The following is a 209,466-nucleotide window of genomic DNA, read 5'->3' as shown; positions in this document are numbered from 1 at the left end:
GCTGGCAACCATGGCCTATCAGGCATAGGCACGTTGCAACAAATGTAGGAGCGGATTTATCCGCGATGCGCCGCGCGGGCGGCGCTCGATCTCATAGGCGCAAAAACCCTTAAGGCAAACACTTCAAAACCCTTAAGGCGAGCCCTTCAAAACCCTCACGCCACCTCCCCCTGCCGGCTCCACAACCGATGGTAATACCCCCGCCGCGCCAGCAACTGCGCATGGCTGCCATCCTCCACCACCCGCCCATCATCGAACACCACGATCCGATCCAGGTGCGCCACGGTCGACAACCGATGCGCCACCACGATCACCGTCTTGTCCTCCATGATCTCGTCCAGCTTGTCCTGGATGTACCGCTCGGTAATCGAATCCAGGCTCGAAGTGGCTTCGTCCATCACCAGGATCGGCGCGTTCTTCAGCAGCACCCGGGCAATGGCGATGCGCTGGCGCTGCCCACCGGACAACTTCACCCCACGCTCCCCCACCAACGAATCGAAACCCAGCTCCATGGACTCGATGAAGTCCCGCGCCCCGGCCCGGTCGATGGCCGCCTGCACGGCCTCATCGCCGGCATCCAGGCGCCCGTAATGGATGTTTTCGCGGATGCTGCGATGAAACAGCCCCGGCTCCTGCGGGATCAGCCCCACCTGCTCGTGCAGCGAGTGCTGGGTCACCGTGCGCACGTCCTGGCCATCGATCAGCACTTGCCCGCCGTTCACGTCATACAGCCGCAGCAGCAACCCCAGCAGCGTCGACTTGCCCGAGCCGGAAGCGCCCACCAGGCCAACGCGCTGGCCTGCCGGGATATGCAGGTTCAGGCCCTGAAAGATTGGCCGCCCCGGGTGATAGCCAAAGGTCACATCGGCAAAGCGCACCTCGCCCCGCTCCACCTTGAGCGGCTGCGCCTGGCTGGCATCGCGCACCTCATGCGGGCGCACCAGCGTGCGCACGCCGTTGGCGATGTTGCCCATGGCTTCGAAGAACTCCAGCAGGCGCCGTGACAGGCCGGCCACGTCGGTGATGATCATCAGCGACAGGCTGGTGGCGGTGACGAAGGTGGCGATGTCGATGCTGCCGCGCTGCCACAGCCACAGCGCCAGCAGCAGGATGCCGAGCTTGAGCAGCACACCACAGGCGTTCTGCAGCCAGCGGATCTTTTCCATGTAGCCCAGCGAGCGGTCGGCGGCGGCCACCTCGCGGTCGAGAAAGCGCCCCAGGTAACTGTGCTCGTAGGGGTGGCGGGCGAACAGGCGGATGTTGGTGAGGTTGGTCACCGCGTCCACCACCTTGCCGGTGCTCACACTGCGCGCCGCGGCGAAATCGCGGGCCAGGGGGTGGCTGCGGCGGGCGAGGAACCAGCACAGGGTCAGAAAGCCCAACGCCCACAGGCCCATGAACGCGGCCAGCCAGGCGTTGGCGGTGGCCAGCAGGACCACCGCCAGGGCCAGGGTGGCCAGCAGCGGGATCAGGTCGAAGATGAGGATGGCCAGGGTCTGGGTGGTGCCCAGCGCCACTTCGCTGATGCGGTGCGCCAGGGCGCCGGCGAATTCGCTGGTGATGTAGCGGTGCGAATGGCGTTGCAGGTAGGCGAACAGCGCCTGGGTCACGGCGCGCCGCTGGCGCGGCACGGTATGGATGTGCAGGCCGCTGGCCAGGCGCATGCTGAGCATTTCCACGGCCAGCAGTGCGGCGAAACCGGCCAGGGGCCAGGCCAGGGCATCGACCGCGCGCGCGGCGTCCAGGCCCTGGCTGACCAGGCGGGTGAGCTGGCCCAGTTGCCAGGGCACCAGCACGGCGCAGAGTACCGAAAGGGTCTGCAAGGCGAGCATGCCGCCGTAGGCCAGCGGGTGGCGCAGGATGAAGGCGCGGACGAAGGCCATGGGGGTGTCGGGCAGGTGGCGGATGTCCCAGCCATCGGGGAGGCGGTGGGTGGATGTCACGGTGGTTTCCTCAGAGTTCAGGTGCTGCCACTGGCCCTATCGCCGGCAAGCCGGCTCCCACAGGGGCCCCACAATTTCAAGCGTTGTGGGGTACCTGTGGGAGCCGGCTTGCCGGCGATAGGGCCGGTGGCTTCAAACAGCAATCCGGCTGACCCAGCGCGGCTGCGCCGCTGGCAAACTGGGCACGGCATCGAGCAGTGCGCGGGTATAGGCATGGCGCGGCTGGCGCATCACTTGCTCTACGCTGCCCTGCTCCACCACCCTGCCCCCCTGCATCACCAGCACCTGGTCGCTCACCTGCTCCACCACGCCCAAATCGTGGGAGATGAAAATGCACGCCAGGTTGAGTTCGGCCTTGAGCTCGGCCAGCAGCGCCAGAATCCGCGCCTGCACCGACACATCCAGCGCCGACACCGGCTCGTCCAGCACCAGCACCCGCGGCTTCATCGCCAGCGCCCGGGCAATCGCAATGCGCTGGCGCTGGCCCCCGGAGAGCTCCAGCGGGCGCCGGTCGAGCACGTTGCCCGGCAACTGCACCCGCTCCAGCAACGCCGCCGCCTCGGTACGCCGCAACCCTCGCGGCACGCCGGCCTGGGCCAGTGCCTCGGACAGCACCCGCAATACCGTGTAGCGCGGGTCGAACGAGGCCAGCGGGTCCTGGAACACCACCTGGATGCCCTGGCGCACCTGGCGCTGCTGCTCGGCCGTGAGTGCCAGCCAGTCTTCACCGGCAAAGTGCACCGTGCCCTGTTCCGGGCGCTCCAGACCGAGCAGGATGCGCCCCAGGGTGCTCTTGCCGGAGCCGGACTCGCCGACCACTCCCAGCGTCTGCCCCGCCCGCAGCTGCAGGGAAACATCCCTGAGCACCGGGCGCGGCTGGCCGTCCGGGCCAATGAAGGCCTTGCCCAGGCCACGGGCCTCGAGCAGCACCGGTTGTTGGTTCACGGCTTGCTCCAGCAACGCCAGCGCCGGCACCAGCGGCCGCTGGAAATGCACCGCCCGCGCCGCCCGCAGCAGGCGCTGGGTGTAGGGGTCTTGCGGGTCTTGCAGGATCTGCTCGGCGCTGCCCTGCTCCACCACCTGGCCATGGCGCATCACCGCCACCTGGTCGGCCAGGCGCGCGACCACCGCCAGGTCGTGGCTGACCATCAGCAGGCTGTTGTCGTGCGCCCGCAGTTGCGCCAGCAGGTCGAGGATCTGCGCCTGCACCGTGGCATCAAGCGCGGTGGTCGGCTCATCGGCGATCAGCAGGCGCGGCTGGCAGGCGATGGCCGAGGCGATCAGGGCGCGCTGGCGCAGGCCGCCGGAGAGCTGCCAGGGGTATTGCCGGGCGCGCACCTCGGGCTCGGGCACGCCGACCTGGCGCAGCAGCTCCAGCACACGCAGGCGGCGTTGTTCGCTGCCAAGGCGGGTGTGCTGGAACAGCGGCTCTTCGATTTCGGCGCCAACCCGGCGCAGCGGGTCGAGCGAGCCCAGCGCGTCCTGCATGACGAAGCCGACCCGCCCGCCGCGCAGGCGCTGCCAGGTGGCCTGGTCGACGCCGAGCAGGTCCTGCCCGGCGAACGCCAGGCGCTGCGCCTGCACCTGCGCGCCGGCGCCGGTCAGGCCGACCAGGGTGCGGGCGGTGACGCTCTTGCCCGAGCCCGACTCGCCCACCAGCGCCAGGCACTGCCCGGCCTGCAACTGCAGGCTCACGCCGTGCACCACCGGCACGCCGTTGAAGCTCACCCGCAGGTCGCGGATATCCACCAGCGGTGGCTGAATCTCGAAAATGCTCATGGTTGCCTGCCCTCGCTGCGGCGTAGCCAGTCACGCCCGATGGCGGTGATGGCGATGACGGTGATGGTGATTGCCAGCGCCGGCCAGGCCATCAGCCAGGGGGCGTTGGCCATGAAGTTGCGGGCCACGGCCATCATCGCGCCCCATTCCGGCGCAGGTGGCGGCGCGCCAAAGCCCAGGAAGCTCAGCGCGGCAGCGGCGGTGATGGCGCCGCCGAGGCCAATGCAAGCCAGGATCAGCACCGGTTGCACGGCGTTGGGCAAGACATGCTCGAACACCACCGCCAGCGGCCGGCGGCCCAGGGTCAGCGCCGCCTCGACGAAGCCTGCGTGGCGGATGGTCAGGGTTTGCGCGCGCACCAGGCGGGCGTAGCGCGGCACCGAGGCGATGCCCACGGCGAGGATCAGGTTGCTGGTGCCCTGGCCGAACAGGGTGATGATCACCAGCGCCAGCAGCAGGTCGGGGAACGCCAGCAGCACATCGACGGCGCGCATCAGCAGGTTGTCCAGCCAGGCCGGGGCCAGGCCCGACAGCACGCCGAGCAGCGTGCCCAGGCCGAGGCCGAGCAGGGTCGCGGCCAGGCCGATCAGCAGGGATGGGCGGGCGCCGTGGATCAGCCGGGTGAGTACGTCGCGGCCGTTTTCGTCGGTGCCCAGCCAGTGGGTGGTGTTGGGCGGGAGGTAGGCCAGGCGGGCGTCGGCGGCCAGGGGGTCGGCTGGGGATAGCCAGCCGGGTGCGGCGACGGCCAGCAGCAGCAAGGCGAGCGTGGCCCAGGCCAGGTAAAGCCCGGGGCGGGACAGCCAGCGGGGGCGCGTGGACAAGACCAGAGGTGATGGGGCGATGGCGTTCATGACTGTCCTTCTGATGCAGCGCTATCCGTGGGAGCCGGCTTGCCGGCGATGGGGGCACTGCGGTGCATGGCACCGGCTGCGCCGGTGATCGCCGGCAAGCCGGCTCCCACAAAAGAGAAAAGCATTCGGCTACGGTGCCGGGTTGGGGATGCGCCGGTGCACGGCCTGGATCTGGGCCAGCACTTCTTCGCTCAACTGCACATCCAGCGCCCCGAGGTTTTCCTGCAACTGCAGCAAGCTGGTCTGCCCGGTGATCGCGCTGGCCACGAACGGCTGGCGGATGACGAAGGCCAGCGCCAATTGCGCCGGGGTCAGGCCGTGCTCGCGGGCGATTTGCACATAGCTGGCGATGGCGCTGTTGGCCTCCTCGCTGCCATAGCGGTTGAAGGTGCGGTACACCGACGACAGCCGCGAGCCTTCGGGCCGGGCGCCGTTCAGGTACTTGCCGGTCAGCGCGCCGAAGGCCAGCGGCGAATAGGCCAGCAGGCTCACGCCTTCGCGATGGCTGAACTCCGACAGGCCGGTTTCGTACAGGCGGTTGAGCAGGCTGTAGGGGTTCTGGATGCTGGCGATGCGCGCCAGGCCCTGTTCTTCGCTGTGGCGCAGGAACTGCGCCACGCCCCACGGGGTTTCGTTGGACACGCCGATATGGCGCACCTTGCCGGCCTTCACCTGGTCGTCAAGCACCGCCAGGGTTTCTTCGATGGCTGTGGTTTGCGGGTGGTCGTCGGCGTAGGGGTATTCGCGGATGCCGAAGAAGTTGCTGGTGCGGTCGGGCCAGTGCAGCTGGTAGAGGTCCAGGTAGTCGGTGTTCAACCGGCGCAGGCTGCCTTCCAGGGCGGCGACGATGTGCTTGCGGTCGTGGTGCGACAGGCCATCGCGGATGTGCGCCTGGGCGCCGGGCTCGCGGGAGGGGCCGGCGATCTTGCTGGCGAGGATGTACTTGTCACGGTTGCCGCGGGCTTTGATCCAGTTGCCGATGTAGCGCTCGGTGGTGGTCCAGGTGTCGGCGCGGGTGGGGGTGGGGTACATCTCGGCGGTGTCGATCAAGTTGATGCCGGCGGCGAGGGCGGCGTCCAGTTGCTGGTGGGCGTCCTGTTCGCTGTTCTGGTGGCCCCAGGTCATGGTGCCGAGGCTGAGCAGGCTGACTTGGAGGTGGGTGTGGCCTAGTGGGCGGTAGCGCATGGGTGGGTCCTTGGGTTGGGATTGGGATCTTGGGGCTGCTTTGCAGCCCTTTCGCGACACAAGGCCGCTCCTACAGAACACCGCGATCCTCTGTAGGAGCGGCCTTGTGTCGCGAAAGGGGCGCGCAGCGCCCCCATCAAACAGCCGACGCAATCTCGCGCCGAGCCTCGGAAAACTGGTTCACCGCCTTAGGCAACCCCAAATGCTCTCGCAAGGTCGTGCCGCTGTACTCGGTCCGGAACAACCCACGCTTCTGCAGCAACGGCACCACCTCCTCGACAAACACCCGCGCCCCCGACGGGAACATGTCGGGCATGATGTTGAAGCCATCCCCCGCCCCCGCCAGGAACCACTCGGCCAAGGTGTCGGCGACCTGCTCCGGCGTGCCCACCGCCAACCGATGCCCCACCAGAATCCGCCGCGACAGCTGGCGAATGGTCAGGTTCTCGCTGCGCGCCAGGTTCAGCTGCGCCTCCAGAAAGCCATGCGAGCCGCGCTCGAAATCCGCCACCGCGCCAATCCGCTCCCACGGCAGCGGCGCGTCCGGGTCCAGCTCGCGCGCGTCGATGCCAATGCGCCCGGCCACCTGCTGCAACAGGCCATGCTCGCCATGCCAGGCATTGAGCTCGTCGAAGCGGGCATGGGCCTCGGCCTCGGTGCTGGCGATCACCGTCGACAGCCCCGGCATGATCTTCAGGTGCTCGGGGTTGCGCCCCCAGGCCTTGGCCCGGGCCTTCATCTCGCGGTAGAAGGCCTGGCCGTCGGCCAGGGTGGTCTGGGTGGTGAAGATCGCATCGGCATAGCGCGAACCCAGCGCCTTGCCGCCTTCGGAGGAGCCGGCCTGCACCAGCACCGGCCGGCCTTGCGGCGAGCGCGGCAGGTTGAGCGGGCCGCGCACCTGAAAATGCTGGCCCTTGAAATCCAGGGTGTGGACCTTGCGCGGGTCGGCGAAGCGCCCGCCTGCGCGGTCGCCGATGATCGCGTCGTCCTCCCAGCTGTCCCACAGCTTCAGGGTCACGTCGACGAACTCCTCGGCGCGGCCGTAGCGGTCGACGTGCAGCGGTGCGCCGGTCAGGCCGAAGTTCTGCGCGGCGGCGTCACCGGCGTTGGTCACCACGTTCCACGCGGCGCGGCCGCCGCTGATGTGGTCCAGCGAGGCGATGCGCCGGGCCAGGTTGAACGGCTCGTTGTAGGTGCTGGAGCAGGTGGCGATCACGCCGATGCGCTCGGTGGCCGCGGCCACGGCAGTCAGCAGCACGGTCGGCTCCAGGCGTCCGCCCGGTTGGCTGGACACGTCGGGCGGCAGTGCCGGGCCGTCGGCCAGGAAGATCGCGTCCAGGCAGCCGCGCTCGGAGAGCTTGGCGATGTCGCGGTAGTAGTTGACGTCGATGTAGGCATCGATCGCCGCCTCGCCCTGGCGCCAGGCGCCTGAGTGCGAGCCGAAGCCGAGGATGTTCATGCCCAGGCTCATCTGTTTGCTGCTCATCGTGGTTCTCCTGTTCACACCGCGCTGGCTTCGTCGCCGCTGCCCTGCCCTGCGCTGGCGGCGGCGTGCCGGGCACGCCAGGCCTGGGCCGGGCTGATGCCGTTGAGGTAGTAGTTGCCCAGCGCCTGTTCGCGCTGGATCGCCGGGTTGTGCGAGGCCAGGGTGCGTGCGTTGCGCCAGTGGCGGTCGAAGCTGCGGGCGCGGCTGGTGGCCGAGGCGCCGCCCACTTCGAAGAGCAAGGTGCTGGCCTCCAGCACCTGCGCCAGGACGACCTGCTGGGCCTGGAAGGTGTGGATTTCGGCATCGGTGTACAGCTGCTCGGGCACCTCGCCAGCCTGGCCGGCTTCATCCACCGCCTGCAGGCTCTGCCCGACGGCGCTGACCTGGGCCTCGGCGGCAAACGCCAGGCTCGCCAGGCGGCCGACCACGGCCTGCACCAGCGGGTCTTCGCCCGGCTGCGACTGGCCGGGCACACCGAAGGTGCGGGTACGGCCCTGGACGAAGGCCACGGCGTCGGCCAGCACGGCGCGGGCGATGCCGGCCAGGGTGGCCAGGTGCACCGCCTGGTAGAAGGCGGTGAGGTACGACTCGGCGCGCAGCTCGCCCTTGGCGAAGCGGCGCAGCAGGTGCTCGGGCTGCACGCTGACCTGGGCGAAGCGGGTGGTGCCGCTGCCGGTCAGGCGCTGGCCGAAGCCGTCCCAGTCGTCGACCCGTTCCACGCCCGGGGCGCGGGTGGGCACCGCGAGGCTGACGAAATCGTCGCCATGGTTGGCCACCGCCGCCACCCAGTCGGCGTACAGGGTGCCGGTGCAGTAGTACTTCTCGCCGTCGAGCCGGTAGCCCTCGTCGCTGTCGCTCAATTGCACGGTGTTACCGGTGCTGTCGGTGCGCTCGGCCATGGCCGCGCCCCACAGCTCGCCGGCCACCACGCGGGCGAACCAGTAGTCCTGGGAGGCTGCGTCATGGGACGACAGGCGCCCTTCGACGAAACCGAAGTGGGCGCGGAAGATCTGCGGCAGGTTGGAGTCGGCCTGGCCCAGGCGCACCAGTTGGCGCAGCAGTTGCGGCAACGTCGCGCCGAGGCCGCCGTGGCTGCGCGGCACGCGGAGGGCGCCAAGGCCCGCTTCGCGCAGCCAGGCCACAGGCTCCTGGGCCAGGGTGCGCTGCTGCTCGCGGGCCACCGCGCCTTCGGCGATGCGCGCGTAAATGGGCGCAAAGCGCGCATCCAGTTCGGCGTCGGTAATCGGGGTTTGACTCATGGCGGTTCCTTTCTCGTGAATTCAGGGGCGCGTGGTGCGCGGGTCGATGGCCTGGGTCGCCAGGTCCACCAGCAGGTTGACCAGCACGTAGAGGGCGGCGGCCAGCAGGGTCACGCCCAGCACCAGCGGCACGTCCTTGTTGGCGGTGGCGTCGAGCATCAGCCGGCCGATGCCCTGGCGGCCGAACAGCAGCTCCAGCACCACCGCGCCACCGAGCAGGCTGGCGAAGACGAAGCCGGCCAGGGTCACCAGCGGCACCAGGGCGTGGCGCAGGGCATGGCGCAGGCGCACGGCGGTGTCGGACAGGCCGCGGGCGCGGGCCTGGGTGATGAAGGGTTGTTCCAGCACCTGCTCCAGCGACTGGCGCAGCACCTGGGCCAGCACTGCGGCAATCGGCAGCGCCAGGGCCAGGCTCGGCAGCACCAGCGAGCGCCAGCCACGCGAGCCGGAGGGCGGCAGCAGGTGGAAATAGAAGGCGAACACCAGCAGCAGCAAGGTGCCAATGACGAAGTTGGGCGCCGACGACAGCACCAGCTCCACCCCCGACACCAGCGCGCGCAAACGCCGCCCGCGGTTGGCGGTGAGCAGCGCCGACAGCAGCGCGATCAGCACCGCCAGCAAGGCCGCGCTGCTGGCCAGGGCCAGGGTGGCGCCGAGCTGCTCGGCAATCGCCTGGCCGACCGGGATGCGCAGGCGGTACGACTCGCCCAGGTCGGCACTGGCCAGGCGCGCCAGGTAGTGGCCGTACTGCTGCCACAGCGGCAGGTCGAGGCCATATTCGGCGCGCACCTGGGCGAGCATTTCCGGGGTCGGCATGGCGTCCGGGCCGCCGAGGATCGCCAGGGCGGTATCGCCGCCGCTGTACTGCACGCCGAGGAAGGTCAGGCTGGCCGCCGCCCACAGCACGATCAGGCCGTCACGCAGGCGGCGCAGCAAGGTTGCCAGCAGCTTCATGGGTGCTCCTTTTGCTGTGCTCGAGAGCCCAGCCAAACGCTGGTGAACAGGGGAACGTTGTGCGAGCCGTCGAACAGCACGCCGCCGACTGCCTTGCGGTAGGCCAGCAGCATCTGGCTCTCCACCGAGGGCACGGCCGGCACGGTTTCGCCCAGGCGTTGCTGGGCCTGGCGGTACAGCGCACGGCGCTGCGCCGGGTCGGTGCTGCGCCGGGCGTCGCCGAGCAGTTGGTCGAGGGCGGCATCGCGGAAATGCCCGACGTTCTGCCCGAGCATCCGCGCGCTGGGGATCGATTGGCTGTGGTAGAGGATGTACAGGCCGTCGGCGGTGTTGGTGTGCCAGTAGCCGCCGCCGATGGCGTCGAACTCGCCGGCATAGCGCAGGGTCATGACCTTGGTGACCGGCAGCAGCTCGATGCGCAGGTCGAAGCCGACCTTGCGCAGGTCGGCTTGGGCGGCGACCGAGACGTTGGCCGGGAACGCGGGGTTGTCGTAGGTCAGCAAGGTGGCGCCCAGGCGTTGCCCTGCGCGGGTGCGAAAGCCCTGGCTGTCGCGGCCGGTCCAGCCGGCGGCGTCGAGCAGGCGGCCGGCTTCGGCCGGGTCGAAGGCCAGGGCATCGCGGGCCACCGGGTCGTAGCCTGGGGTGTTGACGGCAAGGAAGTCGCCCTTGGCCAGGTATTCGCCAAAGCCTGAAATCCATGCCAGGCCGTTGCGGTCGATGGCCTTGGCCACCGCCTGGCGCACCCGCACATCGTCGAACGGTGCGCGCTCGACATTGAAGGTGATGCTGCGCGCCGGGTTGCCCTTGCGGATGCGGTTGCGCAGGGTCAATGCCGGGTTGGCGCGGATTGCCGCGGCGTTCTGCGCCGGGGCGTCCAGGGCCATGTCGCTGTCGGCGGCCTCCAGCGAGGTGTAGCGGATCATCGCCTCGGGCACGTAGCTCAGCTCGATGCCGTCCAGGTAGGCCTCGCCGTTGTGGCCGATGGCGGGTGGCGCCCAGTGGTAGCCGGGGCGGCGGGCGAAGCTGGCGCTCTGGTCGCGCACCCAGCCGGTGAGCACGAAGGGGCCGGTGCCGATGGGCTGGCTGGCGATGCTCTTGGGCGCGTCGAGAATCTGCCGGGGCGAGATCATGCCCAGCCAGGCTTGCGACAGCACATCGAGAAACGGCGCGTAGGGGGTGCGCAGGGTCGCTTCGAAGGTGTACTCGTCGACCACCCTGCCCTGCAGGTACGGGGCGATGTAGGCCGCGGCCAGGGGCGACTTGGTCTTCGGGTCGCGCATGTGCTCCAGGTTGACCCGCACCGCTTCGGCATTGAAGCGCTCGCCGTCGCTGAAGGTGACGTCGTCGCGCAGGTGGAAGGTGTAGGTCAGGCCATCGGCGCTGATGGTCCAGCTTTTTGCCAGCCACGGCGTGAGGGTGCCGTCCTCGGCCTGGTACACCAGGCAGTCGAAGAGGATGCGCCCCAGCCACTGCATGTTGCCGTTGGACTGGGCGTGGATGTCGAAGGTACCGGCGTCGCTGGCGGCCGAAACGCGCAAGGTGCCGCCGCGCTCGCCGACGCGCTGCTCGACGAAGTCGCTGGCGGGGTAGCGCATGATGCCGTTCACTTCGCTGACCGCTTCGCCCTTGAGGGTGTTGGCCGTTTCGGGCGGTGTGGCGGGCGAGCAGGCGGCCATCAATAATGCGCTGGCCAGCCACCATGGCTGAATAAAGTGGTTCATCGAATGCCGCGACTCCCTTCCTATATAAGGCCAATTGCCTTAGATGCCGAAAGGGGTATTGCAGTTGTCGTGCCAGCTTGTTGGCCGCGTATTTACGGCGCCCACTTCGCCGAGCTCGCATTACAAATGAACAAACTGCTCAACCGCTGTTGCATTACCAACAGGTGGGAGCGGGTTTGCCCCGCGAAGCAGGCACCGCGGTGCTTGGCACCGGCTTTTGCCGGTGTTCGCGGGGCAAGCCCGCTCCCACAGCAGAATGGGTATTTATATATAACCGGCACTGTTCGACTTACAACAGCGGCACAACAAAAGTTGTTATTCCATTCAACATAAAAGTTGCAACCTGGGTTCAACCCCACAACTTCCGGCCTTTTGCCACCTGGCACAGAAACTGCTCTTACCGTTTTCGACAGGCCTGACTATGCCCATAGAACGCCGAGGTACCTACGATGACTTTCAAGGAATACAACGATGCGTGCGATCCATCCCCACCCACTGCGCCTGGCCATCCGCCAGGCCGCCCTGGCCACCGCCGCCACGGCCCTGCTGGCCCCCTTTGCGGGAGCGGCTGAGCAGACCCTTGGCACGGTGACCGTGCAAGGCGCCAAGCAAAGCGAAGTGCAACAGGCCGCCAGCGACCTGGCCGAAGTGCCCGGCGGCACCAGCGTGGTCGACAGCGAAGAGGTCGCCAAGGGCCGCACCGCCACCCTGCAGGACACCCTCGCCTACCAGCCCGGGGTGTTCGTGCAGTCCACCGGCGGCAACGACGCGGCAAAAATCTCCATCCGCGGCTCCGGCGCCAACACCTCGCCCGGCTACTTTCGCGAAGGCATCAAGTTCCTCTTCGACGGCCTGCCGCTGACCGGCCCAGGCGGCACCCCCTACGAATTCCTCAACGCCAGCGGCGTCAACTACACCGAGATCCTGCGCGGCGCCAACGCCTTCCAGTACGGCGCGCTGACCCTCGGCGGCGCGGTCAACTTCGTCAACCACAGCGGCTACAGCGCCCCCGGCCTGCGTGTGCGCGCCGAGGCCGGCAGCTACCACTACCAGAAGCAGAGCATCAGCTACGGCGGCGTCGAAGGCGACCTGGACTACTACCTGCAGGCCGACAACTACCGCAACGAGGGCTACCGCGACTACAGCCTGTCGAAGAGCTCCGGCATCGTCGCCAACGCCGGCTACCGCTTCAGCCCGAAACTGGAAACCCGCCTGCTGTTGCGCTACCGCGACGAAACCCACAACGACCCCAGCGCCACCACCCTGGACAACGCCCTGCACCACCCACGCCGCGCCAGCGCCACCGCCGAAAGCAGCGGCGCCGGTGCGCGCCGCCCCGGCAGCATCTGGCTGGGCAGCAAGACCACCTACACCTTCGACGACGACGCGCGCCTGACCTTCGGCCTGTCGTACCACGACTACCGCCACACCAACAGCCCGCGCAGCCCCAGCAACCCCAGCTACTGGGACTGGCACGACCTGGGCCTCTTGCTGGGCTATGACCGGGTGGACTACCTGTTCGGCCATGAGAGCCGCAGCAACATCGCCTTCACCTCCACCCAGCACCTGCGCGGCGGCGTGAACTCGGCCAACGACGACAAGGTGTCGCTGAAAAAGGTCAACTACAAGGACTCGTTCGACCGGGTGATCGCCCTGGGCAACGACCTCAACCTGGTCGACAACCTGTGGCTCACCAGCGGCGTGTCGTTCGTCAACGTGCGGCGCAAGGTCAACATCGACTATGCGGTGAACCCCAACACCACCAACTTCGGGCAGCACGAGGACTACGACAACTGGAGCGTCGCCCCGCGCATCGGCCTGCGCTACGAGTTCAGCCCGAACCTGCAGGTGTTCACCAACTTCAGCCGCAGCATCGACCCACCGGCCTCGTGGGAGTACTCCGGCTCCGGCCCGACGCTGCCGTACATCCGCCCGCTGGTGGAGCAGAAGGCCAACACCTTCGAGGTCGGCATCAAGGGCTCCCACGGCATCTTCGACGGCAGCCTGGCGCTGTACCGCTCCTGGATCCACGACGAGCTGCTGAACGTGCAGATCATCCCGGCCACCGCCAACGCGGCGGCGGTCACCGGCGCATTCAATGCCTCGCCTACGATCCACCAAGGCGTCGAGGCGGGCCTCAATACCCGCCTGTGGGAAAGCCCCCAGGGCGACCTGGTGCGCTGGCGCCAGTCGTACACCTACAACGACTTCTACTACCGGCATGACGACACCTTCGGCGACAACCAGCTGCCGGGCGTGCCCAAGCACATCTACCAGGGCGAGCTGCAGTACCAGGACCACAGCGGCTGGTACACCGGGGTGAACGTGCAGTCGGCCTCGCGCACGGCGGTGGACTATGCCAATACCTTGTATGCGCCGTCGTACACCATCTGGGGGGCGAACCTGGGGTACGAGGCGCCGAAGGGCAACTGGAAGGTCTCGCTGGACCTGAAGAACCTGGCCAACAAGGCCTACGTGACGGCGGTGACGCCGGTGTACAACGCGCGGGGGCTGGACACCGCGTCGTTCTGGCCGGGGGATGGCATCGGGGCGTATGTGGGGGTTGAGGTCAGGTACTGAGTTCAGCGGCGAATGCTTCGCGGGGCAAGCCCGCTCCCACAGGATCTCCACAGGCCTGGAGACTGCGATGCACTTGTGGGAGCGGGCTTGCCCCGCGAAGAGGCCGGCTCAGGCTGTCCTGGGCATCAGCTCATAAGGGGGCTTCCACCCCGGCACCTGCTGGATGCGCTTCTTCCACGCTTCGATGTGGCTGAACGCGGCCAGGTCCATGCCGGTGTCCTCCGGCATGAACACATACCCCGCCAACGACAGGTCGGCGATGGTCAGGCGCCCGCCGACCATGAACGGCGTCTTCGCCATGTGCGCGTCGACGATCTTGTACGCCGCCGTGGCCCGATCGCGCAGAAAGCGCGTGACGTCGGTTTCACCGGTTTTCTTCAGGCAGAACAAGAACCGCAGCATCGCGTAGTAGCCGGTGAACTTGTGGTTGTCGAACAGCATCCAGCGCCAGATCTCGCGCTTTTCGGCATCGTCTCGCGGGCCGAACTGGCCGGTGCGTTCGGCCAGGTATTCGAGGATCAGCGCCGACTGGGTCAAGGTTTGCCCAGCATGTTCCAGCACCGGCACCTCGCCTTGCTCGTTGACTTCGTCGCGCCAGCCCTGGCCACGGGTCTGGCCGTTGAAGAAGTCGACGAACAGCGGCTGCCAGTCTTGCCCCGTGAGTTCGAGCATGAGGGCGGCCTTGTAGGCGTTGCCGGATTCGGCGAAGCAATGCAGCGTGTAGTCGGGCATGGCGGTCCCTCACTTCCCTGGGATGATGGTGGGCTAGCGAGCAGATCACGCGCTGCCAGGCTCGGTCAATGCCTCTATGATTAGTGGACTAATCCCATAGCCAAAGCCAGGAAGGCCCATGCCCTACCCCACACTGCCCCGCACCCTGTCCACCGCGCGCACCCGCCTGGTACGCCCCGACCCGGCGCTGGCCGAGCAGGTGCTGCACGCCCTGCTCGACAGCTACAGCCTGCACCAGCCCTTTTTGGCCTGGGCCAAGCCGAACTGGACGCTGGGCGAGGTGCGCGAAAGCCTGCAGGCCAGCGCCCGCGAGTTCCTCGACCCGGCGGCAGAAAAGCGCTTTTTCGTGCTGCAGGCGGGCGGCGACGCCGTGCTGGGCTGCATCGGCCTGCGCCCCGGCAATGGCGAATACGAGGTGGGTTACTGGGCGAGCCAGGCCAGCACTGGCCAGGGCCTGATGCGTGAAGCGCTGGTCAGCTTGCTGGATGCGATCGACACGCCGGTGTGGCTGACCACCGACATCGACAACCAGGCCAGCCAGCGCCTGGCGCTGCGTTCAGGTTTCAAGGCCGCCGGCAGCCAGCTCGGCGAACTCGACCCGAGCACCCCGCGCCCGCTGTTTCGCCGCCCGCCGAAACCCGCGCCGGGTCGTTGAGCCTTATTTGCGCCGCTGCATCCACGCCGCGCCCAGGCCGCTCAAGCAGATGATGGCGATGCCCAGCAGGCTGGCGCTGTCGGGCACCTGGTTGTAGATCAGCAGGCCCAGCAGCCCGGCGAAGACGATCTGGCAGTAGCTGAACGGCGCCAGCAGCGCCGGTGCGGCATGGCGGAAAGCTTGGGTCAGCAGCAGGTGTGCGCTCATGCCGAAGCCGCCCAGGGCCAGCATCAGCAGGGCATGGTCCCAGCGCGGCATTTCCCAGAAGAACGGCACCAGCGCACTCATCGCCAGGGTGTTGCACAGGCCTGCGTAGAAGTTGCTGGTGGTCGGGCTGTCATGGGCGGCCAGGATGCGCGTGAGCAGCTGGTAGAAGCAAAAGCCCAGCGCCGAGCCGAACGGGTAGAGAATCGCCGGGGTGAACATCGCCCCGCCCGGGTGCACGACCACCAGCACGCCGATGAACCCCAGCACCACCGCCAGCCACTGTGCCACCGACACCCGCTCCTTGAGCAGCGGCGCCGACAGCGCGGTGACCAGCACCGGGGCCAGGAAGTTGACCGCGGTGGCCTCGGCCAGCGGCAGGTACTGAATGCCGGTGGTGAACAACAGGCTGGTGCTGAGCAGGCTCAGCGCGCGCAAGGTCTGCAGCAGCGGGCGGCGGGTGCGCAGCACGTTGAGGCCGGCCTTGGGCAGGAAGATTGCGGCCATCAGCAAGGTGTGCACCAGGTAGCGCGCCCACACCACCATGATGATCGGGTACAGCGCACCGAGAAACTTGGACAAGGCGTCGTGGCTGGCGAACAGCAACGTCGCCACCACCACCAGGGCGATGCCGCGCAGGGGCTGGTTGACGCCGGACAACGGGGTGCTGGAACTCATGGCGATCTCGACGGCGGCGCGGCCTGCGGCTGCGCCAGGGTGAAGGCAAGTGCGACAGCAGCGATTCTAGAAGACCGACGGCCGCTTGCCCACGTGCAATCAAGGCCGCAGGTGCAGGCTTGGGCGCTTTGCGTTCGCTGATCGACCACTTTGTCCCGGGGCCGCCCATGCCCCGGGGCGGGCCCGTCAGCCGGCGGCCACCACCTGCTTCAAGCGCTCGCTGGCCGGCGCCGGCCGCCCGTACAGGTAGCCCTGAAAATGCGAGCAGCCCTCGGCCGCCAGGCGCTGCATCTGCTCTTCGGACTCCACCCCTTCGGCGGTGGTCTTGATCATCAGGCTGTTGGACAGCTCAGTGATGGCGCGGATGATCGACATCGCCTCGCGGCTGTCGCACATGTCGTGCACGAACGACTTGTCGATCTTGATCCGGTCGAAGGGGAACGAGCGCAGGTAGCCCAGCGACGAATAGCCGGTGCCGAAATCGTCCAGCGAGATCGACACGCCCAGGTCTTTCAGGGCGCGCAGGGTGCGCACGTTCTCTTCGCTGTTGCCCAGCAGCACCGATTCGGTGATCTCAAGCTCCAGGCGCTGCGCCGGCAGGCCCGAGTCGGCCAGGGCCAGGGCCACGGTGTGCACCAGGTTGGCGTTCTTGAACTGCACCGGCGAGAGGTTGACCGACACGGTCTGCTCGCTGTCCCAGCTGGCCGCTTCCTGGCACGCCAGGTTCAGGGCGCGGTCGCCGAGCTCGTGGATCAGCCCGGTTTCCTCGGCGATGGGGATGAAGTCCATGGGCATGACCATGCCTCGGGTCGGGTGCTCCCAGCGCAGCAGCGCCTCGTAGCCGGTCACGCTGCTGGTCAGCTGGTCCACCACCGGCTGGTAGTGCATGTGCAACTGGCCCAGGTGCAGCGCCGTGCGCAGGTCGGTTTCCACCAGGCGGCGCTGGCGCGCGGCGACGTCCAGCTCGACGTGGAAGCACTCGTAGCGGTTGCGGCCATTGCGCTTGGCTTCGTACAGGGCCATGTCGGCGTAGCCCAGCAGTTGCTCGGCTTGCTCGTTGTCGTCGGGGGCCAGGGCGATGCCGATGCTCACGCCCACCGAGAACTGGTGGCCCTCGATCTGGAATGGCGGGCTGATGGCATCGATCAGGCGCTGGGCGGTGATGCAGGCGGCGTCGCGGCCGTCCAGGCCGGCCAGGACCACCGCGAACTCGTCGCCGCCCAGGCGCGCCAGGGTGTCGTGCTCGCGCAGCTCGCGGCGCAGGCGCTTGCCCAGGGCGCGCAGCAGCTTGTCGCCGAAGGCGTGGCCGAGGGAGTCGTTGATGTTCTTGAAGTTGTCCAGGTCCAGGCACAGCGCGGCGGTCAGCTTGTCATGCTCGTGGCCGCGGATAAGCGCCTGCTTGAGGCGCTCGTTGAACAGCGTGCGGTTGGGCAGGCCGGTGAGCGCGTCGTGGTGGGCCATGTGGTGGATCTGCGCGTGGGCGGCCAGTTCTTCGGTGGCGTCTTCGGCCACGAACAGCACGTAGTCGGCCTGGCCTTCGCGGTTCTGGCTGAGCAGCGCGCGGCTGCGCAAGGTGCGCGGGCCGCGCAGGGTATCGACCCGGGTTTCGGCGGCAAAGCCCTTGGCGCTGCGGGCGCCACGGCTGAGCTGCTGCTCCAGGTAGTCGGCGGCGGCCGGCGCCATGCAGTCGCCGGGCAGCTGCCCGATCATGCTGCCGTGCCCGCCGAACAGCCGCTCGGCCTGCTGGTTGGCCAAGAGGATGCGCTGGCTCTGCAGGTCCTGGACGATGACGCTGGCGGGGATGTTGGCGATCACCGAGTCGAGGAACTGCGACAGCTGGGTCATCTCCTGGCTGTACTGCTCGGCCAGCTCCTTGGCCTGCAGCAGCTCCAGCTCCTGCTGGCGGCGCTCGGAGATGTCGCGGGTAACCTTGGCGAAACCGACCAGCTGGCCGGCATCATCGCGCACCGCATCGATCACCACATGGGCGTGAAAAGCAGTGCCGTCCTTGCGCAGGCGCGCGCCGACTTCCTCGAAGCGCCCGGTGCGCCGTGCCTGTTCCAGGTTCTGCTCGGGCAGGCCGGCGGCGCGCTCGGCTTCGCTGTAGAACAGCGAGTAGTGCTGGCCGACGATTTCCTCGGCGAGGTAGCCCTTGGCTCGTTGGGCGCCGGGGTTCCAGTTGGCGACAATACCGTCGGGGGTGAGCAGGTAGATGGCGTAGTCCACCACGCTCTGGATCAACAGCCGGTACATGATGTCGGGGCTTGCGACTAGCGACATGAAATTTACCTGAACCTGCGACGTGCACGAAAAGGAACCCCGGCGCAGAGCGGCCGGGTGATGGAAAGAGGTGCTGGCATTATGCCGTGCGAGTGGATTTTGTGAAGTGGGTCACAGAATTTTGCAGGTGGCGTACAGGACTTAGTGGCGGGCAGATGTGATGCGGTAGGTGAGCAAGGCAGGCTCATCGTCCAGCATCAGCTGCTGCACCGGGCGTGGCAGGTCGGCCACCACCGCCTTGCAGAAGGCTACGCCAGCCTGGTCGTGGGCATAGCAGCGCAGCAGCCAGTCACCGGGGTTGCCGAGAAACTGTTGCGCCACGGCAAGGCCGATGCCCTGGCGGCGGTAGCGCTTGAGGATGAACAGGTCGGCCAGTTCAAGGGCGTCGATGCCCGGCAATTCGCTGCGTTCGACCAGCGCGAAGCCTGCGATGAAGCCGTCCACCAGCACCAGGGTGGCGCTCCAACCGGGGGACTGCCAGTAGCGTTGCAGGTGGTCTTCGTGGATGTAGAAGCGCCCATCGACCTCGACGTCTTCCTGCTCCCAATCGGAGGATTCGTAGGCGTAGAACTGGTAGAGGTTGCGGATCAGGTGGGCCTGGTCGGCGGTGGTGGGCAGCAGTTCGATGGGCGGCATGGGAGGTGGCTCTAAATAGCGTAATTCTAGAAGATTTGCGGGTGAATGTAGCGGCCCTATCGCCGGCAAGCCGGCTCCCACAGGATGGGATTGCACGGATTCTGGAGGGGTGCTGTGCCTGTGGGAAAGGCCTTGTAGGAAACTTCGCCATTAGCAGGCAAACGCCCAACATCACGTATGTAGGCGGCTGGCGTGGGAGCCGGTAGATTGCAGGTTCCGGCACGGAGGCCAGCCATTTGCACGCATCAAGGAGATGCCCATGACCAAGCACCATTTCCAGCTCGCCTACACCATCAAGCCGCGCAGCGATGACGATGAAAGCGCAGCGGCGCAAGCCCGCCTGCACCTGCGTGACATCGGCTGGGACACCCTGCCACAGATCGAAACCACCCTGCTCGGCGAGGTGCACCTGTACCACAGCACCACGCACGATCGCATCAATGAAGCCGAGCGGCAGATCCGCGAGCGCATCCACGAACAGCTCAAAGAGCTGAAGGTACTGACCCGCGTGAAGTTCTACGCCAGCCTCATGGTCGATGGCCTGGGCCCTGCGATCCGCTTCAGCATCCTCGCCTGAGGCCAGCCGGCGGCATCAGGCGCAGCCCGCGCCTGATGCTCGGCGGGTTCATTTCTCCTGCAGCACCGCCCTGCCCTTCACCGCCCGCGGGCCGCGCCAGGCCCAGAACAGCAACCCCGGGAACGGTGCATAGACGACGAAGACGACCCACAGCATCTTGCGCTCGGCGCGCCGGTCGCTGCCGATGATGTGCCAGATGGCGAAGATCTCCAGCATGATGACCAGGGCTGCGATGATGATCCAGATCGTTCCGATTTCCATGAGCACTCTCCCGTTGGCATGTAAGGGGTTTGGTTGCAGGGAGCGGTGAGGGTTCAGTTGGATTTGGCTGGGGTTGCGGGGTGTTTGGCGCAGGAGCTTTGGTGGGGTTGAGATCGAGCGCCGCCCGCGCGGCGCATCGCGGATAAATCCGCTCCCACATTTGTTGCAACGTACCAATGCCTGATAGGCCATGGTTGCCAGCCTTGTTTGTACGACGCAATTTCTCGGCGGGCGCCAAAAGCAGACAACCATGGCCTGACAGGCCATGGCACGTTGCAACAAATGTAGGAGCGGATTTATCCGCGATGCGCCGCGCGGGCGGCGCTCGATCTCAACCCCACCCTAAATCCATCGCCAAGCCCAATTGCCTCAACACGACCTCGAATACGCCACCACCACCCCGGCGATTGTCTTTCCCCCAGCCAGCCCCCACACTCACCCGGCCAGCCAGGAAGCGGAGTCCCGAGTGCCCAGCCCACGCCAGTTCAGCAAAAAGACCAGCACCAGCAACATGCTGCGGCTCAAGTCCGCCAGCGCCAGCCCGCAGGCGCCCTACCGCGTCGATTTCGTCCTGCTGGAACACTTCTCCATGGCCAGCTTCACCGTGGCCATGGACGTGCTGGTCACCGCCAACCTGCTGCGCGCCGACAGCTTCAGCTTCACCCCGCTGTCGCTGGATGGCGACCGGGTCTTGAGCGACCTGGGCCTGGAGCTGGTGGCCAGCGAACTGGCGGCCGAGCCGCCCAGGGAGCTCGACCTGCTGATCATCTGCGGCGGCCTGCGCACCGCGCTGAAGTACCCGGAGCTGGACCGCCTGCTGGGCGACTGCGCAAGCCTGGGCATGGCCCTGGGCGGGTTGTGGAATGGCGCCTGGTTCCTCGGCCGCGCCGGGGTGCTCGACGACTATGGCTGCAGCATCCACCCCGAGCAGCGCGCCAGCCTGTCCGAGCGCAGCCCGCAAACCCGCATCACCCCGGCCAGCTTCACCCTCGACCGCGACCGCCTGACCGCCGCCAGCCCCAATGGCGCCATGGAAATGATGCTCGGCCTGGTGCGCCGGCTGTATGGCGACGGCCTGGCCGAAGGCGTCGAGGAAATCCTGTCGTTCTCCGGCGCGCGCTATCGCCAGGTCGGCCCGGGGGCGAAGAAGTCCATGAGCCTGCATTTGCGCACCATCGTCGAGCTGATGGAAAACAACCTCGAGGAAACCCTCAGCCTCGATCAGCTCGCCGCCTACAGCGGCCGCTCGCGGCGCCAGATCGACCGCCTGTTCCAGGCCCAGCTCGGCACCTCGCCGCGGCGCTACTACATGGAACTGCGCATCACCAAGAGCCGCCGCCTGCTGCAGTACTCCGACCTGTCGGTGATGGAAGTGGCGGTGGCCTGCGGCTTCGTCTCGGTGTCGCACTTCAGCAAGTGCTACGCGGCCTATTTCGGCTACCCGCCGTCGCGCGAGCAACGGCTGGGCGAGTGAGCGCGGCTCAGGCGCGCAGGTAGCGCATCACCACGTCGCAGATCATCGCCTTGTGGCGCTGCTTGATCTGCTCGTCGGACAGGTCGATGTCGAAGATATGGCCGAAGGTGTGGCGGTTGGACACCCGGTAGAAGCAGAACGAGCTCATCAGCATGTGCAGGTCGATGACCTCGATGCCCGCGCGAAACACCCCGTCGGCCACGCCGCGTTGCAGGGTCTTGTCCAGGGCCTGCAGCACCAGGCTGCTCATCTCGCGGATCACCGGCGACTTCTTCACGTACTCGCCGTAGTGGATGTTCTCGGTGCAGACCATGCGCACGAAGTCGACGTTGTGGTCGTGGTGGTCGAAGGTGAATTCGGTCAGGCGCTGGATCGCCTGCTCGGCCGGCAGCGACTCCAGGTCCAGGCTGTGCTCGGTCTGGCGGATGTCGCCGTAGAGCTTGACCAGGCACTCGACGTACAACTGCTCCTTGCTGCCGAAGTAGTAGTAGATCATGCGCTTGGAGGTGGCCGTGCGCTCGGCGATGGCGTCCACCCGCGCGCCGGCCAGGCCTTGCTGGACGAACTCGTTGATGGCGGCCTGGAGGATGTCCTCGCGGGTTTTCTCGGGGTTGTTCTTGCGCGCTTTGCGCACCCCTTCGACTTCAGGCTGGCCGAGGCTGACTACGGGATTGCTCATACCGACTCACGGGCTGTTTATTGGAATAGCCGGGGATTATCCGTGAGCGCGGCGGTGCAGGGAAGCTCGCTGTTGGTCGAGTGGCCGGCAAGCCTTCGCCCGCAGAGGGCTGCATGCGGCACGCTATGGTTGCTAGTACATAGCGCTAGCCGGGATGATGCGGCGAAAACCTAACCCACAAGTCAAGAAATAAGGACGATTCCATGAAAGCCAGCGCACGTAACGTATTCAAGGGCCAGGTCAGCCAGGTTCAGGAAGGTGCCGTAAATGCCGAAGTCGTGTTGACCCTGCCAGGCGGTGAGCAGCTGGTTGCCGTGGTCACGATGGAAAGTGTGCGTAACCTGGGGATTGCCGTTGGCAAGGAAGCAGTGGCGCTGATCAAGGCGCCTTGGGTGATGCTGATGACCGAATCCAGCGACATCCGCCTGTCTGCCCGCAACTGCCTAGCCGGCAAGGTGCTGAGCGTCTCCGATGGCGCGGTGAATACCGAGGTGGTGGTGGAGCTGGCGGGCGGCAGCAAGGTGTATGCGATCGTCACCCGCGAGGCGGTGGCCGAGCTCGGCTTGGCGCAGGGCGTCAGCGCCACTGCGGTGATCAAGGCGTCGCACATCATCCTCGGCGTGCCTGCCTGACCCATGCCGTGGCGTCGCCTTGCCGACGCCACGGCTGCCAAGCCGGTTACAACACCGGCTTGCGCAGCGCCCCACTCCTGCGTTTGGCCATCGCCGCCAGGCGCACCGCCACGTTCGCCGCGCCGTACCCTGCATAGCCGCCCTTGCGCTGGATGATCTCGAAGAAAAAGCGCTCCTCGAACGGCTCGGTATACACGTGGAACAGCTCGCCGCCTTGTGCATCGCGGTCATACAGCACGTTGTAGTAGGCCAGCTCGCTGAGGAACTCGTCGTCGAAATCGAAGCGCGCGGCCAGGTCGTCGTAGTAGTTCAGCGGAATCTCCAGCAACGGCACCCCCGCCTCTTTGGCCCGCGCCACCTCGCGGAAGATATCGGCGCAATCGAAGGCAATGTGGTGCACGCCCGAGCCGCGATAGCTCGACAGCGCGTGGGCGATGGCGGTGTTGCGGTTTTCCGAGATGTTCAGCGGCAGGCGCAGGCTGCCGCACGGGCTGCGCAGGGCGCGGCTTTTCACCAGGCCGTAGGGGTCGGGCAGCACCACCTCGTCATCGGCGGCGAAGTTGAACAGGCTCTTGTAGAACAGCACCCAGCTGTCCAGCGACTCGGCAGGCAGGGCCAACGCCATGTGGTCGATGCGCTGCAGGCCACCGCTGGCCGTGGCGGCCGGGTCCAGGCGGAAGTCGGTGTCGTACAGCGACGGGCCTTGTGCGCCCTGCTCCACCAGGTAGATCAGGCTGCCATCGGGCGCACGCACGGCGGGCACTTCGCATTCGTTGGGGCCGACCAGGCCGCGGAACGGCTGGCCGCGAAAATCGGTGGCGCGCTGCAGCGCGGCCTGTTCGTCCTTGACCCGCAAGGCGGTGGCGCACAGCGACGGGCCATGGGCCTCGAAGAAGTTGTGGCCAAACGAGTACGGCTCGGCGTTGAGCACGATGTTGATGTCGTTCTGGCGCAGCAGGCGCACAGCCTTGCTGCGGTGCCTGCCGGCCTCGGCAAAGCCCAGGCGCTTGAGCCAGCTGCCCAGGCGCGCCCCGACGGCCTCGTCGACGGCAAATTCGAGAAACTCCACGCCGTCGTAGGCACTCGCAGCCGGCGGGGTGAACAGCACGCCCGGCTCGATGGCGTGGCCTTGCTGCTGCAGGCGCAGGCGGGTCTGTTCTTCGAGGTACAGCAGTGAGCGCAGGCCGTCGGCGGCGTTCTGCCGTGGCGGCGCCGCGCGGAAACCGTCGTTGAAGATCTCCAGCGACAGCGGGCCGCGATAGCCGCTGGCGAGGATCGACGCGAGGAAGCCTGCCAGGTCCATTTCGCCCTGCCCCGGGAAGCAGCGGAAGTGGCGGCTCCACTCCAGCACGTCCATGTTCAAAAGCGGCGCATCGGCCATTTGCACGAAGAAGATCTTGTCGCCCGGGATCTCGCCGATCGCGGCCGGGTCGCCCTTGAGCGAAAGGGTATGGAAACTGTCGAGGATCACCCCCAGGGCCGGGTGGTCGGCCTGGCGCACCAGGTTCCACACCTGCTGGTAGGTGTTCACGTGGCGGCCCCAGGCCAGCGCTTCGTAGCCGATGCGCAAGCCGCGCCGGCCGGCATGCTCGGCCAACAGGCGCAGGTCGTCCACCAGCAGTTGCTCCTCGCCCAGCGCGTCGGCCTGCACGTTGCTGCACACCAGCACCAGGTCCGTGCCCAGCTCCTGCATCAGGTCGAACTTGCGCTCGGCGCGGTCGAGGTTTTTCTGCAGGCGGTCGCGGCGGCAGCCTTCGAAATCACGAAACGGCTGGAACAAGGTGATGGCGATGCCCAGGTCGGCGCACCGCTGGCGCACTTCGCGCGGGCTGCCGGCGTAGTACAGCAGGTCGTTCTCGAAGATCTCGACGCCGTCGAAACCGGCGGCGGCGATGGCTTCGAGCTTTTCCGGCAGGGTGCCGCTCAAGGACACGGTGGCTATCGAACGCTGCATGGGGGAGTTCCTTGTTATTGGGAGGGCGACACGCCAGACCCTCGAAACGGCACTGGCTGGATCGATTATTGGCGGGTAGAGTCGACCCTTCAATCACTTTGTACGGAACAGTTAGTTTTGCGTTCGATTATCGCCCAAAACCCGTTTTGGCGAATTGCTTCACCCCTTGCCCTCAGCAACCATTGACCCAGCGCGCTCAACCCATACTCCCGAAATAACCCCACGCTCGCCGTGCGGGAACCAACAAGAACAACGGAGAAACGCATGGCCCACTCAAGCTCCCAAGCGAAGAAAGCCACTGCCAGTGGCTGGATAGGCTCGGCCCTGGAGTACTACGACTTCTTCATCTATGCCCAGGCTGCGGCGCTGATTTTCCCGCAGATCTTCTTCCCCAACAGCGACCCGAAAATGGCCATCATCGCCTCGCTGGCGACCTACGGCGTCGGCTACCTGGCGCGCCCTATCGGCGCCTGCGTGCTTGGCCACTGGGGTGACACCCGCGGGCGCAAGAACGTGCTGCTGCTGTGCATGTTCCTGATGGGCCTGTCGACCATGGCCGTGGGCCTTCTGCCCACCTACCACGACATCGGCATCCTCGCCCCGGCCTTGCTGGTGGTGCTGCGCCTGGTCCAGGGTTTTGCCGTGGCCGGCGAGATCTCCGGGGCCAGCTCGATGATCATGGAGCACGCCCCGTTCGGCCGGCGCGGCTACTACGCAAGCTTCACCCTGCAGGGCGTGCAGGCAGGCCAGGTACTGGCGGCGGCGGTGTTCCTGCCGCTGGCCTATTTCATGCCCAGCGAGGCGTTCAACGACTGGGGCTGGCGGATTCCGTTCCTGATGAGCGCCGTGGTGCTGATCGCAGGTTTCATCATCCGCAAGGAGGTGCATGAAACCCCGGCGTTCGTGAAGGAAGAGAAGCAGGACAAGGTGGCCAAGTCGCCGATCAGCGAGGCCTTCCGGCACAGCTGGAAGCACATGGTGCTGGTGATGTTCATGGCCCTGATGAACGTGATCCCGGTGGTGGCCACCATCTTTGGCGCAGCCTATGCGGTGCAGCCGGCCTACGGCATCGGTTTCGACAAGAGCGTGTACCTGTGGATCCCGGTGGTAGGCAATATCGTCGCGGTGCTGGTGATTCCGTTCGTGGGCAACCTGTCCGACAAGATCGGCCGGCGCCCGACCATGATTGCCGGGTGCCTGGGTTCGGGCCTGCTGGCGTTCGTCTACCTGTACGCGATCAGCATCCACAACGTGCCGCTGGCCTTTGCCGCCTCCATCGTCATGTGGGGGATGGTCTACCAGGGGTACAACGCGGTGTTCCCAAGCTTCTACCCGGAGCTGTTCCATACCCGCTACCGGGTTTCGGCCATGGCCATTGCGCAAAACATCGGCACCATGCTCACGGCGATGCTGCCGGCGCTGTTCGCACTGGTGGCGCCGCCGGGGTCGCAGAACATTCCGCTGGTGGTGGGTGGCTTGGCGTTCCTGGTGACTTGCCTGTGTGCGTTGGCGGCCTACATTGCGCCGGAGACGCATCGGTTGGCGATGGAGGATTTGGGCAATCCGCAGGCAAGGCCGATGGAGAAGGACGCTTTTGAGGCTGGGCGCAAGGGGAGTTTTCAGGCGGTGGCCAACTTGTAGGGCGTATGGGGCCGCTTTGCGGCCCTTTCGCGACACAAGGCCGCTCCTACAAAGCAGCGCGGTCCCCTGTAGGAGCGGCCTTGTGTCGCGAAAGGGCTGCAAGGCAGCCCCAACAATCTCAGCCCTCAACCACCCTCTGCAACCGCGCCCACAGCTGCTGCACATGCTCGCGCTCGGTCGGCAGCGCGCCCACCGACACCCGCACCATCCACCGCCCATTCAAGGTCGCCGGGGTCACGTAGGCCTCGCCCGAGGCATTGAGCCGCTCGGCCCAGGCCTTGGTGTGCGCATCCAGCGCCTCGCCTTCCAGCCCCGCAGGCCGATGCTGGATGCACAGCGTCTGCAACTGCACCGGCGCCAGCAACGCCCACTCCCCTGCCGCCTGCACCTGCTCGGCCAGCCAGCGGGCATTGTCCAGGTCACGCCGCAGGCGCTGCTGCAGCGCCTCCACGCCTTCGCTGCGCAACATGAACCACAGCTTCAGCGCACGGAACCGGCGCCCCAGCGGGATGCCCCAATCGCGCAGGTTCTTCACCTCGCCATCGACGGCCGACTGCAAGTAGCTGGGGTTGGTGCTCATCACCCGGATCAGGTGCTGCGGGTCACGCACGTAGTAGATCGAACAGTCGAACGCCACACCCAGCCACTTGTGCGCGTTGACCACCACCGAGTCAGCCAGCTCGATGCCATCCCACATCCAGCGGCACTCCGGCAGGATCATCGCCGAACCGGCCATGGCCGAGTCGACGTGCATCCACAGGCCCTTGGCCTGGGCGATTTCACCGATGGCGCGCAGCGGGTCCAGCGCGGTGGTGGTGGTGGTGCCGGTGGTGGCGACCACGGCACAGGGCTGGTTGCCGGCGGCCAGGTCCTGCTCGATGGCCGCCTGCAGCGCATCGGGGCGCATGGCGAACTGCGCGTCGGTGGCGATCAGGCGGATGTTGGCGCGGCCGAATCCGGCCAGCAGCGCGGCCTTGTCCACCGAGCTGTGGGCATGGGCGCTGACGTACACGATCAGCGGCTTGGCTTCGGCCTGCAGGCCGCCACGCACCAGGGCGTAGTCGGTGGCGCGTTCGCGGGCGCAGATCAGCGCCACCAGGGTGCTGGTCGAGGCGGTGTCCTGGATCACCCCGCTCCACTGGGCCGACAGGCCGAGCAGCTGGCGCAGCCAGTCGAGGGTGGTTTCCTCCAGCTCGCTCAGGGCCGGGCTCGATTGCCACGACAGGCCGAGCACGCCCAGGCCGGTGCTGAGGAAGTCGCCCAGCACCGACGACAGCGTGCCGTTGGAGGGGAAGTAGCCGTAGAAGTCCGGGTGCTGCCAGTGCGACAGGCCAGGCATGAGCAGCTGGTTGACGTCGTCGAGGATCGCCTCGAACGGCTCGCCCTGCTGCGGCGCGGCGGCCGGCAAGGCGGCCTTGAGGTAGCCGGGCTCGACCTGGGCCATCACCGGGCGCTCGGCGACGGTTTGGCGGTAGTCGGCGATCAGGTCGATCAGTTGGTGGCCGTACTGGCGAAATTGTTCGGGGGTCACGGGGGGCTCCTGGTGGCTTTCCAGTGCCTGTTCTGGCCTCATCGCCGGCAAGCCGGCTCCCACATGCGGTCCTTGTGGGAGCCGGCTTGCCGGCGATGAGGCCGGTACAGGCAACACAATGCCCCCAGTCTAGGCACTTGCTCGCAGCCGAATAACCCCGCTTGGCGCATACCTGCTATGGCAAACCCGCATGCCCACCCTGCACCCCGAACTGCGACTGGCGCCACAGCTCGAACACCCGGTTGCGCAACCAGCGGTGCTCGGCCGACGCCTGCAGGCGTTGGTGCCACACCACCCAGTAGCGCTGGGTATGCGCGACGAAGCCGAGCGGCCGCCAGGCCAGGTCATGCAGGCGGCACAACTGGCGGGCGATGTGCTCGGGCACGGTGGCCAGCGCCTGGCTGTTGCCGATGACCTGCACGGTGGCCGAGAAGAACGGCACCTCCAGGCTCACCCGGCGCTGCAGGCCCTGGGCGCGCAGGTGGCGGTCGATGAAGCTGTCCTTGTCGCCACCACCGGAGATGCGCACGTGCTTGTACGCCAGGTAGTCGTCCTGGCTCAGCAGCTCGTTGGCCGTCAGCGGGTGATCGCGGCGCATCAGGCACACCGCGCGGTCTTCGCCCAGCAGGCGGCCGTGCAGGTTGGGCGGGGATTCGTCGAACAGCGTGGTGGCCAGGTCGATCTCGCCGCTGGCGAGCATGGCGTACTGGCCGGCCTGCCAGCTGCGGTAGTCGATGGACACGCCCGGGGCTTCCTGCTCCAGCGCGGCCACCAGCAGCGGCAGCATGTGCTCGGCCACATAGTCGGAGGCGGCCAGGCAGAAGCGGCGTTCGCAGCGGGCCGGGTCGAACGCGGCGGGTTGGCGCAGGGCCTGGAGTTCTTCGAGCACCTGGCGCAGGGGTTCGACCAGGGCTTCGGCGTATTCGCTGAGCACGTAGCCGCGGCCTTGGCGCACCAGCAGCGGGTCGTCGAAGGCTTCGCGCAGGTGGGCCAGCTGGCGGCTCAGGGCCGATTGGCTGACGTCCAGGCGGACAGCGGCGTGGCTGAGGTTCTTGAGCTGCAGGAGGCAGTCGAGGGTGCGCAGGTGGGCGAGGCTGAGGGAGGCGAAGGTGGGGTTCATGCAGGCTCCCTTTGTGCATTCATAGGCCAGATCGCCGGCAAGCCGGCTCCCACAGAGAAAAGCTGTGGGAGCCGGCTTGCCGGCGATCTGGCCGCATGGCGGCCCGGCTTTTAGTCGGTCAGGCCGACATAGACGTTCTGCACGTCATCGTTCTCGTCGATCGCCTCGAGGAACGCTTCAACCTCGGCCAATTGCTCGGCATCCAGGCTGGCCGCGCTCACCGGTTCTTTCGGGATGTAGCCGATCTTCGCCGACACCACGGTGAAACCCTGCTCCGGCAGGGCTTTCTGCACGGCATCAAGATCGGTGGTGTCGGTGATGAACAGGGTCGAGCCCTCTTCCTCACCCGGTTCGAAGTCCTGCGCACCCGCTTCGATGGCAGCCATCTCCGGGTCGGCGCCGTCGTTCGGGGTGGCCTCGATCAGGCCGACATGCTTGAAGTTCCAGGCCACCGAACCGCTGGCGCCCAGCTGGCCCTTGCGGAACAGCACGCGGATCTGCGCCACGGTGCGGTTGACGTTGTCGGTCAGGCACTCGACGATCAGCGGCACCTGGTGCGGGGCGAAACCTTCGTAGCTCACCGCCTGGTACTGCACGGCATCGCCGTCCAGGCCGGCACCCTTGCGGATCGCCCGGTCCAGGGTCTCGCGGGTCATCGAAGCCTTCTTGGCCTGGACGATGGCCAGGCGCAGGCGCGGGTTCATGTCGGGATCGGCGCCGGACCTGGCAGCGATCTGGATTTCCTTGGCCAGCTTGCCCATGATCTTGCCCTTGGCATTGGCAGCTGTTTCTCTATGCTTGGCTTTCCACTGTGCGCCCATGTCGACTCTCTTTGTTTCAACGGCCGGTTCAGGAAGCGACCGGCCAAAAAGTGGGTGCAGTTTATACGCCCTCGCGCAGCGGATCGACAAGTAATCTCACGCTTTGTCGGCCAGCCCGGGCGCTAGGTACGCAGCGGCTTGACCGCCATGCTGGTGTTGGGCGCAACGTCCTGGGCCTGGGCGTTGCTGGCCGGGCGGCTGTTCCAGTGGGGCAGCAGCACCAGGGCGGAGAACAGCGCGCAGCCGGCGAACACGATGAACACCGTGACGCTGTCGAAGTAGCCTGGCAGCAAGCCACCGAGCACCGCCCCCACCGAGCCGCAGCCATTGACGAAACCGGCCGCCGTGGCACCGGCCTTGGCGGTGCCGAAGTCGATCGCCGCCGCGCCGCTGATCATCGAATCCGGCCCGTACAGGGTCAGCCCCATGACGAACAGCAGGCTCACCACCAGGGCGATGCTGCCGCTGTGCATGGCGCCCATGAACGCCGCCAGGGTCACGGTCAGCAGCACCAGGCTGATCACGCAGGCCGGCATGCGCCGGGCGCCGAACAGCTTGTCCGAGGCCAGGCCAATGATGATCGGGCCCAGCAGCCCGGCCAGTTCGAAGGCGGTGGGGATGATCGCCGCGCCAACCTTGCCCACCGAGGGCATCTGCTCGAAGACGATCACCGGGCCCCACAGCAGGATCGCGTAGCGCGCAGGCTTGAGCAGGAAGTAGGCAAGGCCCAGGGTCATCACCGTGCGGTTGCGCAGGATCTCGCGCAACGGCGCCCACACGCTGCACAGGTTGCCGGCCGGCGCCATGCTCTGCGGCTCGGGCTCCACCGCCGGCAAGCCGACATCCTCGGGCTTGTTGCGCTGCAGGAAGAAGAACAGCACGGCCACCGCCGCCACCACCGCGGCACTGGAGAAGAACGCCGCGTGCCAGGTGCCGACCAGGGTATAGGCCCACCAGCCGGCGAACGGCGAGGCGACCAGGCCGCCGAAGGCGTAGCACGAACTCCACAGCCCCAATACCCGGCCGCGCTGGTTGGCCGGGAAGAAGCTGCCGATGTTCTTGCACAGGCCGGCCCAGCCGGTCGATTGCGCCAGGCCCTGGATCAGCATGCAGGTGGCGAAGATCGGGAAGGTCGCATAGCTGCCCATCACCACCGCTGCCGCCGCCGAGATCAGCAGCCCGCCCAGCACCACCACGCGCGGGCCGAAGCGGTCGGCGAGCATGCCCCAGGTGAACTGGCCCACGGCGTAGGCGGCCAGGTAGATGCCGTCGAGGTTGGCCATGGCGGCCTTGTCGAGCATGAAGGTGGGGTCTTCGCCGATGCCGAGCTTGGCGACCGAGAAGGCCTTGCGGGTGAAATAGAAGGCGGCGTAGGCCAGCCAGGTGATGGCGAAAATCTGGATGCGCCAGCGCTTCAACGCGGCTAGGGATTGATTCATGGTGAGTCTGACCTCTTGCTCAAGTGTGCCGGCAGAATGTGAAGAAATGCCTGTCTTGTTGTTGTGTTGCGCACTGCATGACGAGGCTCGTCATTGGTCAGGTGGCGCAGGTGTGTGCGCCAGGGCCCGGCGACCGCTTTTGGCGGTGGCGGCGGGCTGAAATCTATGGAAACAGTTGCTGACTGATAACAAAAATCGATTTATCGTATTTCACACATAAGGTCAGCTTGTTACTGGAGATGTCATGTCCGTGTCCCACGCTCAACTCAAGGCGTTTCACGCCGTGGCCGTGCATGGCAGCTTCACCCGGGCTGCAGAAAAACTGTTCCTGACCCAGCCGGCGGTGTCTGACCAGGTGCGCAAGCTGGAAGAGCGCTTCGGTGTTTTGCTGTTTCACCGCAACAAGCGTTCGGTGCAGCTGACCGACCTGGGCGAGCGCCTGCTGGGCATCAGCAAGCGCCTGTTCGCCTGCGAGGCCGAGGCCCATGACCTGCTGCAGGACTCCCGTGCCCTGCACACCGGCAGCCTGGTGCTGGCGGTGGATGCGCCGGTGCACGTGCTGCCGCAGATCGCGCGCTTCTGCCAGCGCTACCCGGGCATCCAGGTCAAGGTGGAAACGGGCAACACCGACGAATCGCTGGCCCGGCTGTTCAGCTACCAGGCCGACCTGGCCCTGCTGGGGCGCGATGTCGATGACGAGCGGCTGTTCTGCGTGCCCTTGCGCCGCGACCCGATGGTGGCGTTCGTTTCGCACAACCACCCGTGGGCCAGCCGTGGCTCGATCAACCTGGCAGATTTGGACGACACGCCGCTGGTGCTGCGCGAGCCGGGCTCGGTGACGCGCCAGACGCTCGAGGAAGAGATGCAGCGCGCCGGCTTGCGGATCCGCCCGGCGATCCAGGTCGAAGGCCGGGAGGCGGCGCGCGAGGCGGTGGTGGTGGGGATTGGCGTGGGGGTGGTGTCGGCAGCGGAGTTCGGCGCCGATGCGCGGGTGTGTGCGCTGCCGATCGTCGATTGCCAACGCCACCTGACCGAAACCCTGGTGTGCCTGAGCGAACAGCGCACGCGGCGGGTGGTGGCGACCTTCCTGCAGATGGTGCAGGAAGGGTTGTGAGGGGTTAGCGACCATGCCCTTTCGCCTAGCCGCCGACACCCTGGTGCTGCTGCACCTGGCCTTCATCCTGCTGGTGCTGTTCGGCGGCCTGCTGGTGCTCAGGTGGCGCCCTGCCCTGCTCCTGCACCTGCCCGCGCTGGCCTGGGGCCTGGCGGTCGAGGGGCTGCACCTGGAGTGCCCGCTGACCGACTGGGAAAACCGCATGCGCCTGGCTGCCGGCGATGCCGGCTACCCCGGGGGTTTCGTCGAGCACTACATCTGGCCGCTGATCTACCCCGCCGGGCTGACGCCGCAGCTGCAGTGGCTGCTGGGCGTCATCGTGCTGCTGGTCAACCTCGCCATCTACGGCTACGTGATCCGGCGCTGGCGGCGCCGTTAGCGGGTAGCGATCACGAACAACCGCGGGAACGGCAGCAGCACCTTGCCATCGGTGGCCAGCGGGTAGTCGCGCTGCATCGCCTGCAGGTACATCTGCAGGAAGTCCGCCTGTTCGTCTTCGTCCAGCTTGGCCAGGTAAGGCCGCAGGGCCGAGCCCTTGAACCACTCCACCACCGCCTCGGCGCCGCCTGGCAATGGGTGGTGATAGGTGGTGCGCCACACATCCACGCGGCTGCACAGGGGGCTGAGCAGGTCGTAGTAGAACGCCGCGTTGTGTCGCGGCGGCAGGCTGAAGCCGGCGAACTTCTCGGCCCAGCGCCCGCGCCCGGCGATCTCGCGCAGCTGCCGGTGCGCCGGCTCGTCGAGGTTGTCCGGGGTCTGCACCGCCAGGCTGCCGCCTTCGCTCAGCTGGCGCACCAGGTGCGGGTACAGCGCGCCGTGGTCGGGCACCCACTGCAGCGAGGCGTTGGCCAGGATCAGGTCCTGCGGCTCGGGGGCGCTCCACTGGCTGATGTCGGCGATCTCGCAGCGCACCCGCGGGATGTGCAGGCGCTTGCGCTCGCGGGCCTTGTCGATCATGTCCTTGTCGCTGTCCAGCGCGGTCACCTGGGCATCCGGGCAGCGTTGCAGCAGCACTTCGGTGGAGTTGCCCGGGCCGCAGCCCAGGTCGGTGGCATGGCGCACCGGGCGCGGCGGCACGGCGGCGAGCAGGTCGCGCACGGCGCGGGTGCGTTCGTCTTCGAACAGGGAATACTGGGTGGCGGACCAGGCCATGTGCAGCTCCTTTTGGCGGGCAGTGTGCTCAGCATAAGCCATCTGTCGGCCTTGAGGGCCCTATCGCCGGCAAGCCGGCTCCCACAGGTACCCCACAACACTCAAATCCTGTGGGGTACTTGTGGGAGCCGGCTTGCCGGCGATAGGGCCGGAACTGCCAGTCTATGCTGTGGGTCAGTCCCATTATGCGCATGCCCATGAAAACCTTCCTGGCCCTCGCCATCCTGGCCCTGATCGCCGCCGCCGCCCTGCTTGGTTCACCCTGGATGAACCAGCGCTTTCACATGCCCGACGAACAACCCCAGGCCCAACAACGCGAAACGGCCGGGTCCACGAGGGAGCCGGCCGTTTCGAACCACCACTAGCGCTTAGTGCTGCTTGGCGCTGCGGATCTGGTGCACCACACCCATGGCCACCACGATGGCCGCGGCGATGCCGGTGGAGATCACCAGGATCTGGTAGTCAGGCATGAAGGCCATGGTCACCAGGGCGGCGACGATGAAGCCGATCACCAGGTAGGTCAGCCACGGGAACAGCCACATCTTCAGGCGCACTTCCTTGCCTTCGGCGATCAGCTTGCGGCGCATGCGCAGCTGCGAGAAGGCGATCACCAGGTACACCAGCAGGGCGATCATGCCGGTGGTGTTCATCAGGGTTTCCAGCACGTCTTTCGGGCGCAGGGTCTCGCTGAAGTTGATCAGCGCGCAGACCACGGCCACGGCGCACGAACCGATGATGGCGAACACCGGTACGCCGGTGCCGGCGCGGGTGATCTTGAAGAACGACGGCGCGTCGCCACGCTGGGCCAGGGAGAACAGCATGCGCGAGGCGGTGTAGTGGCCCGAGATCAGGCAGCTGCTCACCGAGGTCAGCACCACGAAGTTCATCAGCAGCTCGGCGTAAGGCACGCCCAGCAGCTCCAGGGTACGGCGGTAGGCGCCATAGCCGGAGACGCCCAGTTGCGGGTCGTTCCACGGCACCAGGCAGACGATCAGGAAGATCGAGCCGACGTAGAACAGGCACACACGCCATACCACCGAGTTGGTGGCCTTGACGATCTGGGTGGCCGGGTCCTTGGCTTCGGAGGCGGCGATGGTGACGATTTCGGCACCGAGGAAGGCGAACATCACCCCAAGCAGCGCACCGATCACCGTGCTGATGCCATTGGGCATGAAGCCTTCGGAGGTCAGGTGGCTGATGCCACGCACTTCACCGAACTGCCAGACGTTGGTGACCGCGGCGGTACACACGATCAGGAAGCAGACGATCGCGATCACCTTGATCAGCGCGAACCAGAATTCGAACTCACCGTAGTGCTTGACGTTGAAGAAGTTGACGGTGATCAGCAACAGGGTCGTGGCCAGCACGAACACGTTGACGCTCACATCGGGGAAGAAACCGTGCAGGATCTTGCCCGCCACATAAGCTTCCCAGGCCATCAGGATGACCCAGTACCACCAGTACAGCCAGCCGATGGTGAAACCGGCCCAACGGCCGATCGCGCGGTCGGCGTAGGTGGAGAACGAGCCGGTGTCAGGCGAGGACGTCGCCATTTCACCGAGCATGCGCATGATCAATACCACCAGGATGCCGCCCGCCAGGTAGGCCAGGACAGCAGCCGGGCCGGCGCTGTGGATCACGCTGCCGGAACCGACGAACAAGGCGCCGCCGATAACCCCGGCGATCGACATCATCGTCAGGTGGCGCGACTTGAGCGAGGCACTGAGTTTGCTCTCGTGCCCGCTTTTCGCGGTGGTGGTTGTGGATGTTGCGTCCATCAGTTGTGTACCCCGTGCTTCTTTTTATCCAAGGAAAACTGCAAGGCCGCGATGGTCATCGGCCTCACGTACATCAGTGCTAATGCGGGCAGGAGGTGTGTGGCAACACACGCAGGCCATCCATGGCGGCCTGCTGACGCGCCCCAGGGTTTGCCCCTCGGGCGAACTGAACATGCTTTATGTGGCGATATCTGACACCTAATGTAAAAATGTATGACACATAGAGCCATGCACAGTGGCAGGAAAGTCGCACTGCACTGTACAGGCCGCCAATGCAATACACCCTGTAGGCGCTTGGCGTTACGCACCCTTCAAGGCCCCCGGAATGCTTGAATTACACCCAGACTCCTCGACCCCGCTGGTCAATCAGATCATCGATGGGCTGCGCGAGCTGATCGACAACCAGACCCTCAAGCCAGGCGCCAAGGTGCCGTCTATTCGGGCCTTCGCCGCCACGTACTCGGTGAGCACCTTCACCGTGGTCGAGGCCTACGACCGCCTGGTGGCCCAGGGCCTGCTGGTGAGCAGGGGCAATGCCGGGTTCTTCGTCAACCGCGCAGCGGCCGAGCTGCTGGACAACCACAACAGCGAAGCCGACACCACTCGACCATTGTTCAACTCCGAGTGGTACCTGCAGCAGATCTTCGAAACCCGCCAGCTGCCGTACAAGCCGGGCTGCGGCTGGCTGCCCAACGACTGGATGTACGAAGACGGCCTGCGCCGCGGCCTGCGCCAGGTGGCCGGCAGCCCGCTGGAGCTGTCCGGCTACGGCGACCCGATGGGCCTGCCGGAGCTGCGCGCACTGACTGCGCAGAACTTGCAGCAAGAGTTGTCGATCGTCGCCAATCCTGCGCAGTTGATGCTCACCCACGGCGCCAGCCAGGCGCTGGACCTGGCCGTGCGCACCCTGGTGCGCCCCGGTGACGTGGTGCTGGTGGACGACCCGGGCTACCCCAACCTGATGAGCGTGCTGCGCACCCAGGGCGCCACCCTGGTCGGCGTGCCGCGCACCCCCAACGGCTACGACCTCAACCACCTCGAGCAGTTGCTGGCGCACCACCGCCCGACCGCGTTCTTCACCCAGCCGCACCTGCACAGCCCGACCTGTTCGCGCACCCCGCTGCCGCAGTTGCACCGGCTGCTGCAGCTGGCCAGCCAGCATGGCTTTCGCCTGGTGGAGAACAACCTGTACGCCGACATGATCGCCGAGCCGCAGCCGTGCCTGGCCAGCCTGGACCACCTGCAGCAGGTGGTGTACGTGGGCAGCTATTCGAAAAGCATTTCGCCCAACGTGCGGGTCGGTTACCTGCTGGCCAACCCGGAGCTTGCGCAGAAGCTGCTGCACATGAAGATGCGCTCGGGCCTGACCACCTCGCAGGTGATGGAGCGCGTGGTGTACGCGGCGATCATCGACGGCCGCTGGCGCAAGCACCTCAAGCGCCTGCGCCAGCGCCTGGCCGAGGCGCACCAGGACGTGGGCCGGCACCTGCACCGGCTGGGCTTCGAGCTGTTCACCGAGTCGGACGAGGGGATGTACATCTGGACCCGGCACCCGGCGATTCCGGACAGTGCGGCGCTGCTGGATGATGCGCTGGAGAAAGGCATCATGCTCGGGCCTGGGCAGTTGTTCATGGTCGATGCCGAACCGACCGGGTGGATGCGCTTCAATGTGGCGTTCAGTACGGACCCGGCGATGTGGGAGTTGTTGGAGAAGGTGCTGGTGAAGCATGTGCGCCGGGGGGGGATCTAGGCGCTTGTCGCGGGATTTTGGGTGTTTGTGAGATCGAGCGCCGCCCGCGCGGCGCATCGCGGATAAATCCGCTCCTACATTTGTTGCAACGTGCCTATGTCTGATAGGCCATGGTTGCCAGCCTGGGTGGCACGACGCGATTTCTCGACGGGCGCAAAAAGCGGACAACCATGGCCTGACAGACCGTGGCACGTTGCAACAAATGTAGGAGCGGATTTATCCGCGATGCGCCGCGCGGGCGGCGCTCGATCTATTGGGCGGTGAAAATGCTGTGGCGAGCCCCTGACCTACCGCCAATCCCCCTTCTGCGCAAAAAACGCCTGCGCATTGGCCTCCAGGCTCTCCAGGTGATAACCCCCCTCCTGCACGATCACGCACGGCATGCGCAACGCCCGAATCCGTTCACCCAATAGCGCGAACCCTTCGGTCGTCACCGCCACCTTGCTCTGCGGGTCCAGCTCGTAGATATCGAACCCCAGCGACAGCACCAGCACCTCGGCCCCAAAGTCCTTCACCGCATCCAGGGCAATCTCCAGCTGCCCCATGAAATCCGCCTCACTGGCGCCATGGGCCATCGGCAGGTTGAGGTTGTACCCCTCCCCCGCGCCACTGCCGCGCTCGTCCTCGAACCCCGCCACGCCTGGGTAGAAGTTGGTCGGATCACCATGGGTCGACACATACAGCACATCATTGCGTTCGTAGAAGATCTCCTGGATCCCCTGCCCATGGTGCATGTCGGTATCGAGTATCGCCACGCGGCTGTAGCGGCTGCGCAAGGCCTGGGCGGCGACCGCGGCATTGTTCACATAGCAGAACCCCCCGGCCGCATCGAACCGCGCATGGTGCCCCGGTGGCCGGCACAGCGCGTAAGCGGCCGGCTCGCCATCGAGGATGGCCTTGGCCGCGGCCACCGCGCTCTGCGCCGACCAGTAGGCCGAACGCCAGGTGTGCTCGCCCACCGGGCAGCTGCCGTCGGCCAGGTAGCGCCCGGCCTGGGCAAGGATGCCGCGCAGGGCATTGGGCTCGCGCACGAAGATGTTCGACATCACCTCATCGCCCCAGTCCTCGGGCACTTCCTTCCAGCGTGCATGGGCCTCTTCGAGGAAGGCCAGGTACGCCTGGCCATGCACGGCCTTGAGCGGGCCAAGCCCGGCATCGTCGGGCTGGCGGATGTCGAAGCCCAGGCCCTTGGCCGCCTGCAGCAGGCGCTGGGCGCGCTCGGGGACTTCCTGCGGGGTGCGCATGGCGCCGCGCGAGTAGTAGCTGCGCGGATGGTGCAGCAGTTGTTCGGGGTGGAAGTAGCAACGCATCAGGCTTCTCCTTGTTCGACACGGCCGGCGCGGGCCAGCACGGCGTTGAGCAGTACGTCGACACCCTGGCGGGCATCCTCGGGCAGCACGTCTTCGGCCTCGTTGTGGCTCAGGCCGCCGACGCAGGGGATGAACACCATCGCCGTCGGGCAGTAGCGCGCCAGCAGGATGGCATCGTGGCCGGCGCCGCTGACGATGGCCTGCTGGGCATAGCCAAGGCCGTCCACCGCCTGCTGCACGGCGGCCACGCAGTCGGCATCGAAGGGCGTCGCCGGGCTGACCCAGTGGCGCTCGATGCGCACCTTGAGGCCGCGCTGGGCGGCGATGGCCTGCAGCTGCTGGCCCAGGTCGCGTTCCATGGCCTCGATGGCCTCGTCACGGTGGTGGCGCAAATCGACGGTGAAGCGCAGCGCACCCGGGATGGTGTTGCGCGAGGGCTTGGCAATCGACAGCTCGCCCACGGTGGTCAGGCCCTGCGGGGCGAAATCGGCGGCCAGCTGCTCGACGGCCTGGATCATCCGCGCGGCGCCATACAGGGCGTCCTTGCGCAGCGGCATCGGCGTGGTGCCGGCATGCGCGGCCATGCCTTCGACGGTGACGTCCAGCCAGCGGATGGCCTGGCCGCCGCTGACCACGCCAATGGCCTTGGCGTTGTCCTCGAGAATCGGGCCTTGCTCGATATGCGCCTCGAAGTAGGCATCGACCTTGCCGCCCAGCGGGCGCTGGCCGGCGTAACCGGTGCGCTGCAGTTCAGCGGCCACGCTGATGCCGTCGGCATCGCGGATGGCCAGGGCCTGCTCCAGGGGCAGGGTGCCGGTGAACACCGCCGAGCCGAACATGGCCGGGGTGAAACGGGCGCCCTCCTCGTTGGTCCACACGGCGATTTCCAGCGGCTTGCGGGTCTGGATGCCCAGGTCGTTCAGGCGCCGTACCACCTCCAGCCCACCCAGCACGCCGTAGACGCCATCGAAACGGCCGCCTTCGGGCTGGGTGTCGAGGTGGCTGCCGATCATCACCGGGGCGGCATCCGGGTCGCTGCCGGGGCGGCGGGCGAACAGGTTGCCGATGGCGTCCACCGACAGGCTCAGCCCGGCCTCGCGGCACCAGTGGCTGAACAGCTCGCGGCCGGCCTTGTCCTCGTCGCTCAGGGCCAGGCGGCAGCTGCCGCCGCGGGCGGTGGCGCCGACTTCGGCCATGGCCATCAGGCTCGCCCACAGGCGCTCGCCATTGCTTTTCAACATAGGGGTACTCCTAACTAAAACGAATGATTCAGGCCAGTTCCAGTTGCTGACTGCGGGCGTACTGGCGCGACAGGGCCAGCACGCAGGCCAGGGAAACGCTGGCGATCAGGGTGTAGAACACGGCCATCGGCCACCACTGCCCGGTGAAGGTGTGGGCCAGCCAGGTGCCGATCAGTGGGGTCAGGCCGCCGGCGATGGCGCCGCACACCTGGTAGGCCATGGAAATGGCGGTGTAGCGCACGCGGGTTTCGAACATGCCGCTGACGTAGCCGGCGATCACCGCGTAGAACGAGGCCATGCAGGCGGCGGCCAGGGCGATGCCGAGCACGATCAACGGCCCTTGGCCGGAGCTGACCAGCACGAACATCGGGTACGGCGAGGCCATGGCCAGCAGCGCGACCAGGGCCAGAAAGCGTGTGGCGCCGAGTTTTTCCGACAGCCAGGCGGCCAGCGGCTGCACGCAGAACTGGATGATCGCGACGAAGAACAGGCACTCGAGAATCAGCGAGCGTTCAAGGTGCAGCTGCTGGGTGGTGTAGCTGATCATGAAGGTGTTGGTGAAATAGACCCCGGCAATGCCCAGGGTATTGGCGCCGATGCACAGCAGCAGCGGGCGCCAGGCGGTGCGCAGCACTTCCAGCACCGGTGCCTGCTCCTTGCGCAGGGCCTTTTGCGCCTGCTCGCGGCTGGCCAGGAATTCGGGCGATTCGTTGACCCCCAGGCGGATCGCCAGGCCCACCAGCAACAGCAGCGCGCTGGCCAGGAACGGCACGCGCCAGCCCCAGCTCATCAGCTGATCCTCCGGCAGGCGGGTGACGGCGCCAAAGGCCAGCAGCGAGAGGATCAGCCCCGCCGGGCTGCCCAGCTGGGCGAACGAGGCAAAGAAGTTGCGCCGGCCCTTGGGCGCATGCTCCCCGGCCATCAGCACCGCCCCGCCCCACTCACCGCCCACGGCGATGCCCTGGACCACGCGCAGGATGATCAGCAGCACCGGTGCTGCGGTGCCGATCTGCGCGTAGGTCGGCAGCAGGCCGATGCACACGGTGACGATGCCCATCATCAGCAAGGTGATGACCAGCGACTTCTTGCGCCCGATGCGGTCGCCCACATGGCCGAACACGATGCCGCCCAGTGGCCGGGCGAAAAAGCCCACGGCAAAGGTGCCGAAGGCGGCCATGGTGCTGAACAGGCTGTTGTCGGAGGGGAAGAACAAGGCGCCGAACACCAGGGCGGCGGCGGTGGCGTAGATGTAGAAGTCGTACCACTCGATCATGGTACCGATGAAGGCGGCGGCAGCGGCGCGGCGCGGCTGGGGCGAAGCGATTGGCTTCATGGGGGCTCCTTTGCTTGTTTTTCTGGCAGGAGTTGGAAGGGTCACGGTGGCGCTCTGGCGGCGCGCTGACTGCGATTTATCGGCCCGGGGCTATGATTAGTCAATTTTCTATTTATTATTCGAACTATTAACCACGCTTATCATCGAGCCCCCTATGTCTGACCGCCTGCTCAACGACCGCCTCGACTGGAACCTGCTGCGCACCTTCCGCGTGATCGGCCAGGAGCTGTCGATCAGCCGCGCCGCCGCGCGCCTGCACCTGACCCAGCCGGCCGTGAGCCAGGCCCTCAAGCGCCTGGAAGACCAGCTGGGGCGCCAGCTGATTGCCCGCCGCGGGCCACGCTTCGTGCTCACCGACATGGGCGAGCAGCTGTTCCAGCTGGCTGGCGAGGTGTACGGGCAGATGTCGCAGATCGGCGGCCTGTTGGAGCAACCGGCCGATGAGCTGGTGGGCAAGGTGCGGTTGCTGATGATCAGCCGCATCGTCAGCGAGCGTTTCGACGATTTTCTCGCCGATTTCCACCGTTTGCACCCACGGGTGGACCTGGAAATCGACGTGATGCGCAGCTCCGATATCGTCGCCGCGTTGCAGGAAAAGACCGCCACCGCAGGCCTGAGCCTCAACCGCCGGCCACAACCGCGGCTGGAGCAGCGGCTGTTCCTGCGCCAGCGCTACGCCTTCTTCTGCGGCAAGCACCATGCCCTGTTCGGCCAGGCCGAAGGCGACCTGCAGCGGGAGAACTTCGTCAGTTTCACCAGCGACCAGATCGGCGGCATGCTCTCGCCGCTGACCATCTTCCGCGACCAGCAGGGCTTCTCCGGGCGCATCGTGGCCTCTTCGCCAAGCCTTGAGGAAGTGCGCCGGCTGGTGATCGCAGGCTTCGGCATCGGCTGCCTGCCGGAGCACGTGGTGGCGCCGGACGTGGCAGCGGGGCTGTTGTGGAAGCTGGCGCCGCAAGAGGGGATCGCCGATGTGGACATTCACTTGCTATGGAACCGGGAGCAGCGTTTGAGCCGCGCCGAAGAGGTGTTCATCGAGGCGTTGCAAGCCAGCCTGGACTGACGGGTGGGCCGGGCTGGAACTTGGATCCGATCCTGTGAACGGGTATGCTACGCACAATAGCTATATGCCATCACTGCGGGCGCACCTTGCGCCCGGCGCTCAAGGACGAGACCCGTGCCCAGCCACCCTACCCGCCATACCATCGCCCGCCAGTGGCAGCTGCTCAAGTTGCTGCCCGACCGCCACCCCGGCATGAGTGCCCTGCAGTTGCAGGCCGCCCTGGCCAAGGCCGGGCACAAGACCAGCAAGCGCACGGTGGAGCGTGACCTCAACGAGCTGGCCACACTGTTTCCGGTGCACTGCAACAGCAAGGGCATGCCTTATGGCTGGTACTGGCAACCGGGGTTGAGCCTGGAGGAAGTGCAACAGCTGCAACCCGACCAGCTTTCGCCCACCGCGCAGATCGAACTGCGCGCCTGGGTGGACGACGGCCTTGCCCGGCGCCTGGAAGACCAGCCGCTGTCCGAAGACATGCAGCTGGCGCCACAGCGCACCGGCGGCGCCAGGCTGGCGGCCACGGTCGACGACAGCCGTGCGCTGATGGGTTGGCTGCTGTCCCAGGCAGGTTCGATTCGTGTGCAGGCACCGGAAGATCTGCGCACCGCCATGGTCGCGCAACTGCGCGAAAGCCTGGCGCTGCACGACAGCGCTCACTGACGCCCCTCAGGGCTCACTCAGGAAGGCAAGCCTGGCACCCGCCGCCGCACCAGGCAGGCCCCGAGCCCGAGCACGCCCAGCACCAGCACGCCCAGCAGCATCACCAGTTCGCTGCTGTAGCGCGCCACCAGCGCCGGGAAGCCGGCGAACTCGCGGTACACCTGCACATCAGCCGCGCCGTCGGCGTGGCTGATGCTGATGCCGCCCTGGCGGATCTGCGCATAGTCGGCATCGAAATAGACCCACACCTTGTACACCCCACCTGCTTCGATGCTGGCGATCTGGACCTGGGGCGTCGAGGTTTCGTAGAGGGTGTCGTTGCCTGCCGCATCGCGGACCTGTACCAGGCCCTTGGCCGGCAGGCGAATCTTGACCTGGCGCACCACGGTGTCGCCGCTGTTGTGCAGGTCGATCAGCAGGCCCGTGCGGTGGTCCACCAGGCCCGCTTCGAACGGCTTGGCAAACAACTGCGCGTAAGGCGCCTGGGCCAGTTCCACCAGGCGGTCGACCTGGTCCGGGTTCAACGCGCCCTCGGCGATGCGGTCGATGCGCGGCTGCAACTGTTCGTACTTGAGCTGTTCGTTGGCGCGGCTGATGCGCTCGCTGAACTGGCTCGGGTAGGTGAGGTAGGCGTAGGTCAGGGATGCATCCAGCCGCGCGTTGTTCTTGAACAGCACGTAGAACAGCAGCATGGCGATCAGGACCAGCAGCGTGGCCGCGAGGGGTTTCCTGGTGATGTCCCAACTCAACGGTGCGATTCCTTCTGTAGCGGTAAGTGCGAAACGGGCCAAAGGGTGCCAAGTTCGGCGCCCCCAGGCAAGTTCAAGCGGCCAGCAACTGGGGCAACGAGGCCATCAGCATGGCCACCCCGGACAGGGTCAGCAAACCCAGCACCACGCGGCGGAACGCTTGCTCGCTGATACCCAGGTACACCCGCGTGCCGAACAGCGCCGGCAGGGCCATGGCCAGCAGCACCACGCCGAACGAGGGCAGCATGTCGCGGGTGACCACGCCGGTGCCCAGGTAGGTGAGCATGGTTACCGCCAGCATCGACAGGTTGAAGTTCTGGATGACCGCGCGCTGGGTATCACGCTCGAAGCCGCGCAAGGTACACCACAGTGTAGGCACTGTGCCGGTAAAGCCGCCGATGCCGCCCAGCGCCCCGCCGAGCATGCCCACGGCGCCGTCGGCCAGGCGGTTGCCCGGCAGCCTGGGCAGGCGCGGCGCCAACAGCATCAACGGGCACCACAGCACCAGCAGCGTGCCGAACACGGCCTTGAACCAGAGCATATTGAGGTACGGCAGCACCCACACCCCCAGCGGGATGCCGGCCAGGCCGCCGAGCACGAAGGGCCACAACAGCGGCCAGCTGAAGCCGCGGCGCACGCTGAACACGGCGATCAGCTGGCCGGCGAGGCTGCCGAACACGGTCAGCGAGGCCGCCAGGCGCGGCTCCAGGCCCCAGGCCCAGAACGACATGGCGACCATGCCGAAGGCGAAGCCGGAAAGGCCCTGGACGAAACCGGCAACGATGGCGCCGAGGGCGATGAGGTAGAGCGAGTCCATAGGGGCTTGGCAGTTTGGCTTGAGTCGGTGCCATACGATGCCAGAGCTGGCGGCGGATGTCTGCGCCTGGGCAAACACCGCTGACATTGTGGGAGCCGGCAAGCCGGCTCCCACAAAAGCGTGGTGAACGCTTCAGGCGAAGCGCTCGATCTGCGCCGGAGTTGGCTTGAGTGGGTGCCACACGGGGGACGGATATCTGCACCTGGGCAAACACCGCGGTCATTGTGGGAGCCGGCTTGCCGGCGATCACCGGCGCAGCCGGTGCCCTGCACCGCGGTGCCTGCATCGCCGGCAAGCCGGCTCCCACAAAGGGTGGTGAATGCTTTAGGCGAAGCGTTCGATCTGCGCCGGGGTGCGCCGCATCAGCACCTTGCCGTGGCGCACCGACACCCGTGCATGCCCCTGGCTGCGGACCATCTCGTAGTCATCGGCCGCCGACAGCAACAAAAGGTTCGCCGGGCGCCCCACTTCGATGCCATAGCGCTCACCCAGGTTGAGGGTGCGGGCGCTGTTGTCGGTGATCAGGTCCAGGCAGCGCTGCAAGTCCTCGTAGCCGAGCATGTGGCAGATGTGCAGGCCGGCCTCGAGGATGCGCAGGATGTTGCCGTTGCCCAGCGGGTACCACGGGTCGACGATCGAATCCTGGCCAAAGCAGACGTTCATCCCGGCCCGGTCGATTTCCGCCACGCGGGTCAGGCCGCGGCGTTTCGGGTAGGTGTCGAAGCGCCCCTGCAGGTGGATGCTTTCGGTCGGGCACGAGACGAAGTTGATGCCCGACATCTTCAGCAAGCGGAACAGCTTGGAGCAGTAGGCATTGTCATACGAGCCCATGGCCGTGGTGTGGCTCGCCGTCACCCGCGCGCCCATGCCACGTACCCTCGCCTCTTCGGCCAGCACCTCGAGAAAACGCGACTGCGGGTCGTCGGTCTCGTCGCAATGCACATCCACCAGGCAACCGGTGCGCTCGGCCAGCTCCATCAGGAACTTCACCGACGACACGCCCTGGTCGCGGGTGTTTTCAAAGTGCGGGATGCCGCCCACCACATCGGCGCCCATGGCCACCGCCTCGGTCATCAGCGCCCGGCCGTTGGCATACGACTCGATGCCCTCCTGGGGGAAGGCGACGATCTGCAGGTCGACCAGCGCGCGCACTTCCTCGCGCACCTCGACCATGGCCTTGAGCGCGGTGAGCTTGGGGTCGGTGACGTCGACGTGGGTGCGCACATGCTGGATACCGTGGTCCACCAGCATGCCGATGGTCTTCTTGGCGCGGGTCTTGATGTCGTCGTGGGTAGTGATCGCCTTGCGCTCGGCCCAGCGCTCGATGCCTTCGAACAGGGTGCCGCTCATGTTCCAGTTCGGCTCGCCTGCGGTGAGGGTCGCGTCCAGGTGGATGTGCGGCTCGACGAAGGGCGCCACCACCAGGTTCTGCTGGGCGTCCAGGTCGTCGCCGGCGGCAGCGACAACCGCGGCCTGGGGCACGATGGCGGCGATGCGCTCGCCCTGCAGTTCGATGCGGAACAAGCCGGCCTTGCCGCGCAGGCGTGCGTTGATGATGTTCATGGGGTTACTCCTTGCCTTGGGCTTCGGTCATGCGCCATATCAGCATAGCGACCGCAGCATTCATGCGAAAAAGCGGGTCGTCCAGGGACTGCCCGCTCAGTTGTTCGATGCGTTGCATCCGTTGGTTGATGGTGTTGCGGTGCACACCCAGGCGCTGCCCGGCCTTGAGGCCGTTGCCGTTTTCCATGAGCAGGGCATCGAGGGTGTGCAACAAGGTATTGGGCTGCTTGCGCCCGGGGCTGCGCAGCGGGCCGAGGGTCTGGCTGACGAAGTCGTCGAGCAGCGAACGGTCGACCACCCCTTGCAGCAAGCGCAGCACGCCCAGCTCGCTGAAGTCGCAAAGGCCGCTGGCCGGGCGCAGGTTCTGCGCCACCTCCAGCGCCTGGCGCGCTTCGTTCAGGGCCTGGCGGTAGCGGGCACAGTCCTCGGCGGGGCTGGAAAGGCCCATGAACAGGCCCATCTCGCCCGCCAGCTCGGCCAGTTGCCGGTACAGGCCAGCCAGGGCTGCGCGCAGGTCGGGCGCGTCGGGCAACAGCAGCACGAACAAGTCCCCGGCCAATTGCGCCGTGACCGCTTCGGGCCGGCTGCGGCACCAGGCTTCCAGCACGTCTTCCAGTGCCTGCCGGGTGCCTTGCCACAGGCGCTCGCCCTGGGCCAGGCCGTGCCGTTCGAACAGCCCGTCGACCGCCGACAGGCGCAGCGCCACCAGCCGGCGTGGGCCCTCCAGCGCCAGTTGCAGGTGCGCCGCACGCTGGCGGGCGATGGCCAGGCTGGGGTAATCGCCGGTCAGCAACTGGCCAAGGATGTCGTTGCGCGAACGCCGCTCCTGGGTCATCTGCACCAGCGCGGTACCGATCAGGTGGGTGACCACCACCATCTTCAGCGCATAGGGCTGCTCGATCAGCGGCAGGCCCAGCTGCTCGGCGCGGGCGATGACCGCAGGGGGTATGCGCTGGATGAACGAGCCACCGGTGAGGATCACCATGCCGGCGATGCCCACCGCCTCGCCATCCTCCACCAGGCTCAGCAGGTTGCCCTCGCCACGCGGGTGGTTGATGCCGGTGACGAACACCAGCTCGCCGCCCATCACCCATTCGGCGATGCCTTCGTTCTCCGCCACGTAGGGCCAGCGCACGCGCCGCTGCAGGTGGCGGGCGCCGGCGCGCACGCGCATGTCTTGCAGGCCCGGCAGGCACAGCAGTTGTTCAAGTGCCAGGCTCACTGCTCGGCCTCGGCCTGGCCCAGTACCTGGCGCCGGCCACGCAGCTCGAGCAGCAGGATGTAGCACAGCGCCGAGGCGCTGATGCCCACCAGCGGCGCGACCCAGGGCGAGGCGTAGGCCAGCACCGCGCCGACAGCATAGGCGAACAGCCCGGCAACGTTGTAGCGCGGCAGGCTGACCGAGGCCAGCGCCGGGTACTTGCCACGGTGGCGGTACCAGAAGTCGGCCATGATCACCCCGCCCACCGGCGGGATGATCGAGCCCAGCAGCACCAGGAACGGGATCAGCATTTCGTACATGCCACCGATCGCCAGCAGGATGCCGACACCCGCGGCTGCCAGGGTCATGCTGCGCCGGCGTTCGCTGCGCAGCAGGTGGCAGGCCGCCGCCGAGACGTTGTAGATGGTCGGCCCCTGGATGGTCCACAGGTTCAGGCAGAGCATCACCACCGCCGCGAACGACAGGCCCTGAAGCATCATCACCTCGACGATGTCGGCCTGCTGGTAGACCATCGCGCACCAGGCCCCCGCCACCACCATCAGGCCGTTGCCGAGCAGGAACGCGACGATGCTGGCGGTGACTGCCACCCGCCCGCTGCGCGACAGGCGCGTCCAGTTGGTGGCCTGGGTGGCGCCGCTGGCGAAGGTGCCGAAGACCATGGTCACTGCGGCCGAGAAGGTCAGGGTTTCATGCGGCACCAGCGCGGCGAGCTGCTGCAGGCCGCCGACATCACGGGTGGCGATCACCATGGAGATCACCAGCAGCGCGAACATCAGCGGCACCGACACCCGCGACAGCAGGTCCAGGCCCTTGAAGCCGACGATGGCGGTAATGCTGAAGCCCAGCCCGAACAGCACCATCAGCGGCACCGTGAAGCCAGGCGCCAGCCCCAGCAGCTTGACCAGCACGATGGCCACCGTGGCGGTGCCCCAGGCGTACCAGCCAAGTTCGGCGAAACCGAGCAGAAAGTCCGAAAGCCGGCTGCCCGCCTCACCGAAGCAGAAGCGGCCCATGAGCACGGTATTGAGCCCGCTGCGCGAAGCGATGAACGCCAGGGCTGCGGCATACAGCGCCAGCAGGCTGTTGCCGATGACGGCGACCCAGAGCATGTCGACGAAGCCGAAGGCCATGCCCAGCTTGCCGCCGGCGAACATGGTGCCGGTGAAGAAGGTGAAGCTGAACAGCACCATGGCGATCGGCAACAGGCCCTTGCGCGCATGCTGGGGCGCTTCGCACAGGGGGAATTCGGAGGGTGAGCTCATGGTCGGGGTGCTCCGGGTAGTAGGTGCAGCGGCAAGAGCAATATGCGGGCCGCTTTTGCAGGGGCTGGAAAAGCCGAAAAAAGCAGGCGCGAGGCATAGGAAAACCGGTGCAACATGCACAGTAAAGCGCCGATCGGGCGCGATCGATGTGTGCTGCGTGACTTATTTGGAGGCAAATATGCACCAATTCGGCACAGCCCTGGGTAGTTTTCACCCAGCCCCTTGACCCAGATCATGGCCTGTCGGACGATCGGCGCTTCCCCGAGCAAGGACCACGGCATGTTACGGATACTGGGCAGAGCGTCTTCCATCAACGTGCGCAAGGTCCTCTGGGCCTGCGTCGAATTCGATATCCCGTTCCAGCGCGAAGACTGGGGCACGGGCTTCAAGCCCACCAGCAGCGCGGAATTTATCGCCCTCAACCCCAACGCCATGGTGCCGGTGATCCAGGATGGCGACTTCACTCTTTGGGAATCCAACAGCATCATCCGCTACCTCGCCAACCGCTATGGCGAGGCCGCCTGCTACCCCACCGAGGCAATCGCCCGGGCCCGCGTGGACCAGTGGATCGACTGGCAGGCCTCGGACCTGAACCGCGCCTGGAGCTATGCCTTCCAGTCGCTGGTACGCCACTCCCCGGCGCACCAGGACCCGCAGGCGCTGGCCGAGGGCTGCGCGCAATGGGCGCACAACATGCAGATCCTCGAGCGCCAGCTCGCCGCCACCGGTGCCTACGTGGCAGGTGAGCACTTCACCCTGGCCGACATCCCCATCGGGCTGTCGGTGAACCGCTGGTTCGAGACGCCCTTCGAGCACCCGCCGCTGCCAGCGGTGAGCGCGTACTTCGAGCGCCTCACCGCACGCCCCGGCTTCGTCGCCCACGGCCGCAACGGCACGCCTTGAATCGCCCGCACGGTGCCCGGCGCAATTGCCCGGGCGCCCCGCTATAATCGCCGCTCTGAAACACCCGCCCAAGGCCCACCTCCATGCCCCGCTTGCCGAAGTTGCTGTTGCCCCTGCTGTTCGCTGCCGCGCTCTGCGCCTGCGACCAGAAGCCCACCCGTGAAGCACAGATCCTGGCCAACCTGCCCTTGCAGGAAGCCTACGAGCACAACATCGAGCGCATGGCCGCGCTGCTGCAGCGCACCCACCCGCAGCTCGACCAGCAGGCCATCGGCGCGGTCCTGCGCAAGCACCTCACGGTCGAGGACCAGCGCCAGGACCTGTTCAAGCTCTACAGCGAGCAGAACTTCAGCGACGCCGAATTCGCCAGCATCGTCGCCGCCACCCGCGACCCGGCCAAGGCCCGGGCCATGGAAGACACCGAAGCGGGCCAGCAACTGAGCGCCAAGCTCACCCGGCTGATGCGCGAGACCGCGCGCGATCCGAAGGTGCAGGCACTGGCCGAGCAGCGCATGCAGCAGGTGGAGGACGAATTGGCCGAGCAGGAAGAAAAAGCTCTACTACGCTAGTTGTAACAAGTGTTGTCATAAAACTGTCGTCTTTCGGTCATAGGATTGACCCCAACCTGACATTTCCCCCTTCATGGATGAGCGTCTCATGCGTCGTGTGGTTTTCAATCAGAAAGGTGGCGTGGGCAAATCGAGCATTGCCTGCAACCTGGCCGCAGCCAGCGCCGCCGAGGGCTATCGCACACTGCTGGTCGACCTCGACCCGCAGGCCAACGCCACCTACTACCTCACCGGGCTGACCGACGACGCCATCCCCGCCGGCATCGCCGACTTCTTCCGCCAGACCCTCTCGCCCACGCTCGCCGCCGGCAAGAAGCACCGCGTGGCGATCACCCAGACGCGCTACCCCAACCTGCACCTGGTCACTGCCAGCCCCGACCTCAGCGACCTGCAGAGCAAGCTGGAGAGCAAGTTCAAGATCAACAAGCTGCGCAAGCTGCTGGTGGAGCTGGGCGAAGACTACGAGCGCATCTACATCGACACCCCGCCTGCGCTGAACTTCTACACCTTCAGCGCCCTGGTGGCGGCCGAGCGCCTGCTGATTCCATTCGACTGCGACAGCTTCTCGCGCCAGGCGCTGTACAGCGTCATGGCCGAAGTCGAGGAGCTGCGCCAGGACCACAACCCGGCGCTGCAGGTCGAAGGCGTGGTGGTCAACCAGTTCGCCGGGCGCACGGCGTTGCACCAGACCCTGGTCGATCAGCTGCGCAGCGAAGGCCTGCCGGTGTTGCCGGTGTACCTGAGCAGCTCGATCAAGATGCGTGAATCGCACCAGGTATCGGTGCCGCTGGTGCACCTGGCGCCGCGGCACAGGCTGGCGCAGGAGTTCGTCGAGCTGCTCGATGCCCTGGAGCGGGCCGCCTAGCTGCGACAACCTGCCGCGCCCAAGGGCTACCCGACCGTTCGTCCGGGTGGTAGATTCGCCGCCATGAAAACCACCCGGCAGACCCGCACGCTGACCGCCTGGACGCTCTATGCCAGCGTCCTGTTCAGCCTATTGCTGTGCGGCCTGCACCATGGCCAGATGGGCGGCCTGCGCCTGGCCGGCCTGGAAGGCGGGTTCTGCTCGATCAACAGCGAGCACGGCGTGGCCATCGACCTCGATGGCGCCGGCGGCGACCAGCACATGGCCCAGCTCGACTGCCCGGTGTGTTCCTCGTTCGGCATGGCCGTGCCGCTGAGCAGCGCCGGCTGGTCGTTCGCCCCGGCCCACAGCGCCGCCAGCTCGCCGATCGTGGTGCGCAGCTGGGCGCAGCCGCCGCCACGCTACCAACGCCCTGCCCTCAACCCCCGCGCCTCCCCCGCCGTCTTCCCCGCTGCAGCCTTGCATTTCGCCTGACCACTGATAAGCCGGGCGCGCCTGCGCGCGTGCGTGGTCAGCCATGACCCTTGCGTGGAAGACATAAAAACATGTTTCGCAATACCTCCCTGGTGCTCCTCATGGGCACCTGCACCTTTGCCTGGGCGGACGATGCCGCCGTTGAACTGAGCGCCACCACCATCGACGGCGAGCGCGAAGCGCCCTCCGGCGTGCAGCTGGATGAACCCATCCGCACCGGCTCCCGGTTGGGCCTGACCGCCCGCGAAACGCCCGCCTCGGTGAGCGTGTCGGACCGGCGCGTGATCGAAGAGCGCGGCGCCAAGGACAGCCAGGACGTGATCAACGCCATGACCGGCGTCAACGCCTCGGCCAACCCAGGCTACGGCGGCTTCGTCAGCTACCGCGGCTTCACCCAGAACCAGGTCACCCAGCTCTACAACGGCATCAACCTGGGCTACAGCAGCGCCACGCGGCCGGTGGATGCCTGGGTGCTGGACCGCGTCGAACTGCTCGGCGGCCCGTCGTCGTTCTTGCATGGCGCAGGCTCGGTCGGCGGCTCGATCAACTACATCACCAAGCTCGCCAGCCGCGACCAACAGATCATCGACGGCCGTGTGCGCTATGGCAGCTTCGACGACGCGGAAGTGGCCTTCGGCATCAACCAGGCGCTGGCCAGCAACCCCGCCGACGCCCGCCACTTCATGCGCCTGGACTACAGCCATGGCAGCGGCAACGGCTACATCGACCGCAACGAGCGGCAAACCGACAGCCTGGCGTTTTCGCTGCTCAGCGACCTCACCCCCAACCTCACCCACACCCTGGCGCTGGAGTATCAGGAAGACCGCGAGGACAGCCCGTACTGGGGCTCGCCGATCCTGCCCGGGCGCAGCACCATGAAGATCGACAACAGCCGCCGCTTCGAAAACTACAACGTCGCCGACGGGCGTTACGAGCAGCGGGTGCGCTGGTTGCGCTCGATCCTCGATTACCAGCTCAGCGACAGCACCAGCGTGCAGAACACGCTGTACCACTACAACGCCCAGCGCGACTACCGCAACCTGGAGCGTTACAGCTACACCCCGAACGGCGATGTGCAGCGCGCCAGCCCCTACCTGCAACGCCACGACCAGAACGTGCTGGGCGACCGCATCGAACTGCGCCATGACAACCACCTGTTCGGCCTGGCCAGCCAGTGGTCGCTGGGCCTGGACTATTCGCGCATGCGCCAGACCCTGTACCCGACCTCGGGCAGCTACACCGACGTGGTCGACCCCGAGCACTTCGACCCGGGCAGCTTCGACGACATTCCCGGGGTCAATGCCGGCCTGACCAAGCAGCGCCGCCATGAGCTGACCAACCGCGCCGTGTTCGCCGAAAACCGCCTGCAGCTGACCGAGCGCCTGGCCCTGCTGACCGCCCTGCGCTACGACTACCTGGACATGCAGGTGACCAACTACGGCGCCGTCACCCCCACCTCGCCGGCCTACTTCGAGCGGCGCTGGGAGCCGCTGTCCGGGCGCATCGGCCTGACCTACGCGCTCACCCCGTCGGCCAGCGTCTATGCCCAGTACAGCACCGCCGCCGACCTGCCGGCCGGCTCGCTGGCTGCGGCCACCTATTCCAATGTCGGCCTGTACGACCTGTCCAAGGGCGAGCAGTGGGAAGTGGGCAGCAAGTTCGATTTCCTCGACGGGCGCGGCGCGGCGACGGTGGCGCTGTACCAGATCGTGCGCAAGGACTTTGCCGTGCGCGATTCGGTCGACCCCAATCTCACGGTCCAGGCCGGCCAGCAGACCTCCCGCGGCATCGAGCTGGCCGGGCGCCTGCAGGTGACGGCCAAGCTGCTGGCCGAGGCCAACTATGCGTATGTGGACGCCAAGTACGACACCTTCAACGAGGCCGTCAACGGCGTGTCGGTGTCGCGCGAGGGCAACAACCCGGTCAACGTGCCGGCCAACGTCGCCAACCTGTGGCTGACCTACAGCTTCAACCCCGCCTGGTCGGTGGGCATGGATGGGCGCTACGTGGGTTCGGTGTATGCCGACAACGCCAATACCCTCAAGGCCCCGGCCTATACCCTGTTCGGCGCCTTCGCCCGCTACCGGCTGGACGAGCACACCACGCTCACCGGGCGGGTGCGCAACCTGACCGACGAGGTGTATGCCAAGCAGGCCTACGGGCTGCAGTACTACATGGGCGCACCGAGGACCTTCGAGGTGGCGCTGGACATGCGTTTCTGACGGGCAGATGAGCAGGCCGGCCTGCTCGGTTTCAGCGCTGTGCGGCCACCAGCAACATCATCGGCCGCTCGCGCTCCTCGGCCAGTGATGGCATCGCGGCCACCTGCTCGGCGCTGGGCGCGAATTCCTCGACCCGGTTTATCCGCAACCCGGCGTCGATCAGCGTATTGAGGGTGCTGGCCAGGGTGCGGTGGTACTTCAGCACGCCCTTGGCAAACCAGTCGGTGCGCCGTTCGCCCTCGTTCGCGTAGCCATTGACCGGCCAGGTCGGGCGGCCGTCCGCGTCCTTGAACCACTGCGGGTGGGCGGCGGCCATGTAGATCGGGTGCTCGACGGTGAACACCAGGTGGCCACCCGGGGCCAAGGCCTGGGCGAGGGTGCGCAGCAGGCGGGCGAAGTCCTGGACGTAGTGGAAGGTCAGTGCGCTGTAGGCCAGGTCGAAGGCGGCCGGCGGCAGCTGCAGTTGGTCGAGGTCGGCGCTGCGGTATTCGATGGCCGGGTCATGGGTGTCGCGGCGGGCGCGTTCGAGCATTTTCTGCGACAGGTCCAGGCCCAGCACCGAGGCGGCGCCTTGTTCGCGCATCCAGCGCGAGGCCCAGCCGAAACCGCAGCCAAGGTCGACCACGCGCTTGCCGCGAAGGCTGGGCAGCATGGCGCGAATCGCCGGCCATTCCGGCGCGCCGTCCAGGCCCAGCTGCTGGCGCGGCAGCTGGCTGTAGCCGGCGAAGAAGTCGGGGTTGTCGTAGATGTTCTGGGCCATGGTCGGCTCCTTGTTGTAACTGCAGCCACAGACTCTAGCGCATGGGTTGGCGCCTGCGCAGACCCTATCGCCGGCAAGCCGGTTCCCACAGGGACATCATAGTTTTCAAGGCCTGTGCTGTGCCTGTGGGAGCCGGCTTGCCGGCGATAGGGCCTGCCCGGCCAGAACAGATATCCCGATGTCGCCCATGAAGAAGCGCCACCCCGCACACCCCGGTCTACTGCCGGTACAACATCGATGACGCGGCCTCGACCGCCTCACGTTCCTTCAGGCTGCCTATGGAACCGGAGCACCTGCACATGTGCGCATCTCATGAGGTATCCCCCGCCACCCTTCGCCGGGTCATCGCCGCCTCGGCCATCGGCAATTTCGTCGAATGGTTCGACTTCGCGGTCTACGGCTTTCTCGCCACCCTGATCGCCAGCCAGTTCTTCGCCAGCGGCGATGCCAGCGTGGCGTTGCTCAAGACCTTTGCCGTGTTCGCCGTGGCCTTCGCCTTGCGGCCACTGGGCGGCATCGTCTTCGGTGCCCTGGGCGACCGGCTGGGGCGCAAGCGCATCCTGTCGCTGACCATCCTGCTGATGGCCGGCTCCACCACCCTGATCGGCCTACTGCCGACCTACGCCAGCATCGGCCTCGCCGCGCCGGCGCTGCTGACCCTGGCGCGCTGCCTGCAGGGCTTTTCCGCCGGCGGCGAGTACGCCGGGGCCTGCGCGTACCTGATGGAGCACGCGCCGCGCAACCGACGGGCGTTCTATGGCAGCTTCGTGCCGGTGTCGACCTTTTCCGCATTCGCCTGCGCGGCGGTAATCGCCTATGGCCTGGAAGCCAGCCTGTCGGCCGAAGCGATGAGCAGCTGGGGCTGGCGCGTGCCGTTTCTGGTGGCCGCGCCACTGGGGCTGGTGGGGTTGTACCTGCGCTGGCGCATGGAAGAAACCCCGGCCTTCCGCCAGGCGCTGGCCGAGGGCAAGGCCCATGAACACTCGCCGCTCAAGGAAACCTTGCGCAGCCATGGCCGGGCCATTCGCAACCTGGGGGCGTTCATTTCGCTGACCGCGCTGTCGTTCTACATGTTCACCACCTACTTCGCCACTTACCTGCAACTGGTCGGCAACCTCACCCGCGCCCAGTCGCTGCTGGTGACCACGGTGGCCTTGCTGTTCGCGGCGGCAGGCTGCCCGCTGGCCGGGGCGTTCTCGGACCGCGTGGGGCGGCGCAAGACCATCGGCTTCACCTGCCTGTGGGTGATGCTGTGCGTGTTTCCGGCGTACTGGCTGGCCAGTTCCGGGTCGATGTCGGGGGCGCTGCTGGGGGTGATTCTGCTGGCGGTGGGGGCGCTGTGCAGTGGCGTGGTCACGGCGGCGCTGCTGTCGGAGAGTTTCCCGACCCGTACCCGCTATACCGCCTCGGCGATCACCTACAACGTGGCTTACACCTTGTTTGGCGGCACCGCGCCGCTGGTGGCGACCTGGCTGATCGGGCAGACCGGCAGCAGCCTGGCGCCGGCGTTCTATTTGGTGGTGATTGCCTTGGTGGCGCTGGTGGGGGGGTTGGCGTTGCCGGAGACTTCGCGGATATCGCTGCATGATGAGCCGGGGGTTGAGGGGCAGCGGCTAAGTGCTCGTAGCGCGGGTTGAAAGTGGGGCTGCTTTGCAGCCCAATCGCCGGCAAGCCGGCTCCCACAGGGAAGGTGGTGTGCTCAGGCCCTGGTGGGAGCCGGCTTGCCGGCGATTGGGCCGCGCAGCGGCCCCAGCCTCACTCCTCCTCGCGCCTGTACGCCCACTGGTACAACGCCGGCAACACCAGCAAGGTCAGCGCCGTAGACGACAGGATCCCGCCAATCACCACGGTCGCCAACGGCCGCTGCACCTCGGCCCCGGTCCCGGTCGCCAGGGCCATCGGAATGAACCCAAGCGAGGCCACCAACGCCGTCATCAGCACCGGCCGCAAGCGCGTCAGCGCCCCTTCCTCGACCGCCACCCGCAGGCTGCGGCCTTCCTCGCGCAGGCTGCGAATGAAGGCGATCATCACCAGGCCATTGAGCACCGCCACCCCGGACAAGGCGATGAAGCCGACCCCCGCGGAAATCGACAGCGGGATATCACGCAGCCACAGCGCCAGCACCCCGCCGGTCAAGGCGAAGGGAATGCCGGTGAACACCAAAAGGCCATCCTTGAGGTTGTTGAACATCATCAGCAGCAAGGCCATGACCAGCAGCAACGCCACCGGCACCACCACCTGCAGGCGTTCGGCCGCCGACTGCAGCTGCTCGAACTGGCCGCCCCAGCGGGTCCAGTAGCCAGGCGGGATCGCCACCTGCTCGCGTAGGGTCTGCTCGGCCTGCTCGACGAACGAGCCCAGGTCACGCCCACGCACGTTGGCACTGACCACCACCACCCGCTTGCCATCCTCGCGGCTGACCTGGTTGGGCCCCAGTTGCAGGTTCAAGCTGGCCACCTGCGACAGCGGGATGAAACCGATCTGCCCGGCCGATGCGCTCGCCGGCACGGGAATCAGCAGGCTGGACAAGCCCTCGACATCGGTGCGCAGGGCTTCGGGCAGGCGCACCACCATGTCGAAGCGGCGGTCGCCCTGGTACAGCGTGCCGGCCGTGCGGCCACCCACGGCAATGGCGATGGCGTCCTGCACGTCGCCCACGTTCAGGCCGTAGCGGGCGGCCTTGTCGCGGTCGATGTCGATGGTCAGCACCGGCAGGCCAGTGGTCTGCTCGACCTTCACCTCCGAGGCGCCCGGCACTTGCTGCAGGCTGCCGGCAATTTCAGCGGCGGTGCGGTTGAGCACGTCCATGTCGTCGCCGAACAGCTTTACCGCCACGTCGCTGCGCACCCCGGAAATCAGCTCGTTGAAGCGCAGCTGGATCGGTTGCGACAATTCGTGGTTGCTACCCGGCACGCTGGCGGCGGCGCGCTGCACTTCGCCAATCAGCGCGTCGCGCGATTTGCCTGGGTCCGGCCACTGCTCCTGGGGCCGCAGCATCACATAGGCGTCGGAAATGTTCGGCGGCATCGGGTCGGAGGCGATTTCCGCCGTGCCGGTGCGGGCGAACACCCGCTGCACTTCCGGCACCTGGCTGATGATCGCCTGCTCCAGGCGCTGCTGCATGTCCACCGACTGCGACAGGCTGGTGCCCGGCACCCGCAGCGCCTGCAGGGCAAAGTCGCCCTCGCTGAGGCTGGGGATGAACTCGCTGCCCATGCGGCTGGCCATCACCCCAGACAACAGCACCAGCGCAGCCGCCCCAGCGAAGGCCAGCTTGCGCCGCCCCAGCACCCAGGCCAGCACCGGCGCATAACGCTGGCGCGCGGTGCGCATCACCACGCCTTCCTCTTCCTTGACCTTGCCGGTGACGAACAGCGCGATGGCGGCCGGCACGAAGGTCACCGAGAGGATCATGGCGCCGAGCAAGGCCAGCACCACGGTGAAGGCCATGGGGTGGAACATCTTGCCCTCGACCCCGGTCAGGGCAAAGATCGGCAGGTACACCACCATGATGATCAGCTGGCCGTAGATCAGCGGCCGGCGCGCCTCGCGGGCGGCGGCGAACACCTCGTGGAAGCGCTCGCTGCGCGTCAGCATGCGGCCATGGCGCTGCTGGGCATGGGCCAGGCGGCGGATGGCGTTCTCGACGATCACCACCGCGCCGTCGACGATGATGCCGAAGTCCAGGGCGCCGAGGCTCATCAGGTTGGCGCTGACCTTGTTGCTGAACATGCCGGTGAAGGTGAACAGCATCGACAGCGGAATGACCATCGCGGTAATCAGCGCCGCACGGATATTGCCCAGGAACAGGAACAGCACGGCGATCACCAGGATCGCGCCCTCGACCAGGTTCTTCTTCACCGTGGCGATGGCTTTTTCGACCAGGTGCGTGCGGTCGTACACGGTCACCGCCACCACCCCTTTGGGCAGGTTGCGGTTGATGTCCTCAAGCTTGGCCGCCACGGCCTGGGACACCGTGCGGCTGTTCTCGCCGATCAGCATGAACACCGTGCCCAGCACCACCTCGCGGCCATTTTCGGTGGCGGCGCCGGAGCGCAGCTCCTGGCCCAGGCCGACCTCGGCGACATGGCTGACGCGAATAGGCGTGCCATCGGCGGTGGAGATGACGATGTTGGCGATGTCCTCGGGCGTGGCCACCTGCCCCGGCGCGCGAATCAGCAACTGCTCGCCGTTGCGCTCGATGTAGCCGGCGCCGACGTTGGCGTTGTTGCGCTCCAGGGCACCGATCAGGTCGTTGAGGGTGAGCTTGTAGGCCGCCAGGCGCTTGGGCTCCGGCGCAATCAGGTACTGCTTGGCGTGGCCGCCGATGCTGTTGACCTCGGCCACCCCGGGCACGTTGCGCAACTGCGGCTTGATGATCCAGTCCTGGATCTCGCGCAGGTCGGTGGGGGTGTACGGCGTGCCGTCGTCCTTGAGCGCGCCCTCCTCGGCCTCCACCGTCCACAGGAAGATTTCACCCAGCCCGGTGGAGATCGGCCCCATGCCCGCCTCGATGCCTTCGGGCAACTGCTCGCGGGCGACCTGCAGGCGCTCGTTGACCAGTTGCCGGGCGAAGAACAGGTCGGTGCCGTCGGCGAAGATCACCGTTACCTGGGACAAACCGGAGCGCGACAGCGAACGGGTCTGCTTGAGCCCCGGCAGGCCGGCCATGGCGGTTTCGATGGCGTAGGTGATGCGCTGCTCGGTTTCCAGCGGCGAGTAGCCCGGCGCTGCAGTGTTGATCTGCACCTGCACGTTGGTGATATCGGGCACCGCGTCGATGGGCAGCTTCTGGTAGCTGTGGATGCCCACGGCGGCCATCAGCAGCACGGCGAGCATCACCACCAGGCGCTGCTCGATGGCGAATTGGATCAGGCGTTCGAACATGCAAGCGTCCCCGCGATCAATGGCTGTGCTCGGCGGAGCCTTTGCCAAGCTCCGATTTGAGGACGAAGCTGCCAGCGGCAGCCACCTGGGTGCCGGCGCTCAGGCCTGCGGTGATTTCCACCTGGCCGGCATCGCGCCGGCCGGTCTGCACCGGCAGTGCCTCGAAGCCCTCTTCGGTGCGGGCGAACACCACGGTCTGCTCCTCCCAGTTCTGCAGCGCGCTTTGCGGCACCACCACGGCGGCCTCGACCCGCTCGGTGCTGACCGCGATGGTCACGAACAATCCGGGGCGCCAGGCGCCATCCGGGTTGGCCAGGGTGGCGCGGGCGGTGGCGGCGCGGTTCTGCTCGCCGAGCAGGCTGCCGACGTAGTTGATCTGGCCCTCGACCTGGGCGCCCAGGTCCGGCGCACTGACGCTGACGCTGCGCCCGGTGGTGACCTTGGCCAGGTCGCGCGGGGCGACGGCGAAGGTGGCCCAGACCCGGCTCAAGTCAGACAGGGTGAACGCGTTGCTGGTCTCATCGACCACCTCGCCCACGGTCAGGTGCTTTTCCACCACCACCGCATCGAACGGCGCGCGCAATTCGTAACGGTTGCCGGCACCGGCCGGGCCCACGGCGGCGACTTTCTGCCGGGCGTTGGCCATGGCGATCTCGGCCTCCTGCAGGGCCTGGCGGGCTTGCAGGTAGTCCTGTTCGGCGCTGATGCGCTCCTGCCACAACTGCTGCTCGCGCTGGAACGTCAGGCGCGCCAGCTCCAGGCGGCGCTGGGCCGCCAGCTGCTCGCTGCGCAGGTCGGAAATCTGCTGGCTGGCGATCACCGCCAACACCTGGCCGCGCTTGACCGCCTGGCCCAGGTTGGCCTGCACCGCCTCCACCACCCCGGGCACCCGTGGCACCACGTGGGCGGTGTGGTCTTCGTCGAAACGGATCTCGCCGGGGAAACTGATGGCGCTGCTCATCGGCGCCGGGGCGGCGGCCACCAGCTGGATGCCGGCCGCCTCGATCTGCGCGGCGGACAGGTGCACCTTGCCCTCCTCGTCCTCGTGCGCCTCGGCGCTGGCCTGGCCATGCCCATGGCCGTCTTCGGCGTGCTCATCGTGCTTGGCCTGGCCCAGGTTGCCGGTCCAGGCCAGGCCGCCGAAACCGAGCACGGCAACGGCAGCCGCCAGGAGGGCGAGCTTGCGGGGGTTATTCATGGTTGCTCCTGCTGATCGTTGTAGTGCTCAAGCTGGCGACATCGCCATAGATGCGCTCGACCTGCGCCCGGGCATCGGTGGCCGCGGCCAGCGCGTCCAGGTACAGGGCGCGTGCATCGATCAGCGTGCGCTGGGCATCGAGCACGTCGAGGAAGGCGAACTTGCCCATTTCGAAACCGCGGGTGGCGGTGTCCACCGCCTGCTGCGCCGACGGCAGGATGGTGCGGTCGTAGGCCTCTACGTCCTGCAGCGCCGTGCGCCACTGGCTGACGGCGCTGCGGGTTTCACTGCGCAGGCGCAGCTCCAGCGCATTGCGCAGGTCACGCGCCTGGTCGGCGCGGCGCGCGGCGGCCAGCACGTTGCCCTGGTTGCGGTCGAACAGCGGCAGGGGCATGGACAAGCCGACCACGTTGACCCGCTCGCGGTCTTCGCGGCTGTACTGGCTGCCCAGGCTGACGGTCAGGTTGGGGATGCGCTGGGCCTTTTCCGAGCCGAGCGAGGCGTCGCCACGTTCGATCTGGGCGGCCGCCAGGCGCCATTCGGCGGTCTGTTCGAGTTGTGCGAGCAAGGCTTCGGCGCTGGGGGCGGCGCCGGGCGACAGCTCGGCGGCCTGCACGTGCCCGAAGCTGGCCTGGGGGCTGCCGGTCAACCGCGCCAGGGCCTGGAAGGCCACCGTGCGCTGGCTTTCGGCACGGCGCAGCTCGGCGTGCGCCTGGGCCAGCTGCACCTGGGCTCGGGTGGCCTCCACGGGCGAGGCCTGGCCAGCGCTCACGCGCCCCTGGGCGACCTTCAGGCCGCGCTCGGTCAGGGCCTGGGACTGTTGCGCCAGGTCCACGGCGGTTTGTGCGCGCAGGGCGGCGTGGAAGGCCTGAACCACATCGGCGCGCAAGCCATTGCGCTGGCGTTGCAGGTCGAGCTCGGCAATGGCCTGGCCGCTGCTGGCCACGGCAATGCGCGCGCCACGTTTGCCACCGAGCTCCAGCGCCTGGCTGAGGGTGACCGTGGTGGTGCTGGTGTCGCGCCGGGTGTCCTCGACCTCCCAGGCCAGCTCCGGGTTGGGGATCAGCCCGGCCTGGCGCCGTTCGCCCTCGGCGATGCCGCGCTCGCGGCCGGCGGCGGCCAGCTCGGGGTTGTTGGCGAACGCGGCGGCGAGCGCGTCGGGCAGGCTCAAGCCCTGCCCGGCCTGGGCGCTGGCGGTGGCCGCGAGCAACAGGCAGAGCACGGCGATCTTGCGGGGGATGGGCACGTCAGGAGTCCTCGTCGGCAAGCGGTGCCGGGGGACTGTAGGGAGGCGTGGTTATCGGGGCGGTGGCGGGGAAATTACAATTTTGTCATCCGCCAGGGCGGCGGGCCGATAATCGCCCACTTCCCCTTGGGCCTCAATTGACGAAACTAACCGGGTGGTACAAAGATAGGTGCATCCAAAAACAACAAAGCGATGTGCGCCATGAAGCCCCTCATTCTTGTGCTAAACGGCCCCAACCTGAACCTCTTGGGCAGCCGCGAACCGACCCAGTACGGCCATGAAACCCTCGCCGACCTTGCCCAAGGCTGCGCCGACACGGCCCAGGCGCAGGGCCTGCAGATCGAGTTTCGCCAGACCAACCACGAAGGCGAGCTGATCGACTGGATCCACGCCGCGCGCGGGCGCTGCGCCGGCATCCTGATCAACCCCGGCGCCTGGACCCACACCTCGGTGGCCATCCGCGATGCGCTGGTGGCCTGTGAACTGCCGGTCATCGAAGTGCACCTGTCCAACGTGCACAAGCGCGAACCCTTCCGCCACCTGTCGTTCGTCTCGTCGATCGCCGTGGGCGTGATCTGCGGCCTCGGCAGCCAGGGCTACCGCATGGCCCTGAGCCACTTCGCCGAGCTGCTGGGCGAGCGTGCCGCATGAGCCAGCCCGCCATCCTTGCCGGGCTGATCGGCCGCGGCATCCAGTTGTCGCGCACCCCTGCCCTGCATGAGCACGAGGGCGATGCCCAGGCCCTGCGCTACCTGTACCGGCTGATCGATGCCGACCAGCTGCAGCTCGACGACAGTGCCCTGGCGCAGCTGCTCGACGCCGCGCAGCGCACCGGCTTCACCGGGCTGAACATTACCTACCCGTTCAAGCAGGCGATCGTGCCGCTGCTCGATGAGCTGTCGGACGAAGCGCGCGGGATCGGCGCGGTGAATACCGTGGTGCTCAAGGATGGCAAGCGGGTCGGCCACAACACCGATTGCCTGGGCTTTGCCGAAGGCCTGCGCCGCGGCCTGCCGGATGCGCCGCGCCGCCAGGTGGTGCAGCTGGGCGCGGGCGGCGCGGGTTCGGCGGTGGCCCATGCGCTGCTTGGCGAAGGGGTCGAGCGGCTGCTGCTGTTCGAGGTGGACACAGCGCGGGCGCAGGCGCTGGTGGACAACCTCAACCAGCGCTTCGGCGTGGGCCGGGCGGTGCTGGGCAGCGACCTGGAGGCAGAGCTGGCGGTGGCGGATGGGCTGGTGAACACCACCCCGGTGGGCATGGCCAAGGTGCCAGGTACGCCGCTGCCGGTCGAGTGGCTGCATGAGCGGCTGTGGGTGGCGGAGATCATCTACTTCCCGCTGCAGACCGAATTGCTGCGGGCGGCGCGGGCGTTGGGGTGCCGGACCCTGGATGGCAGCCATATGGCGGTGTTCCAGGCGGTGAAGGCGTTCGAGCTGTTCAGTGGGCAGCAGGCGGATGCGCGGCGGATGCAGGCGCATTTTGCCAGTTTCACTTGAATATGCAGCGGGCCGATCGCCGGCAAGCCGGCTCCCACAGGTACTCCACAATATTCAGGCTTGTGGGGTACCTGTGGGAGCCGGCTTGCCGGCGATAGGGCCAGTACAGGCAATCATCCCTTCTCATCCAGCAAAGCCTGAATCACCTTCTCCTGCCCGCCATAATCCCCTTCACCAAAGTGCACATGCCGCACCTGCCCCTGGCGATCGACAAAATAATGCGCCGGCCAGAACTGGTTACCCCAGGCATTCCACACCTGATAGTCGTTGTCCACCGCCACCGGGTAGCCGATGCCCAGGCTTGCCACCTTGCGCTTGAGCTGCCCGACATCGTGCTCGTAGTCGTACTCCGGGGTGTGCACGCCCACCACCACCAGCCCCTGGTCGCCGTAGCGCCGGGCCCAGTCGTTCACATGCGGCAGGCTGCGCTGGCAGTTGATGCAGTCCCAGGTCCAGAAATCCACCAGCACCACCTTGCCCTTGAGCGCGGGGGCGTCCAGCGGGGGCGAGTTCAGCCACTGGCTGGCGCCGGCCAGCGACGGCATGGGGCCGTAGTCGTCGCGGGCCAGCAACTGGCCGGCCAGGCCAAGGCCCACCAGCGCCAGGGCCACGCCGCCGGCCTTCAACAGCCGCCGATCAATTGTCATGGCAACCGGCCGTGGCGTAGCTGCGGTACTCCAGGCTTTCGTGCTGGCCTTTGGAATCGAGGTAGTTCATGCGCGTGTTGACCGGGCCGCAGGCGTTGCTCTGATCGTCCTTGACCGACAGCACTTTCTTGATATCCAGGTGCTCACCGTAGTGGTACTGCATGGCGCCGTCCGTGTTCATCGGCTGGCTGGCGGCCTGGGCGCCAAGGGCGGCGAAGGCGAGCACGGCAAACAGGCTGGCACCGGCAAAGGTTTTCACGTTCATGGCATTTCTCCTGGGCATCTTCTTCGGGTGGGGGATGTCGTTCCCCGTCGAGAGTCATTTCACCGCTGCCAGGTATCGCCCATGTGTCGCCTGTGCCGTTGAAGTGCTTCCTGCTGTATCTGTATCAAGGCCAGATACACTGCAATACAAACCCCGGCAGGCAAGCGTAAACACGCTCGGTACACTGCGCCCCATTGCCCTTGCACAGGACCCTTGCGATGGAACATGTCGATCACATCCTGATCGTCGACGACGACCGCGAAATCCGCGAACTGGTCGGCAACTACCTGAAGAAGAACGGCCTGCGCACCAGCATCGTCGCCGATGGCCGGCAGATGCGCGCGTTCCTCGAGGCCAACAGCGTCGACCTGGTGGTGCTCGACATCATGATGCCCGGCGACGACGGCCTGCTGCTGTGCCGCGAGCTGCGTGCCGGCAAGCACCGCAACACGCCGGTGCTGATGCTGACTGCGCGCAACGACGAGACCGACCGCATCATCGGCCTGGAAATGGGCGCCGACGACTACCTGACCAAACCCTTCTCCGCCCGCGAGCTGCTGGCGCGCATCAACGCCGTGCTGCGCCGCACGCGCATGCTGCCGCCCAACCTGACCATCAGCGAAAGCAGCCGCCTCTTGGCCTTCGGCCAATGGCGCCTGGACACCACCGCCCGCCACCTGCTCGACAGCGAAGGGACCCTGGTGGCCCTGAGCGGCGCCGAGTACCGCCTGCTACGGGTGTTTCTCGACCACCCGCAGCGGGTGCTCAGCCGCGAGCAGCTGCTCAACCTGACCCAGGGCCGCGAGGCGGACATCTTCGACCGTTCCATCGACCTGTTGGTCAGCCGCCTGCGCCAGCGCCTGGGCGACGACGCCCGCGAGCCGAGCTGCATCAAGACCGTGCGCAGCGAAGGCTACGTGTTCTCGCTGGCGGTGCAGTTGCTCGAGTCGCCGTCATGAAATGGCCCCGCACCCTGGCCTCGCGCCTGGCGCTGATCTTCATCACCGGGCTGGTGCTGGCCTATGGGCTGTCGTTCAGCCTGCAGGCCTACGAGCGCTACATCAGCAGCCAGTCGATGATGCTCAGCCACCTGGAGCAGGATGTGACCACCTCGCTGGCCATCTTCGAACGCCTGCCCGCCACCGAACGCCCCGCCTGGCTGTCGCGCCTGGAGCGCCACAGCTACCGCTACCGCCTGGACGGCGGCCTGCCAGGCCAGCCGATGCCGAGCCGCGACCCGCCGGAGGCCGCAGAATCGATCGCCAAGGCCCTGGGCGGCCAGTATGCCCTGACGTTCCAGGACATCCCGGGCCCCGCCGCGCATTTCCAGGTGCACCTGCGCCTTCACGATGGCGCGCCGCTGACCATCGATGTAACGCCAACGCCGGTGCCGGTGGCGCGCTGGTTGCCGCTGGTGCTGCTGATCCAGCTGGCCGTGCTGCTGTTCTGCACCTGGCTGGCGGTGCGCCTGGCCACCGGCCCGCTGACCCGCCTGGTGCAGGCGCTGGACACCCTCGACCCGGACAAGCCCAGCGCCCGCCTGGATGAAAGCGGCCCGCGCGAGGTGAAATATGCCGCGGTTGCCTTCAATGCCCTGCAGGCGCGCATCGCCGCCTACCTCAAGGAGCGCATGCAGCTGCTGGCCGCCATTTCCCACGACCTGCAAACCCCGATCACCCGCATGAAGCTGCGCGTCGAGGTGATGGATGAAGGGGTCGAGAAAGAAAAGCTGTGGCATGACCTGGATGCCATGGAGCACCTGGTGCGCGAGGGCGTGGCCTACGCCCGCAGCATGGACATCAATACCGAACCTGCCTGCCGCATCAACCTCGATGCCTTTCTCGACAGCCTGGTGTTCGACTACCAGGACAGCGGCGCCCAGGTCGAGCGCCACGGCAGCACCGGCAGCCTGCTGGAAACCCGCCCCCACGCGCTGCGCCGGGTGTTGGTCAACCTGGTGGACAATGCCTTGAAGTTCGCCGGCAAGGCGCAACTGGAAGTGAGCCGTGAACACGGCTGCACGGTGATCCGGGTGCTCGACGACGGCCCGGGGATACCCGGCGACGAGCTCGATGAAGTGCTCAAGCCCTTCTACCGCGTGGAAAGCTCACGCAACCGCAGCACCGGTGGCACCGGGCTGGGGTTGGCGATTGCGCAGCAGCTCACCCAGGCCATGGGTGGCCGCCTGACCTTGAGCAATCGCCCGCATGGCGGGCTGTGTGCACAGGTCGAGCTGGCGGCGCGTTAGGGGGTCAATCGTCCAGCGGCTTGGGGGGCGCCGCGGGTTTGGCAGGTTTGGCAGGCTTGCCGGGCTTGCTCTCCTTGGGCGCCGGCTCGCTGCTGGCGGCCACCGGTTCCGGGGCCGCCATCGCCTTCTCGGTCGCCGGCAACTCATCGACCGCCTTGAAGATCACCTGCGGGTCGATCTTCTCGCCGGTGTCGTCATCCTTGAGCATGTGCCGCTCGCCGTCCTTGCCCACCAGAATCACCTTGGTGCCCTTGCTGGCACCGAGTTTCAGCTCGCGGATCAGGGCCATGGTGGTCTGCTGTTCGAGGTTCTTGTCCTCGCGCTTGCCCATCATGTTGGCCACGCTGTACATCACCAGCCCGCGCTCCTTGAAGGCCGCCTGGGTGGCCGGGTCCTTCAAGGCTTCGTTCAGGCCGCGCAGGGTGGGGTCGGCGCTGCTGGGGGCGATGACCACCAGCGGCCTGGCCTTGCCCAGCTCCTTGGCCAGTGGTGCATCACTGTCGGCGGCGTACAAGGGGCCAGCGACGACAAGCATGGTGGCGAGGGTCAGTGACCGGACGAGCATGCGTATCTCCTTATTCTCTCGATAAACCAAAGACTACAGATCATGGAGAAAGATCCGACGCAGGAGCCTAAACCAGTTGCCTGGAGCGTGCGCGGCACAAAAGTAACTTCCGATTACCATGAACGGGCCGTGACATCTCCGGAAACATCACAGCCCTGTTAGAGCATAGTTCAAAGCCGCCAGAGGTCAGCCATCGCTCAACATCACGGTGCGCACCCGGCCCAGGGCCTCACGGGTCAGCTGCAGCATCACCTGGTGTTCGCGTTGCTGGTTGCGGATGTGCAGCTGGGCAATTTCAGCCTCCCGGTCACCCAGCGCCATCAGCCGCTCCAATTCGTCATGGAACACCTGCGGCACCTTCAGGCGCGAGGCGAAATGGGCGCTCAGGTAATCCTTCCAGAACGGCTGGCGCGCCAGAAATTGCGCCAGGCTTTCGCTGGACTGGGCCGCGACCACGGCTCGCTCGGCGCGGCGCACGTCACGCACGCCAAGCGCAGGGATGCCAGCGTAGAGCATGTCATCCTGGCGAATCGGCAGGTCGAGCCGCGCCCGCAAGGCGATGCGATAGGCCAGCGCAAACTCGATCGACTCACTGCTCGCCCCCGCCCTCAGCGCATGCTCGGCCGCCACCTGGTCGAGCACATGCATGCGCCACAAGCGCCCACCCAGGCGCAGCAGCGCGCGTTCCGGCTGCTGCGCCAGTTCGCCATGGCGTGCCCGCCAGACCTGCACGCGCACTTCAAGGTCGGTGAAGCGAACGGTGGCGTTGTCCTGGCAATCGGTGACTGCCGCGTGCTGCAACAGCTCGCGCTTGAGCGCATCGTCCGCGAGCATGGCCTCGAACATGTCGAGCAGGCGGGCGGCGAAGTGCCTGGCCAGCGGGTAGGACTTGAAATTGCCCGACGATGTGAGCGCCGCCAGGGTAGTGAAAAAGTCCGCCGCGCCCTGCTCGCCTTCCAGTTGCGTCCACAGCGCCGCCAGGGTGTCGCGCTTGCCGTCCGGCGCGACATCCAGCCAGCGCAGGCGATACGGCACGCGGCTTTCTTCCAGCCAGTGCCAGGTGGTCAGTGTGTCCGGGGCGGCGGCGAACAGATTGCCCCCCAGGCTCACCCGCCCGACGCGCCACAGCAGCGAGTCATGAAAGCGCTCGGGCAGCTCGTCCAGGTAGTTGTCGCTCAGGTCGAGGGTGAGCAGCTCGGCGCTGTCCATTACCCCATAAGGAAAGCGTTCGAGCCTGGCCCCTTGCAGGTACAGGGCATTGAGCCTGGGCATGCCGTAGATCGAGAAGGCTCTGCCCAGTGGGTTGGCAGACAGGTTGAGATAGACCAGCGAGCTGCAGCCGGCCAGCACCAGGGCTTGCCCTTCGTCCAGGGCGATCTGGTTATCGGAAAGGTCGAGCACCTCCAGTTGCTGGGCCAGCGCTTGGCTCAAAGGCAGGCGCCGCAGCCGGCAATGGGTGATTTCCAGGTTGCGCAGGTTGGGGAAGGCACGCAGGAACTCATCCGGGAGCGTTTCCAGGCGCATGGCCCGCAGCGCGATGATCGAGACATGCGGGAAGCTGACCGATTCGGGCAGGCTGGGCAGATGCTGGATGCGCCCACCCACATGGCTGAGGATGCACGGCAAGGGCTCCCCCGCCTCGCCGCCCGCATCCGGCAACAGCCAGCGCCAGCAGTCGAGCAGTTCCTTGCGCAGTTGGCGGCGGGCCAGCAGCTCGAACGAGGGGAAGGCATTGCGCACCCATTGGTTCAACTGATTGTGCAACTCGCTGTACTGCTGCTCCAGGGCCTCCAGGCGCGCTGGCGCATCGTCCCGCTCCAGCCAGCGGCCCAACTGCTCGTCGCTGAACGCCGGGTAAAGATCGCGCAGCCGCGCTTGCAATGCCCTTGGCGCACGCCCGCGCAGGGCGGCCCAGAAGCGCCCGCCGCTCAGCGGGTAGCCGACCCTGCCATCGTCGAAGCGCTGGGGCGCGAGGAACGAGCGGTTGGGGCGATTCAGGCCGAGCCAGCCCTCGACGCTGTCGCGCATGCCGGTGGCCTGCGCCCACAGGTGCGCCCGCAGGGCCTCGGCAAATGGCTCGCCCAGGCCGGTGCGCGCACGCTGCTCGGGGGTGTAGGCCTGGGCCAGCACGTCGAACAGCTCACCCTCCTCGCCAACGCCACGCAGGCTGAACACGCCGTGCCGATGGATAAGGTCGAACACCCCGCCGCCGCCTTCGGTGGCCAGCAACGGCTGGCCGGCATCGGCGTCGTACAGCCGCCAGCCCGGCCCGCCAGCGGCGCCAGGCAAGCGGGCGAGCAGTTGCAGCACCACCCGCGCCAGGTCGAGGTTCTGCGGCGTATCGAACGCTAGCGCCTCGTACACCCGCGCCAGGCGAATGCCCATGACCTGGGCCCTGGCCGCCTGGGCCATGAGCAGCGGCACCTGTTGGCTCTTGAGCAAGGCTTCACGCTCGTCTTCGCTGGCCGCGCGCAGCACTTCGTCGGCGGCCAGTTGGTGCAGGCTGGCGAAGTCCCGGCGCAACAGGCGGCTCGCCTCGCTGCCCGGCAACTGCTCGTCATAGCGTTGCTGCAGCAGCGTGCGCCGCTGCGCCCAGACCACCTCGGCAAGCGCTTGGTCGTCTTCCCCGGCCGCGCCGCCCAGGGCTCGGGCTTGTGCCAGGAGTGCCGTATCGGCAACAGCCTGGCCGGTACGCAATTGCTCACCCAGGGTGTGGATGCGGCTGGCCAGCAACACGCGGCTGACGGTGTCGGCAACGCCCGCTTCGGCGCGCTGGCCATACACATGCCACGCCCGCAGGTGATCGACCTGCAGGCCATGGATGGCCATGACCTGATCGATCTGCGCGTCATCCAGGTCGCTGTAGGGCCTGCCCAGGCGGCGGAACATCGTGTGCAGGTCGTCCCACTGCGCGGGCTGCTCGTGCCATAGCCGCCACGCCCCTGCGCCGTTGTCGCGCAGCTGCGGCGCGTGCCCGCGGTAGGTGTCCAGTTGCCAGGGCTGGTCGTCGGCGGCCTGGCGAACCCGGTACCAGTCACCTTGCATCTGCACCCAGCAATGCTCGCCCTGCCGGCAGATGCCCTGCTCGTCCCACGTTGCGTCGGCGGCTGGGCCTTCGCTGCGGTAGGGCTGCAGGTCACCGTTCCAGAGCTTCTCGCTGCCGTCCTCCAGCTGCGCCGTGACCAGGTTGTCCACCGGGCTCCAGGCGCGCCGAGCCAGGGTCACGGTGCCTGCGGTCGCGCCGATCAAGGCCAGGCTTTTGCCGACCGCAAGCAGGTGCTCCAGCGCTGCATCGCGGGCGTCGTCATGCCAGTCGGCGATCGCCTGGTAGGTTTCCTCCAGCAGCTCATAGGCCATCACCGCCGCCAGCACGGCGCCCACCGCAGGCACGTACAAGCCTGCGATGCCAAGCACGGTCCAGCCCTCGGCCTGCAGGCGCTTGTCGTGCTGCGCCTGGGCCTGGCGGTCCAGCTGCGCCACGGGCGGGGCGATCATCGCGCAGTCGTCCTTGATCTGTGCGACCCAGGCGTCGGCCAGGTGCTCGAACAGCGGCAGCGGGTAGAGGGTGGTGCGTTCATCGAGGTCGCGGGTGGCCCAGTCGGTGACGTCATCGAGCCGCTCGCTGATCGCCGAAAACACCTGCTGGGCGTCACGCCTGCGCACGAAGCGGCTGAAGAAACGCCGGTAGTGGGGGCCGCGCAGGCGCATGCCGAGCACGCGGCGCACGTAGCTGTCCAGGTCATCGCGCGCACTCCAGGGGCCTTGCGGGTCGCCCGGGACATACACCAGCACGCGCTTGATGCCGTTGTAGAGCACGCCGGTGTCGATCGCCTGCAGCACCACGATGCGCTGCAACGGGCAGCCGAACAGCTGCAGTTGCCGCGCCTGCACCGGGTCGCCGTCAAGCCAGCCGGGCCGGCCGTCGCGGCACAGGCCTGCCACCAGCTGCAGCTCGGCCTCGCTCAACACCCCTTCGGCCTTGGCCTGCACGGCGTCGGCCAGCATGCTGTAGCGCTGCAACGCAACCAGCGCCGCCTTGACGCTCGGCGCAAGCAAGGTGGCGTCCAGGTGCTGCTGATAGCGTTGCCCCAGGTCCAGCTCGCGGCACAGGCTGGCGAAGGCCCGAGCAGTGAGGCTTTGCTGGCCGCCCTGGGTGTCGAGCACGGCGTTCTTGCGGGGCTGCTCGGTGCATTCGTCTGTGCTGAAGTTGTAGAGCGCGGCTTCCAGCAAGGGTTGCTCGTAGGTGTCGCTGTCTTGCACCGGCAAACGGCCTGCCAGGTAGCTGACGCTGTTGGAAGTGAAGGTGTACCAGCGGCGAAACTGCAAGGCTTCGACCCGGTAGCTACCCAGGCGGTCGAGCGCCTGCTGCAACAAGGGCCTGCAGAAATCGTCGAGGTGGCGCACCTGTGCAAAGCCTCCCGCCAGCGTTTCGCGGCAGGCCAGGAGGTGGCGCAAGGCCTCGGCCAGCAGCGCGTGTTCGGCCTCATCGAGCTGGGCCATCCAGCTCGGCAGGCGCTTGGCGATCAACTGGTCCTGATAGGTTTGCGCGACGGCGAGGGTATCGGTGTCTTGCATGGCTAGCTCCTGTGTGCGGGTCGGCACGAGGCTAGGCAATGCAAGGCAAGGCCAGAGGCTAGCTATCTAGCCCCCGCTCAGAACAGCAGCAGCTGGCGGTCGGTTAGGCGGCTGAAGTCATCGTTGACGAAGGGCAGGATCGCATCGGCCACCGGCTGCAACTGGCGGCTCAGGTAGTGCTGGTAGTCGATCTGCGCCTGCAGGTTCTCCAGCGGCTGCGGGCCGGCCGTGGTCATCAGGTAGCTGATCCAGCCGCCGCGCTGGTACTGCAGCGGGCGGCCCAGGCGCTGGTTGTAGTCATCGGCCAGGCGCGCGGCGCGCACGTGCGGCGGGACATTGCGCTGGTAGTCGGCCAGTGGCCGGCGCAGGCGCTTGCGGTACACCAGCAGCTCGTCCTGCTCGCCGGCCAGGGTGCGGCGCACGAACTCGCGCAAATAATCGCGGTAGGGCTCGCCACGGAACACCCGGCCATACAGCTCCTGCTGGAATTGGCGGGCCAGCGGCGACCAGTCGGTGCGCACCGATTCCAGGCCTTTGTAGACCATCTCCTGGCTGCCATCGGCCCGTTGCACCAGGCCGGCGTAGCGTTTCTTGCTGCCCTCTTCGGTGCCGCGGATGGTCGGCATCAGAAAGCGCCGGTAATGCACTTCGTACTGCAACTCCAGCGCGCTTTGCAGGCCCATGCTGTCGTGCAGGTGCTGGCGCCACCACTGGTTGACCTCAGCCACCAGCGCGCGGCCGATGCGTGCGGCGGCCTCCTCGTCATGGGCGCCCTTGAGCCAGACGAAGGTGGAGTCGGTATCGCCGTAGATCACATCGAAGCCGCGCGCTTCGATCAGCGCCCGGGTCTGGCGCATGATCTGGTGCCCGCGCAGGGTGATCGACGATGCCAGGCGCGGGTCGAAGAAGCGGCAGCCACTGGAACCGAGCACGCCGTAGAAGGCGTTCATGATGATTTTCAGCGCCTGCGACAAGGCCGCGTTGCCATCACGCTTGGCCGCCTCGCGGCCCTGCCACACGCGCTCGACGATGGCCGGCAGGCAATGCTGGGTGCGCGAGAAGCGCCCGCCCCTGAAGCCTTCGACCGAGTGTTCGTCATCCGGCTGGCGCAGGCCTTCGACCAGGCCCACCGGGTCGATCAGGAAGGTGCGGATGATCGATGGGTACAGGCTCTTGTAGTCCAGCACCAGCACCGAGTCGTACAAGCCGGGGCGCGAGTCCATGACGAAACCGCCGGGGCTGGCTTCGTCGGGGCGGCTGCCCAGGTTGGGAGCGACGAACCCCATGCGGTGCATGTGCGGGATGTACAGGTGGCAGAACGCTGCCACCGAACCGCCACTGCGGTCCACGGCCAGGCCGGTGACGGCGGCGCGTTCGAGCAGAAACTCCAGCAGCCGGGTGTGGGCGAAGATGCGCGTGACCAGCTCGCAGTCCTTGAGGTTGTAGCGCGCCAGGGCGGGCTTGTCCTCGGCGAACATGCGGTTGATCTCGTCCATGCGCTGGTAGGGCGTGTCGATGGCCTTGCCTTCGCCGAGCAGGGTCTGGGCGACGCTTTCGAGGCTGAACGAGGGGAAGCTCCAGGTGGCCGAGCGCAGCGCTTCGATGCCGTCGATCAGCAAGCGCCCGGGCGCATCGGCGAACACATGGCCGCCGTTGGCGTGGGTGCGCAGGGTCATGGGCTCGCCGCCGCGGCCCAGGGCCAGGGGCACCTGCAGTTGCCGGGCGTGTTCGTGGAGCAGGCGCAGGTCGAACTGCACGAGGTTCCAGCCGATGATCGCGTCGGGGTCGTGCTGGGCGAGCCATTGGTTGAGGCAGGTCAGAAGGGCTGCGCGGTCGGCGCAGTAGTGCAGGCCGAAGTCGAGGCTGTCGACGGCGCCGTTGGCCGGGCCGAGCATGTACACCTGGCGTTGGCCGCAGCCTTCCAGGGCGATGCTGTAGAGCTCGCCGCGTTCGCTGGTTTCGATGTCCAGCGACACCAGGCGCAGGGGTGGCCGGTAGTGGCTGGCGGGTTTGAGCTGGGCATCGCAGAGCACGCCGTGGGCGTCGGGTTTGCCGGTGAACTGCACGGCGGCGGTGATGAAACGCTCCATGAGGTAGCGTTCGGGGGGGCGGATGTCGGCTTCGAAGACGTCGATGCCGGCGTTGCGCAGGCGTTGTTCGAGTTGCATGAGCTGGCGGTGCTGGCGGGTGTAGAGGCCGAGCATGGGGCGCTGGTCGAAGTCGCGCAGGCGCAGGGGCTTGAGCTGGCTGCCGGGTTCGTTGGCAAGCAGCAGGCGGGCGTGCTCGGCCTGGGCCTGGGGCAGGAAGGCGACGGACTCCTGGGGGGCCAGGCGCACGCGTTGCGGGCCTTGGTCGGTGGCCAGCCAGAACTCCACGCAGGTGCCTTCGGGCGTGTCGTGCCAGTGGCGGGTCAGGACGAAGCCCTGCTGCAATTCCACGGTTACCTCAAGTCATCATTTCGCAATTGAACAGATTCTACCGCCCATTTGCCGGAGGGGGGCGCGCATGTCCGGGCTTGTCGTGGGATTTTTGGTGTTTGTGAGATCGAGCGCCGCCCGCGCGGCGCATCGCGGATGAATCCGCTCCTACATTTGTTGCAACGTGCCACAGTCTGTCAGGCCATGGTTGTCCGCTTTTGGCGCCCGTCGAGAAATCGCGTCGTGCCACCCAGGCTGACAACCATGGCCTATCAGGCATAGGTACGTTGCAACAAATGTAGGAGCGGATTTATCAGCGATGCGCCGCGCGGGCGGCGCTCGATTTCATGAACACTGAAAATTCCGTGACGAACCAACCCGCATCGAAACCCAACAAAAATCCGTTATCCTCAGCACTCCCGCGCCCGGACCCGAACATGGAACTGCACATTCGCCTAGAAGGCCGCAAAGGCCTGGCCGACCAGCTCTACCAGCAGCTGCGCGCCGGCATCGACAGTGGCCACCTGGCCGCCGGCACCCAGCTGCCGCCTACCCGCCTGCTGGCCGAGCAACTGGGCGTGTCCCGCAAGACCGTCGCCGAAGCCTATTCCCGCCTCACCTACGACAACCTCCTCAGCGGCGTGGTCGGCCGCGGCACCTTCATCGCCCCGCGCCAACCCGTGCGCGCCAGCGACACCCAGGCCATCCCCCTCGCCGCCGCCGCGACCCTGGCCCGCTGGCAGCAACGCGCCACCGTCCTCGCCAAGCGCAACCAGCAAGCCCCCTCGCGCTACGACTTCATCGGCGGCGCCTCGATCAAGTCGCAGTTCCCCTTCGATCAATGGCGCAGCTGCCTGAACTACGCCCTGCGCCGCAGCCAACGCCACCCCGAACGCCAGTTCACCGCCCAAGGCCTGCCCGAGCTGCGCGAAGCCATCGCCCACCACGTCGCCTATACCCGCGGCGTGCATTGCAGCGCCGCCGACGTGCTGGTCTGCAACGGCGCCCAGCAGGCCCTGGACCTCATTGCCCGGGTGCTGATCGAACCCGGCTGCCAGGTCGCCATGGAAGACCCCGGCTACCCGCCAGCCCGCCAGCTGTTCCTCGCGCTGGGGGCAAAGCTGCAATCGGTGCCGGTCGATGACCAGGGCCTGTGCGTGGAGCAGATCGCCGACGGCACGCAGCTGATCTACGTGACCCCCTCGCACCAGTTCCCGCTCGGCATGCCGATGCCCATGGAACGCCGCCAGGCCCTGCTGGCCCGGGCCGCCGAGCTGGGGGCGCTGATCATCGAAGACGACTACGACTGCGAGTTCCGCTACCAGGGCCCGGCGGCAGATGCCCTGCAGCGCCTCGACCGCCAGGGGCTGGTGGCCTACGTCGGGACCTTCTCGAAAACCCTGCTGGCCGAGCTGCGCCTGGGCTACGCCGTGCTGCCGCCGCAAGTGCTCGAAGCGGCCTGCGTGGCCAAGCACCTGAGCGACTGGCACAGCCCGACGCTGCTGCAATGGGCACTGGCGCGCTTTATCGGCGAAGGCCACCTGAACAAGCACATCCGCCGCTGCCACGACATCTACAGCGCCCGCCGCGAGCGCATCCTCAGCCGCCTGGACGGTGACCTGGCGCCCTGGTTCAAGGCGATACCGGCCAGTGCCGGGTTTCACCTCAGCGCCCTGGCGCAGCCTGGCGTGGATGTCGAGTTGCTGGCCAACCTCGCACGCAAGGTGGAAGTCGGCCTCTACTCGCTGGCGCCGTTCTTCGATCAGGCGCCCGTGCGCCCAGGCTTGCTGCTGGGCTTTGGCGCTATCGAACTGCTGGACATCGACCCGGCGCTGGACCGGGTCCGCGATACCCTGCAGCGCCTCAGCTGACCGCGGCTGCCTGGCCACCCTGCCCTGGCCGGGCGATGGCGGCGGCATAGCCGCGCGGGGCGAAGCAGGCGGTGACCAGCAGCATGGCCAGCACCGTGACGGTCAACAGCGTCCAGGAGGCCTGGAAGTCGCCGCTCACATCGCGCAGCCAGCCGGTGATGTACGGCACGGTACCGGTGATGATGAAGCCCACGCCCTGCACGAACGCCGCAAGGCTGCCCGCCTCCGCCGGCGTCTTCAGGTGCTCCAGGGTCAAGGTCAGGCTCAGGCTGAAACACGCGCCCAGGCCGAAGCCGATCATCGCCACCCACACGCCCATGGCCCAGGTCGGCGCCAGCAGCAAACCCAGGAAGCCCAGCAATTGGATCGACAGCGCCAGCCACAAACCCGGACGACGGTCGGCGAAACCGCGTAGCAGCAACGGCAGGCCCAGCGCACCGGTCACCTGGAAAATGGTCATCAGGCCAACCAGGTCACCCCCGCCCTGGGCAGTGCCGCCGTGCTCCAGGTGGTAGGCCGGCAGCCAGGCGACCATGCTGGTATAGCCACCGTTGATCAGGCCGAAATACACCGCCAGCAGCCACGCCCGGCGCGTGCCGAACCAATGCCCACCGCCAGCGCCGGCGAGCTTGGGCGCAACGTGGGGCGGGCGCAGCACGGCCCAGGCCAGTATCGCCAGCAGCGCCGGCACCGCCCACAGGCCAAGCCCTGCCTGCCAGTGCCCGAAGTGCCCGCTGATATGCGGCCCCAGCACCGCGGCCAGGCCGCCGCCACTCATCAGCGCCGCCGAATACAGGCCCATGGCCGCCGCCAGGCGGCTGGGGAACCAGCGGTTGACCAGGCCCGGCATCATGCCCTGCACCACCGCCACCCCCAGCCCCGCCAGCACCGCGCTGGCCAGCAGCGCCCAAGCGCTGTCCAGTTGCAGGCGCCACAGGCAGGCCAGGGCGATGGCGGCAAGGCCACCGAGCATGCCGCCGTGTTCGCTGATCCAGCGCCGCAGCCAAGGCTGCAGCAGCGGCACCAGGCCCATGCACAGCACCGGCAGCGCAGTCAGCAACGCGGCTTGCTGGTAGCCCAGGCCGGTACTGGCGCGCATCGGTTCGAGCAACGGGCCGATGCTGGTCAGGATCGGCCGCAGGTTCAGCGCCAGCAGCAGCACCAGCAGCAGGTTCAGTGCCCCCCTCATTGCGCGTTCACCTGCTGGCACGGCAGGTGCTGCCTATAGCGTCGTTTGCACATCGATCGGTTCTCCTCAAGCAAGACCCGCGCATTATCCTGCCTGCCCGGTCAAGGCTGAAATGAAGAGATTGGATGCCTGTCAGTGGCCACCTTAATAGCCGCGATTGGCCTCCTGGCAAAGGCAGCGATTGGCTATCGGGGCAGCGCCCGGGCGGCGTTAAGGTAGCGCCATAGCCACCCCGAACCCCTTGGAGAACACCATGCACAATCGTATCGAATGGGCCAAGCACGCCCCTGAAGCCTACAAAGCCATGGTTGGCCTGGAGCAAGCCCTGGCCAAGAGCGGCCTGGAAAACTCGCTGCTCGAACTGGTGCGCCTGCGCGCTTCGCAGATCAACGGCTGCGCCTACTGCGTGAACATGCACGCCAATGACGCACGCAAGGCCGGCGAGACCGAAGCGCGCCTGCAGACCCTGACCGTGTGGCAGGAAACCAACTACTTCACCCCCCGCGAGCGCGCCGCGCTGGCCTGGGTCGAATGCCTCACCCGCCTGCCCGAGCGCGGTGCGCCGCAGCCGGAGTACGAGGCGCTGCAAGCGCATTTCGAACCGACCGAGGTGGTCAACCTGACCTTGGCGATTGCCACCATCAATGCCTGGAACCGCTTCGGTGTGGGCTTTGCGATGGTGCCGGCCTAATTGATAGTTTCAGGCTGTACCGGCCCTATCGCGGCTAAAGCCGCTCCTACAAGTACAGCGTTGCACTTGTAGGAGCGGCTTTAGCCGCGATAGGGCCGTTGCAGGCAACCCCCTACCGAGCCGTCAACCTGGCCCGATAGCTGCCCGGGCTCTGCCCCGTCCACTTCTTGAACGCCCGGTGAAACGCGCTGGGCTCCTGAAAGCCGGTCTGCTCGGCAATCTCGGCAATGCTCAACACCCCCTCGCGCAAGCGCTCGAATGCCATGGCCCGGCGCACTTCGTCCTTGATCTGCTGATACGAACGCCCTTCGCGCTCCAGCTGCCGGCGAAAGGTGCTGGGGCTGATGCCCTGCTGCTTGGCCAAGGCCTCCAGCGTCGGCCATTGGCCATAACGCCGGGTACGCAAGTGCCGGTACACCTCGGCAACCAAGCCATTCTGGTTGCGAAAGCGGATCACCAAACCCTTCGGCGCACTGCGCAGGAAACTCTTGAGCCCCGCCAGGTCCTGCACCACCGGCAGGCGCAGGTAGGCGCTGTCGAACTCCACCTCGGTACGCCCGCTGCCCAGGCGCAAATCCGGCCCCCACAGCAGCAGGTCGTCGTCCTGGGCCGGGCGCGCCACCGCAAGCTCGGTGCGGTCGATGGCGATGCGCCGCCCGGCCAGCCAGCACAGCAGCCCCATCATCAATACCAGGTAGGTTTCCTCGGCGTACACGCGGGTCAACGGGTCAGCGATCTGCGATTGCACGCTGATCACCGCACGCCCGCCGCGCACCGTCAGGCTGCCGCGCAGGTCACGCAGGAACAGGCCGAAATTGCCCATGCACTGGCGCAGGGCCTTTTCCAGGTTCGGCTCCTGGATCAGCCCGCGGCAGATCAGGGCAAAGCTGCCCAGGGGCATGCCATGGCTGTCGAGGTGGAAGAACTCATCCTGCAACTGCTCGATCAGCGCCAGCCACAACTGGGCGAACGCCTTGGCCGGCACGCGGGCCTGGGGCTGCTCGAGCAGGCTTGGCGCAATGCCCACCGCGTGCAGGTGGGCATCGCGCGCCTCGGGCTGCTCGCGCAAGCCGTGCAGCATGGCATTCATGAAGTACACGGCGACCGTATCGCTATCGCGCATGGGCGGATTCGCTGTCTATGCTGAGTGGCAAAAAGTGCCAGGTTGACTGAACAGAATCGGCATAGGCTGCAACAACGCCATTGCCTAGACTCGGACCCCATCCGGGACCGCCGGCCATTCTCGCAGAGCACGGCCCGCTCCCGCCATCGTTAAGCTAACGGAGCCTCTATGAGCAGCCCAGAAATCTACGTCGTCAGTGCCGTGCGTTCCGCCATCGGTGGTTTTGGTGGTTCGCTCAAGGACCTGCCGCTGGCAGACCTCGCCACCACCATCACCCGCGCTGCCATCGAGCGTTCGGGCGTGGCCGCCGAGCAGATCGGCCACATGGTCATGGGCACCGTGATCCCGACCGAACCGCGCGATGCCTACCTGTCGCGGGTGGCCGCGATGAACGCCGGCATCCCCAAGGAAACCCCGGCCTTCAACGTCAACCGCCTGTGCGGCTCGGGCCTGCAGGCCATCGTCTCGGCCACCCAGTGCCTGCTGCTCGGTGATGCCGAGGTGGCCGTGGCCGCCGGTGCCGAGTCCATGAGCCGTGGCCCGTACCTGCTGCCGCAGGCGCGCTGGGGTGCGCGCATGGGCGACCTGCAAGGCATCGACTACACCGTCGGCGTGCTGCAGGACCCCTTCGAACACTTCCACATGGGCATCACCGCCGAGAACGTCGCGGCCAAGCACGGCATCACCCGCGAAATGCAGGATGAGCTGGCCCTGACCAGCCAGCGCCGCGCCGCCCGCGCCATCGCCGAAGGCCGTTTCGACAGCCAGATCGTGCCGGTGGAGCTGAAAACCCGCAAAGGCACCGTGCAGTTCGCCGTGGACGAGCACGTGCGGGGCGACGTCACCGCCGAGCAACTGGCCGGCATGAAGACCGTGTTCAAGAAAGACGGCACCGTGACCGCCGGCAACGCCAGCGGCATCAACGATGGCGCCGCCGGCCTGGTGCTGGCCAGCGGTGACGCCGTGCGCCGCCTGGGCCTCAAGCCGCTGGCGCGCCTGGTGGGCTATGCCCACGCTGGCGTCGAGCCCGAGCTGATGGGCCTGGGCCCGATCCCGGCCACGCGCAAGGTGCTGGAAAAAGCCGGCCTGAGCATCAGCGACCTGGACGTGATCGAGTCCAACGAAGCCTTCGCCGCCCAGGCCTGCGCCGTGGCCCGCGCGCTGGACTTCGACCCGGAGAAGGTCAACCCGAACGGTTCGGGCATCTCCCTCGGTCACCCGGTGGGCGCCACCGGCGCGATCATCGCCACCAAGGCCATCCATGAGCTGCAGCGCATCCAGGGCCGCTACGCACTGGCGACCATGTGCATCGGCGGCGGCCAGGGTATCGCCGTGCTGTTCGAACGCGTTTGAGGGCATTGAAGCATGAGCATTGAACAGATCGCCGTGATCGGCGCCGGCACCATGGGCAACGGCATTGCCCAGGTGTGCGCGGTGGCAGGCTACCAGGTGCTGCTGGTGGACGTTTCCGACGCTGCGCTGGAGCGCGGCGTGGCCACCTTGAGCAAGAACCTCGAACGCCAGGTCAACAAGGGCACCCTCGACGCCGAGCGCGCCGAGGCGGCCAAGGCGCGCATCCGCACCAGCACCGACTATGCCCAGCTGGGCACGGCGCAGCTGGTGATCGAGGCGGCCACCGAGAACCTGCAGCTCAAGCAGCGCATCCTCCAGCAGGTGGCCGCCCATGTGGCCGCCGACTGCCTGATCGCCACCAACACTTCGTCGCTGTCGGTCACCCAGCTGGCCGCCTGCATCGAGCACCCCGAGCGCTTCATCGGCGTGCACTTCTTCAACCCGGTGCCGATGATGGCGCTGGTGGAGATCATCCGCGGCCTGCAGACCAGCGACAGCACCTACGCGCAAGCGCTGGTGGTGACCGAGAAACTGGGCAAGACGCCGATCACCGCCGGCAACCGCCCAGGCTTCGTGGTCAACCGCATCCTGGTGCCGATGATCAACGAAGCGATCTTCGTGCGCCAGGAAGGCCTGGCCAGCGCCGAGGACATCGACACCGGCATGCGCCTGGGCTGCAACCAGCCGATCGGCCCGCTGGCCCTGGCCGACCTGATTGGCCTGGACACCTTGCTGGCGATCATGGAGGCCTTCCACGAGGGCTTTGCCGACAGCAAGTACCGCCCTGCCCCGCTGCTCAAGGAAATGGTCGCGGCCGGCTGGCTGGGGCGCAAGACCGGCCGCGGCTTCTACAGCTACTGAGGAGCGAGCCCCATGGCCCCGGTCACTGCCGCAATGCGCTGCACCAGCTTTGAAGAGCGACGAGACCGGGCCCTGGCGCTGTTCGCCGAGAAGGGCTTCGGCCAGGTGAGCATGCGCGAGCTGGCGGCGCATGTGGGGTTGACCCCCGGTTCGCTGTATCACCATTTCCCCAGCAAGCAGGACCTGCTGTTCGACTTGATCGAGGAGCTGTACGAAGAGCTGCAGGCGACCCTGGAGCAAGGCCGCCGGGCCATGGCCCGGGGGGGCTCGGCGCTTTCCTGCCTGATTGCGGCGCACTGGCAGCTGCATGCCGAACGGCCCTTGCAGTTTCGCCTGGCCGAGCGCGATTTCTGTTGCTTGAGCGAGGCGCAGCAAGAATGCCTGGCGGCGTTGCGCAAGCGCTATGAGGCGGGGTTGCTACGCTTGATCGCACCTGCGGCGAAAATGCCCGGGGAAGGCTTGGCGGCGACCGCGCAGGTGGTGGCGACCTTGCTCAACCAGCTGCCGGGGATGCTCAAGGCATTACCCGAAGCGCAAGGGTTGGGGTTGATGGAGAGTCTGCTGGTCGGCGGCATCGAGCGCACGCTGGGCTAGCGGGCAAAGCACCGGCGCATCACCCTGGATGCGCCGGTGCTTGCTGACCTGCTGGAGCGCTTACGGCACTCAGAATCGCCTCAAGGGTTGTGGCTTCAAGGCGTCTCGCTCCTGTTTGCTGACGTACCGCTTGGGGTTGGCCGCAAAAATACTGTTGTCTTCCTTGAGCTGCGCAGCTACGTGACGCAGCTTGCCGTCAAAGGTGACTTCATAAATCGGCCGACCTACCTGGCGGTCGGTTTTACCCTGGATGCCCACGACCGTTCCGCTGACCACGGCCGACATCACCAAATCAAGGATCTTTTTGTCGGTATCGATGCCCACCTGTTTGAAGTCGGCACGGTGCTCCTCGGTTATATGCTTGAAGCCCTCCTTGCTGACACCTTTCTCCACGAACACCACTTCTGTTTTCCTGGTGTTTTCGATTGGCCGTTGCCCAATGGCTAGAATGCTATCCCCCTTGGTTCGGCTGGCAGTGGGCAGACGTGGCTGCAGCCTGTCATAGATGTCTCTGTTGTGCGTGAGCGTGCCAAATATCCCCACGGGCGCAGCTGGCGCCGCTCTTGTTTGCAGTTTCTTTTTTTCCCTTTCAGCAGCCGCAGCAGCTGCCAAAGTATCGGCCTCCTTCTTAGCCTTCGCTTTTTCTTTTTTATCCTTTCTGCGCTTCGCGAGCTTGAGCCGGTGCTGTTCAGCAAGATCGTTGCTATGCACCTGAGCCCCGGCTCCGGGAGGAGATGGTTCTGCATCGGCAGCCGGGCCGGCGCTGGGGCCCGGATCGCTGGGGCTCGATGACGGAGAAGGTGAAGGGGGCGCACTCGCTTCACTTTCACTCTCGCTCTCACTCTGGGCCGCTGCCGCCGCGCCGCCAAAGCCGAACAGGTTGGCCACGCTCCTGAGCATCAAACCCTGCTCGTCGACCCTCGTCACCGGGTTGTTGCCCACCATCGCGAACAGGTTCAGGCCATCCACCGTCCCGGCCGGGTCCGCGCTCAACCAGCGCCCCAGCCAAGGCTGGTAATAACGATACCCGTAGTAGTAGAGCCCGGTGGCATCCTGCTCCTTGCCCGAATAGCGCACGAACTTGTAGCGCCCCTGCACCTCGCTGGCCGCCGCCCATACCGCCGTGCCGCCGTAGGGGTAATACGCCTCCTGGGTGATGACCGCGCCGCTGCCATCGACCTCCAGGCAACCGCTGCCCAGCTGGTCGGTGTAGCTGTAGCGCAACTGGGCGTTGGCAAGTTCGGGCGGTTTGCCGGTTGCCCAGTGCAGCGCCCGCACCTGGGCATGCCCTTCACCGCCAAGGTCGAGCACTTGCAACGCTTGGGTCAGCCTGTCGCCTTGCAAGGTACTGCGCAGCTCCAAACCAGGCAGGTACTGCACCCGCTGCGTGCGCAGGCCGGCCGCGGTCTTGCGGGTGCTGACCTTGAGCACGCGCTGGTTGCCCATGTCGTAGCGGTAGCTCTCGCAATCGTCCGCCTCGGCATCGCGGCTTACCGGGGTTACCGCGTGCAGCTCGCCACGGGGTGTCCAGGCCAGTTGCTGGCCGGGCATCAAGGTCTTCTGCTCGCCACTGGCATTGAACAACGCCTCGACGTCAGAGGCGGTACGCGTGAGCGAGCTGTGTACGGCCCGGTTGCTGCGGTCGCTGACGGTCAGTTCGGTGGTGTAGTTGTGGTTGCTGGCGGGTGAGCTGTGGCGCATGCGCGTCAGGTTGCCGGCGCGATCATAGGTATAGGCGCGGCTGTAACGGGTGTAGGTGACATGATCCAGCGTGGCCAGAGCGGGCAGCTTGAGCCCTCGCTGGCCGGCGTTGGCCATCTCGCGGCCACTGGCGCCGACCAGTTGATACAGGCTGTCGTAGGCATAGCTGCTGTGTGCTTCGACTCGCTGGTTGCGCCAGTAGCGAACGGGCTCGGCCGCGTCGCGCACACTCAGCACATTGCCGACCGGGTCATAGGCATAGCGCAAGTCCTGCAGCACCTTGGCGCCGCGTGCATGCCCCGCCGGGCGCTGCGTGCGCACCGCAGCCAGGCGATGGGTGCGAGGCTCGTACTGGTAGTGGGTCACCAGGCCGTTGCCGTGGCTTTCCTGCAGTTTCTGCCCAGCCGCCGAATAGCGCAGGGCCTCGATGATGACCTGCTCGCGCCCACCGGCGAGGGTCAACCAGCTGCGCTGCAGCAGGCCAGCCACGTCGTAGGCGTGGCGGCGCAGGTGCCCGGCGGCGTCGCGCTGGGTCAGCAAGGCGCCGGTCGCATCCACCCAGCTTGTGGTGCTGCAGGCCTGGCTTTGCAGCTGCAGCTGGGCCTCCCAGTGTGCCGGTTGTTCGCCGCCCCAATCGGGGCTCGCTTGCGGGTCTTGCGCTGCCGCCAGCAGGCGCTGCGTGGTGGCGATCGGCTCGCCGGTCAAGCTGTAGCCGTGCGTGCTCAGCAAGCCTGCGGTGTCGTAGTGCAGGCAAGGCTGGCCCGCCAGGTTGTAGGCTTTTTGCGCCTCGCCGTTGGCCCCATAGGTCAGGCGCTCGAGCCGACAGGCCGCAAGGCCATTGACCTGCTCGCTGATGCCCAGCAGGCGCCCGGGCAGGTCGGCGCTTTCGTAGTGCCAGGTACGGGTGACCGCCTCGCTGCGGTCGTGCCGGCCCGCCTCGTCCAGGGCGATGCGGGCCACCGCCAGCAACGGCCGGCCGGCCGCGTCGTCGAGGTTGATCGACAAGCCCGCGTCGGCACTCTGGGTGCACAGCGGGCGGCCGGCAAGGTCGGTCAGCCAGGTGAAGTTGAGCCGCCCGGCGGCATGCAGGCGCGGATCGCTGCTGTGGCGCATGAAGCCCCTGGCGTCATGCTGCTGGCGGGTGATGCGCGCCTCGGTCAGGGCAAGGCTGTCGGGGTGACGGTGGTAGTCGATGGTCCGGGCCACCAGGCCGCGGTTGTCCAGCACCGCCACGCTGGGTGTGTTGCGATGTAACGCATTATCGGTAGGAGCAGGCATCAGTCGCCTCCTGTTCTTGAATCTGCAGGTGAAGTGGGCCGCAGGGCGTGCGCGAGGTCGCGCACGCCGACGAGGTCGCAGTCAGGCCGTGTCGTTCTCGTCTTCGGCGACCGTGAACCAGGGGTAGTAATGGCTACGCCGCTGCCAGCCGGCCGCCGTGAGCACCCGCTGCACACGCCCCAGGGCGTCGTACAGGTGGGTATCGACGTAGAGCCCTTCGCGGGCGCTGTCATCCTTCACGTATCGCCAGTCATCGAGGTAGTACGGCAACCAGGTCCGCACCGGCTGGCCTTTGTTGTCGTATTCGCACTTGCCACTGACCGCCCAGCGCCGTGGCGTGGTGCGGACCCGCGCGGCGCCGCTGGCATCGCGTTCGAGGCCGCCGGCCGGGTTGCGCACCAGCGCGTCGCCTGGCGCACTCAGCAGCGAGGTCTGCAGCAGGCGCCCTGCGCCGTCGCTGAGGGTCACGCTCAGGCGCAGTTGCTGCTCGGGGTCGCCGTCGTAGCGGTCGGTCTGCAGGGTGATGACATGCGGCGGCTCGCGCTCATCGCTGAGGTCCATGGCGGGCAGCTGGCCGGCCTTGAGCAGGCGGCGCAGCGCCAGTTCGCCCATTCGGCCTGGCAACCTGTGCCCCTGCGCATCACGTGCGTGCGGCATCCAGCTGTCGGCGACCACGCGATGCGCCCAGGCGACCGGGACCTCACCGCGCTTGAGGGCGAGGATGGCGTCTACCGTGTCCGGCAGGGTGAATGACCGGCCGCTGCGATAGCCGGTCGGCAGGCCATGCTCGGTGCCCTGGAAGCGGCTCTGGGTCACCCGCCCCAAGGCATCCAGGCTGACCTGGTGCAGGTTGTCGTTGGCATCGGTCAAGGCCACCGGGGTGAGGAAGCGCCAGTCATGTTGCACGTGGGTTGCCAGCCCGGCGGCATCCACCAGCTTGCGCACCTGCAGCGCGTGCGGGCTCCAGTGGATGCGCAGCTCGCCTGCCTGTTCATGGGCACGCAGCGCGGCCAGGCGATGGAAGTGTTGCGCATCCAGGTAGCGGGCCAGGTCGTGCCGGCTGGCCTGCACGCGCTTGCCATCTTCGGCCAAGGCGACTAGGTGATAACCGCCCTGGGCATGCCACAGGGCCACTTCCTGCGCCGACAAGCTGGCCTGGAGCGTCTCCAGGGTCGCCTGTTCGAGCACGGCGACTTCGCGGTAGGCCACCAGGGCCTGGCGGTTCGGCAGCGGGGTCGGCTGCCCCTGGGCATCGCACCACTGCTGGCGCTGATACCCCGTCAAGGTGGCATCGGCCAGGCGTTCCAGCGGGCTGCCTGGCGCCAGCAGGTGCTCCACGCACAGCCCATCCTCTGCCGCTGCCAGGGCGGGCAGCGCCAGCACATCGCTGCGCGACGCTTGCAGCAGCCCGCAGCGGTGCGTGTGGCCGTCTTCCAGGTGTTGAACGCGGTTGCGCCACAGCTCAAGCCACAAGGTGTTTTGCTGCGGATCGCGGGCATCGGCCTCCAACCCCTGGGGCAGGCTGGCGGGATAAGGCGACGGGGTGACAGCGGCGCGCCGTGGGTAATGCACGTGGGCGTGCTCAATGACATGGCCGTGGCTGTCCTGCTGCAGCACCAGGGTCTGGGTGATGCGCGGGTCCGCGGCGATGCGTTCGGTGGTGAATACCAGCGCCTCCACCGCCGTGACCAAAGCGGCAGGCCTGTCGGGGTCGGCCGTTTCGTAGGCCCGCACCTGCCAGCGCTGGCGCTCGATGCAGTAGGGCACATCGGCCCGTTCACTGGCGTCCAGGCCGTAGGTTTCACTGCGCAGCTGGGCGCCGCGCAAGGCGCGAAGCAACCAACGACGGGCGGCGCCCTGGGGTTCAAAGGCAACCTCGCGGTCGCCCTCAAGGCGCGTGAAGCGCGTGCCCCGCAAGGCAAAGGCCAGCTCTGCGCTGCCCTGCCCGGCAAAACCCTGCAGCGCGATGCTGTCTGGCGCCTCTACCCCACTGAGGCACCAGTGGCGCACCTGTGCAGGTGGCGAGCGCTCGGCAGCCGTGCCCTGGGCATCGCTGAGGGTGTCGGTTTGCACCCACTGCATGAAGCCGCGAAATTCACGCTCGACGGGGTCCCACACGGCGCAGCGATAGTCCATGCCACTGGCCGTGCGCAGGCCGCTGATGTCATCCACAGTGGTGACCTGCGACACCGTGTGCACCGGGAATGGCAAGCGGCTGACCGCCTTGCGGCCCTGGCGCTGCAGCTCAAGCTTTTCGTCCAGCCAGCACTGCGCGGAGCTTCGGTAATCGAACAACGTGCGGCTGCCGGTGTTGCTGCACACCTCGGCGAGCAACCAGGGGCGTCGGTCATTGAAACGCAGCACCCAGCTGCGCGGCGTAACGTGCGGCACGCTGAGCACCAGCTCGGCAGTGCCCTGGCCGCGCAGATCGACCGCCTGCAGCTTGCAGGTCGAATCCAGCACGACGCCTTCGGGCGCCGCGATGGGCTCGGCTTCGACGAAGCGGTTGCCGTTGTGGCTGACGAATACGCGGACGCGATCAGGCTCTGCATACAGCAGGTCGGTGGTGCCGCTGCCGTCGGTATCTGCCAGCAACACGCGGGCGGCGTTGAAGTGTTCGATGGCGAAGCCGGGCATGTGCACCGGGCCTGCAAAGCGGCCATGGCCCAGCATCGGCCAATAGGTGACGCCATCGCCTGTGACTTCGACCCACTGCTGCAGGCCGCTGCCCGCGAGGTCGGCGAAGGCCACCAGGCGATGTTCGCCCCCGGCCAGGGGCAGTGAGGGGCCGGGGTGGATGTGCTGCGCCGGTTGCCAGCCGCTGCCGCGTACCCGGGGCGACAGGCGCACGCTGCGCGGGCCGATCATCACCAGGTCCTGCAGCCCGTCGCCGCTGAGGTCAGCCAGCTGCGCCATGCCATGGGCCAGCTCGCTGGGGATTGCATCGGCCGCAATGAAGTCGCGCCACTGCCCATCCGGCGCCAGGGTGAAGCTGCCGCGCAGCCCCGGCACGTTGACCAGCCATTGCGGCTGGCCGTCGGCGTCGAGGTCGGCCAGCAGGCCCGTGCCCTGGGGTGGCGCGCCCGGCAATGCCTGCGCCAGCCCCCAGGTCACGCCGTCGCTGCCGGCAGCGCTGTCGCGCTGCGGCGCCCGATACAGCCAGGCGCCTGCGTCCTGGTACAGCAAGCCGGGCAAGCCCTCGCCATGCAAGTCCGCCAATTGCCAATGCGGCGCACAGAAGCCGTCGAGCGCGGGCAATGCGTCCCAGCCTGGCTGCGCGCGCCCAGGGCGGCTGTGCTCGAACTCCACCGGTGGCAACCACTGCGCGGTGCCATCCGCTTCATAGGCAACCTGCTGCGCTGCCACCAGCAGCGAGGCGATACCCGAGGTGTCGTACTCAAGGTGCAAGCGCGAAACCAGCTCGGGCCGTGGGTCCTGCTGGCCTGCCATCAGGCCAGTGCGGTGCCAGAGCAGCACCTCGTGACAGAGGCGCCTTACCCGCTTGTCGAAACCCCAGCGCCAGTTTGAAAAGCAATCCTGGCGCAGCGCCCAGGGCGCTTGTGGGGCAAACGCGGGCGGGGTGTGCAGGCCCACGCCCCGCTCGCCGTAGTCCAGCTGCATCAGGGTCATGAAATCATCTTCGCGAAAGGCCTGCTCGGGGATGAGCAATGCCTGGCGCGCCGTGGCATTCATGGCGTGCACGGCAACCAGGTAGGTGTTGGCCACCTGCGGATGCATGACGCGTTCATGCTCATCGCAACCGGCCTGGTCTTCGCTGCGGTAGCGGTAGACCACATGTTCCCCGCTGGCACTGACCGTTTCCTCGGCAAACCAGCACGCCACCTGCGCTGGCGCATCGGGTTTGGCCACCCGCGCCGAGGGCGACCAGCCAAACAGGGTGATGCTGCCATCGGCATGGTAGTGCAGCCAGAAGCCCGGCGAACCGGGGCTGGCCTGCGCACGCCAGTGCTCCAGGCGCTGGTCGCGGCCGCCGCTGCGCGGTACCCAGGCCGTGACGGTGTGCGCGGCAGGCACATCGGAAAACGGCAAGCTGGCGACTTGGCGCGCAGCGCCCTTGTCGAGCAGGATTTCCTCGCCGTCCGGCCCTTGCCAGCGATCACTGTCGGCGTAACGGGGGATACCCAGGCGCTCGATGCGGCAGATGCTGGGCGGCGAGCAGTGCCAACCGGCACCGAACGCGCCGTTGCCCGCTGTGGAACGGTAGGCCAGGCTCAACTGCGGCGTCAGCTCGCGCCCGGCCGGCAGCGGCAAGGGCAGCGACCAGCCGGCGGCGCCATCGGCGCTGCCGGCAGACAGCATGCCGCCGCCTGCCGAAACGCTACCTCCGCCCTTGGGCAGCGCGGGTGGGCTGAACACAGGTTGGCCACTGGCACCCGCTGGGGTGACAGACATATCGATCATGGTGGTGCTCCTCGATGACCCTGGCGCCATGGCGTCAGGGGCAGGCAATAGGGGCGAAGGCACCGCAGTGCCTTCGCAAGGGGCGTCAGCGCACGGTGAATTGCACGTGCAGGATGATGTCGCTCAGCCGCTCCAGCAGCGCCCGTTGCTCACCCTTGGCCTGGGCGAAGTTCAACGTCAGCGTGGTCTGGTCGGCAGGGTCATCGGCCTTGGCAATGTGCAGCCCTTCGAACGGCAGCAACTGCGCGCCCTGGCGCATGAACGGGTAACCGTTGAGCTGGCTGAACTGGCCGGTGTCCTGCACCGCATGCGAGATGCTGCACTGCTCGCAGCCGACGGGCAGGCCTTGGGCGTTGGTCAGCAACCGCGCATGCACATCCTGGTAAGGCCCAAGCAGTGCCGGCAGCGATACCGCGATGCTGCGTATGCGCCGCGCCGCAGCGGTTTCGAAGCCTGCAGCCAGGTTCAAGGCCTTGAGGTCGAACTGGATCGACAGCACCTCGCCCGCCGCCAGCGCCAGGCTGCCGGCCTCGACCTGCACGCTGTGGCCGGCAACGATCGCCTTGACCGCAGCGCCCAGGCCGACAGCTTCAGTACCCACCTTGAGCTTGCCTTCGAAGAGCTTGGCCAGCGACACCGTGCGGGTGACCTCCAACTCGCGCTTGTGCCACTTGGTCCAGGCCGACTCCATCTGCCCGAGCGCCAGCATCAGCCCTTCGCCACACAGCAGGCCCGCCCAGGCGCTGTTCCAGGTGCCGGTGCGCAGGTAGGTGGCGTTGTCACCTTTTTCCCATTGCAGGGCCTTCTGCGCCATCAGGCAGCGCGACACCGCAAGGTCGTAGTAGGTGTAGAAAATGCTCGCCAGGCGCGCGCGCAGCCAGCTGTACATGGCCTTGCCGGTGAACTTGCCCTGGTACAGGGCCAGCTGGGCCTGGGCATGTGCGGCCTGGGTCTGCAGGTGCGCCACCTGCATCTGCGCGGAGGTTTCGCGCACGGTCAGGGCCTGCAGTTGCGCCTCGACGGTTGCCATCTGCTTTTGCGCCGATTGGTACTGGAACTTCCAGTCGGCACGACGGCGTGCATAGATTTCTTCCTGGGTGATACGGGTTGCGGCGATACCCAGCATTTTGGACTGCGTGGATAAGCCGTAGGCCACCGCCTTGAGCGCTTCTTCGGGCTTTTGGCCACCGTTGGCAAGACCAAAGATGTTGGGGAACGCGGCAACGACCGCCGAGCCGGCCATGGCCACGGCTTCCCCCGCCGATGCCACGCCAGAGGCGGTTTGCAGCTTCAGCGCCTGGTTTTCCCGGTCGCTGATATTGCCTTGGTAAAGCCCCAGGTAGTAGTCACGGCTGAGCGTTGCCGCAGCCAGCGAGCTTTCCAGGGTGGCGCGTTCGGCGGCCAACTCCTTTAGCGTCTGCTTGTACAGGCCGACGTTGCTGTCGGCCAACTCCGCCCCCTGGCTGGCCAGCAGGCCAGCCAGGGCCTCGGCATCCTGGTGTTCGAGAATCCCTTGCAGGGTGCTGCCGAACTGCATGAGCTGGGCCGCCATGCTGCGGGCACCTTCGAGCAGGACGCTAAAGCGCAGCGCTGGCACATCATTTACCTGGGGCAGCCCACGCTCGCCACCGGCCTGTGCTGCGATTTCTGCCGCCAGCAGCGCCTTGGGGTCGGCGGGGGTCGCATACAGCGGCAGGTTCAGCGGCTGGCCATCGAGGGTCAGGTTGTGGCGCAGGTTGTACTGGCGGATGCGCAGCCCCTCCCAGTAGTCGAGCATCACCCGGTTGACCTCGGGCAGGAACTGGCTGCTAGCGTCGGCGGCTGCGGCCTGGCCGAGCATGGGTTCGACCCAGGTGCTGTTCGGCGGTGTCCAGGGTGCATCACCCAGCAGGCTCAAGGCGCGCTGGTACCAGCTGCTGGCTTCGCTGAGGGTGTCGCGCTGCAGCTTGCGGTAGGCGGCGTCGCCGCGGCCGATGCCGATGTCCAGCAAGCGCATGAACACATTGAGCTTGTAGTGCACCGGGTTGTTCTGGGCCACGGCGTCCGGGTCCAGCGCCAGCAGTGGTTCGTCGTTCCAGCTGCTGTTCTCTTCCAGCGGCCGTACCTTCCACATGCGTTGCGCGCTGCCTGCCTGGGTGGAACCTGCCGGGTCGTAGACATGCTTGAGCCACTGCTCGGCCAGATCGAAGCGCTCTTCCTGGAGGAAGCGCTGCATCACCAGCATGGGCGTGTAGTAGAACAACTCCCAGAAATACAGGGCGTTGGCGCCGGTGAAATCCATGCGGTTGCTGGTGTTGTGGCCGAATGCCTGGACGCTGAGCACTGCGTCCTTGGACAGCCTGTTACCCTCGACAGACGGGGCGCGAACATCCGAGTCACGCAGAACCTGCAGCGTCTGGCTGTGGATCACGATGCTCTCGTTTTCTCTGGCCTGGTAATGCTTGGCGCTGTATTGAATCTCCAGGTGATAGGCCTGTTCGGTGCCATACACGCCTGCAGACTCGATCAGTACATCAGCCTGCACCACGGCGTTGTTACGCAGCTCGCCCAACCAGAGCTCGGTGCGCGTGTTCGCTGCCGTGACCAACAAGACCCTGGCCCAACGCGCAGCGCCATGCGCGGCCGCCTTGTGGGGAGGCAGGGTCAGGCGCACCAGCACGCCAAGGTCAGGCTCGGCAATCTGTTGGGTGTCATGGCTGAGGATGGTGTCGATACCGGTGACGGCTCTTACCGTCAGTTCCCGGGCGAACAGGGTGTTGAGCCGGCTCATGTACCCTCTGTGCGCGAGGTACTGGGCACCTTGGCCAGTGGTGCCGATGATGGCGGTCTTGAATACATCGCCATCCTTGTACACCTTGAGGGTGTAGAAGCGGGTGTTGCCGTTGCCGAACTGGAATTGGATTCGGTGCAGGGCTTCACTGCCGCCCTCCCACTCGGCAACGTTGCCGAGCCGGGCCGTCGTATTGAAGGTGACCAGCGCCTGCCCCGTCGCCAGGTCGTAATCGCGCGTGGCGTGCACGGTTCTGTAGCGTCTGTTGTCAACGCTGTAGATTCTGCAGAACACTTGCGCGGCAGGCACCTTGGCCTGGCTGAAGACATACTGCCTGGGGGCGATGGTTTCCTGCCCGAACCCACCTGGGTATGCCAATGCCTGAGTGACGCCGAGCGGCGGGCGATGGACATAGCCGGTAGCACCACGCGTCGAGAAGCGCACCTGCAGGCCCGTCAGCGGATAATTCGCCGTCACTATCCTGTAGCGGCCTATGAACGCGCGGCCAGCAGCAGTCGGCTCCTCATGCAACGGATAATCCAGCGCGTTGCTCACACCGTCGCTTATCCCTGCAAGCGCGCTTGCGTCTGCAAACTGCGCCCTCATGCGCTCGCTGCTGATGCACAGGTACCCCCAGTCATGCCCCGCTTCCTTGTGCACCAGGAAGGCACCGTGGCCACTGCGAACCAAGCCCTGCACAGACGCCGTAGCCAGAACCGGGTAGCGCTCGACCAGTGCTGCAACCCACGGGTTGGCAACGGCCGGGCGCGGGACCCGAATCGATAACTGGGTGCGCAAGGACAGGCTGTAGGTGGCGTCATCGACCTCTGAAACCCGGGCATCGTGAAGCTGCGCGGCAAAACTGTTAAAGCCCGCAGGGATTGCCGAACCGCTAGCCACCGGCATGCGCAGTTCGGCCTGAGGAACCCCCAGGCCGTCGAAGACTGCACAGGTGCCAGTTTCCCCAGCCGTGTCCAACCAGTGCTGAACCCGCCCAAGGAAGGGGGCGATCGCAAGCGCATTGCCGCTGAAATCCTCAAGGATATGCAGGCCAGCAATGGCAGTGCCCTGGACACGGTCATAGATACCCATCAACAGCCCTTCGCGCTCCGGCCAGGCGGACAGAAACAGCGAGAGGCGTTCCAGGCGCGCTGGCTCGTTAGCGTCGACGCTGAGCGGGTAGTCGATGGGCGCACTCCACTTGCCGTCGTAACGCAACCAGGCAAGCTTGAACGACCAGCGCCATTCACGTACCGCCGGCTGCCCGTTGTTGCTGCGGGTGATGACCTGCTCCTGGCGCTCGACCCAGCCCAGGTGCAGCCTGCCCTTGAACACCACGGGCCTTATCAGCCGCCCCTGCACCTGCGGCGCCAGTTCGATCTTGCTCCAGGCACTCCAGGCATTGGCCGGGAATACGCCTTGTGCACCACGCTTGGCTTCGTTCACCGTGCGCCACCAGTAATGGCGAGGCTCACCACGGCTACGCCCGACGAACCAGCACTTGCCTCGATCGGCCTCGCGGCTGTCGTGATAGGCACTGATGGTCTCGAGGTTGGCCACTTCCTCGAACGCGCTGAGGTAGCCGTGGAAGGCGTCGCCCACCGTGTCGTCGTTGATCTGCGCCTGGCCCAGGGCCTGCAGCATGTCGTCCATTGCCTGGGTCTGCCCCAGGCGCAGCGTCGGGTCGATGTAGTTTTCCGGGTAGTACATCAGCATCTGCCCTGCCGCCCAGGTGGCGTAGGTGGCGTTCCAGCGCGTCCAGTCGAGGAAGAACTGGCGGCTCAGCACGGCCTGGCGCACAGCTTGTGGGTCTTCAGGCGTGGACAGGGTGCGGTGGATGAACTGCTGCAGGGCCGCCAGGGCTTCGGCGATACGGCTGCTGATCACCTGCTCGGTGTTCAGTACATCCAGTAACAGGTGCTGGTTGAGCCCTTGCACGGTGAAGTTCTCCCGCGCCGTGAGCACGCCCGTCAGCGCCAGGCTGAACGGCCGCTCGGTGGCGGCATGCGCCACTTTTGCCTGCGTCGGGGTCAGGCTTGCCTGCAAAGCATCCGCCGCTGGCTGCCATTTGCCCCAGTCGTCATCCAGGGCCAGCAGCGCTGACAGGGTTGCCGGCATCACACCATAGGCTTGGGCCAACGATGCCCACTGCAGCAGCACTTCGATCTCTTGCCAGCTGCATACGCGATCCTCCGCTCGCAGGTCCTCCTTGTCATGTGCCGCCTTGGCTGCTTGTTGCAGTGCTTGCAAGGGAACACCCGCTGCCATCGCAAGCTGACTCAATGCAACGCCCCGGTCCATTTCGCCCAGCAGGGCACCGCCAGCACCCGCTGGGTCAGCAAGCCGGGTCAGCCACACACTGAAGTTGCCGAGCGAGACGATGGTCTGCACGTCCCTGCGCAAAACAACGCCGGCACTGTCCGCCGCCCTGGCCGACAGCAGCGCCGGCTTTTCCACCAACAGGCGCAGCACATCACCCTTCACCTCGCAGGCGTGCACAATCAGCGCCATTTGCGCGAGGCCGAAGGCGAAGTCGACCAGGTTACGTGCAGGGCTCGCCGACGCAGCGGTCTCTCGCAGGCTTTTACATGCCTGCTGCAAGGTCAGCTCGCCAGGCTCTACCAGGTTTGCCCACATCAACAGGGCCTTGGCGAGTGCATCACTGCTCAAGTTGAACGTCGACATGACCCGTGGCGAGAGCACGTCGATCAGGCCTTCGACGGTCGGATCACTGGGTAGCTGCGCGGCGTCCAGGGTGCCCTTGAGGTCATTCAACAGATTGACGATTTCAGTACTGGCCGGGATCGTATCGACGGCGCGGGTCATCAGGTGCAGGTCCTGAACCGTCCAGCCACGTTCCCTCATCCAGTCGCAGGTGCTATTCAACTCCTGTAACAGCCGTTGCCAGCCATCGCTGTTCAGCGCTTGCATCGGCTCGCGGACACCGCGCATCTGCAACAGCTGGCGCAGCTCGCCAGGGGCAAGGCCATGATGCCGCGCCCACAGACTCAGGGCATAAATGCCAGACAACTGGGACAGGTCCAGTTTCACGCTGATATTGCTCAGTGCACCACCGTTCATGAGCCGGCCCAGTTCGTACAGCCCCTCATCATCTACCTGGCATGCGCGCTTGAGTGTCGCCTTGATATCGGCATGGTCGCGGGCTTGGCTTGGATGCAGGGAAAGTAGCGTCGTGGAGGTGCTGAAACCACCCTCGACCAACGGCGGATCATTGAACAGGCGGTCGAACTGGCTTTTCTCGCCGTTGCCCGCCGCCTCGGAGATCAGCCCCCGGGCCATCAGCAATGCGTGCTGGTGGTCGATGCCATAACGTGCAACCAGTTGGCCGGTGCGGTAGATGACGGCCAGCGTTTGGTCGGTGATCTCTGTCGGGTCGACGCTCTGCAGGATGTCTTGCAATTGGGCCATGGATAGACCCGTGGCTTTGTACAGGCGAACGAGCTTGTTCAGCGCCAGTACATGGGCCGCTGCCGACAGGCGCTGATAGCTGGCATTGAACGGATGGGAATGGCCGCCACCGCCGCCCGCCAACGACTTGACCCACCGTGTGCGGAGCGTGAAAGCGGCGGGGACATCCTTCCATTCGAAACGTTGGCGATATTCAGTATTGGGTAATAATTCGGTGACCCCGAAGTCTGCCGCCGTGATGTCCAGGGAAAACGCATCGCTGAGGACGAAGCGAACAACACGGCTAACTTTCAGGTTGAACGCCAGTTGCCAAGAGCCATTACCCAGCGGGAAGAGACGGACATAATTCAAGAATGAAGAAGGGCCACTCAGGGTCAGTTTCACGACTTCGTTTTCGACCCGGGTGGTCAAGCTGTTTCCTTCGTACTGCCCGTTATCCAACGCGCCCATGAACCCTTGCAATTGCGCATCCGACAGGCCAAACCAACTGCGTAGCCTTGCCGGTTGCAGCATCGACTCCGGCGTCACCCCCGGAAAGTACTGGGTAAATTTTTCATCGGCGTTGCTCGCGTCGATCACATCGGTCAGCAGTTTGCGCAATAATGCCGGTGGGATGTCATGACGAAGACAGGCCAGCGCAGTGTCGTCCAGGTGCTTGGCAAACTGCGGCGCCGCGTGCAGGCGCGAAAAATCTTCATCGCGCAGGGCCAATACCTGGCGCAGCCGATTGTGTTGAAGATGGTACGGCGTGCCACTGGTGCCAACGTCGCTTGCCAGCGCCTGCAGCAGCTGCTCGTCGCTCGACTCCGGGCTGCCCGGTACGGCAAGCGCGCGGCGCGCACGGCTGAGCAGAATTTCGTTGGACAGGCTCAGGGCAGAGAGGGGGGTGTCCAGGTTTTCTTGCCCCAGCAGCAGCTGCTTGAGGTCGGGGCGGCGTTGGTCGATATGCCAGGGGTTCTGTTCTGGGTACAGCATCCTGGCCTGTCGATACAGCGTTGTCAGGTAGGCAGCCGGGGAGAACATCGAACCGACGTCCCCGGGGCTGCAATACTGCCTGGCGCGATCTTGCCGCCAAACTTCATCGGCCGGAGCCTGCAGCGCCCGCGTGCTGAGGGCCCCCGTGGCGGCAGCGGCTTCGGGCAAGGCCTCGATGGGCGGCTCATCGACGTCTTGCATGGCACTGGGTAGCAGTGGCGAGGCACCGATGATGGCGTTTTTCTTTTCAATCAATGCAAGGTCGCAAGCCCCGCGTATTTCATTGTGCAACGCGGTAAGGTCAGTGGTGTGCGCCTCGTCACCCAATTGTTCACGTAGCTCTTCGAGCGAATATTCCCCCAGGCAGGCCAGCGAAGCGCAGTTGCCGTTATCGATCAGGGATTGAAGCTGTTCGGAATAATGTCTAGCCATGGCGATACCCTATGAAAAAGAGGAACTCGACACTGAGTTCGTTATTTCATCAAAGGAGCGCCAATGAAGTTGACGCCCGTACTTCGATCGAAGCGAAAGTACGTGAGGGCGTCAGCTGAAACGACTAGTACATCTGCCAGGCGGGAACTATAACCCCTGGAAACCACCTGTAAGTTTTATGCAACTTTCCAGTCAGTATTTTCTATATACGGTCAGTACCTGTGACAGCCGCCTTGCCGGCCACAGGCCGGCAAGTTCAGCGCAACAGCGTTTGAATCTGCTGGTGCAAGGTATCCAGGTCGAACGGTTTGGCCAGGATCGGCGCCTTGCGCGCGATCGGGCTGCCGGATTCGAGGATTTCCGCCGGGTACCCGCTGATGAAGATCACCTTCAAGTCCGGGCGCAACTTCACCGCAGGCTCGGCGATCTCCACCCCGGAAATACCACCCGGCAGGCGGAAATCGGTGACCATCAGGTCCAGGTGCGGCTTGCTCGCCAGGATCGCGAACGCCTGTTCGCCGTCTTCGGCCACCAGCACGTGGTAACCCTCGCCGGCCAGGTAGTCGCGCAGGATCATGCGGATCGCAGGTTCATCCTCGACCACCAGTACCACATCTTGTGCATCTTCACTCATGACTACAACGCCTTGAAATTCATACAGTTGGCCATCTGACCCCAGGCTTACGCAGAGGTTGCCCGCGCCTGGTCGTTTTGTGCAGCCGGTGCCGCCAGCGGCAGGAGCAGGCTGAATGTAGCGCCCCTGCCCTCCTCGCTTTCCACCAGAATGCGCCCGCCATGGGCCTGGACGATCTGCTCCGAGATGTACAGCCCCAGGCCCAGGCCACAGCTGGCCTGATGCGCGGCAACCCGCTCGAATTGCTGGAAGATCCGCTGCTGGTTGGCGGCGCTGATGCCGATGCCCTGGTCCTGCACCTGCACCCAGGCCATGCCCTCGCGGGCAAACACCCGCACCTGCACCGGGCGCCGTTCGCCATAGCGCAATGCATTGGACAACAGGTTGGCCAGCACTTGTTCAATCCGAAACTCGTCCCACTCGCCTTGCAGCGCCTCGCAGCTCTGCAACTCGATGAAGGTGTCCAGCGCCGTGGCCTGGGCGGTGAAATTCTCCACCAGGCCACGGGCCAGCTGGCCCAGGTCGAACAGCTTGGGCCGCAGCGACAGCTTGCCGGTGCGGATGCGCGACACATCGAGCATGTCTTCGATCAGCCGGATCAGGCTGTTGATCTGCCGCTCGTCGCGCTCGACCATGGCCTGCAGCTTGTCGGCGCCGAAAGCGTCGAGGTTGCCGCGGGCCAGGTGCATCTTGCGCAGCTGGGTTTCCAGGATCAGGCCGTTGAGCGGCGTGCGCACCTCGTGGGAGACGATCGACATGAAGTCGTCGCGCATGCGCACCGCCCGCTCCAGCTCGCCCTGGGCCACCTGCAGCTGGGCCAGCAACTGCGCCTGCTGCTCGCGGCTGTGCTCCAGGGCCTGCAACTGGCGGTCGAGGACCTTGCGCTGGCGGTACAGGTCGACGAACACCGACACCTTGCTTTTCACCGCCATGGTCTCGAGCGGCTTGTGCAGAAAGTCCACCGCGCCGCTTTCGTAGCCCTTGAAGGCATAGTTCATCTCGCGGCCGGCAGCGGTGACGAAGACGATCGGGATATTGCGGGTCTTTTCCGTGCCGCGCATCAGCTCGGCCAGCTCGAAACCGTTCATGCCCGGCATCTGCACATCGAGGATGGCCAGGGCGAACTCGTGCTCGAGCAACAGCGACAGCGCAGCTTCCGCCGACTGGGCCTGATGCACCTCGCGGCCTTCACCCTGGATCAGGGCATCGAGGGCCAGCAGGTTTTCCGGCAGGTCGTCGACGATCAGCAGTTTGGCAGTGATGGGGCTTAGCATGCGCTGGATTCCAGGTTTGCGAGCAACTGCTCGATGCCGCTCAGAGAAAGTATATGGTCGGGCTGGTGCAGGGCCAGTGCGGCCTCGGGCATCAACGCCACCTGTGCGTCGCGAGGGTCCTGGACCACGGTCCGGCCGCCGCTGTTCTTGATGTAGGCAAGGCCCGCGGCGCCGTCCTCGTTGGCCCCGGTGAGGAGGATGCCAAGCAGGCCCTCGCCATACGCATCGGCCGCCGAGACGAACAGGAAGTCGATCGCCGGGCGGGAGAAATGCACCGGGTCTTCCTGGCTCAGCGACAGGCTGAAGTCGCGCTCCACCGACAGGTGATAGCCGGGCGTGGCCACGTAGACCTGCCCGGGGGCGATGGCCTGCTTGTCATGCGCCTCGCTCACCGGCCGCTGCACCCGCCGCTGCAGCACTTCGGCCAGCTGGCTGTGGCGATCGTCGGGCAGGTGCAGCACGCACAACACCGGCGTGGCGAAGCCAGCCGGCAAGCCGCCGAGCACCTGCAACAGGGCCGCGACACCGCCCGCCGAGGCGCCGATCACTACTGCGCGTATGCCGTTCATGTCTTGCGGTAGATCCGTTCAGGCTTGACCAGCGGCTCGAAGTGCTCGCCGTAAGCGGAGAAATCCACCGATTCCTTGCTGCCCAGCACCAGGAAGCCGCGGTGGCACAGCGACTCGTGGAACAGACCCAGCGCCCGGTCCTGCAGTGCCTTGTTGAAATAGATCAGCACATTGCGGCACGACACCAGCTGGGTTTCGGAAAACACGCTGTCGGTGGCCAGGCTGTGGTCGGCGAAGGTCACGTTGTCGCGCAGGCTGCTGTCCATGATGGCGTTGCCGTAAGCGGCCGTGTAGTACTCGGAGAAGTCGCGGCGGCCACCGGCCCTGCGGTAGTTCTCCTCGTACTCGCGCATGCTCTGCATCGAATAGATGCCCTGCTTGGCCTTTTCCAGCGAGCGCGGGTTGATGTCGGTGGCATAGAGGATGGTGCGCTCCAGCAGGCCCTCTTCGCGCAGCAGGATCGCCATCGAGTACACCTCCTCGCCAGTGCTGCAGCCGGCGATCCAGATCTTGATCGACGGCCAGGTACGCAGCAGTGGCACCACCTCGTTGCGCAGCGCCAGGAAGTGACTGGGGTCGCGAAACATCTCGCTGACCGGGATGGTCAGGAACTGCAGCAGCTGCATGAACATCCCCGGGTCGTGCAGCACCCGCTCCTGCAGGCCCGACACGGTGAGGCAGTCGAACTGGCGCAAGGCATGCAGGATCCGGCGCTTGATCGAAGCGCCGGAGTAATCGCGGAAATCGTAGCTGTACTTGAGGTAGATCGCCTCGATCAGCAAGCGGATCTCGATGTCGGTGTTGCGTTCGCTAGTCAAATTCGCTCCAGTTGCGGCAGCCAGACGCGGATCAACGAGAACAAGCGGTCCAGGTCGATCGGTTTGGCCAGGTAATCATTGGCGCCAGCCTGCAGGCAACGCTGCTGGTCGTCCTTCATCGCCTTGGCGGTCACGGCAATGATCGGCAGCTTGCGCCAGCGCGGCTGCTGGCGGATCAGCCGGGTGGCCTCGAAGCCGTCCATCTCCGGCATCATCACGTCCATCAACACCAGGTCGATGTCGTCATGCTGCTCCAGGCGCTCGATGGCCTCGCGCCCGTTGCGGCCGATCTCGACGATCGCCCCCTTGTGCTCCAGGGCACTGGTGAGGGCGAAGATGTTGCGCACATCGTCATCCACCAGCAGCACCTTGCGGCCCTCGAACACTTTGTCGCGGCTGCGCGCGGTCTTGAGCATGCGTTGGCGTTCATGGGACAACTGCGATTCGACTTTGTGCAGGAACAACGTCACTTCGTCGAGCAGGCGTTCAGGCGAGCGCGCACCTTTGATGATGATCGAGCGCGAATACTTGAGCAGCTCGGTTTCTTCTTCGCGGGTCAGGTTGCGGCCGGTGTAGACGATCACCGGCGGGAAGGCGCGGATGTCTTCGGCGGTCATGCGCTTGAGCAGCTCGTTGCCGAGCATGTCCGGCAGCTTGAGGTCGATGATCATGCAGTCGTAGACGTTCTCGCGCAACAGCGCCAGGGCGTCCTGGGCCATGGCCACGGCAGTGATCTCGACATCGTCGTCGCCGATCAGGCGGGCGATGCTCTCGCGCTGCAGGTCGTCGTCTTCGACCAGAAGGATGTGCTTGAGCTTCTGGGTCAGCTTGGCTTCCAGGCGGGCGAACACCTCCTTGAGCTGCTCGCGGCTGGTCGGCTTGACCGCGTAGCCCACCGCGCCCATGTGCATGGCCGCCTCGACGCGGTCTTCCACGGAAATGATGTGCACCGGGATGTGCCGGGTGCCGGCCAGCTCCTTCAGGCGCTGCAGCACGGTGAGGCCGGAATGGTCGGGCAGGCGCATGTCGAGCAGGATCGCATCGGGGATGTACTGGGCCGCCAGGGCGAAGCCTTCGTCGGCGCCCTGGGCCACCAGGCAGCTGTAGCCCAGCTCGTGGGCCAGGTCGAAGAGGATGCGGGCGAAGTTCGGCTCGTCCTCGATCACCAGGATGCAGCGGTTGCTGAACGGCGCGCGCTCACGGTCGTCGGCAAAGGCCAGCGGCGACAGCTTGGGCGCCGACGGCACTGCCACCTTGGGTGCCGGTGGCAGGGTATCGACCGCCGGGCGCAGGCTCAGCGCCTCGAACTCCTCGGCCTCGGCCTCGTAGCGCTCGGGCAGGATCAGGCTGAACACGCTGCCCTGGCCGGGGCTGCTGTCGACGGTGATCTGCCCGCCCAGAAGGTGCGCCAGGTCGCGGGAAATCGACAGGCCAAGGCCGGTGCCGCCGTAGCGGCGGTTGCTGCTGCCATCGACCTGGTGGAAGGCGCCGAAGATCGCCTGCTGCTGGTCGGCGGCGATGCCGATGCCGGAATCGCGCACGGCAAAGACGATGCCGGTGCCGGCCTGGTAGCTGATGGCCAGGCTGACCTGGCCGTGGTCGGTGAACTTGATGGCGTTGGACAGCAGGTTCTTGAGGATCTGCTCCAGGCGCTGGCGGTCGGTGAACAGCGTGGCCGGCACCTGCCCTTCGCTCTTGACCTCGAAACGCAGGCCCTTATGCTCGGCCAGCGGCACGAACATGCCGCGCAGGCCCTCGACCAGGCGCTCCAGCTGGGTGGTCTCGGGGCGCACTTCGAGCTTGCCGGCCTCGACCTTGGCGATGTCGAGGATGTCGTTGATCAGGTTCAGCAGGTCGTTGCCGGCCGAATAGATCGATTCGGCGAACTTGACCTGCTCGCCGCTGAGGTTGCCTTCGCCGTTCTCGGCCAGCAGCTTGGCCAGGATCAGCGAGCTGTTGAGCGGCGTGCGCAGCTCGTGGGACATGTTGGCGAGGAACTCGGACTTGTACTTGCTCGAGCGCTGCAGGTCGTCGGCGCGGGCCTGCAGCTCTTGCTGGGCCTGGCTCAGTTCGTCGTTCTTGCGGTCCAGGGCATCGGTGCGCTCGGACAACTGCTCGTTGGTCTGCTCGAGCTCGGCTTGCTGGGTTTCCAGGTGCGCCTGGGACTCCTTGAGCACCCGCGACTGCTCTTCGAGCTCTTCGTTGGCGGTCTTGAGCTCTTCCTGCTGCACCTGCAGCTCTTCGTTCAGCTGCTGGGTTTCGGCCAGCACTTCCTGCAGGCGCTGGCGGTAGCGGGCGCTTTCGATGGACATGCCGAGGTTGCCGCCAACCCGCTCCAGCAGTTCGTCATCGCGCTCCTGCAAGGGGCGCAGGAAGCCCAGCTCGATCACCCCGTTGATCTGGCCATCGTCGCTGGCCGGCATCAGCAGCGCGCTGCGCGGCAGGCCGCTGCCCAGCCCGGAGCTGAAGTGGTAGTAGTCTTCGGGCAGGTCATCCAGGCGCAGCAGGCGCCCTTCGCGCACGGCCTGGGCCAGCAGGCCGTCGTGGCTGGCCAGCACCTGCTCGCGGGCTTGCTGCTCGGCATCCAGGCCATAGCTGGCCACGCGCACCAGGCGGCCATGGCCGTCGCGCACGTACAGCGCGCCGACCACGCTGCCCAGGTAGCTGGCGAAGAAGCGCAGGATGTTGTCGCCGAGCATGGGCAGGGTCAGTTGCCCCAGCACCTGCTCGGCCAGCTGGGTCTGGCCGTTGCGCAGCCAGGCCTGGTGTTCCAGGCGCTCGGCCGAGCGTTGCTGGGCCTTGAGGTTGTCATCGTAGCTGCTCGACAAAGCCAGCAGGTCGCGCCGGCCGAGGTAGGCGAGCAAGCCGCTGAGGCCGACGATGAACAGCACGAAGGCGGTGATGGCGGTTACCGTGACGCTGCTGACCTTTTCATTGCGGGCCATGCGCAGTTGCTGTTCGGTGCCGACCAGGTCGTCGAATTCCTTGCGGATTTCGTCGGTGATGCGCTTGCCGCGGCCATTGCCGACGGCCTCGCGGTAATCGCCGCCCTTGCGACGCTGGGCGATCATCTCGCCGCCAAAGTCGTTCCAGGCTTGCTGCAAGGCGATCAGGCGGTCGATGCGGTCGACCTGCTGCGCATTGTCTTCGACCATGCCGCGCAAACTCTGCAGGCTGCCGAGGATTTTCGGCTTGGCTACCTCGTAGGGGTCGAGGAAGCGCTCGTCGCCGGTGATCAGGAAGCCGCGCATGCCGGTTTCCATGTCGATCGAAAGCTTGACCGTTTCATTGGCATTGCCGATGACCCGGTCGGTGTGCTCGACCCATTGCATGGCCGACAGCAAGTAGTTGATCACCGCGACGAAGGCTACGGCTCCGAGCAGGCCCAACCCTAGCGGCAGGCCTATGTTGCGGCTCAACAGCTTGCGAAAGCTGCGTTGGTCCATCGAGGCTGCTTGAATCATCTGAAAACGCCCGAGCGAAAAAGTCCATGGATCAGTGTGGCGGCCGAAGCCTGGTTTGTCTGCCGCTGCGCTCACCGGTTAACCCGCGAGTCTAACCAGCTTTGCCGGCTTCGGCAGGGCATTTAGCCAGTATTTGAAGGTTGCTTGCACGAATCGTTCCCTTCAATTGTGATGGTCGGTATGCTCGGGAACTTCTGTCACCGCATTGCGAACAGAATAGAGACATGCCTTTTTCTACAGGATACAAACCATGCACCTTCTGGTAGTCGAAGACGACGACATCGTTCGCATGCTGATGGTCGAAGTGCTCGACGAATTGGGCTACAAGGCCATCGAAGCGGAAAACGCCACGAGTGCCCTGCGCATTCTCGAAGACCCCAACCAGCCCCTGGCCCTGCTGATGACCGACGTGGGCCTGCCGGACATGCGCGGCGAAGAGCTGGCGGCCAAGGCCCGGGCGCTGCGCCCGGTGCTGCCGGTGCTGTTCGCCAGCGGCTATGCCGAGAGCTTGAACGTGCCCGAAGGGATGCACATGATCGGCAAACCGTTCAGCATCGAGCAGTTGCGTGAAAAAGTGGTGGGGATTCTCGGTACGCCCTGAATTCGCCTGTGGCCCTATCGCCGGCAAGCCGGCTCCCACAAAAGCTTGCGTTGTACCCTGTGGGAGCCGGCTTGCCGGCGATAGGGCCGGTACATTCCCTACAGCTCCCGGCGCAGCAGGTAGGTATCCATGATCCACCCCTTGCGCGCCCTCAGCTCTTCGCGCACCTGCACAATCTGCGCCTTTACCGCCTGCAGCGGCCCGGCAATCAGCACTTCGTCCGCCGTGCCCAGGCAAGCCCCCCAGTAAATCACCAAACCCGGGTCGTCGAGCTCGGCGAATGCCGCCTGCCCATCGAGCATCACCACCACATTGTCGATCACACCCTGCTCGCCCAGGCGCCGCCCAGGCAGCACGGTCAGCGGCTCGCCGATGCGGTTGAGGGGGACCTGGTGCCGCGCCGCCAGCGCCTGCACGCTGCTGATACCCGGTATCACCTGCAGACGCAGGGCAACGCCGCGCTCGCGGACCAGGTCGAGAATGCGCAAGGTGCTGTCATACAGGCCCGGTTCGCCCCACAGCAAAAAGGCGCCGATATCCTCGGCGCCCAGTTCTTCATCGATCAGCTGGGCGTACAGGGCGGCGCGCTGGCGATGCCAGTCCTGCACGGCCTGCAGGTAATCCGCCGCCTCGGCATCGCGCTGCGGGTCGGCCACCTGCACCAGGCGATAGCCGCCCTCGGCGCAGTAGCGCTCGAGGATGGCCTTGCGCAGGCGTACCAGCTCGTCCTTGGCATTGCCCTTGTCGAGCACGAAGAACACCGTGGCGCGGCGCAGCGCGTCCACGGCCTCGAACGTCACCTGGCGCGGGTCACCCGGCCCGATGCCGATCAGCAGCAGCTGTTTCATTGCCTTACCCTGCAAGGGAACCAGCGGCCATTGTCGGCCGCCCGCTCGGGTTTGGCAAAACGCGCTTAGAAGATCGAGAAGTTGTAGCTGACGATGACCCGCGTTTCGTCCATGTCCCGCGCCCACTTCTCGTAGTTGCTGCGGTAGGTGGAGTTACGCAGGCGCACGCTGACATCCTTGAAGGTGCCGCTCTGTACCTGATACTTGAACTCGGTGTCGCGTTCCCATTCCTTGCCTTCGTCGTTGCTGCCCGGGACCTTGATATGGTCGCCGTTGATGTAGCGGGTGAAGAAGGTCAGGCCAGGCACGCCGAGGGCCTTGAAGTCGTAGTCGTAGCGCAGCTGCCAGGAGCGTTCCTGGGCGGCGGCGAAGTCGTTGACCTGGGCGTAGTTGACCAGGTACGGGTTGGTGCCATCCAGATACGGCATGGCGCTTTCGCCGTACATGCGCTGCCAGCCGGCGCTGATCTTGTGGCCGCTCAGGCTGTAGCCGAGCATGCCGCTGAAGGCGCGGTGGTCGATCTCGCCGGCACGGGCGTTGCCGATGTCGTCGCTCTTGATCAGGCGCAGGTCGGCCGACAGGCTGCCCACCGCAAGCGGCTGGCTGGCGACGAAGCCGAGGAAGTGCTGGCGGTAGATGTTCTCGAGCTTGGACACCTGGTACTGGGCACTGAAGCGGTCATTGAAGCGGTAGTCCAGGCCGGCCAGGTCGAAGTGGTCCGCTTCGATGTCGCAGGCATAGCGCTTGTTCTTGCAATGCACGCGAATGTCCTGGCGGTCGGTGGAGTCACGCGCCGTGTACTGGTTCAGCCGGGCCAGGGTGAACTTCAGGTCCTTGACTTCTTCGGAGGTGAGCATGGCGCCATGGAACATGGTCGGCAGCAGGCGGCCATCGTTGTATTTCAACAGTGGAACATCCGGCATCATCGAGCCGTACTTGAACACGGTATTGGAAACCTTGGCCTTGGCCGCCAGGCCCATCTTCGCGTACTGGTCTTCGGAGTGCCGCGGGTCATGCCCGGAAGACGGCAACAAGCCGCTGTTACTGTCGGCGGGGCTGGAGTCGAGTTTGAAACCCAACATGCCCAGTGCATCGACACCAAATCCGACCGGCCCTTGGGTATAACCCGACTGGACATTCAGAATGAAACCTTGCGCCGCTTCTTCGCGCTTGGACGCGCCTTGGCTGGAACTGCTGTGGCCGTCACGAAAATCCCGGTTGAAATAGACCGTGCGCGCTTCGACCTTGGCAGTACTGTCTTCAAGGAAACCGGCGGCCTGGGCCTGGGCACCGGCACACAACAGCAACAGGCCGGCAACACGGCGCCCGGGGGCGAGAGGAAAAGGGGCAAACATGCGAGGGAACATCCAGAACAAAAGGCAGAAAAACAAATCCGATGCACACTCAAGGGGCACGGATGCGAGATGGCCGAACAGTCGCCGGCCATCATCTGAAATGATCGCGCAGATGCTCTACGGCGGGCCATTGGACCATGGTCTAGTGCCCCGCCCGCAGGGCCGCAAAAAACCGCGAATTTACCGCTCGAAAAACTAGCAAAGTTCCCAAGTTACTTGAAAAAGTTTGCGGTTTACCGGCCTGCCACAAGTGTCTACACTCGATACCAGCGAACAGTATGACCCACCCGCGTGGCCGGCGTTATTTGTCTTCAATGTTCGTCACGCCCTGCCACGGTAGACGTACAGGAGTGATTACAGTGTCCAGACTTGCAGAGTTTCGTGCTGCCGAAAAAGCGCTCCAGGAACAAATGGCGCAACTGGAGGCGCTGAAAAAGGATGCCGGCCTCAAACGCGAAATCGAATTCGAGCAGAAACTAGTCGGCCTGATGAAAAGCTATGACAAAAGTCTGCGCGATATCATCGCCATCCTGGATCCGAAAGCCGCGACCCGCAGCACGGCCAGTGCGCCAAAACAGACACGCAGGCCCCGCGTGGTGAAAGTGTACGAAAACCCCCATACGGGCGAACTGATCGAGACCAAAGGCGGCAACCACCGCGGCCTGAAGGCCTGGAAGGAACAGTACGGTGCGGCGAAGGTGGAAAGCTGGGTACGCTGATGAAACGTCAACACCTGCTTCACACTTTTTTCACAAGCACTGCAGCAGTATCGAAACAGCTAAAGGACTAGCGACCCCATCACGCGCCCGCACATGCGGGCCTCTAATTCCAGCGCCCTGCCCTCGTGCAGGGCGCTTTCATTTGCGCAATCGCTTCACTGCCGTATCATGGCCCACCTGTCTGTTCCGCTGGCCGCGCGGCCAGCCCCGTCTCTGGAGTACCCATGAGCCTGCACGATCTGCACACCCTGCCGGGCGTTACCGCCCAACCTGACGCCGCCACCGCCCAGTTCGTCTTCAACCACACCATGCTGCGGGTCAAGGACATCGAGAAATCGCTGGACTTCTACACCCGCGTGCTGGGTTTCCGCCTGGTCGACAAGCGCGACTTCCCGGAAGCGGCCTTCAGCCTGTACTTCCTGGCCCTGGTCGACCCGGCACAGATCCCTGCCGACGACGCCGCCCGCCATCAGTGGATGAAATCCATCCCCGGCGTACTGGAGCTGACCCACAACCACGGCACCGAAAACGACGCCGAGTTCGCCTACCACAACGGCAACACCGACCCGCGCGGTTTCGGCCACATCTGCATCTCGGTGCCGGACGTGCGTGAAGCCTGCGCCCGCTTCGAGGCGCTCAACGTGCCGTTCCAGAAGCGCCTGGCCGATGGCCGCATGAACCACCTGGCCTTCGTCAAGGACCCGGACGGCTACTGGGTCGAAGTGATCCAGCCAACCGAGCTCAAGGGCTGACGCCTACCCGCTCGCGCTCGTCGGGCCGGGAACTTGCGGCCCTTCGCTGTGGTATATGAAGGTAAGCGCTTCATAGCCACAGCGAGGTAAGGACGATGCAATCCCTGCACTGTGAATACCGCGACCACACCATCACCGCCGCCGTGATGCCCCACCCCGATTCTCCCCTGCCCTATGCCGCCGGCTGCCTGATCACCGACCCTGAAGGGCACACCAGCAGGCGCATTTCGATACCGATGAAGTTCTTCTCCGACCTCGAGAATGCCCAGCATGTGTCGCTGGCCCATGGCCGAGCGTTGGTGGATGAGCAGTTGGACAAGGGGCACAAAGCCTTCTGATCCGCTTTGAGGGCCCCATCGCCGGCAAGCCGGCTCCCACAGGTATTGTGGGAGCCGGCTTGCCGGCGATGGGGCCCTCAAAAGCAACCTACCCCACCCGCGCGAACGCCACCGCTGCCTCGACCTGCTGCGCCGTCGGCCGCACCCCGGTGTACAGCACGAACTGCTCCAGCGCCTGCAAGGCAATCACCTCAAGCCCGGTGATCACCGGCTTGCCCAACGCCTGTGCACGCCGAATCAGCGGCGTCTGCGCCGGCATCGCCACCACATCGAACACGCGCTCGGCAGCGGCAATGGCCTGCTCGCTGAATGCCAGGTGTTCAGCTTCCTGGCCACCCGCCATGCCAATCGGCGTCACGTTCACCAGCATCGGCGGGCACAGGTCACCCAGCTCGGCCACCCAGCGATAGCCGCAGACATCGGCCAACTGCCGCCCAGCCTGCTCGTTGCGCGCCACGATCACACCTTCCTCGAACCCCGCATCGCGCAAGGCACTGGCCACCGCCTTGGCCATCCCGCCACTGCCACGCAGGGCAAACGCGGTGGCCGGGTCGACCTGGTGCTGCTCGAGCAAGTGCCGCACCGCCAGGTAGTCGGTGTTGTAGGCCTTGAGATGGCCATCGGTGTTGACCAGCGTGTTGACCGACTCGATCGCCGCCGCAGAGGGGTCGATTTCATCGACCAATGCCATGCAGGCCTCCTTGTACGGCATCGACACCCCGCAGCCCCGGATGCCCAGCGCACGGATGCCGGCCACGGCAGCCGGGAGGTCGTCGGTGGTCATGGCCTTGTAGTAATAGTCCAAGCCCAGCTGCTCATAGAGGTGGTTATGAAAGCGCACGCCAAAGGTGCCTGGCCGGCCGGCCAGGGAGATGCACAGCACCGTGTCTCTGCTGGGAGTTGTCACCATAACCTGCTCCTTTCTCATGACTGAAACGTTTGTTCAGCGTAACAGAGGCAACCGCTGGTCGCCCCTTACACAACCTTTACCGTTCCCCTGTGCTCAGCTGACAGAGCCCAGAGTCATAGTAATAGGGCCCCAAGCGTGGGGTTTCTTGCGAGGACGTCTCATGAACCGCCTTATCCCCGGAATCGCCCTGCTGGTCGGTGCCCTGGCCATCAGCGGGCAAGCCAACGCCCACGGTGGCGGTGGTGGCTGGTATGGCCCGGGCCCGCTGCTCGGCGCCGCGGTGGTCGGGGCCGTGGTCGGGGCGACGGTCAGCGCCGGCCACGACCGCACCGTGTATGTGCAGCAGCAACCGGCCTACTACGGGCCGCCCCCGGTGTACGTGCAGGCGCCACCGCCGCCGCCGGTGTACTACCAGCCCTACTACGTGCCGGTGCCGCCGCCCCCGGTCTACCGCGCCTACTACCCGCCGCGGGTGTATTACGGCCCGCCGCGCTGGTGACCGTAGAAAATACTGATGAGCACTATTGAACAAGTTGATTTCAAACCGGTAAGGCTGCTGCGTAAGGTAGGGCCATGTTTCACAGGAGGTCCCCCATGGCCACTATTCAGATCATGTCCGTCATCGGCAGTGCCGTCCCCACCACACTGCGTGAGCAGGGGCTGCTGGCATGCTGGTACCTGGTGCGCAACGGCGAAGCCGTAAGCGGCCCGCTGGCTACCCGCGCCTCGGCCCAGGCCCTGGCTGAACAACTGCAGGCCGGTAGCCTGCTCGCTTGACCGAATTTGTTGTGCGTTGCTCCCTACGCCCTTTGCGACCCGCCCTATGGCGGGTCTTTTTTTGCCTGCACGAACCGACGAACGGCGGCGGGATAACCGTTACAGCATGAAGCTTTTTTCATTTCCAAGGGCTGGCTCAACGAGCAATCGACAGGCGTTCAGCCATACTCCAGAATGCGAGCGTTTTTTGGGGGAAAACCCTTGCACAGCCAACGACATACCAACCTTTAGTGAGCCTCAACGTGAAAACATCCCTGTCCATCCTCAGCCTGTTGCTGTTGCTCACAGGTACCGCGACCCTTCCGTCGACCGCTGCTGCACAACCCCCAGCACAGGTTCAGCGCGACCCCAGCAAGCTGCACCTGGCTTCCGGCAGTGCCTTGCTGATCGACCTGAACACCAACCAGGAACTGTATTCCAGCCACGCCGACCGCGTGGTGCCGATTGCCTCGGTGACCAAGCTGATGACGGCGATGGTGGTGCTGGACGCCAAGCTGCCCATGGATGAGATGCTCACCATGACCATCGCCAACAACCCGGACATGAAAGGCGTGTATTCGCGGGTGCGCCTGGGCAGCGAGCTGAACCGCCGCGAAACCTTGCTGATTACCCTGATGTCGTCGGAAAACCGCGCCGCCACCACCCTGGCCAACCACTACCCAGGCGGCTACCCGGCCTTTATCAAGGCGATGAACGCCAAGGCCCGCAGCCTGGGCATGAGCCACACCCGCTACATCGAGCCCACCGGCCTGTCGACGCAGAACGTGTCCACCGCCCGTGACCTCGGCAAGCTGCTGATGGCTTCGCGCAAGTACCCGATGCTGAGCGAGCTGTCGACCACCCGCGAAAAGACCGTGGCGTTCCGCAAACCCAACTACACGCTGGGTTTCCGCAATACCGACCACCTGGTGAACAAGAGCAACTGGGACATCAAGCTGACCAAGACCGGCTTCACCAATGAAGCGGGCCACTGCCTGGTGCTGCTGACGCGCATGGACAACCGCCCGGTGGCGATGGTGATCCTCGACGCCTTCGGCAAGTACACCCACTTCGCCGACGCCAGCCGCATGCGCCAGTGGCTGGAGACTGGCGCGACCAAGCCTGCGCCGGCGGTGGCGATGCAGTACAAGTCGGACCGCCAGAACAAGGGCCGCCTGGCCACGGAGTAAGACCCGGTCGCCTGTAGGAGCGGCCTTGTGTCGCGAAAGGGCTGCGAAGCGGCCCCAGCAATCTCAGGGCCCCAGCAATCTCAGGGCCACTGAAATCTTGGGGCCACTGAAATCCTGGGGCCGCTCCGCGACCCTTTCGCGACACAAGGCCGCTCCTACAAACGGTCAAGCAAGGCCTCAGGCCTGGGTGCTGACCATCCCACCGGCACTGCTGCCGCCGGTCTTCTGCAAGGCTTCGAGCAACTGCGCAGTAGCCTGCATGATCTCGCCATTGAGCGTGGCAATGCTCGCCTGCTTGCCCGTTACCGCCGCCATCTTGGATGTTTCATCCATTTTCCGCGCCATCAGGTCGGCCAGCTGCTTCTGCTCCTCGACCAACTGCTGCTGCAGCCGCTTGATCATTTCGCGCAACTGCTTGATGTGCGCCGGCTCGCTGCTTTCTTCGCTGCCCTGGGCGCCCTGCGCCTGGCCACTGCCGCGCAGTTTCGAAGTGTCCGCCTGAACGGCCGTGCCCTGGCTTTCTTCGGCCTTGTCCGCTTCGCTGGCCACCGCTGCCGTGGCGGCGGGTGCGTTGCTGATGGTTACCGCTGCGATACCTACCATGTGTTTGTCCCTGCGTTGAAATGGTCCTTGCATCGACCTCCCTATCGGCCGCCACGCGCAGACCTTTAGCGCCAGCGGCCAGGCGGTACCTGGCCCGCCAGTAAATTCCCCACCCCCTGGCTCGTTTCAACCCATGTACCTACGCAGGAGCCGGAGCCCCGGCGGGCGTCCACATTCGACCATTATGGAATCGCAGCCATGAGCCAGTCTTCGCACCCGGAAACCATCAAAGACCTGATCGGCGTGGGCTTCGGCCCTTCCAACCTGGCCTTGGCCATCGCCCTGGAAGAACTCGCCCAGAGCCAGGGCCACGCCCTCGACGCGCTGTTCATCGACAAGCAGCAGGAATACCGCTGGCACGGCGAAACCCTGGCCACCCAGAGCGAGCTGCAGATCTCCTTCCTCAAGGACCTGGTGTCGCTGCGCAACCCCACCAGCCCCTACAGCTTCGTCAACTACCTGCACCAGAAGCAGCGCCTGGCCGACTTCATCAACCTCGGCACCTTCTACCCCTGCCGCCTGGAGTACAACGACTACCTGCGCTGGGCCGCCGAGCACTTCGCCACCCAGGCGGTGTATGGCGAGCAGGTGCTGCGCATCGAGCCGGAAGTGAAAGCCGGCCGCATCGAGCACCTGCGCCTGGTGTCGCGCGATGGCCAGGGCCGCGAATACAGCCGGCGCACCCGTTCGGTGGTGGTCGGCACCGGCGGCACGCCAAAGATTCCGGAGAAATTCGGCGCGTTCAAGGACGACCCGCGGGTGTTCCACCACTCCCAGTACCTGAGCAGCCTGAACAAGCTGCCCTGCACCCAGGGCAAGCCGATGCGCATCGCGGTGATCGGCTCAGGCCAGAGCGCCGCCGAGGCGTTCATCGACCTCAACGACAGCTACCCGTCGGTGAAGGTCGACATGGTGCTGCGCGGCTCGGCGCTCAAGCCGGCCGATGACAGCCCGTTCGTCAACGAGATCTTCTCGCCGGACTACACCGACCTGGTCTACAACGAGCCGGCCGACCAGCGCGCCAAGCTGCTGGGCGAGTACCACAACACCAACTATTCGGTGGTCGACCTGGACCTGATCGAGCGCATCTACGGCATCCTCTACCGCCAGAAGGTCGCCCACCAGTTCCGCCACAACGTGCTCTGCCGCCGCCAGGTGGAGGCCGTGGTGGCAACCCGCGAGGGCATCGAGCTGACCCTGCGCGACTTGGCCACCGGCCAGCAGCAGACCCACCGCTACGACGCCGTGATTCTCGCCACCGGCTACGAGCGCCGCTCGCACCGCGACCTGCTGGCACCGCTGCAAGGCTACCTGGAAGACTTCAGCGTCGATCGCAACTACCGCGTGCTCGCCAGCCCCGAGCTGCAGGCCTCGGTGTACCTGCAAGGTTTCTGCGAAAGCAGCCATGGCCTGAGCGACACCCTGCTGTCGGTGCTGCCATCGCGCGCCGCCGAGATCGGTCAGGCGCTCTACCACGACCTGGCCCGCCAGCACGGCGCCGTGCAAGCCCCGGTCGCCCTGACCAGCGCCTGAGTTTTATGGCAAACAATGGCCGGCAAGGTGCCCTGCACCCTGCCGGCTTTTTTGCGCCTGAAACATTTGCTTGCACTTGAATTGTCGGGTTTTTGATTCTCATTCGTCCTTTAGATATGCAGCCCCAGTGGTTGGGCCTGTGCTCGACCCTTATTTTCAGAAGACGACCGATGGCCAAAACCCCGAAAAAATCCAAGTCCAGGCTGTGGTTCCTGGTGCACAGCTGGCTCGCCCTGCCGATCTGGTTCTTCGTGCTGATCGTCTGCTTCACCGGCATGCTCGCGGTGGTCAGCCAGGAGATCGTCTGGCTGGCCAACCCCGATGTGCGGGCCAGCAAGCCAGACGACAGCGCCGAACGCCTGAGCTTCCAGCAGGTGCTCGACGCCTTGCACAAGGCCGAGCCCGACATGGCGGTGCGCTCGCTGCGCCAGCCCGACGGCTCGCACTTCGCCATCACCGCCGGCGTGACCTACCCCGACGGCAGCAGCCCCACGCTCTATGTGAACCCCTACAGCGGGGCGATCCAGGGCAAGGTCCCGGACTTCAACTTCGAGGCCTTCACCCGCGCCCTGCACGGCTGGTGGCTGGTGCCGTTCACCAACGGCTTCAGCTGGGGCTGGTACCTGGTGTCGATGCTCGGGCTGCCGATGCTGGCGTCGCTGGTAACGGGGCTGGTGGTGTACAAGAAGTTCTGGAAGGGCTTCTTCAAGCCGGTACGCACCGGGCACGGTTCGCGCATCTTCTGGGGTGACCTGCATCGCCTGGCCGGGGTCTGGTCGATCTGGTTCATCGCGGTCATCTCCATCACCGGCACCTGGTTCCTGATCCAGGCCATCCTCTTCGACAACCAGATTTCCATCTCCAGCGAGCCGGTGGCCCCGGTCATCGCCCGCGAAGAGGTGCCGCAAACGGCCGATGGCAGCCCGGCGCCACGCATCGACGTGGATGAAGCGGCGCGCCTGGCCGGGCTGGCGGTGCCGGGGCTGGACATCAACGCCGTGGTGCTGCCGGCCACCGCCTACAGCCATATCACCCTCAGCGGGCCGGGTTGGTATCCGCTGATGTTCCAGAGCGCCAACGTCAACCCCTATACCCGCAACGTCGACAGCCAGTTCGTGATCAGCGACCGCAGCGCCCTGGAGTTCGTCACCGAATCGATGCGCCCGCTGCACACCGGCGACTTCGGCGGCCTGCCGATCAAGCTGATCTGGTTCTTCTTCGGCCTGGTGCTGACCCTGATGGTGTTCAGTGGCCTGCTGATCTGGACCAAGCGCACCGCCCAGGCCACCGCCGCCGCCCTCAAGCGCAGCGAACGCGCACCGCGCCAGGCGCGCCGTGAAACCACCGTGGAGATCCGCCCATGAGCCAGGCCCAGCCCCTGCCCGCCAGCCCGCTCAAGCAGTGGTGGCTGAAGTGGCGCTTTCACCTCAATATCCTGCTGATCCTCATCCCGCTGGGCTTCATGCCCAAGTACTTTGCCGATGCCGCGCTGTTTCGCGGCGACGCCGGCCTGGGCGTGAACCCGGTCAACGACATCCAGGTCGGCCCGTACCGCCTGGACCTTGCCGAGCTGCGCAACGAAGCCCCCCGCGCCGACGGCCCGGCAGGCCACTTCAAGGCCTTCAACGCCGCCCTGTGCAAGGCCTGCGTCGGCGAGGTCAAGGCCGTCTACCTGCGCATCGGCAAGCCACGCAGCCTGCGCGCCGCCGGCACCATCTTCTTCGGCGCGCCGTATCGCATGGGCACCAACCTGCCGATTCCACCGCGCACCCGGCCCGACGCCGAGGTGTGGATCACCGTCGAAGGCTGGGACGGCAGCCTGCACCAGGCGTCGGTCCCGCTGGCCAAGGCATCCCCCGCCACCGTGGCCTGGCTCGAACAACAAGGAGGCAAGAAATGAAATACCTGCTGCGCACCCTCGCCCTGCCCCTGCTGGCCCTGGCCGCAGGCCCGGCGCTGGCCCACAACCCGATGTGCGAATGCCAGGAGGTCGCTGGCGGCCAGGTCAGGTGCACCGGCGGCTTCTCCGATGGCAGCGGCGCGCCGGGGGTGACCCTGGATGTGATCGGCTACGACGAGCAAGTGCTGGTCGGCGGCAAGCTGGGCGAAGACTCGAGCTTGACCTTCAAGCGCCCGGACGGCGAATTCTACGTGCTGTTCGACGCCGGCCCCGGGCACGTGGTGGAAGTCGACTACGCCGACATCGCCCAACCATGAGTGCCCAGGCCCCCAGCCGTACCCAGGTGGTACGCCCCGCCGGTGCCGGGCACGAAACCCTCTATGTGCTGCTGGTCAGCCTGCTGATCCTCGCCCTCGCCGCCTCGGTGGTGCTGCTGCGTGGCGAGCGCGACGACCAGCAGCCTATCGCCAGCCACCAGATCGACGCCCGCCGCGACCTCAGCGCCGCCGAACAGGGCATCTACACCGACCTGCGGGTGGCGTTCGACGAGATCCAGCTGATGCGTGACGAAGCCGCCGCCGTGCCCAGCGTGACCATGCTGGCCGAGGAAGGCCTGCCGCCGTTCGTGGTGGACGCCGGCAGCCAGAGCCGCGGCGCCCACCAATGGGCCTGGTTGCCGCTTGGCGCCTACCTCGGCCGCAGCCAGGCGCCGCAGGTGGCCGGCAGTTTCCTGTTGATCCTGCCGGGCGACGGCAGCGCCGAGGCCGATGTGTGGCTGCGCCGCGACAGCGCCGCCATGGCCCCGGACGACCTTGGCCAGGCCGCGCTGATCGCCGCCGGCTGGCAACAGGTGGTCAGCCATTACGACGCCGGGGTCACCCGCCAACACCGTCATTGAACCCAAGGATTCCCGCCATGTTCCGCTCCGCCCTCGCCCTGCTGCTGGCCTGCGCCTTCCCCGTGCTGGCCCTGGCCGATACCGGCAAACCCCTGCGCATCGGCATCACCCTGCACCCTTACTACAGCTACGTGAGCAATATCGTCGGCGACAAGGCCGAGGTGGTGCCGCTGATTCCCGCAGGCTTCAACCCACATGCCTACGAGCCCCGCGCCGAAGACATCAAGCGCATCGGCACCCTGGATGTGGTGGTGCTCAACGGCGTCGGCCATGACGACTTCGCCGACCGCATGATCGCCGCCAGCGAAAAGCCCGGCGTCGCCACCATCGAGGCCAACCAGAACGTGCCGCTGCTGGCGGCCACCGGCATCGCCGCGCGCGGCGCCGGCAAGGTGGTCAACCCGCACACCTTCCTGTCGATCAGCACCACCATTGCCCAGGTCAACAACATCGCCCGCGAGCTGGGCAAGCTCGACCCGGCCAACGCCAAGTTCTATACGCAGAACGCCCGGGCCTACGCCAAGCGCCTGCGCACCCTGCGCGCCGAGGCCCTGGCCAAGGTCACCGAAGCCCCGGATGCGACCTTCCGCGTGGCCACCATCCACGCCGCCTACGACTACCTGGTGCGCGACTTCGGCCTGGAGGTGACCGCCGTGGTCGAGCCCGCCCACGGCATCGAGCCGAGCCCGGCGCAGTTGAAGAAAACCATCGACCAGCTCAAGGCGCTGGACGTGAAGGTGATCTTCTCGGAGATGGATTTTCCCTCGGCCTATGTCGAAACCATCCAGCGTGAATCCGGCGTGCGCCTGTACCCGCTGACGCACATTTCCTACGGCGAATACACCAAGGACAAGTACGAAGTGGAGATGAAGCGCAACCTCGACACCGTGGTCCGCGCCATCCAGGAGAACCGCGCATGACCGCCGCCGCCCACCTCGCCGTGCCCGGCGGCCCGCGCATCGAGTTTGCCGGCATCGAGCTGACCCTGGGCCGCACGCGCATCCTCGAACAGGTGAGTTTCAGCGTCGCGCCCGGCAGCGTGCACGCCATCGTCGGGCCCAATGGCGGCGGCAAGAGCTCCTTGATCAAGACCCTGCTCGGGCAGATGCCGCACCAGGGCCAACTGACCCTGCACTGGCCCGCCGACCAGCAAATAATCGGCTACGTGCCCCAGGCGCTGGAGTTCGACCGCGGCCTGCCGATGACCGTGGACGATTTCATGGCCGCCATGTGCCAGCGCCGCCCGGCCTTCCTCGGCCTGTCGCGCCGGGTTGCACCTGCGATCGACGCGGCGCTGGCGCGGGTGGGCATGCTCGACAAGCGCAAGCGGCGCATGGGTGCGCTGTCCGGCGGCGAACGCCAGCGCGTGCTGCTGGCCCAGGGCCTGATTCCCGAGCCGCAACTGCTGGTGCTGGACGAGCCGATGTCGGCGCTCGACGAAGCCGGCATCCAGGTGTTCGAGCAACTGCTGCTCAGCTGGCGCCAGGCCGGCACCACCGTGCTGTGGATCGAGCACGACCTGCAAGCGGTGATGCGCCTGGCCGACCGGGTCACCGGGCTGAGCCGCCAGGTGCTGTTCGATGCCCCGCCTGCCCAGGCCCTCACCCCCGAGCGCCTGCTCGGCCTGTTCTCCGTCCACCCGCGCAGCGAGAGCCTCGCCTGATGAGCTATGAAGCATTCCGCCAACTGGTCCAGGAATGGGCCAATGCTGGCTACCTGCCGGAGGCACTGGCCTACGGTTTCGTGATCAACGCGCTTTTGGCCGGGCTGATGATCGGCCCGGTACTGGGCGGCCTGGGCACCCTGGTGGTGGTCAAGCGCTTTGCCTTCTTCTCCGAAGCCGTCGGCCATGCCGCGCTCACCGGCGTTGCCATCGGCATCCTGCTCGGCGAGCCCTACACCGGCCCCTACGGCAGCCTGTTCGGCTACTGCCTGCTGTTCGGCATCGTGCTCAACTTCCTGCGCAACCGCACCGGGCTGTCGCCGGACACGCTGATCGGGGTGTTTCTGTCGGTGTCGCTGGCGCTGGGCGCGAGCCTGCTGCTGATGCTGGCCGGCAAGATCAACGTGCACATCCTGGAGAACGTGTTGTTCGGCTCGGTGCTGACCGTCAGCGGCCAGGACCTGGTGGTGCTGGGCATCGTCGCGGTGCTGGTGCTGGCGTTGGCGCTGCCCTTGTACAACCGCATCATGCTGGCCAGCTTCAACCCGCAGCTGGCGGCCGTGCGCGGGGTGGCGGTGAAAACCCTGGACTACCTGTTCGTGGTGCTGGTGACGCTGGTGACCGTGGCCTCGGTGAAGGTGATCGGCGCCATCCTGGTGGGGGCCTTGCTGGTGATCCCGGCGGCCGCCGCACGCCTGGTCAGCCAGTCGCTCAAGGGCTTTTTCTTCATCGCGGTGCTGATCGCCACGCTGAGTACCTTGCTCGGCATCCTCTTGCCGATCATGTTCGACCTGCCGGTACCTTCCGGCGCCGCGATCATCCTGGTGGCGGGCATCTGCTTCGCCCTCGCCGCCCTGGCCCGCGCCCTCGTTCCACGCCTGCAAGGAAACCCGGCATGAACCTGAAACAACTGACCTTGGCCCTGGCCCTGGCCGGCGCGCCCACGCTGGCCAGCGCCACGCAAGTGCTGGCCTCCCTGCCCGTCACCCACAGCCTGGCCAGCGCCTTGCTCGCCGGCACCTCGGTGCAACTCACCCGCGCCGCCCCGGCCAACCTGCCGGCCAGCCGCCAGCCGGCCTACTTCAGCAGCCGCGGCGGGGCCAGCCTGGCCAAGGCCGCGCAGCAGGCCGATGCGGTGATCGGCGTGCGTTCGATCTGGCGTGATGACCCGCTGTACCCGCTGGCCCGGCGCAGCAACATCCGCATCGTCGAGATCGATGCCGCGCGCCCGGTGGACGGCGTGCTGCCGGGCATCGCGGTGGTCGGCGACGATGCCTACGCGGCCTACCCGTGGCTCAGCCCGACCAATCTGGGGCGCATGGCCGATGTGCTGGCCAATGACCTGGAGCGCCTGGCGCCGGCCGAGCAGGCGCGGATCAAGGCCAACCTGGCGGGGGTGAAGCACCAGCTGCTGGCGTTGACCGCTGACAGCCAGACCCAGCTGGCACAGGCCGACAACCTGGCGGTGGTGAGCCTGTCCGAGCGCTTGGGGTATCTGGCCAGCGGGTTGAACCTGGATGTGGTGGAGCAGCCGCTGCCGGCGCAGGGCAAGTGGGACGCGGCGGCGCTCAAGGCGCTGGCTGACAACCTGAGGGATCAGGACGTGGCGCTGGTGCTGGACCATCGGCAGCCGGAGGCGGCGGTGGTTGAGGTGATCAAGGCCAGTGGGGCGAAGCTGCTGGTGGTGGAGAGTGACCCGGAAGATGCGGTGGCGGGGTTGAAGGCCAGTGTCGAGCAGGTGGTCGGGGCATTGCGCGAGGGGTGATGGTGCCCTCGCCGGCCCTATCGCCGGCAAGCCGGCGATGGGGCCGGTACAGACTGCTAGCGCTTCATGCACCGCTGATACCGCTCATCCACCCGCCCGGCAAACCACGCGGTGGTCAGCTTGCGGGTGATCTTCGGGCTCTGCAGCTCGATCCCCGGCAACACCGCCCGCGGCACCGGCTTGCCCGCCGCCGCATCGGCCAGGGCAAACACCCCGCTGTACAGCTTGCTGTCCTCGAACGCCAGGCGGTCACCCAGTTCAAGCTGGCTGCGAATCTGCGTATTGCGCAACCCCAGCTTCACCCCCAGCTTGCGCGCCGCCTGCTCGGTGGTACCCGGCATGATCGCCCCGGGCGCGATCAGGTCGCCATCCAGTGCCAGCCCTGCGCCAGTCACCTGGCTCAGCGCCGCCTGAAACGCCGCATTGCGGCTCGCGTACCAACCGGCATTGAAATCGGCGAAGCGATAAACCTGCCGCTCATAGTGCGCGGGGTAACCCAGCAAGTGGGCGATGCCGAAGTACATGCCCCCTCGGCGGGAGAACACCTCCTGGCGAATCGTGCCGCTGTAGGTGTAGGGGTAATCCTTGGCATGCTGTTCGGCGAACTCGACGCTGACCTGCATCGGCCCGCCCGTGTGCACCGGGTTGAGCCCGCCGAGCAAGGTCTTGCCCAGCGGCAAGCGGGCGATGAATTCGTCGTACAGCGCGCTCAGCTCTTTCTCGCTGCGCACGGCGAGCAGACGCTGTTGGTAGGTCTTGCCATTGCCCGATTGCGTGTTCAGCGCACCGTCCACCAGCAGGCGCGGCACATGCAGCTTGGCGGCGCGGCGGTCGATTTCCTCGCGGGCGATACGGCCCAGGTTAGGCACCTGCGGGTCGGCGTTGAAGGTCGACTCCTGCTCGGTCACCGCCAGCACCGCGCACAGGTTGCTCTTGCTCGGCGCCAGGCGCTGGGCTTCGAACGCCTGCTGGATGTCCCTGGCCCAGCCTTCGCGGTCCTTGGCCTGCGCCGGCAGCAGGCGCAGCAGCTGGGCACGCACCTTGGCGGGGTCGGCCTCAGGCTCCTCCTCACGCCGCCCGGCGCAACCTTGCAGCAGCGCCAGGGCCATCAGGCCCGCCGCGACTAGCCGGCCGTTCAGGGCTGCTCACCGACCATGTAGGCCTTGCTGATGTGGCGAAACTGCGGGTGGCTGGCGCTGCCCAGCAGCTCGAACAGCACCATCTCGCGGGTCACGACCTGTGCGCCCGCCTGGGCCATGCGCGCAAGGCCTGCGGCCTTGTTGGCCGGGGTGCGGCTGTCGCATGCGTCTTGCACCACGAACACCTGCTTGCCCAGGCCCAGCAGGCCGAGCACGGTCTGCAGCACGCAGACGTGGGTTTCCATGCCGCAGACGATCACCTGTTCGCGCGCCATCAAGCTGGCGGGCAGGCACTGGGCGGCCACGCAGGAAAAATGGGTTTTCTCGACCACCTCGGCGCCAGGCGCGACCGCCAGCAGTTCACCCAGGGTGTGGCCCAGGCCCTTGGGGTACTGTTCGGAAATCACGGTCGGCAGTTCCAGCTCGGCGCAGGCCGCCAGCAACCAGCGCGCGCGGGCACGGGTGCCCTCGGGGTCGCTCATGGCGCCGATGAGTTTTTCCTGGATGTCGACGACCAGCAGCGTGGCCTTGTGAGGATCGATCAGCATTGTCTGCCCCTTGCCTGGGAAAACGCCTAGCGTCCACCAGGCAAGCGGCGACGTCAATCAGGCGCTCATGCGATGGGGCTCGAGTGCTGCCACCAGCTCGCCCAGCACAGGGTCCTCGTGCTCATGGATGAAGAAGTGGCCGCCGGGGAACATGCGCAGCGAGAAATGGCCGTGGGTTTCCCTGCCCCACGCCAGCAGTTGCGCTTGGCTGGCGCGGTCGGCGTCACCCCCGAGCACGTGCAGCGGGCAGCCCAACGTGGGCCGCTGGCGATAGGCATAACGGCCACAGAGCAGAAAATCTGCGCGCAGGATGGGCAGGGTCAGGCTCATCAGCTCATCGTTGGCCAGCACTTCTTCCGGCGTGCCGTTGAGCGTGCGCAACTCGCTTTTCAGCGCCTCATCGCTCTTGGGCTCGCGCCAGTTCTCGCCATCGTAGCCCTCGCGCCGGGTGGGCGCCGCGGTGCCGCAGGCGAACAGCGCCAGCGGTGGTGGGCAACCCAGCGCCTTGAGCTCATGGGCCAGCTCGAAGGCCAGCAGCGCGCCCAGGCTATGGCCGAGCAGCGCATAGGGCGCGGCGGTGGCCAGGCGTTGTTCGCCGGCCAGTTGCCGGGCCAGGGCCTGCAGGTCGGTCTGCAACGGTTCGGCCATGCGCGCCCCGCGCCCGGGCAACTCGACCGGGCGCACCTGCAGCCAGGCCGGCAGCTTGCGCCGCCAGCGGCTGTAGACCATCGCGCTGGCGCCGGAATACGGCAGGCACAGCAGGTTGAGGGTGGTCACTGGGCGGCGGCTTCGGCCATTTTCTGGCGCAGGCTCAAGGGGCGCATGTCGGTCCACACTTCATCGATGTAGGCCAGGCAGTCCTTCTTCAGGCCACTCTTGCCCACGGCGCGCCAGCCGTTGGGGATGGCCTTGTAGTCGGGCCAGATGGAATATTGCTCTTCGTGGTTGACCACTACCTGGAACTGGATATCGTCGCGGTCGAAAACGGAAGTCATTGCCTGTCTCCTTGAGTGATAGGTGCCGGTACGCGCTTGGCGTGGGAGGGCTCTCAGGTAGACGTAGGGGGATTCGGAAAAATTAGGGGGGGCGGCGGGGGTTCGGCTTGGTTTTTGTAGGGGGGCAGAAATCGAGCGCCGCCCGCGCGGCGCATCGCGGATAAATCCGCTCCCACATTTGTTGCAACGTGCCATGGTCTGTGAGGCCATGGTTGTCCGCCTTTGGCGCCCGCCGAGAAATCAAGGTGAGCCTCGCGCCCACAAAAAAATCGCGTCGTGCCACCAAGGCTGGCAACCATGGCCTACCAGACAGAGGTACGTTGCAACAAATGTGGGAGCGGATTTATCCGCGATGCGCCGCGCGGGCGGCGCTCGATTTCTGCCCCACCACAAAAACCAAGCCGAGCCCCCACGTTCCCTCACGCATCGCGCAACAGATCATGCGCATCCAACAACCGGAACGCCACCTGCGGATTACGCTCCAACCCCCGCCGAATCGCCGCCGGAATCGCCTGGCGCGTCTTGCGGCAAAGCCCAGGCTGGGCATCGAGCTCGATGACGATCCCGCGCATGGTCCGCACCTCGTTGAACCCCGGTGCAATGCGCACGCGAATGCCCAGGTTGTCGAACATCCGCACCTGCAGGCGCTGCAGGTCTTCAAGGTCCTTCACATGCTCCAGCCGTTCGATCAGGCGCTTTTCTTCCTGCCGGGTGAGCAGCAGGATGCGCTGGGCCGCTGGCGGCTGCTCGGCCAGCTTTTCGCGGCCGCAGTCGCAGGCGCCAGGGGGGCAAGGTTGGCGGAAATTGGGCGGTGTGCTCATGGGGCAAGCATAGCCGCATCCACAGGTCTGTGGGAGCGGGCTTGCCCCGCGAAGAGGCCGGCATTGCTCAGCTCAAGGCTCGAACCCTTCCACGATGATCACCTGCGCCTTGGCCACGCCCTGCCGATGGCCACAAGCCTCCTGATACAACGCAGACCGATAGCACGCCACCGCCTGCTCATACGAATCAAATTCGATCACCACGCTACGCTGCGGCGTCGGCCGCCCTTCCATCGCCTCGCTGCGCCCGCCCCTGGCCAGAAAGCGCCCGCCAAACGCCGCGAACGCCGCCGGCGCGCGCTGGGTGTACTGCTGGTACTGCTCAGGGTCGGTCACATCCACATGGGCGATCCAATAGGCTTTCATCCGCTGCTCTCCTGTTGCAAAACTATTTGTGTATGATGGTATACCATAAAAACCACCCCATCACCGTGAGCGTGCAGCAATGGCATTCAACCGCATCGAAGAACTCCTCGAGGACTACCGGCAAGGCAAGATGGTGCTGCTGGTGGACGACGAAGACCGCGAAAACGAAGGCGACCTGCTGATCGCCGCCGAGCGCTGTGACGCCCAGGCCATCAACTTCATGGCCCGCGAAGCGCGCGGCCTGATCTGCCTGACGCTGACCGACGAGCACTGCCAGCGCCTGGGCCTGGAGCAGATGGTGCCGGCCAACGGCAGCGTGTTCAGCACCGCGTTCACGGTATCCATCGAGGCCGCCACGGGCGTGACCACCGGCATTTCCGCCGCCGACCGGGCGCGCACCGTGGCCGCGGCGATGGCCGCCGATGCCCGCCCCGAAGACCTGGTGCAGCCGGGCCACATCTTCCCCCTGCGCGCCCGTGAAGGCGGCGTGCTGACCCGCGCCGGGCACACCGAGGCCGGTTGCGACCTGGCCCGGCTGGCCGGCTTCAGCCCAGCGTCGGTGATCGTCGAGGTGCTCAACGACGACGGCACCATGGCCCGCCGCCCGGACCTCGAAGTGTTCGCCGCCCGGCATGGCATCAAGATCGGCACCATCGCCGACCTCATCCACTACCGCCTGAGCACCGAGCAGACCATCAAGCGCATCGGCGAGCGCGAGCTGCCGACGGTGCATGGCACCTTCCGTCTGGTCACCTACGAGGACCGCATCGAAGGCGGTGTGCACATGGCCATGGTGATGGGCGATATCCGCCGCGAGCAGCCGACGCTGGTGCGGGTGCACGTGATCGACCCACTGCGCGATCTGGTCGGCGCCGAGTACGCGGGGCCGGCCAACTGGACGCTGTGGGCGGCGCTGCAGAAAGTGGCCGAGGAAGGTGCCGGGGTGGTGGTGATCCTGGCCAACCACGAGTCTTCCCAGGCGTTGCTGGAGCGCGTGCCGCAGCTGACCCAGCCGCTGCGGCCTTACCAGCGCGGGCAGTCGAAGGTGTATTCGGAGGTCGGCACCGGGGCGCAGATTCTGCAGGATCTGGGCGTGGGCAAGCTGCGCCACCTGGGGCCGCCGCTCAAGTATGCGGGGCTGGCGGGGTATGAGCTGGAAGTGGTGCAGAGCATACCGTTCGAGCCGGGGATGGTTGGCTGAGGCACAGAAGGCTGTGCTGTTCCTACCCTGTGGGAGCCGGCTTGCCGGCGATAGGGCCCGAGCAAGCAATGCACATTTGCCTGCCCTGGCCTCATCGCCGGCAAGCCGGCTCCCACAGGAATTGCGCAATGTGAGGCAGCAAAACCACGGAGTGATGGCCGGTAGCCTCCCCCTCTTGCCAAAAGTTTGGAATACCATAATATGATATCCCGTAGACCTTGAATTAACAGGCCGCCGCCTAAACTGAAAAAACGGCCACCCCACACATTGTCGAAGCTGCTCCCCGAATACTGTTGGCGGGCGCACCACCAGCCCCGCCTCGAATAACAAAAGCAACGAGGGCGTAACCATGCTGTTGAGCAAACGTGTAACCGCAGTGCTGTCTGCCAGCCTGTTGACCCTGGCCTGCCAGGCCGTGCAGGCCGCTGACAGCCTCAACTTCGTCAGCTGGGGCGGGACCACCCAGGACGCCCAGAAAGAAGCCTGGGCCGTGCCCTTCAGCAAGGCCACCGACATCAAGGTGGTGCAGGACGGCCCGACCGACTACGGCAAGCTCAAGGCCATGGTCGAAAGCGGCAACGTGCAGTGGGACGTGGTGGACGTGGAGGCCGACTTTGCCCTGCGCGCCGCCAGCGAAGGCCTGCTCGAACCCCTCGACTTCAACACCATCCAGCGCGACAAGATCGACCCCCGCTTCGTCTCCGACCATGGCGTCGGTTCGTTCTTCTTCTCCTTCGTGCTCGGCTACAACGAAGGCAAGCTCGGCGCCAACAAGCCGGTGGACTGGACCGCGCTGTTCGACACCAAGACCTACCCCGGCAAGCGCGCGCTGTACAAGTGGCCAAGCCCCGGCGTGCTCGAACTGGCCCTGCTGGCCGACGGCGTAGCCCCCGACAAGCTCTACCCGCTGGACCTGGACCGCGCCTTCAAGAAGCTCGACACCATCAAGAAAGACATCGTCTGGTGGGGCGGTGGCGCCCAGTCCCAGCAACTGCTGGCCTCCGGTGAAGCCTCGCTCGGCCAGTTCTGGAACGGCCGCGTCTACGCCCTGCAGCAAGACGGCGCGCCGGTGGGCGTGAGCTGGAAGCAGAACCTGGTCATGGCCGACTTCCTGGTCATCCCCAAAGGCGCCAAGAACAAGGACGCGGCCATGAAGTTTCTGGCCAACGCCAGCAGCGCCGATGGCCAGGCCGCGTTCGCCAACAAGACCGCCTACGCCCCGGTAAACGTCGACAGCGTGGCCAAGCTGGACAAGGACCTGGCCCCCAACCTGCCGACCGCCTATGCCCAGGACCAGGTGACCCTGGACTTCGCCTACTGGGCGAAGAACGGCCAGGCCATCGCCGCACGCTGGAATGAGTGGCTGGTGAAATGAAAGTCGCCATCAACGCCCTGCACAACGCCCAAGGTGCCCCCACGGGCGCCGGCGCACCGGGCGCGGCCAGCCGCCGCGAACCCATGAGCCGGCGCTGGAAAGGCAGCCGCAACCTGCTGCCGGCCTTGCTGTTCCTGGGCCTGTTCTTCTTCGCGCCATTGATCGGCCTGCTGCTGCGCGGCGTGCTGGAGCCGGTGCCGGGGCTGGGCAACTACGAGCAGCTGTTCGCCAACTCGGCCTATGCGCGGGTGCTGTTCAACACCTTCTCGGTGGCCGGCGTGGTCACCGTGATCAGCGTGCTGCTGGGCTTTCCGCTGGCCTGGGCGATCACCCTGGTGCCCAACGGCTGGGGCCGCTGGCTGCTGAACATCGTGCTGCTGTCGATGTGGACCAGCCTGCTGGCGCGCACCTACTCCTGGCTCGTGCTGCTGCAAAGCTCGGGGGTGATCAACAAGGTGCTGATGGCCCTGGGCATCATCGATGCGCCGCTGGAGATGGTGCACAACCTCACGGGCGTGGTGATCGGCATGAGCTACATCATGATCCCGTTCATCGTGCTACCGCTGCAGGCGACCATGCATGCCATCGACCCAATGGTGCTGCAGGCAGGCTCGATCTGCGGTGCCAGCCCCTGGACCAACTTCTGGAAGGTGTTCCTGCCGCTGTGCCGCTCGGGGCTGTTCTCCGGGGCGTTGATGGTGTTCGTGATGTCGCTCGGTTACTACGTGACCCCGGCGCTGCTGGGCGGCGCGCAGAACATGATGCTGCCCGAATTCATCATCCAGCAGGTGCAGTCGTTCCTCAACTGGGGCCTGGCCAGCGCCGCCGCCGCACTGCTGGTACTCATCACCCTGGTGCTCTTCTACCTGTACCTGAAGCTGCAGCCGGAATCCCCGGTCGGCAACGCGAGGTAAACCGCCATGCTGCTTTCACCCAATGCCATGGGCCGCCCGCTGCGCACCGGCCTGTACCTGACCACCGGGGTCATCGCCGCCTTCCTGCTGCTGCCGGTGGTGTTCATCGTGCTGCTGTCGTTCGGCTCGTCGCAATGGCTGGTGTTCCCGCCGCCCGGCTGGACCTTCAAGTGGTACGCCCAGTTCTTCGCCAACCCTGAGTGGATGGACGCTGCCCTGGCCAGCCTGAAGGTGGCCGTGCTGACCACCGTGTGCGCCGTGCTGCTGGGCCTGCCCACCGCGTTCGCCCTGGTGCGTGGCCGCTTCCCCGGCCGCGAGATGCTCTACGGGCTGTTCACCATGCCGATGATCGTGCCGCTGGTGATCATCGCGGTGGCGGTGTACGCGCTGTTTCTCAAGCTCGGCTACACCGGCACGCTGTTCGCCTTCGTGGTCAGCCACGTGATCGTCGCCCTGCCCTTCACCATCATTTCGATCATCAACTCGCTGAAGCTGTTCGACCAGTCGATCGAGGACGCCGCGGTGATCTGCGGCGCCTCGCGCCTGCAGGCGATCTTCAAGGTGACCTTCCCGGCGATTCGCCCAGGGATGATCGCCGGCGGCCTGTTCGCCTTCCTGGTCTCCTGGGACGAGGTGGTGCTCAGCGTGATGATGGCCAGCCCCGACCTGCAGACCCTGCCGGTCAAGATGTGGACCACCCTGCGCCAGGACCTGAGCCCGGTGATCGCCGTCGCCTCGACGCTGCTGATCGGCCTGTCCTTGCTGGTGATGGTCATTGCCGCCGCCTTGCGCCGGCGTAGCGAAGTCAACGCCTGAGTGCCCGGAGACAACAACAATGAGTGCAGTGATCAAAGACAACGCGCACACCCAGACCCTGGTCAGCCTGCGCGGCCTGAACAAGCACTACGGCGACTTCACCGCCGTGGACAACCTGAACCTGGAAATCCAGGACGGCGAATTCCTCACCTTCCTCGGCTCCAGCGGCTCGGGCAAATCCACCACCCTGTCGATGCTGGCCGGCTTCGAAACCCCCAGCAGCGGCGAGATCCTGGTCGAGGGCCAGTCGCTGGTGAACGTGCCGCCGCACAAGCGTGACATCGGCATGGTGTTCCAGCGCTACTCGCTGTTCCCGCACCTGAACGTGCGCGACAACATCGCCTTCCCGCTGGCCATCCGCAAGCTCGGCGCCGCCGAGATCAACAAGCGTGTCGACGCCATGCTCAAGCTGGTGCAGCTGGAGAAGTTCGCCCACCGCAAGCCCTCGCAGATGTCCGGCGGCCAGCAGCAGCGCGTGGCGATCGCCCGCGCCCTGGTGTACGAGCCGCGCATCCTGCTGATGGACGAGCCGCTCGGCGCGCTGGACAAGAAGCTGCGCGAAGACCTGCAGGATGAACTGCGCCAGCTGCACCGGCGCCTGGGCATCACCATCGTCTACGTCACCCACGACCAGGAAGAAGCCATGCGCCTGTCCCAGCGCATCGCCATCTTCAGCCACGGCAAGATCGTTGGCCTGGGCAGCGGCTACGACCTCTACCAGAACCCGCCCAATGCCTTCGTCGCCTCGTTCCTGGGCAACTCCAACTTCCTGCGGGTCAAGGCCAGCGGCCATGGTGCCGGCAGCTTCGAAGGCCAGCCGCTGGCGCTGCGCCTGACCCCGGGCCTGGCGGTCGGCCAGGAGGCGCTGATCATGGTGCGCCCGGAAAAGGCCCTGGCCCTGACCGTCGAGCAAGCCGCGCGCGAACCGCTGCCGGCGGGCTGGAACGAAGTCATCGCCAAGGTCGGCGAGGTGTTGTTCCTGGGCGAAAGCCAGACCTGCCACGTGATGACCCCGGGCGGCACCGAACTGACCGTGAAAGCGCTGTCTGCCGCCGGCATGCCGATGCAGCCGGGAGACACGGTGAAGGTGCGCTGGGCGGTGGCCGATGCCTGCATCTACACCGAGTGGGCGGAAAGTGACTTGAGCAAGGCGGCGGGGGCGCATTGAGCACTCGCAACCGGTAAATGATTGACGCGCGCGCCGACCAATGGTCAGATGCGCGCCAGTTTCAGGTGTCCTGCGCCGCCGTGCGCAGGGTGAAACGGGAAGCCGGTGAGTCGTGGTCCACGACGAGTCCGGCGCTGCCCCCGCAACGGTAAGCGAGCGATGCCTTCGACACACCACTGTGCACCTGCATGGGAAGGTGAAGGCCTCATGACCCTCGCAAGCCCGGAGACCGGCCTGAAGCGTTCACTTGGCAACCCGCGGTGGGCGGGCGCAGGCCGGTATCCGCGTGCGCGCCTGCGTATTCGGTGCACCGTTGCGTGTTTTCCACCGGGATCCATTCATTCCTGCAGCAGTGGAAAGACATGTCCCGTTCGTTCAAGCTTCACCCTCTGGCGGCCTGCCTGGCCGTGAGTTTCCCCGCCTTGGCCGACCAGCCGCAGCGCCCGGTGCTGGCACTGCCGTCCACCGCCATCACCGATACCCGCGATGACTCGCACATCGACCTGGCCACGCCGACCCCGGCAGGTTCGCGGCTGAACCTCAGCGCCCTGGAAACCCCGGCCAGCACCAGCAGCATCAGCGCCGCAGAGATCGACCAGCGCAACAACCTCACCGTGCAGGATGCCGTGACCCGCTCGCCCGGCATCACCTTCGTCGGCAGCCCGGGCGATGGCGGCACCGGCCTGTCGGCGCGCGGCTTCAGCGGGCATGGCTCGGTGATGACCCTGTTCGACGGCGCGCGCCTGTACACCGGTGCCGGCACCCAGACCTTCCCGGTCGACCCGTGGATGGTCGAGCGCATCGATGTGATCCGCGGCCCGGCGTCGGTGCTGTATGGCGAGGGCGCTACCGGTGCGGTGATCAACGTCATCCCGAAAAAGCCCTTCGCCGGCGAGATCCACAACCACCTGCGCCTGGGCTACGGCTCGTGGGACCGCCAGCAGCTGGGCCTGGACAGCGGCGGCAGCCTGAGCGAGCGCCTGAGCTACCGCCTGACCCTCAACCAGCAGGCCGGCAACGGCTGGGTCGACCGCACCGACTCACGCAGCCTTGCACTGAGCGCGGCGCTGCGCTTCGACGCCAGCGACGACCTGAGCTTCACCCTCGCCCACGAACGCGGCGATGCCCAGCCTGCCAACTACTACGGCACCCCGCTGATCGACGGCCACTACCGCAGCAGCCTGCGCAAGAAGAACTACAACATCCACAACGATGTGCAGCGCTACCACGACGAATGGACCCGCTTCACCACCGACTGGGCGCTGAACGACCAGGTCAGCGCCAGCAACCAGCTCTACTACATCAAGAGCCGCCGCCACTGGCGCAACGCCGAGGACTACAGCTGGGACAGCGACCGCGAGCAGCTGCTGCGCCAGAGCTACCTGGAAATCAAGCACAACCAGGAGCAGATCGGCGATCGCCAGACCTTCACCTTCGACCACTCGCTGTTCGGCCTCGCCAGCAAGACGATGGTGGGCGCCGAGTACAACAAGGTACGCTTCAACGTCGACAGCAACGCGCCGTACAACGACGTCGGCGGCGACTACATCGACCCGTGGCAGCCGACCCCGGGCTGGTTCCACAGCGACTCGCCCACGCGCCCGCAAACCCTGTCCACCACCCACACCTTCGCCCTGTTCGCCGAAAACCGCCTGCAGCTGACCGAGCGCCTGTCGCTGGTGACCGGCGTGCGCCGCGACCAGAACCACATCGACCGCGACAACCTCACCAACGACACCCGCAGCGACCGCAGCCTGGATGGCGGCAACTGGCGTGCGGGGCTGGTGTATGCGCTCAGTGACGACCTGTCGCTGTACGGCCAGTACTCCACCAGCGAGGATGGGGTGAACAACCTGATCAGCCTCAGCCCCACGCAGATGAACTACGACCTGACCGAGTCGAAGCAGACCGAGCTGGGCCTCAAGCAGCGCTTCTGGCAAGGGCGCGGCGAGTGGACCCTGGCCGCTTTCCACATCGTCAAGAAGAAGCTGCTGGTGGACGACCCGATCACTCACGAGAAACAGCAGACCGGGCAGCAGACTTCCGATGGCCTGGAGGCGACCCTGGAGCTGGCCCTGCCGCAGCAGTGGCAGGTTTCGGCCAACGCTTCGGTTGTGCGCGCCAAGTATGACGATTTCGACGAGATGGTCGGCGGCGTGCCCCAGGACCGCGCCGGCAATCGCCCGGCCAACGTGCCACGGCGCACGGCCAACCTGTGGCTGAGCAAGGGGTTTGGGCAGCAGGTGGAGGCTGGCATCGGGGCACGCTATGTGGATGAGCGCTATGCCAACACTGCCAATACCCAGAGTGCGCCGGGGTACACCGTGGTCGATGCCAACATTGGCTGGCAGGTGCTGCCGGATGTGCGCTTGGGGTTGCAGGTGAACAACCTGTTCGACCGCGAGTATGTGGCTTCGGCGTTCAGTGGCACGCAATGGATCATGGGGGTGCCGCGGTCGTATTTCGCCACGGTGGACTACAGCTTCTGATTTGAGTTGATTGCACTGGCCCCATCGCCGGCAAGCCGGCTCCCACAGGTCGCGTGCCCGACGCGGTCGGCGTGGGAGCCGGCTTGCCGGCGATAGGGCCAGTACTGCCAACACAAAAACAATTTTCACCTGTAAATCAAAAAGCTATAAGATAACGTTTCATTTGACATTCATTCCTGCCTGCGACCCTCTTCCATGACCAGCGCCGCCGCCACCCCCACCCAGCTCACCCAGCGCCTGCAGAGCATCGACGCCCTGCGCGGCCTGGTGATCCTGTTCATGCTGCTCGACCACGTGCGCGAAACCTTCTTCCTGCACCGCCAGGTCAGCGACCCGATGGCCATCGACGCCACCGACCCCTCGCTGTTCGCCAGCCGCACCCTCGCTCACCTCTGCGCCCCAGTGTTCGTCCTGCTCACCGGCCTGTCGGCCTGGCTGTACGGCGAGAAGTACCCGGGCCGCAGCGCTGTCTCGGCGTTCCTGTTCAAGCGCGGCCTGTTCCTGGTGGTGCTGGAATTCACCCTGGTGAACTTCGCCTGGACCTTCCAGCTGCCGCCCAGCGTCATCTACCTGCAAGTGATCTGGGCCATCGGCGTCAGCATGATCGCCCTGTCGCTGCTGGTGTGGCTGCCGCGCCCCGCCCTGCTCGCACTCGGCGCCCTGATCGTCGCCGGCCACAACCTGCTCGACGGCCTGCATTTCGGCGTGGAATCGGCGATGCATGTGCCGTGGGCGATCCTGCATGACCGCGGCTGGCTGGAAGCCTCGGAAAACCTGCGCCTGCGCACCTCCTACCCGGTGCTGCCGTGGATCGGCGTGATCGCCCTGGGCTATGGCCTCGGCCCCTGGTTCGCCCGTGGCAGCGATGCACAACAGCGCCAGCACCAGTTGCTGCTGGTCGGCATCATCGCCCTGCTCGGCTTCATGGTGCTGCGCATGCAGAACGGCTACGGCGAAGCGCCGTGGAGCGGCTACCCGAGCCTGACGCAAACCCTGATGAGCTTCTTCAACATCACCAAGTACCCGCCTTCGCTGCTGTTCCTGGCCCTGACACTGGGCTGCGGCCTGCTGTTGCTGCGCGCCTTCGAACGCGCAGGCCAGGCGCGCTGGATCAACGCCCTGGCAGTGTTTGGCGCGGCGCCGATGTTCTTCTACCTGCTGCACCTGTACGTGCTGAAGCTGCTGTACCTGGCCAGCGTGGCCCTGTTCGGCCGCAACCATGGCGACTACTTCGGTTTCGACGGCATCGGCGCAGTGTGGCTGACCACCGTGCTGCTGGCCGTGGCGCTGTACCTGCCGGTGCGCGGCTTCGCCCGGCTCAAGGCGCGCCGGCGTGACATCGCCTGGCTCAAGTACCTGTGAAGCGCAGTTCACCCGGCATGCAGCCCCGTGTTGCCCTGCTGCTCAGCGCCCTGGCGCTGCTGACCCTGCTGGCGGCCGTGCTGGCCGGCACCGCCATTGGCGAAACCGCGCTGTCGCCGCGGCTGGTCTGCCAAGTGCTGGCCAACCACCTGTGGCAGGCCGGCTACCCGCTCGACCCGATCGACAGCGGCATCGTCTGGAACTACCGCCTGCCGCGCACCCTGGTCGCCGCCGCCTGCGGCGCCGGGCTGGCGACCTGCGGGGTGATTCTGCAGGCGCTCCTGCGCAACCCGCTGGCCGAGCCCTACCTGCTCGGCTTGTCGGCAGGTGCCTCGACCGGTGCGGTGCTGGTGGGCCTGCTGGGGTTGGGCGGCGCGGCCCTGAGCCTGTCCGCCGGTGCCTTCATCGGCGCGCTGGCGGCCTTCGCCCTGGTGCTGTTGCTGGCCCGTGCGGCCGGCGCGCATAGCCACAATGCCCAGGTGATCCTCGCGGGCATCGCCGGCTCGCAACTGTTCAACGCCATTACCGCCCTGCTGATCACCCAATCGGCCACCGCCGAGCAGGCGCGCGGCATCCTGTTCTGGCTGCTGGGCAACCTCAGCGGTGTGCGCTGGCCGTCGGTGTGGCTGGCGCTGCCGGTGGCGCTGTGCGGTTTGCTGGTGTGCCTGTGGCAGCGCCGGGCCCTGGATGCTTTCACCTTTGGGGCAGACTCGGCCGCCTCGCTGGGCGTTGCCGTGCGCCCCACGCAGTTGCTGCTGGTGAGCTGCGCGGCACTGGTGACGGCGGTGATGGTATCGATCGTCGGCGCCATCGGTTTCGTCGGGCTGGTGATTCCGCATGCCTTGCGCCTGCTGCTCGGCCCCGGCCACAGCCGCCTGTTGCCGGCCAGTGCACTGGGGGGCGCGTTGTTCCTGATTGCCGCCGACGTGCTTTCACGCATATTGATCGCCGGCCAGGTGATCCCGGTGGGCGTGGTCACGGCACTGATCGGCGCCCCGGTGTTCGCGCTGATCCTGGTCAGCCGCCGGGGGCGCCCATGACCGCCATGAACCTGCCGCACCTGGCGCCCCTCGCCTGCCAGGGCCTGAACTTTCAGCTGGCAGGCCAGCCGGTGCTGCGCGATATCGACCTGCGCCTGGTTGCGGGCGAAACCCTCGGTATCGTCGGCCCCAATGGCTCGGGCAAGTCGTCGTTGCTCAAGCTGCTGGCCGGGCTGCGCACGCCGCACAGCGGCAGCGTGCAGTTGCTCGGCGAGCCCATCGCGCGCCTGCCCCGGCGGCGGATTGCCCAGGCCCTGGCGCTGGTCGAGCAGCAGGCCGACACCCTCGATGCCATCCGCGTGTTCGATGCCGTGGCCCTGGGGCGCACGCCGTGGTTGTCGGCGTTGGCGCCGTTTTCCAGCGACGACCACGCCATCGTCGAACAGGCCCTGGCCGACGTCGATGCCAGCCACCTGCGCACGCGCCTGTGGGGCGCGTTGTCCGGCGGCGAGCGCCAGCGCGTGCACATCGCCCGGGCCTTGGCCCAGCGCCCGCAAGTGCTGCTGCTGGACGAGCCGACCAATCACCTGGATATCCAGCATCAGCTGAGCCTGCTGCAACAGGTGCAGGCCTTGCCGGTAACCAGCCTGGTGGCCCTGCACGACCTGAACCAGGCACTGACCTGCGACCGGGTGGCGGTGCTCGACCAAGGCCGCCTGGTGGCCCTGGGCAAACCGCTGGAGGTGCTCACGCCCGAGCGCCTGCTGAGCACCTTCGGCGTGCACGCCCACTACCTCACCGACCCCTTCGACGGCGCCCGCATCCTGCGTTTTCGTGCCCCCTGACCTGGAATCACCGCCATGCCCCTGCGCCCCTGCGCCCTGCTGTTCGCCAGCGCCGTGTTGCCTGCTGCCGCGCTGGCCGACTCTGCGCAATCGCAAAGCCGCGGGTTGCTCGAAGACAGCAGCTGGAGCCTGCTCAACCGCAGCGTGTACGACCAGCGTGACTACAAGCACGGTGCGCGCAACGGTGCTGCGCGCAACGCCTACAAGCCGCGCAGCGAGCGCAACGGCCTGGCTGAAGAATGGGCCTACGGCTTGATGGGCACGTTCCAGTCCGGCTTTACCCAGGGCCTGATCGGGGTTGGCGTCGATGCCCACGCCTACCTGGGCGTGCAGCTCGACAGCGGCGGCGGCCGAGCCGGCAAGGCGCGCCTGCTAGGCCTGGACAATGATGGCCGCCCAAAGCATGAATACAGTCGGGGTGGCGCGGCGGTGAAGTTACGCACGTCCAATACCGTGCTGTCCTACGGCGAACAGCGCGTGAAGACGCCGGTGTTCAGCTCTTCCGACAGCCGCCTGCTGCCCGAAACGGCGACCGGGTTGTTTCTCGCCAGCAACGAAATCGACACGCTGAAGCTGGTCGCGGGCCACTTCAACGAAAGCACCGACCGCAACGCCTCGAGCCACGACCAAGGCTTCGTGGTGAACTACTCCAACGGCCGCCAGGGCAGCGCCTTCGACCTTGCCGGCCTGGTGTGGAACCCAGGCGCCGCATTCAGCGCCAGCCTGTATACCTCCCGCTATGAAGACACCTGGAACCAGCACTACCTCGGCAGCACCCTGGCCCACGCCCTGGACGCGCGCCGCAGCCTGAGCCTGGACCTCAACCTGTACCGCACCACCGACACCGGCAAGGCCCTGTCCGGGCGCATCGACAACACCACCTGGAGCCTGATCTCGCGCTACAACCAGGGGCCGCACGGCTTCAGCCTGGGCTGGCAGCAGGTCGACGGCAACACACCGTTCGACTATGTGACCCGCGGGGCGATCTACCTGACCAACGCGGTGCAGATGTCCGACTTCAACGCGCCGAACGAGAAGTCCTGGCAGGCGCGCTATGACCTGAACATGGGCGCCTACGGCGTGCCGGGCCTGAACCTGTCGGCGCTGTATGTGCGGGGGTTCGATATCGATGGCAGCCATGTCGACGCCAGCGGCGGCTACGCCTACCTGGGCTATGGCCAGGGCGGCAAGCATTGGGAGCGGGACCTGGAGGCGCGCTATGTGGTGCAGAGCGGCAAGGCCAAGGGCACGACCTTTTCGCTGCGGCACAACGTGCATCGCGGCAATACGGCGCAGGCGGAGCTCGATGGCAACCAGCTCCGCTTGGCGGTGGAGTGGCCGTTGAGCGGCGGGTTTTGAGTCCTGGTCATCCAGGGCTTGATTTAATCAATCGATTAAGTAAGATTTCGGGTATGAAAAAATCCCCTACCCGGACCACAGAACAACGCGGCGATGAGACGCGCGAGGCGCTTCTCGCCGCAGCAACGTCAGCGTTTGCTGCAAGCGGCTTTCATGCTGTTAGCACCCGGCACATTGCCGACAGTGCGAAGGCGAACCTGGCGCTCATCAGGTATCACTTCGGCGGCAAAGAAGGCCTGTACCTGGCTGTGTTCGAACGCATCGCGGGTGAAATCAGACAACGCATCGACCCCCTGGCGGCCCGCATCGCTTCAGCGCTCGAATCCACCCACGGTGAGTCGCGCCCTGAGCTTCTGCGTAAACAACTCCTCCCCGCATTGTTCGACCTCACTGACGGCCTCGTCGCGTCGCTCATGGACGAAAGCTCGGGCGAGTGGGCACAGCTTATTTTGCGCGAGCAGCAGGCACCGTCCGCTGCTTTTGACCTTCTTTATGACGGCTTCATGGGGCGGGTGACGCAGCAAATCACAGCCGTCATTAGCAAGTTCCGATCGAATGAGGATGACAAAGCCAACCGGCTGCTCGCCATCTCGATCATGGGCCAAATGATGATCTTGCGAAATGCGCACGCCGGAGTCCTGCGCCATATGGGCTGGACGAGCATGGGCGCAATCGAGATTCGAGCGGCCCAGCAGTGCCTGAGGGCAAACATCACGGCGCTTTTGATTGGCGCCAGATGAGCGCCGATTCCAATCTCCCGGGGGAGTTCGCCATGCATCCTATCGTTCGCACCAACAAGGGTTTCTTGCAGGGCTTCAGCGAGGCAGGTATCTGCAAGTTCTTCGGAATCCCTTACGCCGCGCCGCCCGTAGGCGATCGCCGTTGGAGGCCGCCAAGCCCGGCCGCTGATTGGAATGGCATTCGGCAAGCCCAAGAATTTGGTCCCATTTGCCCTCAGACGGCGGGAGCCGTCTTCAGGACGCGCGCAAAGACCGAGAGCGAAGACTGCCTTTACCTGAACGTGTGGACAGCTTCACTGAATACGGCGGCCAAGCAGCCTGTAATGGTATGGATTCACGGTGGCGGATACCTCGGAGGTGGAGGCTGTGAGGATGGCACCGACGGCTCCGGGTTGGCCGCCCTCGGCGTCACCGTAGTCAGTTTCAACTATAGATTGGGCGCGTTCGGTTACCTCGCGCACCCAGCATACGGAAGCAACTTCGGGCTTCAAGACCAGATCGCGGCACTCGCGTGGGTCCGCGACAACATCGAACGTTTTGGCGGCGACCCCGAGTGCGTGACTATCTTTGGCCAGTCAGCAGGTGGCCATGCAGTGCGCACGCTGCTCAGCAGCCCTTCGGCGAGCGGACTGTTTCACCGAGCAATACTTCAAAGCGGTGGTGGCGAACGCTTTGCGTTCGACCACAGCGCACCGAATGAGAAGACTTATGCCGCTAGCGAAGCATTCATTTCTCACCTTGGCGCAGGCTCCCCTGAAGAACTGCGTAGCCTTCCAACGGAACTCATAAAGAACGCCTCACACCTGTTCAGTGGAGTCATCCCAAAGCCGCGGCGAGTACACACCCCCGCAAATCTAGCCTGGATGCCCGTGAGTGATGGGGCGACTCTGCCAGCCGATTGCGACAGTCAAACGCTTGCACCTGTACCGTTGATAGTCGGCTTTACCCGCAACGAGTCTCGCTACTTCATAAAACCGGGAATGCTTTCCTACAGCCGGCTACTTCTATTCGTACTGACCAAAGTGCTCGCCGGAAAACAGGCACGCGCGGTGCGATCGAAATTGGCAAAACACCCTGGCACGATCTACGACCGCTTCGATCGCATCTACACTGCAGCAGTATTTGCCGAACCGACATTCGCGCTGGCGAAGCGCCTTCAGGCGAGCAGCCACCGCTTTTATGGCTATCGCTTTGACAAGGTGTCTCCTAGCGCAAGAAGCTCCAACTTGCGCGCCCAGCACACCGCAGAACTTCGATACCTTTTCGGAACACTGCCCACGGTAGGTTACGACGCCAAGGACCAGCAGATTTCGAATTGGATGCAAGCCCAATGGACCCGTTTTGCTCGCGATGGGTATCCAGTCGATGGCGCTCACTGGCGCGCCTATGACGACCGGGAGCAGTTCTTGTTGATCGACGATAGCTTCGATCACGCACGCCTTGATGATGATCCGGTCGTACCGCTGCTTCACCAACTGCGCCAAATCGATCACGTAGCCCCGAAGGGCATGCTTTCTCGCCTGAGGGGGCTACTGCACAAGGCCTAAGTGACCGGCCATTGGCGCGTCTGGCCAAGCCATTCGCCGCCACCCTTGTTGTTACTGTTAGCCATGAGCCCACCCGTTTGCCCCTTATTCAAAGGGGCAAACGGTGCCCTGTCTTTCAGGGGGCTCGTTCACTGCAATCAAAGCACGTGCTTGAGGCTCAACGTTCGAAGTTGATCACCATGCGGCCCTTGATCTTGCCTTCGAGCATCTCGTCGAAAATGGCGTTGATGTCTTCGATCGGGCGCAGTGTCACCTTCGGCACTACCTTGCCTTGCGCAGCGAATTCGAAGGCTTCGACCAGGTCCTGACGGGTGCCGACCAGCGATCCCACCACTTCGATGCCATCGAGCACCAGCCGCGGGATGTCCAGGCTCATGGCTTCCGATGGCAGCCCCACGGCCACCAGCCGGCCACCGGCACGCAGCGCATCAACCGCCGAGTTGAAGGCGCTTTTCGACACCGCCGTGACCACGGCCGCATGCGCACCGCCGGTCTTTTCCTGAACGATCTTGGCCACATCCTCGCTGCGCGGGTTGAGCACCAGGTCAGCGCCCATCTCGCGGGCGAACTGTAGCTGCTCGTCATTCACATCGATGGCGATGACCCGGGCATTGAAGACGTTTTTCGCGTACTGCAGGGCCAGGTTGCCCAGGCCACCCAGGCCATAGATGGCAATCCACTGCCCCGGGCGGATATTCGAAGATTTAACCGCCTTGTAAGTGGTCACCCCGGCGCAGGTGATGCTGCTGGCTGCGGCAGAGTCGAGGCCGTCTGGCACTTTCACCGCGTAGTCGGCCACCACGATGCACGACTCGGCCATGCCACCGTCTACGGTGTAGCCGGAGTTCTTCACTTCGCGGCACAGCGTCTCGTTACCGCTGTTGCAGTACTCGCAATGCCCGCAACCCTGGTAGAACCACGCCACGCTGGCCCGGTCACCCGGCTTGAGCGACGTCACCCCGGGCCCGACCTCGACCACCACGCCAATCCCTTCATGGCCTAGCACCACGCCGGTCTTGTCGCCGAAATCACCATTCTTCACATGCAGGTCGGTGTGGCAGACACCGCAGCACTGCATCTTCAGCAACGCTTCACCGTGCGCCAGCGGCCTCAGTGACTTTTCCACCACCTCGACGCGGCGCCCTTTGGCAACAACTGCAGCTTTCATGAATGCCTCCTTGTCTACCTGAGTGAGCTTGACTTGAAGGGTTCAGCATAGAGCCGATTTGCGCGAAGGGATTGCTTCAGGTCAAAAAGCGGCCGCTCAGTCAAGGCTCAGCCAGGGTTTGAGCGCAGCCCGGTTGGCCAGCACCAGCTGCTGGGCCTCGGGCCTGGCGTCGTGCATGCTCGGGTTCACGTGGAAGCGCCGCACCACATACTTGGCCAACGCCTGAGAGCTAGGCACCACCAGGTGGCCATCGAGCATGCCGAAGTCCACTTCGATGATCGCCTGCTGCGCATCCGTCAGCCGCTCGTCCGGCTTGAAGATCACATCGATCGGCGTGTTCCATTCCACATCGAGGTCCATGCCGTTTTCGGTCACTTCATCGCGTAACTCCGGCACGCCACGGAAACGGCTGAGCACGAAGTCGCGGTACTTGCCGTTCTTCTCGCAGTACGCCCTCACATGCCAGCGCATGCCGGTGTAGACCAGCGTATGCGGCGCGATGGTGCGCCCTTCCAGCGCCGGGCTGTTGAAGGACACATAGTCGATGTCCAGGCGCCGCTTCTCGCGGCAGGCCTTGAGCAACGGGCGCAGCACTTCGGGCTTGACCGAGCGGTCCGGCACCTTGAGCACTTCGGTGTGCCCGTAGGCCAGGGCCAGGCCTTCGATATGCGGCGCCCGTTCGTTGTTCTGATTGAGCAGGTCGAGGTAGGCGCTGGCGCTGTCATCGATGAACAGCGGCTTGAACTGCCGGGTGGGCACGTAGCCTTTGATCTGTTTGTCGTAGACCAGGTTCTTCGAGGCGTACTCGCTGATGTAGGTGTTGATGTCCTTGGACGCCTGCTGGCGGCTGATGCCAAAGCTCTGCATCAGGTGGTTGGTGGTCAGCCGCCCTTCCCACCACACCACCGTTTCGATCAGGCGGTAGCGCAGGGCCAGGTCCCAGCGGGTCTGTTCCATTCGTTGCGTGCGTTTCATCCAGGAGCCTGCGTTGTCTGATAAGTGCCATGACGTGTCGTCAAATCCTACGTGTCAGGTATGACGCGAAGCAAGTGACAACGCATGTGTAAAGTAAACGGACACATCCACTGCAACCCCAGCATCGCGCGATATCAGCGCCTTGAGCATCCCTAGGCCACGGCACTCGGCGGTTGTACCCCATACCGCGATATCAAAATGCCTTCTCCCTTTGATCACGACGCGCCATCGGACCTGTACCATTCCTTTACCTGTACAAGTCACCATTATCGACATGTAATCTTAATGGACATATCTTCCTGCTTGCCGGCATTAAGCCACTACTCAAGGAAGCCAAACCATGGAAGCGCTCGAAATCATTCTGCTGGGCGTCACCGGCACCACGCTGCTGGTGCAGGGCCTGCAGCACGCTCGCCTGGGCGATATCTGGACCCTGCTAAAAAGCGATCGCGACCTGGAACGCAGCGCGCGCATCCATGAACAGGAGAACACCGAGCTGCGCAGCGCCCTTCGCGCCGAACGCGAGCATGTAAGCCAGCTGCAGCGCCAGGTCCACCTGCTGATGGGGCTTATCCCCGAAGCCTGAAGATGAGGGCGAGCCCGCCCTCATCGCTTTTGCCATGGCACTGTGTTTACCTATCCACCCCTTCACCCAGGGAAGCCCCCATGCCCTACCCCATCGAACAGAAACTCGTCGTCGGCGTCGCCTCCAGCGCCCTGTTCGACCTGACCGACTCCGACGCCATCTACCAATCCGAGGGCGTCGACGCCTACCGCCAGCACCACGAAGCGCACCTGGACGTACCCTTCCCCAAAGGCGTGGCCTTCCCCTTCATCCGCCGCTTCCTCAGCATCAACAAGGCCTTCCCCGAGCAGTTGCCGGTGGAAGTGGTGCTGCTCTCGCGCAACTCCCCGGAAACCGGCCTGCGCGTGTTCCGCTCGATCGACCATTACGGCCTGGACATCACCCGCGCCGCCTTCATGTCGGGCCGCTCGCCCTACGAATACATTCCCGCCTTCAACGCCTCGCTGTTCCTCAGCGCCCATGAAGGCGACGTGCAGCGCGCGATCGACGCCAACTACCCCGCCGGGCTGGTGCTGCCGACGCGCATCTACGATGACGAGATCGACACCGAGCTGCGCGTGGCCTTCGACTTCGATGGGGTGATTGCCGATGACGAGGCGGAAAGCGTGTACAAGCAGCGCCTGGACCTGACCGAGTTCCAGGCCCACGAGCAGGCGCACAAGGCCGTTCCGCACCAGCCGGGGCCGTTGGCCGATCTGTATCGCAAGCTTTCGCTGATTCGCCAGCTGGAGGATCGCAAGCTTGCAGAGGATGCGCACTACAAGCGCATTCTGCGTATCGCCATCGTCACGGCGCGCAATGCGCCATCGCATGAGCGGGTGGTGACGACGTTGAAGAACTGGGGGGTTTCGCCGGATGAGTCGTTCTTTCTGGGGGGGATGGAGAAAGAGCGGGTGTTGCGGATTCTCAAGCCGCATATGTTTTTTGATGACCAGCGCAGTCACTTGACCTCGGCGGCGGGGGATTTGCCGATGGTGCATGTGCCGTTTGGGGTGGCCAATAGAGTGTTGAGCGGACAAATAGACGAGAAGCCGGGAGCGCTTCAAGCACTCAATCGCTCCCCGGATTGATTCGACGAAGCCTGCCCACCCTTTAAGACAGCGCTTCCCTTCCACACATCGAAGACTCACAGTTCACGCACCCTAAGATGGCTATGTGCCATAATTCTGAGTCACCTAGGCCTGTTCGGGCTAAGTACCGAATGTGTCTTCACCAGAAGCAAGTACAACAAAGTCACGCCGCTCATTTCACCCAAGGGAAAAGAAGTAATGGATAACGTTGAGATCAATCGCATCAGGAACGAAGCGACTAAGCAGGTGCGAGCAATCCTCGATCAACTTGAGAACGACTACCCAGGCGTAACCGAAGGGCTAGCGGCTGCGTTGGGTTCGACTGCCGGCGCTGCGGGTTCGTTTGGGGCGTTGTACATGCTGGGCGTGACAGGGCTTTCAGCACCCGGCATCACCTCTGGTTTGGCTACAGCAGGCGCACTGGTAGGCGGTGGCATGGTTGCAGGCATTGGTGTATTGGCTGCGCCTATCGCACTTCTCGGCGTAGGCGGCTATGCATTGATGAAAAGCCGTAAGAATGCAAAGTTGGCCGCTGCCCTGGGCGAGGCGATCAGCAAGCTTTACAACATTCAAGAACGACTGATGAAAAATGCCGAGACGTTCAAAGCTGAAATTGCGGCCATCAAACAGACCATCGACATGCTCACGAGGAAGAAGCCATCGTGAGCCACGGGCCCTACAAGGATGAAGTCAGCGCACTGGCCCTGCTGAATGATCGCTCACAAGCTATTAGTGCTGCGCATGACCAAATTGCCTCGGATATTCACCATATCCGTGAGCAGTTGCTAGCGCTTGCGCAAGGGGTGGGCAAACCTGCAGAAGAAGTGCTCGTAGGCGTCGCGCGTGAAGTCGTCGAACCGCTGAGCATCGATGTTCCTCTCGCCGATATTTATGCTCAAGCGCGTGCGAAACATCCTGATGCCAGCCTTAGTCATGTGCTCAATGACGATGATTACAGCGCGATCGATCAGCGACTGAATGCTCGGTTGCAGGCATTCAATGCTCGCTACACGCTGGACGGATGGGACTATGCGATCGCTGGCTGCAGCGGATTGTTTTCCGGTGTACTCGATCTTCTGTTCGTTCGCGGGCCCGCCAAACCAGGAACGAAATGGGACACGCCCGTAGAGGGAACTTTCAACGGCTGGGTCCAGCAATTACTGAATAAATGGCTGCCTCCAGAGTTATCCAAAAAATTGGGGGATGCCTGCAAGATCGGTGCACCGGACAGTTCGGTATGGACTGACCTGATCGGGGCCCCCGACAAGGTCTTGAACCCGATCAATCATCGCCTTCGTTCCTTGGCGCATGACCCGATTCTGGGCTTTTTCTACGGCGTCTATGACATGATCCACGGCACATGCACGGTGGTGGTCAATGGGCAAGTCATGCAGATACCCAGCAAGAAAGGCCCAACGCAGGGCAATCTCTTCCAATTGCTCGGCAAGATGTTCGGCCACTTGTTGTCTGACCTGAATGCTCCGTCAGCAAAAGGAAACAGAGGCATGGGGCTCCCGGCACCCTTCATGGGTCTGCTGCGCATGTTTGAAAATTTGGAAGTCGGTGGGGTTTCATTCGGTAAGCAAATCGAATGGATGTACACCCAGGGCTATGACTTCAGACAGTTTCTGGTGACGAGCGTGCCAGCGGTCATCATGGAAGTCATCATGCGGGTGTTCTATGTGGTGAAGCAGGTCGCGATTAATGGAGCGAAATTCTCCCAAGCCTTCATGGAAACACTGCCGGGTCGGATGAGTCCTCGCTTCAGGATCATGCTCGCCATCGCCTATGGTTCGAGCAGTGCCGTCAATGCCGGGAAAATGTACGTGAGCCGCAACCTGTTGGACCTTAACTACGCAGCCTGGATGGGCCTTGTGTGGAACGGCAGCTTCGCGTTGAAATGGTCACTCTACGATCGTCATGTGCAATTTTGGGAAGAAGTAGAGCTCAATGAGCTGGAGCGTTTAGAGCAGCACATCGAGAAGCTTGACGATTTATTGGAGCGTTCCAGAACACTCTGACAGATGGCGCACGCCACGCCTCGGCATGCGTTCTGGCCAGCGAACCGCTGGCCAGAACGTTCACTTAGCTGAAGCTGATCTCGGCGGCCTGTTTCGCGTAGAGATGTTTCTGTCGCAGTGCAGCAACCTGAATTACAGCTGGGATCGTTACGCGGTATGCACTGCCTGCGATATCCACAGCTGTCCACAGCCCCGTGATTGCCCACCCAATTGGCCCCGTCAGCACAGCCATGGTTCTTGCCAATGCCGCGTTCGCTGCCAGCGAAAGACCACGTCCGATAAGCTGCTTGAGCACAGCGTTCACAATGATCAACGTCAATTTGTAAGAGCTGAAACCGCCCGCCCGGAAAACCGCCTGGAAGATACCCGTCATGGCCTCGGCCGTAAGGCCGCTGGTATTTTTCATTCCCGTTGCCGTTGCCAGCTCGCTGAGCTCCTCGGGGCTCATCCTTTCCAGCGCATCGGAAAGAATTTTCATTAACAGGCAAGACTCGATTTTTTCAACGCTGGCGTCTTTGTTGTAGTTGACCTTCAACTTGTCACACACATCCGTCAATACCTCTTTGTACTCCACACCTTTGCCGCCACGAAAGATCGTCGCAAAGGTGTTGGCGCCGAAACACTGGATTTCGGCCGCAATGAGGTCCCAATATTCATGATGGTCGGGATGATGAGCCTTGTAGCGGTCATTGACCGTCAGTTCTTCGGTAAAGCGAACGCTGCCGTCTTTATCGTGCGTGAGGCAGTACACCAGGTCATTCAGGTCGGAAGACTCCATGCGACCCAAGAATGCCAAATCCTTGTCTTCCCGATATGCCATTTAAAACGTCCTTTTCATCCAGTCTGCTTAGGTCAAGGCAGCAGCACGCTGCCGTCATTCAGGAATACACCCAGCTGTTCGCCTCACGGCCACTACTCGCAGGGTGGCGCGCACGCTATGCAGCACGTCGCCTCGTCGCCCGCAAGCGTTGCTCAAGGAGCAGGACTACGCCTGGGTAATGCCTACCCTTGTTGCAGTAGTGTGCATTTCCGATTTGCGGAAAAATAAACGCAAAATCGCGATCGTCGCTGTACTCGCCGATACAGCCAATAGATTCAAGCCAGGGTTCAAGGTAGGCTTTCACTTTCGCTTCGCAGACGTCCCCCAACTTGCCACCTTCAGGGCAAACTTCTTTAAGGGGAATGGTCGGAACGACAAAGGTCGCTGCGAACCTGCAATTGGCTTCATGTACTTGTAGATCACCCGCGTCATGCCAGGCTGCTTGCTTTGCCTGGGCAACATAGGAGTAGCCATCCGCGCGTGTTCCGATTGGCTGGTTGGCCTGCTTTGCCTCAAAAGCGAAGCTGATTTCTGGAGACCTTACATACAGGTCGCATCGACCATTGCGCAACTTGTCACCGTGATCGACACCCGGTGACAACGTTCTCATACGTTTCGACGTTGTAAACTCTTCCAGCGCAACCCAACCCTCGAGCGTCCATGCTGCCCCAGCCAGCGTACTGAGGATGGCGCGCTCGTTGTACCACCATGGATTGTCTTGAAAACTTGTGGTGTAGCGCTGAATAGTAGCGATCCAGGCTGTCAGTAACTTATGCAGTTCAGTATTAGGGCCTTGGGCAGACACCTTCTTCCATGTACTTTCCGCTACCACGATAGTCTCTTTACCGGCTGTAAAAAATCGAATGATATCATGCTGCCATCACTTCGCAAGAACACCTAAGACAGGAAGTCCCCCATGCAACGAATCGTCATCCTAGGCAACGGCGGCAGCGGCAAGTCCACCCTCGCCCGCGCCCTGGGCGAGCGCCTGAACCTGCCCGTGGTGCACCTGGACAAACTCTTCTGGGAACCCAACTGGACCGAACCCGACGCCGAACAATTCCGTGAGCGGGTTCGCGAGGCGGTTGCCGGCGATGCCTGGGTATGCGAAGGCAACTATGCGCGGCGCACGTTCGACCTGCGCCTGCCACGGGCGGATCTGGTCATCTGGCTCGACACGCCTCGGCTCACCTGTTTCATGCGGGTGCTGCTGCGCCTGCTGCGTAACCAGCCGCGGCCTGATCGTGCGGCAGGTTGCGAGGAAAGGTTCGATTTGGCGTTTCTCAAGTTCGTGTGGACGTTCGACCAGGGCTACCGGTCAGGCATCGAAGCGGTTCGCGAGAAAGTCGGGCCGCAAGTGCCTACGCTGCATCTGCGCGGCAAACGGCAAATCAGGGCATTTCTCGAAGGGCTGGGCGCCCCTGCATCGATGGTGAACGGAGTTTAAGCTGCGCGACAGGGTCTACCCATTGAGGTGAGTTAGCCGCCATTGTGCGAGGTGCTGCATGACCCTGATTCCCGACCTGAATGGCAAGGCCAATGTGCTGGTATGCGGTGCGAGCCGCGGTATCGGCTTGGCGCTGTGTGCGGCATTGCTGGCCCGCGATGATGTGGGCCAGGTTTGGGCTGTGTCACGAGATGCGACACGCAGTGACGGGCTCGCAGGCCTCGCCGAGGAGCATGCTGAGCGCGTTGTGCTGATGGATTGTGATGCGCGTGATGAACTTGCGCTTGCAGCACTTGCGAGTGCGGTCGAGCGTACTTGCAACCATCTTCACCTGGTCATCAGCACCTTGGGCATTCTTCATCAGGAAGGAGCGCGGGCCGAGAAATCGCTGGCACAGCTGGACCTTGCCGGGCTGCAGGCGAGCTTCGCGACCAATGCATTCGCGCCGATATTGTTGCTCAAGCTTTTGCTGCCACTGTTGCGCAAAGGGCCCGCCACGTTTGCTGCGCTGTCGGCCAGGGTCGGGTCTATTGGCGACAATCGCTTAGGTGGGTGGTACAGCTATCGGGCGAGCAAGGCGGCGCTGAATCAGTTGCTGCATACCGCGAGCATCGAGCTGAAACGGCTTAACCCGGCGGCCACGGTATTGGCACTGCACCCGGGAACGACCGACACAGCGTTATCGCGCCCTTTCCAAGCAAATGTGCCGGCAAAAAAACTGTTCGAGCCTGCGTTTGCAGCCCAACGCATTCTTGAGCAGATCGAACGGCTTGGCCCATCCCGCAGCGGTGGGTTCTGGGCCTGGGACGGCGAACCGATCGAATGGTGACCCTGTGTAGGAGCGGCCTTGTGTCGCGATGGGCCGCGCAGCGGCCCCATCCCCTCAAGGTCGCATCAGCGGCTCGATCCCGATCCATTGCTTGACCGGGTGATAACACAGCTCAAGCGGTGGAATCTGCACCTCGCGCCCCTGAACATCCAACGTGCCCAAGTGAATGGTCCACTTGGAGTCGGCATTGAACTTGTCCGTCGGGAAGATCACATAAGCGGAGCCATGCCGCTTGTTGTTGGTGACCCGGGCAATTTTCCTTTGCACTTCCTCGCTATTGATAGCGTAGGGCGAAGGCCGTGCGTAGTTCGGGTGGAAAACCGGCGCATCATAATCCCCGCCCCCCAGATATACCTCGGGCCTTGCCTTGAGCTGCGAGCCATCTTCGAAGGTGATGTACGCCTCGCGGCTGTCGTAAACAATCGGCAGTGTCGCCGCCCCTCGCCCCCCTTCGTTGTAGGCGACCAACTGCACATAGAACTCCGGCCGCGGATACTTTTCGCCCGGGTATTGAACATGCAGAAGTTGCTGGAACGGCTGGTCGCGCCAGCGGGACGGGTAATCGTACAGGTAAGTTTCCAGATGGACCGTTGTCTCTCCCTGCGGCCCGGGCACTTTGAATGCGTGCTCGGTTTCGCAGAGGTCGGCATAGGCAGCGCGTTCACGTTTCCAGGGGACGCAGGCGGTTAGCGAGGCCACTGCCAGCAATAGCAGGAAGGAGCTTGCGTGTTTCAGGTGAGTCATGACCTCAAGTTCGCATGCGCTTGGCGGCACCAATGACCATGAAAGCCGCACCCGGTATCCAGATTCCCGGATTCGAAGTGCCCAAACCCACCACAAGCAGCGCAATACCTATAGCCAACATCAGCGTTCTCCCTCACTGGAATATCCATCGCACAAGCGGCCCATTTAAGCATAAAGATGGCCACTGTCATCTAATGCCAAGTCGATGACGCCGAATGAAAAGCACCTTGGCGCTACATCTGGATACTGACTCCCGCAGCTCAAGCAATCGAAGGGAATTCGGGATGAAGTTCAGTTTCATAGAGGGCTCACGCCTTAGCCGTCGGCGCGTGCTGCGCGATGCTTTTGCCCTCGCAATCGCGACCAGCCCATTGGCCGGCTTGGCCAAGGCAGCCAACGAGCGCGCAGATGACGTCAGTGTTGCCGCAGGCCCACGGCCCCTGGTGCAGTACCCGCAAAAACGCCCGCTGACGCTGGTCACCACCCGCCCTCCCCATCTCGAAACCCCGTTCCGCGTTTTCAACGACGGGCCGATTACGCCGAATGACGCGTTCTTTGTCCGCTACCACTTGGCCAACTTTCCTACCAGCATTGACCCAGACAGCTACCGCCTGACGATCAAGGGCGCGGTCGATACGCCACTGTCACTCTCCCTGGCCGAACTCAAAGCGCTTGGCGAACCGGTGGAGGTGGTAGCCGTGAACCAATGCTCGGGCAACAGCCGCGCCTTCTCGATGCCGCGCGTGTTCGGCGCCCAGTTGGGCAATGGCTCCATGGGTAACGCCCGCTGGCTGGGCGTGCCGCTCAAGGCGGTGCTGGAAAAGGCCGGCGTGAAAGCCGAGGCGAAACAGGTGTCGTTGGACGGCCTCGACAAACCGGTGCTTGCGACCACGCCAGACTTCGTCAAGGCGCTGGATATCGACCACGCCATGAACGGCGAGCCCATGATTGCCTGGTCCATGAATGGCGAAGACCTACCCTTGCTCAATGGCTACCCCATACGCCTCGTGGTGCCGGGCTATTTCGGCACCTATTGGGTCAAGCACCTGAGCGAGATAGACGTGCTCGACCACACCTATGAAGGGTTCTTCATGGCCAAGGGTTACCGCGTGCCGGACAACGACTGTTTCTGCGTCCCCCCCGGTACCGCGCCGACGAATACGCGGCCGATCGCCAAGCTGCCTGTACGAAGCTTCATCACCAGCGTTAGTCACGGCGACGTGTTGCCGCTGAAACAATCCCTTGTGCTCAAGGGCATTGCCTTTGATGGCGGTGCCGGAATCGGCAAAGTGGAAGTGTCGGTCGACGGCGGCAAACAGTGGCGTGAAGCCGCATTGGGGCAGGACCTCGGCCGCTTCTCGTTCCGCGAGTGGACATTACTGATCAACTTCGCCCACCGAGGCGCGACGCAATTAATGGTGCGGGCCACCAGTAACGCCGGCGAAACCCAGCCACTGCGGGCTGGCTGGAACCCGGGCGGGTACCGGCGCAACGTCGTCGAAACAACTCACGTGACCATTGCCTGAAGGAGCTCGCATGAATCGCATGAAGTTCGTGGGCGCCTTGCTCGCCTGGTGGATTAGCGTGGCTCAGGCAGCACCGCTTTCAATTACCTTGCCGCCTGAAACCGCAGCGCTCAAGCCAAGTACGCTACCGGGTTATGCCTTGGCGCAACAGAAGTGCTCAACTTGCCACTCTGCCGATTACATCAACTTCCAACCGCCTGGCATGAGCCTGGAACAATGGACGGCAGAAGCGGGCAAGATGAAGAACACGTATGGCGCGCCAATCAGCGATGACGATGTGAGCATTATCGGCGCTTACCTGGCGGCCACCTATGGTTCTGCCCAGACGAGCGATGCGGCAGTGCAAACGGCTTCTTACCCAGCGAAGGCCGAAGCCACTTCGGATGCAAAAAACGATGCCATGGCGTTGCTGCAGAACAATGCCTGCCTGTCGTGCCATGCCCTGGATCACAAGGTTGTGGGGCCGTCTTATCACGAGGTGGCCGCCAAGTATGCCGGTGATGCGCAGGCGCTGGAGAAGGTAATTGCCAGTATTGAGCAAGGCGGCGCTGGCAAGTGGGGCAATGTGCCTATGCCGGCTTTTGCGCAGTTGAAAGCGGAAGATCGGGAAACGCTGGCTGCATTTATTCTCAAGCAATAGCACTGCGTGATTTAAGTGCTATATGGCGCGGTGCTACGCTGCTGGCGGACATGCCACACAAGGAAATGGACATGAAGTTCGACTGGCACGCTGGGCCGATCACCCGCGCTACCCCGATAGATAGCGACTACCGCAATACGCAGAAAGTGCGGGAGTTTCTGCTGAGCGAGTGTGGCGATTCGTTCAAGTTCGATCGCGCCTTCATGGTCTGGATCAAGAGTGGTGCGCCAGCCAACATGGGCGACGTTGCGGATCAATGGCGGCGTATCCACACGCTTTAGCTAAAAATGGCGTTACATGCTGTAACGCCTAACGGCTAAAAAAATCAGATTTGGCTACTTTCTTGTAGGGCATTTCCCAAAGATACTGCCGACGCCTGTTTTCCGTTGCGGTCGTATTTCCTCAGTTTTAGTCTCGCTGGGTCGTTGCACATCAACGACTAGCTTTGACAGGCTGATGATGACCAAACATACGGTTTGCTTTATGGCGGCTGTGTGTGGGGCACCTCGTGTGCGCCGGTTTGGTCTTCACCGGTCTGTCAACCCATACACAGCTGCCACCTCTTGTTTGACAGCAAGCGATGGTCGCTCCGCTGAAGACCAAATAATGCTGAAGATCGTCCCCGATCCACCCCACGATATGCTCACCCTGGAAGACACCCTGATTCAGGCCACGGACTACGCGCTATGCGCGGCCACTGTGGTGCATCAGGCATTGCTGCTGCAGCCCAAATCCCCAGCCTCGATTCTGATGATGGCCTCGATGCATGAAATGGAGGCACTGCGAGCGCTGCTCGAGTCCGCACTCATCCAAGTCCAGATGCCCGCCGGCCCGCGGACTTTGAACTCGTAGGCAAAGCCCTGCCTGAGTTGGCCTGCATACGCACTTGTGGGAGCGGGCTTGCCCCGCGAAGTGGCCAGCCCAGGCAGCAAAATTTCAGGGAGATTGACCGATGACCACAGACGACACCCCATGCACAGTCGGCAAAACCACCTTCTACCAAGGTGAAAACCACACCCACCCCCTCTTTCGCATCGAGCCCGGCATCCCCTGCCAGAGCGCCCGCGAACAAGCCTCGGAACTGATGGGCTACGCCCGCGACCTGTCCATCGACGGCCTGATGGAAGACAAACCCCAACTCCTCTGGGCCTCCCACTACCTCTGCGCCCTGGCCAAAGCCCTGCTTGATGATGCCGAGCTTGGCATGATGAAAAACCCTTGAATGCGTCAAGGCGGAACACCTCGATAGCAGGTGCTCCGCCTGAAGAATGCCTGCGGCTTACTGACTGACACCTACCGCAGCGCGATAGCCGACGCCACGGCTTTTTGCCATTTGCACAAACAGCAGCACCAGGCCCAACACCGAAATGACCGCACCAGTAACCCCCATGTAAGCAACCCCAACAGTACTGAAGGTGACGCCACCCAACCACGACCCCAGTGCAATACCCGAGTTGAAGCCCGCAATATTAAGCCCCGCAGCCACGCCATGAGCGTGCGGCGCGTGCTGCTGTGCAACGCCGATCAAACGCGCCTGCAACGCGGGCACGGCACCGAAAGTGAACATGCCCAGCGAAGCGACGAGGATGCCCATCGCAACCACGGACTGCGCAAAGCACCACATACCCAGCGCGGAAACGGCAATACCGCCAACCATGATCGCACTGGCCCGATCGACGCCCAGGCGATCCGTCAACTTGCCGCCAAGGACATTACCGATCGCGGCAAGCACGCCGTAGATCAACATGAACACACCGACAGTCGCCACACTGACCTGGGTGACCTCGGCCAACAGCGGCGCAATGTAGGTATAGGCGGTGAACGAGCCGGCATAACCCAGCACCGTCACCAGCGCCGCAGCCAGCAATGCTGGATGCAAGATTGCCTTGAGCGCCTGCCCTACGGACTCATCACCCACCTGGCCTTGCGCTTTCGCAGGCTCTTTCATGCCCAGCAACAGCCCAAGCAAGCCCAGCGCTCCAAATACGGCAATCGCGCCCAGCACCGGCCGCCAGTAACTCATGCCACCCAGGTAGGTGCTGATCGGCACGCCAATGGCCATCGCAATGGTGAAACCACCAAACACAACTGCCACCGCGCTCCCCGCCTTCTTCGGCCCGACCAAACGTGCGGCCGTGCTGGAGGCAAGCGCAAGGAACAAACCATGCCCCATGCCCGCGATAAAACGGGCGATCAACAGCATCGCCAGGCTGGAGGCGAGCGCTGCAAGCAGGCTACCGGTGCAGAACACCAGCACCGTCATCAGCATCGCTCGCTTGCGCGACCAGCCTGCGGTCAGGGCGGTCAACACCGGCGCAGCAACGGTGGCCCCCAGCGCATAAAGGGTAACGGCGCTGCCGGCCTGCTCGACATTGACGCCGAGGCCTTGGGCCATGACATCCGTGAGGCCGATAGGCACGAACTCCGCGAGGCCTAGCGCGAACGCTGTGAGGGTGAAGATGTACACGATGAAGGGCATGGGAACCTCTTTGAAAACAGGGAGACATCGGTTTTAACCGCGATTGCCCCGAATCGTAGTGAGCCTTGATCGATGCTAGAAATTATTGTTTATTGGGTTTTGCATAAATAATTTTATGCCTTGACCCTGCTCTCCCCGCCGACACTCCAAAAGGCGAGATCACTTTAATGAGCCATCTTGACCATTTACGGACCTTCATCGAGGCCTACCGACTGCAGTCCTTCTCGCGCGCCGCCGAGTCGCTGGGGATGACCCAACCCGGTGTGTCGCTGCATATTCAAGCGTTGGAAACCTTCGTCGCCAAACCCCTGTTTGTGAGGCGAGCGCGCGGCGTCACAGCGACAGAAGCTGCCGATGAACTGGCCCGTGCGGTCGGCCCGATGCTGGACGGCTTGGAGAATCGGCTGGCGTCCTACCGCCTCAGTGACGAAATCAGCGGCACCGTGCATATCGCCGGGCCTTCCGACTTCATCTATTCCAGAGTGGCATCGCGGCTAGCGCCACTGCTGGCCCAAGGTTTGAAGGTTCGCCTGCATACCGGCAACCGAGAACGGATTTACAGCTTGCTCAACAGCTCTGCCGCAGACTTGGCAATTACCGCCTCCATGCCGGATGAGCGCTCGCACGGCTATGCCAGGTTGTTGACTGAGCGATTCCTGCTGGTGCTCGCACCGCACCTGGCCAAAGCGCTTGGCAGCAAGCCTACGGCTGAGGGGTTGGCAAAGTTGCCGCTGATTGCCTTCGATGAAGACCTGCCGCTCGTTCGGCCTGTTTGGGCGGCGCTGTTCCAGCTTGCGCCGACTTTGCAAGCCGCGCTGACCATTGCGGATTTGCGCATCATTCAAGACCTGCTCGTGAAGGGACAGGGGTGGAGCGTGCTGCCGGATTATCAATGTGTCGAAGCGTTGGAATCTGGGGCTTTGGTGTCACTCACAGCGCATGAGGATGCGCCTACCAATAATCTGTATCTGGCGTGGAACAAGACCTCGATGCGTAATCCACGGATTGCGCATGTGCGTGACTATATCCTGGGGTTATTTGCGCAGGCGTAGATCTGTCAAACGCAGCAATCTCGGTAGTAAGCCATCTCCAGTTCGGCCACAATCGATCACTCAGTCACGCTGGGACGCCTCGCATGCTCACCACCCTCGCCATTGGCAACTACCGCTCCATCAACCATCTTGTGTTGCCACTCGGGCAACTCAACCTGGTGACCGGTGCCAACGGCAGCGGTAAATCCAACCTGTACAAGGCCCTGCGCTTGCTTGCCGAAACTGCCCAGGGCGGCGTGATCGAAGCGCTTGCCCGCGAAGGTGGGCTGGATTCGACCTGGTGGGCGGGCCCGGAGATGAGTGCGCGCATGAAGCGTGGTGAAGTGCCCATTCAAGGACAGCATCCCAGCGAAGCCAAACGCCTGCGCCTTGGGTTCGCTACCGAGGATTTCGGCTTTGCCATTTCGCTTGGGCTGCCGATTCCGCTGCCCTATCCCACTGCATTTATGCTCGACCCAGAAATCAAATCCGAGGCTATCTGGGGCGCAGGCGCATATCGTCCGTCTTCCTTGCTGGTTGAACGCAAGAACGCCATGGTTCGGGCGCGGGAAGGGAACGGTTGGGCGGTGCTGGATCAACATGCCGATAGCTGTGAGAGCTTTTTCAATATCGTTGGCCGGCCACGGCAGGCGCCGGAGATTGGCGAGTTGCGGGCGTTCATCAACAGCTGGCGGTTCTATGATCACTTTCGCATTGACCGTGAGGCGCCCTGCCGGCAGCCGCAGTTGGGGACTCGGTCGCCGGTTCTGCATCATGATGGGCGCAATCTTGCTTCAGCGTTGCAAACCATTATTGAGATTGGTGAGGTTGAAGACCTTGTAGCGGCGCTGGATGACGCGTTTGCTGGGAGTCGTCTGGAGATCGATGCGCCGCCGGGTGGGTTGTTCAGCGTGCGGCTGCACCAGCATGGGCTTTTGCGGCCGTTGGGTGGGGCTGAGTTGTCGGATGGGACGCTGCGTTATCTGTTGTTGATGGCAGCACTGCTCACGCCACGGCCGCCGTCGCTGATGGTGTTGAACGAGCCGGAGACTAGTTTGCATGCGGACCTGTTGCCAGCCCTTGCGCGGCTGATCATTCGCGCTTCGCAACGTAGCCAGGTGTGGGTCGTTTCCCATAGCGCACCGCTGATTGAGGCGCTGACGGCGTGTGAAGGTTGCAATGTATTGGAGCTGGAGAAAATCCAGGGGCAGACTCAGCTTCGCGGGGTTGGGTTGCTAGATGAGCCGTTGTGGCGGTGGGTGGACTGATAGTATTTCACGCGGTTGCCAGGGATAGTTTCAAGGTGTACACCGCCAACCATTCAGAGGACAGCGCTTTCAAACGGTGTGAAACTTCCGACAAGTGCAAAAAGTTATCCTCATCATTTAATCGCGAGCTTCAGGGTCGAACTGTATAGGCAGAAAGACCGCAGTTCCTTCGAAAGCTCCAGAACCCCAGAAACAACAAAGCCACCCGAAGGTGGCTAAGTCGCTGAAATATATGGTCGGGACGGAGTGATTCGAACACTCGACCCCTTGCACCCCATGCAAGTGCGCTACCGGGCTGCGCTACGCCCCGACTGGGCTTTGAAGCATGTTCTCAATCTTGCCGAGAACGTTGAAGAATGTACCCTAACCTCCTGATAAATGAAAGCTTTTTTTCAAAAATTTCCACTCATCATCAACAGGTCACTTCTTCAACACCACCAGTACATCTTCCAACTCGACAATCATCTGCCGAATCAGCTGCTTGTACTGGCTGGACTCATCCTTCACCTCATCACTGGAGAGCCGCAACCGCGCCCCGCCAATGGTGAATCCCTGATCATAAAGCAGCGCGCGAATCTGGCGGATCATCAGCACGTCTTGGCGCTGGTAATACCGCCGATTGCCCCGCCGCTTCACGGGGTTGAGCTGAGGGAACTCCTGCTCCCAATACCGCAGCACGTGTGGCTTCACGGCACACAATTCGCTCACTTCACCAATGGTGAAGTAGCGTTTGCCCGGTATGGGGGGCAGTTCGTCGTTATGGCTTGGTTCCAGCATAGGCCTCAACCCGGGCCTTCAACTTCTGCCCTGGACGAAAGGTGACGACGCGCCGCGCGGTGATCGGGATTTCTTCCCCTGTCTTGGGGTTGCGGCCCGGCCGCTGGCGTTTGTCGCGAAGGTCGAAGTTGCCGAAACCGGACAACTTGACCTGCTCGTTCTCTTCAAGTGCGTGCCGAATTTCTTCAAAAAACAGCTCGACCAGCTCCTTGGCCTCACGCTTGTTAAGCCCCAGCTCCTCGTACAGCCTTTCAGCCATCTCAGCTTTCGTCAGAGCACCCATGCCGTTATTTCCTTAACGTGGTGTTCAACCTTTGTTCGAGCGAGGTGAGGATGTTTTGCAGGGTAGTATTCACCTCATCGTCGTTAAGAGTGCGCGATGGATGCTGCCAGGTCAAGCCGACGGCCAGGCTTTTTCTATCAGGATCAATGCCTTTACCCTGGTAGACGTCAAACAGCCTGAGGTCTGTAAGCCATTCGCCTGCATTGTCACGAATTACTTCAAGCACCGAACTCGAAGCTACATCACGTCCTGCGATCAAAGCCAGGTCACGACGGGTTTCCGGGAACTTGGAGAGTTCGCTGAACTTCGGCAGGCGGCCTTCGACCACGTCACCCAATACCAGCTCGAAGACGAACACCGGGCGGTCCAGGTCCAGGGCTTTGGCAAGTTCTGGATGCAGGGCGCCGAGGTAGCCGACTTCCTTGCCGTCGCGCTCGATGCGGGCGGTCTGGCCTGGGTGCAGGGCGTGGTGCTTGCCGGCGACGAAGGTGAAGTCGCTCAGGGCGCCGGAGTAACCCAGCAGGGCTTCCACGTCAGCCTTGACGTCGAAGAAGTCGATGCTGTCGCGGCCATTCGCCCAGCCTTCCGGCAGGCGGCTGCCGGTGACGACGCCAGCGATCATCGGTTGCTGCTTGAGGTCACCCAGCTGGCCGACGAAGCGCAGGCCGCTTTCGAACAGGCGCACACGGTCTTGCTGGCGGTTGAGGTTGTGCTGCAGCGCCTTGACCAGGCCTGGCCACAGGGACGCACGCATGGCGGCCATGTCGCTGGAGATCGGGTTGGCCAGCAGCAGCGGCTCGACGCCTGGGGTGAACAGCTCGAACAGTTTCGGGTCGATGAAGCTGTAGGTGATGGCTTCCTGGTAGCCGCGGGCAACCAGCAGGCGGCGCAGGTTCGGCAGCTCGCCGCGGGTTTCCGGGCGGGCTTGCGGGGCCAGGCGGGCTTGCGGGTAGCGAACCGGCAGGTTGTTGTAGCCGTACAGGCGCGCCAGCTCTTCGATCAGGTCGACTTCCAGGCTGATGTCGAAGCGGTGGCTCGGGACGTTGACGGTCCACTGCCCTGCCCCGTTGGCCGTGGTGGTCAGCTCGAGGGCATTGAGCATCTGCTCGACCTGGGCGGCGTCCAGCTCCATGCCGAGCATCTGGGTGATGCGTTCGGCGCGCAGGGTCACCGGGGCGACTTGCGGCAGGTGCTGCTGGCTGACGGCTTCGACGATCGGGCCGGCTTCACCGCCGACGATCTCCAGCACCAGGGCGGTGGCGCGCTCCATGGCTTCGCGGGCCAGCTGCGAGTCGACGCCGCGCTCGTAGCGATGCGAGGCATCGGTGTGCAGGCCGTAGGAACGGGCCTTGCCAGCGACGGAAATCGGCTCGAAGAAGGCGCTTTCCAGGAACAGATCGCGGGTTTTCTCGGTGTTGACGCCGCTGTGCTCGCCACCCATCACGCCGGCAATGGCCAGGGCGCGGGTGTGGTCGGCGATGACCAGGGTGTCGGCGCGCAGGGAGACTTCCTGGCCGTCGAGCAGGACGAGCTTTTCGCCCTCTTCGGCCATGCGCACGCGGATGCCGCCGTTGATTTCGGCGAGGTCGAAGGCGTGCATCGGCTGGCCGAGCTCGAGCATCACGTAGTTGGTGATGTCGACGGCGGCGTCGATGCTGCGCACGTCGCTGCGGCGCAGGCGCTCGACCATCCACAGCGGGGTCGGCTTGGACAGGTCGACGTTGCGGATCACACGGCCCAGGTAGCGTGGGCAGGCCGCCGGGGCAGTCACTTCGACCGGGCGCACTTCGTCGTGGGCAGCCGCTACGGCTGGCACCACGGGGCGGGTGACCGGGACGTTGTACAGGGCGCTGACATCACGGGCCAGGCCCGCCAGGGACAGGCAGTCACCGCGGTTCGGGGTGAGGCCGATCTCGATGCTGGCGTCGTCCAGGTTCAGGTACTGGCGAATGTCCTGGCCCACCGGGGCGTCGGCAGCCAGTTCCAGCAGGCCGTCGTTCTCTTCGCTGATCTGCAGTTCGGCGGCCGAGCACAGCATGCCGAAGGACTCGACGCCGCGCAGCTTGGCCTTCTTGATCTTGAAGTCGCCTGGCAGTTCGGCGCCGATCATGGCGAACGGGATCTTGATGCCGGGGCGTGCGTTTGGCGCGCCGCACACGACCTGGAAGGTTTCCTGGCCGTTGCTGACCTGGCACACGCGCAGTTTGTCGGCGTCGGGGTGTTGTTCGGTGGCGAGGATCTCGCCCACGACGATGCCGCTGAACTGGCCGGCAGCGGGGGTCACGCTGTCGACTTCAAGGCCGGCCATGGACAGGCGGGCGACCAGTTCGTCACGGGAGACTTGCGGGTTTACCCAACCGCGCAGCCACTGTTCACTGAATTTCATGCTGTTCTCCTGAAAGTTGCGTCGGGCATTGACCTAGCGGAATTGCGCGAGGAAGCGCAGGTCGTTGTCGAAGAACAGACGCAAATCGTTGACGCCATAGCGCAGCATGGCCAGGCGCTCGGCGCCCATGCCGAAGGCGAAGCCCTGGAACTCTTCAGGGTCGATGCCGGACATGCGCAGCACGTTCGGGTGCACCATGCCGCAGCCCATCACTTCCAGCCAGCCGGTCTGCTTGCACACGCGGCAGCCTTTGCCGGAACACATCACGCACTGGATGTCGACTTCGGCGGACGGCTCGGTGAACGGGAAGAACGACGGGCGGAAGCGCACGGCCAGTTCTTTCTCGAAGAACACCCGCAGGAACTCTTCGATGGTGCCCTTGAGGTCGGCGAAGTTGATGTCGCGATCGATCAGCAGGCCTTCGACCTGGTGGAACATCGGCGAGTGGGTGATATCCGAGTCGCAGCGGTAGACGCGGCCCGGGCAGACAATGCGGATTGGCGGCTGGGTGGACTCCATGGTCCGCACCTGCACCGGCGAGGTGTGGGTGCGCAGCAGCATGTTGGCATTGAAATAGAAGGTGTCGTGCATCGCCCGGGCCGGGTGGTGGCCGGGGATGTTGAGCGCTTCGAAGTTGTGGTAGTCGTCTTCCACCTCTGGGCCTTCGGCGATGCCGTAGCCGATGTGGGTGAAGAACTGCTCGATGCGCTCGAGTGTACGGGTGATCGGGTGCAGGCCACCGGTGGCCTGGCCACGACCTGGCAGGGTCACATCAATGCATTCGGCGGCCAGGCGAGCGCTGAGCTCGGCCTCTTCGAAGCCTGCCTTGCGTGCGTTGAGCACCTCGGTGACGCGCTCTTTGGCGTCGTTGATCAGCGCGCCGACTTTCGGCCGCTCTTCGGCTGGCAGGTTGCCCAGGGTCTTCATCACCTGGGTCAGTTCGCCCTTCTTGCCGAGATACTGAACCCGGATCTGTTCCAGGGCATTGATGTCTTCAGCGCGCTCCACAGCTTCTAGGGCTTGGGAGACCAGCGCATCCAGGTTTTCCATGTACAGACTCCAGATACGAAAATAGGGGAAGAGCTTTGAAGGCTCTTCCCCTATCGATGACGTTTTACACCCGACGGCGCAACGCGCCGCCGGATGATTGTCGTGGGTACTTAAGCCAGAACGGCTTTAGCTTTCTCGACAATTGCAGCAAACGCCGCTTTTTCGTTCACTGCCAGGTCAGCCAGAACCTTACGGTCGATTTCGATCGACGCCTTTTTCAGGCCAGCAATCAGACGGCTGTACGACAGACCGTTGGTGCGGGCACCGGCGTTGATACGAGCGATCCACAGTGCGCGGAACTGACGCTTCTTCTGGCGACGGTCGCGGTAGGCGTATTGGCCTGCCTTGATGACTGCCTGCTTGGCTACGCGGAATACGCGCGAGCGTGCACCGTAGTAACCTTTAGCCAGTTTCAGAATTTTTTTGTGACGCTTACGAGCGATAACGCCGCGCTTTACACGAGCCATGAGTAACTTCCTCTATCTTTGACCAGAATTAACGAACGCGCAGCATGCGCGCGACTTTCGCGACGTCGGACGGGTGCAGCAGGCTGCTACCACGCAGTTGACGCTTACGCTTGGTCGACATTTTGGTCAGGATGTGGCTCTTGAAAGCGTGCTTGTGCTTGAAGCCCGAAGCTGTCTTCAGGAAGCGCTTCGCAGCACCGCTCTTGGTTTTCATTTTTGGCATGTTGGAACTCCGCATTCGATAAAATTACACATAATCATCAGGCCTGCCGTGCCCGGGAGATTACTTCTTTTTCTTGGGGGCGATGACCATCATAAGCTGGCGTCCTTCCATCTTCGGATGCTGCTCAACGGTGCCGTATTCGGCGAGGTCGGCTTCGACCCGCTTCAACAGCTCCATGCCCAGCTCCTGGTGGGCCATCTCACGGCCACGGAATCTCAGAGAGATCTTGGCCTTGTCCCCATCGGTAAGGAAACGTACCAGGTTGCGTAGTTTTACCTGGTAATCCCCATCCTCCGTCCCTGGACGAAACTTGATTTCTTTGATCTGGATCTGCTTCTGGTTTTTCTTGGCTTCGTTAGCCTGCTTCTTCTTCTCGAAGAGGTGCTTGCCGTAGTCCATGACCTTGCAGACCGGCGGTACCGCGTCTGCAGAGATTTCTACCAGATCCAGCTTCGCTTCATCAGCGATACGCAGCGCTTCATCAATCGAGACGATGCCAACCTGCTCGCCGTCTGCGCCAATTAACCGAACCTCGCGGGCCGAGATATTCTCGTTGATCGGGGCCTTCGGTACAGCACGCTTATCGTTTCTCATTTCACGCTTAATAGTCATTACTCCGATTCTTGGCGACCACGCCGGGAAACCGCTTGTGTCAGCAGCTCAGCGAATTGGGCGACGGGCATGGAGCCCAGGTCTGCGCCTTCGCGAGTACGCACAGCGACGGTTTGCGTTTCGACTTCGCGATCCCCTATAACCAAAAGGTACGGGACCTTGAGCAAAGTATGCTCGCGGATTTTAAAGCCGATCTTCTCATTTCTCAAGTCCGACTTGGCACGGAAACCGCTACCGTTCAGAGATTTCTCAACCTCGAGGGCGAAATCGGCCTGTTTGTCGGTGATGTTCATGATCACCGCCTGGGTCGGTGCCAGCCACGCCGGGAACACGCCGGCATAGTGCTCGATGAGCATGCCGATGAAGCGTTCGAACGAGCCGAGGATGGCGCGGTGCAGCATCACCGGGCGCTTGCGCGCGTTGTCTTCGGCGATGTAGCTGGCGTCCAGGCGCTCTGGCAGGTTCGGGTCGTACTGCAGGGTACCGCACTGCCAGTTACGGCCGAGGCAGTCGCGCAGGGTGAACTCGATCTTCGGGCCGTAGAAGGCGCCCTCGCCCGGCTGGTATTCCCACTCCAGGCCCGATTCGTTCAGGGCGTCGGCCAGTGCACCTTCGGCACGGTCCCACAGCTCTTCGGAACCGACACGCTTGGCCGGACGGGTGGACAGCTTCATGGCCACGTCGGTGAAGCCGAAGTCGTTGTACACGTCCAGGGTCAGCTTGATGAAGTCGGCGGCTTCCTTCTTCACCTGATCTTCGGTGCAGAAGATGTGCGCGTCGTCCTGCACGAAGCCACGCACGCGCATGATGCCGTGCAGGGCGCCGGATGGCTCGTTACGGTGGCAGGCACCGAACTCGGCCAGGCGCAGCGGCAGGTCGCGGTAGCTCTTCAGGCCTTGGTTGAACACCTGCACGTGGCACGGGCAGTTCATCGGTTTTACCGCAAAATCACGGCTTTCCGACGAAGTGGTGAACATGTTCTCGGCGTAGTTGGACCAGTGGCCGGAGCGCTCCCAGAGGATGCGGTCGACAACTTGCGGGGTCTTGATTTCCTGGTAGCCGTTTTCGCGCTGGATCTTGCGCATGTACTGCTCGAGTACCTGGTAGACGGTCCAGCCGTTGGCGTGCCAGAACACCATGCCCGGGGCTTCTTCCTGCAGGTGGAAGAGGTCGAGCTGCTTGCCGATCTTGCGGTGGTCGCGTTTTTCGGCTTCTTCGATGCGCTGGATGTAGGCCGCCAGCTGCTTCTTGTCAGCCCAGGCGGTGCCGTACACACGTTGCAGCTGCTCGTTCTTGGCATCGCCGCGCCAGTAGGCGCCAGACAGCTTGGTCAGCTTGAATGCCTTGAGGAAGCGGGTGTTCGGCACGTGCGGGCCACGGCACATGTCGACGTATTCTTCGTGGTAGTACAGGCCCATGGCCTGCTCGTCGGGCATGTCCTCGACCAGGCGCAGCTTGTAGTCTTCGCCACGGGTCTTGAACACGTCGATGACTTCGGCACGCGGGGTCATCTTCTTGACGACGTCGTAGTCCTTCTCGATCAGCTGCTGCATGCGCTTTTCGATGGCGGCCAGATCTTCAGGGGTGAAGGGGCGCTCGTAGGCGATGTCGTAGTAGAAGCCTTCGTCGATGACCGGGCCGATGACCATCTTGGCGGTCGGGTACAGCTGCTTCACCGCGTGGCCGATCAGGTGGGCGCACGAGTGACGGATGATCTCCAGTCCCTCTTCATCTTTAGGGGTGATGATCTGCAGCTTGGCATCGTGGGTGATCAGGTCGCAGGCATCGACCAGCTTGCCATCGACTTTGCCGGCCAGGGTGGCTTTAGCCAGGCCTGCGCCGATCGACGCGGCAACGTCGGCTACGGAAACGGCGTGATCGAACGCGCGTTGGCTGCCATCGGGAAGAGTAATAACGGGCATGGCGCCTCCTCTCCTAGTGGTGACCCCTACCAAAGGTCACGTGGGTTGGGATGAGCCAGTACAAGATCCGACCTGCCTTCCCTTGGGGGAAGCCTGCCTCACAGTGGCAGAAGCCTTTCGGCTTGCCAGGGGGACCTGAGTGACTGGAAGGTAAAAAGATAGCTGCAACTGGATAGCTGCAAGCCGAGCATGCTAGCACGCAGGTTGCGCAGCCGGCAGAAATATTTGGAAATTACACCGCCACGGTGAACTAACGCGGAAAATTTCCTATCAGACTTTGGGAAGCAACCTACTCTTGATGAGACCTTAACCCAAGGAGTGTGTGGTTATGCGAGTACCGTCTCTTCTAGCGCTAGCGGCTGCTGGCGCTCTGTTGATGCCCCTGGCCGCGACTGCTGGCAACTTCCCTGCCGGCCAAGAGGCCGGTTACATGTCGCAATGCAAACAAGTTGCCCAGGGCCAAGGCCTTGACGCGGCATCCGCCGACAAACATTGCGCGTGCGGCGCACAAGCGATCAAGAAGAACTTCACTGACGCTGAAATCAAGGATTTGAACAGCACCGACGGCGTCGATGCCAAGCTGATGCAGAAGGCACAGACCGTGGTACAGGCCGCCTGCAAGCCGAAATGACCGGTTCGCAGGGTATCAGGCACGCATCATTTGGCCTGGATCAATATCCTGCGAAGGTAAAAGGCGCCACATCTGCAGAATTAGACTATGATGTTGTCCGTGCTCCGTAGCCTCGGCCACATTGCACCATCGAAAAAATCAAATGCTCTGGAGATTCACCCCATGTCCAATCGCCAAAACGGCACCGTCAAATGGTTCAATGATGAGAAAGGCTACGGCTTCATCACCCCAGCAGGCGGCGGCGACGACCTGTTCGTACACTTCAAGGCCATCGAATCCGACGGCTTCAAGAGCCTGAAAGAAGGCCAGGCTGTTTCCTTCGTCGCCGAGCGCGGCCAGAAGGGCATGCAGGCTGCACAGGTTCGTCCGGAGTAATTCGGAAGCTGTAAAAAAACCCGCCTTCGTGGCGGGTTTTTTATGCCTGCTGAATAATCAGCCGCAGTTGACGCGGGTTACCACGCCCTGCTCGTTCACATTCAGGTTCAAACGCTCGGAGCGGTATTCCAGGGTCACGACATCATGCGGCTTGAGGATACGCGCCATCTGCGAGCCACTGGCCTTGCGCGCCTGCTCGAGCAGCTCGGCACTGCCTTGCTTGCCGATGGCGAAGTCGGCACCACTGGCCTCGCAACGGCCGTCGTTGCCGGCGGGCGCAGCAGGCTCCTTGCCACCACCAGAGTTACCGCCAGTGCTGCAACCAGCCAGCACGGCAGCCACCAGCAAGGTTGCCAGGGAAGCGCGGGTTCGGAACATGAATCCTCCTAAATCAGATCTGGGAACTGCCTGATGGGACAGCGCCACCAGCCATTCGTTGCAAAACGCCCAAGTCTGCCTGAACTCGCCACGTTGGGCGAAAGGCAATCGTGACCGAATTTTGCGGCGTTGCTCACACGCTGCCTGGCTCAAGGCGCTAAGCTTTTTAAGCTGGGAAGCGCAAAGCCATTGACGCAATGTCATGATTTACTTTAAGAAGTGAAGGCACAATGCCTTCTTCGAACACCAGGGTCAGGTGTTCGCCCCTCCGCCCTGGGCCCCCAGTGAGAGCCTTTCATGAGCAGCCATAGCATCGACGCCGACATCAAGGTCAAATGGGCCGAGGGCCAGAGCGCCTACAGCCCCAGCACGCCCGAAGAGCTGCTGCTGATCGCCATCGACTTGCTGGTGCGCGACCGCGGTGGCGAGGCGGCGCGCAGCTTCATCGACCAGGTGTTCGAGCGCTACGCACCGCACACGGCTATTGCAATCGAGCCAGGCGCTCGCTGAGCAGGTCGAAGAAGCCCTGGGCATCACCTTCTGCTACCCACATCACGTTGGCCGGCTGCTTGAGCACGCCGTACCAGTCGGCGACGGTCTGGCCGAAGGTCGGGCCTTCGCGGCTGTCGACGCTCATGTGGATGCGCCGGCCGCTGAACAGCTCGGGCTTGAGCAGGTAGGCGATGACGCTGGCGTCATGCACCGGGCCGCCGGGCAGGCCGTAGAGGTCCATGTCGTGCTTGACGTAGGCATTGAGAATGTCCACCACCAACTGGCTGGCGTGGTTGTTCACCGCGCCAATCTGCTTCAGGCGTGCGTCGCTGGTCAGCATCTTGTGGGTGACATCCAGCGGCAGGTAGGTCAGCGGCACGCCACTGGCCAGCACCACCTCGGCGGCATGCGGGTCGGCGAACAGGTTGAATTCCGCCACCGGGGTGATGTTGCCGCCATTGAAGTGGGCGCCGCCCATCACGATCACTTCCTTGATGCCTTTGGCGATTTCCGGCTTCTGGATGAGCGCCAGGGCCAGGTTGGTTTGCGGGCCGAGCATGGCCAAAGTGATGCTCTGGGGCTTGGCGGCGCCCAGGGTGTCGACCAGGTATTGCACGGCGCTGCCTTGGGCCAGCGGCTGCTTGGGCTCATGCACCTGGACGCCGGTCAGGCCTTCTTCACCGTGCACTTCGGCGGCGTAGATGGGCGTGCGCACCAGCGGGCGCCCTGCCCCGGCGTAGATCGGGATGTCTTCGCGGCCTGCCCATTCACGGGCCAGGCGGGCGTTGCGCGAGGTCTTGTCGAGGCGCACATTGCCCGCCACGGTGGTGATGGCGCGGATGTCCAGCGCTTCAGGGGACGCCATGGCAAGGAACAGCGCGACCACGTCGTCGGCGCCAGGGTCGGTGTCGATGATCAGCTCGCGAGGGGCGGCCTGGAGAGTAGTGGTAGCGGCCGCGGCCATGAGGGTCAGTCCTTGTAGCAGGGGTTTGAGCATGGGGCACTCCTGTTGCCTTGAGGGTGAAGCAAGCCCCTGTGGGAGCCGGCTTGCCGGCGATCGAGGGCGCAGCCCTCGCTTCTAAAAGGTGACGCCAGAGACCAGCGCAATGTTGCTGTAGGGCTGACACTCCCCGGTACGCACCACCGCACGGGCACTGCGCGACAGCACCTTGAATTCGTCATGGCTCAGCCACTCGCGTTTGCCGAGCTTGCCTTTCAAGCGCTCGATCTCGACCAGCGCCGGCGGCACCACCTTCTGCATCTCTTCTGCCAGCACATGCCGCTCCACCTGCAGCTCGCTGAGCACTGCCCGCAACACGCTGGCAAAGTCCGGCACGCCCGCCGTCAACGCCAGGTCGATCAGCTCGACACCCGGCGGCACCGGTAGCCCGGCATCGCCGATCACCAGGATGTCGCCATGGCCCATGCCGGCAATGGTGCGCGACAAGGCCACGTTGAGCAGCGCGGTCTTTTTCATGGAGTCAGCTCCGCCAGATAAGGTATCGAAGGCTGCGCGCCGGCACGGGTGACAGACAGCGCAGCGGCGCGCTGGCCGAAGGCGATCGCCTCGCCCTCCTCCTTGCCCTGCACCAGCGCCGCGGCAAAACCGCCGACGAAGGTATCGCCGGCGGCCGTGGTATCCAGCGGCTTGACCTGCGGCGCCGGGAAATGCCGGCTGCCCTCGGGGCCGACGAACAGCGCCCCCTGCGCGCCCAAGGTGACAATCACCTTGCCCGCCCCCATCTGCAACAGGCGCTCGGCGGCGCGTCGGGCACCGTCCAGGTCGCGCACCGGCTCGCCGGTCAACGCCTCGGCCTCGTGCTCGTTGGGGATCAGGTAATCGATGTTGGCGAACCACTCGGCTGGCAACGGGCCGGTGACCGGCGCCGGGTTCAGAATCACCCGCTTGCCCAGCTCACGCCCCCTGACCAGCACCCAGGCCACGGTGGCGACAGGCACCTCAAGCTGGCAGACGACCACCTCGGCAGCCTGCAGCAACCCATCGAAGCGCTGCACCGCCTCGGGCGTCAGCAAGCCATTGCCACCAGGAATGATGACGATGCAGTTCTGGCTGGCGGCATCCACGGTAATCAGCGCCACGCCGCTGGACACACCCTGGCACACGCCCACCGCCTGGCAATCGATGCCCTCCACTTCCAGCGCCTGGCGCAGCTGCAACCCATAGGCGTCATCACCCACGTTGCCGACCATGGCCACACTGCCACCCAGGCGCGCCACCGCCACCGCCTGGTTGGCGCCCTTGCCACCGGGCACGGTAAAGAAGCTTTCGCCCGCCAATGTTTCACCTGGCCGGGGCAGCCGTTCGGCGCGCGCGACCAGGTCCATGTTGAGGCTACCGACCACCAGCACCTTGGCACTCATGACGATTCCTTAGCGGTAATCATTGAAAAGATCCGGGCGTGGCCCGGTGGACTCGCGCAGCACAATGCGCGGGGCGACGATGCGCTGCTCGGCACCCTCGCGGCGCGGTGTGGCGATGCGCGACAGCAACAGCGCCGCTGCGTTTTCGCCCAGCTCGCGTATCGACTGGCCGACCGTGGTCAGCGGCGGGTACACGTAGCGGCTCAGCTCGATGTCGTCAAAGCCGATCACCGACAGCTCGCCCGGCACGCTGATATTGCGCTCGGCCGCCGCCCGCAGCACCCCGAAGCCGATCATGTCGTTGCCGGCAAAAATCGCCGTGGGGCGCCGGCCCTCGAGCAATTGCGCGGCAGCCGCGTGGCCGCCGGGGCTGGTGAAGTCGCAGTGCAGCACATTGGCGCTTGGCACCTCGACCTTCGCCTCGGCCAGCGCACGCCGAAAGCCCGCCAGGCGTAACTGGCTGACGCCGGTTTCGGCCGGGCCGCCGATATAGGCGATGTCGCGATGGCCCAGCTCCAGCAGGTGGCAGGTCGCAAGATAGGCGCCGTGTTCATGGTCGATGCGCACAAGGTCCGCCTCCACGCCTTCCAGCTCACGGTCGACGATGACCATCGGCGTGCGCACGCAGGCCAGGCTTTGCAGCAGGTCGCTGTCTTCGCCCACCGACGCCACCACCAGCCCGTCGATGCGTTTTTCCAGCAGCACGCGCAGGTAGCTGCGCTGCTTTTGCGGGTTGTCGTCGGAGTTGCACAGGATCACGCAGTAGCCGTTGCGCTCGCAGGCATCCTCGATGCCCCGCGCCAGCTCGGCAAAATAGGGGTTGACGCTGTTGGGCACCAGCAGGCCAATGGTGGCCGTGCTGCGCGCCTTGAGCGAGCGCGCCACGGCGCTGGGTACGTAGTCGAGCTCGGCGATGGCCGCTTCGACCTTGAGCCGTACCTGCTCGCTGACAGGCCGGGTCTTGTTCAGCACATGTGACACGGTGGTGTAGGAAATACCCGCAAGTGCAGCGACGTCTTTGATGGTTGCCATGTTTTTTCAGTTCCGCCGGTTCGAACGCCGGCTGCGATAAGTGTCGAGCACCACGGCGATGACGATGACCGCCCCGGTGATGATGCGTTTGGTGGGTTCCGACGCGCCGATCTGCGCAAGGCCTGCGGCCAGCACGGAGATGATGAGCACGCCGAAGAAGGTGCTGATGACCGAGCCGCGCCCGCCCATCAGGCTGGTGCCGCCGATGACCACCGCGGCGATCACCTGCAATTCGAGGCCGGCGCCGGCATTGGGGTCGGCGGCCTCCAGCCGGGAAATCTGGAACAGCGCAGCCAGGCCGGCCAGCAGGCCCATCAGGGCGAACACCAGTACTTTGTAGGGGCGCGGGTCGATGCCGGCCAGCCGCACGGCTTCTTCGTTGGTGCCGATGCCGATCAGGTAGCGGCCGAACACAGTGCGGGTCAGCACCAGCTGGGCCAGGATGATCACCAGCAAGGCAATGATGAAGGCCGGCGAGATACCGAAGGCGATTGGGTTGGAGAACCAGGCATAGGCATCGCCGATGTAGGCGGTGCGCGAGTCGGTGAACTGGTAGGCCAGGCCACGGGCCATCTCCAGCACGCCGAGGGAGACGATGAACGACGGGATGCGCCAGGCCACGGTGACCGCGCCGGTGACGCTGCCGGCCAGGGCTGCCGCAGCCATGCCGAGCAAAGCCGCCGGCAGCACGCCCCAGCCCCAGCCGAGGATCGCCACGCTCACCGTGGACGCCGCCAGGGCAAGCACCGAGCCGACCGAGAGGTCGATGCCGCCGATGATCAGCACGAAGGTCATGCCCACCGCCAGCACCATCAGGTCGGGGATCTGGTTGGCCAGGGTGCTGAAGGTGGCATAGGACCAGAAGTGGCTGCTAAGCAGCGAGAACAGCACGATCATCGCCAGCAAGGCGCCGGCCAGGCCCAGGTAGGTGCCAAGGCCCAGGTACGTGCCGCTGCGGCGTGCGGGGGTGCTGCCGGAGGTATCGAGAGGTGTGGTTTTCATGCATCCATCCTGGGTGCTGCGTCGTGCAGCAGGGCGTCACGTTTCTGGTAGCCGGCGAAGGCGGCGGCAAGAATCTGGTCCTGGCTCCAATGGTCGCGCTCGAAGGTGTCGATCAGGCGCCCGGCAGAGAGCACGGCGATGCGGTCGCAGATCAGCATCAGCTCGCGCAGGTCGCTGGACACCACCACCAACGCCTTGCCCTGGCGCGCCAGTTCCGCCAGCAGGCCATAGATATCGAACTTGGCGCCCACGTCGATGCCGCGGGTCGGCTCGTCGAACAGCAGCACCTGGCAATCGCGCTCCAGCCAGCGGCCGATCACCACCTTTTGCTGGTTGCCGCCCGACAGCTCGCCAACGGCCTGCGCGGCGCCGGCACTGCGAATGCGCATGGCGGCGATCTGCCGATCGGCCAGCGCCCGCTCGGCATCGCCGTCGAGCACCCCGGCGCGGGACACGGCGCCAAGGTTGCCCAGGGCGATGTTGGCGCTGATCGACTGTGACAGCAGCAAGCCTTCGCCCTTGCGGTCCTCGGTGATCAGGGCGATGCCGGCCTTGACCGCGGCCTTGGGCGAGTCGATGGTCACCTCCCTGAGCGGCTGGCCCAGGGCAATGCTGCCGCTGTCGGCGCGGTCGGCGCCGAAGATCAGCCGCAGCAGTTCGGTGCGCCCGGCACCGATCAACCCGGAGATGCCGAAGATCTCCCCTGCCCTGACCTGCAGCGACACATCACGCACCTTGTCGCCACGGCACAGGTGCTCGACCTTGAGCAGCGGCGCGCCAAGGGTGCGCCGGCCCAGGTCGATGTGCTCGCCCAGCTCCCGGCCGACCATCAGGTTGACCAGCTCGCTGCTGCTGTAGCGCTGGATCGGCTCATCGCACACCAGCTTGCCGTCGCGCAGCACCACGATGCGCTGGGCCACGCGCTGCAATTCTTCGAGGCGATGGGAGATGTAGACGATGGCCACGCCACGCTGGCGCAGGCGTTCGATCTGCACGAACAGCAGCTCCACCTCGCGGGCGGTGAGCATGGCCGTGGGCTCGTCGAAGATCAGCACATGGCAGTCGCCGATCAGGTTGCGGGCGATCTCGACCATCTGCTGGTGGCCGATGCCCAGCTCGCCGACCGGGGTATCCGGGTCGATGGCGTCCAGGCCGACCTGGGCCATGGCGGCCGCGGCCAGCTGGCGCAGGCGCTTGTGGCTGATCCAGCCGAAGCGGCTGGGCAGGTTGTCGAGGAACAGGTTCTCGGCCACGGTCAGGGTCGGCAGCAGGTTCAGCTCCTGCATCACCATGCGCACCCCGAGGCGCTCGGCATCGCTGCGGCTGGCCGGGGCGTAAGCCTGGCCGCGGTAGCGCATGTGGCCGGTGGTGGGCGTCTCGAGGCCGCTGATGAGTTTGGACAGGGTGCTCTTGCCCGCGCCGTTCTCGCCGGTCAGGGCCAGTACCTCGCCCGCGCGCAGGGCCAGGCTGACGTCGCCGAGCACCGGCTGGGCATAGCTCTTGCCCAGGCCGGTGGCGATCAGCACCCCTTCATCGGCCGTTGCAGGCATGGCCATCTCTCCTGGGCGTCAAGGCTGGGTGATCAGCGTGACCGGGGTCTGGATGACGTTGTCGGCATCCACGTCCGGCTTTTCTCCCTTGAGCATTTTCAGCGCCGCCTGGATGCCGAACACCGCTTGCTGGCTGGCCGCCTGGTCGAGGGTGGCGAGCACGCGGCCATCCTTGAGCATCGGCTTGATGGCGTTGATGTTGTCGTAGCCCACCACTTGCACCTGGCCGGTCTTGCCAGCGGCGCGCACGGCCGACACAGCGCCCAGGGCCATGCTGTCGTTGCCGGCCAGCAGGGCCTTGAGGTCGGGGTATTCGTTGAGCATGGAGGCGGCAACCGCGTTGCCCTTGTCGATTTCCCAGTTGCCGGACTGGGTCGAGACGATCTTCATCCCTGCGGCGTCCATGGCGTCCTTGAAGCCCGCTGTGCGCTGCTGGGCGTTGGTGGTGGTCGACACGCCTTCGATGATGCCGACCTGGTCACCGGCCTTGAGCTTTTCCTTGGCCAGGTAGTCGCCGACCATGCGCGCGCCCTTGCGGTTGTCGGGGCCGACGAAGGGCACGCTGATCTGCTTGCTCTTGAGCACGTCGGGGTCGAGGCGGTTGTCGATGTTGACCACGGTGATGCCGGCGTCCATGGCTTTCTTCACCACCGGCACCAGCGCCTTGGAGTCGGCCGGGGCAAGGATGATGGCCTTGGCGCCGGTGGCGATCATCTGCTCGACGATGCGGATCTGGTTGCCGGTATCGGTTTCGTCCTTGATGCCGTTGGCCACCAGCTCGAAGTCATCGGCATGGGCTTTCTGGTAGTCCTTGGCGCCATCTTCCATGGTGCGGAAAAACTCGTTGGCCAGGGACTTCATCACCAGCGCGACCTTGGGCTTGTCTTCGGCGTGGGCAGCGGAAAACGGCATGGCCAGGGACAGGGAAGAAATGACGGCGAGCGCCAGCAGACGACCAGGGAACGGCAGCTTCATGGGAAATGACTCCGGATCTTGTGATTTTTATCGGGTCGCAAACGTTTGCGTTAACTAACTATGGAAACAGGTTGCCCTTTTGTCAAATCCGTTTCGCTTTCGGGGTTTCGCCGCTCTGGCGCAGATTATCGGGGATTTTACGGAAAACCGAACAGGTTTTCCTATTCTTGTTCGGGGTTCCGAACGAACGGGCATCTGCCGGCCTCGCCGGAGCCTTGTTATGACGGCGCTTGCGGCCGATTACGCGCGGGTGGTACGAAAACTGCGTGGCAGGCGCTGCGTCACAACAAAAAATCTCATTAGGAAGAGAGAGAACAATAACCATGAACGCTGCACTTAAAACCTTTGCCCCCAGCGCCCTTGCGCTGCTGCTGATCCTGCCGTCCATGGCCTTGGCCAAGGAAGTCGAGAACCAGCAGAAGCTGGCCAACGTGGTGATCCTCGCCACCGGCGGCACCATCGCCGGCGCTGGCGCCAGCGCGGCCAACAGCGCCACCTACCAGGCTGCCAAGGTTGGCGTCGACAAGCTGATTGCCGGCGTGCCGGAACTGGCCGACCTGGCCAATGTGCGCGGCGAGCAGGTGATGCAGATCGCCTCCGAAAGCATCACCAATGTTCACAGGTTTATCAGTAACGGACGGACATCGCTCTAGCCCTTCCGCCACAAGGGCTCCAAAAGAAAATGGTAATGTCCGTACCCCTACCGCACGGCCGCCCCTGCCATCGTCCATACCTCACTTTTCCTCCAACGGGCTGTCCGATTTGAGATCAATCCCCCCTCAACCTCGGGAAAGGCACCCTCCCCTTGCATGACAAAATCTCAGATTTAGAGTCTCTCAACCTCGCAAAAATCTCACCAACCCTCTGATCAATTTAAGGCCATAATGCGTAACAATCAGGAGGGCAGTTACCGCCGCCATCGCAGCCACCAGTCCAATTACCTTGGACCACTGCTCACCCAGACTAAATCCAGCAAGCTTCACTAAAGGTTGCATCAACTCTGGCGAAAGAGCCGCTGACGCAATGATGCCAAAAATTACGGTGACGCGCCGAGTGAACGCCTCGGATGCGATTTTTTCATCCAGCTCTATGGACTTCTTAATCGCCTCTACTTTCTTATGAAAAATTTTGCTCATCATTGAGAGGTGAGTCCCCTGCTTAACCTCTTCGATGTAGTCAGCAATTTCCCCATATTTGTATAACGAGTACAATGACTCTTCAAAGCTCAACACCTGAAGCTCTATCCGAGTCACATCCGTTGATTTTATGCAATCGTCCAGCGCCGAAGAAGCATATGCATAGAACACTATCATGTAATGCGCCACTTCATTTAGGATTTGCGCATCTGAAATCAAGTTATCAAAGGTGTAGCCGTCACTCCGATCTATAAAACTCGAAACCTGGGATGAAGACAAAATCAACGACACCGGCTCTGAGTAGAAGTGATTGAAATCGTTGAAACACCTTAGATCTTTTAGCTGTATAGATTGTTCGTACGAAGCCCCAGATAGGCCGGCTCGGACCATGACGCTGTTCACGAAAGACTTATGAGCAGACCAGTTTTCTTCAGCTCCGCCCTTCTGCCCTGTATGGCCAAGGATTCCAATCAACGGCTTCCCATACCAGTATCTACCAACCGGAGGATCTGACTTACGGACATCACGCCAATTTACTTCCGATTTCACTTTTCTACTGGCAAGTGAGCGAGCCACCATTGACAGTACATTTCTTGCGACATCAGTCAAGGTTATCTGATCTGTATGCACAAGCTCATAAAGAGCTAACTCCTCCTCCAGAAAGTCAATAGTCGTAGGCGACTCCAGAGAGGAATCCATCATTTTTATGAATGTTTCTTTTTGAGCCATTCTCTCGGAGAATGACATCTGAGATATTTGACACTCGACTGATGCTTTATGTAATGCCTTGTCACAGAGAACTGACTCCAAGTTCCGCAGCGATTTGTTAACCTCCTCAAAAACAACCTCACCCGAAGTCAGATCTTCAAAGCCGAAGACCCCCTCCAACACGATAGCGATAACACCTCCACTCGAAATCTTTAGATGTGGAAGAAGCAACTCATACTCTTCATCTCCCTCGGCCTGAATTGCCATAGGCCGAAGATAAACCCGCGCACTGTCGCTTGGATAACCAAACATCCCATTGAATAGCTTCCGCTCTGAAAGCAGCAAATTTAACGCCTTCAGGAAAGAATAACTAACTGAGTCTTTATCCTGATTATTCAAAAAATTTTGATGACCTGAAATGGTCATTCCAGTCCCTTGAATATTGCTTTTTATGGTTAATGCCTGAACCCTAACGCAAGCATTATCTTTAAAATAAACCTGCCCTTTGTTATCAAGAGCAAAGGCGAAAGCATCGGATTGGACAAGTATTTTGCATGCTTCAGCAAGACTTAATGAGCAGTCAAGCCTAGAGGAATACAAGAATTTAGAGCACCCCGAATAAACCCCCTGCTCGCCATGGTTGACTTTACAGGTTTCTGATTCGTAGGATTCCGGAATCTCCATATATCCTTTTCCTTATATTAAACCGTCAAAATTACATCGCAGAAGAATTTGAGTATCAACGCTAGCCACGACGCCGCGCATAACCTGCCAGCCGTTGATAGTCCGCAGTCTCAGCGAGAACCACTTGCGCTGTAGCGATTTCTTCCAGACAAGGCTGGAGATCAGGAGATGGCCAACCTTGGTCGTCCACTGCTGCCGCCAGAAGCCTGAGCGCGTCTTGCGGGAACCTTGTACAAAGCCCAGATTTGAGCAACTGCTGGACTGAGTAGTGCATATGTTCACTAGGTACGAGCCAGTCGTAAATAGCTGCGAGCGCGGAGGGGAATTCGGTTCCCGCCGCGATAGACATCCTAAAGAGTGACTCTGCGATGGCCGGCGTCACTAGCTCTCGCGACTTTGGCCAAACATCTCTCCAGAAAGGCAGGATTCGATTTTGCCAATATTCTTCTCTCTGCTCCCCCGCACCTTCTAACGCCTGAGACATTGCCCTGGCTGACTCTTGTAACGCCTGCAAAGGAAGCGCGACGAAAGCCTGACGAAATTCATCTGCGCTATAGCCTTCCAGAGGGCCTAATGCAGCGTAGGTGAAAAAGGCTGCGAATTGCTGACCATGCTCTCCTAGGCTTTCATAGCGACGCGCTGTTTCGAGGAAATCAGCCTTGAACGCCAAGAGTAGAGGGCGATATAGCCGCGGTGACCATAGGAAACCTTCCCATGCCCCTCTAGCTTCAGCGGCGTTGATCGCCCAGCTGAAATGAGGAAGCAAATACTCTTTTGTCCAAGCCTGATCGACCCTGAACAGAGCAATGAGCCTAGATGCCAAAAGTACCCTGCCGTGACGATACCTTTCGATCCTAGAGTCACATAGCTCTGTAAAAGGCTGGCGAATCTCGTCGGAGAGAAGATCATTATCACTGAGGGGATTTTTTTGCCAAATGTTAAGCAGCGCTTGGGTGATATGTCCGATAGGATGATTGATTGCTTCAGTGACCGGTTCGTCAAGTGGCTGACCATTACTAGTCATGCCAGTATCAGCATCGAGAGGAAGGCTCATCACTCTCTGGCAGATTCTTAAAAAGACAGTATGGTCAGTAAGATTCGACTTTGATACCGCATCAAGCCAACGCGTGAGGCTATGAATAACTTGAGAAATGACCTCATCCGGCATTGCTTCGACCCATGGAGCAACATAACGCCATGATTTTCGAGCAATCTTTGATTCACTCCAAGCTTGGAATGCCTCTCGCCACCGATCTATAAGCCACTGGCCCTCCTGCGCAAGCTCTCCCATTGCAGACAAACTATTGAGTATGTGCCTCTGGCAAACGTCCCTCCAGGTATCCTCATCAAAATACCCTTGGTCAGTTGGAGGGCTTCTAAGCCATTCAACAAGCGCTGCTTTCTTATGAGGTGCAATTCTGATTACTCGGTTTTCTTGGTAGTCAGGATCCCCCGTTCCACTCATCCAGTGGGAAAATTCATCACTCTCATTTTCCGCCAGACGAAGGTAGGGGTAGCCAGCAGATAGCTCATCAAGTCGCTGCCGAGCTTGCCCCCCGAGAACAAGCCCACTTAATTGAAGCTTTGCAAGGGCTCTCCATACAGAGTGATCTACAAGCTGCTGAAATCGCTCATCTGCAATATCATCAATAAAATTGTCTCGCGGCGGGCCTAACAATAGTGCCGCTTCCAAATTAACTTGGGATGATGCATGCAGATGACGACCTTGCAGAACTAGTAGTCGCAAAACCTCTCGGCGCGTAGATATCTCCCATAACCACTTACCATTTTCGACCAGCAACCATCCGGCCCACTCGTCTGCTGCAATAGTGCCTTCCTGGCTAGCAGCGAAGAAAGCCAAGCGTTTGAAAGTAGGATACGGCATTTCAAACCATCGCCGCGCCGCGTTAACCGCAGCTACGTTATTCACTATCTTAAGAGCGAGCCACGAATCTCGCAATAATTCAATGAGTACGACCCATTCACGGAAACCTCGGTTTTGCCAATGAGGGGTTATAGATGGAAGATCCCAGTACGATCGATCCTCATCCGCGTCCGTATCCGCCAGCTCCTGTAAGAGGTCTAGGGCATCACGCAGGAGAAACTGGAAATCGTCAAAAAGGAGTGGTAATGCGGCCGTCCATTGTTCATGCGATGATTCAAATAGCGTAGATCTTACATAATCACAACTCAATACCAAGTCCCAATTAACGAGATGGTGAAGGCGGATTGGTGAGGGGACAATTTCTTCTCCCAATCGATAAGGCTTTGAGATGGAAACTACGGGTGACAATAGCTCTCGTAGCTGTAGACGCAGGCTGGCGGTTAGACCATCTCGCTTGAGTCGGTCGGCCCAGCTAAAAAGGTTCAGTTCTCGCCAAGGCGACTTGATTCTTTCGGCTAAAAACAGTGCCCATAGCTTTCGCATGAGAGGCCCTGGCACCCCCTTGGGAGAGCTTTTCCGAATCTCTTCTAGCTCAGTCGTTTTCCCTTCGCTCTCCAGCTTTGCTGTTAATCCCAGACGCTCCTCGATGAGAAATTCGAGCCGTTCATGGACATTTCCGCCACGCGTCGAGAGCCAAAGCAGAAGCTCAGGATCATCGAGATGCCTCACGATCCAGCGGGCTATCTGGAACATCACATCATCCCAGTAGCCAGTCCGCCCCCCGACAAGCCCCATTGGAGCAGCTAACTGATAAGGGGTTGGTCTTTGAACAAGGCTGAAGCTGAGCTTAGGATCAGCCTCAGCATGAGGGGGAACCCCAAAGCGGCCCAGATCAGAGTGGCAATAGCGTGAATCAGTGAATGCGTCTAGTAACCAGTCCAGGGAGGGTGCGGGACTAAATTCCGCAAACCGACGAGCAGGAAAACCTGATTTGTCGGAGAGAGCCCAAAGCATTCGCCCCACAAAATCATCTTGCCGGGTACTAGCCGAGGGGCGGGATAGAGCATGAGTAGTCACGATGCGTTCTTTGCCAGTCGTGCCATCTCTGTAAGTTTCTGACCAAGCTTTCAGGGTTTGATGCAGACCTCTATGCGAGTTCGCGCCTGGCAGAGTCTGGTAGAGGATCGGAGTGACCCCTTTAGCCTTCCATTCCGCCGTTTTCAGGCTTTCCTCACCCGGTTTACAGGACCCGAACGCCCATGCTTGCGGAGTCATCTCACCGAGCATCCTATCAGCAGCCAGTGCGTCCATCATGTAGCGCAAAACCGGATCGCTCACGCTGTATCCGACGAAGCAAACCACGTAGTTACGGAATAGCTCACTTACAAATCGGGCAGCCCAACGCTCTGTCAGGTAAGCAAGGCCGAAGTCTCCACTTGTGATGACGAGGCGATTGAGTTCAGAGGGGCTGATGACTTTGGGCAGCAATCCGTGAAGGTACACCACCCCATCCCAGCGGCTGTTTTTAGGAAGCGGGAGCATCGGTGCGGAGTATGAACTGAACTGCTGCTTGATGCGTCGAGCAGCTGCGTCGAATACTCGATCAAAATTGGTGGTCACTAGGCGGAGCGCACCACCGCGGCTACGACCCAGACTCAGCAGCGCGGCATGTGTATCCGTTGCCCCTTTGAGTCGAAGGTTTGGCTTAAGAGCCCGAACCAACGCCTCTCGTACGGCGCCCCGCCCATTCGGTAAGCGCCTTTCAAGCAGATCCAACGTGGCATCGTACTGGTAGCTCTCGAATGCCTTCTGCTCTGCACTATCAAATGTCGTGTGTGCTTCTTTATAGATAAGCTCCACCAGACCTTTGAAATCGAGAAGGCCTGCTGGGTATGAGATACCTGCGCCGCAGAAAAAGACCACCTTGCCCTCTTCGTGGGCTTGAAGCAGTTCGTCTGGTATATCTGGACCGTGTGTTACGAATTGCATCCCTGCGCCACCTCGTGCTTGATGGCGACAAGCCATCTCGCTTCGCTGTTTAGCACGGGCAGCGCCCTTTTTCCATCAGCAGATTGGGGGGCAACTCTCTCCAACATCACCGCAGTGAGATTACGACTTAGCGTCGCCTCCCCTCTCATTGACCGTCTTCCATTTGTGGTGATCCAGGCTCGATACGCTGATCGGACCTATGTAGACATCCAGCTGTTGACTCCGCTCTAGCAACGCAAGCTGGAGGTTCAGAACTTGCGATTTCAGTGCATCCCTCTCCGCCCGCAGTACGTCCATATCAAGAAGGATCCTACGGTTCTCATCCCTTGCGCCTTTCAATTGCGACGATAGGGAACGATCAACGTAGGCCGGCAGCTCAGCGACCAGCTGATTATCGATCTCTATCTCATGCACCAGGGAGGGAAATCGAGATCTCTTTAGCGCCGAGGGGTCCTTTCCAGCTTCCCTTGCGATGTTAGCCAAGGTAGCAGGAGCACCGACGGGAATCCGAATCGGCTTGCCCTCCTTGATACGTTGCCAGGCGTCTCGGTAATCTTGTTCAGCGCTGCGTCTCATGGTTTAGTCCTGCAAGACCACATTAATCAATCGTTGGGTAAACCGGTGTTGAGCAGAAAGTGACTCCCGCCGAGGTCCATCCACCTTGTCGTCCTCCAACTGCATTTCGATCCAGTCATTAGTCTTCTGAATTTTGGGGAGATTCTGCTTACAAGCGAGACCGGAGACGCACTGATCGCACCCTAATACATAATCAGCACTTCCAAACTCACAGTGCTCTGAATTCAGACAAATCCCCATGATAGTCTCCTTGATGGAGAACAAACCTTTCTTTGCCATACCTACTAGCTGCTTCAAATTCTTCATCTCCATGAAGCTGGTGACACGCTCTTTATGAAGCGGGCTAATTAATGAAACGAAATCTGGAGACTTGAGTTCAACAGCATTCCGAGCCATGGACTCATAGAAGTTACTGACATATTCCTCAGCGACCTTCTGACTAACTGCCAGGTGCGAGCCATTTCTTCCGTAGTACATACTCATGCTTTGATAGAGATGTTTAAGTTGGTACTGCATGCTCTGGGGTGAGACAAGCCCTGACATGTGAGAGTTAACCATTAGAGTGCGTCGAAACTGATGAAATGCGAAGCTCCAAGGTTCGCCGACAGCAAATCGCTCGACATCAAGACCAGGATTGATCTTTACTGCCTCATCAAAATCCTCCTCGGTAATAATTGTACTGCCGAGTGGAAAGAAATTCGGGCATTGCTGTTCTATAGTCGCAGCGGCCATAGCGCGCCTAATACCAGTTGCATCGCTACCATCCTCGCTATAATGACCTCCCCAAGGTTCATATGCCCTCATAATGAGATAGGGGTTTTTCAGCTCCGATGGATCGTGCTTAATACCGCGTGCAACCGCACACTTCATCCTGATCCTAGATACAGAGGCCATCGCCTTTACCACTTTCTCTGTATCTTGGCACGTTACCCACAAAGCCTCAGAATCCTGAATTGTTTTCGTAGTACGGCCTTGCAGAAAATAAGCAGGACCATCATCCGTATTTTCAGTAATGAAGCAATCAGACCGAAGATTGTTGATCTCCTCTTTCCTCATTGCACTCAAGCTTGCAATGCATGTAGCTCCGACAAGAGCAATAGCGCCGAAAAATCTCGAAAGAACACCAATTTTCAAACTCTCGAATGTTTTCCCTGGCCCGCACATCCACTTCTTTAAAATGTCCTCCACTCCATGCTTTCGAGCAGAGGACGCGAAGGTTCCATGATAGATCAGATAACTTAAAGTCGCAGAGCGCTTTGAGTATGGACTGTTCAACCTGATAAGATCCCCCCAGGCCGTGGGAGCATCATTATTAAACAGATACCCTTCCCAAGCCTCCTCAAAAAGCCGCTCAAATTTTCGCGAATGCGCAAGGTAGTCATCCATCAACTCTATAGAACGCTCCAAGTGCAGATTACTGATGCGACTAGGAATGTAAGGCGTTTGATTCGACTTGATATTACTGAGAGCCACGTGCAAATCAGCAATTTGCTTTAAGTCCAAAATCATAAATCCCAGGGTGTCGCGATGATCATAAATAAGCCTCAATGCCTTTACTAAATGATGCACCTTAGTAGAGCAAGCAACTATTAGCTTATCAACTAATTCAGGAAACTTGTGAATGTCGGCTACGGAAACCCCCAAGTCCCTACAAACGAGAAAAACCTTTTTGAGCGCACCATAACGAGTAAAAAGAGTACTAGGCTTTATGGATTCAGGGCTACACCACATCATAAAAGCCATAATACATCTGAATCGTAATGACTCTTGTTCGCTCGACCAAGATTTGGCCTTGGTGGTTGACAACTGCCCAAAGTTGAACGCGCAAATGCGTCCACACCAGTAAGTCATCGGCCACCGATCATCGCCAAAACGCGCTAAAACTGTACCCTCCGGATCAATACATACGGGAAAATCATCCGGAGGGGGAAACTGTGTCAACTCATAGTTTTTTGCTCTGGTGGGAGGATTCTCCATAACCAATTTCAGTCGCATATTTTTTGCTTTCAATGTAGCACCTCGATCATCCCACGAAAGTAATGGTGAAAGTCCAGTTCGCTTATGCGTAGCCTTGCCTCAGTCGCCCAGTCATTGCACTGCTCACCTTGCGCCTCGAACTCATTTATTAATGCATCCAGACGATCAACAATTGCTTTCTGGGGTGAACCTTCTGCTCGTTTATTGAGGGGCAACCTCGCCAACTCTGCATTCTTCAAATAGTGATAACTGGCCATAGACCAGATATAGTCCAAAGAGCGAACTCCCTGATAATGCTCACAGAAAAGGCAACCCGCAGGGTTGATGCAATCTGGCTTGATTGGCGCAGGATCAGTGACGGCGACAACCTTGATTTCTGATGTGCATCTTCCCTTTGCGACAGAATCTCGAACAGTTTTCTTGTGGGAAAAAAACCCCGATAACTCTCTCGTAGCAATGCTATGGCTTGGTGCTATATAGCTTCTGAACATCGTGTTAGTTGTATGCTGCGCCATTAAGGCCGAGAGCACTGGATCATGGGTTTCTCGCAGCATCCAATTAACCCGTCTATTTCGTAACGACCTGAGATTAATGCACTTTTTGTCGACTGATGAAAAGAGCTTCTTCATTCGGGCCTGGGTATAAGCATCGGCTCGTTTATTGGCGTTAGTCATAACGAATGGAAAGAGATAGTCGCATCCTTCCGGAAAAAGTTTCCTTATGAAGGCAAGATACTCATCAAATATCTCTCGGTATTCCTTGTAGATATAAAATTCAACGTCCCCCTTACGCCTATCCTTATATGCGGTAACTCTGTAGTCCCCTTCCCAAGACGAGTAGCGATAGTCCGCCATGGGTAGATCATAGGCGTCACTTACGTTCATTCCCGTCTGCGCAACAAAAAAATTAAACTCAGCATCAATTCGCAAATTTACCAAGCAGCTTCTCGTCCTCAGAGTTCCATTCAGACGATTCTCCTCACGCTGTTTGGCAGTAGCCTTTACATTATGAGGATTGCGGCCTTCGGGGCTAAGCAGCGCATCTGGGGTTTTCAACCTAGCCCAGTGCTCAACCCAAGCCCCATCTGTAAAGGAGACTTGCAAAGGAAGCTTGCCAAAACACGCCTCATAACTAAGACTATCAATAACATCGAGTAAATCGGCGCCATATTGAAATCCTGCATTGATACTACCCGCATCGTTTTTTGCTCTAGCTATGAGCCCACGACGCTTTAGACTAGTATAATTAAATGAGGACTTTAATGAGCGCGGACTCAACTCCAGCATGCTTTCAATAACACGCACCAAGATCCGATCTAAAGTATAAGCAGAATACGTCCCATCCTTACGGTTGTTGATATCGATATCATAGGCTTTGTCGTAGCTATATTTTTCATAAAGCTCGCAGACATTCCCTAGGGTTATATCAACACCCAAGGCGTCATAATGCGAATACAGAACCTTGAACGCAGTAATATCTCGCTTAGTGGTCCATTCACTGTAGCCGTTATCCAACCGCCTAACTATATAGCCATGAAGAAGCCGAACCAATTCAAGCCTCGAAGGTTTAAGAGCACCTAACAAGCCCGAGTTGATCTGTTTTTCGACTGTAAATCCGTGAGCTGTACTACCGCCACAGTACAGCAAAGCTCGAAGACTTGGAGGAGCAGTAAATCTATCTCCCACGCAGTGCTCGAAACCGAGATCGAATTCACCTAATAATTGCATCACCATTTGACTCGCAACTCTTTACTTCGACGAGTAAATTCATTTGACCAAGAGGCTTTGGCCTTGTGGTCTTGAACAAACTTAATGTATTTCATAGTGGTCTGTTCATGCACATGCAGCATGAGCCCCTTAAGTGCTCCAATAACTGACATTAGAGATACACCAGGCCTATCCAAATTATCCAACACAAACTGAGTACCAAAAGTTGCCCGCGACTGGTGAAACTTAAATTCAAGCTTTCGCCCCCGCCTAAGAGATATTAGCCTCAGCTTTGCAATATCAACATTCACCGTATTACTATTATCGCTACCCTTTCGGCAGTAAGATCGTCCGTTCTTGTTGAGAAATACAAGCCTCCTATCATCAATACTTGCCTTAGCGACCCTAAGCAGTCGACGCATTGACCCAATATATGAATTAACAAGTTCATAAAGTTGAACCGGAATCGCTACCTGTCCAGTAACGCCGAATTTCGTTGCTACTGGTGCGTACTTCACCCCTGGCCCAATGGACAGGTAATATGATTTCCCATCTTCTGCTAGCCTCGCATGTTTGAAGGTGAGCAATTTAAGATCGGAGATCGAACCAATTCTCATACCAGTATAAAAGCCTAGCGCCAACATGAGATAAATCTCAGGTGACGAACACTCATATGCCAAGTCGAGAACATAACTCTGAGCATCCATATCTAAAGGTATCAATCCGCCCTCGACCGTACTCGCAAGGGAGCCCCCAGATTTAATGCGTAAGTCCTTCAACCCGCTTTCGATCGTCCGTTTGAGCCCAGAGAAATTTTCAACCTTTGCGGCCAAAGTTAGATCTTCGAAAAACTCGCTTTTAGAAGTAAAAAAATTCGACTCATGAACCCACGTGTAAAGATTGATTGCGGCTCGCATACATTTCTTGGCTGTTTTTACTTTAATCTCGCCGCGACGTATACGCCCCGTAAGATCGCCATGATATCGAAATAGAACCCGCTCATCTTTGGCATTGGGAAAATAAAACCATGGCAAATTGACGCGCATAAGAAAACCCGCAAGATCTCTTAGCGCATACATTGAACTAACAAGTGTATCTTTTTTCTTTCCACCACTAGCGATACTGTGGCGCTGCGATGCTGCCCACAAATTAGCAACATCCCACGCTTCTCCAGCCGAGAGGTAAACTTGCGGAAAGCCATCAATCACGTTCGTGCTTTGATTAGGTACTGGAAACGGGTGCCCTACAAGATCATCTGTAGTAGCCCCGCATACCAAGATCCTTTCTGGAGAGTAATCAATAAACCCAAGTGAAGACATTAGCAGACAACTTGATAGCCAGACGAATCGAAATAAGATCACGAACTCGAAAAGTTGTCCAGCCAGTAAAAACAGTGTCACCAGCAAATAATAAAACAATAAGATAAAAAAACAGATTTTGTTTAGGCATTCTTAATGCTATTACAAAAATTGCCCACCCACGAATATTAAGGTGTGCAAAGAAATGTCATCACATCGTGCTTTATGAAAAATAGCATTACAGTTTTAGGCAAACGCTAAATTTCAGCTTCAATAAAAATTCAAAATGGGGCGAGGATCAGACAAATGGTCCCCAGTGGACACAGCAAAGGCTACCTGCCGGCATGCGTTTAACGTTAGCTCAGCCCCCAAAAGCTGCTAGGCCGAAGCCGTAGCGGCCTCGGCCTCTCGTTCTCTTAGTGACGGACTTCTTCCCTAAAGCAGATAAGCCTGCTCTTGAGTATCGAGCGACCTGTAAACCTCGCCCAGGCGCTCATTAACATCCGCGAATAGGATACCCGCCTCCCTCAACCTGGCCTCTGCAGTGTGGTGATTCCGCGTGTGTATAGCATCGGAGCAGAGCGCTGTGAGCTTGGTCACCTCCTCACGCAGAGCGTCATCATGCACCCGCACACGAAAAAGGCCCACTTGGCGAAACGCCGCCAATGATCGCTCCGCGATCTCGTCTGACACCTGCTCCTTTCCCCACTCTCCAACACGTCGTGCATTGAGATTTTCTTCGAGATTCAGGAGGGTGCTAGATCGCATTAGCTCTACTAGTGACTCTTGAAGTTGAGGCAATAGAACCCGTTGCGCTTCGATACGCTGCATCAGGAAGGTTTCTTGCCGTTTTTCGAGCCGAACTCGCTTTTCTCGTGCCTCTTGACGCTTTTCATTAAAGAGATCGAAGATTGCTTTGAGCAGTGCGCCGGCTACGAGCGTTACGACAGGAAACCACACGTTAGGAGTAAATTCGCCCATAAAATCCTTAACCCACAACGGTTTTACTATCCATTTACCGATATCTATATTTGCATTAGCATCAATCTAATTTTGCCTGTCGCCAGACCTCCAATTATTGATTAACGCCTCCGCCATTTTCCTATCAACCAATGGTGGTGAATGAGGTCTTGCTGTTATCAATAATCGTAGCGATTCCGGAGAAATGCAGTCATACGCGAACTCCACATCTATCCCATACCCTTTTAGTTCCCGCTTCATGGCTGTAACTACGTTGGAACAGCCGGCGCAAATGTGCTTGATTTCATTCCACGCAGTGCTAAATCTTGTAGGGGTATGGGTGTGGAAGCTGATCTTTCCTTCCGAGAAACTCACAGTCTCATACTTGGATCGCCCACATGTCGGGCACCTCCAATCCCCGGGAAGCGCCCCCCACATCCGAGCACTCCCAGGGAACGAGTCTATCATCGCCAAAAAGTTTTCCGGAGGTTTGCCTCGCGCAGGTTGTGTCTCCGTACGCCACCGACTGTAATTCGACACGTGCTTAATAGCGGTCGATGTCATTTCACGAAACAGCGCCTCCCCGCTAACGAACTCCAGCCCATTATAGTTGCTATAGCCATTAGACAAAGTAGGCTCCGGAACAATACCACTCTGATATTTCTCGAACCAATAGTCCTGCAACACAGCAGCTTTTGCGACCTCGTGCACCAACTTCATGCGTGCAAAGTAAGCTTGACGAATTAGCGCCCAAGCAGCAAATACTTTCCCTTCATCAACCAAGTGCGATGAATTCGCGCCTATGACGATAAACTGATAGATCTGACTTATGGAAAATGAATGAAATCTTATTCGCCCATCGATGTCGGAGATGAGCTTTTTTGCAGCTGCATCTGCATTATTACAGTCTTCACAAATCAAGACTGGAGCATATGCCGAAAAAGCAGGCGCCATACGCTCGATAAGCGCAAGTCCGGTGTTAGTAGCTTTATGAGAACCGCTATCGACGAACACTCTGTGAAATGCTGCCTCTAGGGCATCTGTCATATGGTCGTGATGAAGGACTAATTTAGCAAGTATCTGCCCCTTGCTACCTACCCTAGCTATCTCAAACTTATTTCTGCGGCAGCACGGACATACCCAGGATTGAGCGGTTTCAATCCAGTTCCGGTTCATTTCAAAAAGCTTACCGCCATGGTGAGCTTGAATTTTACGCGACAAAGGCGAACTAATTCCGTCAATCGAATCTATCGAACCATCGTTAATGCCTTCTATCGCCAGCCGCAAGGCTGTTTGCCGTCTTTCTTCATATAGTTCTGGACTGACCCTGTGCTGCCGAGCCCAAATCGCAAGAGAATATTTGGGGCTGGCTCTACCGGAACTCAGCTCATTTACCTTTGGCTTGCTGTGATCAGTCACACATCCTCCCTTGTACCTTGACATATCCGTCATGGCAGCACGACAGTATCAGACACGTCAAGCAAGTGAAAAGACCGGCGTATCTTCGAGATACCTCTCCGCGAAGGAGAGTAAAGCTAGAGAAATACGATTGGTTGACCTCCGGCAAGTTGAATCAATGCATCCAGCAAAAAGTAATTCCCACTAAATTTAATTTTGTATATTTGCTGAAGTTCCTAACCCGACTTGTCGCCCGAGTACTGGCGTCTTAAAGACCTGGGTGGTTTTGGCTTAGAAATACTGCTTCGCACCTATGAACCAGAGGGGGCGTAGGTAGAAGAGTGCCTCTCCATTTTGCCCCCTCATTTTTCAGCGCTTAACCCAAGACTCCACCACGTCGCTGCCGTGCTCCTGCTTCCATTCTTTCAGGCGACGATGGTTGCCGCCCTTCGTCTCAATTACCTCACCATTATGAGGATTCTTGTACACCTTGACCTCTCGGGCCTTACGCTGGGTAGCCTTTGGCGCCTTTACACCGGGATTACGACGAGCTGCTTCAGGGTCTAGAACGTTGACCACATCGCGCAGGCTGTAGCCATAGCTCTCAAGCAATGAACGCAGTTTTTTCTCAAATTCGATTTCTTTCTTCAGGCCGGCGTCATTCTTCAGATTTTCCAACTCGGCCAGCTGAGCGGCCAAGTTGCGCTCAAGTTCTCTGAATTCGGCAAGTCTAGACATTGACATCGATCCTATTGGGTGTATTTAAATCGGAATAGTAGACGTTTTGTTGCCTTACTGCACCTACGTTTACTCTAGACGTTGACGCCTACGGGTGGAGTGAAGAGTCAGGCTCTTCATTCGCACCGAATGTCATTTAGCCAAATACCCCGCCCCTCCTCTGCACAAGCCTCCTTACGCAGTGTCGCTACCGGCTTCCCCCCCCTCGTCCCCCGGAAAACCGAACATCAATCCACCTGAATGTTCGAAGATCCGACTAAGAAAAGCATGCCGCACTGCTTCAGTCCTAGGGAAACTGCCGCGATAAGGCGGTGGTCTACAATTCTGTCGCGCAAGGCAGCCTCTGGTACGGAATCTGCTTTGGAGTAGGCGCAACACAGCAACCAATCTCATCAGGAAGAGAGACAAAACAATGAATGCTGCTTTGAAAACCTTCGTACCCAGCGCATTGGCGCTGCTGCTTATCCTGCCAACCGCGGCTTCTGCTAAACAAGCAGAAACCCAGCAGAAGCTGGCCAACGTGATCATCCTAGCGACTGGCGGGACTATTGCCGGCGCCGGGGCCAGCGCTGCCAATAGCGCCACCTATCAAGCCGCCAAGCTTGGCGTCGACAAGCTCATCGCCGGTGTGCCGGAGCTTGCGGATCTCGCCAATGTGCGCGGTGAGCAGGTGATGCAAATTGCGTCCGAGAGTATTACGAATGAGGACTTGTTGAAGCTTGCTAAGCGGGTCTCTGAGCTGGCCGACAGCAACGATGTCGACGGCATCGTCATCACCCACGGCACCGATACCCTGGAAGAGACTGCTTACTTCCTTAACCTGGTCGAAAAAACCGACAAACCGATCGTGGTAGTTGGCTCGATGCGTCCAGGTACTGCCATGTCCGCCGACGGCATGCTCAACCTGTACAACGCCGTGGCCGTAGCCAGCGACAAGCAGTCGCGAGGCAAAGGCGTATTGGTGACCATGAACGACGAGATCCAGTCTGGGCGCGACGTGAGCAAATCCGTGAACATCAAGACTGAGGCCTTCAAGAGCGCTTGGGGGCCGATGGGCATGGTAGTAGAGGGTAAGTCGTACTGGTTCCGCCTCCCTGCTAAACGCCACACCACCCAGTCGGAGTTTGACATCAAGCAAATCAGCAGCCTGCCACAGGTGGACATTGCTTACAGCTATGGCAACGTCAGCGACACCGCCTATAAGGCACTGGCACAGAGTGGCGCCAAAGCAATCATCCATGCGGGGACCGGCAATGGCTCAGTCTCGTCTCGGGTAGTGCCGGCTTTGCAGGAGTTGCACAAAAACGGCGTGCAGATCATTCGCTCGTCTCACGTCAACCAGGGTGGTTTCGTACTGCGCAATGCCGAGCAGCCAGACGACAAGTACGACTGGGTAGTGGCGCATGACTTGAACCCGCAGAAGGCGCGGATTCTCGCCATGGTCGCGATGACCAAGACCCAGGACAGCAAGGAGCTGCAACGCATCTTCTGGGAGTACTGAACACTAAGGTATCAGAGCGCAGAACGCACTCTGGAGACATCACCATATAGCCGTCCGATGTTTGATCTTCGGCTCGCGGATCGACAACTAAAAAGACGGAAGCCCTGCCGAAGCAGGGCTTACCGGTACTCACTCCCCTTTTTTGTGCTTATGCACTTCTAAGTCAGGGTGTTTGCGTTGATTCTCGGGTGTCACACGACGACGTTGGTCTGTTTTTCCCGTCGATTCCGCTTTGGGTTTTGGTCCTGGTTTGATTCCCATATGGTCCTAATCTCCTTTAAATGGAATGTGTCCGTATTGCTATTGTGGTCGGGTAGATACACCCATTCGCCCGTAACGAGCGCGTCGTATGCCTATTCAGCACCGAGTTCGGACCCATGGTGGTGGTGCTTGTAGGTGCCATGATCGTGGCCTCGATCGAGACGAGCTGGGCTGGAATCGTGAACCCGCCAGGGCGGAAGGTTACCAGTTGCAGTTACTTTGCTCAGGACATCAGCCTTGATAAGGGTCAGGAATTTGCACAGTTCAAACTAGGCTCCACAGCCATCGTATTGTTTGCGGCAAATAATGTGACCTGGGACCTTCGGCTCCAAGCCGGCAGCTCGGTGCACATGGGCGCCCGAATTGCATCAAACTGTAGGGTTAAAGCTGTCGGTCATGAATGACTTCTACTCACCCATAGCTGACATTCACGAACGGCAGAAATCGGCCAGAAACGCTCATTTGTTAACGACCCGCGTCTTCCGTGCTATTTTAAACCTGTTATTTGAATGATATCATTTGGCCGCCAGAGATACGTTGCAGGCGTAGGCCATGGAGCTTGAGAGCCTTGCATGAGTTCGAGAAGATATGAGGCTGGCACGCACTATCATATCGAAATTACATATAAAGGACTGAAGATTGGCCAGACGTATACCGGCACTACCGGATGAATGGGGCGACCTCTTCACATGTGTTTTGCTGCACATGCTGCTCCCTTTACTACCATTGCTAATTGAAGCATGGATGAAGGGCTCCCCAACTGAATCTACGGCTGCTATTACCGCCTCTATGTATTCAATAGCTATTGGCTTATCTTCCCGCAACAAAGCGATGCTTGGATTCTGCATCACTATCAGCATTATATTTTCAGTTGTTTTTGGTGTGGTCAGTGCAAGTCCAACGCCCCAGCTCAACGATGTGAAGTTTTATTCTGGTCTTAGTATATTCTTCGTTTTTTTAATCCACATTTTTGAACGATACAATCGCCACGTAGTAGACTGCATCCCATTTTGGGATTTTAGCAAGGAAGAGGTGTGATATGGACTTCCCAGAAATAACAGCGATTTTAGGTGCTATCGTATCCTTGGTCGCAGCCTTTATATCTTTTAAGGCGACTAAGTCTAGAGTACAAATTGAACGTGAACTGCAGCAAGAACTCCATTCTAAGTTAATGCAAGACTCATTTCTTTTGAAGCACCTGACAGACGCCGAAACGGATGAAGACATCAAACACGAAGTTCAAACACACCACGATATTTATTTCGCAATGATATCAAGCGCCATGAACGAATTACCTCCAGAAAAGCGAAATGAAGTTTATAAAGCCTTATCGCAAAGATCTAAGAGAGGCAGTACAACGTACATGTCAAAATTACTGAAAAGTTCAATGAAAACTTTTGGAATAATTCACTAATTTTATTTTTTTGGTAGAGGGCTTTTATTAACTAGCCCTCTCCTTTCGCTCAGGCGAATAGCTTAGCAATGGCCCTCTACGAACAAGTCGAACGGTTGGGCGGTGCCGCCGGCATGATGCAAGGTGCCGGTACCCCGGCCGGTGCGGTCAACTTCGTACACAAGCGCGGAAAAGCAACGCCTACTGCCAGCGTCACGCTATCCGGCGGCACCTGAGAACTACCGCAGCCAGGTAGATGTCGATGGCCAACTCGGCCGAGGAAACTCTGCGAGGTCGCGCCGTGATTCCCAAGCAGAAACGCCGCTATTTCTATCACTACGGCAAATGTGAAGACCAGCTCGCCCACACGTGCCTGATAGGTATCGACACATAACCATTAGTGGTAGGTGGCAAAATCCGACTCATAGCCGCCCTTCGGACCGCTCGGAAATTTTCCAGAAACGATGACTACAATCCATGTTTTTCCCTTGTTCAGCCATGTTGGAAAGATACTCAATCCCCCTTTAGTGAGGTCACAACACGGGGAAGGTACCATCTGCACGGAATACAGTCTGTTTGAGCAAGGGCATATCTGCCTCTACCCTCTCCTCTTGAGGAAAAACACTGTGTCGAGTTCGGTCTCGATGGCTTCAGGCGACCACAAGTGTTGCCTAGCCCTAGACTGCATATGGCGCTACTAACGGACCGTGTGCCCCTACCAACTCGCCCTTGAACCGCCCAGTACCATTCAGCTCCACCAGCTAGCAGAAAATTTGAGAGAGACTCTCTTCCAACACGTGTGGCAATATGCAATCATCACCCTCAAGGGACTGAAAAAACGGTGATTCATGCGCGTTAAAGAGATTTACCTTTCAAAGCTTTACGGAATTTACAACCATCGAATTTACTTAGATAACGATGGCCTCACAATTATTCATGGCGCAAACGGAGTCGGCAAAACGGCCGTACTCAAATGCTTAAAATTTATTTTTGATTGGGATCTAGAAGCCTTATCAAGAGTTCCATTTCGTCTTTGCCGAATCGAAATGGATAACGGACTAATAATATCCGCCCAAAGACCAAGCCGGATAACTGAAGATACCAGACCAAGTTTTCATGGACCTGTTGACATCACCTTCCGGAGACCCGACGGGTCGATTGAACATGCTCAGGGCCTTGATACGAAAATGCTCGAATTTTCAGAGAGCGTTGCAGAAGGTAAACCGTGGCTAACGAAACTCAGAAAGGGTCTATGGCGTGATATCCGAGATGGAACTCTGGTTGAGGCGCACGATGTAATTGCAGAATACCTTCCAGGCTCAAAGAAAAAAAAGAAAAACAACACAGCCTTTTTTGATAGTGTTCGGAACTCGTTTAACGTCAAAATAATCGACACTCATCGCTTATCAGGCATCACCGTCGACTCGAAAAACAGCGCAAAAGTTTTAGATTGCGTTGCAGACATGGTCAAACAAATAAAAGTAGTAAATGCTGACTACGCGAAACGAGCCCAGGAACTAGATCAAACGTTCCCACACCGCTTGATCATGGAAAGCCAAACACGATACAGCGCGCCGGAAGTCAAAGAGCGCCTTAAACGATTTGAAGGACGGCAAGCTCAACTCAGCGCCATTGGTCTTTTGGCGGCTTTCGAGGGACCAGTACTTCCGTCTGACATCGATGCACTTTCTGACGCGAAGCTTGAAGCAATAAGCTTATTTGTTCAAGATAGCGAAAAGAAACTGGATGCATTCAACGAATTAGCAATTCGATGCTCAGCGCTTCTAAAGTTAATTGAAAACAAATTTATAAACAAAAAGCTAGCAATCCGCAAAGATGAAGGCTTGGTTGTAATCGATACATCTCATGGTAATCCGATACCCATAGACGCGCTTTCGTCCGGTGAACAGCACGAAATCGTTATCACCTACGAACTATTATTTAAAACTCCAGCAAACACCCTATTATTGATAGACGAGCCTGAGATCTCCCTTCATGTCGCATGGCAAAAAACTTTCATAGAAGATCTCAAATACATGTCAAATATTGTCGGTTTCGACGCATTGGTTGCTACACATTCGCCATTCATCGTAGGCGATCATTATGAAATCATGCAGGCGCTAGATGATGGGGATCGCGGCGAATGATATGTTCGAGAGAAGTCGGAGACATTATTTCAGAAATCAACATGACAATGGCAGCAGAGCCGAAATCCATATTTTGGCTTTTAGAAGGCGTCACCGACATAAAATTTTTTAAGCCTAGAATCTCAGGCGACACATCTCTTATCGAGTGCAATGGTAAGTATAAGCTCATTGAGGTCATCAAACGGATCAACTCTAGCAAAGCCCTTCAGAATATCCGAGCCATGGGAATCGTCGACAACGATTATGACTGGCTGACCGGATACGTTCTTCCCGACAACATAATATCAACTGAACCAAGAGATCTTGAAGGGGTTCTTCTTCGCGCCAATTGCATTGAAAATATTCTGGCCGAGTATGGCAATGCAAATGCTGTTGCTCAGTTTAAGAAACTGAATGGCTCAGTGGTCGATGCAGTTCTATCACGCGCGATGATATTTGGAAAGATTCGCGCGGCAAACAGCCTCACAGCAAAGATAAAGTTGAAAGAATTCAAACCTATTCAGTTTTTTAGAAATAACTGGATTTACGATGAAGAGGCGGCTCTAGCTCGTGCAGTTCAGCTTGGGGTTTGCGCTACCGTCGAAGATCTCAAAGCGGTTATCAGAAATTTGCCGGACGCCCCACCTTGGCACTACGTACGCGGCCACGACGCAGTGGATATTCTCTGCGGTGGACTGCTTTCTGTTTTAGGCCCATCTAAAGGAGTGTGTGCTGCGCAAATCGAACCAATACTGCGACAGTCGTTCAGCCATGAAGATTATTTAAAGACTGAAATCTATAGATCCTCGAAATTATGGCATGAACAGAACGGGCTAGACTATCCATGCAGAGCAAACTAGAACAGCTGGAAACTACTGATGCTTAGCTGCTTATACGAATTGGGTAAATATTTGCGCGCCCAGGCCCAGCATTAGGCCGAACTTGGCCAGGAGCTTAGAGACGGGACCCTTGAAGTTCTCTAGTAAGTCCAGAGGCCACTCGAAGCACGATCCCGGACGTGTATCTTTGCACAGTCCGGGCACGGTTTTCAGGTTGTGATTAAATACATCCGGAGGCTGCGGCTCAATGATTGCTAGTGCCAAAACTCTCCTAACTCACTGACTCTGGGGCCTTTCTACTTCATTAACCGTTGAATTCAACATGCATAGCAAAGGTGCTCTCTGGATCCTCAGACACCTGCCAAACGCCGCTCCCAGCCGCCCCCAATCGTCCCAACAACAGCGGGTGGGGATGCTTGGAACGACCTGTAGCAGCACAGGCAAGCATCACGACGTCTTTAAGGTGATCAATTACCTCGTCATGAATGCTATTGTTGCTTCCGTGATGAGGTAGTACGAAAACCTCAACGCGGGGAATCAGATACCTATAACGTCTGAGCCACTGCGATCGTGTTTCCAGGACATTTAAGTCAGCATCCCCCGTACATAGCCATGCCCCTCCACGAACTTTTCGATAGTGGTTACGGGAAACTAATAGTTGATGGCGAGCTGCAATTGCAGTCCACGGAAAGCTCCAATCGCTCCTACGAATTTCCATTTCTTCTTCAGATGAGGAATGTGGCCCAGCATAAAGACTCATAGATATTTTGTTATGATTGCCTGACAACACTTTATAACACCGCTTCAGCGTCTTCCGATCACTCTCATCTGCCAGCAACTTTATCAATTTGGTAGTAAAGGATTTGGAGGCTATAGCCCTATCTGAAAAATTAGCAGGTAATAGCTTTCCTGCGAGGGTGCGGAACTCCGAAAGATCGGCCTCAGGAAATGGATGCACATAAGGAACCAGCAACCAGCACGGCGAGCCAACTGCTTGCCCTATGTCAACAGTAATCGACGTTTCCTCGCCAAGCACTCTCTCTTGTGCAGCCCCCGCACGGACGGTTTTTGGCTGCCCTGATCCCTTCGACCTGATGGTATACGGTCCAAGGCTTCCTTCTTCCTCGCTGCCTGCAACTATGTCGTCGCCGCTTGAATCATCGGGGTTGAATGGCTCAGCCTCAACTGCGGAGTCCCCTCGTGGGATATGCAATATCTGTTTGACACCACGGTCAGCGAACCAACCTGCGGGATCTTGCAGGAACGAACGAACAGACAGGCGGAGCCCCCCAGCGTTCATTGCTTCTAACGCAATCAATGTGAGATGCAATGCGTCTAGGCAGGGCAAGATCACCGTATTAATCTGAACTTGGGCCGCTAGTGCCTCGATTCCGCTGATGTGGTCGAGATCAAGGTGGGACACGAACAGCACATCGATCTTTTCGTACGAGCACAATGACAAACCTTGTTCGAAGTGTTCGCGGTTAATCGAGCCGCAATCGAAAGCGTAGGTGAAGGCTTCGCTGTGCCGGTCGGTGACCTCACCTACTAGGAAACCTCCTTGACCAATGGGGAGTTGGCGAATCGACGCGAATACAGATGGGGTTGGCAAATCACATTCCTTATGGGGCCGAGGAGTAGAGGTCGACAAAATAAAGCACGCCCCGGGTGATGGCAAACTGATACGCCCAGCGCGACGTTCGTTCCTCCGGATGAGGTCAATGATGATTGCTGGGATAATTTGAGCAAGCGAGGCTCAACTCCTCGTTGAGCAGGCTGGAAAGCCTCCATCTTAGAGTCACCATCCTGAGCGCTGAGGGGGCATTCGACCGCATTCCTGTGGCTTTGAAGGTCTATCGACAAGGAAGGCGCGTGCTGAGATGATCGATGCGAATGAGGGTCGGCACGCTCAGCCCGATCACAGGATAGTTGCTTGGAGAAAAGGACATGGCTGAGGTCACACTGCAGCATTTTCTGCGCGCAGCAGCCGACATCGGAGCGCACGGAGACAACGACACCCTGCCATTCGATGTGGATACGAATTTCGTTTCAGCAAGACAACATGAGCTAGCCCAGGCCGCATTTAGCTTTTCGGAAGAATTGCGGAAAGACAGTGAAGCCAACAACAAAAAAAAGATCACAGCCATTACGGTATTCAGCGAACGCCTCTTGGTAGCAACGGGTGCATCTGGCTTCAGGGTCACTACAAAACTTCACCCGTTCTGGAGCATATATTTCAACGGGCTCGGAGTAGCTATCGCTGATCAGCTTGAGCCGATACGCGACAAGCGAGCTTTCTCCTACAGGTTCCAGGCAGAGGGTGGCTCCGATCTATTCGACCGTAGTTCATCCTGGAGATTATTCAGGGAGTCCACATCGAAAGCGGCTGCGCTCGCCCCTAAAGGAACGGTAGTAGTCCAAACCGACATTTCGAGCTTCTATGAACATATCTCACACCATTACTTAGAAAACCTAATCGACGACTTGTTCCCGGATAAAAAAGTAGGTAATCAGGTCACAGCCCTTTTATCGAAATTCTCGGCGGGACGCTCATTCGGTCTACCAGTCGGCGGTCAGTGCTCGCGAATTTTGGCTGAGCTTTTCTTGAACTCTGTAGATCACCGCATGACTCAGGACGGTCTACAGTGGTATCGCTATGTAGATGACTACGTATTGATTGCGGAATCTAATTCCGCCGCTTACGCAGGACTTGCATTTCTATCACACACCCTTGCTGATTATGGAATAACATTAAATAAATCAAAAACCATAATGATGACGGCCAAGCATTATCAAGAGTTCGTTACTAGCCAGCTTGGCGGAGACGATACCAATGCTGGAATCTTGCGACACGTCGACTTGCACTATGACCCCTACTCAGACAACCCTGAAGAGGATTATGAGTCGCTGAAAAACACCGTCGAAAAGCTGGACATTCAAAAATTGCTTGGCAATGAATTACAAAAGTCTCTCCCTGACAATTTCTTGATAACTCAGATCGGCAGAACCTTAACATTTCACAGTCCTGTACTAGCACTTCAGCTCGCTTCTACGTTACTGGAAGCTAGCAACCTGCACGCATTCCGAGCATCTTGGGCGACTATAATGAGAGGCGTGACTAACCTCAGGGCGAGCGCCGGATATAAAGAAATTCACGCCGGCCTAGATGCAGCTATAGATAGAGTCGCCACCCAGTCCGTTCATTTGTTACAAGCTGAAGCCAGTCTACTCCACTACCTTCGAGTACTGAAATTCGCCCAGACTCCTGCCAGGGCCGCATTTATTCAGAAAATCCACAATTCTAGTTCATCCAATACCATCAAACGAGCTTGCATTGAGTGCTGGCGTCAGTGGAAGGACCGCTCAGCTTTCAGTGCTGTAGCAAGCCGATGGAACGAGATCAACCCTGAATGCCAGCGTTTGATGTGGTTAGCAGCTGACTCCTTCGGAGATCAAGGAGAAGGCCTGCGGCGCCAGGTTGGACCTAGCTTGGATCATTCGTGGAGGCTCGGCATTGAGCGTCAAGGATGTCCATCATTCGCCAATCTGTACAGGAGCTGGTGTGATGAAGACTAAGGCCGGCCGTGACCCTAGAACGATTGCCCGAAATATTCCTGGCATCTTGAACGCTATTTTCCCAGGACTGACTCCTGGCATAGTCTCTTTTTATAACAAGTCGGCGACCAACTGCTCTGTCATAGCAGTACCTCCTGAAGCAGTACAGGCAAGCAAACTACAAAATTCCTTCTTGTTCGAACTGGCCTTCGCAGTAGGCGAGCAGCGCGTACTTGGTAACAATCCTACTTGGGGAGAGTGTGTAGCGACAGCCACCGATAGACAAAGCAGGTTTTTCGATGCCCTGAGCCCATTAGCATCGGAAATTTCTGATAATGATCAGCGCATCGCACTACGCGTAGCTGAGAACTTACTGATCATGGTCAAGCACGTAGCTAACGGATCCAGCTATGGTGCTGCGCCCTTTATACCCGGCTTTCGCTGGATTGCTTCAGGAGTTGGAGATTTTTTTGCGGGCTCTACGTTGATTGAAGTTAAATGTATTTCCGGAAACTTTTCTGCCGCGGACTACAGACAAATTGCAATGTATTGGCTCTTGAGCTACGCAGCTGCCATCGAAACAGGGAAGGACGAATGGAAGTTATGTGCCTTGATTAACCCAAGAACAGGCAAGCTTGTGAGAATTGATTTTGATGAGTTTATCCAAATCACCGGCAACGGTCGAAGCAAAGCAGAAATTCTTCAGGCGTTTGCTGCTACCCTAACTAATATAGAGAAAATCTAACTCAAGGAACGGCATAAATGCCAACTAACACAGGTACCTTCATGCGAGCTCAGCAAAATCTGAGTATATCACTGACCACGCTGAGCGAATTCACACTAAGCGCGAGACTCATAAGCAACACCGTTCTCATGAGCATGGATACGACGCCCATATTCGTTAACGGTACGCCTACTCAGCTCGTCTAGGATCAAACCAGCCATAGCTGGTTCAAAGCTCGAAGTCAGAAAAAACTCCTCCTTTTGACTCCAAATAACCTCGCCATCCCAATCTCCTTCTGTCACAACTACTGTCTTTTCCACCCTGAAACCTGGCCCTCCTTCGCGCGCAAATATTTCACACTTGAAAAACGCCATCTCTCCTTTGCGCTCGTAATTCTCAGTAACACAAGACGTCCCACAAGCGAGAAGCCCTTCTGCATCTCCCTCTGCTACTCCATCAAGCTCACCTACACTCACTTGAATAAGCGAATGATCAAATTGGTCAGAACTCCACATATACGCCTCGACTAACAATTAAAAAACCATCCAATTAATTCATACAAATCAGCACCGGTCAAGAACATTTAAATAAAGCAGCCCTACTCAATCGCTACCGTCAATTACATTTACATCAAATAACATATCGCTCAACCAATTACTCAGCCTATAACCATGACACGTCGACCTCACAGATATGTCAGCCATTAATGGTGACTCCAGCCACCCAAATTCTATAATTTATTTGGCAGAGATGTAGCGAACTGTGGGTTTCAAGGTAGGATTAGCAATAGCCATCAATCGCCAGGTGAACTCATGGAATGGTCTCTCCCAAAAGCTGGCTTTCTCAGCACTGACGTTGAAGACGCTGTACCTGCCATTTTGCAAGCAAACGATGAGCTTTTCAGTTTCGCCAGAGACGTAAACCACCTCATCATGGCGATTGCTCAGGATGCGGTGAATACCGTGCATACTAGCTCTATGAGTGAGGAAGCCGTTTTGGTACGGCTGCTTATGCGTGCAGCCGGCTTTTATCAAGGAGCACTGCTGATGGCTGAGCGCGGCATGTTTGTCGAGTGCCGCTCTATGGCCCGATCAGTGATTGAAGTCAGCCTCGCTGTTTCTGCAATGGACGGCGACAAGGGCACGTTCATGCAGATGCTACGGGACGACCATTTGAAGAGTCGGCGGAATCGATACCAAACTCTTCTCTCTCAAAGCACGGACCCTAAGGCGCGAAAGACCCTCCAGGCGGCGATAGCTCAGCTCGAAAAATCGCTCAGCATCATCAGTCCAAAGGCGCTAGCGGCGCTTGGACCTCTGGAGGGCTCTTACTTCGTTTATCAGGTTCTGTCTGACAACGCCGGGCACGTTTCCGCCTCATCTCTGGATCACTACATAGAACCTCATGAAGATCGAAAATACTGGAACTATAAGGTCGGCGCAGGCGCGCCAGAGGAGGTAGCCGCCTCTCTGTATTACTGCCTATACGGTGTGATCCCCGTAGCGGTAGGTGTGGCTGATCTCCTCGGCCTTGAGCAATTCGCCGCCCAGATACACGAGGTGGTCGACCGTTTCGACAAAACCCCTGCCCCATTATTGGTGTAAAGCTAAACCCCTGGCTTGCCTTGAGGGTGACCTGCTTGAGGGTCCGCATAGGGATCAGTTGGATGGATCAAACCGTCAGCGACTACCAGATGCACAAGGCCGGCAAGCCAGGGCAGTCAGTTCACTGATAGATGGATTCTTCTCCACGCGCGCCAGCTCTTTTCAGTTGAATGTCGGCGTGATCTACCCCTCCTTGGAAATGTAATCCGACGTGGTGGTACATGAACGATGTCCTGTCATCTCGGCAATGCCATTCATTATCATGGTTTGTCGAATCTGGCTAACCGTTACAGGCTGGAGCTTCATATCTGCTTTGTGGGCCAGGACGGTCAGCATTCTGGTCAATGTTGTCGGTGGCATAGGACACTTTTTATCCCCGTGAGAGTGGAAGATCAGGTCACCTTCGGAGATCTTACTGGCCCGCGCATACCCGGCGATCGCGTCTTGGCAGCTTTCTGGTAGAGGAATGAATTCATCGCCACGTGTCTTTAGCTTCTGGAAAACAGCCTGATTACCAACCCATCGCAGTGTCTTGAACTCTGAGGAGCGCAAGCCTGCCTGAATACACGCCAACAGCGCCTGCTCCCTGGGAGTTCCGGAAAGATTGGCCACTTTTCTCAGGGTCTGAACAATCTCTAAAGAAAGCAATCTGGGGCCGATTGAGACTACGCAGGGTTGCTTGAACGCCACCAGAGACGCCAGAGCAAACGAATCCAACAGTTGCCTCAGCTGATCTTGCTTAGCGGTCGTATTTCCCAGCACCAAGTGTGAGGTGATCGCGTTGAAAATCGCTGACTTGGCCTCATTCTCGGTCATCGTCGCTTGTGCAGGAGAACCTTCTTTGGCTGTCTGCTCGAGATCGTAAAAGCTCTCGTAGCCGAATCCTTTTGCGAGGATGTCCTTCGCAAAGGACAAGGAGACCCTGGATGGCCCATGCAACCGCTTGCGCAACTGCTTGGCCAAGCTCTTGAAGCCACGGTTTCGGATCAGGTCGTCGGGATGGACTGGGATGCGCATGCAAATCTCCGCTCGTCAGGGTGTCGGCTGCCCGCTGACTCATCGAGATGCGTGCGAGAGAATAAAGTGCTGCACCCTGTGGCTAAGCCTTCACGAGCCGACCGTTTGATCCAGGGGGAGATCAGTGGACGACAAAGCTACCACGCTCATTTTCGGGATGTCTAGGCGCTGCTCAGATATGGCGTGCGTGCCAGTTGGTGCATAAGTGCACCATCAGCCTTATGCTGGAGTTCGAAAGGTGGGTTCGCCAGACGATTGCTACATATGGCAGTCCTCAGCAGGCAGATGCCTGAATCTATAATCACTCTATAATCACTCTATAATCGTCTATAAAAGCCTATAAACCCCATGTTACAGGGCCTACAGACGAACAGAGTACAAATGTACTCCCTCGTATTCGTGCTCATTCAAGCTACCCTTCACCCTGCCTATAGGAAATGTAATGCTGAGGCTAATGGATGAAAGCGTTTGTTGCGCCGCTAGGCCCCGACGACCCACTGATGAAGCAGGCATTGGATGCGCTGAGGATCTATCAGGAAGCGGTAGATGCAGGCGCGCCGGCCAACGTCATCCAGCAGTACAAGAGTGAGGCTGAAGAGCTTTTCCAAGCCGTTTCTGACTACTATCAACGCTCGATGGGTCGTCCATCCGGCACGCTGCACCGAACTGACAACAGCACACCCACTGGGCCCTTCCGCAGCAAGCGGTATGCGCATTCCTTGTGGAACCCTAGGCTCCAGAATATGGTTCGATCTCGTAATCGATCAGCAGATCCCTCACTGCGCCACAGATCCGCGGTTCATAGTCCATCTCCAAATCAGTAATCGAGAGCGCCACTGCAATTTTCATAGCCTCTAGATCCAACGTAGACGGATCGAAAGGCCAGACCTGGACTCTGCTCACGGTAGTGTCCATGAAGTGGAATTCATCGACCACTTCAACCTTGTCTTTCATCTCCGCCCAAGCCTCTTGCGATACTCCATAGCTGCGCTGAGGGTGATCGCCAAGCATTGTGTGCTCTGAAAGAAAGCTGTCCGCGACAAGGACCAGGCCACTCGAATCCAGATTGCGGACGAAGTGGTCCGACAGTCTCGGGCTTGAAACCAAAGATCTTAGGTAAACAATCTTATGGGGCGGGTCGAACTGATCGAGATACTCTCTGACCTTCTGTACAAGGTCAGGCCTATTGGGCATCAGGAGATTTGGACACTCAAACATGGACGACACCCTGATCAGCCATCGATTGCTCAAGACGGCTAACGACGCCCTCAAGCAAGCGCTCATCATCGGCGGTAGCCATGTCACACGGAGCACGATTCCCCAGTTCGGGCAAAGGGTTGTGAAGCCACTGCGCAGCGGCTCGGAGATCTCCAGAGAAAAGCTCGCAGGCCCAGTTGATTGCCTGCTTTGCGTAGCGAACGTTTCGCGCCGCCTGACGCTCGGGGATCAGTTGTGATTTTCTGTAGATGTCTGGATGCTGATACACCAGCTCTCCTTCATCTTCGGCCCATCCTCCATCGGGAAACTCTGAAAACCGTGACCCAAACTCGGTCATATAGGAGTATCGTACGCTCCCATCATCACCAGGAGAAAAGCGCTTCATCTCCAGCAACAATTCGCATCGCCATGTCAGAACTCGGCTTCCGTCTGAGGTTTTCACAGGGCTCATCAAGTAGATTTCACCGATACTAGTATTCGACCATGCGGTGTTAACAAATCGTTGAAATTCATTTCCATCATCGATTTGCACCATTCTCGGCTCAGGACAGCTAGCGTTTTCATTCACTTGCAGATGTGTAATCCAGAACCATTCTGTCATAGAGATTCGCGTAACAATCTTCCACGCCTGGGTAACACTGCCAGGGGCAGCCCCCATGCTAGATTGCTCAAGCGCTGGATGCGTATAAAACATAGACGTATTCTCCCGAATTTATTGACTTCGACATGCAGTATTTTATCAACCTGGATTGGCTGATCTACAGGCAGGGCATAGAACTCGAACCCATCCCTGCCTATCCGGCGCAATACGACCTTGCCCGCCACAAATCTCACAAGTCACATAGGACATCCAGAACGCAACATCTACTGCCCCTCGGGTGTACTCATCAAAGCCAGTGAGCGTGCACTGAAGAATACCCATTTTCTGTTTGATGTAATTGAAGGTGATAGGACGCCCAGTATGATTGGCTCGATTTTGTAGTGCGTAGCACATGGAGGTAATTAGCGACTTCCATCCATTGCCGCACTCGATACCCCAGACGGCATCATCAGGAACACCCTCATTGAAACCAAACAGAGAAGGAAAACGGGTGAGCAATTCGTGCTCCACATCAAAATCCATGCAGCCTCCTACCGCCTCGTCGTTAGAGGTAAATGACATTGACACTATTTATAGTTTACAGATATTTAAATACGCATACCGACAGGAGCGATACGCTCTGGCGCAGTAAAACATATGCGGTTTCGAGAGGCTACCACAGCAAATATCAAATGCAAAATTTTAAGGTAACCTATAGGGGTGTCGCAAAGATTTTGGCAATCTGGCTATATACTGGGTTTTGCGGATCCATTCAGCATGACCCCTGAAGACGAGCAGCTAGCCAAGGCTTTCGGTTTAGCTCTGAGCAAAACCCGACTTCGACTGGATCTGGCTCGACGCGATCTAGGATTACGCGTGTCAAGCTACGGGTACCTCACAGCTCTGGAGAATGGGACCAAACAGCCAACGATAGGTAAGGTTGACGAGATTGCTTGTGAGCTTGGCGTTCACCCGCTCACCCTCCTTATGCTTGCCTACCAAGCCAGAGACGCAGCAGATCCGTTCGACCTCATGCTCAGAATCAAAATGGATCTGTCGAATTTAGAGATGTGGCCCACTGCAGGATTTGCGGCTCCGGATGCGGATGCGGATGCGGATGCGGATGCGGATGCGGATGCGGATGCGGATCAGGTTTCGTGAAGATAAGAATGTAACTACATGGTAGATTACCACGGTCAAAGCTTGCACTAAGGCCCTGCAAGCCAGAATCACGACTCAATAATCTAGTAAAGCTCAGAATAAAATCAGCAACCATTCAAAGGTTCGCATATCGAACACACCGAATGCAGCCACTACGGCTGCATGCGCTACACGCCCAATAATTAGCTCTATGCCAACCAACTTTCCACACGCGCCGGCAACTGACCAATCGACGTCCCGAACAGAGGCAAAGAAGGTCGCTTCCCTTCATTCAGAAGAAATCTAGCACGCTCCCAGTAAATCCTTTAATACTCCGCTACATCCTCGATTCGCAAAGACTCTTTAATCACGTGACAATCTTCCACTTGAAGAGCGACTCTCTTCAGATCTGAGACCGAGACATCAACTTTAATGGTCACTTCAACGTCGGGAAAATTGGATCTTGAGAAATTTGGCAGCATTCAATATTAACCTTTTCACCCAGCACCTTTAAAAACTCACACACATCACCAATGCATTCAGCTCGAAATGCAAACATGCTCATTATAAATACTCCATATTATCAGCCATGCCACACCAGGCCCAATAACCATGAATGCGGCAACACTATAATTCTCACTCTAGGCAAATACCTGCAAAACTCGACTGACATTTTTCCGATAGGAATTCAAAAGCACCATACGGATTTCGACCTTCCTCTCCCTTTCAGCTCTAGCCATGATGATTGTCTCCACCTGGAGAAGGCCAGAGCACAAGCGTGGAACCCGTCTAGGTAGAAAGCCTCAAAGGCGGAACGCTGATAAGTCATGTCCGTCCTTAGTGGAAAGCTCGATTACGTCCGCTCGATGTGACACACCTGTAAACGACGACCTGCTCAAGCTGGGCAAGCGCGTGGCCGAGCTGGCCGACAGCAATGACGTCGATGGCATCGTCATCACCCACGGCACCGACACCCTGGAAGAAACCGCCTACTTTTTGAACCTCGTGGAAAAGACCGACAAGCCGATCGTCGTGGTCGGTTCCATGCGCCCCGGCACCGCCATGTCCGCCGACGGCATGCTGAACCTGTACAACGCCGTGGCCGTGGCCAGCAACAAGGACTCGCGCGGCAAGGGCGTGCTGGTGACCATGAACGACGAGATCCAGTCCGGGCGTGACGTGAGCAAGTCGATCAACATCAAGACCGAAGCCTTCAAGAGCGCCTGGGGCCCGCTGGGCATGGTAGTGGAAGGCAAGTCGTACTGGTTCCGCCTGCCGGCCAAGCGCCACACGGTCAACTCCGAGTTCGACATCAAGCAGATCAGCAGCCTGCCCCAGGTGGACATCGCCTACAGCTATGGCAACGTCACCGACACGGCCTACAAGGCCCTGGCACAGAACGGCGCCAAGGCGCTGATCCATGCCGGCACCGGCAATGGCTCGGTGTCGTCGCGGGTGGTGCCGGCCCTGCAGGAGCTGCGCAAGAACGGCGTGCAGATCATTCGTTCGTCCCACGTCAACCAGGGCGGTTTCGTGCTGCGTAACGCCGAGCAGCCCGACGACAAGAACGACTGGGTCGTGGCCCACGACCTGAACCCTCAGAAGGCCCGCATCCTGGCGATGGTGGCAATGACCAAGACCCAGGACAGCAAGGAGCTGCAGCGCATCTTCTGGGAATACTGATAACGCAAGCAGCACCCCAGTGCCGCGGGGCTTTTCACCTGACAGGCTGTTGCGAAAAAGACTACAGTGAAATACTGTATGCGCATACAGCAAAAACAAGGAAAAGCCCCGTGGCCAGTACCGCCTCCGCAACGCCGAGCAGCTATGAACAACTGGGTGTGCGCATCCAGAAGATCATCAACAGCCCCATCGCCCAGCGCAGCCGCGCCGCCCTGATCTTCCGCCTGGACCACGAGTCGCCGGACGATTGGGAAACCTTGCTCGAGGAAATCGCCGAAAACGACAACGTCACCCTCGCCCACCGCGACGATGGCGGCGTGCAGATTTTCTGGACGGTGCCGAAGGAAGACTGATCGCGCATGAGAGTTTCGCTTTTCGCCGCGACCTGCCTGTTGCTTGCCACCCCGCTTGCCCATGCCGATGCGCCGCGCACCTTCCAGGAGGCCAAGAAGGTCGCCTGGAAGCTGTACGCGCCGCAATCGACGGAGTTCTACTGCGGCTGCAAGTACAAGGGCAACAAGGTCGACCTGGCCTCCTGCGGCTATGCACCGCGCAAGAATGCCCAGCGCGCCTCGCGCATCGAATGGGAACACATCGTGCCGGCGTGGCAGATCGGCCATCAGCGCCAATGCTGGCAAGAAGGCGGGCGCAAGCTTTGCTCGCGCCGCGACGAAGTGTACAAGCGTGCCGAGGCCGACCTGCACAACCTGGTGCCGAGCATCGGCGAGGTCAACGGCGACCGTAGCAATTTCAGTTTCGGCTGGCTGCCTCAGCAGCAGGGCCAGTATGGCCTCTGCCTGACCCAGGTCGACTTCAAGACCAAGAAGGTCATGCCGCGCCCCTCGATCCGCGGCATGATCGCGCGCACCTATTTCTACATGAGCAAGCAGTACAACCTGCGCTTGTCGAAACAGGACCGGCAACTGTTCGAGGCCTGGAACAAGACCTACCCGCCACAAGCCTGGGAACGCCAGCGCAACCAGCAGGTGGCCTGCGTGATGGGCCGCGGCAACGACTTTGTCGGGCCGGTGAACCTCAAGGCCTGCGGCTGAGGTTCAGGGCGATGGGTTCAGGGCAGTGTCTGCAGGTAGGCGCTGGCTTCGCGGTAGCGGGCCAGGCGCGCCAGGTCGGCAGGGCCGGGGCAGGCGATGCGCGAGAGGTCGCTGTTGTCTGCAAGGTCTGCCAGCTTCACGGTGCGGGCCAGCGGGTCGACGCCCAGCCGCACCACGAAATCCTCGTAGCTCTCGCCCTGGCGCCGGCTCAGGGCCAGCAAGGCGGCGAGAATCTTCAGCGCGAAGCCCTCGCGCGCAAGGTCGGACAGTGTAAGCGAAGTGTCTTCGATGACATCGTGCAGCACGGCGACGATGCGTTGCTCGGGCGTGGACACCCGCATCATCACCCGCAAGGGGTGGAGGATATACGCCGCCCCACCCTTGTCGTATTGCCCTTCATGCGCTCTGGCGGCCACAACGATGGCCCGCTCCAGTGTAGACATGAGCCCCTCCCCGTTCAGCCATCTCCCAAGGCAAGCATAGCCGGCCTGGAAGGCAGATGACAGGGCGCCTGCGCCGAGCTTTTGGCGTCAGCGTTGGGCGCCGTGCTGGATCACCACCGAGTCGGTGCCGAGCTTGGCCATGACCTCGGCCTTGCGCGCCTCGGCCTCTTCACGGCTCGGGAACGGCCCCATCAGCACCACCGGCTTGCCTTCACGGTATTCGACCGAAGACGGGATGCCCTTCTCGATCAGGCGCGCGGTCATGTCGCTCAGTGCGCCCATGTTCGCGCCCTGGATCACTTCCACGTCCCAGCCTTCTGGTGCCGGCTGGTCGGCCAGGGCTTCGGCGCGGCGCTGCAGGTCGGCGCCGCCGCACATCTCGCGGATGCGCAGGTTGTTGCCGGTGTCGTCGACGATGATCTGGTACTGGCCATCGGCACCCTTGATGGCTACGTAGCTGCGGTAGGCTTCGTACTGCCCGGCATCGTCCTTGCCGCGCACCTGGCCGCAGATGGTGCCCTTGGTGTCGATTCGCACGTTGCCGAACTTGGCGGTCTTGGGGTTGTTCAGGTGCTCGGCGACCTGCTTGTGCACGCCTTCCACCTCGTTTTCACAGCCCGCCAGGGCCAGCACTGCCATTACCACTGCCAGTTTGCGCACGCGTGTACCTCCAGATTCGAAGGCGCGGATTCTAGCATGGCGACCCCCGGCCCGGACCGCGACCATACGTTACACCTTGCAACAGAGCTTTTTCGCGCGCATGCAAAAAGGGCGACCCTTGCGGATCGCCCCTTCTGATGTTTGGTAGGCACAATTGGACTCGAACCAACGACCCCCACCATGTCAAGGTGGTGCTCTAACCAACTGAGCTATGTGCCTGTCGTGTGGGGCGCATATTAGACACCAAGCCCTTACCTGTAAAGCGTTTTTTTCAAAAAAATCAAAAACTTTGCGGCCTCAACGGTTCCAGTTGGCTTCGCTGGCCTGCAAGGCCGAGGCAATGGTCTGCAGGTTGCGGTCTGGCAAGCTGTCCGGTAGCAGGTCGGTGCCGGCGCTCACATACAACTGCGCGTAAGCGTTGCGTACCTCGGCGTAGGACAGGTCGCGCTTGAGCTGCGTCTGCAGGTTGTTCAGCTCGCCCTGGATCAGCTCCAACTCGCCAATGTTCTGGGTCTGGTAGCGGTTGCGCAGTTGCTCGGCGATCTGCCCGTCGAGTTCGGCCAGCTCTTCACTGGTACGGAACTGGCGCACCGCCTCGTTGTAGTTGGCGTTGGCCACGTACAGCTGGGCCAGCACCGCCATCGACATCGCCTGGCGACGGGCCGCCGCCACTTCTTCGCCCGCCTCGGCCACCTTGATCGCCGCAGGCCCGGACAGCACGTTGAACAGGTTCCAGGTCACCTTCACGCCATAGTCGGCCCAGCTCTGGTTGACCAGGAACGAGTTGCTGTCGTAGTGCCCGCCAGCAGAAAACTCCAGCCCCGGCAACAGGCGCAGCATGGCCTTGCGGGTTTCTGCCGCGCTGATGCGCGCCTGGTAGTCCTGCTCGCGCAGTTCGGGCCGGCTGGCCAGGGCCTGCTGTTCGAGCTCGGCGAGGTTGCCCTTGAATTCGGGCACCACATAGCCCTCCTCCGGGGCCAGGTTGAAGTCGGTGTTCAGCGGCAGGTTGATCAACGCCGCCAGTTCTGTCTTGGCCAGCGACAGCGCGCGGCGCTGCTCTTCCAGCTGGCGCGTGGCCTCGATCAGCGCACGCTGGTAGCTCAGTGACTGCACCGGGTCGCCGACCCGCTCGGTGGCCATGCGCTGGCTGTTGTCGCGGGCCTGGTGGATGCGCACCATGAGGTTGTCGATGCGGGTCAGCAAGCGCTGCGCCGCCACCGCCCGCCAATAGGCAGAGCGCACATCCTGGGTGATGGTATGGATGACCTTGCGCTTGCGCTCTTCAAGAATCAGGCGTTGGTCGGCCTGCTGCTTGGCGCTGACATAGCTGACACCGAAGTCCAGCACGTTCCACACCATGGTCAGGTCGGCCACATCGCGGTCGCGGTCCTGGGAGGTCGACGGTTCCAGAGACTGGGTACCGGTGCGCACGCTCTGGCTGCTGGAGGCGCTGACGTTGTCACGCCCGGCATAGCCGGCTTCCACGGCCATGCGCGGCAGCATGTCGAACTGCGCCAGCTCCACCTGCCGCTTGGACAGGGCCTCCTCCATCACCTTCAGGCGCGCCTCGAGGTTGTACTTCACCGCACGGGCCATGGCCTGGTGCAGGGTCAATGGGCCGTTGAGCGGTTCCTGGTCCTTGAACATGCTGGCCAGGTCGGTGCGGGCGCGTTGCTCGCTGGCGCTGCGGTCGATGGGCTGGCTGGTGACAGCACAACCGCTGATGGCCAGCGCCAGCAAGCTGGCACCGAACAGTTTCTGGCTTTTCTTCATCCTTGCGCCGCCCCCTGCGGCCTGATCGCGTAAGTGTGTGCTGAGAGTCATGCCGAAGTACCGATCTGTGTCGGCTGAGCCAACGCCTGGGCCATTTCGCGCACCTGGCGCTGGTCGGCGTCGTTTATCCGTTGCAGTTGCTGGCCGAGCGTCGGCGCACCGAACACCCCGCGCAGCCCTTGGTTGAGTTCGCTCTGGCGCCACTGGCTGCCGTTGAACACGTTCATCTCGCTGACACCTGGCACCTCGCGGCTGAAGAGGGTGGCAAAGGTGCTGCTGGCGAACACACCGCCATCGCCGCCGCCAAAGCCTAGGAAGCCGCCCTGCCCGCCGATGCCGGCAGCGCTGCTGGCGAACACCTGGGCGATGAAGCTTGGCGCGCTGCCGGCCTGGCCAAGGAAGATGGTGCCCAGTGGCTGCAAATCGCCGCCCACCGTGCGCACTTCGAACAAGGCTGGCGCTGCCAATGGCGAAACGCTGTCGGCCGTTGGTACAGCGGGCGACTGCAGGCCCAATGGCTGGATCTGCGCGACACCACCAGTTGCCGGCGGGTCGAGCCGGTACTGCAGGTCGCCGACATCCTGGGTGGCGATGGCCTGGGCCTGCCCCAGCAGGGATGCCGCCAACAGGTTGCCGGCCTGGTCCTGAATACCGCTGCCCAGGGCGTTCAGGCTCAAGGCCAGGCTCCCCTGCCCGCGCAGGTCGCCGACCACCACGCGGTACGTCTGTGCATCGATCCGCTGCACCGACTGCACCACGGCGCTGGCACTGCCGGTGCCCTGCACCGAGAAATCGCCGGCGTCCACACCACTGACCGCCTCGTCGAAGCGGAGGGTGAAACTCAAGGTGCGATCGGTTGGCAGCACCGGGCCATCGACCACGATGCTGCTCGGCCGTGGCGCCTGGGCGTCGACCTGAATGGCGGCGGTGTCGCCGACCTGGTTGAGGCTGGTGTTGGCGTCGTTGCCGCGCGCATCGCGCAGGGTGCCGCCATTGAGGTCGATGGCCGCGCCCACGGCAAAGGTGCTGTTGCCGGACATGCCGCTGGTGACGGCGAGGCGGAACACCAGGGCAGTACCGCCCGAGCCGGACAGGTAGTCGGCATACACCACCCGGCCATTGTCCAGGGTGATGGCCAGCCGAGGGTTGCCATCGCCACTGTCCACCAGCACCGCTTCATCGGTGTTGACGGTGAAATCCAGCACCTGCCCGGCCACATAGGTGCCATTGGCCGGCACCGTGACGCTGGTGACCGCAGGCGCGGTGCGGTCGATGCTGTAGCTGCTGCCCTGCAGGCCGCCGGCAAGCGGGTTGCCCGCCACATCGACGATGCCGGTGCCGCTGGCATTGAGGTCCAGGCGCACGTCGCCGGCGCCTGACAGGTTGTCGACGAGGACGCTGTAGGTGCGCCCGTCAAGCTGCACCACCGAGGCAATACGGCCACTGGCCGACCCGCTGAACACCAGGCTGAAGTCCGCAGCATCGACGCCGCTGACGCCCTCGTCGAAGGTCACGGTGTAGCGCACGGCGCCAGCATTGGTCGGGGTCACGTCGACATTGGCGATCAGGCTGGCCCGGGGCGCTACGGTATCGATGACGATGCCGCTGTCGCCTGCGGGCAAACCCAGAGCCAACGCCATGTCGTTGCCCGCGGCATCGCGCAAGGTGCCGCCATTGAGCTCGAGGTTGGCGCCCAGGGTGACACCGTTGCTGTTGTTGCCGGGTTCGACGGTGTACTCGAACACCAGGGTGTCGCTGCCGCTGCCGGAGACAAAGGCGGCGTAGCGGGTAACGCCGCCGATGTTCAGGACCAGGCGCGGCGTACCGGTAGTGGTGTCGACGATGACCTTCTCGCTGGCTGCGACCGTGAAGCGCAGTACATCACCCGCGTTGTAGGCGCCCGGCGCTGGCAGCTCGACGCTGGACACCTGCGGCACGATGGCATCGACCAGCACCTGGCGTGTGTCGCCCACCCCATTGAGTGCAATGAGAGCATCGTTGCCGACACTGTCACGCAAGGTGGCGCCGTTGAGCTGGAGACTGCTGGCGACGCTGATGCCATTGCTGTCCATCTGGCCGCTGGTGACGGTCAGGCGGAATACCAGGGCAGCGCTGCCGGCGCCGGACAGGTAGCTGGCATAGGCCTTGGCGCCATTGTCCAGGGTGATTTCCAGGCGCGGGGTGCCGCCGCTGGTGTCCAGTTGCACCGCTTCGTCGAAGTGCACGGTGAAGTCCAGGTTCTGCCCGGCCACGTAGCTGCCGTTGGCCGGCACATCGACGTGGGTGACGCTCGGCGCTACCCGGTCGATGCTGTAGCTGGCCCCGGCCAGGCCACCG

Annotated in this window: 181 protein-coding genes, 2 tRNA genes, 5 pseudogenes and 1 riboswitch; of the genes and pseudogenes, 86 read left to right on the top strand and 102 right to left on the bottom strand. The window is 62.7% G+C overall.

Annotation, left to right across the window (positions count from 1 at the left end):
- Positions 1 to 155: 155 nt before the first annotated feature.
- The 8 genes from ACIPG5_RS03440 to ACIPG5_RS03405 form a co-directional block, all read right to left on the bottom strand.
- Positions 156 to 1,943, bottom strand: a complete 1,788-nt coding sequence (locus tag ACIPG5_RS03440; RefSeq protein WP_176517850.1) for an ABC transporter ATP-binding protein — start codon at positions 1,941 to 1,943, stop codon at positions 156 to 158.
- Positions 1,944 to 2,075: 132 nt separating this feature from the next.
- A complete protein-coding gene (locus ACIPG5_RS03435) occupies positions 2,076 to 3,722 on the bottom strand; it encodes a dipeptide ABC transporter ATP-binding protein (RefSeq protein WP_401373347.1) in 1,647 nt (548 codons plus the stop codon).
- On the bottom strand, positions 3,719 to 4,573 hold the full coding sequence (locus ACIPG5_RS03430) for an ABC transporter permease (RefSeq protein ID WP_401373345.1): 855 nt from the start codon (positions 4,571 to 4,573) through the stop codon (positions 3,719 to 3,721). Before ACIPG5_RS03430 ends, ACIPG5_RS03435 begins: the two co-directional genes overlap by 4 nt.
- A 129-nt stretch (positions 4,574 to 4,702) precedes the next feature.
- Positions 4,703 to 5,758, bottom strand: a complete 1,056-nt coding sequence (locus ACIPG5_RS03425; RefSeq protein ID WP_401373343.1) for an NADP(H)-dependent aldo-keto reductase — start codon at positions 5,756 to 5,758, stop codon at positions 4,703 to 4,705.
- A gap of 136 nt (positions 5,759 to 5,894) precedes the next feature.
- Positions 5,895 to 7,244, bottom strand: a complete 1,350-nt coding sequence (locus ACIPG5_RS03420; RefSeq protein ID WP_401373341.1) for an LLM class flavin-dependent oxidoreductase — start codon at positions 7,242 to 7,244, stop codon at positions 5,895 to 5,897.
- Positions 7,245 to 7,258: 14 nt separating this feature from the next.
- Positions 7,259 to 8,503, bottom strand: a complete 1,245-nt coding sequence (locus tag ACIPG5_RS03415) for an acyl-CoA dehydrogenase (protein ID WP_401373339.1) — start codon at positions 8,501 to 8,503, stop codon at positions 7,259 to 7,261.
- Between the two features lie 21 nt (positions 8,504 to 8,524).
- Positions 8,525 to 9,457, bottom strand: a complete 933-nt coding sequence (locus tag ACIPG5_RS03410) for an ABC transporter permease (RefSeq protein WP_176517856.1) — start codon at positions 9,455 to 9,457, stop codon at positions 8,525 to 8,527.
- Complete coding sequence (locus tag ACIPG5_RS03405; protein ID WP_401373337.1) at positions 9,454 to 11,178, bottom strand: ABC transporter substrate-binding protein; 1,725 nt, start codon at positions 11,176 to 11,178, stop codon at positions 9,454 to 9,456. The genes ACIPG5_RS03410 and ACIPG5_RS03405 overlap by 4 nt, the downstream gene beginning before the upstream one ends.
- A gap of 471 nt (positions 11,179 to 11,649) precedes the next feature.
- Here ACIPG5_RS03405 and ACIPG5_RS03400 point away from each other — a divergent pair, with 471 nt between their 5' ends.
- Positions 11,650 to 13,758 (top strand): TonB-dependent receptor family protein, encoded by a 2,109-nt coding sequence (locus ACIPG5_RS03400; protein WP_401373335.1) that lies wholly within the window; start codon positions 11,650 to 11,652, stop codon positions 13,756 to 13,758.
- Positions 13,759 to 13,866: 108 nt separating this feature from the next.
- Here the strand turns inward: ACIPG5_RS03400 and ACIPG5_RS03395 are convergent, their stop codons facing one another.
- Positions 13,867 to 14,490, bottom strand: coding sequence for a glutathione S-transferase family protein (locus tag ACIPG5_RS03395; RefSeq protein ID WP_401373333.1), 624 nt, complete (start codon positions 14,488 to 14,490; stop codon positions 13,867 to 13,869).
- 118 nt (positions 14,491 to 14,608) lie between these two features.
- Here ACIPG5_RS03395 and ACIPG5_RS03390 point away from each other — a divergent pair, with 118 nt between their 5' ends.
- Positions 14,609 to 15,145 (top strand): GNAT family N-acetyltransferase, encoded by a 537-nt coding sequence (locus ACIPG5_RS03390; protein WP_401373331.1) that lies wholly within the window; start codon positions 14,609 to 14,611, stop codon positions 15,143 to 15,145.
- Positions 15,146 to 15,148: 3 nt separating this feature from the next.
- Here the strand turns inward: ACIPG5_RS03390 and ACIPG5_RS03385 are convergent, their stop codons facing one another.
- The 3 genes from ACIPG5_RS03385 to ACIPG5_RS03375 all read right to left on the bottom strand — a co-directional run bounded on the left by ACIPG5_RS03385 (position 15,149) and on the right by ACIPG5_RS03375 (position 18,943).
- Complete coding sequence (locus ACIPG5_RS03385; RefSeq protein WP_176516675.1) at positions 15,149 to 16,027, bottom strand: DMT family transporter; 879 nt, start codon at positions 16,025 to 16,027, stop codon at positions 15,149 to 15,151.
- Between the two features lie 186 nt (positions 16,028 to 16,213).
- On the bottom strand, positions 16,214 to 18,307 hold the full coding sequence (locus ACIPG5_RS03380; protein WP_401373329.1) for a putative bifunctional diguanylate cyclase/phosphodiesterase: 2,094 nt from the start codon (positions 18,305 to 18,307) through the stop codon (positions 16,214 to 16,216).
- Positions 18,308 to 18,448: 141 nt separating this feature from the next.
- Positions 18,449 to 18,943 (bottom strand): GNAT family N-acetyltransferase, encoded by a 495-nt coding sequence (locus ACIPG5_RS03375; protein ID WP_401373327.1) that lies wholly within the window; start codon positions 18,941 to 18,943, stop codon positions 18,449 to 18,451.
- A 259-nt stretch (positions 18,944 to 19,202) separates the two neighbouring features.
- On the opposite strand from ACIPG5_RS03375, the gene ACIPG5_RS03370 reads away from it, so the two are divergent.
- Positions 19,203 to 19,520 (top strand): hypothetical protein, encoded by a 318-nt coding sequence (locus ACIPG5_RS03370; protein WP_176516681.1) that lies wholly within the window; start codon positions 19,203 to 19,205, stop codon positions 19,518 to 19,520.
- Positions 19,521 to 19,568: 48 nt separating this feature from the next.
- Here ACIPG5_RS03370 and ACIPG5_RS03365 read toward each other — a convergent pair whose 3' ends face one another.
- Entirely contained in the window at positions 19,569 to 19,781 is a 213-nt protein-coding gene (locus ACIPG5_RS03365; protein ID WP_401373325.1) for a hypothetical protein, read from the bottom strand.
- A gap of 466 nt (positions 19,782 to 20,247) precedes the next feature.
- On the opposite strand from ACIPG5_RS03365, the gene ACIPG5_RS03360 reads away from it, so the two are divergent.
- The gene (locus tag ACIPG5_RS03360) at positions 20,248 to 21,255 is read left to right on the top strand and encodes a GlxA family transcriptional regulator (RefSeq protein ID WP_236238320.1); all 1,008 of its coding nucleotides are present in this window, start codon (positions 20,248 to 20,250) and stop codon (positions 21,253 to 21,255) included.
- 7 nt (positions 21,256 to 21,262) lie between these two features.
- Here ACIPG5_RS03360 and ACIPG5_RS03355 read toward each other — a convergent pair whose 3' ends face one another.
- On the bottom strand, positions 21,263 to 21,934 hold the full coding sequence (locus tag ACIPG5_RS03355; RefSeq protein WP_176516687.1) for a TetR/AcrR family transcriptional regulator: 672 nt from the start codon (positions 21,932 to 21,934) through the stop codon (positions 21,263 to 21,265).
- A 203-nt stretch (positions 21,935 to 22,137) separates the two neighbouring features.
- Between ACIPG5_RS03355 and ACIPG5_RS03350 the strand changes: the two genes are divergently transcribed.
- On the top strand, positions 22,138 to 22,566 hold the full coding sequence (locus ACIPG5_RS03350; RefSeq protein ID WP_401373323.1) for a molybdopterin-binding protein: 429 nt from the start codon (positions 22,138 to 22,140) through the stop codon (positions 22,564 to 22,566).
- A gap of 46 nt (positions 22,567 to 22,612) precedes the next feature.
- Here ACIPG5_RS03350 and quiC read toward each other — a convergent pair whose 3' ends face one another.
- Positions 22,613 to 24,520 carry a 3-dehydroshikimate dehydratase QuiC gene (quiC, locus tag ACIPG5_RS03345; protein WP_401373321.1) on the bottom strand — a complete coding sequence of 636 codons (1,908 nt, stop codon included), beginning with the start codon at positions 24,518 to 24,520 and terminating at the stop codon, positions 22,613 to 22,615.
- A 264-nt stretch (positions 24,521 to 24,784) separates the two neighbouring features.
- Between quiC and ACIPG5_RS03340 the strand changes: the two genes are divergently transcribed.
- Complete coding sequence (locus ACIPG5_RS03340) at positions 24,785 to 26,161, top strand: MFS transporter (RefSeq protein ID WP_401373319.1); 1,377 nt, start codon at positions 24,785 to 24,787, stop codon at positions 26,159 to 26,161.
- A gap of 118 nt (positions 26,162 to 26,279) precedes the next feature.
- On the opposite strand, the gene ACIPG5_RS03335 is transcribed toward ACIPG5_RS03340, so the two are convergent.
- The 4 genes from ACIPG5_RS03335 to ACIPG5_RS03320 form a co-directional block, all read right to left on the bottom strand.
- Entirely contained in the window at positions 26,280 to 27,692 is a 1,413-nt protein-coding gene (locus ACIPG5_RS03335; protein ID WP_401373317.1) for a DOPA decarboxylase, read from the bottom strand.
- 175 nt (positions 27,693 to 27,867) lie between these two features.
- The gene (locus ACIPG5_RS03330) at positions 27,868 to 28,812 is read right to left on the bottom strand and encodes a LysR family transcriptional regulator (RefSeq protein ID WP_401373315.1); all 945 of its coding nucleotides are present in this window, start codon (positions 28,810 to 28,812) and stop codon (positions 27,868 to 27,870) included.
- 110 nt (positions 28,813 to 28,922) lie between these two features.
- Entirely contained in the window at positions 28,923 to 29,633 is a 711-nt protein-coding gene (locus tag ACIPG5_RS03325; protein ID WP_176516697.1) for a YebC/PmpR family DNA-binding transcriptional regulator, read from the bottom strand.
- Positions 29,634 to 29,755: 122 nt separating this feature from the next.
- Positions 29,756 to 31,072 carry an MFS transporter gene (locus ACIPG5_RS03320; protein ID WP_401373313.1) on the bottom strand — a complete coding sequence of 439 codons (1,317 nt, stop codon included), beginning with the start codon at positions 31,070 to 31,072 and terminating at the stop codon, positions 29,756 to 29,758.
- Positions 31,073 to 31,316: 244 nt separating this feature from the next.
- Here ACIPG5_RS03320 and ACIPG5_RS03315 point away from each other — a divergent pair, with 244 nt between their 5' ends.
- Together ACIPG5_RS03315 and ACIPG5_RS03310 are read left to right on the top strand one after the other, a co-directional pair.
- A complete protein-coding gene (locus tag ACIPG5_RS03315; RefSeq protein WP_314617995.1) occupies positions 31,317 to 32,186 on the top strand; it encodes a LysR family transcriptional regulator in 870 nt (289 codons plus the stop codon).
- 13 nt (positions 32,187 to 32,199) lie between these two features.
- Positions 32,200 to 32,565: a DUF2784 domain-containing protein gene (locus ACIPG5_RS03310; protein ID WP_401373311.1), complete on the top strand. Its 366-nt coding sequence runs from the start codon at positions 32,200 to 32,202 to the stop codon at positions 32,563 to 32,565.
- On the opposite strand, the gene tam is transcribed toward ACIPG5_RS03310, so the two are convergent.
- The gene (tam, locus tag ACIPG5_RS03305; protein ID WP_236238307.1) at positions 32,562 to 33,338 is read right to left on the bottom strand and encodes a trans-aconitate 2-methyltransferase; all 777 of its coding nucleotides are present in this window, start codon (positions 33,336 to 33,338) and stop codon (positions 32,562 to 32,564) included. The two genes, ACIPG5_RS03310 and tam, sit on opposite strands and share 4 nt — an antisense overlap.
- Positions 33,339 to 33,523: 185 nt before the next feature.
- Here tam and ACIPG5_RS03300 point away from each other — a divergent pair, with 185 nt between their 5' ends.
- Complete coding sequence (locus ACIPG5_RS03300) at positions 33,524 to 33,703, top strand: hypothetical protein (protein WP_236193772.1); 180 nt, start codon at positions 33,524 to 33,526, stop codon at positions 33,701 to 33,703.
- Between the two features lie 3 nt (positions 33,704 to 33,706).
- Here ACIPG5_RS03300 and ACIPG5_RS03295 read toward each other — a convergent pair whose 3' ends face one another.
- The gene (locus tag ACIPG5_RS03295; protein ID WP_176518274.1) at positions 33,707 to 35,116 is read right to left on the bottom strand and encodes an amino acid permease; all 1,410 of its coding nucleotides are present in this window, start codon (positions 35,114 to 35,116) and stop codon (positions 33,707 to 33,709) included.
- Between the two features lie 325 nt (positions 35,117 to 35,441).
- On the opposite strand from ACIPG5_RS03295, the gene ACIPG5_RS03290 reads away from it, so the two are divergent.
- Positions 35,442 to 36,866: a PLP-dependent aminotransferase family protein gene (locus ACIPG5_RS03290; RefSeq protein WP_176518275.1), complete on the top strand. Its 1,425-nt coding sequence runs from the start codon at positions 35,442 to 35,444 to the stop codon at positions 36,864 to 36,866.
- A 287-nt stretch (positions 36,867 to 37,153) separates the two neighbouring features.
- Here ACIPG5_RS03290 and ACIPG5_RS03285 read toward each other — a convergent pair whose 3' ends face one another.
- The 3 genes from ACIPG5_RS03285 to ACIPG5_RS03275 are packed head-to-tail and all read right to left on the bottom strand — an operon-like array spanning position 37,154 to position 40,750.
- A complete protein-coding gene (locus tag ACIPG5_RS03285) occupies positions 37,154 to 38,176 on the bottom strand; it encodes a histone deacetylase family protein (protein WP_176511306.1) in 1,023 nt (340 codons plus the stop codon).
- Entirely contained in the window at positions 38,176 to 39,417 is a 1,242-nt protein-coding gene (locus ACIPG5_RS03280; protein ID WP_401373308.1) for a Zn-dependent hydrolase, read from the bottom strand. Before ACIPG5_RS03280 ends, ACIPG5_RS03285 begins: the two co-directional genes overlap by 1 nt.
- Positions 39,418 to 39,445: 28 nt before the next feature.
- A complete protein-coding gene (locus ACIPG5_RS03275) occupies positions 39,446 to 40,750 on the bottom strand; it encodes an MFS transporter (RefSeq protein ID WP_314619148.1) in 1,305 nt (434 codons plus the stop codon).
- A gap of 154 nt (positions 40,751 to 40,904) precedes the next feature.
- On the opposite strand from ACIPG5_RS03275, the gene ACIPG5_RS03270 reads away from it, so the two are divergent.
- On the top strand, positions 40,905 to 41,813 hold the full coding sequence (locus tag ACIPG5_RS03270) for a LysR family transcriptional regulator (protein ID WP_176511303.1): 909 nt from the start codon (positions 40,905 to 40,907) through the stop codon (positions 41,811 to 41,813).
- Positions 41,814 to 41,927: 114 nt separating this feature from the next.
- The gene (locus tag ACIPG5_RS03265) at positions 41,928 to 42,470 is read left to right on the top strand and encodes a WYL domain-containing protein (RefSeq protein ID WP_176511302.1); all 543 of its coding nucleotides are present in this window, start codon (positions 41,928 to 41,930) and stop codon (positions 42,468 to 42,470) included.
- A gap of 17 nt (positions 42,471 to 42,487) precedes the next feature.
- Here the strand turns inward: ACIPG5_RS03265 and ACIPG5_RS03260 are convergent, their stop codons facing one another.
- The 5 genes from ACIPG5_RS03260 to codB form a co-directional block, all read right to left on the bottom strand.
- Positions 42,488 to 43,219 carry a hypothetical protein gene (locus ACIPG5_RS03260; RefSeq protein ID WP_401373305.1) on the bottom strand — a complete coding sequence of 244 codons (732 nt, stop codon included), beginning with the start codon at positions 43,217 to 43,219 and terminating at the stop codon, positions 42,488 to 42,490.
- A gap of 73 nt (positions 43,220 to 43,292) precedes the next feature.
- Complete coding sequence (locus tag ACIPG5_RS03255) at positions 43,293 to 44,036, bottom strand: sulfite exporter TauE/SafE family protein (RefSeq protein ID WP_176511300.1); 744 nt, start codon at positions 44,034 to 44,036, stop codon at positions 43,293 to 43,295.
- Positions 44,037 to 44,360: 324 nt separating this feature from the next.
- Positions 44,361 to 45,599, bottom strand: a complete 1,239-nt coding sequence (codA, locus tag ACIPG5_RS03250; protein WP_401373303.1) for a cytosine deaminase — start codon at positions 45,597 to 45,599, stop codon at positions 44,361 to 44,363.
- A 4-nt stretch (positions 45,600 to 45,603) separates the two neighbouring features.
- A complete protein-coding gene (locus tag ACIPG5_RS03245; RefSeq protein ID WP_401373301.1) occupies positions 45,604 to 46,821 on the bottom strand; it encodes a PucR family transcriptional regulator in 1,218 nt (405 codons plus the stop codon).
- On the bottom strand, positions 46,818 to 48,083 hold the full coding sequence (codB, locus tag ACIPG5_RS03240) for a cytosine permease (protein ID WP_176511297.1): 1,266 nt from the start codon (positions 48,081 to 48,083) through the stop codon (positions 46,818 to 46,820). Before codB ends, ACIPG5_RS03245 begins: the two co-directional genes overlap by 4 nt.
- Positions 48,084 to 48,362: 279 nt before the next feature.
- Between codB and ACIPG5_RS03235 the strand changes: the two genes are divergently transcribed.
- The 5 genes from ACIPG5_RS03235 (at position 48,363) to ACIPG5_RS03215 (ending at position 53,116) form a co-directional block, all read left to right on the top strand.
- Entirely contained in the window at positions 48,363 to 48,986 is a 624-nt protein-coding gene (locus tag ACIPG5_RS03235) for a glutathione S-transferase family protein (RefSeq protein ID WP_401373299.1), read from the top strand.
- 83 nt (positions 48,987 to 49,069) lie between these two features.
- Positions 49,070 to 49,555 carry a hypothetical protein gene (locus ACIPG5_RS03230; protein WP_401373297.1) on the top strand — a complete coding sequence of 162 codons (486 nt, stop codon included), beginning with the start codon at positions 49,070 to 49,072 and terminating at the stop codon, positions 49,553 to 49,555.
- 88 nt (positions 49,556 to 49,643) lie between these two features.
- Positions 49,644 to 50,420: a ParA family protein gene (locus tag ACIPG5_RS03225; RefSeq protein ID WP_236238314.1), complete on the top strand. Its 777-nt coding sequence runs from the start codon at positions 49,644 to 49,646 to the stop codon at positions 50,418 to 50,420.
- Between the two features lie 63 nt (positions 50,421 to 50,483).
- Positions 50,484 to 50,894 (top strand): DUF2946 family protein, encoded by a 411-nt coding sequence (locus ACIPG5_RS03220; RefSeq protein WP_236193768.1) that lies wholly within the window; start codon positions 50,484 to 50,486, stop codon positions 50,892 to 50,894.
- Positions 50,895 to 50,965: 71 nt separating this feature from the next.
- Positions 50,966 to 53,116, top strand: a complete 2,151-nt coding sequence (locus tag ACIPG5_RS03215) for a TonB-dependent receptor (protein ID WP_401373294.1) — start codon at positions 50,966 to 50,968, stop codon at positions 53,114 to 53,116.
- Between the two features lie 31 nt (positions 53,117 to 53,147).
- Here ACIPG5_RS03215 and ACIPG5_RS03210 read toward each other — a convergent pair whose 3' ends face one another.
- Entirely contained in the window at positions 53,148 to 53,876 is a 729-nt protein-coding gene (locus tag ACIPG5_RS03210; RefSeq protein WP_401373292.1) for a class I SAM-dependent methyltransferase, read from the bottom strand.
- 299 nt (positions 53,877 to 54,175) lie between these two features.
- Between ACIPG5_RS03210 and ACIPG5_RS03205 the strand changes: the two genes are divergently transcribed.
- Entirely contained in the window at positions 54,176 to 55,513 is a 1,338-nt protein-coding gene (locus ACIPG5_RS03205; protein WP_401373290.1) for an MFS transporter, read from the top strand.
- Between the two features lie 118 nt (positions 55,514 to 55,631).
- Here ACIPG5_RS03205 and ACIPG5_RS03200 read toward each other — a convergent pair whose 3' ends face one another.
- The 3 genes from ACIPG5_RS03200 to ACIPG5_RS03190 are packed head-to-tail and all read right to left on the bottom strand — an operon-like array spanning position 55,632 to position 61,207.
- A complete protein-coding gene (locus tag ACIPG5_RS03200) occupies positions 55,632 to 58,763 on the bottom strand; it encodes a CusA/CzcA family heavy metal efflux RND transporter (protein WP_176514532.1) in 3,132 nt (1,043 codons plus the stop codon).
- Positions 58,764 to 58,779: 16 nt separating this feature from the next.
- Complete coding sequence (locus tag ACIPG5_RS03195; RefSeq protein ID WP_286913764.1) at positions 58,780 to 59,961, bottom strand: efflux RND transporter periplasmic adaptor subunit; 1,182 nt, start codon at positions 59,959 to 59,961, stop codon at positions 58,780 to 58,782.
- The gene (locus ACIPG5_RS03190; RefSeq protein WP_401373287.1) at positions 59,954 to 61,207 is read right to left on the bottom strand and encodes a TolC family protein; all 1,254 of its coding nucleotides are present in this window, start codon (positions 61,205 to 61,207) and stop codon (positions 59,954 to 59,956) included. The genes ACIPG5_RS03195 and ACIPG5_RS03190 overlap by 8 nt, the downstream gene beginning before the upstream one ends.
- 201 nt (positions 61,208 to 61,408) lie before the next feature.
- Between ACIPG5_RS03190 and aroQ the strand changes: the two genes are divergently transcribed.
- A complete protein-coding gene (gene aroQ, locus ACIPG5_RS03185; RefSeq protein ID WP_176514540.1) occupies positions 61,409 to 61,858 on the top strand; it encodes a type II 3-dehydroquinate dehydratase in 450 nt (149 codons plus the stop codon).
- On the top strand, positions 61,855 to 62,703 hold the full coding sequence (locus tag ACIPG5_RS03180; protein WP_176514542.1) for a shikimate dehydrogenase: 849 nt from the start codon (positions 61,855 to 61,857) through the stop codon (positions 62,701 to 62,703). The genes aroQ and ACIPG5_RS03180 overlap by 4 nt, the downstream gene beginning before the upstream one ends.
- Before the next feature lie 113 nt (positions 62,704 to 62,816).
- Here the strand turns inward: ACIPG5_RS03180 and ACIPG5_RS03175 are convergent, their stop codons facing one another.
- Positions 62,817 to 63,350: a thioredoxin family protein gene (locus tag ACIPG5_RS03175; RefSeq protein ID WP_176514544.1), complete on the bottom strand. Its 534-nt coding sequence runs from the start codon at positions 63,348 to 63,350 to the stop codon at positions 62,817 to 62,819.
- A complete protein-coding gene (locus ACIPG5_RS03170) occupies positions 63,340 to 63,615 on the bottom strand; it encodes a DUF2790 domain-containing protein (protein WP_176514546.1) in 276 nt (91 codons plus the stop codon). The genes ACIPG5_RS03175 and ACIPG5_RS03170 overlap by 11 nt, the downstream gene beginning before the upstream one ends.
- Positions 63,616 to 63,833: 218 nt before the next feature.
- Here ACIPG5_RS03170 and ACIPG5_RS03165 point away from each other — a divergent pair, with 218 nt between their 5' ends.
- Both ACIPG5_RS03165 and ACIPG5_RS03160 read left to right on the top strand, forming a co-directional pair.
- Complete coding sequence (locus ACIPG5_RS03165; protein WP_176514548.1) at positions 63,834 to 64,574, top strand: response regulator; 741 nt, start codon at positions 63,834 to 63,836, stop codon at positions 64,572 to 64,574.
- Positions 64,571 to 65,863 carry a sensor histidine kinase gene (locus ACIPG5_RS03160; protein ID WP_401373284.1) on the top strand — a complete coding sequence of 431 codons (1,293 nt, stop codon included), beginning with the start codon at positions 64,571 to 64,573 and terminating at the stop codon, positions 65,861 to 65,863. Before ACIPG5_RS03165 ends, ACIPG5_RS03160 begins: the two co-directional genes overlap by 4 nt.
- 4 nt (positions 65,864 to 65,867) lie before the next feature.
- Here the strand turns inward: ACIPG5_RS03160 and ACIPG5_RS03155 are convergent, their stop codons facing one another.
- The 3 genes from ACIPG5_RS03155 to ACIPG5_RS03145 form a co-directional block, all read right to left on the bottom strand.
- Positions 65,868 to 66,428, bottom strand: coding sequence for a DUF4174 domain-containing protein (locus ACIPG5_RS03155; protein ID WP_176514552.1), 561 nt, complete (start codon positions 66,426 to 66,428; stop codon positions 65,868 to 65,870).
- A gap of 186 nt (positions 66,429 to 66,614) precedes the next feature.
- Positions 66,615 to 71,003, bottom strand: coding sequence for an NEL-type E3 ubiquitin ligase domain-containing protein (locus tag ACIPG5_RS03150; RefSeq protein WP_401373282.1), 4,389 nt, complete (start codon positions 71,001 to 71,003; stop codon positions 66,615 to 66,617).
- 77 nt (positions 71,004 to 71,080) lie between these two features.
- Entirely contained in the window at positions 71,081 to 73,441 is a 2,361-nt protein-coding gene (locus ACIPG5_RS03145) for a DNA polymerase II (protein ID WP_286913769.1), read from the bottom strand.
- A 416-nt stretch (positions 73,442 to 73,857) separates the two neighbouring features.
- Here ACIPG5_RS03145 and ACIPG5_RS03140 point away from each other — a divergent pair, with 416 nt between their 5' ends.
- Positions 73,858 to 75,291: a PLP-dependent aminotransferase family protein gene (locus tag ACIPG5_RS03140; protein ID WP_176511947.1), complete on the top strand. Its 1,434-nt coding sequence runs from the start codon at positions 73,858 to 73,860 to the stop codon at positions 75,289 to 75,291.
- On the opposite strand, the gene ACIPG5_RS03135 is transcribed toward ACIPG5_RS03140, so the two are convergent.
- The gene (locus tag ACIPG5_RS03135) at positions 75,284 to 76,480 is read right to left on the bottom strand and encodes a CynX/NimT family MFS transporter (protein WP_401373279.1); all 1,197 of its coding nucleotides are present in this window, start codon (positions 76,478 to 76,480) and stop codon (positions 75,284 to 75,286) included. The genes ACIPG5_RS03140 and ACIPG5_RS03135 overlap by 8 nt on opposite strands.
- Positions 76,481 to 76,733: 253 nt before the next feature.
- Between ACIPG5_RS03135 and ACIPG5_RS03130 the strand changes: the two genes are divergently transcribed.
- A complete protein-coding gene (locus ACIPG5_RS03130) occupies positions 76,734 to 77,171 on the top strand; it encodes a carboxymuconolactone decarboxylase family protein (RefSeq protein WP_401373277.1) in 438 nt (145 codons plus the stop codon).
- A gap of 112 nt (positions 77,172 to 77,283) precedes the next feature.
- Here the strand turns inward: ACIPG5_RS03130 and ACIPG5_RS03125 are convergent, their stop codons facing one another.
- Positions 77,284 to 78,294, bottom strand: a complete 1,011-nt coding sequence (locus ACIPG5_RS03125) for an AraC family transcriptional regulator ligand-binding domain-containing protein (RefSeq protein WP_401373275.1) — start codon at positions 78,292 to 78,294, stop codon at positions 77,284 to 77,286.
- A 168-nt stretch (positions 78,295 to 78,462) separates the two neighbouring features.
- Here ACIPG5_RS03125 and ACIPG5_RS03120 point away from each other — a divergent pair, with 168 nt between their 5' ends.
- The 3 genes from ACIPG5_RS03120 to ACIPG5_RS03110 are packed head-to-tail and all read left to right on the top strand — an operon-like array spanning position 78,463 to position 81,102.
- A complete protein-coding gene (locus ACIPG5_RS03120; RefSeq protein WP_401373273.1) occupies positions 78,463 to 79,647 on the top strand; it encodes an acetyl-CoA C-acyltransferase family protein in 1,185 nt (394 codons plus the stop codon).
- A 12-nt stretch (positions 79,648 to 79,659) separates the two neighbouring features.
- Entirely contained in the window at positions 79,660 to 80,508 is an 849-nt protein-coding gene (locus tag ACIPG5_RS03115) for a 3-hydroxybutyryl-CoA dehydrogenase (protein WP_176511942.1), read from the top strand.
- Between the two features lie 12 nt (positions 80,509 to 80,520).
- Positions 80,521 to 81,102 carry a TetR/AcrR family transcriptional regulator gene (locus ACIPG5_RS03110; protein WP_176511941.1) on the top strand — a complete coding sequence of 194 codons (582 nt, stop codon included), beginning with the start codon at positions 80,521 to 80,523 and terminating at the stop codon, positions 81,100 to 81,102.
- 69 nt (positions 81,103 to 81,171) lie between these two features.
- Here ACIPG5_RS03110 and ACIPG5_RS03105 read toward each other — a convergent pair whose 3' ends face one another.
- The 8 genes from ACIPG5_RS03105 to ACIPG5_RS03070 form a co-directional block, all read right to left on the bottom strand.
- Positions 81,172 to 84,081, bottom strand: a complete 2,910-nt coding sequence (locus tag ACIPG5_RS03105) for an RHS repeat-associated core domain-containing protein (RefSeq protein ID WP_401373270.1) — start codon at positions 84,079 to 84,081, stop codon at positions 81,172 to 81,174.
- Between the two features lie 81 nt (positions 84,082 to 84,162).
- Positions 84,163 to 88,503 carry a SpvB/TcaC N-terminal domain-containing protein gene (locus ACIPG5_RS03100; RefSeq protein ID WP_401373268.1) on the bottom strand — a complete coding sequence of 1,447 codons (4,341 nt, stop codon included), beginning with the start codon at positions 88,501 to 88,503 and terminating at the stop codon, positions 84,163 to 84,165.
- A gap of 85 nt (positions 88,504 to 88,588) precedes the next feature.
- A complete protein-coding gene (locus ACIPG5_RS03095) occupies positions 88,589 to 96,109 on the bottom strand; it encodes a neuraminidase-like domain-containing protein (RefSeq protein WP_401373266.1) in 7,521 nt (2,506 codons plus the stop codon).
- Between the two features lie 256 nt (positions 96,110 to 96,365).
- Complete coding sequence (locus ACIPG5_RS03090) at positions 96,366 to 96,743, bottom strand: response regulator (RefSeq protein ID WP_176511937.1); 378 nt, start codon at positions 96,741 to 96,743, stop codon at positions 96,366 to 96,368.
- 47 nt (positions 96,744 to 96,790) lie between these two features.
- The gene (locus ACIPG5_RS03085; protein WP_401373264.1) at positions 96,791 to 98,017 is read right to left on the bottom strand and encodes an ATP-binding protein; all 1,227 of its coding nucleotides are present in this window, start codon (positions 98,015 to 98,017) and stop codon (positions 96,791 to 96,793) included.
- Entirely contained in the window at positions 98,011 to 98,586 is a 576-nt protein-coding gene (locus tag ACIPG5_RS03080) for a chemotaxis protein CheB (protein ID WP_401373262.1), read from the bottom strand. Before ACIPG5_RS03080 ends, ACIPG5_RS03085 begins: the two co-directional genes overlap by 7 nt.
- Positions 98,583 to 99,404 carry a protein-glutamate O-methyltransferase CheR gene (locus ACIPG5_RS03075; protein WP_176511934.1) on the bottom strand — a complete coding sequence of 274 codons (822 nt, stop codon included), beginning with the start codon at positions 99,402 to 99,404 and terminating at the stop codon, positions 98,583 to 98,585. The genes ACIPG5_RS03080 and ACIPG5_RS03075 overlap by 4 nt, the downstream gene beginning before the upstream one ends.
- A complete protein-coding gene (locus tag ACIPG5_RS03070; RefSeq protein WP_401373260.1) occupies positions 99,401 to 102,868 on the bottom strand; it encodes a response regulator in 3,468 nt (1,155 codons plus the stop codon). Before ACIPG5_RS03070 ends, ACIPG5_RS03075 begins: the two co-directional genes overlap by 4 nt.
- Before the next feature lie 250 nt (positions 102,869 to 103,118).
- Here ACIPG5_RS03070 and ACIPG5_RS03065 point away from each other — a divergent pair, with 250 nt between their 5' ends.
- A complete protein-coding gene (locus tag ACIPG5_RS03065) occupies positions 103,119 to 103,469 on the top strand; it encodes a response regulator (RefSeq protein ID WP_176511932.1) in 351 nt (116 codons plus the stop codon).
- A 98-nt stretch (positions 103,470 to 103,567) separates the two neighbouring features.
- Here ACIPG5_RS03065 and cobF read toward each other — a convergent pair whose 3' ends face one another.
- Positions 103,568 to 104,317 (bottom strand): precorrin-6A synthase (deacetylating), encoded by a 750-nt coding sequence (cobF, locus tag ACIPG5_RS03060; protein ID WP_401373258.1) that lies wholly within the window; start codon positions 104,315 to 104,317, stop codon positions 103,568 to 103,570.
- A 65-nt stretch (positions 104,318 to 104,382) separates the two neighbouring features.
- Entirely contained in the window at positions 104,383 to 105,672 is a 1,290-nt protein-coding gene (locus ACIPG5_RS03055; RefSeq protein ID WP_401373256.1) for an OprD family porin, read from the bottom strand.
- Between the two features lie 359 nt (positions 105,673 to 106,031).
- On the opposite strand from ACIPG5_RS03055, the gene ACIPG5_RS03050 reads away from it, so the two are divergent.
- The 3 genes from ACIPG5_RS03050 (at position 106,032) to ACIPG5_RS03040 (ending at position 107,481) form a co-directional block, all read left to right on the top strand.
- A complete protein-coding gene (locus ACIPG5_RS03050; protein ID WP_176511929.1) occupies positions 106,032 to 106,391 on the top strand; it encodes a histone-like nucleoid-structuring protein, MvaT/MvaU family in 360 nt (119 codons plus the stop codon).
- Positions 106,392 to 106,615: 224 nt separating this feature from the next.
- A complete protein-coding gene (gene gloA / locus ACIPG5_RS03045; RefSeq protein ID WP_176511928.1) occupies positions 106,616 to 107,143 on the top strand; it encodes a lactoylglutathione lyase in 528 nt (175 codons plus the stop codon).
- 95 nt (positions 107,144 to 107,238) lie between these two features.
- Entirely contained in the window at positions 107,239 to 107,481 is a 243-nt protein-coding gene (locus ACIPG5_RS03040) for a hypothetical protein (protein WP_176511927.1), read from the top strand.
- Positions 107,482 to 107,569: 88 nt separating this feature from the next.
- Here the strand turns inward: ACIPG5_RS03040 and ACIPG5_RS03035 are convergent, their stop codons facing one another.
- Complete coding sequence (locus ACIPG5_RS03035; protein WP_401373253.1) at positions 107,570 to 108,391, bottom strand: shikimate 5-dehydrogenase; 822 nt, start codon at positions 108,389 to 108,391, stop codon at positions 107,570 to 107,572.
- A 160-nt stretch (positions 108,392 to 108,551) separates the two neighbouring features.
- On the opposite strand from ACIPG5_RS03035, the gene ACIPG5_RS03030 reads away from it, so the two are divergent.
- The 3 genes from ACIPG5_RS03030 (at position 108,552) to pbpG (ending at position 110,337) form a co-directional block, all read left to right on the top strand.
- Complete coding sequence (locus ACIPG5_RS03030) at positions 108,552 to 108,890, top strand: hypothetical protein (RefSeq protein WP_401373251.1); 339 nt, start codon at positions 108,552 to 108,554, stop codon at positions 108,888 to 108,890.
- Between the two features lie 95 nt (positions 108,891 to 108,985).
- Complete coding sequence (locus ACIPG5_RS03025; RefSeq protein ID WP_176511924.1) at positions 108,986 to 109,168, top strand: hypothetical protein; 183 nt, start codon at positions 108,986 to 108,988, stop codon at positions 109,166 to 109,168.
- A 242-nt stretch (positions 109,169 to 109,410) separates the two neighbouring features.
- Complete coding sequence (pbpG, locus tag ACIPG5_RS03020) at positions 109,411 to 110,337, top strand: D-alanyl-D-alanine endopeptidase (protein WP_176511923.1); 927 nt, start codon at positions 109,411 to 109,413, stop codon at positions 110,335 to 110,337.
- Between the two features lie 177 nt (positions 110,338 to 110,514).
- On the opposite strand, the gene ACIPG5_RS03015 is transcribed toward pbpG, so the two are convergent.
- Entirely contained in the window at positions 110,515 to 110,940 is a 426-nt protein-coding gene (locus tag ACIPG5_RS03015) for a hypothetical protein (protein ID WP_176511922.1), read from the bottom strand.
- 198 nt (positions 110,941 to 111,138) lie between these two features.
- Here ACIPG5_RS03015 and ACIPG5_RS03010 point away from each other — a divergent pair, with 198 nt between their 5' ends.
- From ACIPG5_RS03010 to ACIPG5_RS02970, 9 genes are all read left to right on the top strand, one after another.
- Positions 111,139 to 112,473 (top strand): lysine N(6)-hydroxylase/L-ornithine N(5)-oxygenase family protein, encoded by a 1,335-nt coding sequence (locus tag ACIPG5_RS03010; RefSeq protein WP_176511921.1) that lies wholly within the window; start codon positions 111,139 to 111,141, stop codon positions 112,471 to 112,473.
- Between the two features lie 170 nt (positions 112,474 to 112,643).
- On the top strand, positions 112,644 to 113,837 hold the full coding sequence (locus tag ACIPG5_RS03005; RefSeq protein WP_176511920.1) for a PepSY domain-containing protein: 1,194 nt from the start codon (positions 112,644 to 112,646) through the stop codon (positions 113,835 to 113,837).
- The gene (locus tag ACIPG5_RS03000; protein ID WP_176511919.1) at positions 113,834 to 114,373 is read left to right on the top strand and encodes a thiamine pyrophosphate-binding protein; all 540 of its coding nucleotides are present in this window, start codon (positions 113,834 to 113,836) and stop codon (positions 114,371 to 114,373) included. Before ACIPG5_RS03005 ends, ACIPG5_RS03000 begins: the two co-directional genes overlap by 4 nt.
- Complete coding sequence (locus tag ACIPG5_RS02995) at positions 114,370 to 114,690, top strand: hypothetical protein (protein WP_401373247.1); 321 nt, start codon at positions 114,370 to 114,372, stop codon at positions 114,688 to 114,690. The genes ACIPG5_RS03000 and ACIPG5_RS02995 overlap by 4 nt, the downstream gene beginning before the upstream one ends.
- Complete coding sequence (locus tag ACIPG5_RS02990; protein WP_401373245.1) at positions 114,687 to 115,271, top strand: DUF6162 family protein; 585 nt, start codon at positions 114,687 to 114,689, stop codon at positions 115,269 to 115,271. Before ACIPG5_RS02995 ends, ACIPG5_RS02990 begins: the two co-directional genes overlap by 4 nt.
- A 17-nt stretch (positions 115,272 to 115,288) precedes the next feature.
- Positions 115,289 to 116,191, top strand: a complete 903-nt coding sequence (locus ACIPG5_RS02985; protein ID WP_176511916.1) for a metal ABC transporter substrate-binding protein — start codon at positions 115,289 to 115,291, stop codon at positions 116,189 to 116,191.
- A complete protein-coding gene (locus tag ACIPG5_RS02980) occupies positions 116,188 to 116,934 on the top strand; it encodes a metal ABC transporter ATP-binding protein (RefSeq protein ID WP_401373243.1) in 747 nt (248 codons plus the stop codon). The genes ACIPG5_RS02985 and ACIPG5_RS02980 overlap by 4 nt, the downstream gene beginning before the upstream one ends.
- On the top strand, positions 116,934 to 117,833 hold the full coding sequence (locus ACIPG5_RS02975) for a metal ABC transporter permease (protein ID WP_176511914.1): 900 nt from the start codon (positions 116,934 to 116,936) through the stop codon (positions 117,831 to 117,833). The genes ACIPG5_RS02980 and ACIPG5_RS02975 overlap by 1 nt, the downstream gene beginning before the upstream one ends.
- Complete coding sequence (locus ACIPG5_RS02970; RefSeq protein WP_401373241.1) at positions 117,830 to 118,699, top strand: metal ABC transporter solute-binding protein, Zn/Mn family; 870 nt, start codon at positions 117,830 to 117,832, stop codon at positions 118,697 to 118,699. Before ACIPG5_RS02975 ends, ACIPG5_RS02970 begins: the two co-directional genes overlap by 4 nt.
- A 56-nt stretch (positions 118,700 to 118,755) precedes the next feature.
- On the opposite strand, the gene ACIPG5_RS02965 is transcribed toward ACIPG5_RS02970, so the two are convergent.
- The 6 genes from ACIPG5_RS02965 to ACIPG5_RS02940 all read right to left on the bottom strand — a co-directional run bounded on the left by ACIPG5_RS02965 (position 118,756) and on the right by ACIPG5_RS02940 (position 122,568).
- Positions 118,756 to 119,808: a DUF1615 domain-containing protein gene (locus tag ACIPG5_RS02965; RefSeq protein WP_401373239.1), complete on the bottom strand. Its 1,053-nt coding sequence runs from the start codon at positions 119,806 to 119,808 to the stop codon at positions 118,756 to 118,758.
- Between the two features lie 26 nt (positions 119,809 to 119,834).
- Complete coding sequence (locus tag ACIPG5_RS02960; protein WP_401373237.1) at positions 119,835 to 120,386, bottom strand: hydrolase; 552 nt, start codon at positions 120,384 to 120,386, stop codon at positions 119,835 to 119,837.
- 57 nt (positions 120,387 to 120,443) lie between these two features.
- The gene (locus ACIPG5_RS02955; RefSeq protein WP_176511910.1) at positions 120,444 to 121,163 is read right to left on the bottom strand and encodes a thioesterase II family protein; all 720 of its coding nucleotides are present in this window, start codon (positions 121,161 to 121,163) and stop codon (positions 120,444 to 120,446) included.
- Complete coding sequence (locus ACIPG5_RS02950) at positions 121,160 to 121,381, bottom strand: MbtH family protein (protein WP_003256222.1); 222 nt, start codon at positions 121,379 to 121,381, stop codon at positions 121,160 to 121,162. Before ACIPG5_RS02950 ends, ACIPG5_RS02955 begins: the two co-directional genes overlap by 4 nt.
- A 419-nt stretch (positions 121,382 to 121,800) precedes the next feature.
- On the bottom strand, positions 121,801 to 122,202 hold the full coding sequence (locus ACIPG5_RS02945) for a hypothetical protein (RefSeq protein WP_176514492.1): 402 nt from the start codon (positions 122,200 to 122,202) through the stop codon (positions 121,801 to 121,803).
- Between the two features lie 72 nt (positions 122,203 to 122,274).
- Entirely contained in the window at positions 122,275 to 122,568 is a 294-nt protein-coding gene (locus ACIPG5_RS02940; protein ID WP_176514490.1) for a DUF1330 domain-containing protein, read from the bottom strand.
- A gap of 79 nt (positions 122,569 to 122,647) precedes the next feature.
- On the opposite strand from ACIPG5_RS02940, the gene ribBA reads away from it, so the two are divergent.
- The 12 genes from ribBA (at position 122,648) to ACIPG5_RS02880 (ending at position 137,364) form a co-directional block, all read left to right on the top strand.
- Positions 122,648 to 123,769 (top strand): bifunctional 3,4-dihydroxy-2-butanone-4-phosphate synthase/GTP cyclohydrolase II, encoded by a 1,122-nt coding sequence (gene ribBA, locus ACIPG5_RS02935; RefSeq protein ID WP_176514488.1) that lies wholly within the window; start codon positions 122,648 to 122,650, stop codon positions 123,767 to 123,769.
- Between the two features lie 349 nt (positions 123,770 to 124,118).
- The gene (locus ACIPG5_RS02930; RefSeq protein WP_176514486.1) at positions 124,119 to 125,144 is read left to right on the top strand and encodes a polyamine ABC transporter substrate-binding protein; all 1,026 of its coding nucleotides are present in this window, start codon (positions 124,119 to 124,121) and stop codon (positions 125,142 to 125,144) included.
- A complete protein-coding gene (locus ACIPG5_RS02925; protein ID WP_176514484.1) occupies positions 125,141 to 126,058 on the top strand; it encodes an ABC transporter permease in 918 nt (305 codons plus the stop codon). The genes ACIPG5_RS02930 and ACIPG5_RS02925 overlap by 4 nt, the downstream gene beginning before the upstream one ends.
- A gap of 6 nt (positions 126,059 to 126,064) precedes the next feature.
- A complete protein-coding gene (locus tag ACIPG5_RS02920) occupies positions 126,065 to 126,874 on the top strand; it encodes an ABC transporter permease (protein ID WP_236235367.1) in 810 nt (269 codons plus the stop codon).
- Between the two features lie 19 nt (positions 126,875 to 126,893).
- Positions 126,894 to 128,042, top strand: coding sequence for an ABC transporter ATP-binding protein (locus ACIPG5_RS02915; RefSeq protein WP_314615024.1), 1,149 nt, complete (start codon positions 126,894 to 126,896; stop codon positions 128,040 to 128,042).
- Between the two features lie 46 nt (positions 128,043 to 128,088).
- Positions 128,089 to 128,295: riboswitch (cobalamin riboswitch) on the top strand.
- Positions 128,296 to 128,404: 109 nt separating this feature from the next.
- Positions 128,405 to 130,531 carry a TonB-dependent receptor gene (locus ACIPG5_RS02910; RefSeq protein WP_401373232.1) on the top strand — a complete coding sequence of 709 codons (2,127 nt, stop codon included), beginning with the start codon at positions 128,405 to 128,407 and terminating at the stop codon, positions 130,529 to 130,531.
- Positions 130,532 to 130,726: 195 nt separating this feature from the next.
- Positions 130,727 to 131,893 (top strand): DUF1624 domain-containing protein, encoded by a 1,167-nt coding sequence (locus tag ACIPG5_RS02905; protein ID WP_401373230.1) that lies wholly within the window; start codon positions 130,727 to 130,729, stop codon positions 131,891 to 131,893.
- Positions 131,894 to 131,910: 17 nt separating this feature from the next.
- On the top strand, positions 131,911 to 132,933 hold the full coding sequence (locus ACIPG5_RS02900; protein ID WP_401373228.1) for a FecCD family ABC transporter permease: 1,023 nt from the start codon (positions 131,911 to 131,913) through the stop codon (positions 132,931 to 132,933).
- Entirely contained in the window at positions 132,930 to 133,718 is a 789-nt protein-coding gene (locus ACIPG5_RS02895) for an ABC transporter ATP-binding protein (protein ID WP_401373226.1), read from the top strand. The genes ACIPG5_RS02900 and ACIPG5_RS02895 overlap by 4 nt, the downstream gene beginning before the upstream one ends.
- Positions 133,719 to 133,733: 15 nt before the next feature.
- The gene (locus tag ACIPG5_RS02890) at positions 133,734 to 135,077 is read left to right on the top strand and encodes an OprD family porin (RefSeq protein ID WP_401373224.1); all 1,344 of its coding nucleotides are present in this window, start codon (positions 133,734 to 133,736) and stop codon (positions 135,075 to 135,077) included.
- 53 nt (positions 135,078 to 135,130) lie between these two features.
- Positions 135,131 to 135,817 carry a CerR family C-terminal domain-containing protein gene (locus tag ACIPG5_RS02885; RefSeq protein ID WP_401373222.1) on the top strand — a complete coding sequence of 229 codons (687 nt, stop codon included), beginning with the start codon at positions 135,131 to 135,133 and terminating at the stop codon, positions 135,815 to 135,817.
- A 32-nt stretch (positions 135,818 to 135,849) separates the two neighbouring features.
- Positions 135,850 to 137,364, top strand: a complete 1,515-nt coding sequence (locus tag ACIPG5_RS02880) for a carboxylesterase/lipase family protein (protein ID WP_401373220.1) — start codon at positions 135,850 to 135,852, stop codon at positions 137,362 to 137,364.
- A gap of 157 nt (positions 137,365 to 137,521) precedes the next feature.
- Here the strand turns inward: ACIPG5_RS02880 and adhP are convergent, their stop codons facing one another.
- Both adhP and ACIPG5_RS02870 read right to left on the bottom strand, forming a co-directional pair.
- A complete protein-coding gene (gene adhP, locus ACIPG5_RS02875) occupies positions 137,522 to 138,532 on the bottom strand; it encodes an alcohol dehydrogenase AdhP (protein ID WP_401373218.1) in 1,011 nt (336 codons plus the stop codon).
- A 96-nt stretch (positions 138,533 to 138,628) separates the two neighbouring features.
- On the bottom strand, positions 138,629 to 139,507 hold the full coding sequence (locus tag ACIPG5_RS02870; RefSeq protein WP_401373216.1) for a WYL domain-containing protein: 879 nt from the start codon (positions 139,505 to 139,507) through the stop codon (positions 138,629 to 138,631).
- Positions 139,508 to 139,847: 340 nt separating this feature from the next.
- On the opposite strand from ACIPG5_RS02870, the gene ACIPG5_RS02865 reads away from it, so the two are divergent.
- From ACIPG5_RS02865 to ACIPG5_RS02850, 4 genes are all read left to right on the top strand, one after another.
- Complete coding sequence (locus ACIPG5_RS02865) at positions 139,848 to 140,093, top strand: hypothetical protein (RefSeq protein ID WP_176514463.1); 246 nt, start codon at positions 139,848 to 139,850, stop codon at positions 140,091 to 140,093.
- Between the two features lie 80 nt (positions 140,094 to 140,173).
- Positions 140,174 to 141,163, top strand: coding sequence for a 5'-nucleotidase (locus tag ACIPG5_RS02860; RefSeq protein WP_176514461.1), 990 nt, complete (start codon positions 140,174 to 140,176; stop codon positions 141,161 to 141,163).
- Between the two features lie 198 nt (positions 141,164 to 141,361).
- Positions 141,362 to 141,829: a hypothetical protein gene (locus ACIPG5_RS02855; RefSeq protein WP_176514459.1), complete on the top strand. Its 468-nt coding sequence runs from the start codon at positions 141,362 to 141,364 to the stop codon at positions 141,827 to 141,829.
- Positions 141,826 to 143,184 carry a hypothetical protein gene (locus ACIPG5_RS02850; protein ID WP_401373213.1) on the top strand — a complete coding sequence of 453 codons (1,359 nt, stop codon included), beginning with the start codon at positions 141,826 to 141,828 and terminating at the stop codon, positions 143,182 to 143,184. The genes ACIPG5_RS02855 and ACIPG5_RS02850 overlap by 4 nt, the downstream gene beginning before the upstream one ends.
- Positions 143,185 to 143,248: 64 nt before the next feature.
- Here the strand turns inward: ACIPG5_RS02850 and ACIPG5_RS02845 are convergent, their stop codons facing one another.
- Both ACIPG5_RS02845 and ACIPG5_RS02840 read right to left on the bottom strand, forming a co-directional pair.
- A complete protein-coding gene (locus ACIPG5_RS02845) occupies positions 143,249 to 144,004 on the bottom strand; it encodes a DUF3944 domain-containing protein (protein ID WP_176514456.1) in 756 nt (251 codons plus the stop codon).
- Between the two features lie 115 nt (positions 144,005 to 144,119).
- Entirely contained in the window at positions 144,120 to 144,836 is a 717-nt protein-coding gene (locus tag ACIPG5_RS02840) for a hypothetical protein (RefSeq protein WP_401373211.1), read from the bottom strand.
- An 84-nt stretch (positions 144,837 to 144,920) separates the two neighbouring features.
- Here ACIPG5_RS02840 and ACIPG5_RS02835 point away from each other — a divergent pair, with 84 nt between their 5' ends.
- Positions 144,921 to 145,451 (top strand): AAA family ATPase, encoded by a 531-nt coding sequence (locus ACIPG5_RS02835; RefSeq protein WP_401373209.1) that lies wholly within the window; start codon positions 144,921 to 144,923, stop codon positions 145,449 to 145,451.
- Positions 145,452 to 145,509: 58 nt separating this feature from the next.
- Complete coding sequence (locus tag ACIPG5_RS02830) at positions 145,510 to 146,280, top strand: SDR family NAD(P)-dependent oxidoreductase (protein WP_401373207.1); 771 nt, start codon at positions 145,510 to 145,512, stop codon at positions 146,278 to 146,280.
- A 54-nt stretch (positions 146,281 to 146,334) separates the two neighbouring features.
- Here the strand turns inward: ACIPG5_RS02830 and ACIPG5_RS02825 are convergent, their stop codons facing one another.
- On the bottom strand, positions 146,335 to 147,024 hold the full coding sequence (locus tag ACIPG5_RS02825) for a hypothetical protein (protein WP_401373205.1): 690 nt from the start codon (positions 147,022 to 147,024) through the stop codon (positions 146,335 to 146,337).
- 284 nt (positions 147,025 to 147,308) lie between these two features.
- Here ACIPG5_RS02825 and ACIPG5_RS02820 point away from each other — a divergent pair, with 284 nt between their 5' ends.
- The 5 genes from ACIPG5_RS02820 to ACIPG5_RS02800 all read left to right on the top strand — a co-directional run bounded on the left by ACIPG5_RS02820 (position 147,309) and on the right by ACIPG5_RS02800 (position 150,412).
- Complete coding sequence (locus ACIPG5_RS02820; RefSeq protein ID WP_401373203.1) at positions 147,309 to 148,550, top strand: molybdopterin-dependent oxidoreductase; 1,242 nt, start codon at positions 147,309 to 147,311, stop codon at positions 148,548 to 148,550.
- A 10-nt stretch (positions 148,551 to 148,560) separates the two neighbouring features.
- Positions 148,561 to 149,190 (top strand): c-type cytochrome, encoded by a 630-nt coding sequence (locus ACIPG5_RS02815; protein WP_176514444.1) that lies wholly within the window; start codon positions 148,561 to 148,563, stop codon positions 149,188 to 149,190.
- Between the two features lie 71 nt (positions 149,191 to 149,261).
- Entirely contained in the window at positions 149,262 to 149,471 is a 210-nt protein-coding gene (locus tag ACIPG5_RS02810) for a DUF6434 domain-containing protein (RefSeq protein WP_401373201.1), read from the top strand.
- Between the two features lie 325 nt (positions 149,472 to 149,796).
- A complete protein-coding gene (locus ACIPG5_RS02805; RefSeq protein ID WP_401373199.1) occupies positions 149,797 to 150,042 on the top strand; it encodes a hypothetical protein in 246 nt (81 codons plus the stop codon).
- Positions 150,043 to 150,142: 100 nt separating this feature from the next.
- Positions 150,143 to 150,412: a DUF3077 domain-containing protein gene (locus ACIPG5_RS02800; RefSeq protein ID WP_313393031.1), complete on the top strand. Its 270-nt coding sequence runs from the start codon at positions 150,143 to 150,145 to the stop codon at positions 150,410 to 150,412.
- A 57-nt stretch (positions 150,413 to 150,469) separates the two neighbouring features.
- Here the strand turns inward: ACIPG5_RS02800 and ACIPG5_RS02795 are convergent, their stop codons facing one another.
- Positions 150,470 to 151,669, bottom strand: coding sequence for an MFS transporter (locus ACIPG5_RS02795; protein WP_401373197.1), 1,200 nt, complete (start codon positions 151,667 to 151,669; stop codon positions 150,470 to 150,472).
- Positions 151,670 to 151,836: 167 nt separating this feature from the next.
- Here ACIPG5_RS02795 and ACIPG5_RS02790 point away from each other — a divergent pair, with 167 nt between their 5' ends.
- Positions 151,837 to 152,721, top strand: coding sequence for a LysR family transcriptional regulator (locus ACIPG5_RS02790; protein ID WP_401373195.1), 885 nt, complete (start codon positions 151,837 to 151,839; stop codon positions 152,719 to 152,721).
- Positions 152,722 to 152,804: 83 nt separating this feature from the next.
- A complete protein-coding gene (locus ACIPG5_RS02785) occupies positions 152,805 to 153,968 on the top strand; it encodes an AAA family ATPase (RefSeq protein WP_176514432.1) in 1,164 nt (387 codons plus the stop codon).
- A 233-nt stretch (positions 153,969 to 154,201) separates the two neighbouring features.
- Here the strand turns inward: ACIPG5_RS02785 and ACIPG5_RS02780 are convergent.
- From ACIPG5_RS02780 to thrS, 9 genes are all read right to left on the bottom strand, one after another.
- Positions 154,202 to 154,278 (bottom strand) — tRNA-Pro (locus ACIPG5_RS02780).
- A gap of 110 nt (positions 154,279 to 154,388) precedes the next feature.
- The gene (locus ACIPG5_RS02775) at positions 154,389 to 154,745 is read right to left on the bottom strand and encodes a MerR family transcriptional regulator (RefSeq protein WP_008100384.1); all 357 of its coding nucleotides are present in this window, start codon (positions 154,743 to 154,745) and stop codon (positions 154,389 to 154,391) included.
- Positions 154,726 to 155,028: an integration host factor subunit alpha gene (ihfA, locus tag ACIPG5_RS02770; protein ID WP_003250679.1), complete on the bottom strand. Its 303-nt coding sequence runs from the start codon at positions 155,026 to 155,028 to the stop codon at positions 154,726 to 154,728. Before ihfA ends, ACIPG5_RS02775 begins: the two co-directional genes overlap by 20 nt.
- 4 nt (positions 155,029 to 155,032) lie before the next feature.
- Positions 155,033 to 157,414: a phenylalanine--tRNA ligase subunit beta gene (gene pheT / locus ACIPG5_RS02765; protein WP_401373192.1), complete on the bottom strand. Its 2,382-nt coding sequence runs from the start codon at positions 157,412 to 157,414 to the stop codon at positions 155,033 to 155,035.
- 33 nt (positions 157,415 to 157,447) lie between these two features.
- A complete protein-coding gene (gene pheS, locus ACIPG5_RS02760; RefSeq protein ID WP_176514290.1) occupies positions 157,448 to 158,464 on the bottom strand; it encodes a phenylalanine--tRNA ligase subunit alpha in 1,017 nt (338 codons plus the stop codon).
- Positions 158,465 to 158,574: 110 nt separating this feature from the next.
- Positions 158,575 to 158,931 (bottom strand): 50S ribosomal protein L20, encoded by a 357-nt coding sequence (rplT, locus tag ACIPG5_RS02755; protein ID WP_003250671.1) that lies wholly within the window; start codon positions 158,929 to 158,931, stop codon positions 158,575 to 158,577.
- Positions 158,932 to 158,959: 28 nt separating this feature from the next.
- Positions 158,960 to 159,154 carry a 50S ribosomal protein L35 gene (gene rpmI, locus ACIPG5_RS02750; protein WP_008100408.1) on the bottom strand — a complete coding sequence of 65 codons (195 nt, stop codon included), beginning with the start codon at positions 159,152 to 159,154 and terminating at the stop codon, positions 158,960 to 158,962.
- Between the two features lie 60 nt (positions 159,155 to 159,214).
- Positions 159,215 to 159,766 carry a translation initiation factor IF-3 gene (gene infC, locus ACIPG5_RS02745; protein WP_012052879.1) on the bottom strand — a complete coding sequence of 184 codons (552 nt, stop codon included), beginning with the start codon at positions 159,764 to 159,766 and terminating at the stop codon, positions 159,215 to 159,217.
- A complete protein-coding gene (thrS, locus tag ACIPG5_RS02740; RefSeq protein ID WP_176514288.1) occupies positions 159,766 to 161,688 on the bottom strand; it encodes a threonine--tRNA ligase in 1,923 nt (640 codons plus the stop codon). Before thrS ends, infC begins: the two co-directional genes overlap by 1 nt.
- Before the next feature lie 328 nt (positions 161,689 to 162,016).
- On the opposite strand from thrS, the gene ACIPG5_RS02735 reads away from it, so the two are divergent.
- Both ACIPG5_RS02735 and ACIPG5_RS02730 read left to right on the top strand, forming a co-directional pair.
- On the top strand, positions 162,017 to 162,319 hold the full coding sequence (locus tag ACIPG5_RS02735) for a hypothetical protein (RefSeq protein ID WP_286914080.1): 303 nt from the start codon (positions 162,017 to 162,019) through the stop codon (positions 162,317 to 162,319).
- A 162-nt stretch (positions 162,320 to 162,481) separates the two neighbouring features.
- Positions 162,482 to 162,694: a cold-shock protein gene (locus tag ACIPG5_RS02730; protein WP_159411216.1), complete on the top strand. Its 213-nt coding sequence runs from the start codon at positions 162,482 to 162,484 to the stop codon at positions 162,692 to 162,694.
- 57 nt (positions 162,695 to 162,751) lie between these two features.
- On the opposite strand, the gene ACIPG5_RS02725 is transcribed toward ACIPG5_RS02730, so the two are convergent.
- Positions 162,752 to 163,072: an I78 family peptidase inhibitor gene (locus tag ACIPG5_RS02725; protein ID WP_286914081.1), complete on the bottom strand. Its 321-nt coding sequence runs from the start codon at positions 163,070 to 163,072 to the stop codon at positions 162,752 to 162,754.
- Positions 163,073 to 163,369: 297 nt separating this feature from the next.
- Here ACIPG5_RS02725 and ACIPG5_RS02720 point away from each other — a divergent pair, with 297 nt between their 5' ends.
- Complete coding sequence (locus ACIPG5_RS02720; protein WP_103446789.1) at positions 163,370 to 163,582, top strand: hypothetical protein; 213 nt, start codon at positions 163,370 to 163,372, stop codon at positions 163,580 to 163,582.
- On the opposite strand, the gene ACIPG5_RS02715 is transcribed toward ACIPG5_RS02720, so the two are convergent.
- From ACIPG5_RS02715 to ACIPG5_RS02685, 7 genes are all read right to left on the bottom strand, one after another.
- The gene (locus tag ACIPG5_RS02715) at positions 163,554 to 164,561 is read right to left on the bottom strand and encodes a nucleoside hydrolase (RefSeq protein WP_176514282.1); all 1,008 of its coding nucleotides are present in this window, start codon (positions 164,559 to 164,561) and stop codon (positions 163,554 to 163,556) included. The genes ACIPG5_RS02720 and ACIPG5_RS02715 overlap by 29 nt on opposite strands.
- An 81-nt stretch (positions 164,562 to 164,642) precedes the next feature.
- Positions 164,643 to 165,041 carry a D-ribose pyranase gene (gene rbsD / locus ACIPG5_RS02710; RefSeq protein ID WP_236235396.1) on the bottom strand — a complete coding sequence of 133 codons (399 nt, stop codon included), beginning with the start codon at positions 165,039 to 165,041 and terminating at the stop codon, positions 164,643 to 164,645.
- On the bottom strand, positions 165,038 to 165,946 hold the full coding sequence (gene rbsK / locus ACIPG5_RS02705) for a ribokinase (RefSeq protein ID WP_401373187.1): 909 nt from the start codon (positions 165,944 to 165,946) through the stop codon (positions 165,038 to 165,040). Before rbsK ends, rbsD begins: the two co-directional genes overlap by 4 nt.
- Positions 165,947 to 165,955: 9 nt before the next feature.
- Entirely contained in the window at positions 165,956 to 166,978 is a 1,023-nt protein-coding gene (locus tag ACIPG5_RS02700) for a LacI family DNA-binding transcriptional regulator (RefSeq protein WP_176514275.1), read from the bottom strand.
- A 6-nt stretch (positions 166,979 to 166,984) separates the two neighbouring features.
- Positions 166,985 to 167,980 (bottom strand): ABC transporter permease, encoded by a 996-nt coding sequence (locus ACIPG5_RS02695; protein ID WP_176514273.1) that lies wholly within the window; start codon positions 167,978 to 167,980, stop codon positions 166,985 to 166,987.
- Positions 167,977 to 169,530 carry a sugar ABC transporter ATP-binding protein gene (locus ACIPG5_RS02690; RefSeq protein WP_401373184.1) on the bottom strand — a complete coding sequence of 518 codons (1,554 nt, stop codon included), beginning with the start codon at positions 169,528 to 169,530 and terminating at the stop codon, positions 167,977 to 167,979. The genes ACIPG5_RS02695 and ACIPG5_RS02690 overlap by 4 nt, the downstream gene beginning before the upstream one ends.
- 18 nt (positions 169,531 to 169,548) lie before the next feature.
- Complete coding sequence (locus ACIPG5_RS02685) at positions 169,549 to 170,505, bottom strand: sugar ABC transporter substrate-binding protein (RefSeq protein ID WP_401373182.1); 957 nt, start codon at positions 170,503 to 170,505, stop codon at positions 169,549 to 169,551.
- A 323-nt stretch (positions 170,506 to 170,828) separates the two neighbouring features.
- On the opposite strand from ACIPG5_RS02685, the pseudogene ACIPG5_RS02680 reads away from it, so the two are divergent.
- A pseudogene (locus ACIPG5_RS02680) lies at positions 170,829 to 171,119 on the top strand (asparaginase domain-containing protein); the annotation flags it as partial.
- 222 nt (positions 171,120 to 171,341) lie between these two features.
- On the opposite strand, the gene ACIPG5_RS02675 reads toward ACIPG5_RS02680, so the two are convergent.
- From ACIPG5_RS02675 to ACIPG5_RS02635, 9 genes are all read right to left on the bottom strand, one after another.
- Complete coding sequence (locus tag ACIPG5_RS02675) at positions 171,342 to 173,033, bottom strand: hypothetical protein (RefSeq protein ID WP_401373180.1); 1,692 nt, start codon at positions 173,031 to 173,033, stop codon at positions 171,342 to 171,344.
- Positions 173,034 to 173,094: 61 nt separating this feature from the next.
- Positions 173,095 to 176,907, bottom strand: a complete 3,813-nt coding sequence (gene dsr1, locus ACIPG5_RS02670) for an anti-phage defense-associated sirtuin Dsr1 (protein ID WP_401373178.1) — start codon at positions 176,905 to 176,907, stop codon at positions 173,095 to 173,097.
- A 120-nt stretch (positions 176,908 to 177,027) separates the two neighbouring features.
- On the bottom strand, positions 177,028 to 177,483 hold the full coding sequence (locus ACIPG5_RS02665; RefSeq protein ID WP_343596528.1) for a hypothetical protein: 456 nt from the start codon (positions 177,481 to 177,483) through the stop codon (positions 177,028 to 177,030).
- Between the two features lie 3 nt (positions 177,484 to 177,486).
- On the bottom strand, positions 177,487 to 179,493 hold the full coding sequence (locus ACIPG5_RS02660; protein ID WP_401373176.1) for a hypothetical protein: 2,007 nt from the start codon (positions 179,491 to 179,493) through the stop codon (positions 177,487 to 177,489).
- A complete protein-coding gene (locus ACIPG5_RS02655; protein ID WP_401373174.1) occupies positions 179,490 to 181,193 on the bottom strand; it encodes a hypothetical protein in 1,704 nt (567 codons plus the stop codon). The genes ACIPG5_RS02660 and ACIPG5_RS02655 overlap by 4 nt, the downstream gene beginning before the upstream one ends.
- A complete protein-coding gene (locus ACIPG5_RS02650; RefSeq protein ID WP_401373172.1) occupies positions 181,187 to 182,485 on the bottom strand; it encodes a site-specific integrase in 1,299 nt (432 codons plus the stop codon). The genes ACIPG5_RS02655 and ACIPG5_RS02650 overlap by 7 nt, the downstream gene beginning before the upstream one ends.
- 414 nt (positions 182,486 to 182,899) lie before the next feature.
- Positions 182,900 to 183,445 (bottom strand): hypothetical protein, encoded by a 546-nt coding sequence (locus tag ACIPG5_RS02645; protein ID WP_343596536.1) that lies wholly within the window; start codon positions 183,443 to 183,445, stop codon positions 182,900 to 182,902.
- 66 nt (positions 183,446 to 183,511) lie between these two features.
- Positions 183,512 to 184,843, bottom strand: a complete 1,332-nt coding sequence (locus ACIPG5_RS02640; protein ID WP_401373170.1) for a hypothetical protein — start codon at positions 184,841 to 184,843, stop codon at positions 183,512 to 183,514.
- A 348-nt stretch (positions 184,844 to 185,191) separates the two neighbouring features.
- Complete coding sequence (locus ACIPG5_RS02635) at positions 185,192 to 185,560, bottom strand: histone-like nucleoid-structuring protein, MvaT/MvaU family (protein WP_343596540.1); 369 nt, start codon at positions 185,558 to 185,560, stop codon at positions 185,192 to 185,194.
- A gap of 412 nt (positions 185,561 to 185,972) precedes the next feature.
- On the opposite strand from ACIPG5_RS02635, the gene ACIPG5_RS02630 reads away from it, so the two are divergent.
- The 7 genes and pseudogenes from ACIPG5_RS02630 to ACIPG5_RS02600 all read left to right on the top strand — a co-directional run bounded on the left by ACIPG5_RS02630 (position 185,973) and on the right by ACIPG5_RS02600 (position 191,701).
- A complete protein-coding gene (locus ACIPG5_RS02630; RefSeq protein WP_401373169.1) occupies positions 185,973 to 187,061 on the top strand; it encodes an asparaginase in 1,089 nt (362 codons plus the stop codon).
- A 326-nt stretch (positions 187,062 to 187,387) separates the two neighbouring features.
- Positions 187,388 to 187,726 (top strand): annotated as a pseudogene (locus ACIPG5_RS02625) (phosphatidylserine decarboxylase); the annotation flags it as partial.
- Between the two features lie 235 nt (positions 187,727 to 187,961).
- On the top strand, positions 187,962 to 188,360 hold the full coding sequence (locus tag ACIPG5_RS02620; RefSeq protein ID WP_401373167.1) for a hypothetical protein: 399 nt from the start codon (positions 187,962 to 187,964) through the stop codon (positions 188,358 to 188,360).
- A 1-nt stretch (position 188,361) separates the two neighbouring features.
- Positions 188,362 to 188,736 (top strand): hypothetical protein, encoded by a 375-nt coding sequence (locus ACIPG5_RS02615; protein ID WP_343596546.1) that lies wholly within the window; start codon positions 188,362 to 188,364, stop codon positions 188,734 to 188,736.
- Positions 188,737 to 188,804: 68 nt separating this feature from the next.
- Entirely contained in the window at positions 188,805 to 188,951 is a 147-nt protein-coding gene (locus tag ACIPG5_RS02610; protein ID WP_401373164.1) for a hypothetical protein, read from the top strand.
- 612 nt (positions 188,952 to 189,563) lie between these two features.
- Positions 189,564 to 190,862 (top strand): AAA family ATPase, encoded by a 1,299-nt coding sequence (locus ACIPG5_RS02605; RefSeq protein ID WP_343596550.1) that lies wholly within the window; start codon positions 189,564 to 189,566, stop codon positions 190,860 to 190,862.
- Positions 190,863 to 190,903: 41 nt separating this feature from the next.
- The gene (locus tag ACIPG5_RS02600; RefSeq protein ID WP_343596552.1) at positions 190,904 to 191,701 is read left to right on the top strand and encodes a DUF4435 domain-containing protein; all 798 of its coding nucleotides are present in this window, start codon (positions 190,904 to 190,906) and stop codon (positions 191,699 to 191,701) included.
- A gap of 57 nt (positions 191,702 to 191,758) precedes the next feature.
- Here ACIPG5_RS02600 and ACIPG5_RS02595 read toward each other — a convergent pair.
- Together ACIPG5_RS02595 and ACIPG5_RS02590 are read right to left on the bottom strand one after the other, a co-directional pair.
- A pseudogene (locus ACIPG5_RS02595) lies at positions 191,759 to 191,953 on the bottom strand (lipoyl synthase); the annotation flags it as partial.
- A gap of 31 nt (positions 191,954 to 191,984) precedes the next feature.
- Positions 191,985 to 193,292 carry a hypothetical protein gene (locus ACIPG5_RS02590; RefSeq protein ID WP_401373162.1) on the bottom strand — a complete coding sequence of 436 codons (1,308 nt, stop codon included), beginning with the start codon at positions 193,290 to 193,292 and terminating at the stop codon, positions 191,985 to 191,987.
- A 335-nt stretch (positions 193,293 to 193,627) separates the two neighbouring features.
- Here ACIPG5_RS02590 and ACIPG5_RS02585 point away from each other — a divergent pair, with 335 nt between their 5' ends.
- Positions 193,628 to 195,256: an RNA-directed DNA polymerase gene (locus ACIPG5_RS02585; RefSeq protein ID WP_401373160.1), complete on the top strand. Its 1,629-nt coding sequence runs from the start codon at positions 193,628 to 193,630 to the stop codon at positions 195,254 to 195,256.
- Entirely contained in the window at positions 195,246 to 195,980 is a 735-nt protein-coding gene (locus ACIPG5_RS02580) for a hypothetical protein (protein ID WP_401373158.1), read from the top strand. Before ACIPG5_RS02585 ends, ACIPG5_RS02580 begins: the two co-directional genes overlap by 11 nt.
- Before the next feature lie 95 nt (positions 195,981 to 196,075).
- Here ACIPG5_RS02580 and ACIPG5_RS02575 read toward each other — a convergent pair whose 3' ends face one another.
- Positions 196,076 to 196,474: a hypothetical protein gene (locus ACIPG5_RS02575; protein WP_401373156.1), complete on the bottom strand. Its 399-nt coding sequence runs from the start codon at positions 196,472 to 196,474 to the stop codon at positions 196,076 to 196,078.
- A 297-nt stretch (positions 196,475 to 196,771) separates the two neighbouring features.
- Between ACIPG5_RS02575 and ACIPG5_RS02570 the strand changes: the two genes are divergently transcribed.
- Positions 196,772 to 197,563: a DUF5677 domain-containing protein gene (locus tag ACIPG5_RS02570; RefSeq protein ID WP_343596560.1), complete on the top strand. Its 792-nt coding sequence runs from the start codon at positions 196,772 to 196,774 to the stop codon at positions 197,561 to 197,563.
- 183 nt (positions 197,564 to 197,746) lie between these two features.
- Here the strand turns inward: ACIPG5_RS02570 and ACIPG5_RS02565 are convergent, their stop codons facing one another.
- The 4 genes from ACIPG5_RS02565 to ACIPG5_RS02550 all read right to left on the bottom strand — a co-directional run bounded on the left by ACIPG5_RS02565 (position 197,747) and on the right by ACIPG5_RS02550 (position 200,921).
- Positions 197,747 to 198,580 carry a hypothetical protein gene (locus ACIPG5_RS02565; protein ID WP_401373154.1) on the bottom strand — a complete coding sequence of 278 codons (834 nt, stop codon included), beginning with the start codon at positions 198,578 to 198,580 and terminating at the stop codon, positions 197,747 to 197,749.
- A 729-nt stretch (positions 198,581 to 199,309) separates the two neighbouring features.
- Positions 199,310 to 199,798, bottom strand: coding sequence for a hypothetical protein (locus tag ACIPG5_RS02560; protein WP_401373152.1), 489 nt, complete (start codon positions 199,796 to 199,798; stop codon positions 199,310 to 199,312).
- The gene (locus tag ACIPG5_RS02555; RefSeq protein WP_401373150.1) at positions 199,791 to 200,492 is read right to left on the bottom strand and encodes an antitoxin Xre/MbcA/ParS toxin-binding domain-containing protein; all 702 of its coding nucleotides are present in this window, start codon (positions 200,490 to 200,492) and stop codon (positions 199,791 to 199,793) included. Before ACIPG5_RS02555 ends, ACIPG5_RS02560 begins: the two co-directional genes overlap by 8 nt.
- 45 nt (positions 200,493 to 200,537) lie before the next feature.
- Entirely contained in the window at positions 200,538 to 200,921 is a 384-nt protein-coding gene (locus ACIPG5_RS02550) for a hypothetical protein (protein ID WP_286110507.1), read from the bottom strand.
- A 234-nt stretch (positions 200,922 to 201,155) separates the two neighbouring features.
- Between ACIPG5_RS02550 and ACIPG5_RS02545 the strand changes: the two genes are divergently transcribed.
- The 4 genes and pseudogenes from ACIPG5_RS02545 to ACIPG5_RS02530 all read left to right on the top strand — a co-directional run bounded on the left by ACIPG5_RS02545 (position 201,156) and on the right by ACIPG5_RS02530 (position 204,253).
- On the top strand, positions 201,156 to 201,539 hold the full coding sequence (locus ACIPG5_RS02545) for a helix-turn-helix domain-containing protein (RefSeq protein ID WP_401373147.1): 384 nt from the start codon (positions 201,156 to 201,158) through the stop codon (positions 201,537 to 201,539).
- Between the two features lie 861 nt (positions 201,540 to 202,400).
- Positions 202,401 to 203,201: pseudogene (locus tag ACIPG5_RS02540) on the top strand (asparaginase); the annotation flags it as partial.
- A gap of 110 nt (positions 203,202 to 203,311) precedes the next feature.
- Positions 203,312 to 203,554 carry a DUF1654 domain-containing protein gene (locus ACIPG5_RS02535; protein WP_176514264.1) on the top strand — a complete coding sequence of 81 codons (243 nt, stop codon included), beginning with the start codon at positions 203,312 to 203,314 and terminating at the stop codon, positions 203,552 to 203,554.
- A 6-nt stretch (positions 203,555 to 203,560) separates the two neighbouring features.
- Positions 203,561 to 204,253 (top strand): endonuclease, encoded by a 693-nt coding sequence (locus tag ACIPG5_RS02530; protein WP_401373145.1) that lies wholly within the window; start codon positions 203,561 to 203,563, stop codon positions 204,251 to 204,253.
- 17 nt (positions 204,254 to 204,270) lie between these two features.
- Here ACIPG5_RS02530 and ACIPG5_RS02525 read toward each other — a convergent pair whose 3' ends face one another.
- The 5 genes and pseudogenes from ACIPG5_RS02525 to ACIPG5_RS02505 form a co-directional block, all read right to left on the bottom strand.
- Positions 204,271 to 204,696 (bottom strand): GTP pyrophosphokinase, encoded by a 426-nt coding sequence (locus tag ACIPG5_RS02525; RefSeq protein ID WP_176514261.1) that lies wholly within the window; start codon positions 204,694 to 204,696, stop codon positions 204,271 to 204,273.
- Between the two features lie 87 nt (positions 204,697 to 204,783).
- Positions 204,784 to 205,356 (bottom strand): SPOR domain-containing protein, encoded by a 573-nt coding sequence (locus ACIPG5_RS02520; protein ID WP_176514259.1) that lies wholly within the window; start codon positions 205,354 to 205,356, stop codon positions 204,784 to 204,786.
- A 142-nt stretch (positions 205,357 to 205,498) separates the two neighbouring features.
- Positions 205,499 to 205,575, bottom strand: a tRNA-Val gene (locus ACIPG5_RS02515).
- Between the two features lie 78 nt (positions 205,576 to 205,653).
- The gene (locus ACIPG5_RS02510; RefSeq protein WP_176514257.1) at positions 205,654 to 207,129 is read right to left on the bottom strand and encodes a TolC family protein; all 1,476 of its coding nucleotides are present in this window, start codon (positions 207,127 to 207,129) and stop codon (positions 205,654 to 205,656) included.
- 47 nt (positions 207,130 to 207,176) lie between these two features.
- A pseudogene (locus ACIPG5_RS02505) lies at positions 207,177 to 209,466 on the bottom strand (hypothetical protein); the annotation flags it as partial.

Origin of the sequence: Pseudomonas sp. NPDC087029 (assembly GCF_044745345.1) — a bacterium.
Taxonomy (GTDB): domain Bacteria; phylum Pseudomonadota; class Gammaproteobacteria; order Pseudomonadales; family Pseudomonadaceae; genus Aquipseudomonas; species Aquipseudomonas faucium.
This window is presented reverse-complemented; position numbering and strand designations above follow the sequence as displayed.

What these genes read in the sequence shown, in the direction of transcription:
- ACIPG5_RS03435 (WP_401373347.1), bottom strand. Translation starts at nt 3,722, where the DNA reads ATGAGCATTTTCGAGATTCAGCCACCGCTGGTGGATATCCGCGACCTG.
- ACIPG5_RS03430 (WP_401373345.1), bottom strand. Translation starts at nt 4,573, where the DNA reads ATGAACGCCATCGCCCCATCACCTCTGGTCTTGTCCACGCGCCCCCGC.
- ACIPG5_RS03425 (WP_401373343.1), bottom strand. Translation starts at nt 5,758, where the DNA reads ATGCGCTACCGCCCACTAGGCCACACCCACCTCCAAGTCAGCCTGCTC.
- ACIPG5_RS03420 (WP_401373341.1), bottom strand. Translation starts at nt 7,244, where the DNA reads ATGAGCAGCAAACAGATGAGCCTGGGCATGAACATCCTCGGCTTCGGC.
- ACIPG5_RS03415 (WP_401373339.1), bottom strand. Translation starts at nt 8,503, where the DNA reads ATGAGTCAAACCCCGATTACCGACGCCGAACTGGATGCGCGCTTTGCG.
- ACIPG5_RS03410 (WP_176517856.1), bottom strand. Translation starts at nt 9,457, where the DNA reads ATGAAGCTGCTGGCAACCTTGCTGCGCCGCCTGCGTGACGGCCTGATC.
- ACIPG5_RS03405 (WP_401373337.1), bottom strand. Translation starts at nt 11,178, where the DNA reads ATGAACCACTTTATTCAGCCATGGTGGCTGGCCAGCGCATTATTGATG.
- ACIPG5_RS03400 (WP_401373335.1), top strand. Translation starts at nt 11,650, where the DNA reads ATGCGTGCGATCCATCCCCACCCACTGCGCCTGGCCATCCGCCAGGCC.
- ACIPG5_RS03395 (WP_401373333.1), bottom strand. Translation starts at nt 14,490, where the DNA reads ATGCCCGACTACACGCTGCATTGCTTCGCCGAATCCGGCAACGCCTAC.
- ACIPG5_RS03390 (WP_401373331.1), top strand. Translation starts at nt 14,609, where the DNA reads ATGCCCTACCCCACACTGCCCCGCACCCTGTCCACCGCGCGCACCCGC.
- ACIPG5_RS03385 (WP_176516675.1), bottom strand. Translation starts at nt 16,027, where the DNA reads ATGAGTTCCAGCACCCCGTTGTCCGGCGTCAACCAGCCCCTGCGCGGC.
- ACIPG5_RS03380 (WP_401373329.1), bottom strand. Translation starts at nt 18,307, where the DNA reads ATGTCGCTAGTCGCAAGCCCCGACATCATGTACCGGCTGTTGATCCAG.
- ACIPG5_RS03375 (WP_401373327.1), bottom strand. Translation starts at nt 18,943, where the DNA reads ATGCCGCCCATCGAACTGCTGCCCACCACCGCCGACCAGGCCCACCTG.
- ACIPG5_RS03370 (WP_176516681.1), top strand. Translation starts at nt 19,203, where the DNA reads ATGACCAAGCACCATTTCCAGCTCGCCTACACCATCAAGCCGCGCAGC.
- ACIPG5_RS03365 (WP_401373325.1), bottom strand. Translation starts at nt 19,781, where the DNA reads ATGGAAATCGGAACGATCTGGATCATCATCGCAGCCCTGGTCATCATG.
- ACIPG5_RS03355 (WP_176516687.1), bottom strand. Translation starts at nt 21,934, where the DNA reads ATGAGCAATCCCGTAGTCAGCCTCGGCCAGCCTGAAGTCGAAGGGGTG.
- ACIPG5_RS03350 (WP_401373323.1), top strand. Translation starts at nt 22,138, where the DNA reads ATGAAAGCCAGCGCACGTAACGTATTCAAGGGCCAGGTCAGCCAGGTT.
- quiC (WP_401373321.1), bottom strand. Translation starts at nt 24,520, where the DNA reads ATGCAGCGTTCGATAGCCACCGTGTCCTTGAGCGGCACCCTGCCGGAA.
- ACIPG5_RS03340 (WP_401373319.1), top strand. Translation starts at nt 24,785, where the DNA reads ATGGCCCACTCAAGCTCCCAAGCGAAGAAAGCCACTGCCAGTGGCTGG.
- ACIPG5_RS03330 (WP_401373315.1), bottom strand. Translation starts at nt 28,812, where the DNA reads ATGAACCCCACCTTCGCCTCCCTCAGCCTCGCCCACCTGCGCACCCTC.
- ACIPG5_RS03325 (WP_176516697.1), bottom strand. Translation starts at nt 29,633, where the DNA reads ATGGGCGCACAGTGGAAAGCCAAGCATAGAGAAACAGCTGCCAATGCC.
- ACIPG5_RS03320 (WP_401373313.1), bottom strand. Translation starts at nt 31,072, where the DNA reads ATGAATCAATCCCTAGCCGCGTTGAAGCGCTGGCGCATCCAGATTTTC.
- ACIPG5_RS03315 (WP_314617995.1), top strand. Translation starts at nt 31,317, where the DNA reads ATGTCCGTGTCCCACGCTCAACTCAAGGCGTTTCACGCCGTGGCCGTG.
- ACIPG5_RS03310 (WP_401373311.1), top strand. Translation starts at nt 32,200, where the DNA reads ATGCCCTTTCGCCTAGCCGCCGACACCCTGGTGCTGCTGCACCTGGCC.
- tam (WP_236238307.1), bottom strand. Translation starts at nt 33,338, where the DNA reads ATGGCCTGGTCCGCCACCCAGTATTCCCTGTTCGAAGACGAACGCACC.
- ACIPG5_RS03300 (WP_236193772.1), top strand. Translation starts at nt 33,524, where the DNA reads ATGCGCATGCCCATGAAAACCTTCCTGGCCCTCGCCATCCTGGCCCTG.
- ACIPG5_RS03295 (WP_176518274.1), bottom strand. Translation starts at nt 35,116, where the DNA reads ATGGACGCAACATCCACAACCACCACCGCGAAAAGCGGGCACGAGAGC.
- ACIPG5_RS03290 (WP_176518275.1), top strand. Translation starts at nt 35,442, where the DNA reads ATGCTTGAATTACACCCAGACTCCTCGACCCCGCTGGTCAATCAGATC.
- ACIPG5_RS03285 (WP_176511306.1), bottom strand. Translation starts at nt 38,176, where the DNA reads ATGCGTTGCTACTTCCACCCCGAACAACTGCTGCACCATCCGCGCAGC.
- ACIPG5_RS03280 (WP_401373308.1), bottom strand. Translation starts at nt 39,417, where the DNA reads ATGTTGAAAAGCAATGGCGAGCGCCTGTGGGCGAGCCTGATGGCCATG.
- ACIPG5_RS03275 (WP_314619148.1), bottom strand. Translation starts at nt 40,750, where the DNA reads ATGAAGCCAATCGCTTCGCCCCAGCCGCGCCGCGCCGCTGCCGCCGCC.
- ACIPG5_RS03270 (WP_176511303.1), top strand. Translation starts at nt 40,905, where the DNA reads ATGTCTGACCGCCTGCTCAACGACCGCCTCGACTGGAACCTGCTGCGC.
- ACIPG5_RS03255 (WP_176511300.1), bottom strand. Translation starts at nt 44,036, where the DNA reads ATGGACTCGCTCTACCTCATCGCCCTCGGCGCCATCGTTGCCGGTTTC.
- codA (WP_401373303.1), bottom strand. Translation starts at nt 45,599, where the DNA reads ATGAACATCATCAACGCACGCCTGCGCGGCAAGGCCGGCTTGTTCCGC.
- codB (WP_176511297.1), bottom strand. Translation starts at nt 48,083, where the DNA reads ATGAGCTCACCCTCCGAATTCCCCCTGTGCGAAGCGCCCCAGCATGCG.
- ACIPG5_RS03235 (WP_401373299.1), top strand. Translation starts at nt 48,363, where the DNA reads ATGTTACGGATACTGGGCAGAGCGTCTTCCATCAACGTGCGCAAGGTC.
- ACIPG5_RS03230 (WP_401373297.1), top strand. Translation starts at nt 49,070, where the DNA reads ATGCCCCGCTTGCCGAAGTTGCTGTTGCCCCTGCTGTTCGCTGCCGCG.
- ACIPG5_RS03225 (WP_236238314.1), top strand. Translation starts at nt 49,644, where the DNA reads ATGCGTCGTGTGGTTTTCAATCAGAAAGGTGGCGTGGGCAAATCGAGC.
- ACIPG5_RS03220 (WP_236193768.1), top strand. Translation starts at nt 50,484, where the DNA reads ATGAAAACCACCCGGCAGACCCGCACGCTGACCGCCTGGACGCTCTAT.
- ACIPG5_RS03215 (WP_401373294.1), top strand. Translation starts at nt 50,966, where the DNA reads ATGTTTCGCAATACCTCCCTGGTGCTCCTCATGGGCACCTGCACCTTT.
- ACIPG5_RS03210 (WP_401373292.1), bottom strand. Translation starts at nt 53,876, where the DNA reads ATGGCCCAGAACATCTACGACAACCCCGACTTCTTCGCCGGCTACAGC.
- ACIPG5_RS03205 (WP_401373290.1), top strand. Translation starts at nt 54,176, where the DNA reads ATGTGCGCATCTCATGAGGTATCCCCCGCCACCCTTCGCCGGGTCATC.
- ACIPG5_RS03200 (WP_176514532.1), bottom strand. Translation starts at nt 58,763, where the DNA reads ATGTTCGAACGCCTGATCCAATTCGCCATCGAGCAGCGCCTGGTGGTG.
- ACIPG5_RS03195 (WP_286913764.1), bottom strand. Translation starts at nt 59,961, where the DNA reads ATGAATAACCCCCGCAAGCTCGCCCTCCTGGCGGCTGCCGTTGCCGTG.
- aroQ (WP_176514540.1), top strand. Translation starts at nt 61,409, where the DNA reads ATGAAGCCCCTCATTCTTGTGCTAAACGGCCCCAACCTGAACCTCTTG.
- ACIPG5_RS03180 (WP_176514542.1), top strand. Translation starts at nt 61,855, where the DNA reads ATGAGCCAGCCCGCCATCCTTGCCGGGCTGATCGGCCGCGGCATCCAG.
- ACIPG5_RS03175 (WP_176514544.1), bottom strand. Translation starts at nt 63,350, where the DNA reads ATGACAATTGATCGGCGGCTGTTGAAGGCCGGCGGCGTGGCCCTGGCG.
- ACIPG5_RS03170 (WP_176514546.1), bottom strand. Translation starts at nt 63,615, where the DNA reads ATGAACGTGAAAACCTTTGCCGGTGCCAGCCTGTTTGCCGTGCTCGCC.
- ACIPG5_RS03165 (WP_176514548.1), top strand. Translation starts at nt 63,834, where the DNA reads ATGGAACATGTCGATCACATCCTGATCGTCGACGACGACCGCGAAATC.
- ACIPG5_RS03160 (WP_401373284.1), top strand. Translation starts at nt 64,571, where the DNA reads ATGAAATGGCCCCGCACCCTGGCCTCGCGCCTGGCGCTGATCTTCATC.
- ACIPG5_RS03155 (WP_176514552.1), bottom strand. Translation starts at nt 66,428, where the DNA reads ATGCTCGTCCGGTCACTGACCCTCGCCACCATGCTTGTCGTCGCTGGC.
- ACIPG5_RS03150 (WP_401373282.1), bottom strand. Translation starts at nt 71,003, where the DNA reads ATGCAAGACACCGATACCCTCGCCGTCGCGCAAACCTATCAGGACCAG.
- ACIPG5_RS03140 (WP_176511947.1), top strand. Translation starts at nt 73,858, where the DNA reads ATGGAACTGCACATTCGCCTAGAAGGCCGCAAAGGCCTGGCCGACCAG.
- ACIPG5_RS03135 (WP_401373279.1), bottom strand. Translation starts at nt 76,480, where the DNA reads ATGAGGGGGGCACTGAACCTGCTGCTGGTGCTGCTGCTGGCGCTGAAC.
- ACIPG5_RS03130 (WP_401373277.1), top strand. Translation starts at nt 76,734, where the DNA reads ATGCACAATCGTATCGAATGGGCCAAGCACGCCCCTGAAGCCTACAAA.
- ACIPG5_RS03125 (WP_401373275.1), bottom strand. Translation starts at nt 78,294, where the DNA reads ATGCGCGATAGCGATACGGTCGCCGTGTACTTCATGAATGCCATGCTG.
- ACIPG5_RS03120 (WP_401373273.1), top strand. Translation starts at nt 78,463, where the DNA reads ATGAGCAGCCCAGAAATCTACGTCGTCAGTGCCGTGCGTTCCGCCATC.
- ACIPG5_RS03115 (WP_176511942.1), top strand. Translation starts at nt 79,660, where the DNA reads ATGAGCATTGAACAGATCGCCGTGATCGGCGCCGGCACCATGGGCAAC.
- ACIPG5_RS03110 (WP_176511941.1), top strand. Translation starts at nt 80,521, where the DNA reads ATGGCCCCGGTCACTGCCGCAATGCGCTGCACCAGCTTTGAAGAGCGA.
- ACIPG5_RS03105 (WP_401373270.1), bottom strand. Translation starts at nt 84,081, where the DNA reads ATGCCTGCTCCTACCGATAATGCGTTACATCGCAACACACCCAGCGTG.
- ACIPG5_RS03100 (WP_401373268.1), bottom strand. Translation starts at nt 88,503, where the DNA reads ATGATCGATATGTCTGTCACCCCAGCGGGTGCCAGTGGCCAACCTGTG.
- ACIPG5_RS03095 (WP_401373266.1), bottom strand. Translation starts at nt 96,109, where the DNA reads ATGGCTAGACATTATTCCGAACAGCTTCAATCCCTGATCGATAACGGC.
- ACIPG5_RS03090 (WP_176511937.1), bottom strand. Translation starts at nt 96,743, where the DNA reads ATGAGTGAAGATGCACAAGATGTGGTACTGGTGGTCGAGGATGAACCT.
- ACIPG5_RS03085 (WP_401373264.1), bottom strand. Translation starts at nt 98,017, where the DNA reads ATGCTAAGCCCCATCACTGCCAAACTGCTGATCGTCGACGACCTGCCG.
- ACIPG5_RS03080 (WP_401373262.1), bottom strand. Translation starts at nt 98,586, where the DNA reads ATGAACGGCATACGCGCAGTAGTGATCGGCGCCTCGGCGGGCGGTGTC.
- ACIPG5_RS03070 (WP_401373260.1), bottom strand. Translation starts at nt 102,868, where the DNA reads ATGATTCAAGCAGCCTCGATGGACCAACGCAGCTTTCGCAAGCTGTTG.
- ACIPG5_RS03065 (WP_176511932.1), top strand. Translation starts at nt 103,119, where the DNA reads ATGCACCTTCTGGTAGTCGAAGACGACGACATCGTTCGCATGCTGATG.
- cobF (WP_401373258.1), bottom strand. Translation starts at nt 104,317, where the DNA reads ATGAAACAGCTGCTGCTGATCGGCATCGGGCCGGGTGACCCGCGCCAG.
- ACIPG5_RS03055 (WP_401373256.1), bottom strand. Translation starts at nt 105,672, where the DNA reads ATGTTTGCCCCTTTTCCTCTCGCCCCCGGGCGCCGTGTTGCCGGCCTG.
- gloA (WP_176511928.1), top strand. Translation starts at nt 106,616, where the DNA reads ATGAGCCTGCACGATCTGCACACCCTGCCGGGCGTTACCGCCCAACCT.
- ACIPG5_RS03040 (WP_176511927.1), top strand. Translation starts at nt 107,239, where the DNA reads ATGCAATCCCTGCACTGTGAATACCGCGACCACACCATCACCGCCGCC.
- ACIPG5_RS03035 (WP_401373253.1), bottom strand. Translation starts at nt 108,391, where the DNA reads ATGGTGACAACTCCCAGCAGAGACACGGTGCTGTGCATCTCCCTGGCC.
- ACIPG5_RS03030 (WP_401373251.1), top strand. Translation starts at nt 108,552, where the DNA reads ATGAACCGCCTTATCCCCGGAATCGCCCTGCTGGTCGGTGCCCTGGCC.
- ACIPG5_RS03025 (WP_176511924.1), top strand. Translation starts at nt 108,986, where the DNA reads ATGGCCACTATTCAGATCATGTCCGTCATCGGCAGTGCCGTCCCCACC.
- ACIPG5_RS03015 (WP_176511922.1), bottom strand. Translation starts at nt 110,940, where the DNA reads ATGGTAGGTATCGCAGCGGTAACCATCAGCAACGCACCCGCCGCCACG.
- ACIPG5_RS03010 (WP_176511921.1), top strand. Translation starts at nt 111,139, where the DNA reads ATGAGCCAGTCTTCGCACCCGGAAACCATCAAAGACCTGATCGGCGTG.
- ACIPG5_RS03005 (WP_176511920.1), top strand. Translation starts at nt 112,644, where the DNA reads ATGGCCAAAACCCCGAAAAAATCCAAGTCCAGGCTGTGGTTCCTGGTG.
- ACIPG5_RS03000 (WP_176511919.1), top strand. Translation starts at nt 113,834, where the DNA reads ATGAGCCAGGCCCAGCCCCTGCCCGCCAGCCCGCTCAAGCAGTGGTGG.
- ACIPG5_RS02995 (WP_401373247.1), top strand. Translation starts at nt 114,370, where the DNA reads ATGAAATACCTGCTGCGCACCCTCGCCCTGCCCCTGCTGGCCCTGGCC.
- ACIPG5_RS02990 (WP_401373245.1), top strand. Translation starts at nt 114,687, where the DNA reads ATGAGTGCCCAGGCCCCCAGCCGTACCCAGGTGGTACGCCCCGCCGGT.
- ACIPG5_RS02985 (WP_176511916.1), top strand. Translation starts at nt 115,289, where the DNA reads ATGTTCCGCTCCGCCCTCGCCCTGCTGCTGGCCTGCGCCTTCCCCGTG.
- ACIPG5_RS02980 (WP_401373243.1), top strand. Translation starts at nt 116,188, where the DNA reads ATGACCGCCGCCGCCCACCTCGCCGTGCCCGGCGGCCCGCGCATCGAG.
- ACIPG5_RS02975 (WP_176511914.1), top strand. Translation starts at nt 116,934, where the DNA reads ATGAGCTATGAAGCATTCCGCCAACTGGTCCAGGAATGGGCCAATGCT.
- ACIPG5_RS02970 (WP_401373241.1), top strand. Translation starts at nt 117,830, where the DNA reads ATGAACCTGAAACAACTGACCTTGGCCCTGGCCCTGGCCGGCGCGCCC.
- ACIPG5_RS02965 (WP_401373239.1), bottom strand. Translation starts at nt 119,808, where the DNA reads ATGGCCCTGGCGCTGCTGCAAGGTTGCGCCGGGCGGCGTGAGGAGGAG.
- ACIPG5_RS02960 (WP_401373237.1), bottom strand. Translation starts at nt 120,386, where the DNA reads ATGCTGATCGATCCTCACAAGGCCACGCTGCTGGTCGTCGACATCCAG.
- ACIPG5_RS02950 (WP_003256222.1), bottom strand. Translation starts at nt 121,381, where the DNA reads ATGACTTCCGTTTTCGACCGCGACGATATCCAGTTCCAGGTAGTGGTC.
- ACIPG5_RS02945 (WP_176514492.1), bottom strand. Translation starts at nt 122,202, where the DNA reads ATGAGCACACCGCCCAATTTCCGCCAACCTTGCCCCCCTGGCGCCTGC.
- ACIPG5_RS02940 (WP_176514490.1), bottom strand. Translation starts at nt 122,568, where the DNA reads ATGAAAGCCTATTGGATCGCCCATGTGGATGTGACCGACCCTGAGCAG.
- ribBA (WP_176514488.1), top strand. Translation starts at nt 122,648, where the DNA reads ATGGCATTCAACCGCATCGAAGAACTCCTCGAGGACTACCGGCAAGGC.
- ACIPG5_RS02930 (WP_176514486.1), top strand. Translation starts at nt 124,119, where the DNA reads ATGCTGTTGAGCAAACGTGTAACCGCAGTGCTGTCTGCCAGCCTGTTG.
- ACIPG5_RS02925 (WP_176514484.1), top strand. Translation starts at nt 125,141, where the DNA reads ATGAAAGTCGCCATCAACGCCCTGCACAACGCCCAAGGTGCCCCCACG.
- ACIPG5_RS02920 (WP_236235367.1), top strand. Translation starts at nt 126,065, where the DNA reads ATGCTGCTTTCACCCAATGCCATGGGCCGCCCGCTGCGCACCGGCCTG.
- ACIPG5_RS02915 (WP_314615024.1), top strand. Translation starts at nt 126,894, where the DNA reads ATGAGTGCAGTGATCAAAGACAACGCGCACACCCAGACCCTGGTCAGC.
- ACIPG5_RS02910 (WP_401373232.1), top strand. Translation starts at nt 128,405, where the DNA reads ATGTCCCGTTCGTTCAAGCTTCACCCTCTGGCGGCCTGCCTGGCCGTG.
- ACIPG5_RS02905 (WP_401373230.1), top strand. Translation starts at nt 130,727, where the DNA reads ATGACCAGCGCCGCCGCCACCCCCACCCAGCTCACCCAGCGCCTGCAG.
- ACIPG5_RS02900 (WP_401373228.1), top strand. Translation starts at nt 131,911, where the DNA reads ATGCAGCCCCGTGTTGCCCTGCTGCTCAGCGCCCTGGCGCTGCTGACC.
- ACIPG5_RS02895 (WP_401373226.1), top strand. Translation starts at nt 132,930, where the DNA reads ATGACCGCCATGAACCTGCCGCACCTGGCGCCCCTCGCCTGCCAGGGC.
- ACIPG5_RS02890 (WP_401373224.1), top strand. Translation starts at nt 133,734, where the DNA reads ATGCCCCTGCGCCCCTGCGCCCTGCTGTTCGCCAGCGCCGTGTTGCCT.
- ACIPG5_RS02885 (WP_401373222.1), top strand. Translation starts at nt 135,131, where the DNA reads ATGAAAAAATCCCCTACCCGGACCACAGAACAACGCGGCGATGAGACG.
- ACIPG5_RS02880 (WP_401373220.1), top strand. Translation starts at nt 135,850, where the DNA reads ATGCATCCTATCGTTCGCACCAACAAGGGTTTCTTGCAGGGCTTCAGC.
- adhP (WP_401373218.1), bottom strand. Translation starts at nt 138,532, where the DNA reads ATGAAAGCTGCAGTTGTTGCCAAAGGGCGCCGCGTCGAGGTGGTGGAA.
- ACIPG5_RS02870 (WP_401373216.1), bottom strand. Translation starts at nt 139,507, where the DNA reads ATGAAACGCACGCAACGAATGGAACAGACCCGCTGGGACCTGGCCCTG.
- ACIPG5_RS02865 (WP_176514463.1), top strand. Translation starts at nt 139,848, where the DNA reads ATGGAAGCGCTCGAAATCATTCTGCTGGGCGTCACCGGCACCACGCTG.
- ACIPG5_RS02860 (WP_176514461.1), top strand. Translation starts at nt 140,174, where the DNA reads ATGCCCTACCCCATCGAACAGAAACTCGTCGTCGGCGTCGCCTCCAGC.
- ACIPG5_RS02855 (WP_176514459.1), top strand. Translation starts at nt 141,362, where the DNA reads ATGGATAACGTTGAGATCAATCGCATCAGGAACGAAGCGACTAAGCAG.
- ACIPG5_RS02845 (WP_176514456.1), bottom strand. Translation starts at nt 144,004, where the DNA reads ATGGCATATCGGGAAGACAAGGATTTGGCATTCTTGGGTCGCATGGAG.
- ACIPG5_RS02835 (WP_401373209.1), top strand. Translation starts at nt 144,921, where the DNA reads ATGCAACGAATCGTCATCCTAGGCAACGGCGGCAGCGGCAAGTCCACC.
- ACIPG5_RS02830 (WP_401373207.1), top strand. Translation starts at nt 145,510, where the DNA reads ATGACCCTGATTCCCGACCTGAATGGCAAGGCCAATGTGCTGGTATGC.
- ACIPG5_RS02825 (WP_401373205.1), bottom strand. Translation starts at nt 147,024, where the DNA reads ATGACTCACCTGAAACACGCAAGCTCCTTCCTGCTATTGCTGGCAGTG.
- ACIPG5_RS02820 (WP_401373203.1), top strand. Translation starts at nt 147,309, where the DNA reads ATGAAGTTCAGTTTCATAGAGGGCTCACGCCTTAGCCGTCGGCGCGTG.
- ACIPG5_RS02815 (WP_176514444.1), top strand. Translation starts at nt 148,561, where the DNA reads ATGAATCGCATGAAGTTCGTGGGCGCCTTGCTCGCCTGGTGGATTAGC.
- ACIPG5_RS02810 (WP_401373201.1), top strand. Translation starts at nt 149,262, where the DNA reads ATGAAGTTCGACTGGCACGCTGGGCCGATCACCCGCGCTACCCCGATA.
- ACIPG5_RS02805 (WP_401373199.1), top strand. Translation starts at nt 149,797, where the DNA reads ATGCTGAAGATCGTCCCCGATCCACCCCACGATATGCTCACCCTGGAA.
- ACIPG5_RS02800 (WP_313393031.1), top strand. Translation starts at nt 150,143, where the DNA reads ATGACCACAGACGACACCCCATGCACAGTCGGCAAAACCACCTTCTAC.
- ACIPG5_RS02795 (WP_401373197.1), bottom strand. Translation starts at nt 151,669, where the DNA reads ATGCCCTTCATCGTGTACATCTTCACCCTCACAGCGTTCGCGCTAGGC.
- ACIPG5_RS02790 (WP_401373195.1), top strand. Translation starts at nt 151,837, where the DNA reads ATGAGCCATCTTGACCATTTACGGACCTTCATCGAGGCCTACCGACTG.
- ACIPG5_RS02785 (WP_176514432.1), top strand. Translation starts at nt 152,805, where the DNA reads ATGCTCACCACCCTCGCCATTGGCAACTACCGCTCCATCAACCATCTT.
- ACIPG5_RS02775 (WP_008100384.1), bottom strand. Translation starts at nt 154,745, where the DNA reads ATGCTGGAACCAAGCCATAACGACGAACTGCCCCCCATACCGGGCAAA.
- ihfA (WP_003250679.1), bottom strand. Translation starts at nt 155,028, where the DNA reads ATGGGTGCTCTGACGAAAGCTGAGATGGCTGAAAGGCTGTACGAGGAG.
- pheT (WP_401373192.1), bottom strand. Translation starts at nt 157,414, where the DNA reads ATGAAATTCAGTGAACAGTGGCTGCGCGGTTGGGTAAACCCGCAAGTC.
- pheS (WP_176514290.1), bottom strand. Translation starts at nt 158,464, where the DNA reads ATGGAAAACCTGGATGCGCTGGTCTCCCAAGCCCTAGAAGCTGTGGAG.
- rplT (WP_003250671.1), bottom strand. Translation starts at nt 158,931, where the DNA reads ATGGCTCGTGTAAAGCGCGGCGTTATCGCTCGTAAGCGTCACAAAAAA.
- rpmI (WP_008100408.1), bottom strand. Translation starts at nt 159,154, where the DNA reads ATGCCAAAAATGAAAACCAAGAGCGGTGCTGCGAAGCGCTTCCTGAAG.
- infC (WP_012052879.1), bottom strand. Translation starts at nt 159,766, where the DNA reads ATGACTATTAAGCGTGAAATGAGAAACGATAAGCGTGCTGTACCGAAG.
- thrS (WP_176514288.1), bottom strand. Translation starts at nt 161,688, where the DNA reads ATGCCCGTTATTACTCTTCCCGATGGCAGCCAACGCGCGTTCGATCAC.
- ACIPG5_RS02735 (WP_286914080.1), top strand. Translation starts at nt 162,017, where the DNA reads ATGCGAGTACCGTCTCTTCTAGCGCTAGCGGCTGCTGGCGCTCTGTTG.
- ACIPG5_RS02730 (WP_159411216.1), top strand. Translation starts at nt 162,482, where the DNA reads ATGTCCAATCGCCAAAACGGCACCGTCAAATGGTTCAATGATGAGAAA.
- ACIPG5_RS02725 (WP_286914081.1), bottom strand. Translation starts at nt 163,072, where the DNA reads ATGTTCCGAACCCGCGCTTCCCTGGCAACCTTGCTGGTGGCTGCCGTG.
- ACIPG5_RS02720 (WP_103446789.1), top strand. Translation starts at nt 163,370, where the DNA reads ATGAGCAGCCATAGCATCGACGCCGACATCAAGGTCAAATGGGCCGAG.
- ACIPG5_RS02715 (WP_176514282.1), bottom strand. Translation starts at nt 164,561, where the DNA reads ATGCTCAAACCCCTGCTACAAGGACTGACCCTCATGGCCGCGGCCGCT.
- rbsD (WP_236235396.1), bottom strand. Translation starts at nt 165,041, where the DNA reads ATGAAAAAGACCGCGCTGCTCAACGTGGCCTTGTCGCGCACCATTGCC.
- rbsK (WP_401373187.1), bottom strand. Translation starts at nt 165,946, where the DNA reads ATGAGTGCCAAGGTGCTGGTGGTCGGTAGCCTCAACATGGACCTGGTC.
- ACIPG5_RS02700 (WP_176514275.1), bottom strand. Translation starts at nt 166,978, where the DNA reads ATGGCAACCATCAAAGACGTCGCTGCACTTGCGGGTATTTCCTACACC.
- ACIPG5_RS02695 (WP_176514273.1), bottom strand. Translation starts at nt 167,980, where the DNA reads ATGAAAACCACACCTCTCGATACCTCCGGCAGCACCCCCGCACGCCGC.
- ACIPG5_RS02690 (WP_401373184.1), bottom strand. Translation starts at nt 169,530, where the DNA reads ATGCCTGCAACGGCCGATGAAGGGGTGCTGATCGCCACCGGCCTGGGC.
- ACIPG5_RS02685 (WP_401373182.1), bottom strand. Translation starts at nt 170,505, where the DNA reads ATGAAGCTGCCGTTCCCTGGTCGTCTGCTGGCGCTCGCCGTCATTTCT.
- ACIPG5_RS02675 (WP_401373180.1), bottom strand. Translation starts at nt 173,033, where the DNA reads ATGGAGATTCCGGAATCCTACGAATCAGAAACCTGTAAAGTCAACCAT.
- dsr1 (WP_401373178.1), bottom strand. Translation starts at nt 176,907, where the DNA reads ATGCAATTCGTAACACACGGTCCAGATATACCAGACGAACTGCTTCAA.
- ACIPG5_RS02665 (WP_343596528.1), bottom strand. Translation starts at nt 177,483, where the DNA reads ATGAGACGCAGCGCTGAACAAGATTACCGAGACGCCTGGCAACGTATC.
- ACIPG5_RS02655 (WP_401373174.1), bottom strand. Translation starts at nt 181,193, where the DNA reads ATGGTGATGCAATTATTAGGTGAATTCGATCTCGGTTTCGAGCACTGC.
- ACIPG5_RS02650 (WP_401373172.1), bottom strand. Translation starts at nt 182,485, where the DNA reads ATGTCTTCACTTGGGTTTATTGATTACTCTCCAGAAAGGATCTTGGTA.
- ACIPG5_RS02645 (WP_343596536.1), bottom strand. Translation starts at nt 183,445, where the DNA reads ATGGGCGAATTTACTCCTAACGTGTGGTTTCCTGTCGTAACGCTCGTA.
- ACIPG5_RS02635 (WP_343596540.1), bottom strand. Translation starts at nt 185,560, where the DNA reads ATGTCTAGACTTGCCGAATTCAGAGAACTTGAGCGCAACTTGGCCGCT.
- ACIPG5_RS02630 (WP_401373169.1), top strand. Translation starts at nt 185,973, where the DNA reads ATGAATGCTGCTTTGAAAACCTTCGTACCCAGCGCATTGGCGCTGCTG.
- ACIPG5_RS02615 (WP_343596546.1), top strand. Translation starts at nt 188,362, where the DNA reads ATGGACTTCCCAGAAATAACAGCGATTTTAGGTGCTATCGTATCCTTG.
- ACIPG5_RS02610 (WP_401373164.1), top strand. Translation starts at nt 188,805, where the DNA reads ATGGCCCTCTACGAACAAGTCGAACGGTTGGGCGGTGCCGCCGGCATG.
- ACIPG5_RS02605 (WP_343596550.1), top strand. Translation starts at nt 189,564, where the DNA reads ATGCGCGTTAAAGAGATTTACCTTTCAAAGCTTTACGGAATTTACAAC.
- ACIPG5_RS02600 (WP_343596552.1), top strand. Translation starts at nt 190,904, where the DNA reads ATGACAATGGCAGCAGAGCCGAAATCCATATTTTGGCTTTTAGAAGGC.
- ACIPG5_RS02585 (WP_401373160.1), top strand. Translation starts at nt 193,628, where the DNA reads ATGGCTGAGGTCACACTGCAGCATTTTCTGCGCGCAGCAGCCGACATC.
- ACIPG5_RS02580 (WP_401373158.1), top strand. Translation starts at nt 195,246, where the DNA reads ATGAAGACTAAGGCCGGCCGTGACCCTAGAACGATTGCCCGAAATATT.
- ACIPG5_RS02575 (WP_401373156.1), bottom strand. Translation starts at nt 196,474, where the DNA reads ATGTGGAGTTCTGACCAATTTGATCATTCGCTTATTCAAGTGAGTGTA.
- ACIPG5_RS02570 (WP_343596560.1), top strand. Translation starts at nt 196,772, where the DNA reads ATGGAATGGTCTCTCCCAAAAGCTGGCTTTCTCAGCACTGACGTTGAA.
- ACIPG5_RS02565 (WP_401373154.1), bottom strand. Translation starts at nt 198,580, where the DNA reads ATGCGCATCCCAGTCCATCCCGACGACCTGATCCGAAACCGTGGCTTC.
- ACIPG5_RS02560 (WP_401373152.1), bottom strand. Translation starts at nt 199,798, where the DNA reads ATGTTTGAGTGTCCAAATCTCCTGATGCCCAATAGGCCTGACCTTGTA.
- ACIPG5_RS02555 (WP_401373150.1), bottom strand. Translation starts at nt 200,492, where the DNA reads ATGTTTTATACGCATCCAGCGCTTGAGCAATCTAGCATGGGGGCTGCC.
- ACIPG5_RS02550 (WP_286110507.1), bottom strand. Translation starts at nt 200,921, where the DNA reads ATGGATTTTGATGTGGAGCACGAATTGCTCACCCGTTTTCCTTCTCTG.
- ACIPG5_RS02545 (WP_401373147.1), top strand. Translation starts at nt 201,156, where the DNA reads ATGACCCCTGAAGACGAGCAGCTAGCCAAGGCTTTCGGTTTAGCTCTG.
- ACIPG5_RS02530 (WP_401373145.1), top strand. Translation starts at nt 203,561, where the DNA reads ATGAGAGTTTCGCTTTTCGCCGCGACCTGCCTGTTGCTTGCCACCCCG.
- ACIPG5_RS02525 (WP_176514261.1), bottom strand. Translation starts at nt 204,696, where the DNA reads ATGTCTACACTGGAGCGGGCCATCGTTGTGGCCGCCAGAGCGCATGAA.
- ACIPG5_RS02510 (WP_176514257.1), bottom strand. Translation starts at nt 207,129, where the DNA reads ATGAAGAAAAGCCAGAAACTGTTCGGTGCCAGCTTGCTGGCGCTGGCC.